Origin of the sequence: Paenibacillus sp. UNC496MF (genome assembly GCF_900113915.1) — a bacterium.
Lineage (GTDB): Bacteria > Bacillota > Bacilli > Paenibacillales > Paenibacillaceae > Paenibacillus_Z > Paenibacillus_Z artemisiicola.
This window is the reverse complement of the sequence record NZ_FORE01000013.1, coordinates 57,672-288,357: the sequence shown is the minus strand read 5'-3', so window position 1 is coordinate 288,357 and position 230,686 is coordinate 57,672. Positions and strand designations below refer to the sequence as shown.

Annotated in this window: 207 protein-coding genes and 2 pseudogenes (2 of these 209 only partly in view); 166 read left to right on the top strand and 43 right to left on the bottom strand. The window is 64.2% G+C overall.

Annotated features, from left to right (window positions below):
- The 3 genes from BMZ79_RS24350 to BMZ79_RS24340 form a co-directional block, all read left to right on the top strand.
- Positions 1-208 carry the end of a hypothetical protein gene (locus BMZ79_RS24350; protein WP_090645124.1) on the top strand. Its footprint begins 323 nt before the window's first position, so only the last 208 of its 531 coding nucleotides appear in the window; its start codon lies off the left edge, out of view; the stop codon is at positions 206-208.
- Positions 209-620: 412 nt separating this feature from the next.
- Positions 621-1,727 carry an N-acetylmuramoyl-L-alanine amidase family protein gene (locus BMZ79_RS24345; RefSeq protein WP_177222301.1) on the top strand — a complete coding sequence of 369 codons (1,107 nt, stop codon included), beginning with the start codon at positions 621-623 and terminating at the stop codon, positions 1,725-1,727.
- Positions 1,728-2,400: 673 nt separating this feature from the next.
- Entirely contained in the window at positions 2,401-4,527 is a 2,127-nt protein-coding gene (locus BMZ79_RS24340; RefSeq protein ID WP_090645119.1) for an acyltransferase family protein, read from the top strand.
- 117 nt (positions 4,528-4,644) lie between these two features.
- Here BMZ79_RS24340 and BMZ79_RS24335 read toward each other — a convergent pair whose 3' ends face one another.
- Entirely contained in the window at positions 4,645-4,872 is a 228-nt protein-coding gene (locus tag BMZ79_RS24335; RefSeq protein WP_256253070.1) for a hypothetical protein, read from the bottom strand.
- Positions 4,873-5,084: 212 nt separating this feature from the next.
- On the opposite strand from BMZ79_RS24335, the gene BMZ79_RS24330 reads away from it, so the two are divergent.
- The 7 genes from BMZ79_RS24330 to deoC all read left to right on the top strand — a co-directional run bounded on the left by BMZ79_RS24330 (position 5,085) and on the right by deoC (position 12,221).
- Complete coding sequence (locus BMZ79_RS24330; RefSeq protein WP_090645116.1) at positions 5,085-5,471, top strand: SMU1112c/YaeR family gloxylase I-like metalloprotein; 387 nt, start codon at positions 5,085-5,087, stop codon at positions 5,469-5,471.
- A 253-nt stretch (positions 5,472-5,724) separates the two neighbouring features.
- Entirely contained in the window at positions 5,725-6,861 is a 1,137-nt protein-coding gene (locus BMZ79_RS24325; protein ID WP_090645113.1) for a BMP family ABC transporter substrate-binding protein, read from the top strand.
- A gap of 98 nt (positions 6,862-6,959) precedes the next feature.
- Positions 6,960-8,483 carry an ABC transporter ATP-binding protein gene (locus BMZ79_RS24320; protein WP_090645110.1) on the top strand — a complete coding sequence of 508 codons (1,524 nt, stop codon included), beginning with the start codon at positions 6,960-6,962 and terminating at the stop codon, positions 8,481-8,483.
- Positions 8,480-9,559: an ABC transporter permease gene (locus BMZ79_RS24315; protein WP_090645107.1), complete on the top strand. Its 1,080-nt coding sequence runs from the start codon at positions 8,480-8,482 to the stop codon at positions 9,557-9,559. The genes BMZ79_RS24320 and BMZ79_RS24315 overlap by 4 nt, the downstream gene beginning before the upstream one ends.
- A gap of 3 nt (positions 9,560-9,562) precedes the next feature.
- Positions 9,563-10,519, top strand: coding sequence for an ABC transporter permease (locus BMZ79_RS24310; RefSeq protein ID WP_090645104.1), 957 nt, complete (start codon positions 9,563-9,565; stop codon positions 10,517-10,519).
- A 90-nt stretch (positions 10,520-10,609) separates the two neighbouring features.
- The gene (locus BMZ79_RS24305) at positions 10,610-11,509 is read left to right on the top strand and encodes a sugar-binding transcriptional regulator (protein WP_305728356.1); all 900 of its coding nucleotides are present in this window, start codon (positions 10,610-10,612) and stop codon (positions 11,507-11,509) included.
- 28 nt (positions 11,510-11,537) lie between these two features.
- Positions 11,538-12,221 (top strand): deoxyribose-phosphate aldolase, encoded by a 684-nt coding sequence (deoC, locus tag BMZ79_RS24300; protein ID WP_090645098.1) that lies wholly within the window; start codon positions 11,538-11,540, stop codon positions 12,219-12,221.
- Between the two features lie 80 nt (positions 12,222-12,301).
- Here deoC and BMZ79_RS24295 read toward each other — a convergent pair whose 3' ends face one another.
- On the bottom strand, positions 12,302-12,817 hold the full coding sequence (locus BMZ79_RS24295; RefSeq protein WP_090645095.1) for a DinB family protein: 516 nt from the start codon (positions 12,815-12,817) through the stop codon (positions 12,302-12,304).
- Positions 12,818-12,921: 104 nt separating this feature from the next.
- Here BMZ79_RS24295 and queF point away from each other — a divergent pair, with 104 nt between their 5' ends.
- The 3 genes from queF (at position 12,922) to BMZ79_RS24280 (ending at position 15,513) form a co-directional block, all read left to right on the top strand.
- Positions 12,922-13,419 carry a preQ(1) synthase gene (gene queF / locus BMZ79_RS24290; RefSeq protein WP_090645093.1) on the top strand — a complete coding sequence of 166 codons (498 nt, stop codon included), beginning with the start codon at positions 12,922-12,924 and terminating at the stop codon, positions 13,417-13,419.
- 115 nt (positions 13,420-13,534) lie between these two features.
- Positions 13,535-14,761 carry an MFS transporter gene (locus BMZ79_RS24285; protein WP_371263784.1) on the top strand — a complete coding sequence of 409 codons (1,227 nt, stop codon included), beginning with the start codon at positions 13,535-13,537 and terminating at the stop codon, positions 14,759-14,761.
- Positions 14,762-15,012: 251 nt separating this feature from the next.
- Positions 15,013-15,513 carry a DinB family protein gene (locus tag BMZ79_RS24280; RefSeq protein ID WP_090645087.1) on the top strand — a complete coding sequence of 167 codons (501 nt, stop codon included), beginning with the start codon at positions 15,013-15,015 and terminating at the stop codon, positions 15,511-15,513.
- Positions 15,514-15,908: 395 nt separating this feature from the next.
- Here BMZ79_RS24280 and BMZ79_RS24275 read toward each other — a convergent pair whose 3' ends face one another.
- On the bottom strand, positions 15,909-16,805 hold the full coding sequence (locus tag BMZ79_RS24275; protein ID WP_090645084.1) for an ankyrin repeat domain-containing protein: 897 nt from the start codon (positions 16,803-16,805) through the stop codon (positions 15,909-15,911).
- A gap of 143 nt (positions 16,806-16,948) precedes the next feature.
- Between BMZ79_RS24275 and BMZ79_RS24270 the strand changes: the two genes are divergently transcribed.
- From BMZ79_RS24270 to BMZ79_RS24190, 17 genes are all read left to right on the top strand, one after another.
- Complete coding sequence (locus BMZ79_RS24270) at positions 16,949-18,157, top strand: acyl-CoA dehydrogenase family protein (protein WP_090645081.1); 1,209 nt, start codon at positions 16,949-16,951, stop codon at positions 18,155-18,157.
- Positions 18,150-19,349 (top strand): acetyl-CoA C-acetyltransferase, encoded by a 1,200-nt coding sequence (locus BMZ79_RS24265; protein ID WP_090645078.1) that lies wholly within the window; start codon positions 18,150-18,152, stop codon positions 19,347-19,349. The genes BMZ79_RS24270 and BMZ79_RS24265 overlap by 8 nt, the downstream gene beginning before the upstream one ends.
- 52 nt (positions 19,350-19,401) lie before the next feature.
- The gene (locus BMZ79_RS24260) at positions 19,402-20,268 is read left to right on the top strand and encodes a 3-hydroxybutyryl-CoA dehydrogenase (RefSeq protein WP_090645073.1); all 867 of its coding nucleotides are present in this window, start codon (positions 19,402-19,404) and stop codon (positions 20,266-20,268) included.
- Between the two features lie 7 nt (positions 20,269-20,275).
- On the top strand, positions 20,276-21,436 hold the full coding sequence (locus BMZ79_RS24255) for an acyl-CoA dehydrogenase family protein (RefSeq protein WP_090645070.1): 1,161 nt from the start codon (positions 20,276-20,278) through the stop codon (positions 21,434-21,436).
- 28 nt (positions 21,437-21,464) lie between these two features.
- Complete coding sequence (prpB, locus tag BMZ79_RS24250; protein ID WP_090645068.1) at positions 21,465-22,673, top strand: methylisocitrate lyase; 1,209 nt, start codon at positions 21,465-21,467, stop codon at positions 22,671-22,673.
- Between the two features lie 3 nt (positions 22,674-22,676).
- Positions 22,677-23,981, top strand: a complete 1,305-nt coding sequence (locus BMZ79_RS24245; RefSeq protein WP_090645066.1) for a citrate/2-methylcitrate synthase — start codon at positions 22,677-22,679, stop codon at positions 23,979-23,981.
- Positions 23,982-24,014: 33 nt separating this feature from the next.
- The gene (locus tag BMZ79_RS24240; RefSeq protein ID WP_090645063.1) at positions 24,015-25,454 is read left to right on the top strand and encodes a bifunctional 2-methylcitrate dehydratase/aconitate hydratase; all 1,440 of its coding nucleotides are present in this window, start codon (positions 24,015-24,017) and stop codon (positions 25,452-25,454) included.
- 215 nt (positions 25,455-25,669) lie between these two features.
- Positions 25,670-26,500: an AraC family transcriptional regulator gene (locus tag BMZ79_RS24235; protein WP_090645061.1), complete on the top strand. Its 831-nt coding sequence runs from the start codon at positions 25,670-25,672 to the stop codon at positions 26,498-26,500.
- A 97-nt stretch (positions 26,501-26,597) separates the two neighbouring features.
- Positions 26,598-27,590, top strand: a complete 993-nt coding sequence (gene mgrA / locus BMZ79_RS24230; protein WP_090645060.1) for an L-glyceraldehyde 3-phosphate reductase — start codon at positions 26,598-26,600, stop codon at positions 27,588-27,590.
- Positions 27,591-27,853: 263 nt separating this feature from the next.
- On the top strand, positions 27,854-28,771 hold the full coding sequence (locus tag BMZ79_RS24225) for an AraC family transcriptional regulator (RefSeq protein ID WP_090645057.1): 918 nt from the start codon (positions 27,854-27,856) through the stop codon (positions 28,769-28,771).
- Between the two features lie 189 nt (positions 28,772-28,960).
- Entirely contained in the window at positions 28,961-30,307 is a 1,347-nt protein-coding gene (locus BMZ79_RS24220; RefSeq protein ID WP_177222300.1) for an ABC transporter substrate-binding protein, read from the top strand.
- Between the two features lie 68 nt (positions 30,308-30,375).
- Positions 30,376-31,278 (top strand): carbohydrate ABC transporter permease, encoded by a 903-nt coding sequence (locus BMZ79_RS24215; RefSeq protein ID WP_256253068.1) that lies wholly within the window; start codon positions 30,376-30,378, stop codon positions 31,276-31,278.
- Positions 31,271-32,155 carry a carbohydrate ABC transporter permease gene (locus BMZ79_RS24210; RefSeq protein WP_090645052.1) on the top strand — a complete coding sequence of 295 codons (885 nt, stop codon included), beginning with the start codon at positions 31,271-31,273 and terminating at the stop codon, positions 32,153-32,155. Before BMZ79_RS24215 ends, BMZ79_RS24210 begins: the two co-directional genes overlap by 8 nt.
- 79 nt (positions 32,156-32,234) lie before the next feature.
- Positions 32,235-33,302 carry a hypothetical protein gene (locus BMZ79_RS24205; protein ID WP_090645049.1) on the top strand — a complete coding sequence of 356 codons (1,068 nt, stop codon included), beginning with the start codon at positions 32,235-32,237 and terminating at the stop codon, positions 33,300-33,302.
- Positions 33,303-33,320: 18 nt separating this feature from the next.
- Entirely contained in the window at positions 33,321-34,895 is a 1,575-nt protein-coding gene (locus BMZ79_RS24200) for an FAD-dependent oxidoreductase (RefSeq protein ID WP_090645046.1), read from the top strand.
- A 33-nt stretch (positions 34,896-34,928) separates the two neighbouring features.
- Positions 34,929-35,990, top strand: coding sequence for a Gfo/Idh/MocA family protein (locus BMZ79_RS24195; protein ID WP_090645043.1), 1,062 nt, complete (start codon positions 34,929-34,931; stop codon positions 35,988-35,990).
- An 11-nt stretch (positions 35,991-36,001) separates the two neighbouring features.
- Positions 36,002-36,847, top strand: coding sequence for a Gfo/Idh/MocA family protein (locus BMZ79_RS24190; protein ID WP_090645040.1), 846 nt, complete (start codon positions 36,002-36,004; stop codon positions 36,845-36,847).
- Positions 36,848-37,005: 158 nt separating this feature from the next.
- On the opposite strand, the gene BMZ79_RS24185 is transcribed toward BMZ79_RS24190, so the two are convergent.
- Positions 37,006-37,389: a RidA family protein gene (locus BMZ79_RS24185; protein WP_090645037.1), complete on the bottom strand. Its 384-nt coding sequence runs from the start codon at positions 37,387-37,389 to the stop codon at positions 37,006-37,008.
- 174 nt (positions 37,390-37,563) lie between these two features.
- Here BMZ79_RS24185 and BMZ79_RS24180 point away from each other — a divergent pair, with 174 nt between their 5' ends.
- Positions 37,564-37,803 carry a helix-turn-helix domain-containing protein gene (locus tag BMZ79_RS24180; protein ID WP_090645034.1) on the top strand — a complete coding sequence of 80 codons (240 nt, stop codon included), beginning with the start codon at positions 37,564-37,566 and terminating at the stop codon, positions 37,801-37,803.
- Positions 37,804-37,992: 189 nt separating this feature from the next.
- On the top strand, positions 37,993-38,505 hold the full coding sequence (gene def / locus BMZ79_RS24175; protein ID WP_090645031.1) for a peptide deformylase: 513 nt from the start codon (positions 37,993-37,995) through the stop codon (positions 38,503-38,505).
- Positions 38,506-38,846: 341 nt separating this feature from the next.
- Here def and BMZ79_RS24170 read toward each other — a convergent pair whose 3' ends face one another.
- Positions 38,847-40,664, bottom strand: coding sequence for an APC family permease (locus BMZ79_RS24170; protein WP_090645028.1), 1,818 nt, complete (start codon positions 40,662-40,664; stop codon positions 38,847-38,849).
- 226 nt (positions 40,665-40,890) lie between these two features.
- Here BMZ79_RS24170 and hisJ point away from each other — a divergent pair, with 226 nt between their 5' ends.
- The 6 genes from hisJ (at position 40,891) to BMZ79_RS24140 (ending at position 45,396) form a co-directional block, all read left to right on the top strand.
- Entirely contained in the window at positions 40,891-41,724 is an 834-nt protein-coding gene (gene hisJ, locus BMZ79_RS24165; protein WP_090645025.1) for a histidinol-phosphatase HisJ, read from the top strand.
- Positions 41,725-41,881: 157 nt separating this feature from the next.
- The gene (locus BMZ79_RS24160) at positions 41,882-42,622 is read left to right on the top strand and encodes an MgtC/SapB family protein (protein WP_090645021.1); all 741 of its coding nucleotides are present in this window, start codon (positions 41,882-41,884) and stop codon (positions 42,620-42,622) included.
- A 40-nt stretch (positions 42,623-42,662) separates the two neighbouring features.
- The gene (locus tag BMZ79_RS24155) at positions 42,663-43,604 is read left to right on the top strand and encodes a metallophosphoesterase family protein (RefSeq protein ID WP_090645018.1); all 942 of its coding nucleotides are present in this window, start codon (positions 42,663-42,665) and stop codon (positions 43,602-43,604) included.
- Positions 43,605-43,745: 141 nt separating this feature from the next.
- Positions 43,746-44,237 (top strand): stalk domain-containing protein, encoded by a 492-nt coding sequence (locus BMZ79_RS24150; protein ID WP_090645015.1) that lies wholly within the window; start codon positions 43,746-43,748, stop codon positions 44,235-44,237.
- A 229-nt stretch (positions 44,238-44,466) separates the two neighbouring features.
- Positions 44,467-45,024: an SLOG family protein gene (locus tag BMZ79_RS24145; protein ID WP_090645012.1), complete on the top strand. Its 558-nt coding sequence runs from the start codon at positions 44,467-44,469 to the stop codon at positions 45,022-45,024.
- Between the two features lie 15 nt (positions 45,025-45,039).
- Positions 45,040-45,396, top strand: coding sequence for a DUF1904 family protein (locus BMZ79_RS24140; protein ID WP_090645008.1), 357 nt, complete (start codon positions 45,040-45,042; stop codon positions 45,394-45,396).
- Here BMZ79_RS24140 and BMZ79_RS24135 read toward each other — a convergent pair.
- Positions 45,368-46,141, bottom strand: coding sequence for an AraC family transcriptional regulator (locus BMZ79_RS24135; RefSeq protein WP_090645005.1), 774 nt, complete (start codon positions 46,139-46,141; stop codon positions 45,368-45,370). The genes BMZ79_RS24140 and BMZ79_RS24135 overlap by 29 nt on opposite strands.
- A 202-nt stretch (positions 46,142-46,343) precedes the next feature.
- On the opposite strand from BMZ79_RS24135, the gene BMZ79_RS24130 reads away from it, so the two are divergent.
- Positions 46,344-47,261, top strand: a complete 918-nt coding sequence (locus BMZ79_RS24130; RefSeq protein ID WP_090645003.1) for a nucleoside hydrolase — start codon at positions 46,344-46,346, stop codon at positions 47,259-47,261.
- Positions 47,262-47,511: 250 nt separating this feature from the next.
- On the top strand, positions 47,512-48,453 hold the full coding sequence (locus BMZ79_RS24125; RefSeq protein WP_090645000.1) for a hypothetical protein: 942 nt from the start codon (positions 47,512-47,514) through the stop codon (positions 48,451-48,453).
- A 172-nt stretch (positions 48,454-48,625) separates the two neighbouring features.
- Here BMZ79_RS24125 and BMZ79_RS24120 read toward each other — a convergent pair whose 3' ends face one another.
- Positions 48,626-49,519 (bottom strand): M15 family metallopeptidase, encoded by an 894-nt coding sequence (locus BMZ79_RS24120; protein WP_090644998.1) that lies wholly within the window; start codon positions 49,517-49,519, stop codon positions 48,626-48,628.
- 197 nt (positions 49,520-49,716) lie between these two features.
- Between BMZ79_RS24120 and BMZ79_RS24115 the strand changes: the two genes are divergently transcribed.
- The 5 genes from BMZ79_RS24115 to BMZ79_RS24095 all read left to right on the top strand — a co-directional run bounded on the left by BMZ79_RS24115 (position 49,717) and on the right by BMZ79_RS24095 (position 51,529).
- A complete protein-coding gene (locus tag BMZ79_RS24115; protein WP_090644996.1) occupies positions 49,717-49,965 on the top strand; it encodes a hypothetical protein in 249 nt (82 codons plus the stop codon).
- A 152-nt stretch (positions 49,966-50,117) separates the two neighbouring features.
- Positions 50,118-50,312, top strand: a complete 195-nt coding sequence (locus BMZ79_RS24110) for a hypothetical protein (RefSeq protein WP_090644993.1) — start codon at positions 50,118-50,120, stop codon at positions 50,310-50,312.
- Positions 50,313-50,417: 105 nt separating this feature from the next.
- A complete protein-coding gene (locus BMZ79_RS24105) occupies positions 50,418-50,636 on the top strand; it encodes a hypothetical protein (RefSeq protein WP_090644991.1) in 219 nt (72 codons plus the stop codon).
- Positions 50,637-50,703: 67 nt separating this feature from the next.
- Positions 50,704-51,165, top strand: coding sequence for an MEKHLA domain-containing protein (locus BMZ79_RS24100; protein WP_090644988.1), 462 nt, complete (start codon positions 50,704-50,706; stop codon positions 51,163-51,165).
- 13 nt (positions 51,166-51,178) lie between these two features.
- Positions 51,179-51,529, top strand: a complete 351-nt coding sequence (locus BMZ79_RS24095) for an MmcQ/YjbR family DNA-binding protein (RefSeq protein ID WP_090644985.1) — start codon at positions 51,179-51,181, stop codon at positions 51,527-51,529.
- A 59-nt stretch (positions 51,530-51,588) separates the two neighbouring features.
- Here the strand turns inward: BMZ79_RS24095 and BMZ79_RS24090 are convergent, their stop codons facing one another.
- Positions 51,589-52,374, bottom strand: coding sequence for a lipase family protein (locus BMZ79_RS24090; RefSeq protein WP_090644982.1), 786 nt, complete (start codon positions 52,372-52,374; stop codon positions 51,589-51,591).
- A gap of 233 nt (positions 52,375-52,607) precedes the next feature.
- On the opposite strand from BMZ79_RS24090, the gene BMZ79_RS24085 reads away from it, so the two are divergent.
- Positions 52,608-53,780 (top strand): PP2C family protein-serine/threonine phosphatase, encoded by a 1,173-nt coding sequence (locus BMZ79_RS24085; protein ID WP_090644979.1) that lies wholly within the window; start codon positions 52,608-52,610, stop codon positions 53,778-53,780.
- A gap of 210 nt (positions 53,781-53,990) precedes the next feature.
- On the opposite strand, the gene BMZ79_RS24080 is transcribed toward BMZ79_RS24085, so the two are convergent.
- The 4 genes from BMZ79_RS24080 to BMZ79_RS24065 form a co-directional block, all read right to left on the bottom strand.
- The gene (locus BMZ79_RS24080; protein ID WP_090644977.1) at positions 53,991-55,187 is read right to left on the bottom strand and encodes a magnesium transporter CorA family protein; all 1,197 of its coding nucleotides are present in this window, start codon (positions 55,185-55,187) and stop codon (positions 53,991-53,993) included.
- Between the two features lie 192 nt (positions 55,188-55,379).
- Positions 55,380-56,150 carry a sigma-70 family RNA polymerase sigma factor gene (locus BMZ79_RS24075; protein ID WP_090644974.1) on the bottom strand — a complete coding sequence of 257 codons (771 nt, stop codon included), beginning with the start codon at positions 56,148-56,150 and terminating at the stop codon, positions 55,380-55,382.
- Positions 56,150-56,626 (bottom strand): anti-sigma B factor RsbW, encoded by a 477-nt coding sequence (gene rsbW / locus BMZ79_RS24070; RefSeq protein WP_090644971.1) that lies wholly within the window; start codon positions 56,624-56,626, stop codon positions 56,150-56,152. Before rsbW ends, BMZ79_RS24075 begins: the two co-directional genes overlap by 1 nt.
- A gap of 42 nt (positions 56,627-56,668) precedes the next feature.
- A complete protein-coding gene (locus BMZ79_RS24065) occupies positions 56,669-56,992 on the bottom strand; it encodes an STAS domain-containing protein (protein ID WP_177222299.1) in 324 nt (107 codons plus the stop codon).
- 170 nt (positions 56,993-57,162) lie between these two features.
- Between BMZ79_RS24065 and BMZ79_RS24060 the strand changes: the two genes are divergently transcribed.
- The 12 genes from BMZ79_RS24060 (at position 57,163) to BMZ79_RS24005 (ending at position 71,588) form a co-directional block, all read left to right on the top strand.
- The gene (locus tag BMZ79_RS24060; RefSeq protein WP_177222298.1) at positions 57,163-57,696 is read left to right on the top strand and encodes a general stress protein; all 534 of its coding nucleotides are present in this window, start codon (positions 57,163-57,165) and stop codon (positions 57,694-57,696) included.
- A 197-nt stretch (positions 57,697-57,893) separates the two neighbouring features.
- Positions 57,894-58,949, top strand: a complete 1,056-nt coding sequence (locus tag BMZ79_RS24055) for a LacI family DNA-binding transcriptional regulator (RefSeq protein ID WP_090644965.1) — start codon at positions 57,894-57,896, stop codon at positions 58,947-58,949.
- 545 nt (positions 58,950-59,494) lie between these two features.
- Complete coding sequence (locus tag BMZ79_RS24050) at positions 59,495-62,497, top strand: beta-galactosidase (RefSeq protein ID WP_090644962.1); 3,003 nt, start codon at positions 59,495-59,497, stop codon at positions 62,495-62,497.
- Positions 62,498-62,517: 20 nt separating this feature from the next.
- Positions 62,518-63,468 (top strand): ABC transporter permease, encoded by a 951-nt coding sequence (locus tag BMZ79_RS24045; RefSeq protein ID WP_256253078.1) that lies wholly within the window; start codon positions 62,518-62,520, stop codon positions 63,466-63,468.
- Between the two features lie 11 nt (positions 63,469-63,479).
- Positions 63,480-64,391: a carbohydrate ABC transporter permease gene (locus BMZ79_RS24040; RefSeq protein WP_090644957.1), complete on the top strand. Its 912-nt coding sequence runs from the start codon at positions 63,480-63,482 to the stop codon at positions 64,389-64,391.
- Positions 64,392-64,529: 138 nt separating this feature from the next.
- The gene (locus BMZ79_RS24035) at positions 64,530-66,173 is read left to right on the top strand and encodes an ABC transporter substrate-binding protein (RefSeq protein WP_090644954.1); all 1,644 of its coding nucleotides are present in this window, start codon (positions 64,530-64,532) and stop codon (positions 66,171-66,173) included.
- Between the two features lie 188 nt (positions 66,174-66,361).
- Positions 66,362-66,880, top strand: coding sequence for a sigma-70 family RNA polymerase sigma factor (locus tag BMZ79_RS24030; protein ID WP_090644951.1), 519 nt, complete (start codon positions 66,362-66,364; stop codon positions 66,878-66,880).
- On the top strand, positions 66,877-68,055 hold the full coding sequence (locus BMZ79_RS24025) for a hypothetical protein (RefSeq protein WP_090644947.1): 1,179 nt from the start codon (positions 66,877-66,879) through the stop codon (positions 68,053-68,055). The genes BMZ79_RS24030 and BMZ79_RS24025 overlap by 4 nt, the downstream gene beginning before the upstream one ends.
- Positions 68,052-69,047 (top strand): ABC transporter ATP-binding protein, encoded by a 996-nt coding sequence (locus BMZ79_RS24020; RefSeq protein ID WP_090644944.1) that lies wholly within the window; start codon positions 68,052-68,054, stop codon positions 69,045-69,047. The genes BMZ79_RS24025 and BMZ79_RS24020 overlap by 4 nt, the downstream gene beginning before the upstream one ends.
- Positions 69,044-69,895, top strand: coding sequence for an ABC transporter permease (locus BMZ79_RS24015; protein ID WP_177222297.1), 852 nt, complete (start codon positions 69,044-69,046; stop codon positions 69,893-69,895). Before BMZ79_RS24020 ends, BMZ79_RS24015 begins: the two co-directional genes overlap by 4 nt.
- 36 nt (positions 69,896-69,931) lie before the next feature.
- Complete coding sequence (locus BMZ79_RS24010; RefSeq protein WP_090644938.1) at positions 69,932-70,855, top strand: ABC transporter ATP-binding protein; 924 nt, start codon at positions 69,932-69,934, stop codon at positions 70,853-70,855.
- The gene (locus BMZ79_RS24005) at positions 70,848-71,588 is read left to right on the top strand and encodes an ABC transporter permease (protein WP_090644934.1); all 741 of its coding nucleotides are present in this window, start codon (positions 70,848-70,850) and stop codon (positions 71,586-71,588) included. Before BMZ79_RS24010 ends, BMZ79_RS24005 begins: the two co-directional genes overlap by 8 nt.
- A 236-nt stretch (positions 71,589-71,824) precedes the next feature.
- On the opposite strand, the gene BMZ79_RS24000 is transcribed toward BMZ79_RS24005, so the two are convergent.
- Complete coding sequence (locus tag BMZ79_RS24000; protein ID WP_090644931.1) at positions 71,825-72,691, bottom strand: AraC family transcriptional regulator; 867 nt, start codon at positions 72,689-72,691, stop codon at positions 71,825-71,827.
- Between the two features lie 143 nt (positions 72,692-72,834).
- On the opposite strand from BMZ79_RS24000, the gene BMZ79_RS23995 reads away from it, so the two are divergent.
- From BMZ79_RS23995 to BMZ79_RS23980, 4 genes are all read left to right on the top strand, one after another.
- Positions 72,835-74,418, top strand: a complete 1,584-nt coding sequence (locus BMZ79_RS23995) for a HEAT repeat domain-containing protein (RefSeq protein WP_090644928.1) — start codon at positions 72,835-72,837, stop codon at positions 74,416-74,418.
- Positions 74,419-74,619: 201 nt separating this feature from the next.
- Positions 74,620-75,813 carry a SulP family inorganic anion transporter gene (locus BMZ79_RS23990; protein WP_256253065.1) on the top strand — a complete coding sequence of 398 codons (1,194 nt, stop codon included), beginning with the start codon at positions 74,620-74,622 and terminating at the stop codon, positions 75,811-75,813.
- A gap of 2 nt (positions 75,814-75,815) precedes the next feature.
- Positions 75,816-76,745, top strand: a complete 930-nt coding sequence (locus BMZ79_RS23985) for a helix-turn-helix domain-containing protein (RefSeq protein WP_371263782.1) — start codon at positions 75,816-75,818, stop codon at positions 76,743-76,745.
- Positions 76,746-76,864: 119 nt separating this feature from the next.
- Positions 76,865-78,373 carry an alpha-glucosidase/alpha-galactosidase gene (locus BMZ79_RS23980; RefSeq protein ID WP_090644922.1) on the top strand — a complete coding sequence of 503 codons (1,509 nt, stop codon included), beginning with the start codon at positions 76,865-76,867 and terminating at the stop codon, positions 78,371-78,373.
- Between the two features lie 82 nt (positions 78,374-78,455).
- Here the strand turns inward: BMZ79_RS23980 and BMZ79_RS23975 are convergent, their stop codons facing one another.
- The 4 genes from BMZ79_RS23975 to BMZ79_RS23960 all read right to left on the bottom strand — a co-directional run bounded on the left by BMZ79_RS23975 (position 78,456) and on the right by BMZ79_RS23960 (position 81,545).
- Positions 78,456-79,232 (bottom strand): pirin family protein, encoded by a 777-nt coding sequence (locus BMZ79_RS23975; protein WP_090644919.1) that lies wholly within the window; start codon positions 79,230-79,232, stop codon positions 78,456-78,458.
- A gap of 57 nt (positions 79,233-79,289) precedes the next feature.
- Complete coding sequence (locus BMZ79_RS23970) at positions 79,290-79,733, bottom strand: DoxX family protein (RefSeq protein WP_090644918.1); 444 nt, start codon at positions 79,731-79,733, stop codon at positions 79,290-79,292.
- Between the two features lie 41 nt (positions 79,734-79,774).
- Positions 79,775-80,221 carry a MarR family winged helix-turn-helix transcriptional regulator gene (locus BMZ79_RS23965; RefSeq protein ID WP_090644915.1) on the bottom strand — a complete coding sequence of 149 codons (447 nt, stop codon included), beginning with the start codon at positions 80,219-80,221 and terminating at the stop codon, positions 79,775-79,777.
- A 598-nt stretch (positions 80,222-80,819) separates the two neighbouring features.
- A complete protein-coding gene (locus BMZ79_RS23960; RefSeq protein WP_256253064.1) occupies positions 80,820-81,545 on the bottom strand; it encodes a hypothetical protein in 726 nt (241 codons plus the stop codon).
- Positions 81,546-81,896: 351 nt separating this feature from the next.
- Between BMZ79_RS23960 and coxB the strand changes: the two genes are divergently transcribed.
- The 12 genes from coxB to BMZ79_RS23900 all read left to right on the top strand — a co-directional run bounded on the left by coxB (position 81,897) and on the right by BMZ79_RS23900 (position 93,152).
- Positions 81,897-82,940 carry a cytochrome c oxidase subunit II gene (gene coxB, locus BMZ79_RS23955; RefSeq protein WP_090644912.1) on the top strand — a complete coding sequence of 348 codons (1,044 nt, stop codon included), beginning with the start codon at positions 81,897-81,899 and terminating at the stop codon, positions 82,938-82,940.
- A 68-nt stretch (positions 82,941-83,008) separates the two neighbouring features.
- Entirely contained in the window at positions 83,009-84,862 is a 1,854-nt protein-coding gene (ctaD, locus tag BMZ79_RS23950; protein WP_177222306.1) for a cytochrome c oxidase subunit I, read from the top strand.
- A complete protein-coding gene (locus BMZ79_RS23945) occupies positions 84,859-85,479 on the top strand; it encodes a cytochrome c oxidase subunit 3 (protein WP_090644906.1) in 621 nt (206 codons plus the stop codon). Before ctaD ends, BMZ79_RS23945 begins: the two co-directional genes overlap by 4 nt.
- Positions 85,480-85,482: 3 nt before the next feature.
- Positions 85,483-85,797 (top strand): cytochrome C oxidase subunit IV family protein, encoded by a 315-nt coding sequence (locus BMZ79_RS23940; RefSeq protein WP_090644904.1) that lies wholly within the window; start codon positions 85,483-85,485, stop codon positions 85,795-85,797.
- Positions 85,798-85,880: 83 nt separating this feature from the next.
- On the top strand, positions 85,881-86,783 hold the full coding sequence (ctaG, locus tag BMZ79_RS23935) for a cytochrome c oxidase assembly factor CtaG (RefSeq protein ID WP_090644902.1): 903 nt from the start codon (positions 85,881-85,883) through the stop codon (positions 86,781-86,783).
- Between the two features lie 49 nt (positions 86,784-86,832).
- Positions 86,833-87,282 carry a DUF420 domain-containing protein gene (locus tag BMZ79_RS23930; protein WP_371263787.1) on the top strand — a complete coding sequence of 150 codons (450 nt, stop codon included), beginning with the start codon at positions 86,833-86,835 and terminating at the stop codon, positions 87,280-87,282.
- Between the two features lie 124 nt (positions 87,283-87,406).
- Positions 87,407-88,444, top strand: a complete 1,038-nt coding sequence (locus BMZ79_RS23925; RefSeq protein ID WP_090644896.1) for an aldose 1-epimerase family protein — start codon at positions 87,407-87,409, stop codon at positions 88,442-88,444.
- Between the two features lie 22 nt (positions 88,445-88,466).
- On the top strand, positions 88,467-89,228 hold the full coding sequence (locus BMZ79_RS23920) for a DeoR/GlpR family DNA-binding transcription regulator (RefSeq protein ID WP_090644893.1): 762 nt from the start codon (positions 88,467-88,469) through the stop codon (positions 89,226-89,228).
- Between the two features lie 98 nt (positions 89,229-89,326).
- Complete coding sequence (locus BMZ79_RS23915; protein WP_090644890.1) at positions 89,327-90,172, top strand: class I fructose-bisphosphate aldolase; 846 nt, start codon at positions 89,327-89,329, stop codon at positions 90,170-90,172.
- 2 nt (positions 90,173-90,174) lie between these two features.
- The gene (locus tag BMZ79_RS23910) at positions 90,175-91,335 is read left to right on the top strand and encodes a Gfo/Idh/MocA family protein (protein WP_090644887.1); all 1,161 of its coding nucleotides are present in this window, start codon (positions 90,175-90,177) and stop codon (positions 91,333-91,335) included.
- 2 nt (positions 91,336-91,337) lie between these two features.
- Positions 91,338-92,561: a carbohydrate kinase family protein gene (locus BMZ79_RS23905; protein WP_256253063.1), complete on the top strand. Its 1,224-nt coding sequence runs from the start codon at positions 91,338-91,340 to the stop codon at positions 92,559-92,561.
- A 45-nt stretch (positions 92,562-92,606) separates the two neighbouring features.
- The gene (locus tag BMZ79_RS23900; protein WP_090644884.1) at positions 92,607-93,152 is read left to right on the top strand and encodes a D-lyxose/D-mannose family sugar isomerase; all 546 of its coding nucleotides are present in this window, start codon (positions 92,607-92,609) and stop codon (positions 93,150-93,152) included.
- Positions 93,153-93,311: 159 nt separating this feature from the next.
- On the opposite strand, the gene BMZ79_RS23895 is transcribed toward BMZ79_RS23900, so the two are convergent.
- Positions 93,312-94,019: a FadR/GntR family transcriptional regulator gene (locus BMZ79_RS23895; protein WP_090644880.1), complete on the bottom strand. Its 708-nt coding sequence runs from the start codon at positions 94,017-94,019 to the stop codon at positions 93,312-93,314.
- 169 nt (positions 94,020-94,188) lie between these two features.
- Between BMZ79_RS23895 and BMZ79_RS23890 the strand changes: the two genes are divergently transcribed.
- The 11 genes from BMZ79_RS23890 to BMZ79_RS23840 all read left to right on the top strand — a co-directional run bounded on the left by BMZ79_RS23890 (position 94,189) and on the right by BMZ79_RS23840 (position 105,477).
- Complete coding sequence (locus BMZ79_RS23890; RefSeq protein WP_090644877.1) at positions 94,189-95,604, top strand: FAD-linked oxidase C-terminal domain-containing protein; 1,416 nt, start codon at positions 94,189-94,191, stop codon at positions 95,602-95,604.
- Entirely contained in the window at positions 95,597-97,054 is a 1,458-nt protein-coding gene (locus BMZ79_RS23885) for a (Fe-S)-binding protein (protein WP_371263781.1), read from the top strand. Before BMZ79_RS23890 ends, BMZ79_RS23885 begins: the two co-directional genes overlap by 8 nt.
- A 167-nt stretch (positions 97,055-97,221) precedes the next feature.
- Positions 97,222-97,749 (top strand): hypothetical protein, encoded by a 528-nt coding sequence (locus BMZ79_RS23880; RefSeq protein WP_090644875.1) that lies wholly within the window; start codon positions 97,222-97,224, stop codon positions 97,747-97,749.
- Positions 97,750-98,346: 597 nt separating this feature from the next.
- Complete coding sequence (locus BMZ79_RS23875) at positions 98,347-99,072, top strand: hypothetical protein (protein ID WP_090644872.1); 726 nt, start codon at positions 98,347-98,349, stop codon at positions 99,070-99,072.
- Between the two features lie 23 nt (positions 99,073-99,095).
- Positions 99,096-99,536, top strand: a complete 441-nt coding sequence (locus tag BMZ79_RS23870) for a GntR family transcriptional regulator (RefSeq protein ID WP_090645156.1) — start codon at positions 99,096-99,098, stop codon at positions 99,534-99,536.
- Positions 99,533-100,432: an ABC transporter ATP-binding protein gene (locus BMZ79_RS23865; RefSeq protein ID WP_090644869.1), complete on the top strand. Its 900-nt coding sequence runs from the start codon at positions 99,533-99,535 to the stop codon at positions 100,430-100,432. The genes BMZ79_RS23870 and BMZ79_RS23865 overlap by 4 nt, the downstream gene beginning before the upstream one ends.
- Complete coding sequence (locus BMZ79_RS23860) at positions 100,433-101,335, top strand: ABC transporter ATP-binding protein (protein WP_090644866.1); 903 nt, start codon at positions 100,433-100,435, stop codon at positions 101,333-101,335.
- Positions 101,328-102,662, top strand: coding sequence for an ABC transporter permease (locus BMZ79_RS23855; RefSeq protein WP_090644863.1), 1,335 nt, complete (start codon positions 101,328-101,330; stop codon positions 102,660-102,662). Before BMZ79_RS23860 ends, BMZ79_RS23855 begins: the two co-directional genes overlap by 8 nt.
- A 135-nt stretch (positions 102,663-102,797) precedes the next feature.
- Positions 102,798-103,283: a DinB family protein gene (locus tag BMZ79_RS23850; RefSeq protein ID WP_090644860.1), complete on the top strand. Its 486-nt coding sequence runs from the start codon at positions 102,798-102,800 to the stop codon at positions 103,281-103,283.
- A gap of 280 nt (positions 103,284-103,563) precedes the next feature.
- Complete coding sequence (locus BMZ79_RS23845) at positions 103,564-104,235, top strand: GntR family transcriptional regulator (RefSeq protein WP_090644856.1); 672 nt, start codon at positions 103,564-103,566, stop codon at positions 104,233-104,235.
- 84 nt (positions 104,236-104,319) lie between these two features.
- Positions 104,320-105,477 carry a helix-turn-helix domain-containing protein gene (locus BMZ79_RS23840; RefSeq protein ID WP_256253062.1) on the top strand — a complete coding sequence of 386 codons (1,158 nt, stop codon included), beginning with the start codon at positions 104,320-104,322 and terminating at the stop codon, positions 105,475-105,477.
- Between the two features lie 103 nt (positions 105,478-105,580).
- Here BMZ79_RS23840 and BMZ79_RS23835 read toward each other — a convergent pair whose 3' ends face one another.
- A complete protein-coding gene (locus BMZ79_RS23835) occupies positions 105,581-106,489 on the bottom strand; it encodes an RraA family protein (protein WP_090644850.1) in 909 nt (302 codons plus the stop codon).
- Between the two features lie 358 nt (positions 106,490-106,847).
- Between BMZ79_RS23835 and BMZ79_RS23830 the strand changes: the two genes are divergently transcribed.
- The 4 genes from BMZ79_RS23830 to BMZ79_RS23815 all read left to right on the top strand — a co-directional run bounded on the left by BMZ79_RS23830 (position 106,848) and on the right by BMZ79_RS23815 (position 111,121).
- Positions 106,848-107,771 (top strand): carbohydrate ABC transporter permease, encoded by a 924-nt coding sequence (locus BMZ79_RS23830; protein ID WP_090644846.1) that lies wholly within the window; start codon positions 106,848-106,850, stop codon positions 107,769-107,771.
- Complete coding sequence (locus BMZ79_RS23825; RefSeq protein ID WP_090644843.1) at positions 107,768-108,598, top strand: carbohydrate ABC transporter permease; 831 nt, start codon at positions 107,768-107,770, stop codon at positions 108,596-108,598. The genes BMZ79_RS23830 and BMZ79_RS23825 overlap by 4 nt, the downstream gene beginning before the upstream one ends.
- 39 nt (positions 108,599-108,637) lie before the next feature.
- On the top strand, positions 108,638-109,978 hold the full coding sequence (locus tag BMZ79_RS23820) for an ABC transporter substrate-binding protein (RefSeq protein WP_090644839.1): 1,341 nt from the start codon (positions 108,638-108,640) through the stop codon (positions 109,976-109,978).
- Positions 109,979-110,158: 180 nt separating this feature from the next.
- A complete protein-coding gene (locus tag BMZ79_RS23815) occupies positions 110,159-111,121 on the top strand; it encodes a mannonate dehydratase (RefSeq protein WP_090644836.1) in 963 nt (320 codons plus the stop codon).
- Positions 111,122-111,269: 148 nt separating this feature from the next.
- Here BMZ79_RS23815 and BMZ79_RS23810 read toward each other — a convergent pair whose 3' ends face one another.
- Positions 111,270-111,560 (bottom strand): hypothetical protein, encoded by a 291-nt coding sequence (locus tag BMZ79_RS23810; protein ID WP_090644833.1) that lies wholly within the window; start codon positions 111,558-111,560, stop codon positions 111,270-111,272.
- 237 nt (positions 111,561-111,797) lie between these two features.
- The gene (locus tag BMZ79_RS23805) at positions 111,798-113,183 is read right to left on the bottom strand and encodes a mandelate racemase/muconate lactonizing enzyme family protein (protein WP_090644831.1); all 1,386 of its coding nucleotides are present in this window, start codon (positions 113,181-113,183) and stop codon (positions 111,798-111,800) included.
- Between the two features lie 221 nt (positions 113,184-113,404).
- Between BMZ79_RS23805 and BMZ79_RS23800 the strand changes: the two genes are divergently transcribed.
- The 9 genes from BMZ79_RS23800 (at position 113,405) to ald (ending at position 129,750) form a co-directional block, all read left to right on the top strand.
- Positions 113,405-114,277 (top strand): sugar phosphate isomerase/epimerase family protein, encoded by an 873-nt coding sequence (locus BMZ79_RS23800; RefSeq protein WP_090644828.1) that lies wholly within the window; start codon positions 113,405-113,407, stop codon positions 114,275-114,277.
- Positions 114,278-114,399: 122 nt separating this feature from the next.
- Positions 114,400-114,564, top strand: coding sequence for a hypothetical protein (locus BMZ79_RS34420; RefSeq protein WP_177222296.1), 165 nt, complete (start codon positions 114,400-114,402; stop codon positions 114,562-114,564).
- A gap of 682 nt (positions 114,565-115,246) precedes the next feature.
- Positions 115,247-118,603 carry a S8 family serine peptidase gene (locus tag BMZ79_RS23795; protein WP_177222295.1) on the top strand — a complete coding sequence of 1,119 codons (3,357 nt, stop codon included), beginning with the start codon at positions 115,247-115,249 and terminating at the stop codon, positions 118,601-118,603.
- Positions 118,604-118,636: 33 nt separating this feature from the next.
- Positions 118,637-122,944 carry a S8 family serine peptidase gene (locus tag BMZ79_RS35520; RefSeq protein ID WP_090644822.1) on the top strand — a complete coding sequence of 1,436 codons (4,308 nt, stop codon included), beginning with the start codon at positions 118,637-118,639 and terminating at the stop codon, positions 122,942-122,944.
- 347 nt (positions 122,945-123,291) lie between these two features.
- On the top strand, positions 123,292-123,939 hold the full coding sequence (locus tag BMZ79_RS23785) for a carbohydrate-binding family 9-like protein (protein ID WP_090644820.1): 648 nt from the start codon (positions 123,292-123,294) through the stop codon (positions 123,937-123,939).
- A gap of 5 nt (positions 123,940-123,944) precedes the next feature.
- Positions 123,945-125,606, top strand: a complete 1,662-nt coding sequence (locus BMZ79_RS23780; RefSeq protein WP_090644817.1) for a DUF4091 domain-containing protein — start codon at positions 123,945-123,947, stop codon at positions 125,604-125,606.
- A 377-nt stretch (positions 125,607-125,983) separates the two neighbouring features.
- Positions 125,984-126,688, top strand: a complete 705-nt coding sequence (locus BMZ79_RS23775; RefSeq protein WP_090644814.1) for a copper homeostasis protein CutC — start codon at positions 125,984-125,986, stop codon at positions 126,686-126,688.
- A gap of 151 nt (positions 126,689-126,839) precedes the next feature.
- The gene (locus BMZ79_RS23770) at positions 126,840-128,525 is read left to right on the top strand and encodes a PucR family transcriptional regulator (RefSeq protein WP_256253060.1); all 1,686 of its coding nucleotides are present in this window, start codon (positions 126,840-126,842) and stop codon (positions 128,523-128,525) included.
- Between the two features lie 109 nt (positions 128,526-128,634).
- Positions 128,635-129,750 carry an alanine dehydrogenase gene (ald, locus tag BMZ79_RS23765; RefSeq protein ID WP_090644812.1) on the top strand — a complete coding sequence of 372 codons (1,116 nt, stop codon included), beginning with the start codon at positions 128,635-128,637 and terminating at the stop codon, positions 129,748-129,750.
- An 831-nt stretch (positions 129,751-130,581) separates the two neighbouring features.
- On the opposite strand, the gene BMZ79_RS23755 is transcribed toward ald, so the two are convergent.
- Entirely contained in the window at positions 130,582-131,439 is an 858-nt protein-coding gene (locus BMZ79_RS23755) for an AraC family transcriptional regulator (RefSeq protein ID WP_090644808.1), read from the bottom strand.
- 129 nt (positions 131,440-131,568) lie between these two features.
- Between BMZ79_RS23755 and BMZ79_RS23750 the strand changes: the two genes are divergently transcribed.
- The 11 genes from BMZ79_RS23750 (at position 131,569) to BMZ79_RS23700 (ending at position 142,470) form a co-directional block, all read left to right on the top strand.
- Positions 131,569-132,762, top strand: coding sequence for a Gfo/Idh/MocA family protein (locus tag BMZ79_RS23750; RefSeq protein WP_177222294.1), 1,194 nt, complete (start codon positions 131,569-131,571; stop codon positions 132,760-132,762).
- 11 nt (positions 132,763-132,773) lie between these two features.
- The gene (locus BMZ79_RS23745) at positions 132,774-133,601 is read left to right on the top strand and encodes a sugar phosphate isomerase/epimerase family protein (protein WP_090644803.1); all 828 of its coding nucleotides are present in this window, start codon (positions 132,774-132,776) and stop codon (positions 133,599-133,601) included.
- 193 nt (positions 133,602-133,794) lie between these two features.
- Positions 133,795-134,814: a LacI family DNA-binding transcriptional regulator gene (locus BMZ79_RS23740; protein ID WP_090644800.1), complete on the top strand. Its 1,020-nt coding sequence runs from the start codon at positions 133,795-133,797 to the stop codon at positions 134,812-134,814.
- Positions 134,815-134,925: 111 nt separating this feature from the next.
- Positions 134,926-135,750, top strand: coding sequence for an ABC transporter permease (locus BMZ79_RS23735; protein ID WP_090644797.1), 825 nt, complete (start codon positions 134,926-134,928; stop codon positions 135,748-135,750).
- 33 nt (positions 135,751-135,783) lie between these two features.
- A complete protein-coding gene (locus BMZ79_RS23730; RefSeq protein WP_090644794.1) occupies positions 135,784-136,821 on the top strand; it encodes an ABC transporter ATP-binding protein in 1,038 nt (345 codons plus the stop codon).
- Positions 136,822-136,861: 40 nt separating this feature from the next.
- On the top strand, positions 136,862-138,091 hold the full coding sequence (locus BMZ79_RS23725; protein WP_090644792.1) for an extracellular solute-binding protein: 1,230 nt from the start codon (positions 136,862-136,864) through the stop codon (positions 138,089-138,091).
- Positions 138,088-138,933, top strand: coding sequence for an ABC transporter permease (locus BMZ79_RS23720; protein ID WP_090644789.1), 846 nt, complete (start codon positions 138,088-138,090; stop codon positions 138,931-138,933). The genes BMZ79_RS23725 and BMZ79_RS23720 overlap by 4 nt, the downstream gene beginning before the upstream one ends.
- On the top strand, positions 138,930-139,394 hold the full coding sequence (locus tag BMZ79_RS23715) for a hypothetical protein (protein ID WP_090644787.1): 465 nt from the start codon (positions 138,930-138,932) through the stop codon (positions 139,392-139,394). Before BMZ79_RS23720 ends, BMZ79_RS23715 begins: the two co-directional genes overlap by 4 nt.
- 5 nt (positions 139,395-139,399) lie before the next feature.
- Complete coding sequence (locus tag BMZ79_RS23710) at positions 139,400-140,395, top strand: CehA/McbA family metallohydrolase (RefSeq protein WP_090644784.1); 996 nt, start codon at positions 139,400-139,402, stop codon at positions 140,393-140,395.
- A 124-nt stretch (positions 140,396-140,519) separates the two neighbouring features.
- Positions 140,520-141,296 carry a glycerophosphodiester phosphodiesterase gene (locus tag BMZ79_RS23705; RefSeq protein ID WP_090644781.1) on the top strand — a complete coding sequence of 259 codons (777 nt, stop codon included), beginning with the start codon at positions 140,520-140,522 and terminating at the stop codon, positions 141,294-141,296.
- Between the two features lie 292 nt (positions 141,297-141,588).
- Positions 141,589-142,470, top strand: a complete 882-nt coding sequence (locus BMZ79_RS23700; protein WP_090644778.1) for a hypothetical protein — start codon at positions 141,589-141,591, stop codon at positions 142,468-142,470.
- Positions 142,471-142,477: 7 nt separating this feature from the next.
- On the opposite strand, the gene BMZ79_RS23695 is transcribed toward BMZ79_RS23700, so the two are convergent.
- The 4 genes from BMZ79_RS23695 to BMZ79_RS23680 form a co-directional block, all read right to left on the bottom strand.
- The gene (locus tag BMZ79_RS23695) at positions 142,478-143,143 is read right to left on the bottom strand and encodes a hypothetical protein (protein WP_143089057.1); all 666 of its coding nucleotides are present in this window, start codon (positions 143,141-143,143) and stop codon (positions 142,478-142,480) included.
- Between the two features lie 104 nt (positions 143,144-143,247).
- Entirely contained in the window at positions 143,248-143,931 is a 684-nt protein-coding gene (locus BMZ79_RS23690; protein ID WP_090644773.1) for an MBL fold metallo-hydrolase, read from the bottom strand.
- 166 nt (positions 143,932-144,097) lie between these two features.
- Entirely contained in the window at positions 144,098-145,300 is a 1,203-nt protein-coding gene (locus tag BMZ79_RS23685; protein WP_090644771.1) for an MFS transporter, read from the bottom strand.
- Positions 145,301-145,488: 188 nt separating this feature from the next.
- Positions 145,489-145,770: an ArsR/SmtB family transcription factor gene (locus BMZ79_RS23680; RefSeq protein ID WP_090644768.1), complete on the bottom strand. Its 282-nt coding sequence runs from the start codon at positions 145,768-145,770 to the stop codon at positions 145,489-145,491.
- A gap of 295 nt (positions 145,771-146,065) precedes the next feature.
- On the opposite strand from BMZ79_RS23680, the gene BMZ79_RS23675 reads away from it, so the two are divergent.
- Positions 146,066-146,524: a MarR family winged helix-turn-helix transcriptional regulator gene (locus BMZ79_RS23675; protein ID WP_090644765.1), complete on the top strand. Its 459-nt coding sequence runs from the start codon at positions 146,066-146,068 to the stop codon at positions 146,522-146,524.
- 108 nt (positions 146,525-146,632) lie between these two features.
- Here BMZ79_RS23675 and BMZ79_RS23670 read toward each other — a convergent pair whose 3' ends face one another.
- The gene (locus tag BMZ79_RS23670; RefSeq protein ID WP_371263780.1) at positions 146,633-147,661 is read right to left on the bottom strand and encodes a serine hydrolase domain-containing protein; all 1,029 of its coding nucleotides are present in this window, start codon (positions 147,659-147,661) and stop codon (positions 146,633-146,635) included.
- Between the two features lie 265 nt (positions 147,662-147,926).
- Between BMZ79_RS23670 and BMZ79_RS23665 the strand changes: the two genes are divergently transcribed.
- The 17 genes from BMZ79_RS23665 to BMZ79_RS23585 all read left to right on the top strand — a co-directional run bounded on the left by BMZ79_RS23665 (position 147,927) and on the right by BMZ79_RS23585 (position 169,629).
- Positions 147,927-149,540 (top strand): PucR family transcriptional regulator, encoded by a 1,614-nt coding sequence (locus BMZ79_RS23665; RefSeq protein WP_090644760.1) that lies wholly within the window; start codon positions 147,927-147,929, stop codon positions 149,538-149,540.
- A 504-nt stretch (positions 149,541-150,044) separates the two neighbouring features.
- The gene (locus BMZ79_RS23660; RefSeq protein ID WP_256253059.1) at positions 150,045-151,175 is read left to right on the top strand and encodes an ABC transporter substrate-binding protein; all 1,131 of its coding nucleotides are present in this window, start codon (positions 150,045-150,047) and stop codon (positions 151,173-151,175) included.
- A gap of 183 nt (positions 151,176-151,358) precedes the next feature.
- Positions 151,359-152,189: an ABC transporter permease gene (locus tag BMZ79_RS23655; RefSeq protein ID WP_256253074.1), complete on the top strand. Its 831-nt coding sequence runs from the start codon at positions 151,359-151,361 to the stop codon at positions 152,187-152,189.
- A 111-nt stretch (positions 152,190-152,300) separates the two neighbouring features.
- Positions 152,301-153,377, top strand: a complete 1,077-nt coding sequence (locus BMZ79_RS23650) for an aromatic ring-hydroxylating dioxygenase subunit alpha (protein ID WP_090644755.1) — start codon at positions 152,301-152,303, stop codon at positions 153,375-153,377.
- Positions 153,378-153,463: 86 nt separating this feature from the next.
- A complete protein-coding gene (gene ggt / locus BMZ79_RS23645) occupies positions 153,464-155,053 on the top strand; it encodes a gamma-glutamyltransferase (protein ID WP_090644752.1) in 1,590 nt (529 codons plus the stop codon).
- Between the two features lie 51 nt (positions 155,054-155,104).
- The gene (locus BMZ79_RS23640; RefSeq protein WP_090644749.1) at positions 155,105-156,766 is read left to right on the top strand and encodes a CocE/NonD family hydrolase; all 1,662 of its coding nucleotides are present in this window, start codon (positions 155,105-155,107) and stop codon (positions 156,764-156,766) included.
- An 87-nt stretch (positions 156,767-156,853) separates the two neighbouring features.
- On the top strand, positions 156,854-158,221 hold the full coding sequence (locus BMZ79_RS23635) for an amidohydrolase family protein (RefSeq protein WP_090644747.1): 1,368 nt from the start codon (positions 156,854-156,856) through the stop codon (positions 158,219-158,221).
- Between the two features lie 18 nt (positions 158,222-158,239).
- Positions 158,240-158,911 (top strand): NAD(P)H:quinone oxidoreductase, encoded by a 672-nt coding sequence (wrbA, locus tag BMZ79_RS23630; protein ID WP_090644745.1) that lies wholly within the window; start codon positions 158,240-158,242, stop codon positions 158,909-158,911.
- Between the two features lie 72 nt (positions 158,912-158,983).
- Entirely contained in the window at positions 158,984-159,751 is a 768-nt protein-coding gene (locus BMZ79_RS23625) for an ABC transporter ATP-binding protein (protein ID WP_371263786.1), read from the top strand.
- Positions 159,752-159,801: 50 nt separating this feature from the next.
- A complete protein-coding gene (locus BMZ79_RS23620; protein ID WP_256253058.1) occupies positions 159,802-160,605 on the top strand; it encodes a cysteine hydrolase family protein in 804 nt (267 codons plus the stop codon).
- The gene (locus tag BMZ79_RS23615; protein WP_090644740.1) at positions 160,602-161,036 is read left to right on the top strand and encodes a cupin domain-containing protein; all 435 of its coding nucleotides are present in this window, start codon (positions 160,602-160,604) and stop codon (positions 161,034-161,036) included. Before BMZ79_RS23620 ends, BMZ79_RS23615 begins: the two co-directional genes overlap by 4 nt.
- Positions 161,037-161,079: 43 nt before the next feature.
- Positions 161,080-162,363, top strand: a complete 1,284-nt coding sequence (locus BMZ79_RS23610) for an amidase (RefSeq protein ID WP_090644738.1) — start codon at positions 161,080-161,082, stop codon at positions 162,361-162,363.
- 12 nt (positions 162,364-162,375) lie between these two features.
- On the top strand, positions 162,376-163,197 hold the full coding sequence (locus tag BMZ79_RS23605) for a creatininase family protein (protein WP_090644735.1): 822 nt from the start codon (positions 162,376-162,378) through the stop codon (positions 163,195-163,197).
- A 33-nt stretch (positions 163,198-163,230) separates the two neighbouring features.
- Positions 163,231-164,094, top strand: coding sequence for a fumarylacetoacetate hydrolase family protein (locus tag BMZ79_RS23600; protein WP_090644732.1), 864 nt, complete (start codon positions 163,231-163,233; stop codon positions 164,092-164,094).
- 118 nt (positions 164,095-164,212) lie between these two features.
- Positions 164,213-165,532 (top strand): FAD-binding oxidoreductase, encoded by a 1,320-nt coding sequence (locus tag BMZ79_RS23595; protein WP_090644729.1) that lies wholly within the window; start codon positions 164,213-164,215, stop codon positions 165,530-165,532.
- Between the two features lie 356 nt (positions 165,533-165,888).
- The gene (locus BMZ79_RS23590; RefSeq protein WP_256253056.1) at positions 165,889-167,157 is read left to right on the top strand and encodes an MFS transporter; all 1,269 of its coding nucleotides are present in this window, start codon (positions 165,889-165,891) and stop codon (positions 167,155-167,157) included.
- 396 nt (positions 167,158-167,553) lie between these two features.
- Entirely contained in the window at positions 167,554-169,629 is a 2,076-nt protein-coding gene (locus BMZ79_RS23585) for a peptidoglycan D,D-transpeptidase FtsI family protein (protein ID WP_090644724.1), read from the top strand.
- 97 nt (positions 169,630-169,726) lie between these two features.
- Here BMZ79_RS23585 and BMZ79_RS23580 read toward each other — a convergent pair whose 3' ends face one another.
- From BMZ79_RS23580 to BMZ79_RS23560, 4 genes are all read right to left on the bottom strand, one after another.
- Positions 169,727-171,280, bottom strand: a complete 1,554-nt coding sequence (locus BMZ79_RS23580; protein WP_090644722.1) for a copper amine oxidase N-terminal domain-containing protein — start codon at positions 171,278-171,280, stop codon at positions 169,727-169,729.
- A 41-nt stretch (positions 171,281-171,321) separates the two neighbouring features.
- Positions 171,322-172,710 carry an MBOAT family O-acyltransferase gene (locus BMZ79_RS23575; protein WP_090644720.1) on the bottom strand — a complete coding sequence of 463 codons (1,389 nt, stop codon included), beginning with the start codon at positions 172,708-172,710 and terminating at the stop codon, positions 171,322-171,324.
- Between the two features lie 409 nt (positions 172,711-173,119).
- A complete protein-coding gene (locus tag BMZ79_RS23565) occupies positions 173,120-174,751 on the bottom strand; it encodes a response regulator (RefSeq protein WP_090644715.1) in 1,632 nt (543 codons plus the stop codon).
- A complete protein-coding gene (locus tag BMZ79_RS23560; protein ID WP_090644712.1) occupies positions 174,748-176,589 on the bottom strand; it encodes a sensor histidine kinase in 1,842 nt (613 codons plus the stop codon). Before BMZ79_RS23560 ends, BMZ79_RS23565 begins: the two co-directional genes overlap by 4 nt.
- A 166-nt stretch (positions 176,590-176,755) precedes the next feature.
- On the opposite strand from BMZ79_RS23560, the gene BMZ79_RS23555 reads away from it, so the two are divergent.
- From BMZ79_RS23555 to BMZ79_RS23545, 3 genes are all read left to right on the top strand, one after another.
- Positions 176,756-177,649 (top strand): carbohydrate ABC transporter permease, encoded by an 894-nt coding sequence (locus BMZ79_RS23555; protein WP_090644709.1) that lies wholly within the window; start codon positions 176,756-176,758, stop codon positions 177,647-177,649.
- 1 nt (position 177,650) lies between these two features.
- Positions 177,651-178,484 carry a carbohydrate ABC transporter permease gene (locus BMZ79_RS23550; RefSeq protein WP_090644706.1) on the top strand — a complete coding sequence of 278 codons (834 nt, stop codon included), beginning with the start codon at positions 177,651-177,653 and terminating at the stop codon, positions 178,482-178,484.
- Between the two features lie 190 nt (positions 178,485-178,674).
- Complete coding sequence (locus tag BMZ79_RS23545; RefSeq protein WP_090644704.1) at positions 178,675-180,000, top strand: ABC transporter substrate-binding protein; 1,326 nt, start codon at positions 178,675-178,677, stop codon at positions 179,998-180,000.
- Between the two features lie 630 nt (positions 180,001-180,630).
- On the opposite strand, the gene BMZ79_RS23540 is transcribed toward BMZ79_RS23545, so the two are convergent.
- From BMZ79_RS23540 to BMZ79_RS23510, 7 genes are all read right to left on the bottom strand, one after another.
- A complete protein-coding gene (locus BMZ79_RS23540; protein WP_090644701.1) occupies positions 180,631-181,269 on the bottom strand; it encodes a PadR family transcriptional regulator in 639 nt (212 codons plus the stop codon).
- A gap of 6 nt (positions 181,270-181,275) precedes the next feature.
- Positions 181,276-182,877: an MDR family MFS transporter gene (locus BMZ79_RS23535; RefSeq protein WP_371263779.1), complete on the bottom strand. Its 1,602-nt coding sequence runs from the start codon at positions 182,875-182,877 to the stop codon at positions 181,276-181,278.
- 227 nt (positions 182,878-183,104) lie between these two features.
- Positions 183,105-183,332, bottom strand: coding sequence for a hypothetical protein (locus BMZ79_RS23530; protein ID WP_090644696.1), 228 nt, complete (start codon positions 183,330-183,332; stop codon positions 183,105-183,107).
- A gap of 58 nt (positions 183,333-183,390) precedes the next feature.
- Complete coding sequence (locus tag BMZ79_RS23525) at positions 183,391-184,380, bottom strand: lipoate--protein ligase (RefSeq protein WP_090644693.1); 990 nt, start codon at positions 184,378-184,380, stop codon at positions 183,391-183,393.
- A 243-nt stretch (positions 184,381-184,623) separates the two neighbouring features.
- Complete coding sequence (locus tag BMZ79_RS23520; protein WP_256253055.1) at positions 184,624-184,926, bottom strand: Dabb family protein; 303 nt, start codon at positions 184,924-184,926, stop codon at positions 184,624-184,626.
- A 60-nt stretch (positions 184,927-184,986) separates the two neighbouring features.
- The gene (locus tag BMZ79_RS23515) at positions 184,987-185,796 is read right to left on the bottom strand and encodes a phytanoyl-CoA dioxygenase family protein (protein ID WP_177222293.1); all 810 of its coding nucleotides are present in this window, start codon (positions 185,794-185,796) and stop codon (positions 184,987-184,989) included.
- Between the two features lie 130 nt (positions 185,797-185,926).
- A complete protein-coding gene (locus tag BMZ79_RS23510; RefSeq protein WP_090644685.1) occupies positions 185,927-186,775 on the bottom strand; it encodes a helix-turn-helix domain-containing protein in 849 nt (282 codons plus the stop codon).
- A gap of 202 nt (positions 186,776-186,977) precedes the next feature.
- Here BMZ79_RS23510 and BMZ79_RS23505 point away from each other — a divergent pair, with 202 nt between their 5' ends.
- Positions 186,978-187,907: a manganese-dependent inorganic pyrophosphatase gene (locus tag BMZ79_RS23505; protein WP_090644682.1), complete on the top strand. Its 930-nt coding sequence runs from the start codon at positions 186,978-186,980 to the stop codon at positions 187,905-187,907.
- 286 nt (positions 187,908-188,193) lie between these two features.
- Here BMZ79_RS23505 and BMZ79_RS23500 read toward each other — a convergent pair whose 3' ends face one another.
- Positions 188,194-189,174 carry an aldo/keto reductase gene (locus tag BMZ79_RS23500; protein ID WP_090644679.1) on the bottom strand — a complete coding sequence of 327 codons (981 nt, stop codon included), beginning with the start codon at positions 189,172-189,174 and terminating at the stop codon, positions 188,194-188,196.
- Between the two features lie 270 nt (positions 189,175-189,444).
- Here BMZ79_RS23500 and BMZ79_RS23495 point away from each other — a divergent pair, with 270 nt between their 5' ends.
- From BMZ79_RS23495 to BMZ79_RS23425, 15 genes and pseudogenes are all read left to right on the top strand, one after another.
- Complete coding sequence (locus BMZ79_RS23495) at positions 189,445-191,253, top strand: cache domain-containing sensor histidine kinase (RefSeq protein ID WP_090644677.1); 1,809 nt, start codon at positions 189,445-189,447, stop codon at positions 191,251-191,253.
- A gap of 214 nt (positions 191,254-191,467) precedes the next feature.
- On the top strand, positions 191,468-192,766 hold the full coding sequence (locus BMZ79_RS23490) for a response regulator (RefSeq protein WP_090644674.1): 1,299 nt from the start codon (positions 191,468-191,470) through the stop codon (positions 192,764-192,766).
- Between the two features lie 59 nt (positions 192,767-192,825).
- Complete coding sequence (locus BMZ79_RS23485) at positions 192,826-193,734, top strand: phosphotransferase family protein (RefSeq protein ID WP_090644671.1); 909 nt, start codon at positions 192,826-192,828, stop codon at positions 193,732-193,734.
- Between the two features lie 185 nt (positions 193,735-193,919).
- On the top strand, positions 193,920-196,154 hold the full coding sequence (locus BMZ79_RS23480) for a helix-turn-helix domain-containing protein (RefSeq protein WP_177222292.1): 2,235 nt from the start codon (positions 193,920-193,922) through the stop codon (positions 196,152-196,154).
- Between the two features lie 210 nt (positions 196,155-196,364).
- Complete coding sequence (locus BMZ79_RS23475; RefSeq protein WP_090644667.1) at positions 196,365-197,957, top strand: extracellular solute-binding protein; 1,593 nt, start codon at positions 196,365-196,367, stop codon at positions 197,955-197,957.
- A gap of 11 nt (positions 197,958-197,968) precedes the next feature.
- Positions 197,969-198,874, top strand: coding sequence for an ABC transporter permease (locus tag BMZ79_RS23470; RefSeq protein ID WP_256253054.1), 906 nt, complete (start codon positions 197,969-197,971; stop codon positions 198,872-198,874).
- A 2-nt stretch (positions 198,875-198,876) separates the two neighbouring features.
- The gene (locus BMZ79_RS23465; RefSeq protein WP_371263778.1) at positions 198,877-199,770 is read left to right on the top strand and encodes a carbohydrate ABC transporter permease; all 894 of its coding nucleotides are present in this window, start codon (positions 198,877-198,879) and stop codon (positions 199,768-199,770) included.
- 8 nt (positions 199,771-199,778) lie between these two features.
- Positions 199,779-200,726 carry a sugar phosphate isomerase/epimerase family protein gene (locus BMZ79_RS23460; protein ID WP_090644664.1) on the top strand — a complete coding sequence of 316 codons (948 nt, stop codon included), beginning with the start codon at positions 199,779-199,781 and terminating at the stop codon, positions 200,724-200,726.
- 8 nt (positions 200,727-200,734) lie between these two features.
- Positions 200,735-201,427, top strand: coding sequence for a hypothetical protein (locus BMZ79_RS23455; protein ID WP_090644661.1), 693 nt, complete (start codon positions 200,735-200,737; stop codon positions 201,425-201,427).
- Complete coding sequence (locus BMZ79_RS23450; RefSeq protein WP_090644658.1) at positions 201,420-202,502, top strand: Gfo/Idh/MocA family protein; 1,083 nt, start codon at positions 201,420-201,422, stop codon at positions 202,500-202,502. Before BMZ79_RS23455 ends, BMZ79_RS23450 begins: the two co-directional genes overlap by 8 nt.
- A gap of 31 nt (positions 202,503-202,533) precedes the next feature.
- A complete protein-coding gene (locus BMZ79_RS23445; RefSeq protein WP_090644655.1) occupies positions 202,534-203,547 on the top strand; it encodes a Gfo/Idh/MocA family protein in 1,014 nt (337 codons plus the stop codon).
- 387 nt (positions 203,548-203,934) lie between these two features.
- A pseudogene (locus BMZ79_RS23440) lies at positions 203,935-204,324 on the top strand (carbohydrate ABC transporter permease); the annotation flags it as partial.
- Positions 204,317-204,973 (top strand): annotated as a pseudogene (locus BMZ79_RS23435) (ABC transporter substrate-binding protein); the annotation flags it as partial. The pseudogenes BMZ79_RS23440 and BMZ79_RS23435, both read left to right, overlap by 8 nt.
- A gap of 223 nt (positions 204,974-205,196) precedes the next feature.
- Positions 205,197-205,595, top strand: coding sequence for a hypothetical protein (locus tag BMZ79_RS23430; protein WP_090644652.1), 399 nt, complete (start codon positions 205,197-205,199; stop codon positions 205,593-205,595).
- 303 nt (positions 205,596-205,898) lie between these two features.
- Positions 205,899-206,480, top strand: a complete 582-nt coding sequence (locus tag BMZ79_RS23425) for a sigma-70 family RNA polymerase sigma factor (RefSeq protein ID WP_240546337.1) — start codon at positions 205,899-205,901, stop codon at positions 206,478-206,480.
- Positions 206,481-206,940: 460 nt separating this feature from the next.
- On the opposite strand, the gene BMZ79_RS23420 is transcribed toward BMZ79_RS23425, so the two are convergent.
- Positions 206,941-207,819: an AraC family transcriptional regulator gene (locus tag BMZ79_RS23420; protein ID WP_090644650.1), complete on the bottom strand. Its 879-nt coding sequence runs from the start codon at positions 207,817-207,819 to the stop codon at positions 206,941-206,943.
- A 138-nt stretch (positions 207,820-207,957) separates the two neighbouring features.
- Here BMZ79_RS23420 and BMZ79_RS23415 point away from each other — a divergent pair, with 138 nt between their 5' ends.
- The 6 genes from BMZ79_RS23415 (at position 207,958) to BMZ79_RS23390 (ending at position 216,406) form a co-directional block, all read left to right on the top strand.
- Complete coding sequence (locus tag BMZ79_RS23415; protein WP_090644647.1) at positions 207,958-208,731, top strand: phytanoyl-CoA dioxygenase family protein; 774 nt, start codon at positions 207,958-207,960, stop codon at positions 208,729-208,731.
- A 176-nt stretch (positions 208,732-208,907) separates the two neighbouring features.
- Positions 208,908-209,675: a hypothetical protein gene (locus tag BMZ79_RS23410; protein WP_143089055.1), complete on the top strand. Its 768-nt coding sequence runs from the start codon at positions 208,908-208,910 to the stop codon at positions 209,673-209,675.
- Positions 209,672-211,180: an efflux RND transporter periplasmic adaptor subunit gene (locus BMZ79_RS23405; protein WP_090644642.1), complete on the top strand. Its 1,509-nt coding sequence runs from the start codon at positions 209,672-209,674 to the stop codon at positions 211,178-211,180. Before BMZ79_RS23410 ends, BMZ79_RS23405 begins: the two co-directional genes overlap by 4 nt.
- Entirely contained in the window at positions 211,180-211,911 is a 732-nt protein-coding gene (locus BMZ79_RS23400) for an ABC transporter ATP-binding protein (protein ID WP_090644639.1), read from the top strand. The genes BMZ79_RS23405 and BMZ79_RS23400 overlap by 1 nt, the downstream gene beginning before the upstream one ends.
- On the top strand, positions 211,877-213,049 hold the full coding sequence (locus BMZ79_RS23395; protein WP_090644634.1) for an ABC transporter permease: 1,173 nt from the start codon (positions 211,877-211,879) through the stop codon (positions 213,047-213,049). The genes BMZ79_RS23400 and BMZ79_RS23395 overlap by 35 nt, the downstream gene beginning before the upstream one ends.
- Before the next feature lie 231 nt (positions 213,050-213,280).
- Positions 213,281-216,406: a beta-galactosidase, LacZ type gene (locus BMZ79_RS23390; protein WP_090644631.1), complete on the top strand. Its 3,126-nt coding sequence runs from the start codon at positions 213,281-213,283 to the stop codon at positions 216,404-216,406.
- Between the two features lie 179 nt (positions 216,407-216,585).
- Here BMZ79_RS23390 and BMZ79_RS23385 read toward each other — a convergent pair whose 3' ends face one another.
- On the bottom strand, positions 216,586-217,629 hold the full coding sequence (locus BMZ79_RS23385; protein ID WP_090644630.1) for an efflux RND transporter periplasmic adaptor subunit: 1,044 nt from the start codon (positions 217,627-217,629) through the stop codon (positions 216,586-216,588).
- Between the two features lie 319 nt (positions 217,630-217,948).
- On the opposite strand from BMZ79_RS23385, the gene BMZ79_RS23380 reads away from it, so the two are divergent.
- From BMZ79_RS23380 to BMZ79_RS23335, 11 genes are all read left to right on the top strand, one after another.
- The gene (locus BMZ79_RS23380) at positions 217,949-219,172 is read left to right on the top strand and encodes an MFS transporter (RefSeq protein WP_090644627.1); all 1,224 of its coding nucleotides are present in this window, start codon (positions 217,949-217,951) and stop codon (positions 219,170-219,172) included.
- Positions 219,173-219,314: 142 nt separating this feature from the next.
- On the top strand, positions 219,315-219,914 hold the full coding sequence (locus BMZ79_RS23375) for an ankyrin repeat domain-containing protein (protein ID WP_090644625.1): 600 nt from the start codon (positions 219,315-219,317) through the stop codon (positions 219,912-219,914).
- A gap of 173 nt (positions 219,915-220,087) precedes the next feature.
- A complete protein-coding gene (locus tag BMZ79_RS23370) occupies positions 220,088-220,864 on the top strand; it encodes a VOC family protein (protein WP_090644622.1) in 777 nt (258 codons plus the stop codon).
- 19 nt (positions 220,865-220,883) lie between these two features.
- Positions 220,884-221,918 carry a GyrI-like domain-containing protein gene (locus BMZ79_RS23365; RefSeq protein WP_090644620.1) on the top strand — a complete coding sequence of 345 codons (1,035 nt, stop codon included), beginning with the start codon at positions 220,884-220,886 and terminating at the stop codon, positions 221,916-221,918.
- A 155-nt stretch (positions 221,919-222,073) separates the two neighbouring features.
- Complete coding sequence (locus BMZ79_RS23360) at positions 222,074-222,256, top strand: hypothetical protein (protein ID WP_090644617.1); 183 nt, start codon at positions 222,074-222,076, stop codon at positions 222,254-222,256.
- 146 nt (positions 222,257-222,402) lie between these two features.
- Positions 222,403-223,167, top strand: a complete 765-nt coding sequence (locus BMZ79_RS23355; RefSeq protein ID WP_256253053.1) for a DUF2087 domain-containing protein — start codon at positions 222,403-222,405, stop codon at positions 223,165-223,167.
- Between the two features lie 35 nt (positions 223,168-223,202).
- Positions 223,203-223,619 (top strand): GIY-YIG nuclease family protein, encoded by a 417-nt coding sequence (locus BMZ79_RS23350; RefSeq protein WP_090644612.1) that lies wholly within the window; start codon positions 223,203-223,205, stop codon positions 223,617-223,619.
- 278 nt (positions 223,620-223,897) lie between these two features.
- Positions 223,898-224,065, top strand: coding sequence for a hypothetical protein (locus tag BMZ79_RS35645; protein WP_371263777.1), 168 nt, complete (start codon positions 223,898-223,900; stop codon positions 224,063-224,065).
- Entirely contained in the window at positions 223,996-226,026 is a 2,031-nt protein-coding gene (locus BMZ79_RS35640) for an extracellular solute-binding protein (protein ID WP_371263785.1), read from the top strand. The genes BMZ79_RS35645 and BMZ79_RS35640 overlap by 70 nt, the downstream gene beginning before the upstream one ends.
- The gene (locus BMZ79_RS23340; protein ID WP_090644609.1) at positions 226,023-226,574 is read left to right on the top strand and encodes an extracellular solute-binding protein; all 552 of its coding nucleotides are present in this window, start codon (positions 226,023-226,025) and stop codon (positions 226,572-226,574) included. The genes BMZ79_RS35640 and BMZ79_RS23340 overlap by 4 nt, the downstream gene beginning before the upstream one ends.
- Positions 226,575-226,580: 6 nt before the next feature.
- Positions 226,581-227,396, top strand: a complete 816-nt coding sequence (locus tag BMZ79_RS23335) for an extracellular solute-binding protein (RefSeq protein ID WP_090644607.1) — start codon at positions 226,581-226,583, stop codon at positions 227,394-227,396.
- Positions 227,397-227,592: 196 nt separating this feature from the next.
- Here BMZ79_RS23335 and BMZ79_RS35280 read toward each other — a convergent pair whose 3' ends face one another.
- The gene (locus BMZ79_RS35280) at positions 227,593-227,676 is read right to left on the bottom strand and encodes a putative holin-like toxin (protein WP_256253072.1); all 84 of its coding nucleotides are present in this window, start codon (positions 227,674-227,676) and stop codon (positions 227,593-227,595) included.
- Between the two features lie 106 nt (positions 227,677-227,782).
- On the opposite strand from BMZ79_RS35280, the gene BMZ79_RS23330 reads away from it, so the two are divergent.
- Positions 227,783-228,136, top strand: a complete 354-nt coding sequence (locus tag BMZ79_RS23330) for a hypothetical protein (RefSeq protein ID WP_143089054.1) — start codon at positions 227,783-227,785, stop codon at positions 228,134-228,136.
- Here the strand turns inward: BMZ79_RS23330 and BMZ79_RS23325 are convergent.
- Positions 228,071-228,409, bottom strand: coding sequence for a hypothetical protein (locus BMZ79_RS23325; protein ID WP_143089053.1), 339 nt, complete (start codon positions 228,407-228,409; stop codon positions 228,071-228,073). The two genes, BMZ79_RS23330 and BMZ79_RS23325, sit on opposite strands and share 66 nt — an antisense overlap.
- Positions 228,410-228,493: 84 nt before the next feature.
- Between BMZ79_RS23325 and BMZ79_RS23320 the strand changes: the two genes are divergently transcribed.
- Both BMZ79_RS23320 and BMZ79_RS23315 read left to right on the top strand, forming a co-directional pair.
- Positions 228,494-229,285, top strand: coding sequence for a copper amine oxidase N-terminal domain-containing protein (locus BMZ79_RS23320; protein ID WP_090644599.1), 792 nt, complete (start codon positions 228,494-228,496; stop codon positions 229,283-229,285).
- A gap of 318 nt (positions 229,286-229,603) precedes the next feature.
- Positions 229,604-230,686, top strand: the 5' portion of a protein-coding gene (locus tag BMZ79_RS23315; protein WP_256253052.1) for a copper amine oxidase N-terminal domain-containing protein. Its footprint extends 501 nt past the window's final position; the window shows 1,083 of its 1,584 coding nt (coding positions 1-1,083); its start codon is at positions 229,604-229,606; its stop codon lies beyond the right edge, outside the window.

Below are 230,686 nucleotides of genomic sequence, written 5' to 3'. Positions count from 1 at the left end.
GCTGACGGACATTTGGCAGCCGGAGATGCCCCCGACGCAAACGATCAGCTATATGTATGGCGAAGCCGATCCCGGCTACCAGAACGAAGTCGAGGTGCATTTCAACCGCAAAATCAACGAGGAGCAGATGGAAGACCTGCCCGGCCTGATCGAGCATATGCTGAAGTCGCTGGACGCGCTCGAGGCGCACGCCGCGGGCGGCGAATAAGGCGATTCAAGGCGTCGCATCGAACCGCACGGCGTCGATCGGCGAACGATCGCCGGTCCCGCCGGGCGCGACAAGCGGATCGCCTGCCTTGGAACGGTCCGGCGGATAAGCCGGCCCGTTTCGCGTCGGCCGGCCCGATCTCGTTTTTGCGGCTGCTGCCTTCCAGGCATGGCAATCTCCCGCAGGAAGCGCTGCGTCGCTCCCGCGAGCCGAACCGTTAAACTTCCCCGCCTTCCGGCCGATATACAATACACGGAAGAGCGGCCGGAACGAGGGCTCGCCGCGGACGACCCGTAGGCGGATGGTCATGAACTTTACCCTCCGCGAAAATCGGGAACATTTTAGGATGTTGGAATCTTCCAGCGCCTGCTATAATGGTAATCTACCTTTTCAATCACCGGAAGGAGAATCTATGCGAACGAAAATGATCGGTCTGGCACTCATCGTAGCGGTTCTCGTCGGCGGATTCGGCTGGCATGCCGTCGACGTCGCGGCGACCAACAAGTTTCCTTATCAGGCGAAAGTGGGCACCGCCGTGCTGAATATTCGAAGCGAGCCGTCCCTGCAGGCATCCGTCGTGGGACAGCTCAAGTCCGGGGACGTCGTCACGGTCACGGAAGAGGACGACGAAGGCTGGGTCCAGGTCAAGCGGAACAAGCTGAGCGGCTACGCGGCCGGCTACCTGCTGAACAAGACGTCCGGCGGCCAAGCGGCGAGTTCGACCCCGACGGGCGGCAAGGTCGGCACGGGTCCGGGATCCCTGGCGGTCGTCACGGCGGATTCGCTGCGCATCCGGTCCGGCCCGGGGACCAGCTACAAGACGGTCGGCTCGCTCAAGCAGGGCGATCAGGTGACCGTCACGGGCAGCCAGAGCGATTGGCTGAAAATCCGCACGCCCGGGCAGATGAACGGCTGGGTATCGAAGGATTACGTCGATAAAGCCGAGGTCCAGGTCCAGCATGCTTCGTCCGGCACCGGCATCCGGGGCAAGCTGATCGTCGTGGACGCCGGGCACGGCGGCAGCGATCCCGGCATGATCGGCACGACGTACGAGACGAAGGAGAAGACGCTGACGCTGAGCACCGCGGAGTATCTGCGGCAGGAATTGCAGCGCCTCGGGGCGAAAGTGATCATGACGCGCACGACGGACGTGAAGCCGGAGCTGTCGGAACGCGTGCAGGTCAGCGAGTCCAACCGCGCGGACGCGTTCGTCAGCATCCATTACAACTCGTCCGTGAAGCGGACGAGCGGCACGCTCACGTTCTTCTATTCCGACAAGAAGGACCGTCCGCTCGCGTCGGCGATCGAGTCGCAGCTGGATCGGTCCGGCATCGGCCTGCGCAGCAACGGGCTGTCGTTCGGCGACCTGTACGTGCTGCGGGAGAACGATACCGTGGCGACGCTCGTGGAGCTCGGCTTCCTCTCGAACGCGAAGGACGAGTCGATCGTCCGCGGCTCCTCGTACCAGCGGAACGCCGCGGCGGCCATCGCCCGGGGCGTGGCGGATTATTTTAATTAGGACCCGCGGCGCGGCCGCGGACGGCGACGCCGCCCGCGCTGCCCGCCGGTAACCGGAAAGGCCTTCAGCAGCGTGCTGAAGGCCTTTCCCATTTGGTGGCGCATGCATTAGCCGGCTCGGTGAGCCTCCATGCGGTCTGTCCATCAAACAATTTCGTTGAGCGACTGCGAGGGGTCGGCGTTCGAGGCGTTTGGCCCCGCTCGCTCGGCGTCGTGCCACGAACAGAGAACGTACGCTTCGTATAACGGGCCGAACCCGACCGACAATCGAACGAATCCCTCGTGAAGACCTTCCAATGCCGATGCGCTAGCGGCCCGGAAGGTCTTTTTGGCCTTGCATCCAACGGAGGGCGTTACGGGAACGCCCCGTCAGACCGGAAATACACCGTTCGTGCCGGATCGAGTCGCGAGCCGAGCCCTGCTTGCTGCCGGTTGCGATCGCTCGGCACGCGGTTCTTTGCGAGCGGCCGCCGCCGCGCGCGTTGCCGTTGACGCTGCCACGACAACCGGTTACGACCGTGCCGCCGGCTCCGTTTCCAAGCTGACACCGGGTTGTAACTCTTCTGTAACGACATGCAATTCTTGGCGTTCTATAATCGTCCATGTAGCCGATTACAGCGGTAATTCAGACAGCAAGAGGGGCCGAGATTCCCCTTCTGGAAGGAGAATGTTTCATGCCAAAACCATTCGGAAGCAGCCGGTACATGCCGGGGCTCGACGGGTTGCGGGCGATCGCGGTCATCGCGGTCATCGCGTATCATCTTAACCTCCCGCGGGTGCCAGGCGGTCTGCTCGGCGTCGGCATATTCTTCGTCCTTTCCGGCTACCTCATTACGGACATTTTACTGAAGCAGCACGCGAAGGCAGGACGGCTCGACCTGCGCGATTTCTGGCTTCGTCGCGCGCGGCGGCTGCTGCCGGCGATGCTGGTCATGCTCGCGCTCGTCTCCGGGTGGCTGCTGGCCGCGGATCCCGGGCGGCTGGCGGCCATGAAGGGCGAGATCGCGTCGGCGCTGCTGTACTATAGCAATTGGCGGCTGATCTTTCACGACGTCTCGTATTTCGAAAGCTTCGGTCCGCCGTCGCCGCTCGGCCATCTCTGGTCGCTCGCGGTGGAAGAACAGTTTTACCTCGTCTGGCCGCTGGCGCTCGTCTTCCTGGTCGGCGCTTTGAAGACGCGGGGCCGGCTGCTGCTGGCGATTCTCGCCGGCGCGGCGGCGTCCGCGGGGCTGATGGCGCTGCTCTACGTCCCGGGCCTCGATCCGAGCCGCGTCTATTACGGCACGGACACGCGGGCGTTCGGCCTCCTGATCGGCGCCGCGCTTGCGGTCGTCTGGCCGAGCTGGAAGCTGCGCGGATCAACCTCGCGCCGCGGCAAGCTGGCCATCGACGCGGTCGGGACCGCCGGGCTCGCCGCAGTGGCGCTGATGATCGCGACGGTCGGCGAATACGACGCGTTCCTGTACCGCGGCGGCATGGTCGTGCTCTCGCTCGCCACGGCGGCGGTCGTGGCCGCGATGGCGCATCCGGCGAGCGGGCTTGCCCGCGTCGTCGGGAGCAAGGCGCTCCAATGGCTCGGAGCCCGCTCGTACGGCATTTATCTCTATCATTATCCCGTCATCGCGCTGAGCACGCCGGCGGCCGAGGCCGACGAGTTCCATCCGCTGCGCGCGGCGCTGCAGGTGCTCGCGTCCGTCGCGCTGGCCGAGCTGTCGTGGCGCTACGTGGAAGAACCGATCCGCCATGGGGCGCTCGGACGGCTGTTCGCCGGGCTGCGGACGGGCGGCCGCCAGCGGCTGGCCGGGCGGCGCCGCGGGTTGATGCTGGCATGCATCTGCGTCTTGGTCGTCGCCAGCGTCTCCTGCTCCAGTCAAAGCAATCTCGTCCAAGGAGACGACGGCAAGTCGCCGGCCCATGCCGGCCAAACGGCGGATGCCGGCGTGGTGCCGGCCGGCGGCGAGAATACCGCTAGCAACGGAACGGGCACGCCGGCCGTTCCGCCGGGATCCGGCTCGGCAAACCACGATGCCGGATCCGCCGGCACGAAGCCGGCCGGCGCCGGCAGCGCGACGCCGCCGGCCGGTTCCGGCGCCGGGAGCGCCGGGGATGGCGCAAGCGGCGGCAGCGGCAAGCCGGCCGGCGGCGGCGGTGCCGTCGGCCACGATGCCGGCGCCGGCGGCGATGCCTCCGGCAGCCCGGCAGCGAACGGCGGAGCCGCTAACGGCGCCGGGGAATCCGCCGGCAAGCCGGACGACGCGGCGGCGCATGGCGGGTCGAAGCCGCCCGGAAGCACAGGCGGCGGGGGGCAGACGTCGCAGCCGCCGGCGCCTCCGATCGCCACGGACGGCATCACGGTCATCGGGGACTCCGTCATATTGGACGCGAAGCCGTTTCTCGAGGAGCTCGTCCCGGGCATCGTCGTCGACGGCATGGTCGGACGCCAGCTGTCGCAGGCGGACGACGTCGTAGCCGACCTGAAGCAGCGGAAGCGGCTCGGCAAGACGGTCGTCATCGAGCTGGGCACGAACGGCTCCTTCACGCAGAAGCAGTTGAACGCGCTCCTGGACGCGATCGGCGACGGCCATGCGATCTATTTCGTCAACACGCGCGTGCCGCGCAAATGGCAGGACGCCGTCAACGGCATGCTCGCCGATACCGTGGCCGGGACGCCGGGCTTGAAGCTGATCGACTGGTATACGGCCAGCAAGGTCCACGAGGATTTCTTCGGCAAGGACGGCGTTCACCTGAAACGGAGCGGCGGGGAATTTTTCGCGAAGCTGATCGTCGGATCGTTGAACTAAACGAAAGAGAGGCCCGGCCGGCCTCTCTTTTTGCCGTGCGTCGCCGAGGCAGCCGCCGGCCGGCGAACAACGCGTGCCCGCGGCGGACTCGCGGTCTTGCGGGCTGCCGTTCGGTTTTCAGCAGTCGGGGTACGGGTAAATAGCGTTGATTTGGTCGAACGGGTAGTGGAAGGTGGCGAACTGGGAGGCGTACAAGTACTGCAGCACGTACGCTTCGCCGCCCTGCACGCCGCACAGCTTGGCGGACGCGCCTTGGCCGCTCCGCAGGGAGAAGCCGACGGGCCTGCCGACGAGATAGGCCGCTTTTTGCTCCAGCGGCATGCCGCCGGTCGCCGGATTGGGCATAACATGGACATCGCTCCTTGGTCGCCCCGATTGTGGAGAGCGGGCTTCGGCATCCGATGTCCCGGGCGCCGGCCCGGAACCGGCGAATGCCCGGCACGCGCAAAGAATGTCGAGGATTTTTTGCCAAAATACGGTATACTGGTTCGGGACGAGCCGTCCGTTAGCTAGGCAGGCCCGTCGGGAGAGACTACCGCGAATAGGAGTGGACCGGAATGAAATTGAACAAAATCCATCATGTCGCCATCATTTGCTCGGATTACGAGCGGTCGAAGCGGTTTTACACGGAGGTGCTCGGCATGGAGATCGCGGCCGAGACGTACCGGGCGGAGCGGGATTCCTACAAGCTCGACCTGGCCATCGGCGGCGATTACCAGATCGAGCTGTTCTCGTTCCCGAACCCGCCGGAACGAATCGACCGGCCGGAGGCGCGCGGACTCCGCCATCTCGCGTTCGAGGTGGACGACGTCCAAGCGGTTGCCGGGGAGCTGGAGGCGCAGGGGATCGCCGTGGAGCCGATCCGCATCGATCCGCTGACCGGCAAAGCATTCACCTTCATCGCGGATCCCGACGGGCTGCCGCTCGAATTCGTGCAAAAATAGCGGCAGCATTTTGGAAGAATTCCAGCATTTCGGGGATACTAACGACGCGAATGCACATATGTGAACATCGTGTTAATAAATCTAACGCGACGAGGCAGAAGAAGGCGTTCTACCCGAGAAAACTAGTTTACAAAACGACAATTTCCCCTTATATTTGATACATACGCAAACAAATGCTAAAAGTCGTTTTTTACAAATGTTCAGGGCAGGGGCGTCAACACATCTATTATTAAGGGAATGGGGCGGTAAAGACATGAAGAAAACACTAAGCTTGCTCGTACTTTGCATGTTAGTTCTTGCATTGGCGGCATGCGGCAGCAACAAAGGCGGCAGCAACGGTTCGAACGCGGGATCTAACGCGGGATCGAACGGCGGCGCGAACAACGGCGGAACGAAAGCTTCGTTCAAGGCCGGCATGGTCACGGACTCCGGCACGATCGACGACAAGTCCTTCAACCAAGGCACGTGGGAAGGCCTGGAGCGCGCGAAAAAAGAACTCGGCATCGACGACAAATACCTGAAGCCGGCCGGCACGACCGAAGCCGACTATCTGAAGGAAATCGGCAACCTGTACGACGCGGGCTTCAAAATGATCGTCGTGCCGGGCTTTAAATTCGAAACGGCGATCTTTGCCGCGCAGGACAAGTACAAGGACGCGAAATTCGTCCTGATCGACGGCTCGCCGCACACGGCGGAAGACCCGACGCCGAAGGTCGGCGAAAACACGGTATCGATCTTCTTCGCGGAGCATGAATCCGGCTTCATCGCCGGCGTCGCGACCGCGCTGCAGTTGAAAGAAGGCGAAGCCGGCTTCATCGGCGGCATGGAAATCCCGCCGGTCCAGAAGTACAACTGGGGCTTCCAGCAAGGCGTGAAATACGCGAACGACAACCTCGGCACGAAGCTTAACATCAAGAAAGAAAACGTCGTGTACCAAGGCAGCTTCGACAACTCCGCGGCAGGCGGCCAACTGGCGGCCCAAATGTACGACCGCGGCGTCAACGTCATCTTCACGGCGGCTGGCGGCGTAGGCGTAGGCGCGATCAACGAAGCGAAGACGCGCGTGAAAGCCGGCAAAACGGCGTGGATCATCGGCGTCGACGGCGACCAATATCAAGAAGGCGTCTACGAGGGCGACAAATCCGTCATCCTGACGTCCGCGATGAAAAAAGTATCCGAAGCTTCCTTCGATATGGTGAAAGCGAACCAAGAAGGCTCGTTCCCCGGCGGCCAAACGCTGACCTTCGACATCAAGAACGACGGCGTGGGCATTCCGGACAAGAACCCGAACCTCGCCGACGAGACGGTAACGAAGGTGAACGACGTGATCGCGAAGCTGAAAAGCGGCGAAATCAAAGTCGCGGCCGAGCAAGGCAGCCTGATCAAGTAAGCTGTGCCATAAGCAGGCCATATCCATGAAGAGACGGGTTCATCCGTCTCTTTTTGGTTGCTTGTTACGATCTTTATGCGAAAAAGGTGAGCGAACGAATGGATTTTGTAGTGGAAATGCTCCATATACGCAAAGAATTCCCCGGCGTCGTCGCGAACGACGACATCACGCTGCAGCTCCGCAGAGGCGAAATCCACGCGCTGCTCGGCGAGAACGGCGCCGGCAAGTCGACGCTGATGAGCATTCTGTTCGGCATGTACCAGCCGGATAAAGGAACGATCAACATCAACGGCGCGCCCGTGAAGATCGCCAATCCCAACGTAGCGAACAATTTCGGCATCGGCATGGTCCACCAGCATTTCAAGCTGGTGAGCAACTTTACCGTGACCGAAAACATCATTCTCGGCAACGAGCTTACGCGCATGGGCACCCTCAACATCCAAGCCGCCGCGCGCAAGATCGAACAGCTATCGAAGCATTACGGCCTGAACGTGGATCCGCACGCGAAGATCGAAGACATCTCCGTCGGCATGCAGCAGCGGGTCGAGATTCTGAAGATGCTGTACCGCAACGCCGAAGTGCTGATTTTGGACGAGCCGTCCGCGGTGCTGACGCCGAAGGAGATCGAAGAACTCATCAAAATCATGCTTAATTTGGTCAAAGAGGGCAAATCGATCATCGTCATTACCCACAAGCTGAAGGAAATCAAGGCGGCCGCCGACCGCTGCACCGTCATCCGGCGCGGCAAGACGATCGGCACGGTGGACGTGAAGACGACGAGCGAGGCGCAAATGGCGGAAATGATGGTCGGCCGCGGCGTATCGTTCAAAGTCGAGAAGACGGCCGGCAAGCCGGGCGACGTCATCCTGAAGCTGGATCATCTCACCGTCAAGAACAACAAGAACGTCGCGGGTCTGAAAGACTTCTCGCTCGACGTGCGCGCCGGGGAAATCGTCGGCATCGCGGGCGTCGAGGGCAACGGGCAGACGGAGCTCGTCGAGGCGATCACGGGACTGCGCAAGGCGGAAAGCGGAGCCATCCTGCTGGAAGGCAAGGACATCGTCCGCGACTCCATCCGCGAGCGGATCGACAAGGGCATCGCGCATATCCCGGAAGACCGCCAGAAGCGCGGGCTCGTGCTCGACTACACCTTGGAGGACAACATGATTCTCGAGGTGTACAACAAGGAGCCGTTCTCGAAAGGCGGCATCCTGAAGCGTTCGGCCATCCGCAAGTACGCGAGCGACATTCTGAGCAGCTTCGACGTGCGCTCCGGCCGCGGTCCGCTGTCCGTCTCCCGCTCGCTGTCCGGCGGCAACCAGCAGAAGGCGATCATCGGGCGCGAGATCGAGCTGAACCCGTCGCTGCTCATCGCCGTGCAGCCGACGCGCGGCCTCGACGTCGGATCCATCGAATATATCCATAAGCGGCTGATCGAGCACCGGGACAAAGGCAAAGCCGTCCTGCTCATCTCGCTCGAGCTCGACGAGGTGCTGAACGTCTCCGACCGGATCGCCGTCGTGAACAACGGCGAGCTGATCGGCGTCGTGAACGCGGCGGAGACGAACGAACAAGAAATCGGCCTCATGATGGCCGGCGTCGGCAAAGGGGGAGCACAATGAGAAACGTCATCATATCCCTGTGCGCCGTGCTATTCGGCCTGATCGGCGGCGCCATCCTGATGGCGGCGACCGGGCATGATCCGATTCAGGGCTACAAATACCTGTTTCAGGGCGGCCTGAAAAATCCGTCGCGCTTCGGCGATACGCTCGCGACGGGAACCCCGCTCATCTTCACGGGGCTGTCGGTCGCGTTCGCGTTCCGGACCGGCCTGTTCAATATCGGGGCCGCGGGCCAAATGCTGTTCGGCGGCTTCTGCGCGACGGTCGTCGGCCTGAACGTCGATACGGCGCGGCCGCTGCTGCTCGCGATGATGATCCTGGCCGCGATTCTCGGCGGCGCGGTGTGGGCGTTCATCCCGGGCCTGCTGAAGGCGCGCTTCAACGTGCACGAGGTCGTCTCCACGATCATGATGAACTGGATCGCCTACTGGACGATCTATTACGCGGTGCCGGCGTACCTGAAGGCGGAGTCCGTCGAGACGGAATCCCGCCTGCTGCCGGACAAGGCGACGCTCAAATCGGCGTTCCTCTCCGACATGTTCGGCGGCTCGTACATCAATCTCGGCTTGTTCATCGCGGTGATCGCGGTCCTTATCATCGCGTTCGTCATCAACAAAACGACGCTCGGCTACGAGCTCAAGGCGGTCGGCTATAACCGCCATTCCGCGGAATACGCGGGCATCCCGGTCAACCGCAGCATCATTACGTCGATGCTCATCTCCGGCGCGCTCGCCGGCCTCGGCGGCCTGGCGCAGTACGCGGGCAACGGCGCGAACATCCAGATCGGCGTTCTGCCGAGCCAAGGCTACGACGGCATCGCCGTCTCGCTCTTGGGCGCGAATTCGCCGCTCGGCGTATTGATCTCGGCGCTGTTCTTCGGCCTGCTGTACTCCGGCCGCGGCTTCATGAACGCCATGACGGAAATTCCGCCGGAAATCGCGGACTCCATCATCGCGATCATCATTTATTTCGCCGCGACCAGCGTCCTGATGAACCGGCTGATCACGTGGCTGATCAACCGCCGGCGGACGGCGGCCGCCAAGGGCGGTCCGGTCAGCGGAAAGGAGAACGCTTAGCCCATGTGGACGACTATCGAACAAATTTTCCCGTATGCGATCATGTTCACCATCCCGCTGCTCATCACCGCGCTCGGCGGCTTGTTCAGCGAACGAAGCGGCGTCGTCAATATCGGGCTTGAAGGGCTCATGGTCATCGGCTCCTTCATCGGCGCGCTGTCGATCAGCAAGCTGCAGGCGGCTTGGCCGGACCATACGGTCGCCGCGATCTGGGTCGGCCTGCTGCTGGCGATCGTCGCCGGCGTGCTGTTCTCGCTGCTCCACGCGTTCGCGAGCGTGCATCTGAGCGCCAACCAGGTCATCAGCGGCACGGCGATCAACATGATCGCCGGCGCGATCACGGTCTTCCTGTCCCGGAACATCACGGGCAGCGGCAACATCCGGCTGACGAGCGGCTTCCAGCCCTTCGACGTGCCGGGGCTGTCGCATATTCCGATCCTCGGACCGCTCATCTTCTCCAAGACGTACTGGACGACCTGGCTCATCCTGCTCGTCGTGCTCCTGAGCGCGTTCGTGCTGAAGAAGACGCCGTTCGGCCTGCGTCTGCGCGCGTGCGGCGAATATCCGCAAGCGGCGGAAGCGGCCGGCGTCAACGTGTACCGGATGCGGTACATCGGGGTCATGATCTCGGGCGGGTTCGCGTCCTTGGGCGGGGCGATTCTGCTCGTGACGATCGCCGGCGAATTCACCGGCACGGTGGCGGGCCTCGGCTTCCTGTCCCTGGCTGCGCTGATCTTCGGCCAGTGGCGGCCGCTCGGCATCCTGGCGGCAACGCTGTTCTTCGGCTTCGCGAGCACGTTCGCGAACGTCTCGCAGGTCATTCCGGCGCTGCAGCATATTCCGCCGGTCATTTTGCAGCTGTTCCCGTACGTCGTGACGTTGGTCGCGCTCGTCATTTTCTCCAAGAGCTCGCAGGCGCCGAAAGCAGCTGGGGAGGTTTTCGATTCCGGCAAACGGTAAACAAACGCCAGCGATGGACAGGGGAGTGGAGAACCGATGTTTGACGAACGCACAGACGATAAACGAGGCAAGATGCTTGACGCCGTTCGGATGTATTACCAGTTGGATTACAGTCAGCAGGAAATCGCCAAACAGCTCGGCGTGTCCAGACCGACGGTCAGCCGGTTCATCCAGCAGGCCAAGGAAGAAGGCTACGTGGTCATCAACATCATCGACCCGTTCGAGAACAACGACGTGCTCGCCGGCAAAATCGAACGCAAATTCGGGCTCAAAAAAGTCGTGATCGTCAACGTCCCGAACTACACGGACGCCGTCGTCAAGAAATATCTCGGCACGGCGGGCGCGAAATATCTGGATAATGTCATCAAGGACGGGGACATCGTGGCGGCGACGTGGGGAACGACGCTGTACGAGGTCGCGCTGAACCTGCAGGACAAGCACGTGAAGGACGTCAAGGTCGTGCAGCTGAACGGAGGCGTCAGCCATTCCGAGACGAGCACGTACGCGAGCGAGATCATCAGCCTGTTCGGCAAAGCGTTCCATACCGTCCCCTACTTCATCCCCCTCCCGGCCATCGTCGACCATCCGATCGTCAAGAAGACGATCGAGACCGACAGGCATATTCGGAATATTTTGGAACTTGGCAAAAAAGCGAATATTGCGATGGTGACGGTCGGCGCGCCGACGGAAGATTCGGTCCTGATCAAAGCGAACTACTTCAGCGAACCGGAATTGAGGCTGATCATGGAGAAGGGCGCGGGGGACATCTGCTCCCGCTACATCAACATCAACGGCACGATTTGCTCGCAGGAGCTCGATCAGCGCACGATCGGCATCGATTTGAACGACCTGAAGAAGAAGGAGCAGTCCATACTCGTGGCGGGCGGCATCCGGAAAGTCGACGGCATCTACGGGGCGCTGCGCGGCAGATACGTGAACGTGCTCATTACCGACCAGTTCACCGCCAAATATTTGATGGAGCGCCCATAAACCCACAAGAAAGAAGGAACGGATCATCATGAGTAACGAATTGGCAGGAGCGGCGCTCGCCGCCTACTTTGACCATACCTTGCTGAAGCCGGAAGCGACGTTCTCGGGCATCGTGAAGCTGTGCGCGGAGGCGAAGCAGAACGGGTTCGCGACCGTGTGCGTCAACCCGTACTGGGTGCCGGAAGCGGCGGAGCAATTGAAGGGGACCGGCGTCGGCATAACGACGGTCATCGGCTTCCCGCTCGGCGCGACCACGACGTTCGCGAAGGTCGCGGAAGCGCGCGACGCGATCGCCTCGGGGGCGACGGAGATCGATATGGTGCTGAACGTCGGCGCCTTGAAATCCGGACGCTTCGCGGCGGTGGAGCAGGACGTGCGGGCTTTGGCGGAGGCGTGCAAGGGCCGCGCGCTGCTCAAGGTCATCCTGGAAGTGGGGCTGCTGACGGACGAAGAGAAGGTCACGGCCTGCGCGATCTGCAAGCGCGCGGGCGCGGATTACGTCAAGACGTCGACGGGCTTCGGCCCGGGCGGGGCGACCGTGAAGGACATCGCGCTCATGCGCGAGGCGGTCGGCCCGGAGATGGGCGTGAAGGCGTCCGGCGGGGTGCGCGACCTGGAGACGGTCCGCGCCTTGATCGCGGCGGGCGCGACGCGCATCGGCGCGAGCGCCAGCGTGGCGATCGTCGGCGGCGGCACGGGCGAAGGCTATTAAGGACAAGACCATAGCCGTACGAATGGCGAGAGAGGTGCAGCGGCTGCACCTCTCTCGATCGTTTTTGTCCGGGTATTCGATCAGGCATTCAAATATTGCCCGCGGATGATCGCCAGATGATGCAGTTCGTGTCCCGCGATGACATGCGCGAACGCGCGGGCGGACATCGTCGTGCCGCTGGCCGTGCCTTTGCGCGCCCAGGCTTCCGGCGCGATCGTGCCGATGAGCGAGAGCGTCGACGCGCGGACCGCCTCGTAGTCGGCCAGCAGCCGCGCGACGGAGAGGCCGTCGAAGCCGGCCCGGGCCACGTAGTCGTCCTGCTCGAAGCCCGGCAGCGGCGTCGTATCGCCGCGCGCGATGCGCAGCATGCGGTAGCTCATGATGCGCTCGGTGTCGGCGAGGTGGCCGAGCATTTCCTTCAGGCTCCATTTGCCCGGGGCGTAGCGGTACAGCGCCTGGCTGTCCGTCATGGCGGCGTACAGCGCGGCGAGTTGCTTGCGGTTGTCTTCGAGCGTCGTCAGGACATCGCCTTCGACAAGCCCGATATAGATGTCGAAATGCCCGCCGAATTCGTCGGCGGCCGGTCGTTGAAGCATGGGCGTCATCTCCTTAAATGGTTGAATGTTCGGCGCGATAGGGTGTAAGCTACAAGAACAAGCGTAACCCTCGTACACAGTAAAGACAAGGAGTGTTTTCCAAAATGGCAGGAAGATCCAAAGAAGAATTGACCGGCATTTCCCACCTGGGCAACCAGGGCACGCAGTACCTGTTCACCTACAGCCCGGACGTGCTGGAGACGTTCGACAACAAGCATGTCGGGCGGGACTATTTCGTCAAGTTCAACACCCCGGAATTCACGAGCCTCTGCCCCATCACCGGCCAGCCGGATTTCGCGTCCCTCTACATCTCGTACATCCCCGACGTGAAAATGGTGGAGAGCAAGTCGCTCAAGCTGTACCTGTTCAGCTTCCGCAACCACGGCGACTTCCACGAGGACTGCATGAACATCATCATGAACGACCTCATCGCGCTGATGAACCCGCGCTACATCGAAGTGTGGGGCAAGTTCACCCCGCGCGGCGGCATCTCGATCGATCCGTACACGAACTGGGGCCGGCCGGGCACCAAATACGAGGAAATGGCGAACTACCGCCTGATGAATCACGACCTGTATCCGGAGAAAGTGGACAACCGTTAAGGCAGGACCGCGCTCGCGCGGATTTTCCTTCCGACCGTAACCAAGACCCGGCGACTTTCATACGATAAGCCGCTACTTGCCCCGAAAGAATTCTCTCCCGCGGGAGAGAACGATCTTGCGAAAGGACGTGGCTGCAGCAATGAAATTCTCATGGGAGCGCAACCTCTTCGTGCTTTGGACCGGCGTATTTTTCTGCAGCATGGCCTACTCCATCTCGATTCCGTTCCTGCCGATCTTCCTGAACACGGAGCTCGGCGTGGAGCATCACTTGGAGGCGTGGTCCGGCATCGCCTTCGGCATTACGTTTTTGGCAAGCGCGCTCATCTCGCCCTACTGGGGCTCGCTCGCCGACAAGTACGGACGCAAGCCCATGCTCATCCGGTCGGGCTTCAGCCTGGCCGCGCTGTATTTGGTCAATTATTTCGTTCATGACCCGTATCTGTTCCTGGTCATAAGGATTTTCCAAGGGCTGCTGGCCGGCTTCGTGCCCGCGTCCATCGCGCTCGTCGCGACCAACACGCCGGAGGAGAAAACGGGCTACGCGCTCGGCATCATGTCGACGGCCGGGGCGACGGGGAGCATTCTCGGACCGCTCGTCGGCGGCGTGGTCAGCCATTACTTCGGCAACCGCGAGGCGTTCCTGTTCTCCAGCGCCATCGTGCTCGTCTCCGCGCTCATCGCCACCTTCTTCGCGAAGGAGCAGAACTTCAACCGGAAAGCCGCCCGCTCGCACGTGCGGGACGACCTGAAGCACGCGCTGTCGAACCGGACGTTCTCGCTGCTGCTTCTCATGGTGGCGATCAGCACGTTCAGCGTCATGATTCTGGAGCCGCTGATCACGGTCTACGTGCTGCGCATGGGCGTCTCCAAGGAAAGCGCCTCGCTCAGCTCCGGCATCATCTTCTCGGCGGTCGGCATCGCCACCGTCATCATGGCGCCGCGCTGGGGGAAGATCGGCCGGAGGGTCGGCTACGAGAAGGTGCTGTTCGTCGGCCTGATCGGCAGCGGCATCGGCAACATCCTGCAGGTGCTCGTCACGAATTACATCGGCTTCGGCATTCTGCGCTTCGGCTACGGGCTGTTCTTCGCGGCCGTCAACCCGGCCATCAACGCGATGATCGTGCAGTCGACGGAATCGGATTTCCGCGGCCGGGCGTTCAGCCTGAACCAGTCATCCTCGCAAATCGCGACGATGGCGGGTCCGATTCTCGGCGGACTCCTCGGCGGCTGGATCCCGATCCGCTGGATCTTCGTGATCAACGGCGCCGCGCTGCTGCTGTCGGCCGTGCTGTTCCGGCTGCGCAATCACGGCAAGGCAGCCGTCGCCGCGCGCCACGGGTGAACGGCGAGCGCGCATGGGAACAATGAAGGAAATAAAGCATATAGGAAGAACGGCGGAAACCGTCTCGCGCGCGAGACGGTTTTTTTCATGCGTGTACATTCGCTATACGCCGAGCCGGCCGGACGGCGGACGAGCCGAATGAAGAAGACGCGGGAGTAGACTTCGGAATCGACTGACAGGCCGTTGTCAGGGGAACCGTGCTATAGTGAAGACAGCACCTGACAAGAAGGACCAATTGGAGGAGATCGAAGATGTTCACAAGCGTAAATGCATTCATCGAGGAGTACCGGATGGAATCCCAATCCACGCAGAAGCTGTTGGACGCGCTCACGGACGAATCGCTCAAGCAGCCGGTCGCGCCCGGCTACCGGACGCTGGGCCACGTCGCGTGGCATCTCGTGCACGACGACGCCGGCATGGTGCAAAGAACGGGCCTGCGCTTCAGCGCGCCGCCGACGGACGCGGAGCCGCCGCATTCGGCGGCGGCCATCGCGCGGGCATACCGCGAGACGACGGCGTCGCTGCTGGAAGCGGCCGCGGCGTGGGGCGACGACAAGCTGACGGAGGTCAACGACATGTTCGGGCAGCAATGGCCGAACGGCCTGACGCTCTACCTCTTCATCAAGCACGAAATTCATCATCGCGGCCAGCTGACGGTGCTGATGCGCCAGGCGGGCGTGCCCGTCGCGGGCGTCTACGGTCCGTCCAAGACCGAGTGGGAAGCGATGGGCGTCCCGGCCCCGACGAAGTAAACGGGCGCCATCGACGGAACGCATTCGATGATGCGATGAAACGCCGCGCAACGCGAAAACCGAAAGACCGCAGCGTCCCCGATACGGGGCGCGTGCGGTCTTTCGGTTTTTTGGTCCGGCGAATCGGCCGGTTAAGCCGCGCTGGATTAGGCGGTTTGCGGCATTTGGCTGTTTTGCAGCGCTCTCCACGCCGATTTCCATTTCTGAAGCCGTGATTTCAAATTGCGAACGCGCTTCATGGCAAAGAGTTCCCTCCCAAGGCAAATGCATCTACCTTGATCTTACCGCGCGTCTGTTAACGGACCGTTATCGTCCCGTGACGATTTCCCGAAGAAAATGTAAAGATCCCGTCCTGCCGTTCAAGCAGGGCGGGATCTTGCCATATGCGGCGGCCGTCATTCCGCGGCGCCCGCCCGCAGCAGAAGGGCTTCCATGTCGCGGCGCCCGAAATGACGCGCCCAGCCGAGCGGCGTGCTGCCGTAGCGGGCGTCCTTCAGCGCGAGATCCGCGCCCCGGGCGAGCAGCAGCTCCGTCAGCGCGGCCTCGGTGCCGGCCGCCGCCCAATGCAGCGCCGCGGCGCCCATCCGGTCGAAGCCGGACGGCGTGCCGTTCACGTCCGTGCCGCGGTCGAGCAAGTACGCGGCGCATGCCGCGCTGCCGCCGATCGCCGCGTAGATCAGCGCCTGCTGCGGCAGCTCCTCCGGCTTCGGACCGCCGGGAATCGGGACGTTGACCGGCTCGCGGTGCCGGCCGGCGGCCGGCAGCAGCGCGCCGTCCGCGCCGAAGAAGCCGGGCAGCAGGTCGACGCGGCCGACGGCCGCCGCAAGCTCCAGGTCGAGCGCGGCGCCCCGGCGGAGCAGCAGCTCCCGTACGCTGCCGCAGCCGTACCAGATCGCCTGCGCGAGCGGCCGGCGGTCGTCGTCCAGGCCGTCGACCGGCGCTCCGGCGTCGATGAGGAAGGCCGCCATCGCCGCGTCGTCGTTGCTCGCCGCCCATTGGAGCGCGGTCTCGCCGCCCGCCGGATCGATCGCGCGGGCATTGACGTCGGCGCCGGCGTCGATCAGAATCCGCGCCGTTTCCAGCCGACGCGGATAGTGACCGGGCCAGTCGCACAGGTGATGCAGCAGCGTGCGGCCTTGGACGGAACGGGCGGCGGCCAGCTCGGGCCGCGCCGCGAGCAAGGTTCGCAGCCGCTCGGGTTCGCCGTTCTTAACGGCGCGGTAGGCGGCGCCGTAAATCTCTTGCAGACGTTCGTCGACCGGCCGGTCATCCGGACGTTCTCGTTCGTTCATGAGGCATCGCTCCTTTTTTTGGGCAGGACAGGTTAAGCGCTGTCTTCACTCTATCATGAATCGTTCCGCGCGAAAATAACATGTAATAAGCGGATGTAAGCATCGGACGCTCTGCCTTGGTTTGGCGGAAGGGGGCGTGGGACATGGAGTTCGGGCTGTCGGAGGAGGAGCAGATGATCCGCGATACGGCCGCTCGGTTCGCGGAGCAGGAAGCGGCGCGCCGCGCGGCGGCCGCGGACGAGGCGGAGCTGTTCGACAGGCGGTCGTTCGATGGCATGGCGGAGCTCGGGTTTGCGGCGCTGCCTTGGCCCGAGGAGGCCGGCGGGGCGGGTGGCGGCTTCGCCGGCTTCGCGCTGGCGCTGCAGGAGCTGTCGCGGACGAGCGCTTCGCTCGGCTCGGCGCTGTGGGGCCACGCGTATTTGGCGGCCGGGCCGCTGCTGCGGTTCGGGGGGGCCGAAGCGAAGCGCCGCCATCTGGGGCCGCTCATGGCCGGGACCGCGCTCGGGGCGGGCATGCTGCCGGGGGCGGCTAGCGCCTCGTCGCGGCTGCGCGCGGGCGCGGCCGCGAGGCGCGAAGGAGACGCGTACGTGCTGGAGGGCCAGCAGGGGTACGTGCTCGGCGGCGCGCAGGCCGACCTGTTCGTCGTCTACGCGGAGACGGCGGCCGAGGGCGGGGACGGGACCGTCGACGGAGCTGGCGGCGCGCGCGGAGACGGATCGGGGACGCGCCGGCGAAAGCGGTATACCGCCCTTCTGCTGGAGCGGGACCTTCCCGGCCTGACCGTCCGGCCCGTGACGAAAAAGCTGGGCTTGCGCGCCGCGGGCATGGCGCATCTGACGTTCGAAGGCTGCCGGGTCCCGGCAGCCTATCGGCTTGGCCGCGAAGGGCGGGGCGCCGAGGTCGCCCGGACGGCGGCGGCCGGCGCGCGCTGCGGCCTGGCGTCGGTGGCCGCGGGCCTCGCGCGGGGCGCGGCCGACGCGGCGCTCGGCTACGCGAGGGCGCGGTCGCAGTTCGGCAAGCCGATCGCGAAGCACCAGGCGATCGCGTTCCTGCTCGCGGACCTGGAGACGGCCGCCGACGCGGCGCGGCTGCTCGCGCTGCAGGCCGCGTGGCGGGCGGACGCGGGCGAGCCCGACGGCGGCGCGTCGGCGCTCGCGCTGCGCTACGCGGCGGACGCCGCGATGAACGCGGGCATTCAGGCCGTGCAGGTGTACGGCGGGTACGGCTATATGAAGGAATATCCCGTCGAACGGTACATGCGTGACGCGAAAGCGGTGCAGATGTTCACGGCGCTCGACCGCTTGCCGCGGACGCGGCGCGGGGCGGGAAAAGGAGGCGAACGCAGTGGCTGAAACGGTCCTGATCGGAAGCGCGCGCACGCCGTTCGGCAAGTTCGGCGGCGCGTTGAAGGGGCATTCGGCGACGGAACTCGGCGGTCTGGCGCTGCAGGGCGCGCTGCGGCGGAGCGGAGTCTCCTCGCTGGCGGTCGAGGAGGTCATCATGGGGATGGCGGTGCAGGCCGGCGCGGGGCAAAATCCGGCCCGCCAAGCCGCCCGGTACGCCGGACTCGGCGTCGAGGTGCCCGCCGAGACGGTGAACAAGGTATGCGCCTCCGGCATGCGCAGCATCACGATCGCGGCGCAGATCATCGCCGCGGGCGACGCGGAGATCGTCGCCGCCGGCGGCATGGAGAGCATGAGCGGCGTTCCGTACGCGCTGCCGGATTACCGCTTCGGGCGGCGCATGGGCGATGGCGCCGCGGTCGATCTGGTGCTGCGCGACGGGCTCACCTGCGCCTTCGGCGGCCGGCATATGGGCGACTACGCCGAGAGCATCGCCGCCGAGTACGGCATCTCCCGCACCGAGCAGGACGAATGGGCGCTGCGCAGCCACGAGCGCGCCGTCCAGGGCATTCTGCAGGGCGTCTTCCATTCGGAGATCGTGCCGGTGCCGCTCGGGGGCGGGACGCCCGCGAAGAGCCACGTGTTCGCGATCGACACGGACGAAGCGCCGCGCGGCGACACGAGCTTGGAGAAGCTCGCCGCGCTGCGGCCGGCGTTTTGCGCCGACGGCACGGGCACGATCACGGCCGGCAACGCGCCGGGGCTGAACGACGGCGCGGCGGTCGTCATCGCGGCGTCCATGGACCGCGCGCTGCGCGAAGGCATCGCGCCGCTCGCCGCGGTCGCCGGGCACGCGACGGTCAGCGTGGAGCCGCGGCTGTACGCGATCGCCCCGGCGCTCGCCGTGCAGAAGCTGCTGCGGCGGCAGGGCCTGCAGCTGGCGGATATCGACCGCTTCGAGGTGAACGAAGCGTTCGCGGCGGTCGTCCTCGCCTGCGGCCGGCTGCTCGGCTGGGACGGCGAGAAAGTGAACGCGCACGGCGGCGCCATCGCGCTCGGCCATCCGGTCGGCGCGAGCGGCGCGCGCATCGTGGCGACGCTCGCGAACGGGCTTCGGCGGCGCGGCGGGGGCCTCGGCATCGCCGCGATCTGCAGCGGCGGCGGCCAAGGGGACGCGCTGCTGCTGCGGGTGGACGGTTAGCGGGGCGGGGAGCGCGCGAGCAGGCGCGAAGCAGGAGGAAGGGGCTGGCAACATGAGCATCAATACGATATCCGTCGTCGGCGCGGGACAGATGGGCGGCGGGATCGCGCAATCGGCGGCGCTCGCGGGGTGCCGCGTGCTGCTGCACGATACCGACGACGCGCGCGTGTCCGCGGCGGTCGAACGGATCGGCCTGTCGCTGATGAGCGGCTCGGCGAAAGGGCGCTATACGCCGGAGGCGGCCGCGACCGCCCTGGCGCGCATCGTGCCGTGCGGCGATTTGAGCGCGGCGATCGGCGCCGATCTCGTCATCGAGGCGGCGACGGAGAACATGGCCGTGAAGAAGCGGATCTTCGCCGCGCTCGACGCGATATGCGCGGAAGGGACGATTTTGGCGAGCAATACGTCGTCGCTGTCGGTGACGGCGCTGGCGTCGGCGACGGGCAGGCCGGAGCAGGTCGTCGGCATGCACTTCATGAACCCGGTGCCGGTCATGAAGCTGGTGGAGCTCGTCCGCGGGCTGCGCACGAGCGACGAGACCTTCGACGAAGCGGCCGCGCTGGCGAAGCGGATGGGCAAGACGCCGCTGGAGGTGCGGGATTACCCCGGCTTCGCGAGCAACCGGATTCTCATGCCGATGATCAACGAGGCGGTCTACGCCGTGTACGAAGGCGTGGCGTCGGCCGAGACGGTCGACGGGATCATGAAGCTGGGCATGAACCATCCCATGGGCCCGCTGGCGCTGGCGGATCTGATCGGGCTCGACACGTGCCTCGCGATCATGGAGATTTTGCACGAGGGCTTCGGGGATTCCAAATACCGGCCCTGCCCGCTGCTGCGGAACTACGTCCAGGCGGGCTGGCTCGGACGCAAAAGCGGCCGGGGCTTCTACGAATACGCCGGCGCGGAAGGGGGCTGATCCCCGGATGCGGTTCCGGTTCACGGAGGAAGAAGAAGCGCTGCGGGCCAAGGCGCGCGCGTTCGCGGAGGCCGAGGTCGCGCCGGCGGTCCGGGCGATGGAAGCGACCGACGCGTTCCCGCGGGCGCTCGTGGACGCGATGGCGCGGGAGGGACTGCTCGGCCTGCCGGTGCCGGCCGCCTGGGGCGGGGGCGGATACGGCATGGTCGCCTATATGCTGGCGCTCGAGGAAATCTCGCGGGTCAGCGCGGCGGCCGGGGTCATCCTGGCGGTGCACACGTCGGTCGGCACGCTGCCGATCGTTTATCACGGCACGGAGGCGCAGAAGCGGCGCTGCCTGCCGCTGCTGGCGTCGGGCGCGTGGCTCGGGGCGTTCGCGCTGACGGAGCCGCACGCCGGCTCGGACGCGTCGACGATCCGCACGACCGCCGCGCGCGACGGCGACGATTACGTGCTGACGGGCACGAAAGTCTTCATCACGAACGCCGGCGAGGCCGATCAGTACGTGCTGTTCGCGGTCGTGCCGGGCGAGCCGGGAGCGGCGCAGCCGTCGGGGACGAAGCCGCGGGCCGGCGGAGGGATCACGGCTTTCCTCGTCGGCAAGGATACGCCCGGCTTCGCCGTCGGCCGCAAGGAGCGGAAGACGGGGCTCCGCGGCTCCAACACGTGCGAGCTGATCCTGGAGGAGGCGCGGGTGCCGGCGGCGCAGCGGCTCGGCGGCGAGGGCGAGGGCTTCCGCATCGCGAAGTCGGCCTTGAGCGGCGGCCGGATCGGCATCGGCGCGCAGGCGCTCGGCATCGCGCGGGCCGCGCTGGCGCTGGCGGAAGCCGAGCTGCCCCGGGTGCCGCGGAGCCTGCGGGGCGAAGCGGCGGCGGAGCTGGAGGGCTTGGCGGCGCAGGTCGAAGCGGCGGCGCTGCTCGTCTACCGCGCGGCGGACCTGCTGCGGCGGGGCCGGCCGTGCGCGAAGGAGTCGTCGATGGCGAAGCTGGCCGCCAGCGACGCGGCCGTCCGCGTCGCCTCGCGGACGCTGCAATGGTGCGGCCCGGACGCGCTGACGGAGGCGCATCCGGCGGAGCGGCTGTTCCGGGACGCGAAGGTGACGCAGATTTACGAAGGGACGAACGAGATCCACCGAATCGTCATTTCGGGCGAGCTGCTCAAGAGCTAGGCGAAGGGGAGAAGGAGGCGCAGGCGATATGGAGAACGGCGGCAATTGGAAGGACGGCGGCGAGCCGGCCGGAGCGGGCCGCGGGACGGAGCGCATTGCCGGGCAGGCCGGAAGCGCCGGCGGCGGAGGCGGCGCGGCTCCCGGTGCCGGCATCGGCGCCGGCGGCGGAGGCGCCGCGGGCAACGGCCCAGGGCATGGGAACGGCGACGCGTCCGGCGCCGGCCGCGCGCGCCCGGCGGGCAGCGGCGGCGCGAGCCTTGGCGACGCCGGCTGCGGGGCGTTCGCCGGCAGCGGCAGCCCCGGCGGCCGCCTGGGAAGCGCCGGCGCCGCGAGAGAACGGCCCGCCGCGGCCTCGCCCGGCCGGCGCTTCCGCGAGGCGCTGCGCGCCGAGCGGCCGCTGCAGATCGCCGGCGCCGTGAACGCCTACGCCGCGATGCTGGCGCAGGCCGCGGGCTTCCGCGCGCTGTACGTCTCCGGCGCCGGGGTCGCGAACGCGTCGTTCGGGCTGCCGGATCTGGCGATCACGACGCTGAACGACGTGACGGAGGACGTGTTCCGCATCGCCGGCGCGGTCGACCTGCCGCTGCTGGTCGACGCCGACACCGGCTTCGGCTCCGCGTTCAACATCGCCCGCACGGTGCGGGAGATGAGCCGCGCCGGCGCCGCGGGCATCCACATCGAGGACCAGGTGGCCGCGAAGCGGTGCGGCCACCGGCCGAACAAGGCGCTCGTGCCGCCGCGCGAGATGGCGGACCGGATCGCCAGCGCGGCGGACGCGCGGACCGACGCGGACTTCGTGCTGATGGCCCGGACCGACGCCTTGGCGTCGGAAGGGATGGAAGGCGCGGTCGCCCGCGCGCTCGCGTACGTGGAGGCGGGGGCGGACATGGTGTTCCTGGAGGCGGCGACGAGCCTCGCGGACTACCGGACGTTCACGGCGGAGGTGAAGGTGCCCGTGCTCGCGAACGTGACGGAGTTCGGGCGGACGCCGCTGTTCGCGGCGGAGGAATTGGCCGGCGCGGGCGTGGCGATGGCGCTGTATCCGCTGTCGGCGTTCCGCGCGATGAGCGCCGCCGCGCTCGAGACGTACCGGACGATCCGCGCGCGGGGGACGCAGGCGGAGCTGACCGGGCGCATGCAGACGCGGGAGGAGCTGTACCGGGTGCTCGGCTATTACGACTACGAGCGCAAGCTGGACGCCCTGTTCGCGCGAAACGACGAACCGGAGGAGGGATGACCGATGGCGGAGAAGAAGCCCGGAGGCTTGGCGGGCGTGGAGGCGGGCGAGACGGCGATCAGCACGGTGGGCAAGGACGGCTGCGGCTTGACATACCGCGGCTACGCGATCGCGGATTTGGCGGAGCACGGCAGCTTCGAGGAGACGGCGTACCTGCTGATCCGCGGGAAGCTGCCGAACGTGGACGAATTGACGGACTACCGGCGCAAGCTGGACGCGGCAAGCCGGCTGCCGGACGCGCTGAAGCGGATGCTGGAGCTGGTGCCGGCGGACGCGCATCCGATGGAGGTGCTGCAGCTCGGCTGCGTCGCGCTCGGCACGCTGGAGCCGGAATCGCCGGACCGTCCGCCGGAGGAGCTGGCGGACCGGCTGATCGCGCTGACGGGGCCGATGCTGCTGCATTGGCACCACTATCATCGCGGCGCGGCTCCCGGCGGCGCGTCCGCGCCGGACCGGCCGGAAGCCGCGCCGGGCACGGTGCTGACGGCGGACACGGCCGACGGCGTGCCGGCCGACGGCGAGGCCGCGGAAGCCGGCGCGCCCTTCGGCGCTTCGCCGTCCGACGAGGCCGGCCGCGGCGCGCCGCGGCCGGGCGAAGCCGCGCCGGCCGAAGGCCCGCTTCCGGCCGACGAAGACTACACCGTCGCGGGCCATTTTCTCCGCCTGCTGCACGGCAGGCACGCTTCCATCCGCGACCGGCGCGTGTTCGACGTCTCGCTCACGCTGTACGCGGAGCACGAGTTCAACGCGTCCACGTTCGCCGCGCGCGTGACGGCGTCGACGCTGTCGAACTTCCACGCGTGCGTCGCGACGGGGATCGGCACGCTGCGCGGCAACCTGCACGGCGGCGCCAACGAAGCCGTGATGGAGCTGATCGAGCGGTTCAAGACGCCGGAGGAAGCGGCGGAGGCGACGCGGGCGAGGCTGGCCGGGAAGCAGCTGATCATGGGCTTCGGCCACAGGGTGTACCGCGTGTCCGATCCGCGCTCCGACATCATCAAGAAATGGTCGGAGACGCTCTCCTTCTGGTCGCCCGACGGCCATCTCTATTCCGTGTCCGAGGCGGTCGAAGCCGTGATGCGGGAGGAGAAGTCGCTGTTCCCGAACCTGGATTTCTACAGCGCGACCGCGTACCATTTCATGGGCATTCCGACCGCGATGTTCACGCCGGTCTTCGTCATCGCGCGGCTCTCCGGCTGGACCGCCCATATTCTCGAGCAGCGCCGGAACAACCGGATCATCCGGCCGACGGCCGCCTACAACGGGCCGGAGCCCCGGCCCTGGCCGGACCTGCACGAACGGCGCTAGCACGCAAGCGAACGAAAGCGAGGCGATCCGATCATGTCTTACGAAACGAACGTCAGGCCCGAGCCGGACCAGCTGCTCGTCGACATCGCCGATTACGCGGCGAACTACCGCGTCCGCAGCGAGGCGGCCTACGAGACGGCGCGCTTGTGCCTGACGGATACGCTGGGCTGCGGCATCTTGGCCCTGAATTACCCGGCCTGCACGAAGCTGCTCGGTCCCGTCGTGCCCGGCGCGGAGCTGGAGGGCGGCGTCCGGGTGCCGGGGACGTCCTACAGCCTCGATCCCGTGACGGCGGCGTTCAACATCGGCGCGATGATCCGCTGGCTGGATTATAACGATACGTGGCTGGCGGCGGAGTGGGGTCACCCGTCCGACAATCTCGGCGCCGTGCTCGCCGCCGCCGATTACGTCAGCCGGCGCAACGACGCCGCGGGCAAGCCGCCGCTCGCGATGCGCGACGTGCTGACGGCGATGATCAAGGCGCACGAGATTCAGGGCGTGCTCGCCTTGAGCAACAGCTTCAACCGGGTCGGGCTCGATCACGTCATCCTCGTCAAGGTGGCGTCGGCCGCCGTCGTCACCGGCCTGCTCGGCGGCACGCGGGACGATATCGTCGGCGCGCTGTCGCACGCGTGGCTCGACGGGCATCCGCTGCGCGTCTACCGCCACGCCCCGAACACGGGCTCGCGCAAGTCGTGGGCCGCCGGCGACGCGGCCGGCCGCGCCGTGCAGCTCGCGCTGCTGACGCTGCGCGGGGAGATGGGCTACCCCTCCGCCGTCACGGCCAAGGGCTGGGGCTTCAGCGACGCGCTGTTCCGGGGGAACGCGGTCACGCTCGAGCGCCCGTTCGGCTCGTACGTGATGGAGAAAGTCCTGTTCAAGGTCGCCTTTCCCGCCGAATTCCACGCCCAGACCGCGGTGGAAAGCGCCATCCGGCTTCACCCGCTGGTGGCCGGCCGGCTGGACGACGTCGCGCGGATCGTCATCTCGACGCACGAGTCGGCCATCCGCATCATCGACAAGACCGGCCCGCTGCACAACCCGGCCGACCGCGACCACTGCCTCCAATACATGACCGCCGTCGGACTGCTGCACGGCCGGCTGACCGCCGACGATTACGAGGACGAAGCGGCGGCGGATCCCCGCCTCGACCGGCTGCGCGGCTTGATGAAGGTGACGGAGAACGCGCAGTTCTCGCGCGACTACCTGGATCCCGACAAGCGGTCCATCGCGAACGCCGTGCAGGTGTTCTTCCGCGACGGCAGCATGACGGAGCAGGCGGTCACGGAATACCCGGTCGGCCACAAGCGCCGCAGGGAGGAAGCCGTCCCGCTGCTGAAGCGCAAATTCGAAGCGAACCTGGCGACCCGGTACGACGAAGAGCGGACGCGGCGCATCGTGCGGCTATGCGGCGACGCGCGCGAGCTGGACGCCATGCCCGTTCACCGGTTCATGGACCTGCTCGCGGATTGAAGGCGCAGCCTCCTGCCGTCTGGCGGTTTTCGCCGCATCGCCGCGCGGCCGCCGCAAGCGCCCGCATTTCGGATGGAGGCCTTCGGGCCTCCTTTTTGCCGTGGCGCCGCAGCTTGAACGTTGACCGTCGCCCCCGGAATTCTTCGCGCGCGATTCTGTGCTATGATGGCTAGAAGAGCGACGAACGGCGTCGAACGAGGAGGCGGGCATCGCGCATGGGACATTCGATATTCAATCCCGATCGGCCTTACGGTGCCGATCCCGATTTGCAGCTGCTGTACTGGGGGAAGGAGAAATGCGCGCCGGGGCATTCCGTCGGCCCGGGCATCCGGGAATGCTACAAGGTCCACTTCGTGCACGACGGCTTCGGCGCGGTCACCGTCGGGGAGCGGACGCACCGGCTGTCGGCCGGCGAGGCGTTCCTCATCTACCCGCATGCCGTGACGCATTACGAGGCGGACCGGGAAGCGCCGTGGACGTATTCGTGGATCGCCTTCCAAGGCGCGCAGGCGGGCGCGATGCTGGCGGAGACGAGCCTGTCCCCGGAGCGTCCGGCGTTTCCGATGGATCTGAAGCTGATGCCGGGACTATACGACGCGCTGTGCGGCGTGCTGGCCCGAGGGGGAGCGGCCGGCCTGCGCCTCACCGCCCTGCTGTACGAGTTCATGTTCGCGCTGACGGAAGCGGCGCCGGCGTCGGCACCGACAGCCAAGCCGCCGCTGCGCAAGCAGGACGGCTACGTGCACCGCAGCATCGACTTCATCCATACCCACTACGGCGAGAACATTACCGTTACCCAGCTGGCCGCGCACATCGGGCTGGACCGCAAATATTTCTCCGTTCTGTTCAAGGAGGCGCTCGGCATGCCGCCGCAGCGGTATTTGCTTCACTACCGCATGGACAAGGCGTGCGGCCTGCTCGGAAGCGGGGCGTACACCGTCGGCGAGGTGGCCCGTTCGGTCGGCTACCAGGACGCGCTGCTGTTCTCGAAAATGTTCAAAAAAACGAAGGGTTCTTCCCCGAAGCAGTTTCTTCCGCCGCCGTAAATCCGCCTTCATCCCATATTCTTCAGCCTTGCTGACATTGGCCGGGATCCCGTCATCCTTTAAGATGGACAAGAACCCACCTTAAGGAGGAGACGGAATGACCTACTTGGCTGAACCGAACCGATACGACACGATGACATACAACCGCTCCGGCCGGAGCGGCCTGCGCCTGCCCGCGATTTCGCTCGGGCTGTGGCATAACTTCGGCGGCATCAACGCGCTGGAGACGCAGCGCGCGATGGCGAGACGGGCGTTCGACCTCGGCATCACCCATTTCGACCTCGCGAACAATTACGGCCCGCCTCCGGGCTCGGCCGAAGAGAATTTCGGCGCGCTGCTGAAGCAGGACCTCGCGCCGTACCGGGACGAGCTGATCATCTCCACGAAGGCCGGCTATTACATGTGGCCGGGGCCTTACGGCGAGTGGGGCTCGAAGAAGAACCTCGTCGCGAGCCTCGACCAGAGCCTGAAGCGGATGGGGCTGGAGTACGTCGATATTTTCTACCACCACCGTCCGGATCCGGACACGCCGCTCGAGGAGACGATGGCCGCGCTCGATCTCATCGTCCGCCAGGGCAAGGCGCTGTACGTCGGGCTGTCCAACTATTCGGCGGAGCAGACCCGCGAAGCGTCGCGCATCCTGAAATCGCTCGGCACCCCGTGCCTCATCCATCAGCCGAACTACTCGATGTTCTCGCGCTGGATCGAGGAGGGGCTGCAGGACGTGCTGGCCGAGGAGGGCATCGGCGCGATCGCGTTCTCGCCGCTCGCCGGCGGCATGCTGACGGACCGGTATTTGAACGGCATCGCGGCGGACTCGCGCGCGGCCGGCCCGTCGGTCTTCATGCGGCCGGAGCACGTGACCGAGGAGCGTCTCGCGAAGGTGCGCAAGCTGGACGAGCTGGCCAAGGCCCGCGGCCAGAAAATGTCGCAGCTCGCGCTCGCCTGGGTGCTCCGCGGCGGCCGCGTCGCTTCCGCGCTGATCGGCGCGAGCAAGGTCGGCCAGATCGAGGACGCCGTCGGCGCGCTCGAAGCGCCGCCGCTCATGGCGGAGGAGCTGGCGCGGATCGAGGCGATCCTGAAGGGCTAGCGATCGGCGCCGGCCGCGTCGCGTCCCGCGAAACCCGCAAGACCCGCAAGACCCGCAAGACCCGCAAGACCCGCAAGACCCGCAAGACCCGCAAGACGGACCCCGGAAAGAGGGTGCCGCCTTGCGGGTTTTTGTGCTTTAATAGAGTTCATTCGTCGATGACGTCGATGGCCATACGCATCCGGAGAAGACCTGACGATGATCATTCCGGGCGGCGCCCGAGGCGGTGAAGGCGCGCCGTTCGCTATTCGGGAGGTTTTATCTTGCTGCACGAACGAAAGCGGTTCCATTTCGACAATCTGTATTTTTTGAATCCGAAGCAGTACGAGTTCTTCACCCTGTATCAAATCGGCGACCTCTGCTGCGATTCGGGCTATCAGCTGCGGGAGCATACGCAGGTATGCTACGAGATCAGCTACGTCATGTCGGGGAAGGGCTGGTTCTCGACCGACGGCACGCGAAGCGACGTGGAGGCCGGGGACGTGTACATCAACATTCCCGGCGAGGCGCACGCGGGAGGCGCCGACGCCAAGGAGCCGTTCCGTTACTTCTACTTGGGGTTCCTGTTCAACCTGCAGCCGGAGAACGGCTATCGGGAAAACGTCGAGAGTCCTTTCATTCACATTCAGAAAATGATGGACAAGCGGGAGACGCCCCTCGCGAAGGACCGTTTGGACATGCAGCATACCTTCCTGAGCGCGCTCCGGGAATTCCGCAGCCTCTCGCACTATTCGCAGGTGATGACGCAAACGTATTTGAACCAATTGATCGTGCTCATGTACCGCAACTTCTTCTCCGACTGGGACAGCGCTTACCACGCCGAACCGGGGGACGGGGCGACCGGCGGCATCGTCTACGACGCCATCAGCTACATCGATACCCACATGCTGACGATGAAGGACCTGGCCGAAGTGTCGCGGGAGCTCGGGTACAGCTATTCCTATCTGTCCCATCTGTTCACCGAGGAGACGGGCATCAGCCTGCGCAACTTTTATTCGCAGAAGCGGCTGCAAAAAATCATCGAGCTGATGAAATCGCGGACGTGCAGCATTACCGAGATCGCCTCGACCATGCAGTATCAATCCATCCACTCCTTCAGCCGGGCGTTCAAGAAAGCGGTCGGCTTATCCCCCACCGAATACATCCGCCTCTACGTCAAGGACGAACGGGATCAGGCTTGACGATGGCGCGCCTCCGCCCCTTTCGCGCATGCCGAGGGGGCTTTTCTTTGCCGGTTGTCCCGTTCCGTACCGAGCCGGCGATCTAAAAAAGAGACAACAGTTTTAAGCATGTATGGTTAAATACAGCCCACCCCCGTTCAGGTAAAATCGCCTTAGCAGCGCAAGTTAAGCGAAGGAGAGGGGATGGGTATGACAACCGGTAAACGATTGGCCTCGATCGCAGTGGCAGGAAGCCTGGTCGCCGCATTGGCGGCCTGCAGCGGCGGCAACGCCGGGAAGGACGACGCGTCCGGCCCCGGCCAAGCGCCGGCAAACGGGAACGCCGGCGGGACGGATGCGCCGCCGAAAGCCGTCACCTTGAATTTCTGGACCATCTCGCTCAGTCCGAACTTCGACGACTACATCAACGAACGGATCAAGACGTACCAGGACGCGCATCCGGGCATTACCGTCAAATGGACCGATCTGCCTTACGGCTCCATGGAGAACAAGCTGCTGACCTCCATCGCCGGCGGCAACTCCCCGGACGTCGTCAATCTGAACACCGGCATGACGCTGACGCTCGCCGCGAAGAACGCGCTCGTCGATCTGAACAAGGAAGCGACGGAGGAGCAGCGCGCGATCTATTTCCCCGACCTGTACGATTCCACCAAGCTCGGCGACAGCGCGTACGCGTTCCCGTGGTACTTCGGCTTATCCGTGTTCATGTACAACAAGCAAATCTACGAGGCGGCGGGACTCGACCCGAACAAGCCGCCCGTCACGCTGGACGAATTGAAGCAGCAGGCGGTGCAAATCAAGCAGAAGACCGGCAAATACGGCTTCACGCTCGTCTCCAATCCGCCGGCGGACCTGTACTTCGCGGGCGTGCCGATGATCAGCGAGGACAAGAAGACGATCATCCTGAACACGCCCGAAGCGCTGGCATGGGCGAAGTGGAACAAGGCGCTGTACGACGAAGGCGTCATTCCGAAGGACAGCGTGGGGGCCGACGCCAACTACGCGACCGACAAGTACCAGGCCGGTCAGATCGCGACGCTGACGACCGGCGCGAATTTCCTGAACCGCGTCAAGCAGAACGCGAAGGACGTGTTCGACAACACGCTCGTGGCCAAGATGCCGGCGAAGAAGGAAGGCGGCAATTACCAGGCCAGCCTGATGGACGTCGTCGTGCCGACGATGAGCAAGAACCATAAGGAAGCGATCGACTTCGCCAACTACATCACGAACGACGAATCCCAACTGGCCTTTTGCAAGATCGTCAACATCCTGCCGTCCACGAAGAAGGCGGCCGCCGATCCGTTCTTCACGCAGGGCGGCGACGATCCGGAGTCCAAGGCGAAGGTGATGGCCGCTTCGATGGTCGGGCAGGCGAAGGACTTCACGCTCGGCATCAAGGACGAGTCGAAGGTGCTCGATCCGCTGTGGAAGGGCTGGACCAAGATGATGCTGGGCCAGCAGTCGCCGGAGGACATGCTGAAGCAGGCCGAGCAGGAGATGCAGAAGCAGCTCGATGCCGTGAACGCGGACAATTAAGGCGGCGACGCCGCGGGGGAAGGCGCGCGCTTCTCCTCCCGGGCGCCCGGCGTTAAGGGGGTTTCATCGTGGCATCGTCGTTATCCAAACAGCAGCGGCGGCGGGCCGGGTTCGCTTATCTGATGATCGCGCCCGGCGTCCTGCTGCTCGTCGTCTTTACCTTCTACCCGATCGTGTACGGCCTTCCGCTCGCGTTCACGAATTATTCGGCGCTCGACGCGACGAAGTGGGTCGGGCTGAGCAATTTCCGGCGCGCGTTCGCCGATCCGGACTTCTACACGGCGCTCCGCAATTCGCTGCTGTACGTCGTCGTCGTGCCGGTGATCCAGCTGCTCGCGATTCTGATGGCCGTGCTGGTCAATACGAAGCTGAAATTCGTCGGGTTTTTCCGGGCGGCGTATTTCGTGCCGGTCGTCACGTCCATGGTCGCGGCGGCGATCGCGTGGAAGTGGATGTACGAAGAGCAGGGCATTCTGAATTATATCCTGCGCAGCCTCGGGCTCGTTCGCCACGACATCGCGTTCATGGTGGAGCCGAAGCTGGCGCTGGCCGGCGTCATGCTCGTGACGATCTGGAAGGGCCTCGGCTATTACATGATGATCTACCTGGCCGGCCTGCAGTCCATTCCGGGCGAGCTGCAGGAGGCGGCCCGAATCGACGGCGCGAACCGCTGGCAGGTCGTCCGCCGGATCACGATTCCGCTGCTCATGCCGTTCGTGCTGCTCTGCTCGCTGCTCTCGGTCATGGGCGCGATCCGGGTGTTCGACGAAATCTTCGTCATGCACGGGCCGAAGGGAGATCCGATCAATTCCACGCTGGTCGCGAGCGTGTATACGTACAAGGTGGCGTTCCAGGATTTCGACTTCGGCTACGCCGCGGCCATCGGGCTCGTCGTCGCCGTGATCATTCTGGCGTTCTCCCTGGTCCTGTTCCGGTACACGCGGAAGGGAGGCTTGACCTATTATGAGTAACGGCGCTTCGGGGCGCGGAGGCGCAAGCGCGCGTTCGCGGCGGCCGGCCGGCATCGGGCTCAAGAAGGCCGCGTCCGCGATCGTCCTGTACGGGCTGCTGCTCGCCGTCGCGCTCGTCTGCTTGGGTCCGTTCCTATGGCTGCTGTCGACCTCGCTCAAGGTGAACGCGAACGTGTATGCCTTCCCGCCCCAGTTGATTCCGCGGCCGATCAATTTTCAAAATTTCGCCGACGTGTTCCGCATCATGCCGCTCTGGACGTACATCAAGAACACCGTGTTCATGACGCTGCTCGGCGTCGGGCTGAACGTCGTCATCTGCACGATGACCGCTTACCCGCTGGCGCGCATCGCCTTCCCGGCGCGAAGCGTCGTGTTCTACGCCATCGTCAGCACCATGATTCTCCCGAACGCGGCCGGCATGATCGTCAATTTCATCATCATTCAGAAGCTGCACCTGTACAATACGCTCCTGGGCGTCGTGCTCCCGTCGGCGGTCAGCGTGTTCAATATCTTCCTGCTGCGGCAGGCGTTCATCACCATTCCGAACGACATCGAGCATTCCGGCCGCATCGACGGCGCGAGCGAATTCCGCATTTTCTGGACCCTGATGGTTCCGATGGTCCGATCCGCGGTCGCGACGGTCGTCATCTTCGACTTCATGGCGTTCTGGAACAGCATGATCTGGCCGATCATCGTCCTGGACGACAAGGAGAAATACCCGCTCGCCGCGGCGCTGCAATATTTGCAGGGCAACCTGTCCTATAATTTCCCGTACATCGCGGCCGGCACGATCATATCCGTGATTCCGATCCTGATCATCTTCCTTGTCCTGCAGAAGCAGTTCATCAACGGCATGGTCGGAGCGGTCAAAGGATAGCGGCAAGCTGTAGAATCAAGGCAGTCAAGGGAAAGAGGCAATACGCGGGAACCATATTCGAACGAAACGAGGGATAACCATGACGACGCGCAAACTCTTGCTGGCCTTATCGGCCGGGCTGCTCGGCGCAAGCACCGCCTATGCGGCCCAAACGACGGTTCCGGTCGCTTCGCTGAAGCCGGCCGTCCATCTCGAGAAGCCGCAGCTGACGGCGACGGGCGGCAAGCTCCTGCTCAGCGATTCGCCGGAAACCTTCTCGGCGGCCGGGGCGTTCTACCGGGACGCGGCCGAAGGCGAATTCCGCGTATTCTGGCATCACCAGAACGCGTCGGCGCAGCCCGTGGAGGTCGGGGTCGCGATCACGAACACGTCCGCGGCGCCGGTGAAGCTGTCGACCAAGGGCGTTGGCATCGCCGCGAACGTGTACGTGGACGTCGCCGGTCAGGACGCGCTTGTCGGCTTCATGCGGACGCAGAACGCGCTGACGCCGGCGGCGACGCTCGCGCCGGGCGAGAGCTATTATTTGACGGCGCCGACGGCGCCCGGCATCACGAACAGCGGCATCGTTCAATTCGTCGCGGCCTCGGCGGCCGGCGGCGCGCCCGCGCAGGTCACGGCGACCGTGCTGAGCTTCGCCGAGAAGCCCGTCCATCCGGAGCAAGTCGCGGTCCTTCCCGAAGATTCGCATACGCGGGGGACGTTTCCGCATTTCGACCGGACCGGGACCATCCGGTACGACACGTCGCTCGGCAACGCCTACCTGCGCATCGATTCCGCCGCTCACGGGCAATGGAGCGACGCCCTGCCCGGCGAATACGAGGACGGCTACGACGCGGTGGACGGCGGCAAGACGGTCGTCAATAACGGCAACTACGGCGTATTCTACCGCCTGTCCGCCGAGATCGCCAACAGCTTCCATCATCCCCGCACCGTAGGCCTGTACCTCAATCCGTCGGGCGGCTACGGCCATTACGCGGTCAAATGGAACAAGACGATCTACCAATCCGAGTACCTCACGTACGAGAACGCCTGGAACATCGCGAACTTGAAGCTGAACCCGAACGGCGGCTCGTACAAGGCCGAGATGAGCCTGACCGGCGGGGCGGCCGGGCCGCAGGTCGTCTATTTCACGAATCAAGCGAAATGAAGCTAGGAGGCTTGCCCGATGACCGAAGAGCTGCATGCCGATCTCGTCATTATCGGCGGCGGGACCGGCGGCTGCGCGGCCGCGCTGGCCGCCGCCAAAATGGGGTTGACGGTGATCATGACGGAAGAAACGCCATGGATCGGCGGCCAATTGACGAGTCAGGCCGTGCCGCCCGATGAACACCCGTGGATCGAACAGTTCGGCTGCACGAGGAGCTACCGCCGGTTCCGCGACGGCGTGCGGCAGTATTACCGCGATTATTTTCCGCTCACGCCCGAAGCCCGGGCGAACGTGCAGCTCAATCCGGGCAACGGCTGGGTGAGCCGGCTGTGCCATGAGCCGCGCGCGGCGCTCGCCGTGCTGCGCAACCTGCTGGCTCCGTACGTGCATAGCGGCCGCGTGACGATTCTGGACCGCTGCCGCGCCGAGTCGGCCCGGACCGCCGGGGACGACGTCGCGTCGGTCACGGTGCGCGGCGGCGGCCGGCAGGAACGCGCGGAGCTGGTCGCCCCGTACTTCCTCGACGCGACCGAATGCGGCGACCTGCTGCCGCTGGCCGGAGTCGAATACGAGACGGGCGCGGAATCGCAGCGCCAGACCGGCGAACCCCACGCCTTGGAAGGCGATCCGCAGCCGGCGGACATGCAGGCGTTCACGTACTGCTTCGCCATGGACTATCTCGAGGGCGAAGACCACACGATCGCCAAGCCCGGCCAGTATGCGTTCTGGCGGGACTACCGCGCGGATTTCTGGCCGGACCGGCAGCTCAGCTGGACCGGCGTCAAGCCCGCGACGCTGGAGCCCGTCCGCTACGACCTGTTTCCGGATAAGGCCTGGATGTCGCTGTTCGGCTACCGGCGAATCGTCGACCGGGGTAATTTTGCCCCCGGCACCTATCGCGGCGACATCACCCTCGTGAACTGGCCGCAGAACGATTACTGGCTCGGCTCCGTCATCGACGTCGGCGAAGCGGAGAAGGCGCGCCATCTGGAGGCCGCGAAGCAACTGAGCCTGTCGCTGCTGTATTGGATGCAGACGGAGGCGCCGCGGCCGGACGGCAAGCAGGGTTACCCGGGCTTGCGCCTGCGGAAGGACGTCGTCGGCACCGCGGACGGGCTCGCGATGGCGCCGTACATCCGGGAATCGCGCCGTATCAAGGCCGAATTCACGGTCGTGGAGCAGCATCTGAGCACGGAATGCCGCGGCACGGAGGAGGCGGAGCCTTTCCTCGATTCCGTCGGCCTCGGCTGCTACCGGATCGATCTTCACCCGAGCACGGGGCTGCGCCATTACATCGACATCTCCAGCCTGCCGTTCCAGATTCCGCTCGGCAGCCTGATTCCCGTGCGCGTCGGCAATCTGCTGCCCGCCTGCAAGAACATCGGCGTCACCCATATTACGAACGGCTGCTACCGGCTTCATCCCGTCGAATGGAACATCGGGGAGGCCGCGGGCTATCTGGCGGCGTTCTGCTTGCGGCGCGGCAAGCGTCCCCGGGAGGTGCGGAACCGTCCGGAGCTGCTCGGGGAGTTTCAGCAGCTGCTGTCGCGGGAAGGCATCGAGCTCGCCTGGCCGGAGTCGCATCCGGTCTAGCCCGCCGAAATCACGAGAATCGAGGTGTCAGGCATGACGAACAAGCTGCGGATCGGCGTCATCGGCGCCGGATCCATCTCGGACCAGCATCTGAACGCGTACCGGCGCAACCCGCGCGCGGAGCTCGCCGCCGTGTGCGACAAGAACGCGGGCCGTGCGCGGGAGAAGGCGGAGAAGCACGGCGTCCCGCGCGCGTATGCGGACTACCGCGAATTGCTGGCGAATCCCGGAATCGACGCGGTCAGCATCTGTACCTGGAACGATTCCCACGCGGAGATCAGCATCGCCGCGCTGGAAGCGGGCAAGCATGTCCTGTGCGAGAAGCCGCTGTGCAAAACGGTCGAAGAAGCGCTGCGCGTGGAACAAGCGGTCAAGCGCAGCGGGAAAACGCTGCAGGTCGGCTTCGTCCGGCGCTACGGCGCCAACACGCGGATCGTGAAGGCCATGGCGGACGGCGGGGAATTCGGCGAGCTGTATTACGCCAAGGCCTCGTGCATCCGGCGCCTGGGCAATCCCGGCGGTTGGTTCGCGGACAAGCAGCGCTCCGGCGGCGGCCCGCTGATCGACGTGGGCGTTCACGTCATCGATCTGTGCTGGTATTTGATGGGCCGTCCCAAGGCGAAGTCGGTCAGCGGCAATACGTACGCGAAGCTGGGCAACCGCGCCAACGTGCAAAACCTTGCCTATTACAAGTCGTCGGACTACGATCCGGCGCTGAACACGGTGGAGGACCTGGCCAACGCGCTCATTCGGTTCGAGAACGGCGCCTCGCTGCTGGTCGACGTCAGCTTCGCGCTGCATGCCAAGGAAGACGAGCTGTCGGTGAAGCTGTACGGGGAGAAAGGCGGCGTCGAGCTGGAGCCGAAGCTGACGTTCGTGACGGAGCGCTGCGACACGATCTTGAACATGACGCCCCAGATCGATCATTCGTCGTTCGACTTCGCTTCCGGGTTCCGGGACGAGATCGATCATTTCGTCGAGGCGTGCCGCGGCGGCGAACCGACGTTAAGCCCGGTCGAGGACGGCGTGGAGATGATGAAGATCCTGTGCGGCATCTATGAATCCGCCGAGAAGGGGGAGGAAATCCGGCTATAACGGATGCGGATATGAAAACAATCGGGTTTGTGGACGATTATCTGGACGAGTGGCATGCCAACCGGTACCCGGCGTGGATCGAGGAAGCCTCCGGCGGCCGGCTGAAGGTCGCGTACGCGTACGGCCGAAGGGACGCGGACCGCGGCCTCTCCAACGCGGCGTGGTGCGAGAAGAACGGCATCGCGCTGCTGACCTCCATCGAAGAAGTGGCGGACAAATGCGACGGGTTGGTCGTGCTCGCGCCGGACCATCCGGAGCTTCACGAGGAGCTGGCCCTGCCGTGCCTGCGCTCGGGCAAGCCGACGTACGTCGACAAGACGTTCGCCCCCGACCGCCGGACGGCGGAGGCGCTGTTCGAAGCCGCCCGCGCGCACGGGACGCCCGTCTATTCGGCGTCCGCGCTGCGGTTCGCGGCGGAATACGCCGAGGCCGACAAGACGGACATCGAAGTCCTATGCAGCGTCGGGCCGGGGGATTACGGCAATTACGCGGTTCATCAGCTCGAGCCGATCGTGGCGCTCATGGGCCGCGACGCGACGCGTCTCATGTACATCGGCACGCCGGATGCGCCGGCGCTGCTCATCACGTTCGCGGACGGGAGGCAGGCCACGGTCCACCAGCTCGGGCGGGACTGCCCGTTCGGCATCGCCGTGAGGCGCGCTTCGGGCGGCACGAAGGTGTTGAAGCCCGAATCGGACTATTTTCGAGCCTTCATCCGGCAGCTGGTCGCGTTCTTCGAGACCGGCGCGCCTGGAGTGGAGCCGGCCGACACGATCGCGATCGTGACCCTGCTCGAATACGGCCGGATCGCCGCCCGGACGCCGTACGAATGGGTCGAGCTGCCGGTGTCCGGGTAGCTTCGCGGTTCCGCGGCGCACTGCCGGATCGCTCGATCCGATGCCGCTGCGAGACGGCGTTCGAAGCCGCGGTTACAGGTCGCGGGCAGAATACGCATAACGTTCAGGGCTCCCCCGTCGGGGGAGCCCTTTGCGCTGCGCGCGGCGGCTTCCGGCTTCTACTCCACGATCGCTTCCGCCTCGATCTCCACGAGCAGCCGCGGATCGATCAACGCCCGGACCTCCACCATCGTCGCCGCCGGGCGGATGTCTTTAAAGAACTCCCCGTGCGCGCGGCCGATCTCCTCCCATTGCGAAATATCCGTCACGAACATCCGCGTGCGCACGACATGGCTCATGTCGGCGCCCAGCTCGCGGAGCGCCCGCTCGATCGTCTGCAGGGCGAATTTGGTCTGTTCGTACGGGCTGCCTTCGCCGACGACCTCGCCGTCCTTCATCGCGGTCGTGCCCGCCACTTCGATCCGCCCGCCGACGCGCACGGCGCGGCAGTAGCCGACGACCGGTTCCCAGGGCGAGCCGGTGAATACTTGACGTTTGTGCATACGATTCACTCCGTTTCATTTCGATACTTGCGTTCGGTGTATATTATACGGGGCGCGCATGCGCTTTTGAAGACCCCTTGCCGTCGTCGCCGTATTTTGGTAAATTAGGTATTGGCTAATATATTTAGGCGTTGACTAAATGACTTGTCCGACGAAAAAGGGAGGTTGGCTGCCATGCTCGCATGGATGCTGCGTCAAATCATGGCGGAGCGGGGCATTTGGTCCGGCGCCGCGCTGGCCCGGCTGCTGAAGGAGAAGGCGGGCTACGAGCTGTCCGCGCCGTCGATCAGCGCGCTCCTGAACGCGCCGCCGAAGCAGATGAAGGCGGAGACGATGGATGCCTTGTGCACGGCGCTGTCCTGCACGCCCGGTGACTTGTGGATCCACACGCCGTCGTATACGAAGGGAGCCTGACGGCCTGGCGTCGGATGCGGTACGGGGCAGATTGATAGCAGGACTGAAAGCAGAACGAAAGCAGAATGAGGCAAACCGGAGCAGAACGAAGTAGTACGAAAGCAGAATGAGGCACAACGAAGCAGGTCGAGAGTAGAATGGACATTGCACGGAAACGGGCAAAGGATCGCAAGGAAAGGAAGCGAGACGATGGCGGAAAAAACGATTCTCCCGTTCGGCGATCCCATCCTTCGGAAGATCGCGCGTCCGGTCGACGGTCTGGGGCCCCGCGTCCTCAAGCTGCTGGACGACATGCGGGATACGCTGTACGCCGCGGAGGGCCGCGCCGGGCTGGCCGCGCCGCAGATCGGCATTTTGCGCCGGGTCGCCGTCTTGGATTGCGGGGACGGGCTGATCGAGCTCATCAACCCGGAGATTCTCGAAGCGTCCGGCGAGCAGACGGGCGCGGAAGCGTGCCTGTCGTATCCCGGCTACCGCGGGCTCGTAACGCGGGCGTACGCCGTGAAGGTCCGTACGCTGACCCGCGCGGGCGAGACGGTCGTGCTGGAGGCGGAGGGCTATCCCGCGGTGTGCATGCAACACGAGATCGACCATCTGAACGGCGTGCTGTTCATCGACCATGTGCGGGAGCCGTTATTGGTGCACGAAACGACGGGGCACCGGGTTCGCGTGCTGGACGTGCAGCGTTTGACGCGGGGCTAGCGGAGGAACGGCCGGCCCGCAGCCGAGATGGCGGCGAGGGCAAACAGAGCGAGCCGGAGCGGCGCGTCGTTTCGGCGTGCGGCGTCCGGTTCGTGGCGCCTTCGTTCCCGTCCGTCTCCCGGCGGACCGGTTGCCCGATTATAAATGGTGGCGGCCACAGGAGCCGCTATTTTGCTTGAGTCGCCGATTCGGCGATTGAGCGGCCACGGGTTCCGCTATTCACCGATAATCGGACCTTATAGCGCCCATCCCCCGGCTCGCCCACCGGCCGGCGCCTCTCGCCCCCGCCCCAATAAAAAACGCATCTCCACGGGGGGAGATGCGTTTTTCCATTTGCTTCGCTAGCGCAGCAAGTGATACGGCACCGTCGCAACGACGACGTCCTTCTGGTTGAACAGGTAGGCGCGCAGCAGCAGGCTGGATTGGTTATGCAGGAAGTTGTGCCACCACTGCTTCGTGATGAACTGCGGGATGAGCACCGTGATGTGGTCCGACTCCTGCGTCTTCCATTCGACGGTTTCGATGAAGCGGATCAGCGGCCGGATGAAGCTGCGGTAGCTGGACCGCAGGACGATCAGGCGCACGCCGGGGTTCCATTCCTCCCACTTCTTCTCCATCCGCTCGATCTCGTCCTCGTCGAAGCCGACGTAGACCGCCACGACGTTGTCCGTCAGCGACTTCGCGTAGCTGATGGACTGCAGCACGACCTTGGTAATGCCGGCGACGGGCACGACGATGGTGCTGCCCTTGATGACGGGCTTCTCCTTCTTGATGTCGACCCGGAGTTCGTCGGCGGTATTCATATAATGCCGGTGGATTTTGAAGAAGACGAAGATGACGATCGGCAGGAAGATGAAGACCATCCAGATCTGCGAGAACTTCGTGAAGATGAAAATCAGCGTGATGACGAGCGTCGTGAGCATCCCGATCGTGTTGACGACCAGGCCGAACACCCAATTGGCCGGCTTCAGCCGGATCCAGCGGATCATCATGCCGAGCTGGGACAGGGTGAACGGGATGAACACGCCGACCGCGTACAGCGGGATCAAATTCTCCGTATCCCCGTGGAACACGATGACGAGCACCGCCGAGAAGATGCCGAGAAAGATGATGCCGTTCGAGAAGCCGAGCCGGTCGCCGCGCACCATGAAGGCGTTCGGCATGTATTTGTCCTTCGCGAGCATGAAGGCGAGCAGCGGGAAGGCGGAATACGCGGTATTCGCGGCCAGGAACAGGATCAGCGCCGTGATGCCCTGGATCGCGTAATACAGGACCCCGCGCCCGAAGGTGGCGTTGGCGATCTGCGAGACGACGGTTTCCTTCGGATTCGGCACGATGCCGTTCCAATAGGCAAGCAGGCTGATGCCGATGAACATCGCGCCGAGGATGGTGCCCATCATCATGAGCGTGATCGCGGCGTTGCGTTCGGCCGGCTTCTTGAAGTTCGGAATGGCGTTGGACACGGCTTCGACGCCCGTCAGCGCGGAACAGCCCGAGCTGAACGCCTTCAGCAGCATGAACAGGCTGATGTTGGAGACCGCCGCCCCAAGCTCCGGAATGCTGCCGTTCGCGCCGTGGATGATGACTTTAATGACGCCCGCGATAATGAGCACGAAGACGGCGGCGACGAACAGATAGACGGGATAGGCGAGCACGGACGCGGACTCCCCGATGCCGCGCAGGTTCATGACCGTCAGGAACACGATCATGATGAGCGCGATGACGACCCGGTAATCGTGCAGCGCCGGAAACGCCGACGTGATCGCGTCCGTGCCGGCCGACGAGCTGACCGCGACGGTCAGAATGTAGTCGACCAGCAGCGAGCCGCCGGCGAGCAAGCCGGTCGAGATCCCGAGGTTGTCTTTGGCCACGATGTAGGCGCCGCCGCCCTTGGGATACGCGTAGATGGTTTGGCGGTACGAGAGAATGAGGATGAGCAGGAGCCCCAGGACGGCGATGGAAATCGGAATCGAATACCAGACCGCCGCGAAGCCCGCGGCCACCAGCACGAGCAGGATCTGCTCCGTACCGTAGGCGACCGACGAGAGCGCGTCGGAGGAGAGCACGGCAAGCGCCTTCAGCTTGCTCAGCTTCTCTCCCTCGAGTTCGGCGCTCTTCATCGGCCGGCCAATCAACAATCGTTTGAATCGGCTAATCATGAATGGGACCTCTTTTCTCTCCGCATAAGGTAATCTTTGTCTGCGTTTAGAATTCGCTTTTAGGGTAACCGCAATGACCAGAATTCATTATAGCAGAAATAGAGCCGGTTAAAAGATGTCGGCCGGAATTAAAAGAGAGCGCTTGAACCGCCCCGTCCGGATGGTATACTTGGAAGAAAACCGCCGCCGCAACACGGCGCGCGCACGCGATAACAGGAGGAGAACCATGCCGACGGCAATCAAATGGGACGGCCACACGCACACGAAATTTTGTTACCACGGAAGCCCCGACGAATCGGAGGCCTACGTCGACCGCGCGCTCGCGCTCGGCTTCGACCGGTACACGATCAGCGAGCACCCGCCGCTGCCCGCGGAATGGATCCCGGACGCGCCGCTCATGAAGGAGCTGGCCATGCCGGCCGGGGAGCTGCCGGCTTATATGGATTACGTAACTTCCATTAAACAGAAGTATGCGGGCCGAATCGACGTCGCCATCGGCCTCGAGCTGGACTATTTGCAAGGGGCGCTGCCGTTCACGGAAGCGATCGTCGACCGGTACCTGGACAAGCTCGAGGACGTCGTCTACTCCGTGCATTACCTGCCGGGCCGGGGCGGCATGCGCTGCATCGACTTCACGCCGGACGATTTCGCGGCGAACCTGCTGTCCTACTACGGCACGATGGAGAAGGTCGTCGACGAATACTATGACCACGTGGAAGCCGCGATCGCCTGGGCGGCGAAGCTGCCGATGCGCAAGCGGATCGGGCATATCAACCTGATCGAGAAATTCGCGCAGAAGCTGCCGCCGATCGACGAGGCGCAGCTCGAGCGCAGGCTGACCGCGATTCTGCCGAAGCTCGAGGAAGGCGGCGTCGGCATCGACGTCAACACCGCGGGGCTGCGGGTGCCGACGTGCGGCAAGGCTTACGTGCCGGCCTGGTTCCTGCGCGCCTGCGCGGAGCGGGGCATCCCGCTCGTCTATGGCTCCGATTCGCACAAGCCGGAGCATGTCGGGTTCGGCTACGATTGGTTCGCGGCGAACCTGCCGGGCGAACGATAGCGTCCCGCGGTATGCGCGGCGGCAGCCTTCCTGCCGCCGCTGGGCTTTATTTTTTCGCGCGGGGCGCATGCCGGACGCCCCGCGCGTATAGATAAGACAAAGGGGCGCCCGCGGAGACGGGACAGCCCCGGAACCGACGACAGAAGGAATGAGGCGGATGGCAACGACCGTACAGCAAGTATACGACCCCAGCATTTGGCACATCAGCTATTGGGAACTGACGATCCGCTTGGTCGCCGCGCTTGCGCTGGGCGGACTGGTCGGTCTGGAGCGCGAGCTCGGCGGTCATTCCGCGGGATTTCGGACGCATATTCTGGTCTGCGTGGGATCCGCCGCGATCGTGCTCTTATCCATCTACGGCTTTGCGGAATTTTCGACGGATCCCAACGTGCGGCTCGATCCGGCCCGGCTGGCGGCGCAGGTCATCAGCGGCATCGGCTTTCTCGGGGCGGGGACGATCCTGCGCACGGGCCTGACCGTGTCGGGACTGACGACGGCGGCGTCGCTCTGGGTCGTCGCGGCCATCGGCCTGACGGTCGGCGCGGGGTTCTACTACGGCTCGGCGGTGCTGACCGTGCTCGTGGTCGTCAGCCTGTTCGTCCTGAACAAGCTGGAGAAGAAATTTTCGCGGACGAAGCGAAAGCGAGACCTGGTGCTGCGCGTGAACAAGGATTCCGCCAGCCTGAGCAAGGTCGTCACGGAGCTGCACCGGCATGGCATCGGCATTAACAAGATTATCGTCGAGAACGAGGAAGCGGATACATGCGACGGCGATGACATGCTGATCGTCCGGCTGCAGCTGAAGCTCGGCCAGACGAAGCATTTCGAGGAAGTCATCGTATCGCTCGCGGCCATCGAAGGCGTCTTCGGCCTCGAAGCGGGCGTGGAATCGTTATAACGGCTTGCCGGGAGCGGCAGGCGGGGGAGAGGGGAAGCGAATGAAGAAATCGTTGTATTACCGCGGGGACGGCACGTTCACGATCGTGCAGTTCACGGATCTGCACTGGCAAAACGGCGAACCGGACGACATGCTGACCCGCATGCTGATGGAACGGGTGCTGGACGCGGAGTCGCCCGATCTGGTCGTCTTTACCGGCGACGTCATCTACAGCAAGGACTGCGTCGATCCGCGGCAGTCGTTCCGCGACGCGGTCCGAACCGTCGACCGAAGGGGCATCCCGTGGGCGGCGGTGTTCGGCAACCACGACACGGAGCATCTCGTCACGCGCGGCGAGCTCATGAACGTGCAGCTGGAGCATGCGCACTGCATCGCCGAGGCCGGACCGCAGGAGCTGAGCGGAGAAGGCAACGCCGTGCTGTTCGTGCACGATCCCGAGACGGGCCGGGCGGTCAACGCCCTGTACCTGTTCGACAGCGGCAGCTATTCCGAGCTGCCGCATATCGTGGGCTACCAATGGATCCAGCGCGACCAGATCGCATGGTACGCCGCGCGGTCCGCGGCCATCGCCGCGGCGAACGGCGGCGAGCCGCTGCCGTCGCTGGCGTTCTTCCATATTCCGCTGCCGGAGTACAAGCGGGTCTGGAAGAAGGAGCTGTGCTTCGGCAGCAAGCACGAAGGCGTGGCCTGCCCGCCGGTCAATTCCGGCCTGTACGCGGCCATGCTGGAGCTGGGCGACGTCGTCGGCACGTTCTGCGGGCACGACCACGTGAACGATTACTGGGGCGCGCTGAACGACATCCGGCTCTGCTACGGCCGGGCGACGGGCTACCAGACGTACGGGCGGGAAGGCTTCCCGCGCGGCGCGCGCGTCATCAAGCTGCAGCGGGACGAGCGGGATTTCGCGACGTACGTGCGGCTGGACGACGGGACCGTGATCCTGGAGCCGAAGGAGCATTATCCGAAAGGCATGGATAACTAGCGGCGACGAGGCGCGCGCAGGCGGACGCCGCATGCATTCGTAGCCGAAACGTAAGGAATTGTTAATGATTCCGATACGCGGCCGTAAGACCGGCATCTTATCCTCGTAGTTGCAGGACACATTGACGAGGAGAGATGACAGATGAACAAAAGCTTGAAGCGGGCGATCGCGCCCGCGCTGGCACTGGCGGTCATGGTACCGGCCATGGCTTACGCGGCGGCCATGAACGGGGATTCGGGCATGACGGCGAAGGTCGATTACAGCCGCGTAACCGTGATGAAGAAGGACGGGCATGAGCTCGTGCCGCTCCGGCAAATCGCCATGTCGCTCGGGTACAGCGTGGATTGGACGAAGCAGGCCGTCATGCTGACGCGAACGGGCATGATGGGCATGGGCATGCAGCATTCGGACATGAAGGACATGAACGACATGACCGACACGTCCGATATGAGCGAGATGACCGACATGCCGGGGATGAAGCCGCAGCCGTACACGGTGACGCTGATGCCGGGCAGCACGCGCGTCACGGCCGGCATGGCCGCGAAGACGGCCGATTACGCGCCCGTCGTCATTATGGGCAAGACATACGTCACCAAGCCGTTGGTCGAAACGTTTTTGGCCATGACGCCTTAGCCCTTCGGCGCGTCTTGGCCGGGGTAAACCGAGCGTCGGCCTGACGGGCGCGGACGAAGCGCGGAAATGTCGACGAAGCGCCATCGCGCGAATCGGCGGCGCGCGGGTTAAACGAAGCAAGACCGCCACCTAACGAAAGCGCCGGACGACCGTCTCCGCGGAGGCGAGGTTGTCCGGCGCTCTTCGTTTATGCTACGCTTAGATGGACGCGCGAACAAGGAGCATGGGAATGAAACAAGTGCTGGTTACGGGATACAAAGCCTCCGAGCTGGGCATTTTCTCCGATAAGCACCCCGGCGTGGGCGTTATCAAGAAGGCGCTCAAGCAGCGGCTGCGGGCGCTCGCCGAAGAAGGGCTGGAATGGGTGATCGTGAGCGGGCAATGGGGTGTTGAGCTGTGGGCTGCAGAGGTCGCGCTGGAGCTTAGAGCTGAATATGAATCGTTGCGCCTGGCCGTCATTACGCCGTTTTTGGAACAGGACGAGAATTGGAGCGAGCCGAAGAAAGCGGCCTATGCGTCCATTCTTGGGCAAGCGGACTACGTGAACAGCGTGTCCAAACAGAAATACGCGGGTCCTTGGCAATTCAAGGCGCGCGACCGGTTCCTGCTGGACAACACGGAGGGGCTGCTGCTCATCTACGACGAGGAGCAGGAGGGCTCGCCGCGGTTTCTGCTCGAGCTCGCGCGCAAGCATGCCGAAGTGACCCCGGATTACGGCATCATCGTCCTGAACGGGGAGGACCTGCAGAACGCCGCCGAGGAAGATCGGTTCTACGACTACGAATAAAAGGAGAGTGCAGCTATGCCTCAATTGATCATGCGGGGCGTCGATCTCGCGGAAGTCATGAAAATCAGCACGGCGCTCGTCGAGGAATTGGCGCAGATTTGCCGGTGCGGCAAGGACAACTTCACGCTCGACGTCCTGAACGCGACGTCGGTCTCGGAAGGCGCGATCGTGCCGACCTTTCCGTTCGTCGAGGTGGCCTGGTTCGACCGCGGCCGGGAGGTGCAGGACGCGGTCGCGACCGCGATCACGAACCATCTCCTGACGACGGGCATCCCCGAGGTCGAGGTCGCCTTCAAGGTGTACCGGGAGACGCATTATTACGCCAACGGCCAGCCGTTCATGGTCAAGGCCGGCCCTCCGGTGTTCGACTGATCCGCTGACGGCGGAAGAGGCGGGGCGACACGCCCTGCTCCCGCTTGAACAGCGTGCTGAACTGCGCGTCGCTCGAGAAGCCGCAGGCTTCCGCGATGGCCGTGACGGTAAGCGCGCTATGCTGCAGCAGATGGCTTGCCCGCTGGATGCGCCGGTTCAGCAGGTAAGCGATCGGCGAGCGGCCGAACTTCCGCTTGAACAAATGACGGAAATGATGATAGCTGTACCCCGACATCGCCGCGAGCTCCTCGACGGTGATTTTTTCGTTGTAATGCTCGTCGATGAACGCGCGCGCGTACTGCAGATGGTCGTTCGCTTCTTTGGATGCGGCGACGTCGGATTTCCGCTTGTGCTCGATGACGATGAGGCCGAGCAAATAATTGAGCTTGTCCGGGTAATACGGCCGCTGCTCCTGCATTTCTTGCAGCATCGCGCGCAGCAGCTTCTCCACGGGCCGGTCGGCCCCGTCCTCGTGCAAGCCCTCCCGCAGCGCCCCGTCGGTGCCGGTCAGCCGGAAGCCGACGCAGACGACCTCGGTATCCGCGAGCCGCCGCTCGTCGTGCAGCGTCCCCGCGGCCATGACGGCGTAGGTGCCGGGCGCATAAGCATGCGTATCGTCCAGAATCCGGGTCGTGCCGCCGCCCATGCCGTAATAGACGAGCTCGCAGCACGAATGCGCGTGCATCGGCATGTAGGTGCCTGTCTGCCGGACCGCCTGAAACAGGAACTCCATTTGCGCGTGCATCGGGCGCCTCCCCCTTCGTTATAGCCACATCATGCAAACAATCAGCCATTTCGTAAAGCCGCGGCCGCCCGCGTTCGGTGTAGAATAACCATGACAACACGATACGCCTCGTACGGCATAACCAAATCATATAAGAATACCGGCGGATCGGCAAGCAGGACGGAACGCTGCCCAAAACGCCCGAAAGGATGAACGGCCCATCATGGTTCACTACCCGGCAATCTCCGAACAGAAGCGGGTCCAGCGACTCGCGCACCCGCGGCGCAAGGTCCGCATGGTGCTCGACACGGACACCTATAACGAAATCGACGACCAGTTCGCCGTCATCTACGCGCTGAAGTCGCCGGAAGCCGTCGCGGTCGAGGCGTTCTACGCCGCGCCGTTCTTCAACGAGCTGTCGACCGGCCCGAAGGACGGCATGGAGAAGAGCTACAACGAGCTGCGCCGCATCGCCGGCATCGTGCCGGAAATGGCCGGCATTCCGATTCACCGCGGCTCCGAAAGCTACCTGCCCGGCGCGGACGAGCCGGTCGACAGCGAAGCGGCGCGCGATCTCGTGGCGCGGGCGATGGCCTCGTCCGAGGACGACCCGCTCTACGTGCTCGCGATCGGCGCGATCACGAACGTCGCGTCCGCCATTCTGATGGAACCGCGGATCATCGAGCGGATCGTGGTGATCTGGCTGGGCGGCCATGCCCTGCATTGGCCGGACACGCGGGAATTCAACCTGTACCAGGACGTGCCGGCCGCCCGCGTCGTGCTGGACAGCGGCGTGCCGCTCGTGCTCATCCCGTGCATGGGCGTGACCACCCACCTGCGGACGACGCTGGCCGAGATCGAAGCGTACGTGAAGGACAAGGGCCCGATCGGCCGGTACTTGTACGAGACCTACCGGAACTGCAGTCCGGATCATGTCGGCTATTCCCGCGTGATCTGGGACATGACGACGGTGGCCTACCTGGTCAACGACGCATACCTGCCGAGCTCGCTCGTCCACAGCCCCGTGCTGTCGGACGACGGCCGCTGGAGCGTGGACAAGACGCGCCATTTGATCCGGTACGTGGATTACGTCGAACGCGACGGCGTGTTCAAGGATCTGTTCCGCAAGCTGGAAGGCTGACGCCGGTCCGCGAGGGCCGCGAACGCAGCGCGAAAAGACCGTTACGGCCGGAGGCTTCCCGGCGGCAACGGTCTTTTCTTTTTTTCGGAGCGGCCGGCTTCGAGACCGTGCATCGGAATCAAAGGCGCTTCTCAAGCTCGATTTCGTCGCGAATGGGACCACTTGTCGCCCCCTTTTTTTTCCGGGTCCGCATCCGCGCGGCCGCTATCGCGTATATACAGCATGCGAAACGCGAGAGGAGCGATGGGCGATGGCGGAATACGGACCGGACCGGTTGGCGGAAGCGAAGGAACGGATGCGCCGGCTGGAGAAGGCGCAGCGGCGGCAGGAGCAGCTGCGCGGCCGGCTGCGGGAGAAGGAGAAGCAGATCGTCGAGCTGGAAATGAAGCTGGAGGCGGAGCAGGCGGACGTGGAGAAGCTGACGCGGATGTCGCTCGCGAACCTGTTCCATACGCTGCTGCGCAGTAAGGAGGAGCAGCTCGAGCTGGAACGCCGGCAGGCGCTCGCCGCCGCGCTGAACCTGCAGGAGGCCAGGCAGGCGCAGGAGCGGCTGAAGGCCGATATCGTGGACGCCGGCGACGAGCTCGCGGCGTGCGCGAACGCGGAGGTCGAGTACGCCCGGCTGCTGGCCGAGAGGGAAGCGCTGCTGCGGACGTCCGCGTACGCCGCCGAGCTGGCCGAGATGGACGCGCAGATCGCCGACCGGTCGCTCGCGGCGAAGGAGCTGAAGGAAGCGCTGACGGCCGGCCGGCGCGTGATGACGTCGCTCGAGGACGCCTCGCACAGCCTCGAGAAAGCCGAAGGCTGGGGCAATTGGGACCTTTGGGGCGGCGGCGGGGTCATCAGCACGCACATGAAGCACGAGCACGTCGACGCCGCCAAGGCGTCCATGAACAATGCCAACCATCTGATGCGGAGCTTCCGCGACGAGCTCGCGGACCTGGACCGGACCATCGGCGTCGGGATCGACATCAGCGGCATGCTGAAGTTCGGGGATTATTGGTTCGACGGCCTCATTACGGACTGGATCGTGCAGAAACGGATCCAGGAAGCGCAGAACCAGACGCTGGGCGCGCTCGGCGAGGTGCGCGCCGTCGTGAACCGGCTGCAGTCGGAATTCGCGGCCGCGGATGCCGCCCTGCAGGGCAGCCGGACGAAGCGCGTCGCCTGGATCGAAGCGCAGCGGCCGTAGCGGCCGCGACGCCGTACCGGCGAGCCGGCCGCTGAGCGCCCGCCGACGCTCGAGAACGGCGCTTCGTGCTCCGTGCCGGCGCCTCATGCAGGCAAGCAGCAAAAAAGACTGTCCCGCGCGAAGCGGACAGTCTTTTTCGTGCGGCGCCGGGTCGGCCGGCGGCCGCCTCCGGTTAGAACCGGGCCAAGTACGCCTCCAGCGTCAAACCGAGCTTATGCACGTCCTTCGCGACGGCGACGCCGACGTAACGGACGTGCCACGGCTCGTACATATAGCCGGTCTCCTGCTCCTTGCCTTTCTCGAAGCGGATGATGAAGCCATACTCCGCGGCATGCTCCTTCAGCCACTTGCCTTCCTTCGTCTCGCCGTAGCTTTCCTCGAGGCCGTAATGGACGCTCGCGCTGGAGACGTCCATGGCGAGGCCGGTCTGATGCTCGCTTTGGCCGGGATGCGCGCTGAACGTGTTGGCCTCTTCCTCGCCGTGACTCTTCGCGTAGGCGTTGAAGATGGACTTCTGCGACGCGTACGACCGGTAGCCGGATACGGCCTTCAGCTCGACGCCGTCCTGCTCGGCGCCGGCGAACAACTTGCCGAGCGCTTCGGCGGCGACTTTGCGCATTTGCTGCTTCGGGCTGTCGCCGGAGAAGGAGAACTCGACGGGCGCCTTCTCGAGATCGGGCGGCACGTAGCCGGGATCGAGCTCGCGCTTCTTGTTGACGAGCACGAGCACGCTCGTCGGGTTCGTGACATAGGCGACGCCGCTTCGCGTTACCGTCGTGCGCGAGGCGGCGTTGTCGTACAGAAACTGCTGGAGCTCCGACCGGCCGGCGGCCGACGCGGGCTTTGCGGGCGGATTTCCCTTCGCCGGCGCCCCGGCGGTTTGGCCCGTGTCCGCATTCGGCTTCTCTCCGGAGCCCGGAGCGGCATCGTTGCCGGCGCCGGCACTGGCGGAATCGCCGAAGAAGCGGTCGTACGCGGGTTGCAATAAGGTCGTTTGGGTTGCTATGACGGCTGTCCCGAGCGCGATGCCGAGAACGACGACGGGAATCAGTGCGGATTTTCTCAAAGCGGTTCCTTGCCTCCCAGGTTTGCTGCAGCCCCGCTTGCCGCGGCAGGCGGGCGCTTCTATTTATCTAACGAATATTATAGGGGGATTTGTTGCGCTTGTACAACGCGGTCTCGGCGGATGGGCACCGAAAACGGCTCGAAAAGACGCGAACGATGCAAAAATTTGTCTATCGGCGCAGGGGCGCATGGTATAGAATGGAAGCCGATTCGACAAAAGCCGCGAAGCAGCGCGTCTCCGCCTACGTGAAGTCTTGGTCGCCGATGCTGGCCAAGGTCACCTACGGCATCGGCGGCCGGACGGTCGCGTCGGCCTCGTCGCCGCCGTGGACGGCGTCCGTCGATTTCGCGCCGTACAAGGGACGCGCGATCGACGTCGCCGTGCAGGCGTACGACGGCCGCGGCAAGCTCGTCACGACGCGGAAGGTGCGCGTCGCCATGAAATAGCCGTCCGCCGGCAAGCCGGATTCTCCGCGGCCGGGGCGCGCGCATGCCCGGCGCCCGTCTCATCCGTGATGCCCCGCTTTTACAAAGCGCCTTCCTTCGCGCTACAATGGGAGGACGAACCGTGCGCGGGCAAGACGAAAGGGGGGCGGGCGATGCAGGAGCATGACGGGCCGGCAGGGCCGAACGCGTCCGCGGAGGAGCGGCTCGCGGCCGCGCTCGCGGAGATCGAGGCGCTGCGCGAAGACAAGCGGCGGCTGCAGCGGGAGGTTGTCCGGCTGCGCGGGTTGTTGCGCGGCGGCGACCGGGAGCTGCGCTCCACGCGGCTGAACGAGGCGCTGCGCGAATAAGCGTCCCGATCCGCGGGAAACAGGCGCGAATCTGTCGCCGGCTACTGGAAAGCAAGGCGAAAACGGGTTACAATAGGAGTAGTACAATCAGGCGAGGTGATTTCAATGTCCGACAACCAAACGACGCCGGAATCGCAGGAGCAATCGCTGGACCAGCCGAAGAAGGTTTCCCTGGCCGATGCCGTGAAGCAGAAGCTCGCGCAGAAGAAGCAGGAGCAAGCGAACGGCGGCAAGCAAAAATTCGGTCCCGGCGGCAATCAGCAGACGATGAAGAGCCAGAACACGAAGAAGGTCAACAATCAGCGCAAGAAAATGGGCGTATAACCAGTCACGCGAAAAACTGAGGGCGATTATCGCCTTCAGTTTTTTTAACGATAAGGGGGAATCGGACATGATGCGGAGTACGGACATCGGCGCGAACGAGCGCCATGCGAGGATCGTGCTGGACAGCTACCGCAGGCTGCTGGGCAAGCCGCTATTGGAGACGGAAGGAAGGGGTTCGGCGGCGGAGCAGCTGTTCGAAGCGCCGATCGCGGTGCTGTCCCACGGGACGGAGGCGGACCCGGTGTTGAATTACGGCAAACGCACGGCGCTCGGGCTGTGGGAAATGGACGGGGCTAGCTTCACGTCCATGCCGTCCAGGCTGACGGCGGAGCCGCTTGTCCGCGAAGAGCGGCAGCGGTTCATGGAGGCCGTCGCGGCGAAGGGCTACATCGACGATTACAGCGGCGTGCGGATCTCCGGCACCGGCCGGCGGTTCCGCATCGAGCAGGCGGTCGTCTGGAATCTGTACGACGAGTCCGGCGCGTATTACGGACAAGCCGCGGCGTTCGCCGGCTATACCCGGCTGTGAGGGGGGCGCGCGGATGAAACCGATCGTCGAGTACTGCTTGTCCCTGAAATGCGCGGAGAAGGACTATCCGTTCGGCCCGGAGCCGCTCGTCATGAAGGTCGGCGGCAAAATGTTCGCGCTCGTCGCGGACAACGTCGTGTCGCTGAAATGCGACCCCGTCGTCGCCGAGAACCTGCGCGAGCAGCACGCGGCGGTGAAGCCGGGCTACCACTTGAACAAGAAGCACTGGAATTCCGTCACGGTCGACGGCTCGCTCCCGCTGGGCGAGGTGTTCGACATGATCCGGCACTCGTACGAGCTCGTCTTCAAGGGGCTGCCGAAGGCCGAACGCAACCGGATCGAAGCGCTGCTGCGGCAGCCGTAGCGAGCGGGCGGGCGGAGAAGAAGCCGGCGTTCCGGACGCCGCCCGTCCCGCGCGGGCCGCTAATTGGACGGGCACCAGCCGGGCGGGCCCGAGCAGATCGCGGCCGCGAAGCCCGGCGCGTCCTTGGCCAAATCCGCGAAATAGCTGCCGATGACGTGATTTCCTCCGACCGAGCCGTTCCGGAAGCTGCGCTTGACGTCCTCTTTGACGTGCATGTAATAGTACGTTTTGTCCGTCTTGGGGGAGGTGTAGACAAGCGGCGGCAGATGCGGCACGACGTCGAATTCGTTCTCGATGCGGAAGGAGACCGGCACGGCCGCGTTGTAGCTGCGGGCGAAAGCGGGGTCCCCGACGCGCGGCGAGCCGAACGTGTAGACGACCAGGTTCGCGGGCTTCCGGTTCAAGGCGATGTCGAGGGCCGCCAACGTGCCGAGCGCGCCGCCGAGGCTGTGGCCGGTGACGAACACGGGCTTGCCGGGCGTCGTATCGCTCAGCAGGCGGAACAGCGCGTCGCGGGCGGACATGTAGACGTCGTTGAAGCCGCGGTGCGCGAGGCAGCCTTTCCCCGCCGGCTTGAAGGCGACCTGCTGCGCGATCATGTCCGTGATCCAGTCCGTCGGCGAGATCGTGCCGCGGAAGGCGACGATGACGCCGCGGTCGGATTCCAGGACGAAGCCGAACAGCTCTTCCTTGCCCGCGTAGGACGAAGCCCCGATCGGGCCGATCAGCCGGTACGTATCCGGCATCAGGAACAAGCCGCCGTTGTCGTACTGCACATAGGTTTGACCGCAGATGGCGGCCAGGAATATCGCCGTTCTCAGGTCCGCCGAGCTGCCGTTGCTCATGAGGGCTCCCCCTTTCCTTGTTCCATTGTATGAGGCGCCGGGCCGGCGTGCTTTAGGCGTTCGCCCCTTCGTAGGCGAATTCCCGTTTCAAGGCCGGGGAACGGGGGTAATGAAGAAGAACGTCTGGCGAGGTACGGCAGGAACGAAGCAGGCACGGAAATTCATAGAGTGGGAGCAGTGCGGAAGTCATGAACAAATCGACGGCACGGGACGGCGGCGCAAGGCGGTGGAATATGCGCATCGCCGTCGTGGACGACAATCCGATGAACATCACGGTAGTCAAGGAAATTCTGAAGCGGGCGGGCTATTCCGATCTTCGGACGGCGGCGAGCGGAATGGAGCTGTTCGGCATGCTCGGCTTGGACGCGAGAGGCCAGGAGCCCGCGGACAAGCCGGGGGACGACAACCACGGAATCGATTTGATTTTGCTCGATCTCATGATGCCCGGCGTGGACGGGATCGCGGTATGCGCGCGCATCCAGGAGTCGCCGCGGTTAAAGGACATTCCGATCATCATGGTGACGGCGATCGGCGATTCCAAGAAGCTGGCGGAGGCCCTCGACGCCGGCGCGATCGACTACGTGACGAAGCCGATCAACCGGATCGAGCTGCTGGCGCGCATTCGCGTCGCGCTGCGCTTGAAGGAAGAGAAGGACTGGCACCGGGAGCGCGACCGCCGGGTCAGAGAAGAGCTGCAGCTGGCGCGGGAGGTGCAGTTCGCGGCGCTGCCGCAGCCGGTGGACGACGAAGGCATGGCGATCGATGCGATCTATCGGCCGTCGGAGGAGCTCTCCGGCGACCTGTACGCGTGGCATCGCATCGACGACAGCCGGTACGGCATCGCCGTCATCGACGCGATGGGCCACGGGATCAGCTCGTCGCTCGCGAGCATGTTCATCGCGTCCGTCCTGAAGGACGCGATGACGAAGCAGGTGGAGCCGAAGCGGGTCGTGAGGGAGCTGAACCGCCGGTCCCAGCAGCTGCAGTTCGCCGACCAGCTGATCCAGTATTATTTTACGGGGCTGTACATGGTCGTGGACTTGAACAAAGGCGTGCTGGAGTACGTCAACGCGGGCCATCCCCCGGGGCTGGTCGTTCGGGCGGACGGCAGCATCGAGCATTTCGAGCTGGGCGGGGCGGCGATCGGCCTGTTCGACGAGATCGCGACGGAGAAATTCGCGCTGGACATCCGGCCCGGCGACCGGATCATGCTGTTTACGGACGGGATGTACGATCTGGTCGGCAGCGATTACGCGGAGGACCGCGAGGAGAGCTTGACGGAGCTGCTGCGCCCGTTCGGCGGCGGAACGCCGGTCAGGGCGCTGGAGGAGGCGCTGTTCGGCGGCGAGCACCGGAACGGGCTGACATCCGACGATCGTTGTCTGGTGATCGTGGATATTAAATAGACGATTCATACGAACGTCTAGCCTTTAACTGCAGAATGACCGATAAATGCTCATATGCGCCCGAAAACGTCCCGTCGACGAGACGTTTTCGGGCGCGTACGCAAAAAGGGAGCTTCCCGGCCCGATCCGCTTGCGGACGGCCTTGGGGCAGCTCCCTTCGTCATGTCGAATTCGGATTTCGGCTGTCGCGCGGCCGGCAGCGAGGCGCCGCTAACGGCTCGATCGCGACGGCAGGGGCGGCGGATCCTCGCCGCCCCCGTTCCGCGTCGTCACCGTCGTCTTCGTCCGGGCTTGCGATCGGCTGCGTCGCGGCAGCAGCGGGATGTCCTCGCCGTCCGCCCGCTCGATCCGGTCGGCCTCGGAAGGCTCGAGCCGCGACGAGCTGACGATGTCTCCCCGCGAGCGGCCGTTCAGCAGATCGCCCGTCCAGCCTTTGCGCCACAGCCACCAATAGATAAGCAGCGTGGTGACGACGATGACGCCGCTGACCGTGATGAAGCCCCAACGCTCCTTGGCCCACGGGATGTCGTCGAAATTCATCCCCCAGACGGCGCCGATGACCGTGGCGGGCATGAACAGGGCGGTGAAGATCGTGAGCGTCTTCATGATGTCGTTGCCCCGGAAGTTCGAGATGGCGTCGTCCATCATGAGCAGCGTGTCGATTTCCATCGCGTAATGGCTGAGCAGGTTCTGCACCCGGTCCATCCGGAGCTCCATCCGCTTGAACTCCTCCTGTTTCGTCAGCTCTTCCATGAACGCTTCCTTGGCGGCGCCCTGAATCTCTTTCATCGGAATGAACAGGTGGCTCCAGTGCAGCAGCTCGTAGCGGCGCTCGAAGATGACGTTCATCAGCCCCGTCTTGTTATGGCGGCTCATCCGGAGCTCCAGCTCGCCGAGCCGCGTCTCGAACCGGTCGAGACCGGCGTGGAACGTCTCCAGAATGCTGCCGAGCATGACGAACAGCGCTTCCGGGGCCGTCTGGCAGCGGTGCAGCTTCTCGCTCCACGGTTCGAGCTGCAGCCGCAGGGACAGGCGCATGTCGGACTGGTACGTGACCAGCTTGTTGCGCGTGACCCGGAAGTGGAGGGGCTGGATATCGTCCTCGTCCTCCGACGCCTGGAACATGAGCGTGCCCTGCAGGACGGGCTCGCCCCCCGGCAGCTCGGATACCGATATTTGATTGTGCTCGCAGCCTTCCGCGTCCTGCAGCCAGGCGGCGTATTCAGGGTGCGCCTGCCGGACGTCCAGCTCGGCTTCGTCCCGGATAGCGCCGCGATCTTCCCGCTGCGCGACGTCATGCCGGGCGCCGTCTTTCTTCCTGCGGCTCAGACCGGAGACGGCCGGTCGTTTGGCGTGCAGCATGTGCCATTCCCATTCCGATGGAAATTGCAGCAACCGATGCATCATGGTCGGGGCCTCCTGCTTGTCCGTACGTGCTCGATACGATTAGTTCCATCATAACGCGAATTCGCCGGGAAGCACAACTCGCCCGCGGCAAATTGCGCCCTTCGGCCGCCTTCGGCACCTTCGCCCGACACGAAAAGAAGCACGCCCGTTCCCGGCGTTGCCGGGGCGGCGTGCTTCGGTGGCGTTCGGCGCTCAGTCCTCGGGCTGCTCGCTCAGCAGCACCTTCAGCTTGTCGATGGCGCGCCGCTGAATGCGGGAGATGCTCATCTGCGAGATGCCGAGCTGATCCGCGATATGGCGCTGCGGCAGTCCCTCGGAGTAGGCGAGCATGAGCACCTGCTGCTCCTGGGGCTTGAGCTGGGTCATGGCGGCCTGCAGATCGAGCCGCCGGTCGACGTCCTCGAAGTCGTCGCCCGGCGAGCCGAGCAGATCGCCGAGGGACGTCGCGTTGTCTTCCTCGGAGATCGGCGTATCCAGCGACACGTAGTGGTACAGGTCGCGTCCGGCCAGGATCTCCGTCGTTTCCTCGACGGAGAGGGCCATCTGCGCGGCGATTTCCTCGACCTTCGGCGAGCGCTCCAGCTTCACGGTCAGCTCGTCGATGGCCTGCTGCACGGCGATGCCCTTTTCCTTGATCCGTCGCGGCACCTGGACGTACCAGGACTTGTCGCGCAAATAGTTTTTCATGTGGCCGATAATGCTCTTCATGGCATAGGGCTCGAATTGCACGCCGAGCGAGCTGTCGAATTGGCTGAACAGGCGCAGCAGCGCGATTTGGCCCACTTGCATGAGATCCTCGTACAGATCGGGACGGTTGCGGGAGATTTTACCGGCTGCCATCCGTACCATGGGCTCATAGTGCTCGATCAGCTGTTCTGCGATTTCATTGGAGGGACTGTCCTGATAAGCGATGATGAGCTCGGCGCCGGTGACGGTCGGTTGCTTGGCCGGCTGCGGGCTCATCACAGCTCACCGCTCTTGACTAATCGCTTGGTCAGTACCACTTCCGTTCCCTTGCTGCTGTTCACTTCGACGTCGTCCATCAGCGCTTGCATCAAATACAGTCCCAATCCCCCGGCTTGCAGTTCGTCGATCGATTTGCCGTTCACCGGCTGCGCCCGGCGCGCCGCGGCGGCCGCGTCGAAGCTTCGTCCGTCGTCCTTCACGACGATCGACAGCGCGTCGTCGCGCTTCACGAGCCTGACCTCGATCCGCGGCGACGGCATCGGCGCCTGCGCCGCCTCGCCCGAGCTCAGGTCGCCGTACGCATACAGCACCGCGTTGTTGCAGGCCTCCGAGACGGCGACCTTCATATCTTCGATTTCCTCGTAGGAGAATCCCATTTTGACCGCCAGCCCGTACAGGGTCAGCCGCACCAAGTCGATATATTCCGCAGATGCGGGCACCTGCAATGTGATTACTTCTTCCTTTACGTTCATCTTGGTCTCTGTCCTTTCTGCGGTTCGCCTCCGATCGGCGAATTAGGCTTGTTTGAGAAGGAACGGCGTGATGCCGGTCATGTCGAACAGCTTGCGGATATGCGGCGGGACGGCCTCCACGGCGAACGGCGCGTCTTTCGCGTGGCGCGCCTTCAGGACGGAGACCAGAATGCCGATCCCGGTGCTGTCGACGTAGCGCAGCTCGCGCAGATTGAGCACGAGTTCGCGGTCGTCCAGCTCGATCAGCGGCGACATGACGGCTCTCATTTGCACGGCGGATTCCAGATCGAGCTCCCCGCCGATATAGACGGTACACTTGCCTGTTTGGTTTTCGGTTCGAACGAATAGTTTATCGTTTTGCTTCATCGTCACGACGCTCCTGTACATGGATTTGCCTCTCATTAAGGGATGATTACCCTCGCGGACCGGGACTGAAACAAACCGCGGCCGGTTAGAAATATGTTCTAGTTTAACCGATTGAATCCTGCGCAAACAGGGTATACCAAGCATACCCGACAAATATGGAGGCGATGGACATGAGCTACAAAATCGCGATTTTCGATACGCAAAACGACGCCATCCGCGCCATTCAGGCGCTGGAGCAGGCGGGCTTCGTCAAGACGGACCTGACGGTCATCGCAAAGAACCGGGAGGATACGCGCCGGATCGAGAACGAGACGGACGTCGACGCGGACGAGCTGCAGGACCTGACGGACACGCGGCTCGCGGCGGATCAGCACGGCCTGGACGATCCGCGGGTCGTGGTCCCGATCGCGGCTTCGCCGGGCTTGACGATGACGGGCCCGTTCACGGGCGGCATGGCGTACCCGGGCAATTCGTTCGTGGCGGCCGCCGCGTTCCTGGACGACGACGACAGCATGGACAGCGCGCTGCACGATCTCGGCGTGCCGGGCGGCGACGTGGAGGCGTGCCGGGAAGCGATCGCGCGCGGCGGGATCATCGTCGCGGCCGAGACCGGCAGCGACGCGTCGAACGGCGGGCCGGACATGACCCGCGGCGGCGAGGCGGAGGCGCTCTTCCGCAGCACCGGCGCGACGCGGATTTTGTAGAATCGCGCAACCGACCGCGAAATCAAGCGGATCCGGTCGAACCCGGCCGTGCCCCCCGAAGCGCCGCGCTTCGGGGGCACGGCCTCTTCGGCGTTCGCAATCCCCATTTACAACGGCGAAAACTCTCTGCTATGCTAGGGTGAAACTGTCCGAGCAGGACGGATTTTCCATTTCGGGGCCAAGAGGGAGAAGCCATGATGAAAACGGTTACCGTGTACGACATCGCCAAAGAAGCCAACGTATCCGTCGCGACGGTTTCGCGCGTGCTGAACAACACCGCTCCCGTTAAAGCCTCCACCCGCCAGCGCATTCAGAGCCTCATCGACAAGTACCAGTTCCAGCCCAACGCCCTCGCCCGCAGCTTGATCAAGAAGGTTACCGGGATGATCGGCATCATCCTGCCCGACATCACGAATCCGTTCTTCCCCGAGGTGCTCGCGGGGCTCGAGCAGGAGGCGCGCCAGGAGGGCTACACGTTCTTCCTCTGCGACACCGGCTCCTCCAACCAGGACATCAAGGACCAGTACCGGCGCGAGTCGCAGTATCTCGGCATCCTGACCGAGAAGCAGGTCGACGGCATCATCATGATCGGCGGGCGCATCGACCTGCATCACTGCGGCAAGGAGATGGCCAAGGAAGTCGCCGAGATCAACAAACGCGTGCCGATCGTCCTGATCAACGGCAACTTGCCGGGCGCGGCGTTCCACCGCGTCGTCGTCGACGAAAGCGCCGGCGCCGAGCGCGTGACGGAGCATCTTATCGGCCTCGGCCACCGCGACATCGCCTTCATCGGGGGCTATCCGCAGATGTCCAACACGGTGCGCCGGCTGGAGGGGTTCCGCACGGCGATGGAACGGGCGGGTCTGGCCGTGCGCGAGGAGTGGGTCAACCACGGCGGCTTCTCCGTGAACCGCGGCAAGGAGCTGATGGGCCGGCTGCTCGATCGCGAAGGCCGGCGTCCGACCGCCGTCGTCTGCGCGAACGACCTGGTCGGCATCGGCGCGATCAAGGCCGCGGTCAAGGCCGGGCTCGAGGTGCCGCGCGACGTGTCCATCACCGGCGTCGACGACGTGCCGATGGCGGCGAACGTCATTCCCGAGCTGACGACGCTGTCGCTCCGATGCGTGGAGCTGGGCCGCACGGCAGCCCGCGTGCTGCACCGGCTGATCTCCAAATCCGACGGCGTCGAGTTGTTGACGACGCTTCAGCCGGAGCTTGTCGTGCGGGAGAGCACGGCGCCGCCGGCGAAATAGGGGCAGAAAATTTTTCTAACGGCCCCATTGACAGCGCTATCATTTTGCGGGTAAACTTCAAATCAAGGCAGCCCTGATGAAAAGGGTTTCATTTTTACCCCGGAATGAAATGGGTTTCATTCACGCCGGATAATGGCTGGCCCACACTTCACTCCAACCGCAGCAGCGCAAGATCAAGTTGCACCGCCGCACTCCAACCGCAGCAGCGCAAGATCAAGCTGCACGGCTTCGGACTCACCGCATGATCATTGCCATCCATCGCAACGCCTGCATCGCTTCACGAACCGGTATTCGTCTCATCGCAGCCATAACCGCATCACAAGCCATCCATCGCAGCCGTACACAATACGCTGCCGCCGCTTTCAATCGCATAGCCGCACGATTGCCGCCCGCAGCCGGCCGGCATCGATACACGCGCATTCCCGGAATGGAGAACGCAAGGCTTCTCGTCTAATCCCGCATGTCGCCGTGTATTTTTTTCCCCTGCTTATGAAATGGGTTTCATAAACGCATGCCTATTAAGTTGAGCTTCGGGAGGATTCTGCATGAACATGGATACGACGCACGACACGGCGCTGCAGCTCGGCGCTTCATCCCTGCGCATCGGCGGCCAAGCCGAAATCGTGCTTTGCGCTTCGCTCTTTTATTTCCGCCTTCCCCGCGCGCTGTGGCGCGAACGGATGGAGCAGGTCAAAGCCTGCGGCTACAACGCCATCGACGTGTACTTCCCCTGGAACTACCACGAGCTCGAAGAAGGGCGCTGGGATTTCGCCGGCGAGCGCGACGCGGAGTTCTTCCTGCGGCAGGCGGTGGAAGCCGGCCTCTGGGTCGTCGCCCGGCCGGGTCCGTACATCTGCTCCGAATGGGACGGCGGCGGACTGCCCGCGTACCTGTTCGCGAAGCCCGGCATGGTCATCCGCAGCGCCGAGCCGGCATACATGGAGGCCGTTAAACGCTGGTACGACCGCATTCTCCCGCTGCTCGCCAAGTACGAGGCGAACCGCGGCGGCACCGTCCTCTGCGTGCAGCTCGAGAACGAGCTCGACTTCTACGATTGCCCGGATCCGGCGGCCTACATCGCGGCGCTCCGCGACCTGGCTCTCGCCGGCGGCATCACGGTGCCGCTCATCGCCTGCGCCGGACAGGGCGGGCTGCGCGAAGCATCGGGGACGGTCGACGGCGTCGTGCCGACCTGCAACTTCTACCCGAACGACCGCGATCCGGCCTTCGAAGACAAGGCCGCGTCCTACGAACGGCGGCTCGCCGAATTGAACCTGCCGCTGCTCGTGACGGAGACGAACCGTTCGCACTTCCTGCTCCGGCGGCTGCTCTCCTGCGGCGCGAAGCTGCTCGGGCCGTACCTGCAGGCATCCGGCACGAACTTCGGCTTCACGAACGGCACGAACAATTGGGGCGACCCGCTGGCGTTCATGACGTCCGATTACGATTTCCGAGGCATGATCTCGCCGGAGGGCCATTTGCGGCCGGAAGCGCTGGAAGGCCTTCTGCTGCGCCGGGTAATCCGGACGTACGGCGACGCGATCGCGGAAGCCGCGTCGGCTCCGGCGGCGGAGACCGCCGGCCTGGAGCGGAACGCCGGCGAACCGGCGGGCGGCGCGCTGCTCGAGCGGACGCTGCGCTTGGCCGGCGGCGGGGAGCTGCTGTTCCTCGCCAACGTCGGCGGCGAGGCGGAAGCCGTCGCGCTCCGGTTGGCGGACGCGGCCGGCGGGGCGCGGAGCATCCCGCGGGCTTCGCGGCTGCAGAGCGTGCCGATGCGCTGCGCGATGCTGCCGGCCGGCGTGCCGCTCGCGCGCTGGGGCGTCCCGGCGGGAACGCTCCGTTACGCGACGGCGGAGCTGTCGGACGCGCACCGCGCCGCCGACCGCACCGTGCTCGTGTTCCACGCGGAGCACGAAGGCGAGATCGCGCTGGCGCTCGGGGAAGCCGCGCCCGATGAAGCCGCGAACGGCGTGGCGGCCGACGCGGACAGCGCGATGGCCCGCGCGAACGGCCCCGCGGCCAATGCGGCTCATGCGGCGGACGCGCTCGCGGCCGAAGCCGCGGCAACCGCCTCCCGCATGACGGTGCAAGCGCTGGACGGCGAGCTTGTCTTCCATTATAAAGCGGTGCCGGGCCAAATCGCCTCGGCGACGCTCGTCCTCGCCGGCGGCCGCCGGCTGACGCTGATCGGCCTGGCGCGCGAGGACGCGCTGCTGCTGGCCGGCATCGGCGACGACGGCGGCTTGAGCTTCCGGCCGCCGGCCGACTACGACGATGCGCCGCGCGAGCTGCGCGTCGGCTGGACGCGCGGCGACGCGGCGCCCGCGCAGCCGCTCGCCGCGGAGCCGGCGGTGCCGCTGCCGGCGGCGGAGCCGCTCGAGGCGCACGGCGTGTACCGCGGCTTCGCCTGGTACCGCGCCGCGAGCGGCCTGCCCGAAGGCAAGCGCGCCCAGGGCTTGCTGCTGCGGCATGGCGCAGACGTCGTCTCGCTCTATGCGGGAGCCGACTATGTCGGCACGGTCGCGCCGGGCGGCGGCAGCCGGTACCTCCCGGCTAGCGAGTCCATGACGATCGGCGCCGGCGAGAGCCTGACGGCCCGGGTCGAAATTTGGGGCCATACCAATTTCGACGATCCGCGGCTGCCCGGGCTGCGGTTGAACAGCCTGAAAGGGCTGGCCGGCCTGACGGCCGTGACCGCGAAGCGGCGCCTGACGTCCAACTGGCGCGTGCGCAGGATGCGGGATCGCGCGCTGCTGCCGGAGCTGCTCGGCCCGGATTGCGACGATGCCGCTTGGCCGATCGTCGCCTTCGGCGGCTGGCTGTCGCCGGACCACCCCGCCTTCGAATATTACCGCCGGCGCTTCGTCGCGGACGGGACGGCGGATGCGTTCACGCTGTGCTTCCAGGGCATCCAAGCGATCGCCCGGGTCTTCGTCAACGGCGCGGCGGCCGGCCAGGTGCATCCGTTCGATCCGTACGTCGACATCTCCGCGTTCGTGCGGCCCGGCGAAGACAACCTGATCGCCGTCTTCCTCGAGCGGGTGCTGGGCCTGCCGGCCGGCGACGTGATCTTATATGAAGGGAACGCGTCGCGGGAGTGGACGCTGTCCGCCTGCGAGGAAGCGGGACTGCTCGAGCACGCGGAGCGGCTCGCGGCCGGCGCCGCGGCGGCGGAGCTGCCGGTCGAGCTGGCGCCGGGCGGCGTCGCCTGGTTGTACGGGACGCTTCCGGAGGAAGCCGGCGGCGTGCCGGGCGGCTGGCGGGCGCGGGCCGAGGGCAGCGGACTGAAGCTGACGGCGTTCCTCGGCGATACGATCGTCGGCCGGCTGTGGACGGCCGGGGGCGCGTCGTCGTCGAGGCCGGTATTCAGCGGCGGGGACCAGGCGTCGTTCTACTTGCCGGGACCGTGGCTGCTGGAACGGGAAGACGGCGCGCGCCTGACGCTGCTGCTCGAGGCGGTCGAGACCGGAGAGCCGGGCAGGCTGGAGCGGCTGACGTTCGTGCCGGTGGGCGAGCCGAAGAAGCGTACCGAGGAGGATAAGCAATGAAAACGATCACGCAGCCAAGAATGGCGGCCGAAGCGGCGGCCCGTCCGCGGACGGCGAAAGCCGGGTGGAAGCGGTTTTGGAACAATCGGACGCTGCTCCTGATGTGCGCCCCGGCGGTGCTGTTCTTCGCGATTTTCGCGTACCTGCCGATGCCGGGCCTGTACTTGGCCTTCATTAAATACAACTACACGGACGGGATCTTCAAGAGCCCGTTCGTGGCCTTCGAGAACTTCCGGTTTCTGGTCATGACGGGCGATCTGTGGCGGCTGACGATCAATACGATCGCCTACAACCTGGCGTTCATCGTGCTCGGCAATTTCCTGCAGATCTTCGTGGCGATCCTGCTCAACGAGCTGCGCAAGAAATGGTTCAAGAAGGTGTCGCAGACGATCATGTTCCTGCCGTTCTTCATTTCGTTCGTCATCGTCGGCTTGATCGCGTACAACATTTTGAGCTACGACTACGGCCTGCTGAACGTCATCCTGAAGTCGCTCGGCGCCGATCCGGTGAAGACGTACTCCAATCCGCACATTTGGCCGGTCATCATCATCGTCACGTTTCTGTGGCAGTCCACGGGATACGGCTCCATCGTCTACTTCGCGGCGATCATGGGCCTCGACTCCGAGGTGGTCGAAGCCGCCGAGATCGACGGCGCCAACGCGCTGCAGCGCATCCGCTACATCGTGCTGCCGTGGCTGAAGCCGACCTTCATCATCCTGCTGCTGTTCTCGCTCGGCGGCGTGCTCCGGGGCAACTTCGGCCTCTTCTATAACCTGGTCGGCGCGAACAACACGTCGCTTTACTCGACGACGGATATTATCGAGACGTACGTCTTCCGCTCGCTCATGAACAATTTCAACTTCTCGATGGGCAGCGCGGTCAGCCTGTACCAGTCCGTCTTCGGCTTCATCGTCGTCATCACGGCCAACTGGCTGGTGAAGAAGGCGTCGCCGGATAATTCACTGTTCTAGGAGGGAGAATCATGCAAGCTGAAGCAGCGCGCCGACGCATCCGAAGCGATGCGACGTCCTTGTTCGTCAGAGGTTTTGGTTACGCTTTCATCGGGCTGTTCGCCCTATGCTGCCTGCTGCCGTTCCTGCTCGTGCTCGGCACTTCCTTCACGAACGAAGGCACGATCGCGAAGCACGGCTTCAATATTTGGCCGCGGGAATTCTCGACGTTCGCGTACAAGATCGTCTTCGAGAATCCCGATCTCATCCTCGGCGCCTACGGCGTCACGATCTTCATCACGGTCGTCGGCACGGCGGTCGGCCTGTTCCTGGTCGCGATGACCGGCTACGCCCTGCAGCGGCCGGACTTCCAGCAGCGCAACGCGATCTCGTTCTTCATTTACTTCACGACGCTGTTCTCGGGCGGCATCGTGCCGTTCTACCTGCTCGTCAAGCAGTACCTCGGCCTCGGGGACAACTATTTGGCGGTGCTGCTGCCGGGGCTCATGAGCCCGTTCCTCATCATCATGATGAAGAGCTTCACGAAGTCGATTCCGCATGCGATCACGGAATCCGCCAAGATCGACGGCGCCGGCGACTTCACGATCTTCCTGCGCCTCATCCTGCCGATGGCGACGCCCGCGCTGGCCACGATCGGCCTCTTCATCGCCCTCGGCTACTGGAACGAATGGTACAACGCGATGCTGTTCCTGTCGCCGGACATGAAGTACCGGCCGCTGCAGCTGTTCCTGTACAACGTCATCACGAGCGCGGACTTTATCCGCAACTCCTCCGCGGCGTCCAACGTGCCCCTGCGCGACATGCCGCTGGAATCGATGAAAATGGCCACCGCCGTCGTCGCCACCGGGCCGGTCATCCTGTTCTATCCGTTCGTGCAGCGGTACTTCATCCAAGGGATCACCGTCGGCGCCGTGAAAGGGTAAGCCGGCCATCATGCGCAAAGAATGGCCGCAGGGAAGCGCCCTTCGCGCCGACCTGTTCCATAGCCGGCACGCGAACGATCCTCGTCCGCGAACGGCGCAGTATCCATGTCATACCATTCCATGGGGAGGCTAGAAAGAATGAGACACGCGAAGAAATGGGCAGGACTCGTATTGGCGCTCATCCTGGTGCTCGGCTTGGCGGCATGCGGAGGCAACGGCAACAACGGCGGCTCCGGAAACTCGGCGGACGCCGGCAGCGGCGGGGACGCGGGCGGCAACGGCGCCGGCAATGCCGACAGCGGCAATGCGAGCGGCAATGCGGGCGGCGACGCCGGCGGCATCGACACGAGCAAGTTCGAGACGATCACGTACGTCGTGCTCGGCGACAAGCCGAAGAACGGCCAGCTGGAGAAGGTCATGGAGAAGGTCAACGCCATCCTGAAGCAGAAGGTCAACGCGGAGCTGCAGTTCAAGTGGGTGGAATGGGCCGACTGGCAGACGAAATACAACCTGCTGCTCGCGTCCGGCGAGCCGCTCGACCTGATCACGATCGGCACCGACTGGCTCGACACGTGGGGCAACGCGCAGCGCGGCGCGTTCCTGCCGCTGAACGACCTGCTCGAGAAGTACGCGCCGCTCACGTACGCGGAAATTCCGCAGGAGGATTGGGACCAAAGCAAGTTCAAGGACGATATCGTCCTCATTCCGGAAGACCACTACACGCAATGGGTGAACCACGGCATCTATTACCGCGGCGATTGGGCGAAGCAGTTCGGCATCACGCAGCCGATCACCGATTTCGAGACGCTGGGCAAGTACTTCCAAGGCATCAAGGACAACATGAAGGACGTCATTCCTTGGGACGCGAACGGCACGAACGGCACGCTGTATACGGGCTTCGCGACGGCGTACACGGACAATATCGAGCTGCCGATCTCGACCGGGTACGCGGGCGTGTTCTACGGCAAGTCCTACGACGAGCGCTACACCGTCGACAGCCCGATCTTCAACGACACGTTCATCGATTTCGCCAAGCTGACGAAGCAGTGGGGCGACGCCGGCTACTGGCGCGAGGACGTGCTGAACTACAAGGGCGACACGCGCACGGAGCTGAAGGCCGGCCAGACGGGCACGGACGCGCACCATACGCAGACGTTCAAAGGCCTGCGCGTCGAGATGGATAAGCAGCAGCCGGGGTCCGAGCTGCAAATGTTCGCCTACTCCGACACGCGCGGCAACCTGATCTCCATGCCGATCACGCACGGCGGCACGTCCATCGGCGCGCACAGCAAGCATCCGGAGCGGGCGCTCATGGTTTACGATCTGATCCGCCAGGATCCGGAGCTGTACAAACTGATCAACTACGGGCTCGAAGGCGTGCAGTACGAAATCAAAGACGGCATCCGCACGCGCCCGGCGGGCTACGACGACGCGAAGAACGGCTTCTACACCGACTTCTGGGGCGGCCGCATCGACAAGAACGAAATTCCGTCGGATACCGACTGGAGCGGCATCGGCGATATCTACAAGAAGTACGACGGCATCAAGAAGCCGTTCCCGTACGGCAAGTTCGTCTTCGACAAAACGAACGTCGACGCCGAAATGACGGCCATCTCCCAAGTCGTCGGCGAGCAAATGCCGGCCATTCTGTTCGGCAAGGCGGGCGATCCGGAGAAGGCGGTCCAAGCGCTGCGCGACAAGCTGAAGGCGGCGGGCTACGACAAGGTGAAGGACGAAATCCAGAAGCAGCTCGACGCGTTCAAGGCGTCGGAGCAAGGCTAATCCGCGGCAGGCCGCGGGCGGCGGCCCCGGTCCGGCAGGGAGATCATCCCTGCCGGGCTTTTTTGCGTTCCGGCGGGCATCGGACATGGTCGAAGGCGCACCGGATCCGCACCGGAAATTTCTTGGTTGAGGTATGCTATAGATAATCCATATCCGTCGTCTTAAAGAGTGAAGGAGGCGATAAGCGTATGCCGCAAGAGGAAGGGCCGGCGAAGTTCCAGGCGTTGTTCCGGGAACATTACCCGTCGGTGCTGCGGAAAATCACCCTGCTCGTCGGGGACCGCGCCGCGGCCGAGGATTTGACGCAGGACGTGTTCCTGCGGCTCTACCGCAATCCGCCGGAAGACCTGGATCGCGCCGGCGCTTGGCTGCATCGCGTGCTGACCCGCATCGTGTACGACCATTACCGCAAGTCGGGCCGGGAAGCGAATTTGACGGAGAAGCTGCAGGCGATGTCCGAAGAGCGGTCGGTGCCGTCGAACGAGACGGCCGTCATTCAGAATTGGGAGCGGGAAGTCGTGCGCAATGTGCTGAACAAGCTGTCCGAGCGCGACCGCAACGCCTTATTAATGAAAGAAAAAGGCTACAGCCACGCCGAGATCGCCGAAGCGCTGCAGGTGAACCCCAAGATCGTCGGGACGCTGCTGATGCGCGCGACCAAGCGGCTGAAGAAAAATTTGCTGACGGAGGAGGCCATGGAGTCATGAACGAACGGAAGCAAGCGGACAAGCGCGGTCCCGAGCTCGACGTGACGGACGAACAGATCGAAGACGCGCTGAACCGATTGTTCAAGGCCGTGAAGGATGAGCCTGTACCAGAACGATGGAGGGAGAGATCGGAGATGGAAACGAAACCGGAAACGACGCCGGCCATGAAGCCGGCCATGCGGATGAATGAGGGGCAAGCGCCCGGAAGCTTGACGGCAAACGGGGGAATCGCGGATCCGTTCGGCTTGGAGGACGCGCAAGGAGAGCGGGCGCAGACCGCGCTCGCGCCGGGAGCCGCGCGGAAGCGGCGCCAGGCCAAGCGCAGATGGCTGTCGGCCGCGGCGGCCGTCGTCGTGGCCGGCACGATGCTGTTCACGTCCTGGGGCCAGGACGTCATGGCGGGCATGCTGAACACGTTCCGGGTGCAGCATTTCGAGACCGTGTCGTTCAGCCAGGCGGATCTGGACGGCTTCCGCGACGCGCTGGAGAACGGGACGATCGGCAAGCAGCAGCTCGATATGAGCCGGTACGGCGAGATCGAGCATAGCGGAGACGGGAAGCAGCGCGCCGTCGGGGCGGCGGAAGCGGAGACGCTTGCCGGACGCCCGCTGAAGCAGCTGCCCGGGGCCGATCTGAAGGCGATCGCGTACATGCCGCAGCAGCAGCTTACGTTCAAGCTGCATCCGAAGGAAATCAACAAGCTGATCGCGATGCTCGGCGGCAAGACGCAATTCCCGGCCGCGATCGACGACGAGGCGATTAAGCTGACGGTGCCGGGTAGCTTCTCGATGGATGTCCGCGATCCGAAGACCGGCGATGCGTCCAAGCATCTGATGCAGCTGCCGTCCCCGTCGCTGGACGTGCCGAGCGGCGTCGACGTCGACCAGATTCGCCAGGCGGTGCTCGACCTGCCGGTGCTGCCGGACGACCTGCGGACCAAGCTGGCCGCCATCGGCGACTGGCGGACGACGCTGCCGGTGCCGACGATCGAAGGCGAGGGCGATAAGCTGCACACCGTGACCATCGGCGGCCATGACGCCATCGTCTCGACGAACGGCCACGAGCGGATGCTGATCTGGCTCGAGAACGACTGGATGTACGTGCTCGGCGGCTCGACCGGCGTTTATCCGACCGAGGACGCCCTTATGAAGGAAGCCAAAGGATTGATGAAATGACGATGCTGGTCACGCGGGGACTCACCAAGACATACGCAGCCGGAACCGGGTGCCTCGATATTTCCTTGGAAATAAAACCCGGACAGATCTTCGGTCTGCTCGGTCCGAACGGAGCCGGCAAGAGCACGTTCGTGAAAATGGCCATCGGCCTGCTTCGGCCGGACGCCGGCAGCGGCACGATGCTCGGCAAGCCGATCGGCCATCCGGAATCGCGGCGGGGGCTTGGGTATTTACCCGAGCTTTTCCGCTTCCAGGATTGGCTGACGGGCGAGGAAGTGCTGCGCTACCACGCCGGGCTGTACGGCAAGACGCTGGGCGAGACACGCTCGCCGGCCATGGCGTCGCGGATCCGCGAGGTGCTGGCCATGACGGGCCTCGGCAAGCGCGGCCAGGACCGCGTGCGCCAATATTCGAAGGGGATGCAGCAGCGGCTCGGCCTCGCCTGCGCGCTGCTCATGAACCCGGAGCTCGTCATTCTCGACGAGCCGTCCTCCGCGCTCGATCCGATCGGGCGCTACGAGGTGCGGCAGCTGCTGGAGCGGCTGCGCGCCGAAGGGAAGACGGTGTTTCTGAACACGCACTTGCTCGAGGACGTGGAAGCCGTGTGCGACGAGGTGGCGTTCCTGCATCTCGGACGGCTGCGGGCGGTCGGCACCATGCGGGAGCTGCTGCACGCCGGCACGAGCTGGGAGACGACGGTCGGCGGCTGGCAGCCGGAGCTGGCGGAGGCGGTCGGACGCGGTCTGCTGCCCGGCATGTCGCTCTCGGCGGTCCGCCAGGAGGCGGACGGCAGCGCCGTCCTGCGCGTAACGGCGCATAACCGGGAGCAGATCGGGCACCTGAACCGGCTGCTGATCGAAGAGGGCGTGACGCTGTACGAAGTGAAGCCGGTCCAAGGGAAGCTGGAGGAATGGTTCCTGTCCATGACGGGCGCGACCGGATCCGCCGCGTCCGGCGACGCAGCCGGCGGGAAGGGGGACGCGGAACGATGATGTGGATCGCGTTCGCGGGGAAAGAACTGTTCCGCAAAAAAATCGTGCTCGTCACCGGCGTATTGACCCTGCTGTTCATCGGCATGTTCAACTTCGGTCTCTACAAAATGACGCACGCGGAACCGAGCGGGTTTCGCGCGCCCTTCGCCAGCCTGATCGACGGCATCGCGCTGCTCGCGGTCGGCCTGATGTTCGCGGGCATGATCGTCGCGTTTCTCGTCTTCTTCGCCACGATGGGCACGATTTCGGGCGAGATCGAGAACGGGCTCATGCTGGCGGTGTTGGCGCGGCCGATTCCGCGCTGGAAGGTTTACCTCGGCAAATATTTCGGCACGGGGTTCTGGATTTTCATTTACTGCACCGTGCTGTTCTTGGCCATTCTGCTGCCCGTTCACTTCATGGCCGACGTGCCGATGCAGGCCGGCAGCCTGTTCCGCTCCTGGCTGCTCTTCTGCTGGGGGCCGCAGCTGCTGCTCGCGCTGTCGCTGCTCGGCTCCTCGTATCTGCCGATGCTCGGCAACGGCGTGGCCTGCGCCATCCTGTACGGACTTAGCCTGTTCATGAACTTCGCGGAGTCCGTCTTCAACCTGAACGGCGGGAACGAGACGCTCAGCAGCATCTCGCTCATCGTCTCGATGTTCATGCCGGCGAACGCGCTGTTTTACCGGCTGACGTACGAGATCATCGGGGGGCTCGACGTGCCGCTGCTGCCGGACATGCTGAACATGCTCGGGCCGTTCTCGCCGTCCAACGCGCCGAGTCCGGCGTTCGTCGCGTATTCGGCCGCGTACTGGGCGGCGCTGTTGGCGCTCGGCTGCCGGGCCTTCAGGCGGAAGGACATCGCATAATCGCATCAACATGGGAGAAGGAGCGTTCGAACGACAATGGCACAACCGATCTTGCACGTGCAAGGCTTATGCAAGCATTATAAAGGGGTCAAGGCGGTCGACGGCGTCGACATGCGGCTGAACCCCGGCGACATTTACGGCTTCCTGGGGCAGAATGGCGCGGGGAAGACGACGACGATCCGCATGATGATGGGGCTGATCCGCCCGTCCTCGGGCTCCGTCAAGCTCTTCGGGGAGGAAATCAACGGCGGGGACACGGTACTGCGCAAGGTCGGCTCCGTGATCGAATATCCCGGCTTCTACCCCAACCTGACGGCGATCGAGAATCTGGAGATTCACCGCCGCTTGATGGGCGTCAAGGACAAGGGCGCGCTGGAGGATTCGCTGCGCACGACGGGACTGTGGGACGCGCGCAACCGCAAAGCGTCGAACTTCTCGCTCGGCATGAAGCAGCGGCTCGGCATCGCGCGGGCGATTCTGCACCGGCCGGAGCTGCTCATCCTCGACGAACCGACGAACGGCCTCGATCCGATGGGGATCAAGGAGATGCGGCAGCTCATTCAGGAGCTGGCCCAGAAGCGGAACATTACGATTCTCGTGTCCAGCCATATCCTGAGCGAGGTCGAGCAGCTGGCGACGAAGGTGGGCATCATCCACCGCGGCGTCATGCTCGAGGAAGCGACGATGCAGGAGCTGAAGCACAAGAATCGCCAATATATCGGCCTGCAGGTCGACGATTTCGCGAAGTCGCAGGATCTGCTGCGCGATGAGCTCGGCGTCCGGGACTGCCGGCTGGAGGACGACGGCTGGCTGCGCGTCTACGACGAAGGGAAGCAGCCGTCCGAGATGAACCGGCTGCTCGTCCGCGAAGGCATCGAGGTCAGCAGCCTGGTCGCGATGAAGGATTCGCTCGAAGACTACTTCGTTCGCCTGGTGGAAGGAGGTGCCGCGCATGCTTGATTTGATCGCTTGCGAATGGCTGAAATGGAAACGGTCGCGCATGCTGTGGCTCGTGCTGCTGGGCGCGCTGCTGCCGGCGCTGCTCGTGTTCCTCGTCCAGCTGAACGCCGCGGCCCAAGGCCAGCCGTTCCAATGGAAGGATTATTTCGAGATAACGCTGCAAATCATGGCGATGCTCATGTGCCCGGCCCTCTTCTCGCTGCTTATCGGCTACTTGTTCGCCCGCGAGTTTCAGGAGCGGACGGTCAACAACATGCTGACGGGACCGCATTCGCGGCTTGCCGTGCTGACGGCCAAATTCATCATCGCGTTCCCGGTGCTGCTCGCCGTCATGCTGCTGACGTTCGTGCTCGTGCTCGGCTCCGGGCTCGTCTTCCACGGCGCGGCTTCGTCGCTGACGATGAAGCTGTTCCTGGACGAAGCGGGCAAGTACGGCCTGCTGCTGCTCCTGCAGTACGCGCTGGCGCCGATCTCGGCGGCGGTCGCCCTGCTCTGGCGCAGCTACATTCCGGCGATGGGGCTCGGCATCTTCGCCGTCATCTCGGAGCTGACCATCATGCAGTCCAAGTACATCATGTATTATCCGTGGAGCGCGACGCTGAACCTGACGACGAACCTGTCGCCGAGCATGAATTCGGCCGCGGTCGGATATACGACGATGGCGATCGCGTTCGTCGTGCCGCTGCTGTTCATCGCCGCGTACTTCCGCAAGGCGGACGTGCACAGCGGGTAAGGCGCCCGGCGGATGGGAACGGGCAGAGGTCGCGGGCGGAAGGTCGCCTGCGCCGTGCCGCGCGAAGAATAAGGATAGGAATAAGGATAGGAATAAGGATAGGAATAAGGATAGGAATAAGGATAGGAATAAGGATAGGAATAAGGATAGGAATAAGGATAGAAAGAAGGATAGGAAGACGAGCGTCAAGGCCAAGGCCCTGGCGCTCTTTTGTCGTCTCGGGCTGCGAGTGCCGGTCATCGTTCCTGCCGGAACGCTTGCGGCGATTTGCCCGCATGCCGGCGGAACAGCCGGGAGAAGTAGTGGACGGAGCTGAAGCCGTACTTCTCGGCGATTTGCGCGACGGTCAGGTTCGAGGAACGGAGATCGTCCTTCGCCCGGTTGACCAGAAACCGGTTCATGTAGTGAATCGGCGACGCGCCGGTCGTCCGCTTGAACAGCTCGAAGAAGTAGCCGCGGCTTAAGCCCAGCCCTTCGGCGTACGTCTCCGGCGGAACGCGCAGGCCGTTCAGCAGATCCTCTTCGATCCGCGCGAGCAGCTTCGTGACGCGCGGGTCGGGAATGTCGTTTTCATGCAGCGCGTAGTTCAGGAATTGGTCGATGAACCGCATGAAGCGGCTTTGGGCGGAGAGGCTGCGGATGAACGTCCGTTCCGTCGTATGCTCGTTCGGCGTGTAGCAGGGCTGCAGCAGCTCGATCCAGCCGCGGAGCGAGGCGCCGACCTGCATGACGTTCGGCATGGAATGCGGGAACGGTTCGCCGACCAGCTCGCGCCGCAAGGACGCCGCCTCGTACGCGATCGGGCCGGCCGCGTCCGGGAACGCCGCGGTCCGGTCGACGTAACGCCAGTCGAAATAGCAGCAGGCGTGCGTCATCGGCGCGTCGCGGCTCGAGGCCCAGTCGTGGCGGCGGCCGGCCTCCGCGTAGACCAGCATGCCGGGCAGCGCCTCGTACTCGCGGCCGTCCAGCCGGAATATGCCGCGCCCTTCGGTCACGAAGTAGATCGACGCCGAATAGCAGTGCCGGTTCAGGCTGGCTTGTCCGGGGTAGAACGCATACCGCGTCGCGTAATAGACGTAGGGATGAAAGCGGGCGAAATCCATGGCGGGGCGGACCTCCTCGGCGGCATCGGGCAATTGACCTGACGATCGTGCAACAAGCTGACTGTGCGCTAAATACACGCGAAGCGCGTTCGTTTACAGTATCACTATAGCACATTCACTACGATCCGAAGGGACTGACAAGCATGGAAAACGACATGATATTGCTGAACGACGCGCAGGTGGCCGAGTTTACCGTCAACGGGTACTTGGTGCTTCGCAACGAATTACCGAAGGCGCTGCACGACGGCGTCATGCGGCAGATCGATTTCGTCCTCGGGGAGGAAGGCAACCCGGGGAACAATATTTTGCCGCGCGTGCCGGATATCGGCAAGTTCTTCGAGACGCCGGTCGTGCGAGGCGCGCTGACGAGCCTGCTCGGACCTGACTATTATATGCATCCCCACCGGCATATGCATTACAACCAGCCGGGCAACCAGGCGCCGGGCGGCGGTCAATGGCATAAGGACGGCTACTGGTCGTCGATGCGCAGCCACCGTCCGTGGTGGGTCATGCTGTTCTATTATACGCAGGACATTACCGAGGACATGGGCCCGACCGCCATCATGCCGCGCTCGCAGTACGGCGAGAAGTTCCCGGGCCGGGAATCGGTGCTGCCGGCGGGCAAGGCGGGCACGATCGCGCTCGTGCACTTCGACCTGTGGCATAAAGCGTCGCTCAACACGTCGCAGCTGGACCGCTACATGCTGAAGTTCCAATTCGTGCGCCTGCGGGAGCCGGCCGCGCCGAGCTGGAACCACGACGCGAATGTCGCGCCGGCGTTCCCGGCCTATCTGCCGGACGGCCATCTGAACCTATGGCAGGATGTATGGCGCTGGCTGCTCGGAAGCGAAGGGCGGGCGTCGGAGGCCGCTTTTGCCGCCGGAACGCTCGGCGAGGCGTCGCCGGCCGAGCTGGACGCGCGGCTGTCCGCCGAGGACGCGGCCGTTCGCGCCCGAGCGGCGGACCGGCTCGGCCTGCTCGGCGAAGCCGCCGCGGGGAGCGCCGCGAAGCTCGGCGAGCGGGTCCGCGACGCGGCCGAGGATGTCGGCCTGAACGCGGCGTACGCGCTCGGCCGGCTCGGCGCGGCCGGGACGGCCGAGCTGCTCGCGCAGCTGCGGAGCGGCTCGAAGCCGGCGGCGCAGCGCGCGGCGTACGGCCTCCAGGCGGCGGGCGCGGCCGCGCTGCCCGGCCTGACGGACGCGCTCCGCGATGCCGGCGAGCACGCGCGGGGGCTTGCCGCGTTCGCGCTCGGCATGAACGGCGCGGCCGCCGCGCCGGCGGTGCCGGCGCTGATCGAGGCGCTCGGGGACGCGAGCGAATGGGTGCGCCGCAACGCCGCGGAGGCGCTCGGCATGATCGGCGAGCCGGCCGAGCTGACGGTGCCGGCGCTCGTCGCGCTCCTGAAGGCGTCGGTCGAGGAAGAAGCACAGGCCGAGGAAAGCGGCGCCTCCGCCAATCCGAGCGCGTACGTCGCCAATCAAGACTACATCGCCAATAAGCTCGGCTACACGGCGGCGTTATCGCTGCTGCGCATCGGCAGGCTGGGCGATCCCGCGGTCGTCGTCTCCGGCCTGCGGGTCGGCCTCGACAGCCGCGACCGCTATACCCGGGCGTACGCGTTCGAAGCGCTGACGGCGATTCGCACGCCCGAAGCGGTCGACTGGCTCATCCGCTACTACCGCATCGCCCGCTGGTGTCCGGACACGCATAAGGCGAGCACGTTCTAACCGCCGCGCCGCCGGCGGCGCCCCTTCATGCGCGGCTTGCTTCTTGTTTCGGTCGCGTCAAGCGGAAGGCGCGCAATCGCCCCGAGAACGCAAAAATTGAGCGTTGACCTGCCCCGGGTACGGGGTTATGCTAACCGTTGAAGCAGCTTACGAGCCGGTCCCGGCCGGCGCTCGGAAAAATCAACGGTTAGAGGTGACGATTTGAACGGTTCTTGGCGCAAACAATGGACGTCGGACGTGAAACTGAACGTGCTCGCGGGCATTACGGCCACGCTGGCCCTGATTCCGGACTCGCTGGCATTCTCGTTCATGGCGGGCGTTCCGCCGACGGTCGGCATTTACGCATCGATCTGCATCCTGCTCGTCATTACGTTTCTCGGCGGGCGGCCCGGCATGATCTCCGCCGCCGCGGGTTCGATGGCGGTGCTGATGCTGACGCTCGTGAAGGAGCACGGCATCGCCTACTTGTTCGCGGCGACGGTGCTGACGGGCGTCTTGCAATATTTGATGGGCGTCTTCAAGCTCGGCAAGTTGGTGAACTACGTACCGAAGCCGGTGCTGACGGGCTTCGTCAACGCCCTGGCGATTCTGATCTTCATGTCGCAGCTGCGGTATTTCGAGCATGCGAACTGGACGATGTACGCGCTGGCGGCCGCGGCGCTGCTCATCATCTACGTGCTGCCGCGCTTCTTCAAAGCCGTGCCGTCGCCGCTCGCGGCCGTCGTCCTGCTGACGATCGCCGTCTGGGCATTCGGCATCCACGACGTGAACCGGATCGGCGACATCGCGGCGATCGACGTGTCGCTGCCGTCGTTCCTGCTGCCGGACGTGCCGTTCACGTGGGAGACGCTGGGCATCATTTTGCCGTATTCGCTGTCGCTGGCCGTCGTCGGCTTCACGGAGACGATGCTGACGCAGAATTTGCTCGACGAGACGACGGGGGAGCGGACGGACAAGAACCGCGAGATGCGCGGCCAAGGCATCGCGAACTTCGTCGCCGGCTTCTTCGGCGGCATGGCCGGCTGCGCCCTCGTGGCGGAATCCGTGCTGAACGTGCGCATGGGCGGCCGGAACCGGTTGTCCACGCTCGTCGCCGCGCTGTTCCTGCTGCTGCTCGTCGTCGTGCTGGGCGACCTGCTGTCGCTCGTGCCGATGGCCGCGCTCGTCGGCATCATGCTGATGGTGTGCGCGGCGATCTTCGATTGGAAGTCGATCTTCAACGTGCGCGAGGTGCCCATAGCGGAAACCGTAGTCATGGTCCTTACCGTCGCGGCGGTCGTCGCGACGCATGACTTGGCGGTCGGCGTCATCGTCGGCGTCGTCGCGAGCGGCATCTTCACGCTGATTCTGCGCCGATCCCGGGGACGGGAGCGGAATCGCGCCTTCGAAGGGTAGGGATGGGGATGCCGGACGGCGGCCTTTACGAGACGCGGTGGCGGACGGACGGGGATTACCGTCCGAAAATCGTCGCGTACTATTACAAGCAGTGGGACGACTTCCATATGGCGTTCCATACGCACGACTGGACGGAATTCATGTACGTCCTCTCCGGAACGTGCACGGTCGAGACGCCCGGCGGCGCGATGGCGATGCGCAAGGGCGATCTCATCCTGCTGGATGCCGGGGTGTCCCACAAGCTGATCGTCGGCAAGGATAGTCCGTGCCGGATGCTGAACGTCGAATTCTCGTTCAAGCCCTGCGACGGCATATTCCCGTCCATGAAGCAGCTGGCCGACAGCGACGCCGAATTCGCGGCGTTCTTGGCGCGCGGGCTCGGCACGATCGTGCTGCGGGATTCCGCGGACGTACAGCAGATTCTGAAAAGCCTCGTGCTGGAGCTCGATATCGGCGGCGCGGGCGCGGGCAAAGAGAACATGACGAACCTGCTCATCTCCCAGCTGCTCGTCCGCGTCGCGCGATTGACGGCGGAAGGCGCCGAGGACGGCCCCGACCGGCAGATTCACCGCTACGTCCGCATCGCGGCGGAGTACATCCACCAGCATTACGACTGCGACATTCAGGCGAAGGACATCGCGGCGGCGGTCAATTTGCACCCGGTCTACCTGCAGCGGATTTTCAAGGCGAACATCGGCGTGTCCCTGTCGGAATACTTGGCGGAGCTGCGCGTGGAGAAAGCGAAGATGCTGCTGGCCCGCACCGACGTGCCGATCATCGATATCGCCGATTACGTCGGCTTGAACAGTCGCCAATATTTCAGCATGCTGTTCAAAAAGATGACCGGCTTGTCGCCCGCCGCGTACCGCAAGTCGCAAGCGTCCATTCAAGCGTTCTCCGGAGAGCCCGAAGCCGGGAGTACCGGAAGTTGAGATAGTTGACATCTCGCCCGCAAACCCGTTGCAAATGTGGAAACGCCTTCTTTTCTTGCCTGCTACAATGAGGGTAGCGAGATTCACCACCCCCAAACGGCGAAGAGGAGGCTTTTTTCATGTCTTTTAAAGTAGCGTTTGTCGGCGCGGGCAGCATCGGCTTTACGCGCGGCTTGATGCGCGATTTGCTCGCGGTGCCGGAGTTCAAGGACATTCAAGTTGCGTTTACAGACATTAACGCGCACAATCTCGACATGGTGACGCAGCTCGTCCAGCGGGATATCAACGAGAACGGCTTGTCCATCGAGATTCAGGCGACGACGGACCGGCGCGAAGCGCTGAAGGACGCGCGGTATGTGTTCTGCGTCGTGCGCATCGGCGGCCTGGAAGCGTTCCAGCATGACGTCGACATTCCGCTCAAGTACGGCGTCGACCAATGCGTCGGCGACACGCTGTGCGCCGGGGGCATCATGTACGGCCAGCGCGGCATCGCGGCGATGCTCGAGATCTGCAAGGACATCCGCGAAGTGGCCGAGCCGAATGCGCTGCTGCTCAACTATGCCAATCCGATGGCCATGCTGACGTGGGCTTGCAACAAGTACGGCGGCGTCCGCACGATCGGCCTGTGCCACGGCGTGCAGGGCGGCCATCACCAGATCGCGCGCGCCCTCGGCCTCGAGAAGAAGGACGTCGACATCATCTGCGCGGGCATCAATCACCAGACATGGTACGTGTCCGTCAAGACGAACGGCGTCGATCGCACCGGCGACCTGCTGGAAGCGTTCGAAAATCATCCGGAATTCAAGCAGACGGAGAAGGTGCGCATCGACATGCTGCGCCGGTTCGGCTACTATTCCACGGAATCGAACGGCCATTTAAGCGAATACGTGCCGTGGTACCGCAAGCGTCCGGACGAGATCAAAGACTGGATCGACCTCGGCAGCTGGATCAACGGCGAGACCGGCGGCTACCTGCGCGTCTGCACGGAAGGCCGCAACTGGTTCGAGACGGATTTCCCGAATTGGATGAAGTCCGACCCGTACGTCTACTCGGCCGAGAAGCGCGGCGAAGAGCACGGTTCCTACATCATCGAAGGGCTGGAAACCGGCCGCGTCTATCGCGGGCACTTCAACGTCGTGAATAACGGCGTCATTACGAACCTGCCGGATGATGCCATCATCGAAGCGCCGGGCTACGTCGATCGCAACGGCATCAACATGCCGGTCGTCGGAGACCTGCCTCTCGGCTGCGCCGCCGTGTGCAACGTCAGCATCTCCGTGCAGCGGCTGGCCGTGGAAGCCGCCGTCCGCGGCGACGACAAGCTGCTGCGCCAGGCGATGATGATGGATCCGCTCGTGGGCGCGGTCTGCAATCCGAAGGAGATCTGGCAGATGGTCGACGAGATGCTGGTCGCGCAGGCGACATGGCTGCCGCAGTATACGGCCGCGATCGAAGCGGCGGAGCGGCGGCTGGCATCGGGCGACCGCGTGCCGACGCGCGAAGGGTACCAAGGGGCGGCGCGTCTCAAGACCAAGACGGTCGAAGAGCTGATGCAGGACCGCGAAGCGGCGACCCGCAATGCCGGCGAGTCCGACAAGGCGAAGGAACGTCCGGCGGCCGCGCACTGAAATCGTACCTCCTGACAAAAGGCTCCGCACGCTACGGTGGATAACACCGGGCATGCGGAGCCTTTTTACGGCAAACGGCGGATTAACGTTTCGGATAAAGGGCATAATCGACCGAAGTCGGTACATCGATCAGGATGAGCCGCAGCGGCGCGTCCTGCTTGGCGGAGAGGACGACCTCGTCCGCGCGGTCCGCCCGCACGAGGATGAAGTCCTTGTGCTTCACGTCGGTCCGGTTGTCCGGCTGTCCTGCGTAGGACCATGTACCGTCGCCGCGAATGGCAAGCGCCGTCAGCGTGCGGCCATCCTCGACCGGATGGCGATAAACGGCGCCCGGCGCGAGCTCGACGTCCCACATGCGGGCATCGGCGACGATGGCGATCGGCGAGCCTTCGCCGATGACGGTTTTCTGCGTGAAGCCTTCGCCCGCGCGAATCGGGAAATCCTCATGCTCGTACTGATGATAGGTCGGCGTCGTTTTGAGCGCTTCTTGGATCGAGGGCTCGAACCAGATTTGGAAGCCTTCCATGTCCGGGCCGATGAAGCGTTCCTCGTGGCTGACGCCGGAGCCGGTCTGCATGAGCTGCACCCCGCCGGCGCCGATGCTGCTCTTCGTGCCGAGCGTATCGCCGTGCTCCGCTTTGCCGGCCACGACGTACGTCATGATTTCGAAGGCTTGATGCGGATGAAGCGGAATATACCCGTCGTTTTGGGCATGCGCCCAAGCCCAGTAGAACAGCGTGCTGACCCGTTTCACGACGGAGCCTTCGCCGGAGAAGCCGATCGGCTTCTGCTCGGTGATATTCCCGCCGTCAAAAGCGCCTTTCGCCTGTAAAGTCGGACCGTATACGAGCGTTTGCATCTTGCATGCCTCCTGTTTGTTGTGGCTTTCGTCCATCGAGTTTTTTTGCGCCGCGCTTTAAGGAATCGCGTATTCGCCGGGCCCGACGAGCGCGACGCCGATGGCGACGGCGATTAGAATGACGTTATATTCCATGCCGTTCTGCCTGACCCAGTAGCCGTGCCGGAAGTGGATGGACGCGATCGCGCCGAGCATCGTCAGCACGATGAGCACGGCGGCGACGACCACCCATAAGCCGAGCGCGAACAACAGGCCGCCGAACAGTTCGGCCAATCCCGCCAGCAGCGCGATCGCGAGTCCGGGCTTTAAGCCAATGGAACTCATCCAGCCGCCGGTGCTCTTCAGGCCGTAGCCCCCGAACCAGCCGAACAGCTTCTGCGTGCCGTGTCCGGCCAGCGTCAACCCGACCGCCAGCCGAATAATCAATAATCCGAGCGCGATACCGATTGCGATCTCCTCCGAGGGGATGCGCGCATCCCGAATGTTTTCGAGTCCGTTCATGCTGCCGGCCGTTCGCGCGTCTCCATGCCGGCGGGCGTTCGCTACGTAAAACTGTTCTGCGCGGCGATCCCCAACTTTTTTAGCAGTTCGATCGCTTGGCGCTGTTCGTCCGGCGTTAGGCCGTGCACCGCATTTGCGATCGCCTCGGTATGGGGCGGGAAGGCTTCCTCGATGAACCGGTTCCCTTCCTCCGTGATTTCCGCGAACGTGACGCGGCGGTCGGTCGGGCACGCTTTCCGCTTGGCGAGCCCCTTGTCGGCCAGCTTGTCGATCACGTACGTAATATTGCCGCTCGTCATAAGGATCTTCTCGCCGATTTGCTGCAGAGGCTGCTCCCCTTTATGGTACAACAGCTCCAGAACTGCGAATTCCGTCGGGTTCAGCCCGCGTTTGCGGATATCCTGATGCACGTGGGCGGTGACCCATTGATGCGCCCGGGAAAGCGTGATAAACAACCGGAGTTCGTTCTCTCGGTCGGTTGCCGTCATGTGATGACACCTCGCTCGCTTCGTTTTCTCAATATTCATTATCTTTATTTAAAGATAAATCTTTTCGGTCGAAAAGTCAAGCCGGTTCGCGGGGGGGAGGCTGTTGTCCATTCGAGCCAGTCAGCGTCATCCGGCAGTCTCGGGCCGGGGGATTCGGCGACCAATCGATGCAGCGGATATATTAATGAAGAAACGGGTAAAAGAAAGCTTGACTGCCTATGCGAATGCGGCCCGAAAGCAGGCAAAAACGTTGTCTCGTAGATGAAGGCGCCGCGGCAGCGACGGGATCGCGGAAGCAGCGAAAAGACATGATGGACCGCGGGACGCTGCAGAGGATGGTTCTAACCAAAAGAGTATGAGGAGGAGGGAAGAGCTGAGGAGGAGAGAATAGCGATTGCAGACGATTCGAACCGCATGGTCGGCGGCATGGCACATATCCTAGAACCCGGGGACTTCAGCCGAAACGGATTAAATCCGCGAGCCGGGCCTGACATTGCCAGGAAAAACGAATTTTTTCTTCATTATATATAGGAAAACATGAAGACCGGGGCGTTCTGTTCGCGCACCCCGGCCATATCCCTTATCGAAACCGCGGGCTTTATTTCTTCGGCGCGGCCCGTCCTTGCTGAACGTCGAGCGGAGCCGGCACATCGTTGCCGCCGGCGAATTGATGCTTCACGAGCTGGTTGAAGGAGGCAAGCCACGGCTTCAGCGAACGGCCGGCCCAAGCTTCTTGGGCGTACTGCACCAAGTGGTTGTTGAATTCCTTGTTCGCCGAGATATGCACTTCCTGCACTTCGGGCGCCAGCTTGCGGATATGGATCGCGATCGTCTGCTTCAGCTCGCCGGACAACTGGTTATGGTCATTGACGGTAAAGTAGGAGTTATAAGGCGTCGCGATCCGCTGATTATTCCAATAGGGGCTGCCCGTATCGTTATTGTACACGCCCTCGGTCGAGCCGGTGTTATCCTGCTCGCGCTTGCCTCCTGCACGGTGCGTGTGCGTCGCGGTCCAATCGGTCGTGATGCCGACGTAGGCGTTCTTGTCGGTCAGCATGACAAGCGCGCCCGCTACGCCGTTGATATTGGAGACGTCGTTGGACAGCAGGGAGCTGTATTCGAACCAGGCGTTGTCGTGCTGGCCCGGCATGCTACTCATCGAGCCGTACATGCGGCTGCCCAGCATTTTCGGATCCCCTTTGTTCTGACTGCCGTAATCGTACGTGCTGTTCTGTACATAGCGTTGATAATTGCAGCCGCTGATGACGGCGAGGCATAACGCCGCGGCGGCCAGCAGGGTCATGAATCGTGCTTGCTTCTTCATCAAAAGGTCGCTCCTTTCGTCAGCCTATCCTTAGAATGGGCGACGAAACTTCAAATATGCATGGGGGAGCGATACATAAAGAACCATGGTTTAGGCACACAATGAAGGATAGACATGGAGCCTCAATACCGTAAAATGGCAAGGGGAAAAACGCCGAAAATCAAGGATTTTCAGGCTATGAGAACATTTTGTGAACATCTCTGGGAAGATTGACAAAAAGCACCTGCAACTTTATATTTATTAAAGTGATTAGATTGCGGAAGTTGTCTAAACATCAGGATTTGCAAGCAGCAGAGCCGCTTTTTGCACTGTCTACGGCTGCTGTCAAAACGTAAAAAGTGGGGTTGATTGATGATGAATCGGTGGCACGTTCTAAAACGGCTATTGCCGCTTCTGGCCGGAATGGTGTTGCTGCTGTCAGCTTGCGGACGAGCTGACCTGTCGACGCTGAGACCGCAAGGGCCGGTAGCCGAAGAACAGTTCGGACTAATGAAACTTACGATCACGATCATGGTTATCGTCGTTCTGGTCGTATTTGCAATCGCTGGATACGTAATTCTTCGTTATCGCCGCCGCCCGGGGGACAAGTCGATCCCGGTTCAAGTGGAAGGCAATCACAAGCTGGAGATTATCTGGACGGTTATTCCGATTGTGCTCCTGATCATTATCGGGATTCCGACGGTCAATTCGGTATTCGGTCTGGCCAAAGACTACACGAAAGACCCGAATGCCATTCAAATTAACGTAACCGCACACCAATACTGGTGGGAATTCGAATATCCGAAGCTCGGCGTCAAGACCGCCCAAGAGCTCTTGATTCCGGAAGGCACGATCATCTCGGTGGAAGCGAAGACGGCGGACGTCCTTCACTCCTTCTGGATTCCGTCCCTGGCCGGCAAGACCGACACGAACCCGGGCGGAAACGTTAACACGATGTACTTCAAAGCCGACCATACCGGCGTATTCCTCGGCAAGTGCGCGGAGCTCTGCGGTCCTTCGCACTCCCTGATGGATTTCAAAGTGAAAGTCGTGGACAAAGCTTCGTTCGATCGCTGGGTAGCGGCAATGAAAAATCCGGTTGCGCTTCCGCAGGATCAAGAAGTCGCGGACTTGCTCAATAAACAATGTCTGTCCTGCCACGCCATCGGCGGCAACGGCGGACCTGCGTTCCCGAACCTGACGGGCATCGGCGGCCGTCAAACGGTAGCCGGCATCCTGGTCAACACGGACGACCCGAAATACAAAAACGAAGGCACGGTCGAGCATAACCTCGAGAAGTGGATCTCGGATCCGCAAGCGGTTAAACCAGGCACGCTCATGCCGAAGGTCGATCTGACCCAAGATCAAGTGAAAGCCATCGCTAAGTACTTGGCGGGATTGAAACTAGACTATTAAACAGTGACGGAATGAAGGAGGTACCTACTTTGGCTCACGCACATACGGTTAAACGGTATAGCGGCCTGATGGACTGGCTAACGACCGTTGACCATAAAAAGATCGGCATTCTGTACTTGATCGCCGGCGGCTTCTTCTTCCTCGTCGGCGGCCTGGAAGCGCTGATGATCCGGATTCAATTATGGAAACCGCTCAACGATTTCGTAGCGGCGCATACGTTTAACGAATTGCTGACGATGCACGGTACGACCATGATCTTCCTCGCGGCGATGCCGATCATCTTCGCGCTGATGAACGCGATCGTGCCGCTCCAGATCGGCGCGCGCGACGTCGCGTTCCCGTTCGTCAACGCCATCGGCTTCTGGACGTTCTTCGCGGGCGGCGTCCTGTTGAACGTCAGCTGGTTCGCCGGCGGAGCGCCGGATGCGGGCTGGACGTCGTACGCGCCGCTCGCCACGCCGACATTCAGCGGCGGACACGGCGTCGACTACTACGTCATCGGTCTTCAAATCGCCGGTATCGGAACCTTGGTCGGCGGCATCAACTTCCTGGCCACGATCATTAACATGCGCGCGCCGGGCATGAGCTTCATGCGGATGCCGATGTTTACCTGGACGGCGTTCATTACTTCCGCGCTGATCCTGTTCGCTTTCCCTGCGCTGACGGTAGGTTTGGTCGCGATGATGTTCGACCGGCTATTCGGCGGCAATTTCTTCGAACCGACCAACGGCGGCAACGCCGTTCTCTGGGAGCATATCTTCTGGATTTTCGGACATCCTGAGGTGTACATCCTGATCCTTCCGGCCTTCGGCGTCATCTCCGAAGTCATCAGCACGTTCTCGCGCAAACGGTTGTTCGGGTACAGCTCCATGGTCTTCGCAACGGTGCTGATCGGCTTCCTGGGCTTCATGGTATGGGCGCACCATATGTTCACGACGGGTCTCGGACCGGTCGCGAACGCGCTGTTCTCCATCGCCACGATGCTGATCGCCGTACCGACGGGGATCAAAATCTTCAACTGGCTGTTCACGATGTGGGGCGGCTCCATCCGGTTCACGACCGCCAACCTGTTCGCCGTCGGCTTCGTTCCGACGTTCGTCATGGGCGGCGTTACCGGTGTTATGCTCGCTGCCGCACCGGCGGACTTCCAGTATCACGATTCCTACTTCGTCGTTGCCCACTTCCACTATGTAATCGTGGGCGGCTTGATTCTGGGCTTGTTCTCCGGCTTGTTCTACTGGTGGCCGAAAATGTTCGGCCGCGTGCTGAACGAAGGGCTCGGCAAGCTTTGCTTCTGGACCTTCTTCATCGGCTTCCACCTGACGTTCTTCGTGCAGCACTTCCTCGGCCTGATGGGGATGCCGCGCCGCGTATGGACGTATCTGGACGGCCAAGGCTTCAACAACTTGAACATGATCAGTACGATCGGGGCGTTCCTGATGGGCCTCGGCACGATCTTCTTCCTGCTGAACATCGTCATCACGTCGCTCAAGCCGCGCAACGCGGTGAACGATCCGTGGGAAGACGGCCGTACGCTGGAATGGTCGATTCCGTCCCCGGCTCCGGAGTACAACTTCGCGCAGACGCCGCTGGTTCGCGGTTACGACGCTTTCTGGAAAGAAAAGATGGACGGCAAGAAGGAAATGCTGCCGGCCGAGCCGCTCGGCTCGATCCACATGCCATCGCCTTCGATTCTTCCGCTTATCATGGCAGTCGGCCTGTTTATCGCCGGTCTGGGCTTCATGTACGGCAAAGGCGATTACGGCGACGGCTTCAAGGCGTTCTTGTTCAACAACCATATCGTAGCGATTCTCGGCTTGGCGATTACGCTGGCCTGCATGTTCCTGCGTTCGGTGTACGACGATCATGGCTTCCATATCGAACCGGATGAAATTACTGGGGATAAGGGGGTAAAAGCATGAGCGCACATTCGCACGTAGACGGCAAATTGCCGCACGAGCCAGAGAAAGCGACGCTCGAGGCGCGCAACAAGGTACTCGGCTTCTGGCTGTTCCTTGGCGCCGAAACCGTATTGTTCGGTACGCTCTTCTCCGCGTTCCTTGCGCTTCGGCATCAAGTCGGCGACGGCAACCCGACTTCGCAAGAGCTCTTCGAGCTTTCGATTACGGCTTGGGCGACGTTCATCCTGCTTACGTCTTCCTTGACGAGCGTGTTCGCGATTCAAGCGATGCACATGAACAAAGTGAAGGCGATGATTACGTGGCTGGTCGTCACGATTCTGCTTGGCGCCGCGTTCCTCGGCCTCGAGGTTTACGAGTTCGCGAACTACGTAGATGAAGGCCACAAGTTCTCGACAAGCGCGTTCAGTACGTCCTTCTATACGCTGGTCGGCTTCCACGGCGCGCACGTCTTGTTCGGGGTTCTCTGGATCCTGCTTCTGATCCTGCAGATCTTCAAAAAAGGCTTGACCGTGGTAACGGCTCCGAAGATATATGTAGCCGGTATTTACTGGCACTTTATCGACGTCGTGTGGGTATTCATCTTCACCGTCGTGTATTTGATGGGAAAGGTGGGCTAAAGAATGTCCGAACAACATTCCGCAGTCGAAGAGCAAAAGCATCACAAACACGAAGGTCCAAAGAAACACATCGTCGCGTTCATCATGTCCATCCTCCTGACAATCATCGCGTTCGCGATGGTTGCGGCGGGCGAAATCAATACCACGTTCATCTATATGTTCCTGGTTCTTATGGCGGCCATCCAGGTCTTCGTCCAAATGGGCTTCTGGATGCACATGAAGGATCGCGGTCACGCGTTCCCGATTATCGGCATTCTGATGGGTGTGTTCGTCGTATTCACGATTGTCATCATGGCCGAATACTGGGCTTGGTGGTAAACGTCCATAAATTGAAGAGGGGGAGGTCCTTGCCGACCCCTCTTTTGTTGTAAATGAGTGTTGCCTTGGAAAGGGGTACCAACATGCTCGGATTGCAATATTTCAGCTTTGAAGAGTTGTGGAGCCCATGGTTTTTCTTCTTGATGACAGCGTTAGTCATCCTTTATTTCTACTTAGCTGGACCTTGGAAGGAAAAGCATGCGCCGTCGGAGCCGAAAGTCACCGGCGTGCAGAAGACGTTGTTCGTGTCGGGCATGGTGTGCTATTACATGGCCCAAGGCGGACCGCTCGAGCTGCTAGGCCATTTGATGTTTACGTTCCATATGGTCAACATGTCGTTATCGTATTTGATCGCGCCCCCGCTGCTGCTGCTCGGCATTCCCGCGTTTATTTGGCGCCGGGCGTTCCGGGCGTCCTTCTGGTCCAAGCTCGATGGGGCGATGCATCCGATCTTCACGCTCGTGCTGTTTAATATGCTGTTCTCGCTCTACCACGTCCCGGTGGTGCATGACTACGTCATGACGCATTTCACCGTGCATCGAATCTACTATTTGGTATTGCTTGTCACTTCGTTTATGATGTGGTGGCAGATCGCTTGTCCGGTACCGGAGTGGCATCGCTTGACGGACGTGCGGAAAATGGCTTATATTTTCGCGAACGGGCTGCTGCTTACGCCGGCCTGCGCGCTCATTATCTTCTCGGGTCAGTCCATGTACGCGACGTACAACGATCCGGAAGTGTGGGCGAAAGCCATGGGCTATTGCGTAGCGGGCGATCCAACGATTCTATTGTCGAAGTTTTCCGGCCCCAGCTTCTTCAATCTATTGTCCCCGAAGGACGATCAACAGCTCGGCGGCGTCATTATGAAGCTCGTTCAAGAAGTCATGTACGGCTGCATCCTCGCCTATGTCTTCTTTCAATGGTATAAAAAAGAGCACGGAGATTCGGCGGATGACGAAATTCCCGACAACGGCGCTTTGAATTAAACGCATATTTGTGCAGAAACGGACGGGATGCATCTTGTCAAAGTACGATATTTTGCCTACGATCAGTACGTCTTTCATCGTCATCAGCGCGATTCTGGTGGCGATCGGCTGGAATCTCGCGATCAAACGCAAACTGGAAGCGCATAAGAAAGTGATGCTTGCCGGCGCCGTCTCCGCGCTGCTGTTCTTCCTGATCTATATGTCCCGCACGGTGTTCGTCGGCAACACCGACTGGGGCGGTTCGGACGAAATGAAGCCGTATTATCTGACGTTTCTCTTCTTTCATATCGTTCTCGCGACGGTCGGCGCGATCTTCGGCATCACGACCTTAACGCTCGCATTCCGCAAGAGCTTCAACAAGCACCGGAAATGGGGACGGCTAACGTCGGTCATCTGGTTTTTCACGGCCATTACGGGCGTCATCGTCTACGTGCTGCTCTATCTGATGTACCCGGGCGGCCATACGAAACCGGTGCTGGACGTGCTGTTCGGCGGCTAATTCGCAATAGACAACGACATAGCGTAACGAGCGGTAAATCTCCTTGTGAGGTTTACCGCTTTTTTGTACAATGAATGTTAGTTAAGAACATCTCTTGTTTGTTTCGAACAAGGAGGGAGAGCCGATGCTGCTGCACGGCAAGCGGTACACAAGAAGGGAAATCGAGGCGCGCGTGGGAAGGATCGAGCAGATCGGCGGCATTCGAAAAATGACGCTGGCGGAGGGGAACGAGTCGGGAACGTCGATCCTCGCGGTGCGGACCGGGGCAGGACTGGCGTACGACGTCACGCCGGATAAGGGGCTGGATATATCGGCGGCTTCGTTCGCGGGCGCGTCTCTGGCTTGGCAGTCGGCGAATGGCGACGCGCATCCGTCCTACTACGACGATCAGGGGACGGGGTGGCTGCGGACGGCCGCGGGAGGATTGTTCATGACCTGCGGTCTGATCAGCGCGGGATCGCCGAGCACCGTGGACGGCGTCGCCTACGGACAGCACGGCCGCGCGCATCATACGCCGGCGAAGCAGGTGGCCGCGGAAGCCGTCTGGGTCGGCGACGAGCTGGAGCTGCGCGTGCGCGGCGTCGTGGAAGAGACGTCGATTTTCGGCGGGCACTTGCGCTTGCGGCGCGAGATTCGAAGCCGTCTCGGCGAGAACGCGATCGAGATCCGGGACGAGGTGGAGAACGCCGGTTTCCGGCCTTGTCCGCATATGATGCTGTACCATTTCAATTTCGGGTATCCGCTCCTGACGGAGGCGACGCGGATCGCGTTTCCGGGCAGCCGCGTTACGCCAAGGGATCCGAATGTCCCGCTTGACGGGCACGATCGGTGGGAAGCGCCGTCGCCGGGGTACGAGGAACGCGTCTATTATCACGAGCTGCCGAAGACGGCGGACGGCCGGGCGGAGGTCGCGCTGCATCAGCCGCAGTTTCCGCTTGGCGGCGGGCATTCGGCGCCCGTAACCGTCAGGCTGGCGTGGAAGACGGACACGCTGCCGCGCCTCGTGCAGTGGAAGATGCCGGGGGCCGGCGTGCACGCGCTCGGCATCGAGCCGGCGAACTGCGGCGTGGAGGGCATGGCGGCCGAACGGGAACGCGGCACGCTGCGGATGCTGGAACCGGGCGAGACCGCGCGCTACGAATTGAAGCTGTCGATCGAATGACGATCTTCGAGGAGGCTATGCAATGAGCTTGAACGACAGGCAGCGGCAGCTGCTCGGCATGCTGGAGAGCGCCGGCGAAGTGAAGGTCGGCGGATTGAAGGATCATTTCGGCGTGACGGAGATGACGATCCGCCGGGATCTCGAGAAGCTGGAGCAGGCCGGCTACGCGAAACGGACGTTCGGCGGCGCGATCTTGGCGTCGAAGGACGTCGCGATCGGCGACCGGACCGGCGTCATGACCGACGAGAAGCAGGCCGTCGGCCGCGCCGCCGCGTCGCTGGTGAAGGAGAACGAAGCCGTCTTCATCGACGGCGGAACGACGACGCTCTACGTGGCGCGTTACTTGAAGGCGGAGCAGAACGTCACGGTCGTGACGAACGCGCTCAATATCGCGATGGAGCTGCTGGAGCGGAGGATCACGACGGTGGTGACCGGGGGAATGGCGCTCGAGGCCACATCGACGCTGGTCGGGCCGGGTACGGTCGAGGCGATCGGCAAAATGGCGTTCGACCGCGTGTTTCTCGGCGCGACCGGACTGACGGCGAAGCACGGCTTCAGCAATTCCAATCTGTACGAGGCCGAGATCAAGCGGATGGCGATCGCGCAGGCGACGGAGGTGAACGTCGTCCTCGACCATACGAAGTACGGGGCGAAGGAGCTGTTCTCGTTTGCCGCGCTCGGCGAAGCGCACCGGATCATCGCCGACGCGCAGCCGGACGGGGAGCTGCTGCAGGCTTGCCGGGACCAAGGCGTCGAGATATGGGTCGCAAGCCATTATGTTTGAATCGAACATTTTGATAGACAGATTCCAGCTCGTGAATTAAAATAATGTTATAAACGGACATTATTTGTTCTAACAGAACAGAGGGAGATGGATGGCGGATGTCGGTCAAACCAAGGCTTAACCGGATGTTCGGCGAGCAGGGGAAATGTTTCGACGTGGCGGTGGACCACGGGTTTTTCAATGAAATTTCGTTCTTGAGCGGCATCGAAAACATGCGGGAGGCCGTGCGCGCGATCGTGGAGGCGAACCCGGACTGCATCCAGCTGAGCATCGGGCAGGCGAAATGGCTGCAGGAGGTGCCGGGCAAGCGGAAGCCGGGGCTCGTGCTGCGTACGGACGCCGCGAATATCTACGGCACGGAGCTGCCGCGCTTCCTGTTCAGCGAGCTGATCGACCGCGCGATCGAGATGGCGGTAGCGCTCGACGCCGTCGCGGTATGCGTCAACCTGCTGCTGCTGCCGAACCAGCCGGAGCTGCATCGCCAGTGCGTGCGCAACATCTCGCTGCTGAAGAGCGAATGCGAGAAATACGGCATGCCGCTCATGGTGGAGCCGCTCGTCATGCTGCCGAACGAAGCGAAGGGCGGGTACATGGTCGACGGGGACATCCGCAAAATCATGCCGCTCGTGCGTCAGGGCGTCGAGCTGGGCGCCGACGTCATCAAGGCGGATCCGTGCGACGACGTGTCGGAGTACCACCGCGTGATCGAGGTCGCGTCCGGCGTGCCGGTGCTCGTGCGCGGGGGCGGCCGGGCAAGCGACGAAGAGATCGTCGCCCGGACGGTCGAGCTGATGCGGCAAGGCGCCTCCGGCATCGTCTACGGCCGCAACGTCATCCAGCACCCGGATCCTGCGGGCATGACGAACGCGCTTATGGCGATCGTGCACCACGGCGCGCCGGCGGAGCAGGCGCTGGCGATGCTGGTCGGCGGGGAGGCGCGGTAGCCATGAGCAAACGAATGATCCGTTTCGGGGTTATCGGCTGCGGCCTGATGGGTAAAGAATTCGCAAGCGCCGCCGCCAGATGGCTGCATCTCGAAGGCGTCGACTTCGAGCCGCGCATCGTGGCGGTGTGCGACGCGAACCCCGCGGCGACGGAATGGTTCACGCGCCAGGTGCCGAGCGTGGAGCGCGCGTACGGCGACTATAAGGAGCTGCTCGCGGACGACGAGGTCGAGGCGGTCTACTGCGCGGTTCCGCATCACCTGCACGCGCAGCTCTACGTCGACATCATCGAAGCCGGCAAGCATCTGCTCGGCGAGAAGCCGTTCGGCATCGACGCGGACGCGAACGCGCGCATCGGAGCCGCGCTGGCAGCCCATCCCGGCGTCGTCGTGCGCTGCTCGTCGGAATTTCCGTTTTACCCCGGCGCGCAGCAGATCGTTCAGTGGGTGAACGAAGGCCGGTTCGGCCGCATCATCGAGGTGGAGGCCGGCTTCTGGCACTCCAGCGACCTCGACCCGGCGAAGCCGATCAACTGGAAGCGCCGCATCGCGACGAACGGCGAATACGGCTGCATGGGCGACCTCGGCATGCACGTGCTGCATCTGCCGCTGCGTTTCGGCTGGCGGCCGGCGAACGTGCGCGCGCTGCTGAGCAAAATCGTGCCGGAACGCCCGGACGGCAAAGGCGGCACCGTGCCGTGCGAGACGTGGGACAACGCCATTCTCGCCTGCGACGTCCGGACGGAGGACCTGCGGTTTCCGATGGTGCTCTCGACGAAGCGGATCGCGCCGGGGCATGCCAACACGTGGTTCATTCGCATTCAGGGAACGGAGCTGTCGGCGGAATTCAGCACGAAGCATCCGAAGCAGGTGGCGTCCCTGCCGTATTCGCCGGGCCGGCCGCAGGCATGGCACATCGTCGACGCGCCGTATAAGTCGGCGTACGGCACGATCACCGGCGGCATCTTCGAATTCGGCTTCTCGGACTCCATCCTGCAAATGTGGGCGGCGTTCTGCGACGAGTTGGCCCACGGCGCGGACGGCATGTCGCAGCCGTTCCGCTGCGCGACGCCGGAGGAAGCGCTCGGCAGCCACCGCGTCTTCACGGCGGCGCTGGCATCGGAGCGCGACGGCGCGACCGCGGCGATCGATTGGGGGAATTGACCGTGGACGGAACGGCTACGCGCGGGGCGGCCGAGGTCGTCGTCGCGGGGCATATTTGCCTGGACGTCATTCCGGCGATGCCGGAGATGAAGGACGGGATGGGGACGATGCTCGTCCCGGGCAAGCTGGTCGACATCGGCTCGGCGCGCATCGCCACCGGAGGCGCCGTCTCCAACACGGGGCTCGCGCTGCACCGGCTCGGCGTGCCGGCGAAGCTGATGGGCAAGATCGGCGACGATCTGTTCGGCGGCGCGATCGCGCGCGTGCTGCGGGACTACGGGCAGGAGCTCGCGGACGGCATGATCGTCTCGCCGGGCGAGCCGACGTCCTACACGCTCGTGGTGAGCCCGCCGAACATCGACCGCATCTTCCTGCACTGCACCGGCGCGAACGACACGTTCGCCGCGGGCGACTTGCGGGAGGAGGCGCTGGAAGGGGCGAGGCTGTTCCATTTCGGCTATCCGCCGCTCATGCGGCGAATGTACGCGGACGGCGGCGGCGAGCTCGGCGGGCTGCTCGCCAAGGCGAAGAGGCGCGGGCTGACGGTCTCGCTCGACCTCGCGAAGCCGGACCCGGCGTCGCCGGCGGGAGAAGCCGATTGGCGCGGCATTTTTGTGAAAGCGCTCCCGTACGTCGACGTGTTCCTGCCGAGCTTCGAAGAGATCCTTTACATGCTGCGGCGGGAACATTACGACGCGCTGGCTGCCGCGCATGGCAGCGACCTGCTGCCGTTCGCCGACGGGCCGCTGCTGCGCGAGCTCGCGGAGGAGCTGCTGGCGCTCGGGGCCGCCGTCGTCGCGCTGAAGCTCGGCGAGCACGGCCTCTACCTGCGAACGACGGACGACGCTGACCGGCTGGCCGCAATGGGCGCCGTGGCGTCCACGGTACCGCTCGAGACGTGGAGCGGCCGGGAGCTGCTCGCGCCGTGCTTCGAAGTCGCGGTGGCCGGCACGACGGGCGCCGGCGACTGCACGATCGCGGGCTTTCTCGCGGGCTTGTTGAAGGGGCTCGGCCCGGAGGCGTGCGTCGGCGGCGCGGTCGCGGTCGGGGCCTGCAACGTGGAGCAGGCGGACGCGACGAGCGGCGTCCCGACGTGGGAGGCCGTGCAGGCGCGCATGGCCGCGGGCTGGCGCAAGCGCGGCGTGAGGCTGTCGCTGCCGGGCTGGCGGGAGGACGAACAAGGGATATGGCACGGCCCGGCAGAAAAAGGATTTCGGCAGGGATGACTGGAAATCATTATGCGGATACTATCATACCAGGAGGGTGACGGCATGAAACGCAGCGAAGTCGTCGCGGCGCAGCATCGCGCCGCGGATATGTTGGACGCGATCGGCATTATTTTAACGCCGCAGGAGAGGGAACACGTCGAGGTGGCGGAGTTCGGGCTCGGCAAGTTGGAGCTTCAGGGTCTGCAGCTCGTCACGTATATCAATACGGACCGTTATTGCGCGAAGGAGCTTGTCTTGTTCCCGAACCAAACCTGTCCGGAGCATCTGCACCCGCCGGTCGGGGACGATCCCGGCAAGACGGAAACGTTCCGCTGCCGGCACGGCGTCGTCTATTTGTACGTCGAAGGCGGCAACGGCGGCACGATCCAGGCCGAAGTGCCGGCCGGAAGCGAGGCCTATTACACGGTGTTCCACGAGATCGAGCTGCATCCCGGGCAGCAGTACACGATTCCGCCGGGCACGAAGCATTGGTTCCAGGCGGGGGAGACGGGCGCGATCGTTTCGGAATTCTCGAGCACGAGCCGGGACGAATTCGATATTTTCACGGATCCGAACGTGGTGCGGATTCCCGTCGTAACGGAGGACTGACCGGTCCGTAACAGCAAACCGTAAAGCAAACCGTAAAAGCAAACCGTAACAGCAAACCGTAAAAGCAAAACCGTAAAGCAAAATCGTAAAGCAAAACCGTAAAAGCAAAACCGTATCAGCAAATCGGACAGCAACCCGTAAAAGCAAAACCGGCATCCCCTAGCGGATGCCGGTTTTTTCGCGCAGTACTTGCTCGACCTTGGCGAGATGCCGCTCCATGAGAGAGGCGGCGAGCGCCTCGTCGCGGCTCGCGACGGCGGATACGATCGACCGGTGCTCCTCGAGCAGCCGGCTCGCGGACCGATGCTCCGCGTAGAACCAGAGCGACCGCGTGTCGCGCATGCTCTCGTGCAGCCGCTCCGACAGCGACTTCATGAGCTCCGCCAGCATCGGATTATGCGTCGCCTTCGCGAGCCGCTCGTGCAGCCGCACGTCTGCCTGCTCGCCGAACGCCTCGTCGCCCAGGCGCTCTTCCATCTCCCGCAGCGTCGCGTTCAAGGCGACTAGGTCGTCATCGGTGCGGTGCTTCGCCGCGAGGCCGGCGCAACCGGTCTCGAGGACCTTGCGCACCTCGAGCAGCTGAAGCAGCGAATCCGCGCGGCCCAGCCATGCTTCCTGCGCGAAGGCGGGCTCCTCCGGCGGAGACTTGACGTACGTGCCGCCGCCTTGACGGATGTCGAGAAGACCTTTTGCTTTCAGCGCGCTCTGCGCTTCGCGGATCGTGGAGCGGCCGACGCCGTATTCGGCGGCGAGGTCGACGACCGACGGCAGCTTGTCGCCGGGCGACAGCTCGCCGGAGGTCAGCTTGAGCAGCAGCTGCTGGGCGACCCACTCGTTGCTCTTGAGCGGGCGTTCGTGATGGGACATGTAGCGGGCCTCCTTGGCGCGTCGATGGCGAATGAATGGCGGATGCGGGAGCGAAACCGGTATTTTCGGGGTTTAGCATTCTCCCATCTTATGCTATACTACCTTCAAAACAAAGTCATCAGACGACCTGATCTATTTTCCATTATACTTCATCAAAGGGGAGTTATCCATGCTGCAAGAAGCAGTCGCCGGCAAGCTTCGCGCCATCGTCGGCCCGGGATGGTTCAAGGACGATCCGGAATCGCTCGTTACCCATTCGTACGACGGCACGCCGATGCTGCAATCGCTGCCGGACGGCGTCGTCTATCCCGAGACGACCGCCCAGGTATCCGAGATCGTCAAGGTGCTCCAGGAGCACCGGATTCCGCTGATCAGCCGCGGCTCCGGGACGAATTTGTGCGGCGGCACCGTGCCCGTTCAAGGCGGCGTCGTCATGGTCATGCACCGGATGAACCGCATGCTGGAGATCGACCTCGAGAACTTGACCGCTACCGTCCAGCCCGGCCTGAACACGAAAGCGTTCATTACGCACGTGGAAAGCCTCGGCCTGTTCTACCCGCCGGACCCGAGCAGCATGGCGATCTCGACGATCGGCGGCAACATCGCCGAATGCTCCGGCGGCCTGCGCGGCCTCAAGTACGGGACGACGAAGGACTACGTCATCGGCCTGGAAGCGGTGCTGGCCAGCGGCGAGATCATCCGCACCGGCGGCAAGCTGATGAAGGACGTCGCGGGCTACGACCTGACGAAGCTGCTCGTGGGCTCCGAAGGCACGCTCGCCGTCATCACGGAGGCGACGCTGAAGCTCGTTCCGCCGCCGAAGACGAAGAAGACGATGCTCGCGATGTACAAGGATCTGTACGGCGCCGCGCGGACCGTGTCCAAAATCATCGAAAGCCGCATCATCCCGGCAACGCTGGAGTTTCTGGACAACCCGACGATCCGCGTCGTGGACGATTTCGCGAAGCTCGGCCTGCCGCTCGACATGGACGCGATCCTGCTCATCGAGCAGGACGGCGAGGCGGAGACGGTCGAGCGCGACATCGCGCGGATCGCGGAGATCTGCCGCGGCGAGAATGCCGAACGCGTCAGCATCGCCGCCGACGAAGCGGAGGCGCTGAAGCTGCTGACGGCGCGCCGCAGCGCGTTCACCGCGCTGGCCCGGCTGCGGCCGACGACGATCCTCGAGGACGCGACGGTGCCACGCTCCAAGATCGCCGACATGGTGCTCGCGATCAACGAGATCGCGAAGCGCCACCGCGTGACGATCTGCACGTTCGGCCACGCCGGCGACGGCAATCTGCATCCGACGGCGACGACGGACGCGCGCGACGCGAACGAGATCCACCGCGTGGAAGAGGCGTTCGCGGAGATTTTCGAAGCGGCCATCCGCCTCGGCGGCACGATTACCGGCGAGCACGGCGTCGGGCTCGTGAAGGCGCCGTACCTGGAATGGAAGGTGGGCGTGGCCGGCATCGAGGTCATGCAGGCGATCAAGAAGGCGTTCGACCCGCATAACATCCTGAATCCGGGCAAAATGTTCGCCAAATCGGCGCGCAAAAGGGTGGTGCTGCACCGTGGCTAAGACGCTGAGCGATCTCCTTCCGGCGGAAGCCGGCGGCTGCGGCGAGCTCGCCACGACGCTGAAGCGGACGCTGGATTACGACCAGCTGACGAACTGCATGCGCTGCGGCTTCTGCCTGCCGGCCTGCCCGACGTTCCGCGAGACGGGCATCGAGGCGGAATCGCCGCGCGGACGCATCGCGCTGATGAAGGCGGTCGCCGACGGCATTCTGGATCCGGACGAGGCGTTCGAGAAGCAGATGAACCACTGCCTCGGCTGCCGCGCGTGCGAGCCGGCCTGTCCGGCCGACGTCAAGTACGGCCAGCTGCTGGAGCAGGCGCGCGACTCCGTCGAGCGGCATACGACGACGCATCGCTGGTGGGTGAAGGCCGCGCGGAGGACCGCGTTCGACGGGCTGTTCCCGCACCAGAACCGGATGCGCCTGCTCGGCGGCGCGCTCATGCTGTACCAGCGGACCGGCCTGCGCAAGCTCGCGCGCGGCGCCGGGTTGATGAAGCTGTTCCCGGCGCATATGCGCGAGATGGAAGCGATCCTGCCGGACGCCTCGTACAAGGGCGTCGCGGAGCAGATCGGCGCGTTCCATCCGGCGAAGGGCGAGCGGATCGCGACGGTCGGCCTGTTCCGGGGCTGCATCATGGACGTGCTGTTCACGGAGACGAACAAGCACACGGTCGAGCTGCTGAACGAAGCGGGCTTCGACGTCGTGATCCCCGAGTCGCAAAACTGCTGCGGCGCGCTGCACGCGCACAGCGGCGAGCAGGACGGCGCGAAGGCGCTGGCGAAGCGCAACATCGCGGCGTTCAAGGCGGGCGGCGTCGAGTGGATCGTCTCCAACGCGGGCGGCTGCGGGGCTTTGCTCGTCGAGTACGATCATCTGCTGCATGACGAGCCGCAATGGGCGGACGACGCGGCGTGGTTCGCGAAGCGCGCGGTCGACGTGAGCAAGCTGCTCGTCGAGCACGGACGGCTGCGGACCCCGGCGCAGGCGGCGGTCGCGGCCGGTGCCGGCTCCGTCGTCGGCGGCCATGCCGCGGGAGGCGGCGGCTGCGGCGGTTCGTGCAGCGGCGGCGTCGGTTTCGCGTCGGGCGAGCAGGTCCGCATCACGTACCAGGACTCGTGCCATCTGCGCAACGTGATGCGCTCCTCGGACGCGCCGCGGAAGCTGATGCGCAGCGTGGCGAACGCCGAGTTCGTCGAGCTGTTCGAAGCGGAGCGCTGCTGCGGCTCGGCCGGCATTTACAACCTGACGGAACCGGAGATGGCGGGGCGGATCCTCGATCACAAGATGGAGCACGTGAAGCGGACCGACGCCCGTTATTTGCTGACGAGCAATCCCGGCTGCCTGCTGCAGATGAAGCACGGCATCGAGAAGCACGGCATGGGCGGGCAAATGAAAGCCGTTCATTTGGTCGATTTTCTGCATGAGCGGATGTGCGGGAAAGACGCCTAAGCGTCATCAAGCAAGCAGCCCGGAACGATGACGTCCCGGGCTGCTTTTTTGATGCGGGGCGAGCGGCGATGCGGATAGTCGGCTGCCCGCCACCGAATGCTCAAAATACGGATAACCCCTCGCCGCATAAGTATGAGTAACATCGGGTGCAAGGGGGTTGCGCTTCAATGAACGCGTTCACGTCGCTCCTCGCCAGGCTGCTGATCTTTCTGTTTACCGCCGTGTTCATTTACCCGGCGATTCTGCTCGCCTTCCTGGTGCTCGGCTTTACGGCCTCCTGGAAATCCGGCGTCGTGATGCTCGTCTCGGCGCTGCTGCTGCTGTTCTTGCTAAAACGGGAGGCGGCCGCCCTTCCGGCGGTCCCCCGCGGGCGGGTGCGTCCGTTCGGCCGAAAACGGCCAGCCGTCCGGGCGTTGAGCCGATTTCCCGGGGAATATGACCGAGAGGCATCCCCGCCGCAGCTAAGCGACATCTACTTCGATCTCGCGGCCCGGATGAAGGAGGACGAGGAGCTGCTGCACATGCTGAAGGCGATGGACGGTAGTCCGGAGGCCGGCGGCGAACGGCGGCGGGCACCCGTCGCCAATCCGGGCGCCGGAGCGGGCGCCGGGCCAAACGTGACGCTTCGTGCCCGGCATGGGGCCGGCTGTACGTGCGCCGGCTGCTCCCCGGCGCCGCGGGAACGCATCAATTGAGCTTGAACCGCCAACCAGGCGCATGGCGCAGGGTTGGCGGTTTTTTTATTTTGGCGCGGGGACATGCGTCCGTCGCGATGAACGGGACGTAGTTCCGTATATAGGCCGGGCGGCGGCGAAAACGCCGCAAGAACGGTACGTAGTCCCGTACATTCACGAAGAGGAGGCGAAATCGCCGCAAGAACGGTACGTAGTACCGCACAACGATCAAATGCCTGCGAAATCGCCGCAAGAACGGTACGTAGTCCCGCACATTCGCCAAAAGGAGGCGAAATCGCCGCAAGAACGGTACGTAGTACCGCTCATTCGCTAAACAGAGGCGAAATCGCTACAAGAACGGTACGTAGTCCCGCACATTCGCCAATCGCCGACGAAATCGCCGCATCACCCGCCCACGGCATCTTCCGCCCCTCGAACCGCTCCCGCACCTCGCCAGCCATAACGACTAACGACGCTCCGCCCCCCCCCCCCCCCCCCCCCCCCCCGCCGTCAATTTCCGAAATTTCCCTTTCCCAGCCATTGACAATCCGATTGAGCAGTGATTATACTGTGTATATGAATATATACAGTATATAAACCGAAGGAGCTGAAGCGACGATGACGACTTGGCAAGGCGCGATGACGCTGCTTCGTTCCGAAGGGCGGCGTTCCTGGGGCGGATTGATATTTACGTTCGTGTTTTTCACTTACGTCGCGGTGGTCATGATGCCGGTGTTCCAGGACATGTGGGAGAAAGGGACGGCGAGCCGCTTCGGCTGGCTGGGCGATTTCCTCTACCTGACCATCCTGCCGAACATGGCGTTCGTCATGAACCGCAACATGATGCATTACTGGAGCCGCGATCCGTTCTCCCGCAAGCTGGCATACTGGCGCACGCTCCCGATCAGTTGGAATGCGATCGTGCTCTCGCGGATGGTGCAGCACGTCGTCGTCCTGACGGTCGTGGCCGCGTATTTCTTCACCCTGCAGTATGCCGTCATAAGCGGGAGCGGCATGCGCGAGCTGCTCTCGCCCGGCGCTTACGCGCTGTACGCGCTGACGTGGTACGGCTACGCGATGGCGGCGGGCGCCACGTACGTGTTTTTCGAGCAGACGCTGCACGGCAAGGTCTACTTCGCGGTCTGTCTCAGCTACGTGGCGGTTTACGTGCTCGTCGGCATCGTGCTGTGGCTGACGCATACGAGCCTGATGTTCGCTTCGATCGAAGCGGCCCGCGATCATCGGGCCGTCTGGCCGACCGTCGCGCTGCTGGCGGGCGCGCTTGCCACGTTCCTCGTCGCGCGGTTGGCCCGGAGGCAGCTTGCGAAGCGCAATCTGCTCTAGGAGCCGGGAAAGGGGTGGCGGCGGTGTGGATACCGATCCAATTGAATGAACAGAGCGCGGAACCGCTGTACCGCCAAATCGAAGTGCAGCTCCGCGCGTTCATCGTCAGCGGGCAGATGCCGGAGGGCACGCTCCTGCCTTCGATCCGCGAGCTGGCGCAGCAGACGAAATGCAGCGTCATTACGATCCGCCGGGTGTACCAGGACCTGGAGAACGAAGGCCTGCTGCGCACCCGCCAGGGAACGGGCACGTTCGTGGCCAAGGTCGACGACGCGCTGCGGGACAATCAGCGGCGAGGCGCGGTCCTGGAGGCGATCGAGACGGCGGCGGACGCGGGCGTTCGGGTGCGTTTTACGGACGGCGAATTGGTGGAGATGCTGCTCGAAGCGCTGCGGCGGAAACGGGCGGCGTACGAGACGGGACAAGCGAAGACGCCATCGGGCGAGGAGGGGGAACCGACATGACGGAAGCGGCTGTGGCGATCGAAGGGCTGGTGCAGCGCAGGGCGCATTTCGAACTGGGACCGGTCGAGCTCGTCATCCCGGCGGGGTACGTGACGGCGATCGTCGGACCGAACGGCTCCGGCAAAAGCTCGCTGTTCCGGCTGATGCTGGGCTTGGGGCGGCCGGACGCGGGACGCGTCAGCCTGCTCGGACGGCGGGTCGGCGACGGCGACGACACGGCGTACAAGACGCGCATCGGGTACGTGCCGGAGGAAGCGATCGACCTCGAGGACAAGATATCCGGCGACCAGAAGGCGGCGTTCGTGCGGCCGTGGTACCCCGGCTGGGACGTCAATTACTACCGCGAGCTGCTTCGGCGCTTCGAGATCGACGCCGGGCTGAAGCTCGGCAAAATGTCCAAAGGGATGCGGCGCAAGTACGACCTGTCGCTCGCGATGGCGCATCATCCGGAATTGCTGCTGCTCGACGAACCGTCCTCGGGCCTCGACCCCATCGCGTGGAAAACGATGATCGACGTCCTTCACCGCTACATGGAGCGGGGCGACCGGACGATCGTGATGGCGTCCCACATCGTGGACGAGGTCCGGCGGCTGGCCGATTACATCGTCTTCGTCGTCCACGGCCGGGTACTCGGAATGTACGAGAAGGACGCGCTGCAGGAGTCGTGGCAGACGATGTACGTCGACGACGCGGGAAGGTCGACCGACTGGAAGGGGATGCCCGGCTTGCGCGGCTTCGAAGCGGCCGGGGGCACGACGTACCGGATCGTGACGGATTCGGCGCACGCGGCGGAGCGCTGGCTGGCCGAAGCCGGCGCGACGCTCGTCAGCAAGCAGAAGCTGGAGCTGGACGATATCCTGATGCATCTCACCGAACATGCGAGAGGAGTTATGTAAATGAACGCTTTATCGCTCAATCACGTCTTCAAGCAGTACGGCGACAAGACCGCCGTGAACGGCATCAGCTTCGACGTCGCGCCCGGCGAGATTTACGGCTTGCTCGGCGCGAACGGCGCGGGCAAAACGACGACGATGCGCATGGTGCTCGGCCTTATTTATCCCGATTCCGGCAAGATCCTGTACGACGGCAAGGCATACGGGAAGGAGCAGCTGCAGGGGCTCGGCTACCTGCCCGAGGAGCGCGGCCTCTATCCGAAGGTGAAGGTGAGCGACCAAATTCTGTACCTCGCGCAGCTGCGCGGCATGTCCCGCAAGGACGCCGACCTGAACTTGAAGCGCTGGCTCGACCGGTTCGGCGTCCCGGAGTATTACGGCAAGAAGGTCGAGGAGCTGTCCAAGGGGAACCAGCAGAAGATCCAGTTCATCGCCGCGGTCATTCATAACCCGCGCATCGTCATCATGGACGAAGCGTTCAGCGGCCTCGATCCCGTCAACGTCGAGCTGCTGAAGTCGACGGTCAAGGAGCTGCGCGACGCGGGCTCGTGCATCCTGTTCTCGACGCACCGGATGGAGCATGTCGAGGAGCTGTGCCGCAACATCACGATTTTGCACAAGTCCAATCCCGTGCTGCAGGGCAATCTGAAGGCGATCAAAAAGCAGTTTCCGCGCGAGCGCGTCATTCTGGCGACGGACGGCGACGTGACCGGGCTGGAGACGGCGGACGGCGTCCGGAGCGTCGCGCGCCACGAGTACGGCTACGAGCTGTCCGTCGACGACGAAGCGGCGGGCAGGGAAATCCTGGAGCTGGCGATGGCGCAGACCGGGGTGCAGCGCTTCGAGATCATGGAACCGACGCTGAACGAAATCTTTATTAAGACGGTAGGTGAGAACCATGAATAACGGCTTCCGGACGGTGGTCGGATTCACGGCCAAAAACAAGCTGCGGGGCAAGGCGTTTCTCATCACGACGATCATCATCGCCATTATCATGAGCATCGGCATCAATTTGCCCTACATGATTTCCAAGTTCAGCGGCGAAGGCAAGCCGACGGCGGTCGGTTACGTGAACAGCGCGGCGGACCAAGCGAAGTCGGAGCTGTTCACGCCGACGCGCATCGCCGACATGCTCAGCAAGCATTACGCGGCGCAGGAGAAACCGGAGCTGAAGCTCGTGCCGATCGCGGACGCCGGCTCGGCGGAGGCGAACGAGAAGGCGCTGAAGCGGGCGGTCGCGGACGGCGTCGTCGACGGCTACGTGGCATTCGCGCCGGATCCGGCGAGCGGCGGCTTCCCCGCCGTCACGTACAAGTCCGAGAGCCTGATGGAGTCCAAGGTGTCGCAGTCGCTCACGACGGCGCTGCAGGCGGTCAAGATGGACGCCGTGATCAACGGCGGCGGGCTGAGCGACGAGCTGAAGACGCTGCTGACGAAGCCGATTCAGTTCGACACCGTCCAGATTTCCACGGCCGAAGGCGCGGGCTCCATCGGCACCGGCAAGACGAAGGAGCAGCAGGCCATGGACATGGTGACCGTGTACGTCATCCTCTTCATGCTGTTCATGGCGATCATGATCAGCGGCCAGATGATCGCGAGCGAGATCACGGCGGAGAAGAGCTCCCGCGTCATGGAGATCCTCATCACGAGCGTGGCGCCGTTGAAGGCGATGTTCGGCAAAATCCTCGGCATGTTCCTCGTCGTGCTGACGCAACTGGCCGTCTACATCGTCGTCATCGTCATCAACATGACGCTGCCGCAGAACGCCGACAAGCTCGGCGACCTCGGCATCTCGCTCGACAAGATCGATCCGGTCCTGCTCGTCTACGCGATTCTGTTCTTCCTGACCGGCTTCTTCCTGTTCGCGACGCTGTTCGCGGCCGTCGGCTCCATCGTCAGCCGGACGGAGGATCTGGGCCAAGCGGTGCTGCCGATCACGATGCTGTCGCTCGCGGGCTTCTACATCTGCATGTTCGGCGGGCTGAACGCGCCGGGCTCGATGCTGATCAAGGTTTCGTCGTTCATCCCGTTCTTCTCGCCGTACGCGATGGTCGTCCGGCTCGGACTGTCCGACCCGCCGATCTGGCAGGTATGGCTGTCGATCGCGGTGCTGGTCGTCACGATTCTGGCGTCCGGCTGGCTGTCCGCCAAGATCTACCGCGCGGGCGTGCTGATGTACGGCAAGAAGCCGTCGATGAAAGAGCTGTTCAAGGCGATGCGGGCATACCGCTAAGGGAAGCCGGGGCTTATCTTATCGCCGTTCGCCGCCGCCGACAATGACGAGCGGAGGAACCGCGTCCTACCACATTTTACGGGAAGCAGCCGGGCAGAGCATCCGGCTGTCTTTTGCCGAAGGGGAGCATCAAGCATGCAGGAACTGCTTAAGACGCAATACGGACTCATTCGAATCACGCGGGAAACCTTGTTCGCGTTCCTCGGGGAGCTGCCGCCGGAGAAGCTGCGGGCCGACGTGCCGGGCTTCGGCAGCGGCAGCATCATTCGCACGCATATACACGTGGCCGATTGTTACCGGTATTGGCTCGGTTCGTTCGCCTTCGGGCAGAAGCGGGCGGATTTCGCGTTCGCGACGAAGGAGGAGATCGCGGAAGCCGACGTTCGCGCGGTCCGCGACCGGTTCAAGCGCGCGGACGAAGCGGTGGACCGGTTCCTGGACCGGTACGACGGGCGGATGCTGGAGAGCGTTACGAACGAGGTGAGGTGGCAGCCGGAGTGGAGCGCGACGCCGCTTTGGCTGCTCACCCATACCGAGACCCACGAATTCCATCACAAAGGGCAAATCGCGGCGATGGCGCGGCTGCTCGGGTACGAGCCGCCGAACACGGACCTGGAGTAGGAAGGGAGCGGCCGGCACCCGAAGCGCGAGGCCGGCGATCGAAAGCGGGAGGCCTCGCGCAGCGGTTGGCGGCATGCGATACCGGACAAAATAGCGATTTTGAGAACCGGACCGAACGGCGGCGCTGTTCGGTCCGGTTCCTTTTTTCCGAACCATCCGACGCCGCACAAGCATAAAACCACCGCATCCGACAAATTTCGGCAATATTAGCGGTTGTATCGCACGGGGACAGCCCCTATAATAGAGCTACATCAGCATTATCGATTATCGATAATCGATAATGCATAAAGGAGCCGTGAACGCCATCATCCACGACCGGACGGACTATCCGACCAATTCGATCAGCGAGCACGTGTACGCCGGCCTGAAGCGGGACATTCTCGCCGGAACGCTGCAGCCGGGCACGCGCCTGATCGTCATGGACATCGCGGGCAGGCATCAAATCAGCCAGGCGCCGGTGCGCGAGGCGCTGGAGCGGCTGAAGCAGGAAGGCTTGATCACCGGCGTGCCGAACAAGGGCTCGGTCGTCTCGACGATCGCCGCCAAGGAGATCCGGGATATTTTCGTCCTGCGCGAGATTATCGAAGGCTTCGCCGTCCGGCAGGCGATGCCGACGCTGACGGAAGAGGATTACCGCTATCTCCACCGCATTATCGCGGACATGGAGGCCGCCCACCGGCAGAACGAGATGCTGCGCATCCTCGAGCTGGACATGGATTTCCACGGCTTCTTCTACGTGCGCTGCGACAACCAGGCCATTCTGGAGCTGTGGAATCACATGCGGACCAAGGTCATGCGGTTCATGGCCATCTCCAACCGCTATTACACGACCAACGTGCTGGGCGAGTGGCATCAGCTGCTCGTCGACGCCCTCCGTTCGGGCGATCCGGACGCGGCGGAGGCGGCGTTCGTCGAGCATATGCATGCCTACAAGCAGATCGAGTTGGAATAGCGGCATCTTAGACGGGGCGGCGGCGAGCCGGCCGGCATACATCCTTTCGCAAAAGGGGACATGACGATGCTTCCTGAAGGGCTTTTGTATGAAGAAGACGTTATTTTGACGTGGATGCGGGACCGGTTTTTGCAGGATCTCGCGCTGGGACGCATGCCGAAGAGCGCGAACGCGAAGGACGGCTTGACCCGCCTGGGCCTGAATCCGTATTTCACTTACCCCGCGATCGCGTTGTTCGAGCCGTGTCCGCCGCAAGGCGACGACGAGGAAGAGAAGGCGCAGCGCATCGAGCGCATGCGGGACGACCTGCAGCAGCGGGCATTCCGCGGGAGCGCCGTGTTCATGGACGGCCGGCACCGGATCGGGCTGCTGTTCTCGTGGGCGTCCGCGGATCAGCTGGAAGCCGTCCAGTCGCTGGTCGCCGAGCGGTTCGGCGTGCCGGTGAGCGTCGGCGTCGGCGCGCCGTGCGCCCTGCTCGGCGACGTCCATCAATCGTACCGGCAGGCGTCGCGGGCGCTGCAGGATACGTTTTACCGCGGAACCGGCAACGTCATCCGGCACGGGGAGCTGCCCCGGTACGCGGCGCCGCGCGACGATACGCAGGAGCTGGAGCAGGCGCTGCTCGAAGGCTTGAAGGCGGCGGACGCCGACGCGGACATCGAGGCGGCCGTGGACGCGTATTACGACGCGCTGCTCGCGGAGGGGCCGATCGACATCCGGGCCATGTACGAGCTGACGGCGCGCCTCTTGGTCGGCGCCGAGAAGAAGCTGCTTCCCAACGCGAATTATGAGAGCGCTTGCAGCCGCTGCGAGATCCTGTCCGTCGTCAAGCTGCGGACGCTGCGGGAGATCAAGGCGTACGTCGCGAGCTTCCTCTCCGGCGTCCGAAGCGCGCTGCTGCCCGAGCGGAAGGAGAGCCACCGCAGCATCATCAAGAAGACGATCCAGCACATGGAGCAGGATTACCGGGGCGCGTCGCTGCAGCGGATGGCGCAGAAGGTCTACATGACGCCGACGTACCTCAGCCTGCTCTTCAAGCTGAACACCGGCACGACGTTCATCGAGCATCTGACGCAGATCCGCATCGAGAAGGCCAAGAGCCTGCTGGTTGGCACGCATTACAAAAATTACGAGGTCGCCGAGCTGGTCGGGTACCACGATCCGCGCTACTTCAGCCAAATCTTCAAGCGCAAGGTCGGCCTGTCCCCGACGGAATACCGGGAATCGGCCGGCATGGCGTAAACGCGGCAACGACGAAAAGGACTTTGGACACGGCCCGGCGGCCGCGCTCCAAAGTCCTTTTGCTCGTGCGGCACGATCGCCGCGGTCCGGCCCGAGGCGCCCGTTACAGCCGCACGTCGTGCCGGCTGCCGCCCTCGGCGTCCCGCTTCGCGGCTTCGGCCAGTTCGTGTTCCCACGTCAAGTGCCGATATTCCCGCGCGGCCGGATCGTTCTCGAACCAGGTCACGAAATCCCGCATCAAGGCGGTCGTCCACGGCGCGTCGATCTGGGCGGTCGAATAGACGCCTTCCCGGAGCCGGACGAAGCCGAAGACGTCGCGCACCTGCGATTTCTCCGCCTGCGCGACCGTCAGCTCCGCCAGGTGCGGCGGGATGAAGATCACGCCGGCCGGCGTGCCGAGCACGACGTCGCCGGGCAGGCAGATCGCCTTGCCGATGCGCGCGGGCACGTTCATGCCCGTCATCGTGACCTCCGCGATGGCGGTCGGGTCGCTTCCGCGGTAATAAATATTGATGTTGTCGATCTGGGCCACCTGCTGATTGTCCCGGATGCCGCCCCAGATCACGGCGCCGCCGCGCTTCGTCCGGGTCGAAATCGCGGTCGACAGGTTGCCTCCGACGTACGTGCCCAGATGTACCTTGTCGAACATGTCGACGACGGCGACGTCGTCCTCGACGAGCGAGTCGATGACCCATTGGTTGAAGAAGCCCTTGCGGCCTTCCTGCTCATGCCCGTAGCGCAGCAGCGTCTCGTGCAGATCGGGACGCTGCGGCACCATGACGGCCGTCACCGCCCGGCCGACCATGACTTGATCGGGATGGACGATTTTGAAATCCCCCTCGAATTGAAAGGCGTAGCCCCGGTTCCATAACGGGCCCCACGCTTCCTCGAGCGTAATCTTCCGCATCCGCCGCAGCACGTCCGCGGGCACCTTCGGCCGGCCGTTCGGAAACCGTTCCCCTTCCCAGAGCGGCGTAAGCTGGACGATGTCTTCCGGATTGTCGAATTTCATCTGGCGCACCTCATTCCCTCGATTTGACGGCGCATGCGGCCATGCCGGTCGCGGGCGCCGCCGGTTCTCGCTTCTATTGTTAGGGAGAACCCGGCGTTTGTCGATGCGGCATTTTTACGGCATTTCGCGCGAAACGCATAATTATTCCCCCCCTCCCGGCCGGCCGGGCGGGGACGAAAGCCGGTTGAAAAAGATCGCTAAAATAATCCAACAAATTCGTAATTTCTTCGCCTTTTGCAATGAAACCGCTTTCGGTAAAGTTAAGAAGCGCCCAGGCACGGGCGATCCATTCGATTATCGGAGGAGGAGATACAAGGTGGCTTCTGACGCGTTATCCCTAGCACCCGGCGCGGAGGCGATGACGGCGCCCGGGAAACGTCGCAGGAACAAGGGCGAAACCAATCTGGCGGGTTATGCGTTCATTTCCCCGTGGCTGCTCGGCTTTTTTCTGCTGACGCTCTGGCCCATCGCGCAATCCTTCTATTTGTCGTTCACGGAGTATTCGCTGCTCGAGGCGCCCGTGTGGACGGGAACGGCCAATTACAAGAACATCTTCACGAACGACGCGACCTTCGTCCAATCGCTCGGCGTGACGTTCACGTTCGTGCTCGTCTCGGTTCCGCTCAAGCTGTTCTTCTCGCTGCTCGTGGCGATGGCGCTCAGCAAGAACATCCGGGGCATGAACGTCTACCGGACGGCGATCTACTTCCCGTCCCTGATCGGGGGCAGCATCGCGGTAGCCGCGCTCTGGCGCAACATGTTCGGCCTCGACGGCTACGTCAACCAGGTGCTCGCCTGGTTCGGCATTGAAGGCGTCGGCTGGATCTCGAACCCCGACACGTCGCTCGGCACGCTGATTCTGCTCAACACGTGGCAGTTCGGCTCGACGATGGTCATCTTCCTGGCGGGCCTCAAGCAGATTCCCCAGGAACTGTACGAATCCGCCGCGGTCGACGGCGCCGGCCGCTTCCGCAAGTTCGTCTCCATCACGCTGCCGATGCTGTCGCCGGTCATGTTCTTCAACCTGGTGCTCGGCGTCATCGGCTCGTTCCAGACCTTCACCTCGGCGTTCATCATCACGAAGGGCGGCCCGATCAATTCCACGTACGTCTACGCGCTGTACCTGTACGACAAGGCGTTCAAGCATTACCAGATGGGCTACGCCTCCGCGCTGGCCTGGATTCTGCTCTTCATCGTGGCCGCGCTGACCGTGCTGAATTTCTTGGCCTCGCGGTACTGGGTGTTCTACGAGTCGGACGGAACGGGAGGGAAGAACGGATGAACGCGTCGCGCGTCAAGCTAACCCATCACCTGTTCCTGGCGCTCTTCTCCCTCTTGATGCTGTATCCGGTTATCTGGTGGGTCGGGGCGTCGCTGAAGAAGACGGCGGAGCTCAGCCTGCCGACGATCTGGCCGGCGACGCCGATGTGGGAGAACTACAGCAAAGGCTGGCATTTCTCCGGGGACTATACGTTCGCGCACTTCTTCGGCAACACGCTGCTGATGGAGCTCGGCAACGTCGCCGGCGGCGTCTTCACGGCCGCGCTCGTCGCCTACGGCTTCAGCCGGCTGCGGTTCAAGCTGCGGGGCTTCTGGTTCTCGATTCTGCTGCTCACCATGATGCTCCCCGGCCAGGTGACGGTGGTGCCGCAGTACATCCTGTTCAACAAGCTGGGCTGGGTGGACAGCTACGTGCCGCTCGTGCTGCCGCATTTCTTCGGCGGCGGGGCGTTCTTCATCTTCCTGCTCGTGCAGTTCATCCGCGGCATCCCCCGCGATCTGGACGAGGCGGCGAAGATCGACGGCACGTCGGTGTACGGCATCTTCTTCCGGATCGTGCTGCCGCTCATCAAGCCCGCGCTCGTGACGGTCGCGATCTTCACCTTCATCTGGAGCTGGGACGACTTCTTCGCGCAGGTGCTGTACATCAGCTCCGTCGACAAGTTCACCGTCGGCCTCGCGCTGCGCATGTTCATCGACCAATTCGACATCCAATGGGGACAGCTGCTCGCGATGTCGCTGTTGTCCATTCTGCCTTCCGTCCTGATCTTTCTGTTCGCGCAGAAGTATTTCGTCGAGGGCATCGCCACGACCGGGCTGAAAGGCTAGCGGTCCAATACACGAATCAAAGAGAGGGGATTGCGAGTGATGAGAAGAGGAAAGCCGGCGGGACTGCTATTAACGGGGCTGGCGCTGCTGCTTGCGGCGACGGCGTGCAGCAGCGGAGGGGGGAACGACGGCGGGAACGGAGCGGCGAACGGCAATGCCGGCACCGATGGCAACGGCGAGGAGACGAAGGCCGCGGAGCCGGTCACGCTGGGCATGATGTGGTGGGGGCCGGACGAGCGCCACACGGCCACGAAGAGCGCGCTCGAGCTGTACACGAAGCAGAATCCGAACGTGACCTTCAAGCCCGAGTTCATGGCCTGGGACGCGTATTGGCAGAAGCTGCCGACGCTGGCGGCGTCCAAGTCGATTCCGGACGTCCTGCAGATGGACGCGGCGTACATTCAGGAGTACGTGGCGCGCGGGCAGCTGGAGGATCTGTCCGACGTCGACCTGAGCGGCATCGTCGATCCCAAGGTCGTGGAGAACCTGAAAATCGGCGATAAGCTATACGGCATTCCGCTCAGCCAGAACGCGCAAGGCATCGCGTTCAACAAGACGGAGCTGGAGCAGTACGGCATTCCGCTTCCGCAGCAGAACTGGACGTACGACGAGTATTTCCAATGGGCCAGGGATGCCCGCGCGAAGCTGCCGGAGGGCAAATACCCGATCGGCGACACGACGTCCTGGGACGGGTTCAATATGTACCAGACGTCGATGGGCAAGCCGCCGGTCATGGCCGACGGGGGCAAGACGTTCACGCTCGACAAGGAGCTGTTCATGAAGTTCTACGAGACGTACGCGGATTTCCGCAAGGACAAGATCGTGCCGCCGGCGGAGAAGGCCGCCGCCTTCCTCGAGAACGACCCGCAGGCCGACCCGATGGCGTCCGGCGTGGTCATGACCCGCGGCGCCACGACGGGCTCGGTCAGCGCCCTGGAGCAGCTCATGCCCGGCAAGGTCGGCGTCGTGAACATGCCGACGGGTCCTTCCGGCGGGGGCTGGGCGCAGTCGACGATCTTCCTGAGCGTCAGCGCGAACTCGAAGCATAAGGACGACGCGAAGCGCTTCGTGAAGTGGTTCATCACCGACAAGGACGCGGGCAAGACGCTCGGCCTGACGCGCGGCATTCCGATCAATCCCGAGATCTACAAGGAGCTCGAGCCGACGCTGGCGCAGAAGGACAAGCTCGGCAAGGAGATCTACGACCTCTCGGTGGAGAAGGCGCTGCCGTTCTATTCCGCCGCGGCGGGCTTCTCGGAGTGGGTGGACACGTACAACAAGGAAATGCAGGCGGTGACGTACGGGCAGCAGTCGATCGAAGCCGCGTACGACAAAATCAACAAAATGGGCACGGAGCTGGCGGCGAAGGCCGGCTCGTAAACCCGCCGGAGCCGATGCGCCGGCACGATCGGCTCCCGTCCGGCCGGCATGCCGGTCCGGGCGCCCGTCCGCCGCCGCGCCTTCATGGCGGAAGGAAGATAACAGAAGGCAAGTGGCAGAGGGTTGATGGAAGATGGAAGATGGAAGATGGCGGATACCTAACGGAAGGAGCTTGCGTCTATGCAGCTTGCGGAATTTTTCTCGTCGCAGCCGTCCCGGCTGTGGCAGCTGGCGAAGCAGATGAACGTGAATTACGCGGTCGGGGGCTTGCCCTGGGAGGAGACGAACGAGAAGCCTTGGGATCTGATGCCGCTCGTTCGGATGAAGCAGCGGTACGCCGATCATGGCCTCGAGCTGCTCGTCATCGAATCGATGCCGCCGAGCAACCGGATCAAGCTCGGCACGGCGGGCCGCGACGAAGAGATCGAGCAATTCCAGAAGTTCCTGGTCAACATGGGGGCGGCCGGCATCCCGGTGCTCTGCTACAATTTCATGGCGCAGTTCAACTGGTTCCGCACGTCCACGACGACGATGTCGCGCGGCGGGGCGCTGGTCTCGAGCTACGATCACAGCCTGATGAAGAACGCGCCGCTCACGGAAGCGGGCGTCGTGTCGGAGGAGCAGCTGTGGGAGAATCTGCATTACTTCATGGAACGGATCGTGCCCGTCGCCGAGGAAGCGAAGGTGAAGCTGGCGCTGCACCCGGACGATCCGCCGATCACGCCGATTCGCGGGGTCTCGCGCATTCTGCGCAGCGCGGCCGCCCTGCAGCGCGCGATCGACCTCGTGCCGAGCCCGTGCAACGGCATCACGCTGTGCCAAGGGACGCTGGCGACGGCCGGCGACGACATCCCGCGGGTCATCCGCGATTTCGCCAAGCAGGACAAGCTGTTCTTCGTCCACTTCCGCGACGTGAAGGGCACGCCGGAGAAGTTCGAGGAGACGTTCCACGACGACGGGAAAACGAACATGCTCGAAGCGATGCGGACGTACTACGAGGTCGGCTATAGCGGACCCGCGCGGCCGGACCACGTGCCGACGATGGCCGGCGAGGACAACGGCAACCCGGGCTACGAGCTGCTCGGCCGGCTCTACGGCATCGGGTACATCAACGGCTTGATGGAAGCCGCCTCGGCCGGCTGAGGCGACGAGAGCGGTAAGCGCGGCAAGCGGCAAGGGGCAATAGGCAAACGGGAGGCGATTCCCGGATCGGCGCGAATGACGCGGGCGATCCGGGAATCGTCTTTTTTGCGCGAGACGCGCGCGCCGCGGCCCATCCGGGCGTCGCGCGCTACGCGTCGCGCTTCGCCGCGCTGACCAGGAGCAGGATGCCGGTCACCAGATGCAGGAGCCATCCGAGGAACGGGATCCACCCCAAGGCGCACGTAATCAGACCCATGACCGAGCCGTACTTGGCTTCGCGGTTTTGAATCGAGAGCACCAGCGCGACCAGATGCAGCACGAACATGATGAAGAGCGGCGCATAGCTTGTTCCGATGATGATCACGGCGCCCAATAAGGGAATCGCCAGCAGCAGCTCGCAAACCCCCGTCGTCCACTTCAACGCTTTCGAACCCGTCATATCGAACTCACGCCTCCCTATTGACTTCCAATTCCTGTAAATCGTATCGCATGGGACCTGCCGCGGTCAATAGTCGGTTATCCGCGCCGGACGGCTGCCGCCGCTTGACCCCGCGCCGAATGGCCGGATCCCGGACCTGCCGCGGCCGGGCGGCCGATGCGGGCCGCCAAAGGCAAGAACCCCCTTTCCGAACCGGAAGGGGGTTCTTGCCTGCTTGGCTTGCGTCCGCGCGCCGGCCTAGCTCCAGAGCCGGTCGTTGGAATGGAACTTGTTCCACTGGTCGGTCGACTCCCACAAGCCCGGAAGGTCGGGGTGCAGATGCGCCGCGAGCACCTCGTCGTTCAAGTCGTCGATGCCGAGGCCGGGCGCGTCGGTCATTTCGATGAAGCCCTGCTGCACCAGCTTCTTCGGAAGCCGGCTTCCGACGACGATGTCGTCCCACCATTCCACCTCGCAGGAATGGTATTCGAGGGCGAGGAAATTTTCCGTCGCCGCCGCCACGTGCGCCGCCGCCAGGCAGGCGATGGGGCTTTCCGCCATGTGAATGGCCATCGCGACGCCGTAGTCCTGCGCCATGTCGCCGATTTTCTTCGTCTCCAGGATGCCGCCCGCGGTCAGAACGTCGGGATGGATGACGGAGACGCCGCCGGCTTCGAGCAGCGGCCGGAAGTTTTCCTTCAGGTAAATGTCCTCGCCCGTGCAGACCGGCGTCGTCACCGCGCGCGCCAGCCTCGCGTACTGCTCCGTGTACTGCCACGGAATCATGTCTTCCATCCACGCCAAGTTGAACTTGTCGACGCGGCGGCCGAGCTTGATGCAGTCCTCCAGGCCGATATGGCCGAAATGGTCGATGGCGAGCGGCACCTGATCGCCGATGACCGCGCGCACGTCCGCCACGTACTGCTCCAGCATGTCCAGCCCCTTCTCCGTCACGTGAATGCCGGTAAAGGGGTGCGGAATGTTGTAGATATCGTAATGGCGGTTGACGATGTGCCGGAGCTCGGCGTCGGTCAGGCCGTCGTAATTTTGCCGGTACCGGTCGCGGGACTTCGCGCGCATCTCCTCGAGGAAGCCGAGCGGCGCGCTCAGCGTGCCGGGCTCGTGGATCAGCTGGCCGATGCCGAGGTCCATCTTCAGGAACGTGAAGCCGGCGTCCATCCGCTTCTTCAGCGCCGCGCCCATCGCCGTGCCCGTCGCCTTGTCGACGACGTCCGTATCGCAATACATGCGGATCCGGTCGCGGAACCGGCCGCCGAGCATTTGATAGACGGGCACGCCGTAGGCTTTGCCCGCGAGGTCCCACAGCGCGATCTCGATGCCGCTCACGCCGCCGCCTTGGCGCGCATGGCCGCCGAACTGCTTGATGCGGCGGAACAGCTTGTCGACGCTGCACGGATTTTCCCCGATCAGCCGGCCCTTGAGCAGCTGGGCGTACACCTTGTCCGCGCCGTCGCGCACTTCGCCGAAGCCGACCAGGCCCTGGTTCGTGTATACCTTGATCAAGCTGCTGTGGAACGGCGCGCCGACGATGTCGGCGAACCGGATATCGGTGATGCGGAGCTCCGACGGCTTCGAATGCCCGCTCACGTGCGCCAGCGTTTCTTCGTACGTTTGCTCGTTCATGCATGGATTCCCCCTTCGGACGTTGGATTCCCGTTTCCCTCTCCATCTTAGAGAAACGCGGCGCCGGGGGCGATGCCGTAAAGTTACGATTTCGTTGGATTTTTCGTCGGATTTTTCCGGTTCGGGCAAGCGGGGCGGCGCGGCGGCATTTTGCAGTGGGACGGCGGGCGAACGCATGCTAGAATAAGAGGCGAATCCATGGGAGGAAAGGCGGGAACGGGATGAAAATCGGATTGAGCACGTACAGTCTGCTGAATGCGCTGAAGGCCGGAGAGATGACCGTGCTGGACGCGATCGACTGGATCGCCGAGAACGGCGGGGAGCATATGGAGATGGTGCCGTACGGCTTCACCCTCGTCGACAACCCCGAATTGGCGGACGCGGTCCGCGAGCGGGCGAAGGCGGCCGGCATCGAGCTGTCGAACTACTCCATGCCGGCGAACTTCGTGCAGCCGGACGAAGAAGCCTTCGAGGCGGAGATGGCCCGCGTGAAGACGCACGTCGATCTCGTGCGCCGGCTCGGCATGACGCATATGCGCCACGACGTGACGGCCTTCACGATCGAGCCGGCGCAGATGACGATCCGCTGGTTCGAGGAAAGCCTGCCGCTCATCGTCAAGGGCAGCCGGATCATCGCCGATTACGCGGCCGAGTTCGGCATCACGACGACGATCGAAAACCACGGCTTCAGCGTGCAAGCGAGCGATCGCGTGCAGCGGGTGCTCCAGGCGGTGGACCGCCCGAACTTCAAGACGACGCTCGACGTCGGCAATTTCATGTGCGTGGACGAGAATCCGGTCATCGGCGTCATGAAGAACCTGCCGTACGCGTCGCTGGTCCACTTCAAGGACTTCTACTTCCGGCCGTTCGACGAGCCCCCGGGCGGCGGGGATTGGTTCCGCACGAGCAACGGCAACTACCTGCGCGGCGCGATCGTCGGGCACGGCGACATCCCGCTGCGCCGCATCGTCAAGCTGATCAAGCAGTCCGGCTACGACGGGAATATCACGATCGAGTTCGAGGGCATGGAGGAATGCAAGCGGGCCTCGCGCATCGCGATGGACAACCTCCGCGCGCTGTGGGAAGAAGCCTGATTGCGGTTCCCGAGGGCGGTTAAGGCTGGCGCGGGCCATCGTCCGCGCCCAGCGAATTTTCGGGCAACTCTCGCGTCGTCGGTCATATACTTCTGTATACCGCCCGAAAAGAGGGGATGACCATGACCGACTTCGAGGAACGCTTGATTGCCGTGCTGAAAGAAATCAAATCCGAGCTAGGCGTGATCAGCAAACGGCTGGATTCCTTGGCCGACCACGTGGACGATTCCAGAAGAAGCTTGGATACGCTCAACGAGCTGGTGCAGGTCATCGCGTATTCGGACTGACCGCGCGGCGTCGTGCAAGCGCTTCCGGGACTTTCTCGCGAATCGGGGGAGACGCAGCGCATCATCGCCGTATAATCGATATCCATGCCGTGCGAAAGGGCGGCGGGCCCAAGCCGAGGCTTGGGCTTTTTTGCGTTCTCCGGAAGGCGTCGGCGGCGGGCGGGAGATTCGGATGGCATGGAATAGGCGGGACACAGTTTGTACTATTTGTATAATTTTATCTTGAATTTAAACGCCGTTCCATCTGTTTCTCTTCCGAACTCTATTGATGATGTGGAGGCAGGATTCTATAAAAAGGGAGGGTATAAATCACTAATTATGACATAATACGTTACTAATTTCGATAAACCGCTCTAATTAATTAACGCTTTACTTGAGTAACTGCATGAGCCAATAGAGTGTATACGGTTTCAATAACAAAAATCGACAAGACATATCATAACAATGACATGCATGTGACATTTTTTTTCTCGGATTCTGGTCCCATATTCTATTCGCCATGTAAGCATTTTAACAGAAAATAGTAATTATTTATTGTCAGTAAATTTGTACTATGTTACAATTCTCTCGAAAATTATCGCTTTTGATAGCTTCGCCGCGAAAGGCAGGTGAGCCTGCAGCCGGAACCCGCTCGTCCCATGCACGCAAACGTCTTATTACGGCTTATCTGGAGGGTGACAACTTGAAAAGAGAACTGGTAAAGAAGTCGATCGCGATCGCGGCGTTCTCGTCGCTGCTGATCGGATCGGCAAGTCCCGCGCTCGTGCGGGCGGCCGGGACGGACGCGAGGAAAAGCGCCTGGACCGCCGAAACGGCGCCGAAAGAAAACGCGGTGCAGGTCGCGCCCCGCGCCGGCGAGCCGAACGCCGCCGAGAAGCCCGTCCTGCCCGGAAAAGCGGCCGCGGCCGCGTCCGGCGGCCGGATCATCGTGAAGTACAAGCCCGGCTTCCGCGCGGCTTCGGCGTCGATCCTTCCGTCCGCCAAGACGAAGGGCAGCCTCTCGCTTCCGGGGGCGGGCGCCTCGCTCGTCCAGCTCGCGAACCCGGCCGATACGGCGCAGGTGCTCGAAGCGCTGAACAAGGATCCGAACGTCCTCTTCGCCGAGCCCGACTTCCGAATCAACGCTTCGCGCTTGCGGACGGAAGGCGCGCAGGCGTCCGCACCGGCGAAGGACGCGAAGGCGGCCAAGGCGGTTAAAGCGCCGGAGGCCGGCTCGCCCGACGATACATACTTCCCGCTGCAATGGGCGCTCCGCAACACGGGGCAAGTCCCGCCGTTCAACTACAACGACCCGCTGCTGGAGGGACATCCCGGCCCGGCCGGACTCGACGTCAAGGCTCCGGAAGCCTGGACCGTGTCGCAGGGAAGCCCGGACGTCACGGTCGCCGTCATCGACACCGGCGTGCAGCCCGACCATCCGGACTTGGCGGGCAGCATCTGGACCCATCCGAAGGAGCGGGCCGGCAACGGGATCGACGACGACGGCAACGGATTCGTCGACGACGTCCATGGCTGGAACTTCGCGGGCGGCAGCAACGAGACGTACAGCGAGATCGACGGCGACGCGCACGGCACGGCCGTGGCCGGCCTCATCTCGGCCGCCGCGAATAACGGCACCGGCTTGGCGGGCGTCGCGCCTGACGTGACGATCATGCCCGTGAAGTACGTCGGCGGGGGATACGGCTACGTCTCGGATCTGATCAAGGCCATCGCCTACGCGGAGACGAACGGCGCGCAGATCGCCTACCTGAACGCGGAATCGTACGACTACAGCCAGGCGCTCAAGGACGCCATCGACGCCTCGTCCATGCTCTTCGTCGCCGGCTCCGGCGATTACGGCGTGAATACGGACGGCATTCCGTCCTACCCGGCGTCCTTCGACAGCCCGAACATCCTCTCGGTCACCGGCATCGACAACGAAGGCCGCCTCGCGGCTTACGCCAATACCGGCTACAAATCCGTCGACGTCGCCGCTCCGGGCGAAGCGGTCGCGGCGACCGTGCCGGTGTCGAATCCGGGCCTCGCCGCGGAGATCGCGGACCCCGCGAACGGCTCCAAGGTAATCTTCAACGGCATCGCGTTCGAGAACATCCTGGACGACGAGGACGCGGACTACGACTACCGCCAGGACGCGTTCGACGCGGCCATGGATTACCTCGGGGCGTCCAAGTACGACCCGGACAAGAAGATCTTGCTCGTGCAGGACGATCTGTCCAACTACACGGAGATCCCGAGCTCCAGCAAGCTGGCGAAGTACACGGACCTGCTGGCGGATTACGCCGGTCAAGTGGATGTCGTGCAGTCCGCGCCGGACGGCGGTGACGGCCCTTCCGCGCAGCAGATGCGGGATTATGACGCGGTCATTTGGTTCACGGGCATGGCGGACCGGTACTACGTCTCCAATCTGACGGAGAACGACCGCGGCAGCTTGACCGATTTCATCCAAGGCGGCGGCCATCTGATGCTGACGGGCACCAACGTCTTGAACGGCCCGACGGAGGAGGGAGGCGAAGAGGCCTCGAGCATCATCGATACGCCGTTCGTCAAGGACGTGCTGCATTTGGCGTTCGTGAACCAGTACTTCTACGACACAGCGGTCGGCTTGCCGGATACGATCTACGCGTACAAGGAGTACCCGCTGGACGAGGACAAGGACAGCTACAACTGGATCATTTCGCGCGATCCTTCGATCGCCAAAATCGACTTGATGAGCATCGCGGAGGATTTCGAGGGCAGCAGCTATGCCTATGCGCGGGGCACCGACATCGCGGCCGCGCAAGCGGCGGGAGCGGCGGCGCTCGTGCTGAGCCAGGACGAATCGCTGAGCGCGCTCGCGGCGAAACAGCGGGTCGTCAACAGCGGCACGCGCCTCAGCTCGCTCATGGGCAAGACGGCGAGCGGACGCTTGATCAACGCGTATCAAGCGCTGTCCGACGACGACGTGCCGGGCACGCCTTTCCCGGGCGGCAGCGTATCCAACCGGCTCGACGACGCGGCCGACCGGAACGACGTATTCGCGGCGGAGCTCCACGCCGGCGAGGAGGTCAGCCTCGCGCTGACGGGCGGCGCGGGTACCGATTTCGATCTGTATCTGTATGCCCCGGAAGCGGCGACCGTCGAGTCGAACGCGAATCTGCTGGCGTATTCGGAGAACGAGAAGACCTCCAAGGAGTCGATCGCCTATAAGGTGACGCGAAGCGGGACGTATTACGTCGACGTCTATGCGCATAAGGGCAAAGGCGCGTACACGCTGGCGTTCGCGACGGCCAACGGCATCGGCGGATACGAGGATACGAGCAAGTCGCTGGCGTTCGCCGGCAATTGGACGTCCATGACGGGCGGCGCCTACACGGGCGGCAGCATGAAGCAGATCGACGCGGAAGGCAGCGTGGAATTCGCGTTCGACGGCAGCTATTTCGCCTGGATCGGCTCGAAGAATCCGAAGCAGGGCATCGCCGGCGTGTACGTGGACGGCAAGCTGGCGGCGTCGCCGTCGCTGTATGCCGCCAAGCCGCTCGACAAGCAGACCGTGTTCGAGAAGCAGCTGCCGGACGGGCGGCACGCGGTCAAGATCGTGTGGACCGGCAAGCACGATCCGAAGGCCAAGAAATCCGACCCGACGTTCATCAACGTCGACGCCTTCGACGTGAAGCGCCTGCTGCAGGAGAGCGATTACGGCGTGGCGTTCGCGGGACAGTGGACGATGACGTACGGCGCGAAGCATTTCGGCGGCAAGTCCGCCTACTCGGCGCAAGCGGGCAGCAGCGCGACGGTGACGTTCGAGGGCACGAAGGCGACGGTCTACGCGAACGTCGGCAAAGACCGGGGCAAGGCCAACGTCTATATCGACGGCGAGCTGGCAACGCCGGACGCGATCGATCTGTACGAAGCCGCGGACCGCGATCGCGCCGTCGTCTTCGAGTCGGGGACGCTGTCTCCGGGCAAGCATGCGCTGAAAATCGTCAATTTGGGCGAGAAGAACCCGCTGTCGCGCGGAACGGTCGTTTCGCTCGATGCCGTGGCGATCGCCGCCGAATAGAAGCCGACCATCTTACGAAAAGAGGAATCGCACTTGGCTAAATCCACGCTTATCTTGCAACGCACGGCCGCTCTTCTCGCGGCCTCCATGCTTCTGACGGCGCCGCTCGGCGGCACCGGCGAAGCGGCCGGCTCCGCCGGCGAACCGCTGTCGGCCGGTCTGCCGAATCCTTCGCTCGGCAAGCCGGTAACGGCGCAGCTGCTCGCGCTGATGGCCGCCGGCGGCGGCGGCGCGACGGCGGGCGCCGCGAAGGAGCCCGCCGTCGTCGACCCCGGCATCGACACGTCTTCGAAGGCGGACGTCAACGTCATCGTGCAGCTGAGCGAGCCGCCCGCCGCCGCCGCCCGGCACGCCTCCGAGCTGGCGCGCGGCTCCTTCTCGGCCGAATCGGCCGAGCGCGCGGTGAACGCGGAGCAGTCGACCTTCGTGTCCGCCGCGGCCGGCAAGGGCATCGACCTTAACGTGAACTACAAGTACGACACGGTGCTGAACGGCATGGAAGTGACCGTACCCGCGGACCGGATTCCGCAGCTCGCGGCCATGGGCGGCGTGAAGTCCATCAGCAAGAACCTGACGTATCGCGCGATCCCGCTGCCGCCAGCCGCTTCCGCGGAAGAGGTCGCGGCGGATCCGAACTTCGATATCGATCCCATCCGCCAGGTCGGCGCCGACGCCGCCTGGGCGAAGGGAATGACGGGCAAAGGGCTGAAGGTCGGCGTCATCGATACGGGCGTCGACTACGACCACCCGGATCTGAAAGGCGCCTACAAGGGCGGATACGACTCCGTCAACAAGGATTACGATCCGTACGAGGACGTGCCGAACCCCAGCTTCGGCTTCGCGGGCTCCGAGCACGGCACCCACGTTTCCGGGACGATCGTCGGCCGCGCGGCCAATCCGAACGCGGAGACGGTGCAGAAGGGGATCGCGTACGAAGCCGACCTGTACGCGTACAAGGTGCTCGGCGCCAAGATGAATCCGCAGACGCTCGAGGTCGACGTTACCGGCACCTCCGCGCAGGTCATCGACGGCATCGAGCACGCGATCAAGGATCATATGGACGTCATTAACCTGTCCTTGGGGTCGGATGGCGAGAAGAGCCCGACTTCGCCCGATTCCATCGCCGTCAACAACGCCGTCCTTGCGGGCGTGACCGCCGTCGTGGCGAGCGGCAACGCCGCCGATTCGGGGCCGTATTATTATTCCATGGGCTCGCCGGCAAGCGCGCAGCTGGCGATTTCCGTCGCCGCGGCGACGAGCGTCAGCAGCCATTACGGCGGCAGCTTCGCCGATTCGCTGACGGCGGAGCATCCGGCCTATTCGCTCGACGCCATGGCGTGGCCGCTCGGCGGCAGCGATTTTTCCGCCGAGCTGGGCACGGAACCGCTGGACGCCGCGTACGTCGGCCTCGGGGCGGACGCGGATTACGCGACGGACGTAGCGGGCAAGGTCGTGCTCGTCTCGCGGGGCACGCTGGCGTTCGTGGACAAGATCAAGACCGCCATGCAGCGCGGGGCGAAAGCCATTATTATTTTCAACGGCAACGCGCTGAAGGACGACGCGGCCGCGGCCGACCTGTCCGAGCATGTCGAGGACCGGGACGGCAAGATCGGCTCCGCCGCCTTCCTCGGCGAGAACAGCGACTACATCCCCGCCTTCGACATGTCCGGCGCCGAAGGCCGCGCGCTGGCCCGGCGAATTCTCGATTCCGCCGGCGCGGGGACCCCGCTGCGGTTCACGTTCGGCGCTGATTTCCCGGAAACCGTCGTGCCGGGCGACACGATCGCGGAATTCAGCTCCCGCGGCCCGAACTCCGACGGCAACTACGGCATTAAGCCCGATATCAGCGCGCCGGGCGTGAACATCCGCTCGACCGTGCCGGCTTACGGCGAGATCGATTACGGCATCGAGCCGCGGCCCGATTACGACACCGCCTATTACCGGCTCAGCGGCACGAGCATGGCGTCCCCGCACGTCGCGGGCCTCGCGCTGCTCATGAAGCAGGAGCATCCCGGCTGGTCCCCGCGCGACGTGCGCGCGGCGCTCGCCAATACGGCGGATACGCTGCACGACCTCGGCGGGACGCAGTACGACGTCTACTCGCAAGGCGCCGGACGGGCGAACGCGGCGAACGCCGTCCTGACGCCGGCCGTCGTCGAAGCGACGGATCCGATCAAGGTCTACGACGAGAAGATGAACGAGAAGATCATCGAGAGCGAGGCGAGCAGTCTCAGCTTCGGCGCGATCGAACCGGCGGCCGAGCCGGTCGTCAAGCCGCTTCGGTTGAAGAACCTGTCGGACGCGCCGGTGACGTACGCGGCTTCCGTCGTGCTCCATCCGAGCGTCACGTCGGATCCGCACGATCCGGTGCCGACGCCGGACGTCGGCAATCTCGTCATGACGCTCGGCGGGCTCGGCGAAGGCGATACCGTAACGGCGGAAGCCGGGGCCAGCCAAGCCTTCACGCTGTCGGCGAAGGCCGCGGACGGCGCGGCGCAAGGCGTGTACGAAGGCGAAGTCCGGCTGACGGCCGAAGGGCTGCCGACGCTGCACCTGCCGTTCGCCGTTCACGTCGGCGACGACGCCGGGGACAACGATTTCGCCTTGAAGGATTTCGCGTTGTCGGGCCAGCGGATCGTACCGGGCGCGCCGATCGACGCGACGGCGACCCTGCTCGACGGTTCCATGAACTACGCCGAGGTCGACGTGTTCAACCTCGATCAGGAATACGTGGGCACGCTGGCCTTCACGAACAGCCTCGACGAAGCGGGGCAGACGCGTCTGCCGTTCGGAGCCGGTCCGATCAGGTTCGAGAAGCTGGACGGCAGCTATCATGCGGACGGAGACGTCGACGAATACGGGTTCGACGTCGTCGGGCAGCTGCCCGAAGGCCAGTACATGATTTCGCTGGTGGTCGCGCATATCAACGAACAAAACGATGCCGATGCCTTCCAGTCGCTCGGCTCGATGGTGTACGTGCAGGAAGACGCGGACGACGGCGGGTCTACTCCGGGCGATCCGGGAGACCCCGGCAATCCGGGCAATCCAGGCAATCCTGGCAACCCGTCCGATCCGGGTCAAGGCGGCGGAGCGCCTCCGGCCGGCGGGCCGGATAACGGCGATTCCCTGCCTCCGGTTACGCTGGCGGCCGTTGCCGCGGCGAACCAGGACGTCATTGCCTTGACGGGCAGCGCCGCCGCAAGCGACGGGAGGACGGTCGTTACCGTCGCGGACGACGCGCTCCGGCAGGCGCTGGGCCAAGCGCAGGGCAAGCCGGCCGTCTTCGGCATCGACGCCGGGAACGGCGCGGAGCGCGGAGCGGGCGCCCGCCTGACGCTGACCGCCGGGCAGACGAAGCTGCTCGCGTCCGCGCCGGCCGGCAGCGCCTTCGCGTTCGCCTGGAACGGGGCGTCGGTCGCGATTCCGCTTGCGGCGCTGAAGGACGAGGCCGGCCTCGCGGTCGACATCGCGCCCGCCGCGGACGGCAAGCCGCTGTTCGCCGCCGACTTTCCGGATGCGGCCGTGCTCGGCACGCCGTATTCGTTCGCGGCGTATTCGCTCGCGGACGGCAAGGAGACGCCGCTGGCGCCGGCTCCGGATCAGACGGTCCGCAAGGCGTTCGCGCTGGACGCGGGCATCGACGCCGGCCGCGCCGGCGCGCTGTACGCGGACGGGGGCCATGCTTATCCGGTTCCGGCCGCGTTCAAGAAGGCGGCGGACGGACGCACGATCGTGACCGTCGCGCGTCCGGGCTTCTCGACGTATGCCGTCGCCGAACGGCGCGCGTCGTTCGCGGACGCGAAGACGTCCTGGGCGGCCGAAGCGATTCAAACGCTCGCGGACAAGTTCCTGCTGAACGGGACCTCCGCGGCGGCGTTCTCGCCGAAGAGCGCCGTCACGCGCGCGCAGCTCGCGTCGATGCTGGTCAACGCGGCCGGCTTGGACAAGGACGCGCCGAAGGCGCCGTTCGCCGACGTCAAAGGCACGGAATGGTTCGCGCGGGACGTGGCCGCGGCGTATGCGGCCGGCCTGATCACGGGCAGCGGCGGCGCGTTCCGTCCGAACGACGCGGTTTCGCGCCAAGACCTGACCGTGATGCTGGCGAGAGCCATGAAGCTGCTTGGCGTAGGGCCGGCGGCCGGCGCTCCGAATCGTCCTTACGCGGACGCTTCGTCGTTCGGCGCGTACGCGCAAGCCAGCATCGACGCCGTGACCGCGGCCGGCTTGATGCAGGGAAGCGAACGGCAGGGCCGGTTCTACTTCGACCCGGCTCGGCCGACCACGCGCGAAGCGGCCGCGAAAGTGCTCTACCAATTGCTTTCGGCCGCGAGCCTTATTTGACGCGAGGCTTGCCGACCGGACGATAATCGGCCTGCCGCGCCAAGCGAAAGCCCTCTATCCGGAACGCGGATAGGGGGCTTTTCGCCGCGGCGCGCGCGGGGGCGAGCGGCCTTCGATCGGCGCTCGGCGCCGGACCGGCGCGTGCAAATAATCCGGCCGATTCGGTAAATCTTCTTCGCCGCCCGGCTTCTATAATAGAATCGATTAGCCGAAAGTGACCCCAAGCGAAGGAGCGCGAGCGCCATGCATCATCGAATCGAACGCAGGCCGCCGGAAAGGCGGAGCGGCAAGCGAACGCGGAGCTCCGGGGCGAAGGCGGCCGCGCGAGCGAAAGGGGCGGCGAGGCGATGAACCGTTCGGATGCGGAGCCCGGGCTCTATCAATGCGGGTACGTCGAACCGGCGTCCGACGGCTCCGTCCCTTGGGACGGCGTCGCGCCCGCCCTGCTGACGGACGTCGTGACGGGGGCCGTCCCGGCGCTGCGGACGACCGTGCAGGCTTGCTGGACCGGGAGCGACCTCTGGTTCCGGTTCGCATGCGAGGACGACCATGTCGTCGCGACGATGAGCAAACATGACGACCCCCTGTACGAAGAGGACGTCGTGGAATTGTTCCTGGACGAGCACGGGACGGGCACGACGTATTACGAGCTCGAGGTCAGCCCGCGGAACGTCGTGTTCGACGCGCGGATCCGCAACGATCTGCGGGGGGCGAAGAAGATCGAGCCGGAGTGGCACGCCGCCGGCATGGCGACGGCCGTCCGCGAAGACGGCGCGCTCCGGATCTACGAGATCCGGCTGCCGCTCGCGAACTTCGGCCGGCTGCCGGAGGCCGGCACGGCATGGCGCTGGAACGCTTACCGGATCGACGAAGACCGGTCGGGCGAGCGCCGCTATTGGGCTTGGCGCCCGACGGGAGCCGTGGACTACCACGTCCCGCAGCGCTTCGGCACGCTGCTCTTCGCGGGCGGACCGGACAAGAACGAGGAGGCCTAACGGATATGAACGAGAACGAATCGAAGCTTGAACTGCGGTGCGTCAGCTCGCTCGCGAAGGTATTCGCCGACGAGCCCTTGCGCGAAGCGCCTTATCGGCGGGCGAGCGCGCTGGAGAACGAGGTCGCGTCCTTCCAGGTCGCTTACCGCTCGGACGCGCTGATCAAAGGCATGCGGGTATCCGTCCGCGCGGACATCGAGGCCGATATTACGCTCCGGGCGGTCGGCTTGGCGCCGTCCGAGCTGCCGGTCTACGCGGATCACGACGACGGCGTCCTGCGAACGGCCCCGGGCCTGTATCCCGATCCGCTGTTCGAGCTGCCGGACGGGGCCGGCGCGGCGGCGCTTCCCGGCCAATGGCGCTCCGTCTGGGTGACGGTCGAGCCGCGCGCCGGCGTGCGGCCGGGCGTTCATGCGATCGCGGTCGCCTTCGCGACGGCGGAGGGCGAGCCGCTCGGGGAGACGGATTTCGAGCTCGACATTGTCCCGCTGCGGCTGCCGGAGCAGCAGCTGCTGCATACGGAATGGTTCCATGCCGATTGCCTGGCGACCCATTACGGCGTCGACGCGTTCAGCGAGCGGCACTGGGAAATCGTCGGCCGCTACGTCCGCACCGCGGCGAGGCACGGCATGAACGTGATCCTGACGCCGATCTTCACGCCGCCGCTCGATACGCGGGTCGGCGGGGAACGGCCGACCGTCCAGCTCGTCGACGTCCGCGCCGAGGCGGACGGAAGCTACCGGTTCGGCTTTGCCAGGCTGGAGCGGTGGGTGGCGCTGTGCCGGCGCGAAGGGATCGAGCGCTTCGAATTCTCGCATCTGTTCACGCAGTGGGGGGCGAAGCACGCGCCCAAGATCGTGGCCGACGTCGGCGGCGAGGAGCGGCGGATCTTCGGCTGGGAGACGGACGCGGGCGGCGGGGCGTACGAAGCGTTCCTGCGGCAGTTCGTGCCCGCGCTGCTGGCATGGATCGAAGCGAACGGCCTGCAGGACCGCTGTCTGTTCCACGTCTCGGACGAACCGTCGCTTCGGGATATCGACGCGTATGCGCGCGCGAGCCGGCTGGTCGGCGAGCTGCTGGGGGACTACCCGGTCATCGACGCGCTGTCGGATTTCGCGTTCTACGAGAAGGGGCTGGTCAAGAACCCGATCCCGGCCAGCAACCATATCGAGCCGTTTCTAGATCACGGGGTCGAAGGCTTGTGGACGTATTATTGCTGCGGGCAGTACAAGGAGGTCGCGAATCGCTTCTTCAGCATGCCTTCCGCGCGCAACCGGATCTTAGGCGTCCAGCTGTACAAATTCGATCTCGCGGGCTTCCTGCACTGGGGCTTCAACTTCTGGTACGCGCAGTACTCGGTCGGCCCGATCGATCCGTACCGGGTCACGGACGCGAGCCTCGCGTTTCCTTCGGGCGACGCCTTCCTCGTCTACCCGGGGGCGGACGGCGGGCCGGTGGAGTCAATCCGGCTCGAAGTGCTCCGCGAAGCGCTGCAGGACGCGAGGGCGCTCCGGCTGCTGGAGGAGAAGCGCGGCCGGGAATTCGTCATCGCGGGCTTGGAGGAAGGGCTGGACGAGCCGATTACGTTCAGCCGCTATCCGCGGGACGCCGCCTGGCTGCTCGCCAAGCGGGAATGGGTGAACGCGAAGCTGATGGAGCGGGCGTAGCCTCTTGGAACGAAAAGACGAAACAAGCCTTGGCGGCCCATCGGCCGTCAAGGCTTGTTGTTTGATCCGGATCATCCGGATGCTTCAGGAGGCGCTTCGCCGGGCGGATTGCCGGCTGCGGACGGTTGCGCGTCCGCCGGTCCGTTCTGGTTTTGACCGTCCTGATGCCTTGCGCGTTCGCGCTGCCCGCAGGCTGCCCGCCTTGCTTGCCCGACGCCCCGACCCGCCTTGCGCCGCTGGCCGTCGAGCGGCGGCATGGGAATGGCGGATCGGAAAAATTCTATCCTGCGCCGCGTTCGTTCGTTGGCGCCCCCGGCCCCGTCCCCTATAATGAGAGGGAATGGGCATTGCGAGACGGAGACGAAAGGAGCTGCGGCATGCTGCTCGAAGTGATTGCATTGACGCCGGAGGACGCGGCGATCGCCGCCGCGCACGGGGCGGACCGCGTCGAGTTCGTCTCGGCGATGGAGGAAGGCGGGCTGACGCCGGCGGTCGCGGACGTCGAGGAAGCCGCGGCGATCGCGGCGATTCCCGTGCACGCGATGATCCGCCCCCACAGCCGATCGTTCGACTACGACGAGGCGGATATGGCGCGCATGATCCGCGATATGCGGGCGCTGCGGCTGGCGGGCGCCGCCGCGTTCGTGCTCGGGACGCTGACCCCGGCGCGCACGGTCGACGAGGAGAAGCTGAAGCGGCTGCTCGACGCGGCGGACGGGCTGCCCGTCACGTTCCACCGGGCGTTCGACGAGACACGCGACTTGGAAGAGGCTTACGAGACGCTGGCACGGTACCCGTTGATCCGCGCGGTGCTGACGTCCGGCGGCATGCCGAGCGTCCTGGAGGCGGGGCGAGAGATCGCCCGGCTGGTCCGGCTCGCGGGCGCCGCGGGGCCGGCCGTCATGGCCGGCAGCGGGCTGACGCCGGAGACGGCGGCCGGCTTCGCGCGGGAGACGGGCGTCCGCGCCGTGCATTTCGGCTCCGGCGTGCGCCGGGGCGGCCGGCAGGCGGAGCCGCTGGATCCGGCGCGCCTGAGGGCGGTACGCGCGGCGCTGGACGGGCAGGCGGACGCCGGGCGGTGAAGTAGCCGGACCGGCTCGCGCCTCGCGAGCCGCGAAGCCGGCGCGACCGACTGCCGGCAAGCTTTCGCCGCCGGCCGGGCCGGATGGTACAATATAAGCGTGCCGTTCCACGCGAACGGGCGCTTGTTGTCATGACAGGGGAGAAAGCGAAGTGACATTCGTGGAGCAAGGCGAGCAATTGACCGTGCGGGACGTGCTGGCGCGGCCGGCGTTCCGGCACGCGTATCTCGCGGCGGGCCGGGCGGGCCTCGGCCGCCCCGTCCGCTGGGTGCATATCATTGAGGTGATCCGCTTCGACCAGCTGCTGCAGGGCGGGGAAATGATCCTGACGACGGGAGCCGCGTTCAAGAACGACACCGCGGCGTTCCTGACCTACCTCGACCAGCTGGTCCGGTGCGAGGCGGCGTGCCTGTGCATCGAGATGGGCCATCACGTCAGCAGCGTGCCGGACGAATGGCTGCGCGCGGCGGAAGCGGTCGGCCTGCCGGTCATCGTCTTCCCGCGGAGCGTGCGGTTTATCGATATCACGCAAGACATTCACGCCTATCGCATCAATCAGCATCATCGCGCGCTGCAGGAGCTGGAGAAGACGTCCCGCGCCTTTCACCGCCTGACGCTGGCGTCGCAGGGCGTGGGCCGGGTGCTCGAGCTGCTGCGCGACAGCGCGCGGGCGTCGGTCATCTATGTGCCGCAGGACGGGCCGCCGAAGTTCGTGCCGCCCGTCCCGGAGCGGGAGGCGGAAGCGTGGCTAGGCTTTCTCGCCGACTGGCGAAGCCGCGCCTCGGACTCGGGCGGCACGGCCGGCGAACCGGATGCCGCGGAGGCGCCCGCGGTGGCGGAGCATGCCGGACGGAGCGTCGTCATCCAGCCCGTCGGCGCCATGGGGAAGACGTGGGCGCATCTGCTGCTCGCGCTCGGCCGCAAACCGCAGGAATACGAGTTTTTGATTCTCGATTCGGCGTCGTTGTCCATCGCGCAGGACCTGCTGCGCACGCGGTACGTGGAGGAGCGCCGGCTCTATTCGGAGACGCTGTGGGTCGACGACCTGCTGCATTTGCGCCTCCGCGACGAGGAGCAGGTCAAGCTGCTGGCCGGCGGCGCTTACCGGCAGCTGAACGAGCTGGCGTACCGGGTCGTCGTCATCGAATTCGGTGACGGGTCCGCCGCCCCCGCTTCCGGCTTCTCGGACGACGGGACGGAATCGGCCGGCATTCATCTCTCGCTTGCCGTGCGCACGGTGTTCGAGGGGCAGACGTTCCATCCGCTCATGACGCTGAAGAACGGCCGGCTCGTCGTCATCGCGTTCGACAAGGCGCCGAAGCGGCCGGTCAAGGAGCGGCTGCGGCAGGCGCTCGTCGCGCTCGGGCAGCTGAAGGCGGCGGGGGACGCGCGGCTGTCGGCGGGCGTCGGCCGTCAGGGCCGCGGGCTGCTGCAGGCCCACGTTAGCTACCAGGAAGCGCTTCAGGCGTTGTCGCTCGCGCCGATTTTACGGACGGATCCGGTGTTTTTCGACGAGATCGGGGTATTCCATCTGCTGTTCCATATCGCGGACAAGGGCGTGCTGGATTCGTTCGTGCGGACGTACTTGGGGCCGATTCTCGACCATGACGAGGCGAAAGGCAGCGACCTGCTGCGCACGCTGAAAGTGTACCTCGATTGCGACGGCTCGAAGCGGCTCGCGGCGGAGCGGCTGTTCATCGTCCGGCAGTCACTTTACTACCGGCTGGAGAAGATCGAAGAGCTGCTCGGCGCGGACTACATGGAGCCCGAGAAGCGTCTCGCCCTGCAGGCCGGCATCCGGGCGTACCAGCTCCTGCGGCCGGACGCGCCGCCGTAAGGGGTAAAAATCGCGGACCAAACGTTGGACATTTTGTCTAATGGAACCTCTCTCCCGCCGGCTTATAGTGGAGACATCGAGACGATGACGAGAGAGGGGCGGACGCGCAATGTTGATCGGCGTACCCAAAGAAATCAAAAATAACGAGTTCCGCGTCGGCATGACGCCGGGAGCCGTGCTGTCCTATGCGAAAGCCGGGCACGAGGTGCGGGTGGAAACGGGAGCCGGCGCGGGCATCGGCTTCGCGGACGAGGTTTACGCCGCGGCGGGCGCAACGATCGCGGCGAACGCGGCGGAAGCGTGGGCGGCCGACATGGTCGTCAAGGTGAAGGAGCCGCTGCCGGAGGAATACGGCTATTTCCGGGAAGGCCTCATTCTGTACGCGTACTTGCATCTTGCGCCGGAAGCCGGGCTGACGCGCGCGCTGATCGAAAGTGGCGTGACCGCGATCGCGTACGAGACGATCCAGCCGGACAACGGAAGTCTGCCGCTCTTGACGCCGATGAGCGAGGTGGCGGGCCGCATGTCCGTGCAGATCGGCGCCCGTTTCCTGGAGAAGGCGAACGGCGGCAAAGGCGTATTGCTCGGCGGCGTGCCGGGCGTCGAGCCGGGCAAGGTCACGATCATCGGCGGCGGCATCGTCGGGTCCAACGCGGCGCAGATGGCCGTCGGGCTGGGCGCCGACGCGACGATCCTCGACTTGAATCCCGACCGGCTGCGCCAGCTCGACGAACGGTTCCAAGGCCGGGTGAAGACGCTCATGTCGAATCCGTACAACATCGCCGAAGCCGTCCGCCGCGCGGACCTCGTGGTCGGCGCCGTGCTCATTCCCGGCGCGCGGGCGCCGCGGCTCGTGACGGAAGAGATGGTCCGGGCGATGAGCCCCGGCAGCGTCATCGTCGACGTGGCGATCGATCAAGGCGGCTCCATCGCGACGATCGACCGCATCACGACGCACGACGAGCCGACCTACGTGAAGCACGGCGTCGTCCACTACGCCGTCGCGAACATGCCGGGCGCCGTGGCGCGCACGTCGACGCTGGCGCTGGCCAACGCGACGACGCCGTACGGGCTGCGGATTGCCGGCAAAGGCTGGGCGCAGGCCGCGCTGGACGACAAGGCGATCGCGCGGGGCGTCAACGCCGCCGCCGGGCGGGTGACGTACAAGGCCGTCGCCGACGCGCACGGGCTTGCGCACGCGGACGTGTACGCGCTGCTGCGGTAGGCGTCCGCGCGGGGCGGGCCTTACGGCTATGCGCGATAGGCGCGGGCCGATCGCGCGCCGGGACAGCCGGGCGCGATGGGGCGCGGTAGCGCGCTGCGCGCGCGGAGGCGCCGAAGCAGCTGGAGCGCGAAGCGGCCGGCGTAATGGCTCGCCGGTTCGCCGGGCGACGAAGCGGCCAACGCCGCAATTGTCCGACGGACTCGCTGGCGAGGCGCATGGTCCGCGAAGCGGTTGGGTCCGCTGGGCGAGGCGCTCGTCGCGCGAAGCGGCCTCGCCGCTTCGGTGCAATGCAGGTTTGCGGCGGCCGCGACTTACAATCGAACAAAGCCTCCGATTCCCATAGATGGCGCCGGAGGCGTTTTGACGTTCGCGGGAGCGTGGCGGGGCGACGTTGAGACAGGCAAAAGAAAACTGGCAGCCGAAGGAGTCGAATGCGGACAGGAGAGCCGCTATTTGCGCCGATTCATCGATTTCGCCGCTTTCGCGGACATAGATGCCGTTATTTAGCCGGACAGGCTGCGTTTACGTAGCGAGATAGGCAATTAGCGTCTCTCCTGGCCGCGAAATCGCGAAAAGACGGGTTTTTGGCCAAATAACGGAACGTGTGTCCGCGAAAAATATGGATTGGCTAGGTGATCACGCAGGAGGTAGAGTCGCGTCCTCGCCGCCGCGCTCTGCCGTGCGCGAACATCTCGCGCCGCGCCTTCCCACGCGCGAGCAACCCGCGCCGCGCCCTCGCCGTCGCGCCCGCCCCCGCGCGAGCAACCCGAGCCGCGCCCCCGCCGCCGCGTCTGCCCCCGCGCGAGCAATTCGCGCCGCCGCGCCCCTCGCTCATCTCCCCGCCCCCGCGCCCTGACTCTGTTTCGCGTACTGCTTCGGCAGCAGGCCGACCTTCTTCTTGAAGATGCGCAGGAAGCCGGAGTAGTCGTTGAAGCCCGCGTCCATGCAGGCGTCGGTCACGCTGCGCCCTTCCTTCAGCAGCTTCTTGGCGAGCGAGATCCGTTTGTACAGGATGTACTCGTGAATCGTGCTGCCGGTATGTTTCTTGAACAGCCGGCTCAAATGGAACCGGCTGACGAAGAACAACCCCTCGAGCCGCTCGAGCGACAGGTCGTCGGCGAGATGCCGGTCGAGGTAGTCGAGCACCGGCACGAGCCGCGGCGGCAGGTCCAGCCCTTTGTCCTTCTCCAGCGTCTTGTAGAAGCACCGCTGCACCAGCGCCAGAATTTCCAGCAGGCAGCCGAGCTTGACGAGCGGCGCTTCGGGGTACGGCTCCCGCATCAGGTTCGCGTATTTGGCGAACAGCCCCGACAGCTCGGCCTGCTCCTGCGCGTTCAGCTTGATCTTGTTCAGCTCGCCCGGCGGCCGGTCGTAGAAGCAGCGCAGCAGCCGCGTCCGGTCCGTCTCGAACAGCGCGATCAGCGCCGGGTCGAACTCGATCGTCACCCGTTCGTACAGCGCGTCCGTCGTCAGCGCGGGCTTGTGGATTTCGTGCTCGTTCGTGATGATCAGGTCGCCGAGCCGGAGCGGGTAAACGGTTTTGTCCACGAAGTAGCGGACGTCCCCATGGATCAGAAAGAAGATTTCGCAGCCCCGGTGCAGATGAAAATGCACGTTGAACGGCGGGACCCGCGCCGCATGAAGGAATTTGACATGGTCGTCGATCCGTTCGACGTAACTGCCCAGCATCCGATTCGCCTCCCCGCAACATGAGCAAGAATGTCCATTTCCAAGGCAATTTCGTCAAGGAACTCGTACCTGCAATGATATAGGATGAAGGGGAGGAGTTCAATCGAAGAAAGGCGGGAGGACAAGCGAATGAACGCGACCAACGTCAAAATCGGCCTCGTCGGCATCGGCGGGATCGGGCAGCATCACGTCAATTATTTGAGCGATATGGACAACGTCGAGCTCGTCGGCGTTTGCGACACGGACCGGGAGAAGGCCGACCGGACGGCCAAGGAGCGCGGGACGGCGGCGTATTACGACGCCGTGGACCTGCTCGAGCGGTCGGGCCTCGACTTGATCATCATCGCGGTACCGCATTACGATCATCCGGCCATTGCGATGGAAGCGTTTAAACGGGGCGTCCACGTCCTGTGCGAGAAGCCGATCGCGGTTCACGTGAACGCCGCGAACGCGATGATCCGGGCGTACGAGGAAGCGAAGGAGACGCACCCCGGCCTGCAGTTCGCCATCATGTTCCAGGAGCGGACGCTGCCGTTCTACGCCAAGCTGAAGGAGCTGCTGGCCGCCGGGACGCTGGGCAAGCTGACGCGCGCCACGTGGATCCATACCAAGTGGTTCCGCTCGCAGGCGTATTACGACAGCGGCGGCTGGCGCGCGACGTGGGCCGGCGAGGGCGGCGGCATCCTGACCAACCAATGCCCGCATACGCTCGACATGTACCAGTGGCTGTTCGGGCTGCCGGAAGCGATCACGGGCCATGCGCATATCGGCAAGTACCACGACATCGAGGTCGAGGACGAGGTCACGGCGTATTTCGAGCACGCGAACGGCATGATCGGCCATCTCGTCGTCACGACGGCGGAGCTGCCGGGGACCAACCGGCTCGAGATCGTCGGGGATCTCGGCAAGCTGCTGCTCGAGAACGGCAAGCTGCTGCATTACCGCTACCCGCAGTCCATGCTCGCGTTCTCCCGGGAGACGGACCAGCGCTTCGCCGAGTGGACGATCGAGCCGGAGGAAATCGCGGTCGACGAGAGCGCCCCGAACGGGCACCGCGTCGTCACGCAGCGCCTGGTCGACCGGCTGCTGGGCAAGGACGCGGCATTGATCGCGGAAGGTCCGGAAGGACTGGGCTCGTTGACCTTGGCGAACGGCATCATGCTGTCCGCGTTCCGGAAGCGGACCGAGCCGGTGCCGATCGACGGCGACGCGTTCCAGGCCGAGCTCGAGGAACGGATCCGCGCGTCGGGCTTCGTGAAGAAGGCCGCGCGCGCGCAGGACGCAAGCGAGGACATGTCGACTTCCTTCGGGAAGACCAACTAGGAGGAATGACGATGGCTGCCGTAATCTTGACCTGCTTCGCCGACGAAATCTCGCACGATCTGGAGGAACAGCTGGACGTGCTGGCGCAGGAAGGGCTGTCCCATATCGAGCTGCGGAACGTCTGGGGCAAAAACGTCCTCGACCTGACGGCGGAGGAGCTCGCCGAGATCCGCCGGATCTCGGAGGCGCGCGGCTTCGGCGTCTCCTCGATCGCTTCGCCGATCGGCAAGTATGCCGCCTCCGACGATTTCGCGCCGCAGCTGGACGCCCTGGACCGGGCGATCGCCGCCGCGAAGGCGCTCGGGACGCGCTACATCCGGCTCTTCTCGTACTATCCGCCGGAGGGCGCGCGGCCGGAGGACTGCCGGGACGAGGCGCTGAGCCGGATGAAGCGGCTGGCGGACGCCGCGGCGCCGCACGGCGTCACGCTCGTGCTGGAGAACGACAGCGGGCTGTACGGCTCGACCGACGACCGCTGCCTGGATATCCTGCGCCACTGCGGCTCGGAGGCGCTCCGGCTGGCGTTCGATCCCGGCAATTTCGTCATGGAGGGCGTCCGGCCGATGACGGAGGCGTACCCGAAGCTGGCCCCCTACGTCGCGTACGTGCACGTCAAGGACGCATCGGCCGAGCCGAAGATGTTCGTGCCCGCCGGCGCGGGCGACGGCCAGCTTCCGGAGCTGCTGGAGGCGCTCCGCGCGCGGAGCTTCGACGGCTTCCTGTCGGTGGAGCCCCATCTCCACCGCTACCTGCCGTTCGCCAGCGATCCGAAGCGCGTCGTGACCGCGGTCCGCGCGCTCCAATCGCTGCTCGCGCAGGCGGGCATGAAGTGGGCGTGAATTTACAGTTTACACATAAAGACCGAATCGGGTTTCCGAGGCGGTCTTTTTTCTATTTTCTGGAAGAAAAGTCCGGCGAATTTACAATTCGTTAGGGTTCGATTAACGCAGCAGAAACACAGAATCCCTATTCTATTGATGTGGGAACGGTCTCATATGGGAACGGTCTCACAGCGAGAAAGGACGTGCATCCTTGGACAATCCGACGATAAAAGAAATCGCCATCCGCGCGGGCGTCTCCAAATCCACCGTCTCGCGGATCATCTCCGGCAAAGGCTATTCCAGCCCGGAAGCGCGCGACAAGGTGCTGGAAGTGATCGAGGAGCTGCAGTACAAGCCCAACGCGGTCGCGCGGGCGATGGTCTCGCAGCGCACGCACAACATCGGCGTCCTGCTGTACCGGCAGGAGCTTCCGATCGCGTCGCATCCGTTCTACGGCAAGATCGTCGACGCGATTCTGCTCGAAGCGGCGCGCCTCAACTATTCGGTCTTCGTCACGACGGACCGGGACATGTCGTACCGCTCGGCCGACTTCATGATGGAGAAGCGCGTGGACGGGCTCATCCTCATCAGCCGGCTGCAGCAGAACGTCATCGACTACATTACGAACTTCGGCGTGCCCTACGTCATGGTGAACGGCTCGACGGACGTCGGCGGCGTGATCCACATCGTCAACCAGGACGAGGCGGGCGGGCGCATGGCCGCCGAGCATCTCACGGGAATCGGCCACGAGCGCATCTTCGTCATCGCGGGACCGCAGCCGCACCGCAGCCATCATTCGCGGCTGAAAGGCTTCCGCGCCTTCATGGAGGAGGCCGGCAAGCCCGTCGGCGAGACGTCGGTCCGCTTCGCGGAGACGTCGACCTTCGGCGAAGGCTACGAGCTCATGAGCCGCCACTTCGGCCCGTTCCGGTCGGGCCGGCATACGGCGGTCTTCGCGACCAACGACATGCTCGCGCTCGGCGCCATGAAATTCCTGCTGGAGCAGGGGACGCGCATCCCGGAGCAGGCCGCCGTCGTCGGCTTCGACGACGTCGACTTCGCGGCGATGTTCTCGCCGTCGCTGACCACGGTCCGCGTGGACACGTGGGAAATGGGCACCGGCGCCGTCCGGCTGCTCGACGAGCTGATCCGGCACGAGCCGGACGTGGCGCATCCCGGGCAGCTGATGCCGCGGCTCGTCGTCCGGCAATCGACCGGCGGCGCCCGCTAAACCGAAGTTCCGCGCGGCCCCGGCATCCGCGGCGCCTATCGTCCGCGGTCCGGCCGGCAAGCGTTCGCCGCATACGCAATCCCTTATTTCCGAAAGGAGCGTCACCCGTTCATGCGTTGGTATCTCAAAGCGATCGGCACCCGCAAGATCGTCGAGTTCATCGTGCTCGCGCTCTTCGTCGTCTTCTTCCTGGGACCGCTGCTCAATCTGGCCATCCTGGCCTTCACCGGCAAATGGTCCTATCCCGACGTCCTGCCGCATCAATGGTCGCTGAAATGGTGGTCGTTCGTCTTCAAGCAGGAAGACATTCCGCAGTCCATCGGCCTCTCGTTCCTGATCGCCGCCATCGTGACGGCCTTGTCCATCGCGCTGTGCGTCCCGGCGGCGTACGCGTTCGCCCGGATCCGCTTCCCGCTCAGCCGGTTCTTCCTGTTCTCGTTCCTGCTGACGCACGCCTTCCCGAAGATGGGCCTGTACGTCTCGATCGCGGTGCTCTTCTACAAGCTCGGTCTCATGAACACGCTGCTCGGCGTCGTCCTCATCCATATGATCAACGTGCTCATGTTCATGACGTGGATTCCGACCGCCGCCTTCCGCAACGTGCACCGGGCGCAGGAGGAATCGGCGCGGGACGTCGGCGCCGGCCCGTTCCGGGTGTTCTTGAAGATCACCCTGCCGATGGCCATGCCGGGCATCGTCGTCGCGTCGGTGTTCACGTTCCTGAACTCGCTCGACGAGGCGCAGGGGACGTTCCTGGTCGGCATTCCCAACTACAAGACGATGCCGATCGTCATGTACTCCATCATCAGCGATTATCCGGCCTACGCCGGCGCGGTCTTTTCCATCATCCTGACGGCCCCGACGATCATCCTGCTGCTCGCCGCCAAGCGGTTCGTGAGCGCGGACGTCATGTCGAGCGGCTTTCAGCTCAAATAATCCGGGACGCGTCCCGGCCTTAAGGAGGCGCAAATGGACATTCAGCTTTCGGTTCAACAATTGGCGAAACGGTACCACACCGGCGAAGGCGTCAAGTCGATCTCACTCGACGTGCGCAAAGGCGAGCTGGTCACGCTGCTCGGGCCGTCCGGCTGCGGCAAGACCACCGTGCTGCGCAGCATCGGCGGCTTTCTCGAGCCGGATTCCGGCGACATTCTCATCGAGGGGACGAGCGTGCTGAAGGCGCCGCCGGAGAAGCGCCCGACCTCCATGGTGTTTCAAGGCTACAATCTATGGCCGCACATGACGGTGTTCGACAACCTGGCATTCGGTCTTAAAATACGCAAGATGAAGAAGCCCGACATCCGCAAGGCGGTGGACGACGTGCTGGAGCTGGTTCGCCTGCCGGGCGCGGAGATGAAGTTTCCCTCCGAGCTCTCCGGCGGCCAGCAGCAGCGCATCGCGCTGGCGCGGTCCCTGCTGCTGAAGCCCGCCGTGCTGCTGCTGGACGAGCCGTTCTCCGCGCTCGACGCCAAGCTGCGCCACGAGATGCGGGAGGAGCTGCGGGAGATTCAAGCCGAGACCGGCCTCACGATGGTCTTCGTCACCCACGACCAGGAAGAGGCGCTGTCGATCTCGGACCGCATCGTCGTCATGAACCACGGCCACATCGAGCAGATCGCCACGCCGCAAGAGATTTACGACCGGCCGGACACGCTGTTCGTCGCGCAATTCATCGGCAAAATGAACTTCTTGAAAGGGGTGGTTTCGGAAGGGCAAATCCGCGCAGGGAAGTTGACGTTTCCGAATCCGAAGCAATTGTCCGGCAAGGTGCGGCTCGCCGTCCGGCCGGAGGACGTCGTCCTGGACGGCCGCGAGGAAGACGGCCTGACGGGCAGCGTCAAACAGATCATGGTGCTCGGCCATTACGCCGAGGTCACGGTCCAATTGCCGGAGCACGGCGTGATCCGCGCGTTCCAGCCGCGGGACGCCGTCAAGGAGCTGAACTCCGGCGACCGCATCGACGTCGGCTTCAAGAAAGTGCTCGCTTATCCGGAAGACCAGGCCTGATTCACCCCAAATCACGATTATGCCAAGGAGGCACTTATCCATGTTTCGTACCAAATCCGCTCTTACGGTCATGACTTTGACGACCCTGTCCGCCGCGCTGCTGGCCGGCTGCGGCAGCAACGGCAACAACGCCGCGAATAACGGCGCGGCGAACGGCAGCGCGGCGAACGCCGGCGCGACGAACGGCGGCACCGCGAACGCCGGCGGCAACGCGGCGCAGACGGACGCTTCCGGCAAGCCGGTCGAATTCAACTTCTACTTCACGGGCTCCGAGAACGTGAAGAACCTGTGGGACACGATCGTGCCGATGTTCGAGAAGGATCATCCGAACGTCAAGGTCAACGAAGTGTACATCCCGTCCGGCACGGGCGCGCAGCCGACGTACGACCGGATCCTCGCGGCGAAGAAGGCGGGCAAAGGCTCCGGCGGCATCGACCTGTACGAGGACGGCCTGTCCAACGTCACCCAAGGCCAGAAGGACGATCTGTGGGAAACGCTCGATCCGGCCAAAATCGCGAACCTCGCTTCCGTCGACGCCGCCACGCTGACGGACGTGGCCAACCTGGCCATTCCGTACCGTTCGTCCGCCGTCGTGCTCGCGTACAACAGCGACAAGGTCAAGACGCCTCCGAAGTCGCTCGACGAGCTGTTCGCGTGGATCAAGGCCAACCCGGAGCGCTTCGCTTACAACGACCCGTCCACGGGCGGCGCGGGCAGCTCGTTCGTCACGACGACGCTGTACGACAAGCTGCCGGAGGACGCGATCCACAACGACGATCCGAGCATCGAGCAGCAGTGGGACAAAGGCTTTCAGACGCTGAAGGATCTGGGCAAGTACATGTACGGCAAAGGCATCTATCCGAAGAAAAACCAAGGCACGCTCGACCTGCTCATCAGCGGCGAGGTGGACATGATCCCGGCTTGGTCGGACATGGCGCTCGAGCAAATCGGCAACGGCCAGCTGCCGGACACGACCAAAATCTCGCAAATCACCCCGGGCTTCAACGGCGGTCCGACGTACCTGATGGTGCCGAAGCTGTCCGACAAGAAGGACGCGGTCAACGAATTCCTGAATTTCGTGCTGTCGCCTGACGCGCAAGCCGTCGTGGTAACCAAAATGCACGGCTTCCCGGGCATCAAGCTGTCGAACATGCCGCAGGACATCCAGGATTCCTTCAAAGGCGTGGCGGAAGGCTTCCGGACGTTCAACATCGGCGACCTCGGCAATGAAATCAACAAACGCTGGCAGAGCGACGTAGCGGCGCAATGAGCAAACCGGTAAAAATGGGGATACTGGGCCTGGTTCTGGTCATCCCCTCTTTTCTTCTGCTGTTCGTCACCGTTGTCGTGCCGATCTTCGTCTCGCTCAAGGAAAGCCTGACGAACGAGGAAGGCGGCTACGACCTGTCGAATTATAAATTCTTGTTCACGGACAAACTGATGCGCGCCAACATCGTCTTCACGCTGGAAGTCACGGTGATCTCGGTCGTGATCGTGCTGATCGTCAGCTACGTGCTGGCGGCGTACATGCGGTTCAACAAAGGCCGGCTGGTGGCTTGGATCCGCAACATGTACATGATCCCGATGTTCATCCCGTCCGTCATCGCGACCTACGGCTTGATTCAGCTGCTCGGCAACCACGGCTGGCTGTCCCGCTGGGTGCTGCTGCTCGGCGGCGGCGACATTCCGCGCATTATTTTCGATATCAAGGGCATCATCATCGCCCAGCTGTGGTTCAACATCCCGTTCACGACGATGCTGCTCGGCTCCGCCATGTCGGGCGTGCCGGACGCGGTCATCGAGAGCGCGAAGGACGTGGGCGCGGGCCGGCTCCGCTTGTTCGTGCGGTTCATTCTGCCGCTGACCTACAAGACGCTGCTCGTGGCGGTCACGTTCGTCTTCATGGGCGTCATCGGCTCGTTCACGGCGCCGTTCCTGCTCGGACCGAACGCGCCGCAGATGCTGGGCGTGTCGATGGAGCAGATCTTCGGCGTCTTCCAGGAGAAGCAGCAGGCGTCGGCGCTGGCGTTCTTCACGTTCATGCTCTGCTCCGTCATGGGCTACTTCTACATTCGCAGCATGATCAAGGACGAGGGGGCGCGTTCCGCATGACGCGCCTGCTGTTGGAAGCCGAAGGAACGGCGGGCTTCGTCTGTTCCAAGACGCATATCACGTACGCCTTTCAGCTCGACCGGCCCGGAGGCGCGCTGCGCCTCGATTTCGCCTACGAGCCGAAGAACCTCGAGGACCGCGAGCGGGCGAAGATCCTGATCGCGGAAGGCGTGGAGAGGTACACGGAGCCGGCGCAGCGGGAGCTGGTCATGGGCCGCTGGGAATCGTTCCTGCCGCTGAAAAATCTGATTACCCTCTCCGTCGACGATCCGTCCGGGCATCGCGGCGCGGGCCATCGCCACGATCCCGAGCAGCGGCTGTTCATCGGCGCTTCGGACGCGTCGCCGGGCTTCGCCGCGGGCGAGCTGGCCGCGGGCTTGTGGCGCGTCACGCTGAGCCTGCACGCGATCGTGACGGAGAGCTGCCGCTACCGGCTGCGAATTCATCACGAGGAGGCTTGACGATCATGCGCTGGATGGCATGCGAACTGCACAGCCATACGTTTCATAGCGACGGCCGGCAGTCCCTGTCCGAGCTTGCGCGCGGCGCGAAGGCGCTCGGCTTCGAGTGCGTCGCGCTGACCGACCATAATACGATGACGGGCCTGCTAGGCAAAGAGGACGTCGAACGGGAGACAGGCGTCGCGATTATCTCCGGCATGGAGTGGACGACGTTCTTCGGCCATATGGTCACGATCGGGCTCACCGATTTCGTGGATTGGCGTCCCGCGGGGCCGGGCGACATCGACGCGGGGATCGCGCGGGTCCATGCCGCCGGCGGCATCGCGGGCATGGCGCATCCGTTCCGCATCGGAAGCCCGATGTGCACGGGCTGCTTCTGGGAGTTCGAGCTTCGAGATTGGGAAGCGCTGGATTATATCGAGGTCTGGTCGGGCACGTTCCCGTCGATCAAGACGGACAACGCCCGCGCTTTCCGGTTGTGGACGGACAAGCTGAACGAAGGGTACCGGATCGCGGCGACGTCCGGCCGGGACTGGCACGCGCAGGAAGCGACGGACGATCCCGTCTCGGTCACGTACCTGCTGCTGGACGAGGGCGAAGGCTCCCCGACGGAGCAGGCGGTGCGCGCGCTCGCCGCGGGCCGGGCCGCGGTCACGATGGGTCCGCTGCTGACGCTGGAGCTGCGTTCGGAGCCGGCGCGTTACCGGATCGGCGACCGCGTGCCGAAGGAGGCGCGCGGCTGGCGGTACGAGGCCGTCGCGTCCGTGGATTTCGAGGCCAGGAACGGACTGTGGGCATTCCCCGACGCGGGGTACGAGGTCATCCTGACGAGCAATGCGGGACCGCTCGGCGAGCTGCGCGCGAAGCCGTCCCAGCGCGATTACCGCTTCGATATTCCGGGCGGCGCGCTGACATGGATCCGGGCGGAACTGCGGGGCACGGTCCGCGGCGCGCGGACGACGATCGCGTTCACGAACGCGATTTATGCGGACGCCGAGTAGGCCGCCTGCGCGGAGGGTATAAAAGCAGGAGCGGGTTTTGGCAGAGGAACAGGAATAGGAATAGCATTAGCAGCGAGAATCGAGAAGGCCGCGAAGGCCGTCCGACCGAAAGGAGTCGATCGACATGAATCGCCGGTTTCCGTTAGTAACGGCGCATGCCGGATGCATGGGCATCGCGGCGCATACGCTGCGTTCGGTGCGCGCCGGCCTGGAGCTGGGCGCCGACGTGGCGGAGGAGGACATCCGCGTCACGAGAGACGGCGTCGCCGTCCTGGCGCACGACGACGAGCTGCCGACCGCCGACGGGCCGATTGCCAGCGTCGCGGGGATGACGTACGCGGAATTGAGCGGGCTTCGGCTGCCCGCGGACCAGGGCGCGCGGGAAGGCGGGGAGCCGGAGACGTTTCGGCTGCTGAAGCTGGAAGACATCCTGCCGCTCATTCAGACTTCGGGCAAGGTCATCAATCTGGACCTGAAGGTCGACGAGGCGATCGAGCCCGCGGCCGCGCTCGTCCGGAAGTTCGGCCTGGAGGACCGCGCGTTCTATTCCGGCTGCCAGCGCGATCGCGCGCTGCTGGCCCGGAAGCTGGAGCCGGCGCTGCGCCGGATGCTGAACGCGGACGTCGAGCTGTTCAAGACGATGCCGTACGACGAGGCCATGGCCATGACCCGCGAGGACGCGCTCGCGGCCGGGTGCTACGGCATCAACGTCTATCACGGCATCGTGACGAAGGCGTTCGTCGATTACGCCGGCGAGCGCGGGCTGCCGGTCTACGTCTGGACCGTCGAAGACGAAGCGCTCATGCGCCGGTACGCGGATTGGGGCGTCGGCTCGATTACGTCGCGGGACGTGGAGACGCTGCTCCGCGCGAAGCGCGAATGGACGGCGCCGGACGCGTAGTCGCAAGCGGAACACGAACGCGAGCAACAGCCTTGGACCCACACAGGTCCGGAGCTGCCGCTCGCGTTTTTTTGGCGCGTCCGGATTCGGATTTACTATGCAAAGCTTAGCTTATGCTTACGAAGTGAATTTTGCTGTGCTGCGTCAAGCGAATACGCAGGTTAAGCGGCTTCCCCCTGCTCCCGAGGAGCGGGGCGGAGGTTGTTTTTTGCCGGGTTTTTCGAAACATTTCGCTTAACTGGAAGTAGTATCCTTTACGGATATCGGATTCGTAAGGGAGGCGCGACCGGAGATGAAGAGACGATCCGCCGTATACGGCATCGCGGCGGCGCTGATCGCGGCGAGCTGGCTTGGGAATTTCGCCTACAACCGGCATTACCGGCTGCCGGAAGGCCGCTTTTTGACGCATCGGATCGAAGCGACGGATGCGCCGTACCTGGCGTTCGATTTGTATTACGCCGCGAACAAGGACGACAAGCGAAGGATCGCCTCGATCCGCGCGGAAGGGCTGCCGTCGCTGACGTTCGCCCCCGCCGAGGCGTACCGGGAGCTGAACCGCCAAACCATCTACCGTCTCTACGGGCAGTATACGTCGGCTCCCGAGCGGACGGCGCCGCTTCCGCCGCTGGTCGTGCACGAAGTCGACGTCACGTTCGGCGACGGGAAGACGAAGCGGATGGACGTAGGCGAAATCATCGTGTACCGGGACGATTATCCGCCGCCGCCGGAAGGCGGCCCCGTCGCCATGACGTCGTCGGGCGGCTCGAACGATAACTCCGGCTTCGGTTCCGTCCGCGCGGTGCGCCCCGCGACGCTGACGTCGACCAGTTCCGTTTGGCTGGGCGAGCTCGGCGGCGCGTTCACGTACGAGGTATATGTCACGGGAGGGCCGAGCGGCTACGGGGCCGACGGCCATTTCGACGGCCCGTCGCAGGAGCGGGCGGCGTACCCGGCGCAGCTGGCCGAGGGCAACGGCGTGGCGACGGAGTATCGCTTCCGGTTCGCTCCGGGGGATCCGCATGCCCTGAACGTGTACAACGTGCTGCTGACGCACGGGTTCGCGGAGCCGGACGGCCGCGAATCGCCGTTCCGTCTGCATGCGCGCTATGCGCCTTGGTTTTCGGAGGCGCAGATGAAAGCCTTCGTGCGAGCGGAAAGGAGGGAGGACGGATGAGGAAAGCCTACTCCCGCCTTGCGTTCGGCTTGACGCTCGAGCTGATCGATTTCCGGGTGATGGCGTTCGATCTCTTCCCGGACGTCATCGGCTGCCTGCTCGTCATGTGGGGCGCGTACCGGCTCGGGCGCGAGCGCCGCGTCTTCATGCTCGTCTGGGCCGCGGCGGCGGTCCTGCTGCTGCCGGCGTGCGCCGAGCTTGCCGGCCATTCCGTCCTGGTTCCGCTGCTGGGCGGCGGGACGATCGACGCGGCGCGCATGATCGAAGCCGCGCCGGCGTCCGCCGTCGAGACCGCGATGCTGGCAGCGGTATGCGCGGGCATCCGGGATAGCGCCTCGAAGCGGGGAGCGGCCGGCTTAGCCCGGTCGGCCGACGCGCGGAAGAACGCGGTGCTCGTCGTCAACGGGTTTGGATTGCTGCTGCTGCCGTTTCTGCTTAACGTCGCGAAGTCGAATCGGATCGTGCCCATGCTTACCGTGACGCTGGCGGCGTTCGCGGCGAACGTCGCGGTGATCTTCCTCGCGAACGCGGCCAAACGGGAGCTGGACGAGGACGAGAACGGCGGCGGAGGCGGAGGCCGCGCGCGTGCTCGCCGGCTGAATCGGAACGCGACGAGGCGCCGTTTCGGGCCGGACGGGAACGTCACCCATAGCGTATTAGGCAGGCACGCCAAAAAAAACGGGCGGCTTTCCGGCTCAGGGGGAGTATACGGAAAGCCGCCCGTTCGGGCTTGGCTTGGCGAGGCGCGACCAGCCGACCGTGATCAGCCGACCGTAATCAGCCGACCGCGATCGGACCGGCTTCGACGATCGCGCGCAGGCGATCCTGCAGGTTGTCGGTGCATTCGCCGCCGTGGAAGGCGACGATTTTCGCGAGGTCGAGGCTTTGGAACTTGGCGATCGATTGCAGCGCCGTCTCCTGGTCCGGCGTGTACGCCGGGTTGTACGCCTGCAGCACGCCGTCCTGCGCCGTCAGGGCGTCGCCCGCGATGAGCGTTTTGGACGGGATATGGTAGTAGGAGGTATGATCCGGCGTGTGGCCGGGGGAGAACACGACTTGAATGCCGCCGGCGAACGGCAGGATGTCGCCGTCCTTCACGACGACGTCGACGTTGACCGGCGGGGCGAGCCGCTTGCTCTTGACGAGCGGCACTTCGCCGGCCAGGTACGGCACGGCGACTTGATGCGCGATCACTTGAACCCGGTCGCCGAAGTAGTGCGTCAGCTCGGGCAAACTGCCGATATGATCCATGTCCTGATGGGTGATGACGATTTTGGTCAGCTTCTCGAACGGAACGGACGCCTCTTGGAACGCGGCGCGAATCAGCTCGAGCGAGCCGGGAATGCCGGTATCGAACAGAATAACGTCCTTCTCGTCCCAAACGACGGTCGGAATGAAGGGATTGCCGCGGTTTGCCGCGCCTAACGGAATGATCGTGATGCCTACGCCCGATTGAGCCATGTCGAACACCGCCTTAAAAAAGTAATTAACTATCTTTGCTTCTCGTCTATTATTTCATTGCGCCTAGCCAAAAAGCAATCCCTCTCCGGCCCTGTCCGGGTCGCGAGAGGGATTGTCTTGCCGCGATAAGCCGCCAAGCGGCGGCAGCGCGCGATCCGGCCGGCGCTTACGCGCCGATCTTGTCCGCGGCTGCTTCCTGCCGCGCGGCGCGCGCGGCCGTTCCGACGCGGAGGTAGCCGAAGGCCGCCGCCGACAAGAGGACGGCGAGCGCGACGCCGGCCGCGCCGATCCAGGTGACGGCGGTCAGCGAGGCGCCTTCGACGACGATGCCGCCGATGCCCGCGCCGGCCGCCATCGCCAGCTGCACGGCGGAGCTGTTCAGGCTGAGCATGATGCTGGTCGCTTCGGGCGCGAGCGAGATCAGATGGTACTGCTGCGTCGGGCCGGACGACCAAGCGGAGAACGACCAGAGCATGAGCAGCGGGAACATGAGCGCGGCCGACTGGGCGGCGAACGAAATGACGACCAGCCAGGCGGCGTGGAGCGCCATGCCGGCGAGCAGCGTGCGCCGGTAGCCCCAGCGGTCCGTGCCGAAGCCGCCCAGCTTCGAGCCGATCAGGCTCGCGATGCCGAACGCGAACAACGCGATGCTGACGGCTTTTTCGCTCATGCCCGTAATTTCAAGCAGGAACGGGGAAATATACGTGTAGGTGATGGAATAGCCGCCGATCCAGAAGAACGTAATGCCGAGGCCGACGAGAATCTTCGGGTTCTTGAGCAGCCGCAGCTGGTCGCGAAGCGGCACCGGCAGCTCGCCGTCCGTCTTCGGAATCGTGAACGCGATGAGCAAGAGCGCGAGCAAGCCGAGCAGCCCGATGCCGCCGAATACCGCCTGCCAATCGTAGACGGAGGCGGCGAGGCGGCCGAGCGGCACGCCGACGATCAGCGCCGTGCTGAAGCCCATGACGAGCGTGGCGATGGCGCTGCCCCGCTTCTCCTCGGGCGCGAGCTTCGCGGCGACGGTCAGCGCCGTCACGACGAACACGCCGCTGCTGAGCGCGACGACGACGCGGGACGCGATCAGGGCGCCGAAGCCCGGAAGCGCGAACGCCGCGGCGTTCCCGACGACGAACACGGCGAGCGCGTACAGCATCAGCCGCTTGCGGTCGGCCTTGGCGGCGGCCGCCATCAGGAAGGGCGTGCCGAACCCGTAGGCCAGCGAGAACACGGTAATCAATTGGCCGGCCGCGGCGACCGACACGCCGACGTCGTCGGCGACTTTATCGAGAATGCCGGCGATGATGAATTCGGACGTGCCGACCAAAAAGCTGACGATCGCCAGCATATAGATTTTCCAAGCGTAAGACAAACGATCCAACTCCTATCCGGTTTGGTTTTTTAGTATGGTTCGGTTCCGTTCTGGCGGCACCGGTCTCTATCTCTGTGCGGCCCGGCCTTAGGCCGGACCGGCTTGGGTTCTCTCCGTTTGTTAGGTGAATCCGCACAGCCAATTATTTTTATATTTCTAAATTAATCGAAATATACCCCGCAAAAAAGCTAACCCAGCAAATAAGGGGCGTATTTCCGGGCGACTTCGCGGTTGACGCTGTAATAAATGTACGTCCCGTCCTTGCGCATGGTGAGCAGGCCGCATTCCATCAGCTGCTTCAGATGATGCGACAGGGTGGAACCGGCGACGCATTCGAGCTTGCCGCCGATGTCGGAGCAGCACAGGTTTTGTTCCTCCGTCAGGAGCATCGCGATTTTGATCCGGGTCGGCTCTCCGAGTGCTTTGTACACTTTCACCGCTTGTTTGACATCCTCGTTATCCTCGACCATCTGCTGCCACCGCCTTATTATTTCGACATGTATTGAAATAGTACCATGCGCCGGAAACGATGTAAATAGCCAGTTTCGCGGAAGCATGCGCAAGGAAGAAGTTGACGGTTGCCGTCTGCAGAGAGGAAGAGCGGTAATCGCGGCCTGCGCCGCGTTTCGGGGCGAACACGGATCGGCGGCGACCGAGCGGCAGGGGATTTCCAAATGCTGGCGCCCCGCCCCGGCGCGAAATTGACATTGCCGTACGATTGCGCTATACATAGTTGTATGTACAAAAAACAAAGGAGGCGACGGGATGGATAACCGCAACGAACGACCGGCAGCCGATCCGGCCGATGACGCGTTCCTCCGTACATGCCTGTTCTTCAACGCGAACCGGCTGAGCCGCGCCGTGACCAAGATCGCCGAGGAGCAATTCGCCAAGACGGGATTGTCGCCGATGTACGGCTACCTCGTCCGCATCGTGAATATCATGCCGGGCATCACGCAAAAGCTGCTGGCCGAGAAGCTGTACATCACGCCTTCGACGCTGACGCGGTTTATCGATAAATTGGAAACGAAGCAGCTCGTGGAGCGCAAGGTGAGCGGCAAGACCGTCCTTGTCTATCCGACGGAGAAGGGGCTTGCCCTGGAACCGGAGATTCGCGCCGCGTCGCGCGAATTCAAGGCCAAGTACGAGGAAGTGCTGGGCTCGGAAATGGCGGCGCTGCTGTCCGAGGAGATGGAGAAGACGAGCGGACTGCTGGAGAAATAACGCCCGGGCGGCCGCTCGTTTCAAAATGCCGGTCCGCCGGCGCATAATGGTTCATCTTTCAAGCGTCGGCCTCCTGGCCGGCGCTTTTTTGCGCGCGCCCAGGTCTGCCTAGCCCGCCGAGACCGTACGCCGCAGCTCCGCGGCGAGCAGCGGCGCGACGAATTTGCGGAACACGTTGCCGGGCGGCCGGTCGGTTCGCCATTTGTCCGCGGTGAGCACGACGACGACGTCCAGGCTCGGCACGACGTAGACGAACTGGCCGCCGTAGCCTTGGGCGAAGAAATACGCCAGCGCGGGCGCCTGTCGCCCCTCCGCGCCGGGCCTGCCGTCCGCCGCTTGCGAGTCCGCCTCGCCGGGCTCGGCCGCCGCGTCCTCGGCCGCGTCGTACGAGTCGCTCCACCAATGCCAGCCGTACCAGCCCCGGCGCGGCTCCTCGGATTCGATGAACGGCCGAACGGAGCGGACGGCCAGCGCGCGCGGCACGATCGGCTCTCCGGACCATTCGCCTTCCCGCAGATACAGCTCGCCGAACTTCAGCATGTCGAGCGGGCGCAGCTTCATGCCGAAGCCGCCGGTATGGACGCCCTGAGGGTCCGTCTCCCATTCGTACGCCTCGATGCCGAGCGGGCCGAACAGCCGCTCCTCGGCGAACCGGGCGACCGGCATGCCCGCGGCCCGCGCGAGCGCCGCCGCGAGCAGCTGCGAACTGCCGGAATTGTACTCCATGCGCGTGCCGGGATCGTCCGCGAGCGGCAGCTCGAGCACGAAGTCGAGCCAGTCCGGCGTCTTGGTCATTCGCGGAAACGAATTGAGCCCGCCGAACTCGGTCCATTCGAAGCCGGCGGTCATCGTAAGCAGATGCTCGAGCGTAATCGACCGTTTGCGGCGATCGGAATCGGCGGCGAGCCGCGGGAAGAACGCCGAGGCCGGCGTGGCGGCGTCCGGCAGCAGGCCGCGGTCCATCGCGATGCAGACCAGCGCGGAGAGGACGCTCTTGGTGCAGGAATTGATCCGGGCGAGCTCGGCCGCCGTGCCGGGCTCCCGGTAATGCTCGTAGACGAGCCGGCCGTGCCGGCTGATCAGGCAGCTTCGCAAGTTGAGCGGCGCGATCGACGCCGTCAGCGGTGATAAGTCCATGGTATCCATCCTTGTCTATAGCCGTGATGAGCGTTTCATCCGTACCGCCTTAGTTTACCATTTGCGGGCAAAGAACCGAAATTCGCGTCCGACGGCGGTCCGGCCGATCCGATTAGAAAGCGCAACCATGCTCGCGTCTCGAAAATTATCTGACATTTAGATGACGCAGGGCATTGAAAGGCCATCGCTTTAACGCTATGATGTAAGATAACATTACGCAATCATCTCCAAGCCATGGGAACGAACCCGGAAGGAGGAAGAAGGCATGCATTTGACGATCGAACAAGCGCTGGCCGTCTATCCGTTGTCGGAAGGGAAGCTGATCGCGGGAGCGTCGGGGAAGCACCGCGTCGTCAAGTCGCTCAACGTCATGGACGCGCCGGATATCGCGGACTGGATCAAGGAAGGCGAGATGCTGTTCACGACGGCGTATCTGATCAAGGACGACCCGGATGCGGCGTCGGAGCTGATCGCGAAGCTGCACGCCCGCGGCGCCTCCGGGCTCGGCATCAAGCTCGGCCGTTTCTGGGAGGCGATTCCCGAGCGGCTCACCCGTCTGGCGGACGAACTCGGCTTTCCCCTGATCGCGCTTCCGTTCCACTTCTCCTTCTCCGACCAAATGAACGGCCTGTTCCACGCCGAGATGAAGCGCAGCACCGTCCGCCTCGAAGGCGCGCTGGAGAAGCAGATCCGGCTGATGCGCTTCGCGCTGCGGGCGGAATCGATGCCTTCGCTCTTCGAATCCGTGACGGACGTCATCGGCTGCCCGATCGCCGTCGTCGGCTCGCGCGGGCAGGTCGCGTACGGCTCGCCCGGCATCGCCGCGGACGGGCTGACCGACGGCTGGCCGTGGCCGCCGCACAAGAAATGGATCAAGCACCAAGGCCGACAGGCGCTCCGCCTCCCGCTCATGAAGAGCGACGCCTGCACGGGCTTTGCGTACTTCTTCGACGCCCGGCCGTTCCTCTCGCCCGTCGAGGAAGGGCTCTACACCCAAACCGCCGAACTCATCTCCCATCATCTGAACTATAAATACGAAGACTATTTCGAGCTGTCGGTGCAAAAAGACTTTGGCGCGCTGATCAAGCAGTACCTCCGGAACGGCGTGACGGCCGACGCCGTGACGGACTACGCGGCGCGCTGGGAAATGGATTGGCTGACGCAGGGCTTCTTCTGCGCCCTCGTCGACCTGCCCGCCGAGGACGCCGGCTCCGCCCGGCGCGCGGAACGGCTGAACGGCCTGAAGGCGTCGCTGCTCGGCAACGCGCGCATGCAGGCGCTGAACGGCATCTGCGCCGTCGTCGACGAAGGCGTGTTCTGCGTCGTGTCCGACGCCGCGGCCGGCCCGGAGGGCGAGACGCTGCGGGAAGCGCTGGAATCGAGCCTCGCCGGGCTCGGCCTCGACGAGCGGAGAGCGCCGAAGGCGACGATCAGCGCCCGCAAACGCCAGCCGAAGGAGATGCCGGACGGCTTCGCCGAGTGCCGCAACACGTTCCGGCTCGCCCGCGAATGGGGCGTCGAGGAGCGCGTCGTCCGGTACGACACGCTCGACCTCGCCATGATTTTCGAATCGGTGTCCCGCGAGAAAATGCGCGTCTACTGCCAGCGGTGGCTCGGCGGACTGCTCGGCAAGGAGCCGGGTTACGTCGGCGAGATGCTGAAGACGCTGGAGACGTACCTCGACTGCGACGGCCAGCTGAACGAAACCGCCAAGAAGCTGTTCATCCACCGCAACACCGCTACGTACCGGATCGAGAAGCTGAGCGAGATGCTCGACGTGGATTTCAAGAAAGTGAACGTGCTCATGCGTCTCAAGCTCGCGTTCCTGTTCCGCCGGCAGCTCGTGTCGGACGGCGGAGAAGGCGAACGCGGCGCATGACGCAAGCCGTCTCCCATACGACCAAGCCGCCGGAAGCGCGGCCCCGACGATTCGATCCTTGCGAGAGGACGAGGACGGGGCCGCTTTTTTGTCGTCGGCCGGGCACTTCCTTGATTCGAATGGCAAACTCGAATGGCAAGCGCGAATGGCGAGGGCGACGAGGGGATGCGGCGGAGAGAGCAGGGGGATCAAGCCCGGGGAGCAGCACCGAATCGGTCCGCCGTTCCGGGGCGTTGACGCTGCAGGAGAGACGCGAAGCGCGTATCTAATGAAAATGCGACGTGATGAGCGCGATCGCCGACAAGGCGTTATATGCATGTCATCTTAATTTCCAATGAAAGCGCTAAATCTGAATGATTATTGTCATTGATGCCAATAACGTACGCCTAATTTGGCATCCTGCACAAATCTATGTAAGGAATATGGACATAAACGTGACGAATTCTTAAACTGAGATCGTAGTCAGAATATTTCGAACGGAATGTTAAAGGGGGAAGAGGAAGCATGAATAGGAAGAACGGCACGACGGGCTTCTCGAAACGCAACACGGTCATGGCGGTTTGTCTCTTGTCCGCGACGGCGGCGCTGTCGGCTTGCGGCAGCAACGGGGCGCCGAACGACGGCGGCAACGCGGCTGCCGATACTTCCTCGACCACGAACGCCGGCACGAACGCCGGCACGAACGCGGCGACCGACTCGGGAACGAACGCGGGCTCGGCGACGGATACGTCCATGGCGGCGAAGGAGCCGGTTAAGGCGACGCTCATCCTGAACTGGTTCGCCGAGCCGGAGCACGGCGGCAACTTCGCGGCGCTGGAGAAAGGCTTCTACAAGGACGCCGGCCTCGACATGACGCTCACGCCGGGCGGGCCGTCGGTCTCGGCCACGCAGCTCGTCGCTTCCGGCAAGGCCGAATTCGGCATGGCGAACGGCGACGACATTCTCGTCGCGCGCCAGGAAGGCATTCCGGTCGTCGCGATCGCGACCGCGTTCCAGAAGAGCCCGCAGGCGCTTTTTTACCACAAGGATTCGGGCATCGCGGGCTTCGGCGACCTGAACGACCATAAGGTGTACGTCGCCGCCACCGCGAACTTCTGGCAGTACATGAAGAAGAAATACAGCCTCGACAACGCGCAGGAGATGAAATATACCGGCCAGCTCGTCAACTTCCTCAACGACAAGAACGCCGTCACGCAAGGCTACATCACGTCCGAGACGTACACGCTCGAGCAGGAGAAGGTCGACTACGGCGTGCTGCTGAATGCCGATTCCGGCTACAACATCTACGCCAACGTCTATTTCACGACGGAGAAGATGATCCAGGAGCATCCCGATCAGGTCAAGGCGTTCGTCGAAGCCACCGTCAAGGGCTGGGACTATTACAAGACGAACTCCGACGAGATCAACCCGGCGATTCAGAAGAAGAATCCGGAGATGTCGCTCGACATGATGAAGTTCAGCGCCCAAAAGGAAATGGACTTCGCCTTCGGCGGCGACGCGGCGACGCTCGGCACCGGCGTCATGACCAAGGAGCGCTGGTCCGAGGTGCAGCGGCAGCTGAAGGACGTCGGCGTCCTGACGAAGGACGAAGACGTGACGAAGGCGTTCACGACGGAATTTTTGCCGAAGAAGTAAGCCGCGGGCGCCGGCTCGGAAGCGGAGGGCGGGGACCGCGGTCCCCGAGCCGCTCCCGGCCGCCCGGCGGCTAGGGAAGAACGACGGTTGGACCACGAAAGGAGCATGATTATGGCAGCGGAAGACGTGAATACCCGCATGTTGCCCGACGGCATGTACCCCGCCCGGGAAGGATCGGGACGGATGGCCGGGCGGCTGGAGCAACGGACGGGGAGGGGAAGCAGGCCGCTCGCGGCCTTTATCAAGAAGCTGGCGCCGCCGCTCGCGGCGTTCATCGTGTTCATCGGCGGCTGGCAGCTGATCTGCTACCTGCTGCAGGCGCCGGCCTATCTCGTGCCGAAGCCGTCGGACATCGTGAAGGCGGCGATCGAGAACCGCCGCGAGCTGTGGACGGCGGTGTCGACGACGGCGTTCGAATCGGTGTTCGGCTTCCTGCTCAGCATCGTGCTCGGCATCTCGTTCGCGATTCTGATGGCCAGCTCGAAGGTCGTCGAGGAGAGCGTCTATCCGTACGCCATTATCATGCAGACCATCCCGATCGTGGCCATCGCGCCGCTGATCGTCATCTGGTTCGACGCCGGTTTCCGGGCCATCGTCATTATCGCGTTTCTGATCGGATTCTTCCCGATGCTGTCCAATACGCTGATCGGCCTGAATTCCACGGAACACAACCTGCGCAATCTCTTTTATCTCTATAACGCGAAGCCGCTGCAGACGATGTGGCGCCTGCGCATCCCGGCCGCGCTCCCGTACATCGTGGCGGGCTTGAAAATTTCCTGCACGCTGTCCGTCATCGGCGCCATCGTCGGGGAGTACATCGCCGGCATCGGCGGCGGCAACGGCGGTCTCGGCTACGCGATCACGTACGCGGCCGGGCGGCTCAAGACGCCGTACCTGTTCGCCTGCGGGCTGTCGGCGTCGCTGCTCGGCATCCTGTTCTTCCTGCTCGTGAACCTGCTGGCCAAATGGATGCTCAGCTCGTGGCACGAGTCCGAGATGAAGCGCGAAGGCTGACGCCAAAACGGCAAGGATCATTGAGAATCATGAAGGATCGGCAACCAAGGCGCCAAGCCCGGCTCACGAAGGTCCGGGAGGGGGCGAAACGAAGCGCGGGGAGGTCGTACGATGCTGCAAGCGGAACAGCAAGTGCTGCGCCGGTATTACTATCCGGTCATGCCGGTATCCGAATTAATCGAAGGCCCGCGATCGGTCGCGATGTTCGGCGAACCCGTCGTCGTCTGGCTCGACGCGGCGGGCAAGCCGGCGGCGGCGATCGACCGCTGCTGCCACCGCGCCGCGAAGCTGTCGCTCGGCGGGACGCGGGACGGCTGCATCGTCTGCCCGTACCACGGCTGGACGTTCGACCGCGACGGGAAATGCACGTATTTTCCGCAATCGGAGCTCGAGGACCCGCCGAAGGTGTACAAAATCAAAGCCTATGCTTGCGAGGAGCGATACGGCTACGTGTGGATCGCGCTCGGCGAGCCGCTCGCGGGCATTCCGGACTTCCGCCGTTACGGCGATCCGGACATCCGGCAAATCCACCAGTTTCACGAGGTCATCCGCTGCTCGGCGCTGCGCCTCATGGAGAATTCGTTCGACATTGCGCATATCGCCTTCGTGCACCATAACACGTTCGGCAACAACCAGGATCCGATCCCGCCGGACTTCGAGCTCGTTCCGAACGACCGCGGCTTCGAGATGCGGTACGAGGTGCGGGTCACGAACAAGCTGAACAAGAACGTCAAGGCGATCAACGTCGACGCCGACGAGACGGTCCGCAAGGTCCGGGCGACTTGGTTCATGCCGTTCGTCCGGCAGCTCGACATGACGTATCCGACGGGGCTCGTGCATTCCATCGTGACGTGCGCGACGCCGATCGACAACGGATCGTGCATCCTGATCCAGTTCGTCTTCCGCAACGACGCGGAGGCGGACGTGCCGGCGGCGTCGGTCATCGCCTTCGACCGGGCCGTCGTGGACGAGGATATGCGGATTCTGGAATCGACGGAGCCGAACATCCCGCTCGATCTGAAGCTGAGGCTCGAGACGCACATGCACGCCGACAAGCCGGGCATCGCGATGCGGGAAAGGCTGCTGAAGCTGTTCGAGGCGCACGGCGAGCGGGAGATTTTGCCGCAGTTGAAAACGCCGCAGTTCTACCAAACGGAGGTGCTGGAGCGGAAGGCGAAGCCGGGCTGACCGCCGCAGGCCGCCTTTCGGGCAGCCGACAGAGCAGCGGCATGCCGGTCTGGCAAGCCGAGACAATCAAGGGGAGGTGCACGCCGATGCGGCAATCGATGATAGGCGCGAATACGATGGTCGTCAGCCCGCATTACCTCGCGTCCGCGGCCGGCGCGCGCATCCTGGAGCGGGGCGGCAACGCGTTCGACGCCGCCGTCGCGGTGAGCGCTTGCCTCGCCGTCGTCTATCCCCACATGACGGGGCTCGGCGGCGACGCGTTCTGGCTGACGTACGGCGCGGCCGACCGCGCCGTCCGGGCGTACAACGCCAGCGGCCGATCCGGTTACGGAGCGAACCGCGGCCAGTACGCGGGCCTCGCCGCCATCCCGCAGCGCGGCGTGCGCAGCGTCGTGACCGTGCCGGGCATGGCCGACGGCTGGGACGCGGTGCTGCGGGAATACGGCACGATGGCGCTGGCCGACGCGCTGGAGCCGGCCATCGGCTACGCCGAACGGGGCTTCCCGCTGTCGCGGGACCAATACGCGAACACGCTGCAGCGGCACCCGCTGCTGAGCGTCATGCCGGACACGTCCGCCGTCTATACCCCGGGCGGCGGCGTGCCCAAACCGGGCGAGCGGTTCGTCCAGCGCGACCTGGCGCGGACGCTGAAGCAGCTGGCGCAAGGCGGCCGCGACGGCTTTTACAAAGGCCCGATCGGCCGCAGGATCGCCGATTATTTGGCGAAGCGCGGGGGCGTGCTGCGCGAGGACGACTTCGCCGACCACGCGGGCGAGTGGACGACGCCGCTCCGCGGATCGTACAAAGGGCTCGCGCTCTATCAGGCGCCGCCCAATTCGCAGGGCTTCACCGGCATCATGGCGCCGCAGATCGTCGAGCGCTTCGGCTTCGGCGAAGGCGGCCCCGTCGAGCACGGGTCGTTCGCGTACTATCATCTGCAGATCGAAGCGCTCAAGCTCGCCTTCCGGGACCGGAACGCATGGCTGACCGATCCCGCCTTCGCGGCGATCCCGGTCGACCGGTTCATCTCCGGCGCGTACTGCGCGGAGCTTGCCGGCCGGATCGATCCGGCGAAGGCGCTCCCGCTCGCGTCGGAGCCGGTCGGCAGCGACACCGCGTACGCGGCGGTCGTGGACCGGGACGGCAACGCGGTCTCGTTCATTCAAAGCCTGTATTTCGAATTCGGCTCCGGCGTGACGGCGGGCGATACAGGCATTCTGCTGCAGAACCGCGGCTCGTATTTCTCGCTCGACCCGGCGCACGTGAACCGGCTGGAGCCGCGCAAGCGGACGTTCCATACGCTCATGCCGGCCATGGCCTGCAGGGACGGCGTCCCGTATTTGCTCTACGGCACGCAGGGCGGCGAAGGCCAGCCGCAGACGCAGAGCGCGCTCCTGACCCGGATCGCCGATTACGGCATGGATCCGCAGGCCGCGGTCGACGCGCCGCGCTGGGTCTGGGGCCGCACGTGGGGCGACGAGACGCAGGAGCTGCGGATCGAAAGCCGCGTGCCGGAGGCCGTGCGCCGCGAGCTCGCGGAGGCCGGGCATCTCGTCCGTACGGTGGCCGCCTACGACGGCGCCGTCGGCCATGCCCACGCGATTCTGATCGACGGGTCCGGTTTCCGCCAAGGCGGCGCGGACCCGCGCAGCGACGGTCAAGCGGTCGGCTGGTAGCCGGCGCAACCGACCGGCCGAATCACAGACAGAGACAGAGGAGGTTCGCCCATGCGATTCGGCGACGTAACCGTGAAACGCAACGTGCCCTGCACGCTGCGGGACGGCGTGATTTTATACGCGGATATCTATTTGCCCGAGGAGACCGGCGAGTACCCGGTGCTGCTCCTGCGCCAGCCGTACGGCCGGAAGATCGCTTCGACGGTCAGCCACGCGCATCCCGTGTGGTACGCCTCGCAAGGCTACATGGTCATCGTGCAGGACGTGAGGGGGAGAGGCGATTCCGAAGGGGAGTTCGTCCCGTTCGTCCACGAAGCCGAGGACGGCTTCGACGCGGTGGAATGGGCGGCGAAGCTGCCGTACGCGAACGGGAAGGTCGGCATGTACGGCTTCTCGTACCAGGGCATCGCCCAATGGGCGGCCGCCTCGCTTCGCCCGCCGGCGCTGAAGACGATCGTCCCGAGCATGACGGCCGGCGACGTGCACCGCTGGGCCTATCCGCACGGCAGCTTCTCGAACGGCATGCTGATCTGGGCGTTTCAGCTGGCGCGGGATTCCGCGCGGCGGGCAGGCGATCTCGAGGCGGAGCGGGCATGCTCGGCCATTATGTCGAGCCCCGACGCGATGCTGCGCCATCTGCCCTTGAACGACCGCCATCCGATCCTGGAGCGCTACTGCCCGGCTTACTTCGACTGGGTTAACCGGCCGGAGTACGACGCCTACTGGCTGTCGCTCAATTGGCTGCCGGCCTTCCTCGATCATCCGATCCCGACGTTCCATATCGGCGGCTGGTACGATTTTCTGCTCGACGGCACGGTCCAGTCGTACCTGGCGCTGCAGGAGACGGCGCCCGCGCGGACGCCGGACCTGTTCCACCGGCTCGAGATCGGGCCGTGGGTCCACATTCCGTGGGGCCGCAAAGCCGGGGGCGTCGACCACGGGCCCGAAGCGGACGGCGACATGCACCGGAAGCAGGCGCGCTGGTTCGATTACTGGCTGAAGGGCGAGCGGGACAACGGCCTGTACGAGGAGCCGGCCGTCCGGTATTTCGATCTCCAGGCGCGGGGGTGGAAAACGGCGGAGGCGTACCCGGAGCACGCCGGCGGCCGCAAATGGCTGCTGAGCGGCTCGGCGAAGCCGGCCAACGGCGCGCTCGGCGGCGGACGGCTGACGGAGACGGCGCCGGACGACGGGGCGGCGCCGGACGTGTTCGTGTACGACGCGCGGCTGCCGATGCCGCTTGCCGGCTATGCGCCGGCGGACCGCAGCGGCATCCAGGACCGGACGGAAATGCTCGTCTACACGGGCGAGCCGCTCGCGGAAGCCGTCGGCGTGCTGGGCGCGCCGGTCGTGAACGCGTGCGTCCAGTCGATGGAAGGGCCGACGGATCTCGTGGCCATCCTGTCGATGCTGGAGCCGGACGGCACCGCCCGGTTCCTGTCCGTCGGCCGGGCGGAGATCGGCCGGAACGACGGCGGCTGGTGCCGGGCGCGCATCGTCATGCGGCCGATCGCCGCGACGTTCCGGCCCGGCTCGGCCATCCGGCTCGAGCTGACGGGCAGCGCGTTTCCGACGCTCATCCGCCATCCGAACGGCATTCCGCTGAACGATGCCCGGCGGGCGGAGGAGAGCGATCTCACGATCGCCGTCGTGGCCGTGAAGAGCCGCGCCGGGATGGAATCGTGGATCGAGCTGCCGGTGACGGAGGACTAACGCCGGCGGCATCCCGGTCCTATTTTGACAGGTCTCGTCTTTTTACAGGTCTCATCCAATGAACGATCCGAAAGGAGCTGCGGATACATGACGAACGAGTGGAAGCTGATCAACGCAAGCCTGCCGCTGCGGGACGAGGCGCATCTCTATGCGCTGACGGTCCGGGACGGCTTATGGACGGACGTCGCGGCGCAGCCGGGAACCGCGGACGTGCCGGGCGCCGTGCCCATCGACGAACTGGCGGGCGCTCCGGCGGCCGGCACGGTCGTCGATCTCGGCGGCAAGGTGCTGCTCCCGGGCCTCGTCGACGCGCATATGCATCTCGACAAATCGTTTTGCCTGCCGCAGGTGGGCAACGCGTCGGGTACGCTCGAAGAAGCGGTGAGCAACTATTCCAACGCCGTGCACGCGTTCTCCAAGGACGAGATCAAGGCGCGGATCATCCGCTCCGCGCTGCAGGCCGTCGCGTTCGGCACGACCGCGATCCGCACGCATCTCGACTTCCACGTCCGATGGGGCGCGGACGTCGCGCTGCGGACGATCGAGGCGGCGCTCGAGGCGCAGGCGGAGCTGAAGCCGTACGTGAAGCTGGAGCTGTTCCCGCTCGCGCCGATGTTCCGGTTCGAGGCAGGGCATCTCGACGTGCTGGAGGAGACGCTCCGCATGGGCGTGACCGGCGTCGGCACCGCGGCGCATATGTCCGCGACGTGGGAATCCGACATCGACACGCTGTTCGGGCTCGCGCAGAAGTACGACCTGCCGCTCGACTTCCATACGGACGAAAGCGACGACCCGATGAAGCGGACGGTCGCGCATATCGCGCAGCGGACGATCGATTGCGGTTGGTCCGGCCGCGTCACGGTCGACCATCTGTGCTCGCTCGCCGCGATGAACGACGCGGACGCCGGCATGCTGATCGAGCGGATGGCGGCCGCCAAGCTGTACGCCGTCACGCTGCCGGGCGCGAACCTGTACCTGCAGGGCCGCCGCGACGGCTTTCCGGTCCGGCGGGGCGTGACGCGGGTGAAGGACCTGCTGTCCGCGGGCATCGCGCTCGCGACGGCTTCGGACAACATCCACGACCCGTTCCATCCGTTCGGCCGCGGCGATCTGCTCCAGATCGGCCTCATCACGGCGTACGCCGCGCATATGGGGCGGCCGGCCGACCTGCGGACGATTCTCCGCATGATTACCGAGATCCCGGCGTCGATTCTCGGGCTCGAAGGCTACGGCGTCGAAGCGGGAAACGACGCGGACTTCGTCGTCTTCGACGGGGCGACGCCGGAGGAGCTGTTCACGATGGTGCCGGAGCGGCGCTGGGTGTTCCGCGGCGGGCGCTGGCTGAAGCTGGCGGCGAAGCGGAGCGGCTTCGCGCTGCCGGAGCTCGACCGGCGGCTGGGCGAGGCGGCGGAGCGGCTGGCGTTCGGCACGCCGGCCGCCGTCGCCAAGGCGTAAGCCGGAGGAGGAGCCGCGATGACGAAGCTGCTCGTCGTTTATTCCAGCGCCTACGGCCACGTGTACGACATGGCGCTCGCCGCCGCGCGGGGCGCCCGGATCCCCGAGCTGGAATCCGAGCGCAACCGCACGCCGTACCTCGACAAGTTCAAGAAGCGGGAAGAGAGCGCCCTGTCCGGCAAATTCCGGACGGCGGCCCGCTTCGCCAAGTACGAGGCGTCCCGGGAGGCGCAGCTGCCGGTCCCGGTCGCGACGAACGACGACCTGCGCTGGGCCGACGGCATCGTCTGGGGCTTCCCGACGTACTTCGGCTCCATGCCGGCGCAGGTGAAGCTGTTCCTGGAGTTCGCGAGCGAGCTGTGCGCGGACGGCGGCCTCGAGGGCAAGCCGGCCGGGCTGATCACGAGCGCCGGATCGATCCATACCGGCCACGAGGCGAATCTGCTGACGTCCATGGTGCCGTTGTTCCATTTCGGCATGATCATGGTCGGGCTGCCGTATTCGGAAAATCCGGAATATCTGACGGCCGACGCCATCGGCTGCTCGCCCTACGGGGCGTCGACGCTGGCGGGGCCGGACAGCTCGCTCGCGCCGGACGAACGGGAGCTTCGGATGGCGGGCCGGCTCGGCCTGCGGGTCGCGCGGGTCGCGGCGGCCCTGAAGCAAAGCGGCCTACGGTCAGGCCAATAACGCGCAAAGGGGATTACCGACATGAGTTTTCTTTCCACGATGCTGACGTCTTCTTCCGCGGCGGCGCCCGTCATGAACGATGCGCCGGACGCGCTGATCCGCCTGCAGGACGTCGGCAAGACGTACCCGAACGGCACGGTCGCCGTGCAGCATGCGAACCTGACGGCGGGCGAGGGCGAGTTTCTGTGCTTCGTCGGCCCGTCGGGCTGCGGCAAATCGACGATATTCAATATGATCGCGGGCCTTACCGGACAGACGGGCGGGCGGCTCGAAGTGCTCGGCACGACGCCGAAGGAGGCGCGGCGCCAGAACGAAATCGCGTTCGTGTTCCAGGAGCACACGCTGCTGCCGTGGTCGAAGCTGATCGACAACGTGACGCTGCCGCTCAAGCTGCGGGGCGTGCCGAAGAAGGAGCGGCTGGAGGAGGGCGAGCGCGTGCTGGAGCTGGTCGGCCTGAAGGATTACCTGAAGGTCCTGCCGCGCGAGCTGTCCGGCGGGATGAAGATGCGCGTCTCCATCGCGCGGGCGCTCATCGCCCGGCCGAAGCTGCTGCTCATGGACGAACCGTTCGGCGCGCTCGACGAGATTACCCGGCAGACGCTCCAGGACGAACTGTTGAAAATCTGGCGGCAGGACCAAAAAATGACCGTCCTGTTCATCACGCACAACGTGTTCGAGGCCGTCTTCCTCTCGACCCGGGTCGTCGTCATGACGCCGCGGCCGGGCAAAATCTCCGACGTCATCGACATTCCGGCGCCGTTCCCGCGGGACGACGAGTTCCGGACGTCGCCGGAGTTCGGCGAGTACGTGCGCCACGTCTCGCATCTGCTGAAGCATTAGGCGCCGGCGCGGCAGGGATGCGGGCCAAGCGACCAAGGAGGGAAAGAGGGATGCCGATGCATCGGTTAGGCAATCGCAAGCGGGCTTGGCGCGTCTCCGGGACGCACGTGGATTTGCGCGCGGACGCCGGCGGCGGCGCTTCGTCCGCGCGGGCAGGCATCGAGCTCGCGGCGCTGCCGCAGCGGCTGACGCTCGATCTCGCGCGGACGGCGATCGTCGTCGTCGACATGCAGAACGACTTCTGCGCGCCGGGCGGGTGGCTCGATTCCATCGGCGTCGACACGTCGCCGCTGCTGGCGCCGGTCGAGCCGCTGAACCGGCTGCTGCCGGCGCTGCGCGCGGCGGGCGTGCCGGTCGTCTGGCTCAATTGGGGCAACCGGCCGGACCGGCTCAACCTGAGCCCGTCGGTGCTGCACGTGTACAACCCGGACGGGGCGGGCGTCGGCATCGGCGATCCGCTGCCGGCGAACGGCTCCCGGGTGCTCGAGAAGGGCAGCTGGGGCGCGGCGATCGTGGACGGCCTCGCGCCGGAGCCGGAGGACGTCCTCGTGGACAAATACCGGATGAGCGGCTTTTGGGATACGCCGCTCGACAGCATTTTACGGAATCTGGACATTCGCACGCTGCTCTTCGCGGGCGTCAACCTGGACCAGTGCGTCATGCACACGCTTCAGGACGCGGGCTGCCTCGGCTACGACGTCGTCCTGCTCGCGGACTGCTGCGCGACGAGCTCGCCCGCTTACTGCGCGGAGGGCGCGATGTACAATATCAAACAATGCTACGGCTTCGTCGCGGAATCGGCCGAACTGGCCGCCGCGCTGGAAGCGAACTACGGAGAGGTGGAGCAACGATGAGCATACCGGGATTGATCGCAGGCCATTACGCGGATTGTCCGGTCCGGAAAATCTCGCCGCGGGACACGAATAAATTCGTGCTGCTGTGCGACGGCGCGCAGGCGCCGTTCGTGTCGGTGGTGGAAATTTTCGACGAGGGCGGCCAGACGCCGCCGAACGAGCACGCCGCGGCGGTCGAATACTTTTACGTGCTGGCGGGGGAGGGCGCCGCGATCGTCGGCGAGACGGAGCTGCCGATCCGGCAAGGGTCGTTCTTCATCGTGCCGCCGGGCAACAACCACCAGGTGCGCAACACGGGCCGCGGCCGGCTGTACGTGCTGACGACGATGGTGCCGGACGAAGCGTTCTCCGACCTGATCAAGGCGGGGCCGGAAGCGTCGCTCGACGAGGCCGACCTGGCGGTATTGAACGGCGCGCCGCAGCCGCGTTAGCCCGCTTGCCCGGGGCATCGACGAACGGATGGAGGAATCGGACATGGTCGATCAATGGCATGCTTACGTGAACGAAGATTTCGCGGCCGCGCCTTCCGGCAAGGGGGTGCTGCAGGGGCAAACGTTCGCGGCGAAGGACGTGTTCGGGCTCGCGGGCTGGACGAACACGGCCGGCAATCCCGACTGGCACCGCACGCACGGCCCGTCCGCCGCGAACGCCCCCGTCATCGACCTGCTGCTCGGGCAGGGCGCCCGCTTGCGGGGCATTACGCATACCGACGAGCTGATGTTCAGCTTGAACGGGGAAAACCACCACTTCGGCACGCCGGTCAATCCGCGCGCGGTGGACCGCATTCCCGGCGGCTCGTCGAGCGGCTCGGCGGTCGCGGCGGCTTCGGGGACGGCCGACTTCGCGGTCGGCACGGACACGGGCGGCTCCGTCCGGATCCCGTCGGCGTACTGCGGCGTGTTCGGCATCCGGCCGACGCACGGCGCCGTGCCCGTCGACGGCGTCATTCCGCTCTCCGCGAGCTTCGACACGGTCGGCTGGATGGCCGCCGGCAGCCGGACGCTGCTGGACGTCGGGCTCGCCCTGCTGGGCGGGAACGCCGCCGAAGGAGAGGAGACCGGCTTCGGCGACCGGCTGCTGTTCGCCGCGGACGCATGGAGCCTGGCGGACGACGCCTGCCGGAGGCATTTGCTGGCTTGGCTGGCGGACGCCGGAGCGGGCGTGGACCGGGGCGAATGGGTAACGGCGGCGCCCGAAGGGCTGCCGGTCTGGTTCGATACGTTCCGGACGATCCAAGGGTACGAGATCTGGCGCGAGCACGGCGGCTGGATCGAGCGGGAGCGGCCGCGCTTCGGGCCGGGCATCGCGGAGCGCTTCGCCTGGTCCGCCACGCTGAAGCAAGGCGACTACGAGCGCCGCGCGGAGGACCGGCTGCGCATCCGGGCCGCCATGGAGGCGCTGCTGGGACGCGGCCGGCTGCTCGTCGTGCCGACGCTCCCGAGCGTCGCGCCGCGCATCGGGACGTCGGGCGACGCGCTGGAGCAGCTCCGGATCCGGACGATGCAGCTCTCCTGCATCGCGGGGCTGAGCGGTCTCCCGCAGGTGACGGTGCCGGCCGGCGAGGTCGGCGGCGCGCCCGTCGCCGTGTCGCTCATCGCCGGCCCCGGGATGGATCTGCCGTTGCTTCGCTGGGTCGACCGGCTCGCGCAGGCGCGGCCCGGACGCAGCCTCGCCGCGTCGCGGCCTTCCGCGGCCGCGGCCGGCGTGGCCGGCGAGCCCGGCGAGACCGGCGAAGGGCACACACGACGGAACGGATAAGGGGGAGCAACCATGTTTGTACGCTATGAAGGCACCGCCTGGGAGCGGAGATTCCTGCCGCGGCTGACCAGCAAGCAGGTGAAGGAGCTGCCGAAGGAGGACGCGCTCGTCATTCTGCCGATCGGGGCGGTGGAGCAGCACGGTCCGCATCTCCCGGTGCTGACGGATACGCTGATCGGGGAAGCGACGCTGACCGCCGCGCTCGAGCGGCTCGACGCGGACGCGCCGGTATGGCTGCTGCCGCCGGTCCCGTACGGCAAGAGCAACGAGCATCTCGGCCTGCCGGGCACGATTTCGCTGTCGGCGGCGACGCTGCAGGGCGTCGTGCTCGACATCGCCGAAAGCCTGAAGCTGAGCGGCTTCGAGCGGCTGCTGCTGTTCAACACGCACGGCGGCAACGTCGATCTGCTCAACATGGTCGCGCGGGAAATCCGCATTCGCAGCGGGATGACGGTGTTTTATCTGAGCCCGAGCAGCCTCGGCGGAGCGGAAGGTTTGATCGCGGAGGAAGAGCTGGAGTACGGCATCCACGGCGGCGACTACGAGACGTCGCTCGTGAAGGCGATCAAGCCGGAGTGGGTGCTCGACGAATTCGCGGTCAAGGAAGTGCCGGAGATGGCCGGCTTCGAATTTTTGACGCTGGAGGGCAAGATCCGCTTCGCCTGGCGGATGGCGGACATATCGGCCAGCGGCATCGCCGGGGACGCCACGATCGCGACGGCGGAGAAGGGCCGGCTCATTATGGACCGGACGGCCGGCACGCTGGCGAAGGCCTTGAAGGAGCTGTGCACGTTCAAGCTGGCGGATTTGGAGCGGAAGCGGATCGAAGCTTAAGCCCGGCAGTCTAGGAGAAAAGGAGCGAAAGGCATGAAACTGGCATCGGTGAACGTCGGCGGACGGGAACGGGCGGCGATCGCGGCGGACGGGGGCTACGTGCTGCTGGAGACGCTGAACGCCGCGTCCGGCAGCGCCTGGAGCGGCACGGTCGCCGGCCTGCTGGCCAAGGAGGAGGTCGCGGCGCTGAACGCGTGGTACCGCGAAGGCGGCGCGGCGAAGGTCGGCGCGCTCGAAGCGATTCCGCACGCGGAAGCCAAGGTCGCGCCGCCGCTGCGGACGCCGCCGAAACTATGGGGCATCGGCGCCAATTACGCGGCGAAAGCCGAAGCGATGGCGGTGACGCCGCCGGACGGCGAGCCGATCTGCTTCATGAAGCCGGCGACGAGCCTCATCGGGCCCGGCGACGCCATCGTGCTGCCGCGGGGACCGGAGCGGATCACGGCGGAGGCGGAGATCGGCATCGTCATCGGCCGGACGTGCAAATACGTCGCCGAGGCCGACGCGATGCGCGTGATTGCCGGCTTCACGCCGACGCTCGACATGACGGCGCAGGACATCCACGCGCGCAATCCGCGGTTTTTGGGCCGGTCGAAATGCTTCGACACGTTCTTCAGCTTCGGCCCGGAGCTCGTCACGCCGGACGAATGCCCGGCGCCGGAGGCGTGGACCGTGGAGACGGCATTGAACGGCGAGACGGCGTACCGGACGGACGCAAGCCGGATGATGTATTCGATTCCGTTCATCGTCGCGTATTTCTCGGCGATGATGACGCTGCAGCCGGGGGACGTCATCATGACGGGCACGCCGGGCTCGGTTCCGCTGCGGCCGGGCGACGTCGCGGAATGCCGGCTCGGCGGCTTCGCGCCGCTGCGCAATCCCGTCGTCGCGGAATAGCCGCCTCGGCCCAACGGAGAGCCATGCTCCCGGCGCAGAGCCATGCTCCTAACGCAGAGATACAGCAGAGATACAGCAGAGATACAGCAAAGATACAATCGAAAGGCAGGGATGCCGGATGGAAACGATCGCTTGGAAGGCAGACATGCTGAAATCGCTCGGCCAGAGCCTCGTGCTGACGGACGCCGAATCCGTCGAGAAGCTGTCCAAGGATTATTATTGGTATTCGCCGGTTTTGGATACACGGTTGAAGGAAAAGAAAGGCGACGCGATCGTCGTGCCGAAAACCGAGCAGGACGTCGCCGACGCGCTGGCGCTCGCGTACCGAATGCGGGTGCCCGTGACGGCGCGGGGCGCGGGGACCGGCAACTACGGCCAGGCGATTCCGCTCGAGGGCGGCATCGTCCTCGACCTGAGCGGCCTCGACCGCATCGTCGAGATCGGCGACGGTTACGCCCGCGCGCAGAGCGGCGTGCGGCTCGGCACGCTGGATAAGACGGCGCGCGAACAGGGGCAGGAGCTGCGCATCTATCCGAGCACGTACGTGAAAGCGACCGTCGGCGGCTTCGTCAGCGGCGGGTCCGGCGGCATCGGCTCCGTCGCGTGGGGAAATCTCTGGGACGGCAACGTGCTGGAAGCGGTCGTGTATACGCTCGAGGAGACGCCGCGGCGGCTCGTCGTCAAAGGCGACGAGCTGTTCGATTACATTCATAATTACGGCACGACCGGCATCATGACGGAGGTGAAGATCCCGCTTGCGCCGCGGACGGAGTGGGCGCAGGGCGTGTTCCAGTTCGACGATTTCGAAGCGTCGGTGCGCTTCGGCGAGGCGCTGGCCCGCGAGGCGTCGGTGCCCAAACGGCTCGTCAGCCCGATGGAATGGCCGCTGCCCTCGTTCTTCAAGCCGCTCGCCAAGGCGCTGGAGCCGGCGAAGGCCGCGGTGCTGACCGAAATCGCCGAGCACGCGCTCGAAACGGCTTCGAAGTTGGCCGAATCGTTCGGCGGCCGGCTCGGTCACCTCATCCCGGCGGGGCAATACCGCAAGACGATCGGCGTGTCCGATTTCACGTGGAACCATACGACGCTGTGGGCGATCAAGGCCGATCCCGCCTGGACGTATCTGCAGTCCGGCTTCGCGCCCGACCGGTACCTCGAGCAAATCCGCGCCATCAAAGCGGCGTACGGCGACGAGGTGCTGTTCCATTTCGAATGGGTGCTGAGCGGCGGCACGCTCGTGCCGACGGCGCTTCCCGTCGTTTACTTCTCGACGGAGGAGCGGCTCTACGAGATCATCGCCTTCTTCAAATCCATCGGCGTCGCCATCTTCGACCCGCATACGTGGATGCTCGAGGACGGCGGCCGCGGCTCGATCGGCCGCATGCGCAGCCGGAAGCTCGTCAACGATCCGCTCAGCCTGCTGAACCCCGGCAAGCTGTAACCGCGTCCGGGCTGCCGGCGCGGCGAGAACGCAAGGACCCGGCCGAATGAGGCGCGGGTCCTTGCGTCGTTTGGAATGGTCGGCGTTCGCGGTGAAAGCAAGCTGGGGGACGGCGGCGCTCATAGCCGAGGCTGCCGACCGGGGGCGGTCTCGACCGAACGTTATCGTGGCACTGGACCGGAATTGGGAGCCTAGTTGAAAAACGGATTGACAATCGCGTCTTCGGCACATATATTTGTTGTACATACAAAATAAAATCCGAGGCTGAAGGTTACCCGCATTCCCCCAACCGAAGGTTCGCCGACGGTTTCATGCGCCGAAAGCCTCGATATTCCATTGAAACGGAGCGTGTTGTCTTGCAGCCACCCGCGAAATCATCCTCTTTCCACTACGGCTGGGTCGTCGTGCTCGTCGCGTTCGCCGCGCTGCTCGTCTCGGCGGGCATCCGGTCGATGCCGAGCATTCTCATCGTGCCGTTCGAAACGGAGTTCGGCTGGGAGCGCAGCGGAATTTCCGGCGTCATCTCGGTCGGCATTTTCCTCTACGGCCTCGTCGGCCCGTTCTCGGCGGCGCTGCTCGCCAAATTCGGCATCCGGCGCGTCATGGTCTTCGCTTTGATCGTGCTGGCCGCCAGCATGTCGCTCACGCCGCTCATGACGCGGCTGTGGCAGTACGAACTGCTGTGGGGCGTCGTCTCCGGGCTTGCGACCGGGATGATGGCGAACGTTCTCGGCGTCACCGTGGCGAGCCGCTGGTTCGTCAAGCGCCGGGGGCTGGTCGTCGGCATCCTGACCGCCAGCGCGGCGACGGGCCAGCTGCTGTTCCTGCCGCTGCTCGCGCAATTAACCGTGCATCAGGGCTGGCGGTACGCGATGTACACGGCCGTCGGCGTCATTCTCGCGCTGCTCGTCATCGTCGCGCTGTTCATGCGCAATCATCCGTACGACGTCGGGGCCGCGCCTTACGGCGCGGACGAAGTCGCCAAGCCGGAGCCGTTCCGGGGCGGCATCTTCCTGACGCCGCTTCTGACGCTGCGCGACGCGCTGAAGAACAAAACGTTCTGGCTGCTCGCCGGCACGTTCTTCTTCTGCGGCTTCTCGACGAACGGCCTCATCGGCACGCATCTGATCGCCGCCTGCGGCGATCACGGCATCGAGGAAGTGACGGCGGCGGGGCTTCTCGCGTTCATGGGCGTGTTCGATCTCGTCGGCACGACGCTGTCGGGCTGGTTCACGGACCGCTTCGACTCCCGCAAGCTGCTGTTCTGGTACTACGGCCTCCGCGGGCTGTCGCTGATCTTCCTGCCGTTCGCGCTCGACGCGACGCCGGCGATGCTCGTCGTGTTCTCGGTCTTCTACGGTCTCGACTGGATCGCTACCGTGCCGCCGACCGTTCGGCTCGCGGCGCAGGAGTTCGGCAAGGAGCGGGCCGGCATGGTGTTCGGCTGGGTCGTCGTCGCCCACCAGGTCGGCGCGTCGGCCGCGGCCTACGGCGCGGGGCTCGTCCGCCAGTTCACCGGCACGTACTCGACGACGTTCGTGACCGCCGGCTTCATCTGCCTCATCGCCGCGCTTATGGCGCTGCGCATCGCGAAGCAGGCGTCGGCGCTTCGGGCGCAGGCGTAGCTCATTGCTTGAAACATTGCTTGATTCAGCGCTCTTCAGACGGTTGTCCCCGCGCTCGCAGGGACCGCCGTCTGAAGAGCGCTTTTCGTATTTATCGGGCTTGCCGCCGGGTGGAGCCGCTAATAGGAATTGGCTAACGGCGCAAGAAGGCGGCCCGGTCACCTTCACGGGGGCGAAAGGCACGTCCGGAGATGCGCGAAAAGGCTGCCGTAACCCGGCCGAAAAAGGCTTTTCGCCAACCCGTTTCAACGCCGCCGACAGCGGGTAAATAGGAACGTTCATTGGGCATCCGGCCAAGTTGTGGCGATTTTGTTTCCGTTTCCTTAAAAGACAGGAAATCGCGAGGCCGACGGCGAATACATGCCGGATAGACTTTGGGGTAAGAGGAGTGCACGGATGAAACAGCAAGACGACCACAAGGAACATGCCGCCCGTAACCGGAACTCATTCACCTTGCGCCTGAACATTTTCTTCGGCGCGACGTTTCTATTATTCAGCATTCTGATCGTGCGGCTCGCGATCCTGCAGTTCGTCGACGGACCGACGCTGCAGGCGCAGTTCGACAAGAACAGCACGCGCGAGGTTCAGATTCCGCCGATCCGCGGCAACATTTTGGATTCGAAGGGCATGCCGCTCGCGTACTCCACGTCGACGCAGTCGTTGTACTTCACGATTCCGTCGAAGTTCAAGCAGGCGGACGCCGACAAGCTGGCCCAGCGCCTGCTCGACGTGTTCACGAAGTGCGGGAAGGCGGATCAGGCCATATCGCTCGCCGAGATCAAGAAGCGGATGGACATGGACCATATCCAGAACACGTACTCCGTGCCGCGCCGGATCAAGCTCGGCCTGTCCGAGACCGAGATCGCCTATTTCGCCGAAAACCGCGAAGCGTACCCCGGCATCGACGTCGTCGAAGAGAGCGTCCGCAACTACGACAAGGAAGACGTGGCGGTTCAGCTGATCGGCTACTTGAAGAAATACCGCGGCGTGCGGGAAACGATGACCAAGTACAAGGACATCGAAGAAGGCGACGACGGCGAGCAGCAGTACCTGGACGACGAGGACGTCGGCGTCGACGGGCTCGAATACATGTACCAGGACGTGCTGCGCGGCAAAAACGGCCTCAAGACGTATCCGGTCAACGCGCAGAACACGATCGTCGGGCCGCCGACGGTCACCGTGCCGGTCAAGGGCGACAATCTGTACCTGACGATCGACAAGCGGGTGCAGATGCTGACGCAGCAGGCGATCATGAACCATTTGGATTTCATGAAGCACGCGACGTCCGGCTCGTGGACGGACGGCGCGGACGCGACGACGGGCTACGCGGTCGCGATGGAGGTGAAGACCGGCAAGATCGTCGCGATGGCGAGCATGCCGGATTACGATCCGAACGTCTGGTCCGGCGGCTCCATCAGCACGGAAGATCTGAAGGCGATCCAGTACTTTCAGGCGAACGGCACGATCCGCCAGGCGTATCCGCCGTACGACGACGAGAAGGAGCGCAACCGCCATCCGTCGTCCATGGTGCCGCTCGGCTCGACGCAGAAGCCGCTGTCGGTCTTGCTCGGCTTGAACGAAGGCTTGATCACGACGCATACGCTCTATCAGGATAAAGGCGTGTTTTATTTCGGCAAAGCGGGCTATCAGGTCGCGATTCACGATTCGCAGGGCCACGCGTACGGCACGATCGACCCGGCCGACGCCATCGCGCACTCGTCCAATACGTTCATGGCGTCCGAAATCGGCAACAAGCTGTACCAGAAGTACAAGGGCGCCAAAGGCGTGGACGTGTGGGACAGCTACATGAAGCAATTCGGGCTCGGCGTGTCCACGCAGAGCGGCCTGCCGGGCGAAAACAAAGGCGTTATCGACTACTACCACGAGTCCGAATCCGCGAGCCCGCAATCCGCCCTGATCCGGGCGTCCTTCGGCCAACAGGCGAAATACACGACGCTGCAGCTCGCGCAGTACGCCGCCATGCTCGGCAACCGCGGCAAGAGGCTGCAGCCGCAGTTCGTCGACAAGATCGTCGACCAGGACGGCAAGGTCGTGCAAGGTTATGCGCCGAAGGTGCTGAACACCGTGACGTTCCCGAAAGCCTATTGGGACGAAATCGACGACGGCATGAGCCGCGTATCCGTGCAGGGCTTCGACGATTTCAAGTACAACTTCCTCCGGAAAACGGGGACGTCCGAGCAGGACGTCGGCGACCGGAAGAAGGTCGAGAACTCCGTGTTCATCGCGCTCGCGCCGGCCGAGGATCCCGTCCTCGCGGTCGCGGTCGTCGTGCCGGACGGCGGCTTCGGCGCCTATGGCGCCGCGCCGATCGCGCGCAAAATCTTCGACGCGTACGACGAATACGTCGGCCTCGACGGCACGCCGCATCCGAAATCGACGGACGCGAACGGGACCGGGACCGATGGCAAGGACGCGGCGGGCACGACGAATACGGCGACCGGCAGGCACTAAGCCGAAGCGCGAAACTAGCGAAAGACCTTGAGGCTTGAAGCCTCAAGGTCTTTTTGGCGTTGTATGCGCGGAAGAGGGCGTTAGGCGGGCCAGCAGGTTACTCCGCGCCTCCCGCCTCCACCACGTACCGCACGCTCCACGCGTTCGGCCGCTCGGTCCGGACGCCGAGCCCGAGCAGCTCCGCGAGCCGCACGATCGGCACCTGCGTCCCGCCGCCGACGAGCCGCGCGGGATACGGCAGCTCGGCGGGACGGCCGTCGACCGATGCCGACGAGCTGCCGAGCGTAAGGGCGACGCGCTTCCCGCCGCGCGCCACGACCAGCGTCTTCGCGGCCTGGTTCCAGTCGAAGGTCGCGCCGAGCGCGGCCGCCGCTTCCTTCGCCGGCACGAGCAGCTCGCCGTCGCCGGGCACGATCCGGCTCGAGAACGCGTCTTCGCCCGCCGCCGCCTTCGCCGCGAGCCTTTCGCCCGCGTTCGAGCCCGCGACTACGGCGACGCTCGCGCTCACGGGATCGCCCTCCGGCGTCAGCGCCAGCGTACGGACCTGCTCCGCCAGCTCGCCCGAGAACGACTGCGCGTTGGCCGCCGTCATGCGGAAGCGCGGGTCGTCCTTGCCGATCGCCGCCGCGATCGCCGAATTGACGGCTTGGCTGTGATGCGAGATATCCTTGTACAGCCCTAGGTCGTACGTCCACTCGCCGGCCGTCCGGAAGTCGTATACCCGCGCGTTCGGCAGCGCGTCGAACTGCCGGAACATCCAGACGGCCATGTCCAGCTGGTTCCGGTAGCGCGTCCCGTTCGTCTGCGCCCAGACCGCCTCCCGCAGCACGCTGTACGGCGGATAGTAGAACGTGAACCGCACCTCCGGATGCGCCTTGACGAGCGACAGGACGCGCGTCTCGAAATTCCGCCGGATCACCTCGAGCGGCTCCTCGTTCAAGCCGAAGTACGTCTCCTCCTGCTGCGCGGACCGGTAATCCTTCAGCACGGCCGCCTTGCCGAAGCGCACGCTGCCGTTCCAGTTGTAGAGCGTCTCCAGGCTTTGCGTGCCGGAGCCGGTCAGCGTCTTCGCGATCTCCTTGATGAACGGCCCGTACACGCTGTAATTGAGCAGGTACCGGTAGTCGTTCCAGCGGTTGTCGTCGTAGAGGTAATCGGGGAACGGGCCGGCCGCCTCCTGATCGCCGTTCTTCAGGGCGAAATAATCGAGCCCCCAGAGCACCTGCTTCACTTTGCCCGTCTCGATGGCGAGCTTCGCGATCTTGTACTGTTCGTCCGCCGTCGAGCCCCGGATGGACAGCTTGAGCGCATGCCCGCCGAGCGCCCGGCCGACCTCGGAGGGCAGGAAGTTCTCCGTCATCGACGTGCCGACGATGATCGTGTCGTAGTCGTAATGCAGCGCGAGCCCCGGATTCTGGTATCGCTGCTCCGACGAGAAGAACGGCCGGTAGCCGAACGGCTTGTGGTAGAACTGCAGCGGATCGACGACGAACGTGACGAGCGCGGCGAGCGCCGCGAACAGGACGGCGAGCGCGGCGGTCCGAAGCAGCATCGTCCGGGCCGCCTTCGCCGCGATGCGCGCGCCCCCTTCGGGACGGGGCGCGGAGCGGGGCGCGCCGAGCGGGCGGTCTTGCCTTGCGGGAGCCGGCATGGGCACGGGAGGTCACCGTCCTTCTTGGAAGTTGGCGTCATTTAGAAATTGAAGTACAGGAACGCGCTGATGCGGTTGAAGTAGAGCAGCGAGAAGACCAGCAGCGCGGCCGCGGCGACGGACGTGCGCCAGGTCGGGCGGAAGGTATCGGCGAGGCGCGACGAGTTCCGGCACAGCAGCACGATCGGCACGAAGAGCGCGATCAGCAGCAGCGGCGGCGCGAGCGTCTTCAGGTCCGCGAGCGAGACGCCCTGCAGCCCGGCCATGCCTTTCAGGATGCGCGCCGCCTGTCCCCAGCTGTCCGCGCGGAAGAACACCCAGGTCGCGTTGATGAACATGAACGTGACGAACCAGGCGAGCGGGCGGGGAAGCGGCCGTCCGAGCTTGCCCCAGAGCCGGTGGACGACCTGCCCCGCGCCGTGCAGCAGCCTCCAGAACAGGAACGTCCAACCTGCGCCGTGCCAGAGCCCGCCGAGCGCGAACGTGACGACGAGGTTGCGCAGCATGACCGCTTCGCCGCGGCGGTTGCCGCCGAGCGGAATATAGACGTAGTCGCGCAGGAAGCGGCTCAGCGTCATGTGCCACCGCCGCCAGAAATCCTGGATGCTGAGCGCCTTGTACGGGGAGTCGAAATTCTGCGGCAGCTTGATGTTGAACACGAGCGCGGCGCCGATCGCCATGTCGGTGTAGCCGCTGAAATCGAAGTAGAGCTGGAACGTGTACGAGAGCGAAGCCGTCCAAGCGGCGATGACATGCGTCGCGTTCGCGAAGCCGTCGTTGGCCGCCGCGGCGAACGTGTCGGCGAGGACCACCTTCTTGAACAAGCCGATGCAGAACAGGTAGACGCCGCGGGCCGCGTTCGGCCACTGCCAGATTTTGTTGCGGAGCCGGTCGAACTGCGGCATCATCTCGCCGTGGTGCAGAATCGGGCCGGCGATGAGATGGGGATAGAAGGTGACGAACAGCATATAGCCGACGAGATTGTATTCGGCCGCTTTGCCCTTGTAGGCATCGACGAGATAGGCGATCTGGGTGAAGGTGAAGAAGCTGATGCCGAGGGGCAGCAGCAGGCGAAGCACGGGGAAGGCGTGCCCCGTCCAGTCGGACAAGGTGCTCAGGAAGAAGTCGGCGTACTTGTAATAGCCGAGCAGAAGCAGGTTGCCGGCGATCGCGGCGATCAGGAGCGGCTTGCGGCGCGCGGCGGGCTTCCCGCTTCGCGGCTGCACGAGCCGGCCGAACGCGTAATTGAAGGCGATGGAGCCGAGAATGAGCGGCAGGTACAGGACGTTCCAGTACCCGTAGAAGAACAGCGACGCGAGGGTCAGCGAGAGCTTCGCGGCGAAGAGCAGGCGGACCCGGTTGAGCAGGAAATAGACGGCGACGGTGACGGGCCAGAAGGCGAAGATGAAGGCGTACGTATTGAACAGCATCGACGGGTGCACCCCTTGCGCGATAATCGAACGGGCAGGCTGGCGCCTACTTGTTAGCATAACGCAAACGGTTGGGAAAATGTTGCAAAAGTTACGAATGCTGCCGATGAGGATGCGGGAGCAGGGAGGAAGCGGGGAGAGCGGGGAGAGCGGGGAGAGCGGGGAGGGGGCGACGCTGAGGCCGGGACAGAACGGAATCGAGGCATGAGGAAACGCGCCGAGGCAACGAAAGCGGCGCGGAAAAGAACGGAACGATAAGCGTTCCGCCCTGCAGTCCGCGCCATGGCCGGCGGCTGCGAACGCCTCGCTTCTTCGCGCCGCGTTCGGCCCGCCGCGGCAACCGGCCGCGATCGGTCCCGGCGGCCGTCTTCCCGCGGCCGTCTTCCCCCGGCTCCCCGGCCGATCGCGGTCACTTCGCGTCGACGTCGTACAGCCGTTTCCGGTATTCGCTCGGGGTCTGGCCGGTCCATTTCTTGAACACCTTACTGAAATATTTCTCGTCCTGAAACCCGGCCATCTCGGCGATCTGCGTGATCTTGAGATGCGGGCTGGCGAGCAGCGCCTTGGCGCGGTTGATCCGGCACGACGTGATGTAGTCCGAGACGTTCTGGTTCAGCTCCTGCTTGAACTTTCGGGAGATGTACTCGCGGCTCAAATGAAACTTGTCCGAGATGCTCTGCAGCGTGAGGTCCTCGTGCGCGAACCGCTCGATATGCGCGGCGATGTCGCGGATCGTGCTGCCCTTCTCGGGGCCCGCCTTCAGCCGCTTGGCCGCCGCGAGCGCTTCCTGCGCGAACGATTCCTTCCAGGCGGCATAGTCGAACCCGCCGCCGGCGTCCGCCGGAATCGCCTCCCGGTCCGCTTCCGCGTACGGGTTGGCCGCGTCGGCGGCCGGCGCGCTGCCCTCCCAGATCGCGGCCGCGAGCCGGAATTCCTGCCGCCACAGCAGCAGGTTCTCCGGCGTGATCCGCGTTCGCGCGTCGAGCGCGTCGAACCACGGCCGCAGCGCCTTGCGGATGCCGTCTTGGCTGCCGCTCTGCACGGCGAACCGGACCTTCTCCTCGAAGGCGCCGAAGAACAGCGGCGGCTCGGCGGGCCCCGGCGCGGCCGCGAAATCGCCGAGGCAGTGCACGTGCTTGCCCCGCTGCAGCAGGTTGCGCTGCAGCAGCATCGTCCGCGCCTGCCGGTACGACGCGGTCAAGCCGTGCGGGAACGGCTCCGGCTGGCCGACCCCGAAAGCGAAGCGCGCCTTGAACGCCTGCTGCAGGGCGTCGTTGTATTCCACGAGCAGGGCGGGGACTTCGTCCAGCCGGTCCCAGAACAGCAGCGCGATTTCCTGGTGCGCGCCGACGCTGTGCCGGAACGCCTGGCCGCAGCCTCGGCCGCCGAGCAGCTCGCTGCCGATGTTGGCGACGGCGAAGGCGAGCAGGTCGCGGCCGTCGGCGCCGAACTTGGCCGCGAGCGCCGGCGCGGAGTCGAGCTCCAGCACCGCGACGCGGACGGTTTCGAGCGGCTGCGCGCCGCCGCCGCCGCGCCGCAGCAGCTCGGCGAATTCCTGCGCCGGGCCCGTGCCCTTCAGCAGCGCGCCGAACAGCTGCTCCGCGTACAGCGGCTTCAGCTGGTTCAGCTCCATGTCGGCGCCGCGGGTGCGGGTGCGGGCCGATTCCTCGGCGCGCCAGCTCTCCACGGCCCGGGCCACGGCCTGGTTCAGCTGATCGGGGTCGATCGGCTTCAGGATATAATCCAGGCCGCCGTACTTGACGGCGGTGCGGACGTATTCGAAATTGTCGTGCCCGCTGATGACGATGACTTTGCTCTCGGGGGCGCGTTCGGCCAGCCAGGCCATCAGCTTGTCCCCGCCGAGCACCGGCATCATCATGTCCGTGAACACGAGCGCGGGCCGCTCCCGCTCGGCGAGCTCGATGGCCGCCTGGCCGTTCTCGGCTTCCAGCACCGCGTCGATGCCGTAGTCCTGCCAGCCGACGAGCAGCTTGACCGCTTCGCGGACATGCCGCTCGTCGTCGACGATTAACGCTTTCATGATGGTCGTTCCTCCTGTGCGTGCGGAATGTGCAGCGTAACGGAAAAGCCGTGCGGCACGAGCCGGCGGATGCTGAGCGACGCCTCCGGGCCGGCGAACAGCCGCAGCCGCGAGAGGACGTTGCGCAGCCCGATGCCCGCGGCGTCCGATTCCGCCATGTCGTTGTCCTGCGCCAGCGCCGCGTTCAGCTCCGCGAGCCGCTCGTCGGTCAGGCCGGCGCCGTTGTCCGAGACGACGACGGCGAGGTCGCCCGCTTCGCCGAGCGAGCTCGCGATGATCAGCTGGGCCGGCCGCTCCGACGGCGAGAAGCCGTGCTTGAAGAAGTTTTCCACGAGCGGCTGCAGGATCATCTTCGGCATGCGGATGCCGCGCGTCCCTTCGCCGATCATGAGAATGACGTCGAGCGAGGCGTCGAACCGCTCCTGCTGCAGGTCGAGGTACGCTTGGACGTAGTCCAGCTCCTGGCTCAGATCGACGTCGCCGCCGGACAGGTTCATCTGGTAGCGCATCATTTTGCCGAGCGAGGCGACGAGCCGGTACACCTGCTTGTTGCCTTGCTGCAGCGCGACGGTGCCGACGGACTGCAGGGCGTTGTACAGGAAGTGCGGATTGACCTGCGCCTGCAGCGCCCGCAGCTGCATCGTCTTGTTGGCGATCTCCATCCGGTATTCCTTCAGGATCAGGTTGTTGATCGTCTGCATCATGGAGCGGAACCGCTTGGCGAGCAGCCCGATCTCGTCCTTGCTCTGGATCTCGATCCGGACGTTCAGGTTGCCGGCGTCGATCTGGTTGACGTAGCCGATCAGGGCGAGCAGCGGCTTCGTGAAGCGGATGGAGATGACCAGCGTCGCGAGCACCGCGACCGCGAGGAACGCCGCGCCGACCCACATGTTCAAGAGCGCGGTCCGGTTGGCCGCGGCGTACAGGTGGCTGTCCGGCGTCTGCTTGATCAGGTACCAGTCCATGAACGGCGTCTTCACCTGCTGGAAGAAAATCATGCCGGCGAAGCCGCCCTTGTCCCACTTGAAATGCCCCTGCTCCGCCGCGGAGCCGGCCACCTCGCGGAACCAGCCGTCATCCAGCCGCTTCCCCGCGAAGTCCGGCTTCGACGAGAGGACGAGCCGTCCCTCGCCGTCGACGAGGTAGAGCTCCTCGTTGCCGGCGTCGTAGAGCTGGCGGTTCAGGTCGTTCAGCACCCCGGTCTTGACGTCGATCGTCAACTCCGCGAGCTGCTTGTCGCTCGGGGCGAGGAAGATCGGGCGGTGGAGCGAGAACACCGGCTCCTCCCGTACCGGCGACTTGATCGGCAGGCCGTAGTTGGTGCTCGGATGCGTCGGCTCGATGTACGTCTTCGGCGCCATCCCGATCGTGCCGGGGGCGTGACGGCCGACCCGGATGTCGTCGTTCCAGAGCAGATAGCTCGTGTTCTGCGCCGCGACGTACAGCCGGATTTTATAAAATTCCCGCATGCTCTGGTAGATGTTGTACAGGTGATCCTTGAGCAGGTTGCGGTTCTCGATGACGTCGCTGATGCCGTTCGGGAACGACTCGTCCTCCAGGTTGTGCTCGAGCAGGTAGTACAGCGAGCGCGGCACGTTCATGGAGTTGTAGACCGCGAGCGACTTCTGGTTGATGTTGTTCATGTAGTTGATGATGTTCGCGCTGCCGAGCGCCAGCAGGCGGTTGTTCTTCGAGATGGCTTCCCGGGTGATCGACGAGCGCGTCTCGTGGTAGGAGATCGCGATGGACGCGGCGATCGGCACGATGGTGGCGGTCAGGAAGAGCAGCATCATTTTCTTGCGGATCGTGGCGGCGCGGAACAGGCTGCGGACGGACAAGGCGCGGGAGCCCCTCCTTTTCGGGCGAATTCGGTAGGTATAACCATACGCTAAACGGAACCTCGAGGTCAATATATTCCACTTTCCAGTTCACGATCTTCCGTCGAAGGGGATATCGCCCGGCCGCTATACTGGGGTACATGACCGAAAGAGAGGGGACATCCGCGTGCACACTAGAAGGGGAATCAAATTAAGCGAGTGGCTGCAGCAGACGGTATTCGTCGGGCCGGGCCTGCTCGTTTTTCTGATTATCGTCGCCGTGCCGTTTTTCATGGGCTTTTATTATACGTTTACGGAGTGGAACGGGCTTGACCTGAATCATGCCAAATGGACGGGCTTCGCCAATCTGAAGCGCATCTTCTCGGACGATCCGCGGTTCTGGACGGCCTTCGGGTTCACGGCCAAGTTCACCGTCGCCGCCGTCGCCATCACGAACGCGCTGGCGCTGGCGCTCGGCCTCCTGCTGACGCGCCCGCTGAAGGGCCGCAGCGTCCTGCGGGTCGTCTTCTTCCTGCCGAACGTCATCGGCGGCCTGCTGCTCGGGTACATCTGGTATTTCATCTACACCCGCGGCTTCGCGGCGATCGGCGAGGCGACGGGCTGGCATCTGTTCAACCTGCCGTGGCTCGGCACGCCCGCGACGGCCTTCTGGGGCATCGTCGGCGTCTTCGTCTGGCAGACCTCCGGCTACATGATGATCATCTACATCGCCGCCATCATCGGCGTGCCGAAGGACCTGTCGGAAGCGGCGCGGATCGACGGCGCCTCGGCGTGGCAGACGTTCCGCGGCGTGACGCTTCCGCTGATCATGCCGGCCGTCACGATCTGCCTGTTCCTGACGACGTCCAACGCCTTCCGGATGTTCGACCTGAACCTGTCCTTGACGGGCGGCGGTCCCGGCTACGCGTCGGAATCCATCGCGCTGAACATCTACCGCGAAGCGCTGACCAACAGCCGGTACGGCCTCGGCACGGCCAAAGCGATGATCTTCTTCTTCGCCGTCGCGCTCATCACCGTCACCCAGGTTTGGGTCACGAAGAAGAAAGAGGTGGAGGCTTAACATGGACGCCAAACCGAGATATACGCCGCTGCTGTTCGGCTTCGAGCTGCTCTGCTGCCTGCTCGGCCTCGTCTTCCTGACGCCGTTTTATTTTCTCGTCGTGAACGCCTTCAAGAAGCTGAGCGCCATCCTGCTGAACGCGGCGTCGCTGCCGCAGAGCTGGGGCCTCGGCAACTTCAAGAAGGCGTGGACCGCGATCGATTTTCCCGTCGTGTTCATGCATTCCTTCGTCATCACCGCGCTCAGCGTCGGCCTGCTGGTCATCGTGGCGAGCATGACGGCTTACCGGCTCGTGCGCCGGCCGACGACGTTCAACAAGCTGCTGTTCACGGTATTCGTCGCGTCGATGATCATTCCGTTCCAATCGGTCATGCTGCCGCTCATGCGCGTCACGTCGCTGTTCGAGCTGCGCGGCCACGTGTACGGCATCGTCCTGTGCTACCTGGGCTTCGGCATCTCGCTGTCCGTCTTCCTGTTCCACGGGTTCATCAAGTCCGTGCCGCTCGAGGTCGAGGAGGCCGCGGTCGTGGACGGCTGCTCGCCGTACGGGCTATACTGGAGAATCGTGTTCCCGCTGCTGAAGCCGATCGCGATCACGGTCGTCATCCTGAACGTGCTCTGGATCTGGAACGACTACCTGCTTCCGGTGCTCGTCGTCAACGACGCGTTCACGACGATCCCGCTCGCCGTGCAGAAGTTTTTCGGCCAGTATTTGCGCAAGTGGGACCTGGCGATGGCATCGCTCACGCTGAGCACGCTGCCGGTCATTATCTTCTTCCTTTTCCTGCAAAAGCATATCATCGAAGGCATTACCGCCGGCTCGGTCAAAGGGTAAATCGACCGAAAGGCAGCGTAAATTCGGGCCGTTAGCCGGATAAAAATTCCCGATTCGCGGCAAAATCAATAGTTTACACCGTCCGCCGCATCAACATTTTACACCTCGGCGATCAATTTATTCGGTGTTTCGGGGCGGCGGACGGGCCCTATAATCATCCATGTAACGACAATCCTTTGGGAGGTAACCCATGAAAAAGATTCTTGCGCTTACGTTCGCAACCGCTCTCATCGCAAGCGGCTGTTCCAGCAACAACGGGGGCAACACCAACAACGCGGCGGGCGGCGGCACGGCCGATGCCGGCAACGCGGCAGGCACGAACGCGGCGGCAGATACAAACAAGCCGGGCGAGAAAGTCACGATCAAGGTATTCCAATTCAAGGTCGAAATCTCGAATGCGCTGGCCCAAATGGCGGAAGAATACGAGAAAGAAACCGGCGTGAAGGTCGAGGTCGAAACGCACGGCGGCGGCGAGGATTACAGCGCGCTGCTGAAGGCGGAGCTCGCGGCGGGCGAGGAGCCCGAGATCCTCACGTCGTCCGGCTGGTCCGGCTTCGATCCGTACGCGGACCGCGCGGTCGATCTGTCGAACGAGCCGTGGGCCAAGGACCTGGTGGAAGCGTCCCGCGCCCAAATCACCCGCGACGGCAAGCTGCTCGGGATGCCGATGAACCTCGAGGCGTACGGCATCACGTACAACAAGGACCTGTTCGCGAAGGCGGGCATCACGGAGCTGCCGCAGACGCTGGACGAGCTCGAAGCGGACTGCAAGAAGCTGAAGGACGCCGGGATCACGCCGTTCGCGCTGACGAACGAATGGTGGTCGCTCGGCATTCATACGCTGAACATCGCGAACGCGACGCAAGCCGATCCGGCGGCGTTCATCGACGCGGTCAAAGCGGGCACGAAGACGTACAAGGGCGACCAGCACACGAAGGATTGGATCCGCCTCGTGGACATCATGTTCGCGAACGGCCAGAAAGCGGCGCTGACGACCGACTACAACACGCAGGTGGCGGAATTCGCGGCCGGCAAGTACGCGATGATCCAGCACGGCAACTGGATCCAAGGCATGGTGGACGAAGTGAATCCGGACCTCAACCTCGGCATGATGCCGGTGCCGACGGCCGACGGCAAGCCGGAGGTGTTCACGGGCGTGCCGAGCAACTGGGTCGTGAACAACAAGTCCGCGCACCCGGAAGAAGCGAAAGCGTTCCTGAACTGGATGGCGACGTCCGAGACGGGCAAGAAGTTCGTCGCGACGGACTTCAAGTTCATCCCGTCGATCACGAGCATCCCGGCCGACCCTGCGGCCATCGGCAAGATCGGCGCCGACTTCGCGGCGTTCTCCGAAGCGCATCCGGACCAAGTGAAGGGCTGGCAGTGGGACCGCTTCCCGGACGGCGTGACGCAGCAGTTCGGCGCGGCGATGCAGGATTACATGGGCAAACGGATCAAGGCCGACGAGCTGCTCGACCGGCTGGACAAGTCCGTGGCCGATATCGTGAAGAAGTAAGCTTGCGCTTGGCGCAGACGCGGCAACCTGCGGGTCGCCGCGTTGGTTTGCGTGGAGGAAAAGCCGCTTGATCCGGCCGTTGGCCGGGTCGGGCGGCTTTTTTGGGTTGGTTGCGGCGGAGGCGGGCAAGGCGGGATGGCTGGCGCAAGATTGGGCGCTTCGGGGGCGGCGAGCGGAAGCTGCGGCGTAGCGGGAGTAGGGGCGGCGGGCGAGACGGAGAGCGCGCGTAAGGAGAGCGGCGGCAAGGGAGAGGCGAGCGTGCCGAATTCATCGGTTGCCGCCGTATGCGGACACGGGAGCCGTTATTGGGCCAATATCGCGCTTATTCGTCATTTGGCGGACACCAGAGCCGCTCTTGGCCGAGAAACCATCGAAACTGTACGCTGCAGGATGATTCATCCGTTCCCATTCCCCGGTTGCTCCAATAGCCCGTGTCTTCGTTCGCGATTCGGCGTTATGCGCCGCGGAGCAGGACTTCCCGCAGCGGCGCTGGTCTCCCGTTTGCGGCGAATTCCGGCCCGCCGCTGCGAGCCGCGCCAGCATCCCGCCGCGCCGCGCACTGCGCTAGCGTCACCCTCGCCGCGCCCAAAACAAAAAAAGACCGCCCATAACGGGCGGCTTTCCTAACCTCTAGTCCTCCGATGGCGGAGCCGGAGGATAACGCTTCTCGAATTCCTTTAACCCGGCGACGTACGCTTCGATCTGCTCGGGCGTCATCTGCCGCGTCTCGAACAGCTTGCCGGAGCGGGTTTCCGCGAGCAGCCGTTCGAGCCACGCTTTCTCGGTTTCGCCGAATTGGATGAAGCCTTCGATCATGAGCGAGGAGCCGCGGGGGATGATGTCGCCCTTCAGCTCCAGGATCGCCTTCATCCGGGCGATGCGGGCTTCGCACGCCTCCAGCTGCTTGACGACGAGCTCCTCGATCGTGCCCGGGTGGCCGTGCCGGACGAACGGCATGGCCAGGAACAGCGGGTGCTGCGGGTACGACGTCAGCTTGAACTGCTCGTTCAGCAGCAGGTAGAACGCATCGCGGCCCTTGTCCGTGATGCGGTAAATCGTTTTGTCGGGCCGGTTCTCGCCGGGTACCGCGACGACCTCCGCCGCCTCGATAAGGCCGTCCTGCCGGAGCTGGTCGACCGCGTAATAGAGCGAGCCGTCCCGCAGCTTGAAGCTTTCGTTCCAGTTGCGCAGCTTGATGGTCTGCCGGATCTCGTAAGGATGCCGATCATGCTCCATAAGCAGCCCCAAAATCATGAGCCTCATGGACATGGCGGTTTATCCCCCGTGATACGACGGTTCCGGCTTGCCGGCCTCGCCGCCCGTCTGCGCGCCCGGCTTGACCGGCGCGCCCGGCGCGCCGCCGGAACGGTTCACTTCGAGACGCGCGCGGCCCATCAGGAGCACGAAGACGATCGCCGCGGCCGGCAGGATGACCGACCATTGGAAGATCGAAATGACGGAATGCGCGAATTCGTTCAGCAGCTTGTTCGCGATATCGGCCGGCAGCCCCATCTGCCGCTGCACGTCCGGGTCGAGCAGCGCCTGGCCGCCCTTGATCTGCTCCGCCAGCTGCGGGTTCAGGTTCGGCGTGTCGGCGATGTTCGCTTGGAACGCGGACTTCTGGATCGCGCCGAACACGGCGATGCCGAGCGCGGAGCCGATCGTCCGGAAGAACGTGATGAGCGACGAGGACGTGCCCTTGTACTGCGGCGGCACGGCGTTCAGCGTCGAGATGTTGAGCAGCGAGAACGAGACGCCGATCCCGAGGCCGACGACGATCATGAAGAGCGAGATGACGAGCCGGCTCGAGGACGTATCCATGGCGAAGCCGAGCAGCGCCGTGCCGACGATGAGCGTCAGCGCGGATACCAGCATGACGTCGCGGTAGCGGAATTTGTTGACGACGCGGCCGCCGATCTGGCTGCTCGCGACGACGCCGAGCATCATCGGAATCATGACCGTGCTCGTCTGCGTGGCCGTCTTATGGAAGACGCCCTGAATGAAGAGCGGGATGTACGACGCGGTCGCGATCATGACGCCGCCGTAGAGCAGGCTGATCGCCATGCTGCTGGTGACGATTTTGTTCTTGAACAGGTCGAGCTTGATGATCGGGTCCTTCACCTTCAATTCGACGAACAGGAACGCGATCAGGAAGACGCCGGACGCAACGAAGAGCAGGATCGTCTTGGCGGCGCTCCATGCCCAGCCGTCCGTGCCGCCGAGCTCGAGGCCGAACATGAGGAACAGGACGAACGCCGTCAGCATGACCGCGCCGAGCCAGTCGATCGCCTGCTTGCGCGTGTTTTTGTTCTCGTGGTACGCGTTCAGGATAAACAGCAGCGACAGGATGCCGAGCGGCACGTTGATGTAGAAAATCCAGCGCCAGCTGATGTTGTCGGTGATGACGCCGCCCAGGATCGGGCCGAACACGCTCGAGATGCCGAAGACGGCGCCGAAGAGGCCCATCATTTTGCCGCGCTTCTCGGCCGGGAACAGGTCGAAAATGATCGTGAAGACGATCGGCATGAGCGCGCCGCCGCCGATGCCCTGGATGGCGCGGTAGATGATGAGCTGCTCCATGTTCTGCGCCGTGCCGCATAGAACGGAGCCCAGCATGAACAGAATAAGACCGGTCAGGAAAAACGTTTTCCGTCCGCACATATCGGACAGCTTGCCGAAAATCGGCGTCGAAACGACCATCGCGATCATGTACGCGGAGTAGACCCAGATGAATTTGTCGAGACCTCCGAGCTGCTTGATGATGGTGCCCATGGCGGTCGAGACGATCGTCTGGTCGAGCGCCGTGATGAACAAGCCGAGCAGCAAGCCCGCGATGACGAGCTTGACGTTGCTGCGATTTGCGTCCAAATGATTCATTCCTTTCGTATAACCTACTCAAATTTGATTACCCTGTAGTCATTATACTCAAATTTGAGTGGTTATCAACCTAAATTTACGTAAACGCGGAAACGGCTCGTTTCGCGGCGTTCCTCCGAGCCGCCGCGCACGAAAAAGCCCGGCCAGCCTGCCGAAGCAGGGGACCGGGCTTTTGAAGATCGTCGGCGGGGACGGGACGCCATTGTCATCCGCCGTTCGGTTCCGGATCAGCTCTCGTTCTCGACGACGCGGGCGACCGGTTTGCCGCAGGTCCGGCATTTGCCGGTCAGCAGCAGGGCGTATTTCTCTTCGCGGATGCTGTAATCCACGATCTCGACCGCGCCGCCGCAATTGCCGCAGAAGACGTTGCGCACCAGCTTGTCCCGGTACGATTGCGGGATCGCTTTCCACAGCTGCAGCGCTTTGAAGGAGGTAATGTTTTCGGGTCGGCTCATCGTCTTTCCACTCCTCGTTCGTCGTGTTTTCCGTTCTCCCGCGCGGCGGCGGGTCCGATCAAAACAGCAGCGACAACCATTCCGGGCGGTCCACCGGACCGAAGTAGACGGTCAAATCCACGTCCTTCAGCGCCTCCGCGACGGCGGATGGCTCGTACTTGACGCCGGCCAGCTTGTCCGTCACGTCGGACACCTCGCCCGTGCCGAAGAAGTCGCCGTAGACCGACGCCTCGGCGATGACGCCGGCTTCCACGAACAGCCGCACGTCGTACGTGCCCGCGGACAGCCGTTTCGTCTGGCGCACGTTGAACTTCGGCGAACGGCCGTAGTTCCAGTCCCAGCTGCGGTACCGCTCGTCGGCCAGCTTGCGCACGCCGGCCAGATCGGCTTCCGTCAGCTTGTATTCGGGCACGGCGGATTCGCTCCCGAAGATCGACGCCAGGATGAACGCGCGGAATTCCGCCATCGTCATCGGCGTCTTCAGAAATTCCGCGATGTTGGCGACGCGGCTGCGGACGGACTTGGTCGCCTTGGATTCGAACTTCGCGGGGTTGACGTTCAGCGCCGAGACGATCGCGTCCACCTCGGAATCGAACAGCAGCGTGCCGTGGCTGAACATGACGCCTTTGGAGGCGAACTGCGCGTTGCCGGAGATTTTGCGCTCGCCGACCTGCAGGTCGTTGCGGCCCGACAGCTCCGCGTCGACGCCGAGCTTGCGCAGCGCCTCCACGACCGGCTCCGTGAATTTGCGGAAATTGTGGAACGACTTGCCGTCGTCCTTGGTGATGAAGCTGAAATTCAGATTGCCGAGATCGTGGTAGACGGCGCCGCCGCCGGAGAGACGGCGGACGACGTGGATGCCGTTTTGTTCGACGTAATCGGCGTTCACTTCCTCGGCGGTGTTCTGGTTCTTGCCGATGATGATGGACGGCTCATTAATGTAGAAAAGCAAAAAGTCCTGCTCGCCCGCGAGGTTGCGCAGCGCGTATTCCTCGAGGGCCAGATTCCAGGACGGATCGTGGCGGTCGCCGTTGTCGATGAAGAGCATGGTCGTTCCTCCAATGGGGTCCGGGTAGGTTGGGGCTTGGGATGCGTCGTATGAATCGGCCGGGCGCGAACGATGCGAGATGCGCCGCCCGCGAGCGGCCGGCGTCCGTATCTGCGGATGCGGACAAGCTTCACGCTTCTATTATACCGCCGCGAAGCAAACAGGAACAGCCCGGCGGGGCCGCCGGGCTGTTCCTGCGAAGCGTCAATTTTTAGTAAAGCCGCCGATGCCGGATCGCTCCGCTCACCGAATCGGATAATCCACGACGACGACGTTGTCGAGCACGCCGCCGAGCCCCTGCACGAAATCCTGGTGCACGGGATGCGGACCGTAGGCGCGAAGCGCTTCCAGGCTCTCGAACGTGACGCGCAGGCCGAGGGAATAGCCGCGGATATTGTCCGTCTCCTCCGTGACGTTCAAGCCGGCCGAGATGTCGACGATGCCGGGGATCCGGCCTTTGAACGCCAGCAGCTTGGCCAGCAGCTCCGATTCGCGTTCCGGGGTGATCGCGGCGTTGAATTTGAAGATGACGATATGCTCGTACATGGGCAGGGCACGCTCCTCTACTGGAATCGGCCGCGCGGGCCGTCTACGAAGAGCATTATATCATCCCATCGCCGTTTTGCCGACGGCCGAAGCGTCTTCGTCCTCGAACGCCTTCGGATCGTTGACCCACGGCGTGACCCCGAGCAGCATTTTGCGCATGTTCGTCGCCGCCGCGGCCTTCAGCGCCTCGGACGGCTCGTAGCCCGGCCACGTGCGCAGACAGGACTGGGCGTAGTTGTAGATGAGCGAGCGCCGGGTGACGTCCGAGACGTTGCTGAGCGCCGAATGGTACGTGTACGCGTTGAAGATGACGGCGGTGCCGGCCTTGACGTTCATCCGGGCGTGGCCGGGCATGTCCTCGGGCTTCTCCGCCGCCGGCAGCTCGTCGTTGCGCATCCGGTTGCTGCCCGGCAGGAACGCGAGGCAGCCGCCGTCGTACGGCACGTCGGAGAGAAAATAGAACACCTTCACCATGAACGGCACCGGCTTCCCGTTCATGACGATCTGCGTGGAGGAATCGCGGTGCCACGACGTATGCGCCAGCTTGCCCGGCGGCTTCAGCATCGCCTCGTTGTCGATCATGACGAAGGAATCGCCGAGCAGATCCCGCAGGATCCGCATCATGCGCGGATGCTCCATCAGCTCCGCGAACGGCTCGCCGTGCTCGATAATGCCGCAGATCTGCCGCACGTAGTTCAGCGCGCCCGTCGCCGGATTTTCGGCGCCCGAGGCTTCGAACCGCGCGAACGCCGCGTCGACCTCGGCGTTGTACGCGTCCGTCTCCTCGCGGCCCAAAAAATTCTCCACGACCAGATACCCGTCTCGTTCCCACATCGATTGCTGTTCTTCGGTCAATCCGTGCAAAGTCATCGTCCATGCCCTCCCGTAGCGGAATGCTTGATTTGATTCCAGTGTACGACGAAGGCGAGGGCAAGAAAAGAAACGCGATTGCCGAATACCCACCATAAATTGCGGTCTTTGCGGAAGGCGGAAACGGCGCTCAGGAGCGCCGCAGGCTCTTGCGGAAATCCCGGGGCGACGCCTTCTCGATCCGCAGGAAGGCGTGCAGGAACGCGTTGTAGCTGGAGAAGCCGCTCCGCTGGCCCGTTTCGCCGACGGACAGCGAGGTGTTGGCGAGGAGCCGCTTGGCATGGCGGACCCGCTTCAGCAGCACGTATTCCTTCGGCGTCACGCCGTACTGCTTCTTGAACTGGCGGATGAAATGATACAGGCTGAGCGCCGCGACGGACGCCAGCTCCGCGACGTCCTCCACGTCCAGATAATGCGCGTCGATATGGGCCTTCGCCCGCTTCAGCGCTTCGGGTTCCGCGCCGTGGCCGGCTTGCGGCGACGCGCCGAGCTCCTGCTTCAGGCGGCAGACTTCGAGCAGCAGCTCGTAGAGGAGAACGGACTGGGCCAGCTCGGACGCGGCGTCGTCCGCCATCGCGCCGATCAGCTCCGCGAGCAGGCGCTGCGCGGGATTCGCGCGCGGCAGCGCCTGCAGGACGACGCACGACGCGCCGCCGAACAGCTTCGGCCAGTAATGCTCCATGTCCGCGCCGTCGAACACGAGATAATCCATCTCGAACGGATCTTGGTCCTCCGTGCGGTAGGCATGCGGCAGGCGCATGTCGTGCAGGACGCAGTCCCCTTCGACGACGTCGATCCACCGGTTGGCGTGCTTGAACGCGCCCTGGCCCTTCGTGACGAGCATGATTTCGTAGGCGGGGTAATAGTCCCGCGTATAGAGGAACGCCCCCTTCGGCGCGTCGCGGCCGCCGATCAGGCCGTAGAGCAGCCGGTTGCGGGCGAACTCGCCGGGCGTGTTGACATGTTGGAAGGTTTCCATCGGAACGGTTCCTTTCGCTGGCTTCGCTTGTCTCTCTTCAATATATAGTATAGCGCGTCCGCGGCGTGGGCCGAACGATGGATTTCAAGGGGAACCGGAGGGGGATTTTTGCGGATTTCCCCGTATAGGAATAGGCATTGAGGACATTTAACGGTATAATACCCGATAGGAAGCCCAAAATATCTGTATAAGGAGTATTCACATGGCTAAAACATTGATTTTCGGACACAAAAACCCGGATACGGACACGATCTGCTCGGCTATCGCCTACGCGGACCTCAAGACGAAGCTCGGCCAGGACGTGGAAGCGGTTCGCCTCGGCGACGTGAACGGCGAGACGCAATTCGCGCTGGACAAGTTCCAAGCGGCCGCGCCGCGTCTGGTCGAGACCGTCGCGAACGAAGCGGAAACCGTCATTCTGGTTGACCATAACGAACGCCAGCAAAGCGCGAGCGACATCGAGAAGGTGCGCGTCGTCGAAGTCATCGACCACCACCGCATCGCGAACTTCGAGACGGCCCACCCGCTGTATTACCGCTGCGAGCCGGTCGGCTGCACGGCGACGATCCTGAACAAGCTGTACAAAGAAAACGGCATCGCGATCGAGCCGAACGTCGCGGGCCTGATGCTTTCCGCCATCGTATCCGATTCCCTGCTGTTCAAATCGCCGACCTGCACGCCGGAAGACGTGGCGGCGGCGCGCGAGCTCGCGGCCATCGCGGGCGTGGACGCGGACGTCTACGGCCTCGACATGCTGAAGGCCGGCGCGGACCTGAGCCAGAAGACGATCGCGCAGCTGATCTCCCTCGACGCCAAGGAATTCTCCATGGGCGGCAGCAAGGTCGAGATCGCGCAAGTGAACGCGGTCGACGTGAACGACGTGCTCTCGCGCCAAGCGGAAGTGGAAGCGGCGCTGAACCAAATCATCGCGGACAAAGGCCTCGACCTGTTCGTGTTCGTCGTGACGGACATCCTGAACAACGATTCCGTCGCCCTGGCGCTCGGCAGCAAGGCAAGCGCGGTCGAAGCGGCGTACGGCGTGAAGCTGGACGCCAACAAAGCGGTGCTGAAAGGCGTCGTCTCCCGCAAATCGCAAATCGTTCCGGTGCTGACCGAAACGCTCGGCAAATAAGCCGATACGCCCCGCGTATCCCGAGGCGCCCCGCACGGCCGATGGCCGGCGGGGCGCTTTGTCGTTTTCGGGCGTATCGGGCGTATCGGGCGTATCGGGCGTATCGGGCGTATTGTGCGTCGGGGGGGACCGGGACGGGCGAATGCCGGCCGACGCGGGCAAACGGCCTCCGGTCCCAGGCGCCCGGAAGCGGCAAACACCCGGGGCCGCCCGGTCAACGCGAGGTTGACCATGGCGAGCCTCCGGGTGTCCGGCGCGTGCCGCGGCTTCGGGCCGCGCCGCCGCGTTAAGGCAGGTTCCGTCCCAGCGCGGCCGTGTACAGCCGGTACCAGTCCTCGCGGGCAAGGCGCAGCGTCGCCGCGTCCTTGCAGGCGCGGATCCGCTCGGGATTGACCGTGCCGATGACCGGCTGGATGCCGGCCGGGTGCGTCATGAGCCACGCGAGCACGACGGCTTCCGTCGTCGTGTCCAGCCGCTCGGCGAGCTCGGCGACGAGCTTCGCGGTCGCGGCGACTGACTCGCTCTGCCCTTCGAGCGAACGGCCGGAGTAGATGCCCTGCGCGAGCGGTCCCCACGATTGCAGCTGGATGTTCTCGAGCCGCATGTACTCCATCGAGCCTTCCGGGAACACGTTGTCGCGCGCCGTCTCCTGGTTGACGCTGATGGCGGTGTCGAGGAAGCCGTGCTTGCGCAGGCTCATCTCCAGCTGGTTGACGATGAACGGTTCGCCGCTGTACGCGGCCAGCAGGCGGATCTGGCCTTGGCTCATGTTGGAGACGCCGAAATGGCGCACCTTGCCCGACGCCTTCAGCCGCTGGATCGCGCGCGCCGTTTCTTCGGGATCGACGAGCGGATCCGGACGGTGCAGCAGCAGGATGTCCAGGTACTCCGTGCCCAGCCGCTCCAGGATGCCGTCGACGCTGCGCACGATATGCCCTTCCGTGAAGTCGAACCGGTGCGGGCCTTCCTCGTCCGCGAAGCGGATGCCGCATTTGGATTGCAGGATGATCTCGCCGCGCATCGACGGGCGTTCCTTCAGCACCTGGCCGAAGACGCGCTCCGCCTTGCCGGCGGCGTAAATGTCCGCATGGTCGAACATGTTGATGCCGATCTCGAGCGCGGCGTCGAGCGCCTCGCGGCCTTGCCGGTAGTGCTCGGCGGTAATCGCCGATTGGGCGTTCCAGTCGCCGCCGAGGCGCATGCAGCCGAGCACGAGCTGGCTGGCGGGAATGCCGCGGGTTTGCAGCGGAATCGGTTTCGTCGTCATAGGGTCCTCCGTTGTGGTATCTTGGATTCAACAGCTCTTGCCCATTATGTTGCAGGGCGCGGCGAATGAAAAGTACTGAAAATAGGGTTAGGTAATGAGCCGCGGTATACCTACTGAGGCCGAGTATAGCGCACCGCGGCCGTCCCTCCGCGGGCATCCGCCGCCGCAAACCCGGTAGAAGCGCGCCTCGCTGCGATAAGAATAGCCATAGGCAGGCGGCCGGCGTTTCTGCTATCGTAGCCGTACGGGGCAAAAGGAGAGACTGGGGACATGGCACGCTTCCCGACCAATCCGCTGACGCGGATGAACGTCATGCAACAGATCATTTTGCTCTTCATCGTCATGGTGAGCCCGATTCTGCTCCTGCAGTGGTACGGCAGCTCGAAGGCGGAGCAGATTCTGAAGAACCACGTGACGAACGCGTACGCGGAGCTGAACAAGCAGAACATCGCGCTCTTGAACCGGGACATAGACACGGTCGCGAAGATCACGACGACGATCATCCAGAACCCGCTCACGCAGCAGCTCATTCCGAGCGACAAGGATACCGTCTTCGAACGGGTGCAGGAGTACGCCAAGCTCGACAAGCTGATCGCGGGCTACTCCATCGCGGTGAACGGCGGGGAGGCGGTCTATTATAGCCTCTACGTCTACGATCCGCGCAACTACTATTCGTTCGCGCCGAAGCTGCCGATGACCCAGACCGGCGTCTATTTCTTCCAGGACCGCGACAAGCCGGCTTGGTTCGACGAAGCGGTGGCCAAGAAGGGCGAAGGGTACATGAAGCTGATCCGCACGAACGTCGGCTTCTCCGCGCAGACGACGCTGGCGTACATCCGCGCCGTGTCGAACATCAGCGACTACGGCGTCATCGGCGTGCTGGTGGCCGCGAAGATGGATAAGAAAATCCAGGAGTCCCTGCAGAGCGTCTCGCTCCCGGACGGACAGATTTACTTCACGGACAGCGCGAACCGGGTGCTTGCCGCGACCGCCTCGGGCGCCATCGGCTCGGCGCTGCGGCTGCCGCCGGAGGCCGCGGCGCTGATGGCCGGCAAGGACGGCATGATCAACCTCATCACCCCGGCATTCATCTACGTCATCAACGACAACCGGCTGCTCCGGCAGAAGCTGGTGTATAAAATCCCGGTCGACTCGCTGCTGCAGCAGCAAAACGAGCTGAAGCGCGTCATCCAGCTCATCTCGGTCGTCTACGTCCTGTTCGGCATCATCGTCATGCTTTATTTTTGGCAGTCGCTCATGAATCCGCTTACGCGGCTCGCGCATTTCGTGCGCGGCTTCGAGCCGGGGCGGCGCGTGCCGGAGACGCCGGGCAAAGGACGCAAGGACGAGGTCGGCCAGCTGATCTCGTCCTTGTACGACATGGCGCGGCGGCTGAACGTGCTGATCCATTACAAATACCAGAGCGAGATCAAGGAGAAGGAAGCGCAGCTGCAGCTGCTCTACCAGCAGATCAACCCGCATCTGCTCTACAACACGCTCGAGAGCATCTATTGGAAGAGCTCGCTCGAAGGCAACTCGGAATCGGCCGAGATGATCAAGGAGCTGTCGAAGCTGATGAAGATCAGCCTGAGCCGCGGCCGCGAGCTGATCGCGCTGGCGGAGGAGACGGAGCATGCCCGGGCGTACGTCAGTCTGCAGACGATGCGGTACGAGTACGGGTTCGCCGTCGTCTGGCGGGTGCCGGAGGAGCTGCACGACAACCTCATTCCGAAAATCACGCTGCAGCCGCTCATCGAGAACGCCATCATCCACGGCGTGCGCCGCATGGGCGAGGACGGGGAGATCCGCATCGCGGCGCGGCTCGCGGACGGCGAGAGCGTCGAGATCCGCGTCGAGGACAACGGCTACAAGAAGGTCGACTTTGACGCCCTCCACCGCCTGCTGAACGAAGAGAAGGGCGACCCGTCCATCGGCTACGGCATCCGGAACCTGCACCAGCGGATCCGGCTGCATTTCGGCCCGCGCTACGGCATCCGCTACGAGAAGCGCGAGGAAGGCGGCACGGCCGCGATCATCCTCCTGCCGCGGACGGTCCGCGAGCCGCGGCAGGAGGGATAAGGCAGACTCATGGAACGTAACGCGAGCGGAAGGCGGCACTTGAATCTGGAGAAGCGCCAGATGAATGCTGCGCTTAGACGCAAACCAATCACAGCCCGAATAAAACCGATAGATCGTTGATTCAAAATATTCGGGCCGCAACAGCGATCGGAAGATCAAATGACGCCTGGAGCGGTTCGCTGTTGCGTTCGATTTTTAAGAGGGGGCATTCACCATGTACAACGTGCTGGTCGTCGACGACGAACCGCTCATCTGCAAAGGGCTGTGCAGCCTGCTCGCCTCGTCCGGGCTCGCGATCTCGCAGCTGTTCACGGCGCATAACGGTTACGAGGCGATGGACTACCTGCGCATGGAGGACATCGACCTGCTGATCACGGACATCCAGATGGGCGAGATGAGCGGCATTCAGCTCATGCACCAGGCCAAGATGATCAAGCCGTGGCTGCAGGCGATCGTCATCTCCGCGCACGAGACGTTCCAGTACGCCCAGCTCGCCATCCGGCTCGGCGCGAAGGACTACCTGATCAAGCCGCTGAACGGCGAGCAGTTCCTGGACGCGGTCCGCAACGTGCTGCTCGGCGTCAACAAGGCGGTGCCGCCCCAGGACGAGACGCTCGCCGGCTTCCGCGAGCAGTTCCGGCTCGAGCAGCCGACGCCGGAGCGGACCGCGCTGTTGAACCGGCTGCTGGCGGAGCCCGCGTCGGCGGCCGAGACGGCCGAGCGGCTGCAAGCGCGCTTCGGCACGGAGCTGTCCGGGCCGTACTATGCCGTCTTCCGCGTGCGGCTGGGCGCCGCGTCCGAGCTGCTGCAGTACGCCGCGCTGAACGTCGCCATGGAGCTGCTCGACCAGGAATGGCGGCCGGTCGCGTTCTACGACGGGGACGACGCGGTGGCGGTCATCGTCCAGTGGAGCGACGCGCGGTACGAGGAGAACGGCACGAACAAGATCGACCAGCTCGACATGCTCGGCCGCAGCCTGCACGCGAACATCGCCAAGTATTTGCGCGTCCCGTGCGTCGTCGGCATCAGCCAGATTCTGCGCGGCGCGGCGTTCCTCGGCGAGCTCGGCGCGCAGGCGGCCAAGGCGGTCCGGTGGAACGAGGAGCACCGGGAGCTCGGCGTGTTCTACTACGGCGACTTCAGCTGGGCCCGCTATGCGCAAGGACAGGAACCGTCCGAGGAAGAGATGGCCGCGCGCAACAACCTGATCGTGGAGAAGGCCAAGGCGTACATCGACGAGCATTACGCGCAGAAGGGGCTGACGCTGCACGAGGTGGCGCAGAAGAACCACGTCAGCCCGAATTACCTCAGCTACCTGTTCAAGAAGAACACGGGGCATAACTTGTGGGAGTACGTCATCAAACTGCGGATGGAGGAGAGCCGCCGCCTGATTCTTCGCACCGACCTGCGCCGGTACGAGATCGCGGAGCGCGTGGGCTATGAATCGCCGGAGCATTTCAGCAAAATCTTCAAAAAAGTGTACGGCGTCAGCCCGACGGAACTAAAGAAGTGAAGGAGAAGTAACCGAAGAGAGCCGCTGCCGACGGCAGCCGCGAGAAGGAGGAATTCCCCATGACAGATCCGCAAACCGCCGAACGCTTCGTGCAGGCCCGATTCGGCGAACGCGCCCGATCGCTCGCGCCGCTCGCGTCGGGCGGCTGGTCGAGCGCTTACGCGCTCGTGCTCGACGGCCGCGACACGGTCATTCGCTTCGGCGCCTACCGGGCCGACTTCGAGAAGGACCGCGCCATGGGCGCGTATGCGACGGCCGCGCTGCCGATTCCGCGGGTGCTCGAGCTCGGCGAGACGGAGAGCGGCTATTACGCCGTCTCCGAACGCGTCCGGGGGACGAAGCATCTCGAAGAGCTGGACGGACCGGAGCTGGAGCAAGCGCTGCCGCTGCTGCTCGACGGGCTCCGCGGGCTGCAGGAGGCGGATCTCGCCGGCACGCAAGCCGCCGGACTGTGGCGCCCGGAGGGGGAAGGACCGAGCTGGGGCGAGGAGCTGCTGGCGGTGACCGGGCCCCGGGATCGGCTCGCGGGCTGGCGCGAGAAGCTGGCCGCCTCGCCGCGGGAGGCGGCCGTCTTCGACGCCGGCGCGGCGAAGCTTCGCGAGCTGGCCCCGCGGCTGCCGGAATGCCGGGGACTCGTGCACAACGATCTGCTGAACCGCAACGTGCTGGTCGACGGCGGGCGGGTGACCGGCGTGTTCGATTGGGGGAACGCGTTCTACGGCGACCCGCTTTACGACCAGGCGCTCTTCCTGTATTGGCAGCCTTGGTTCCCGCATTGGCGGGGCCTCGACCTGCCGGCGCTGCTGGACCGCCACCGGGCGAAGCACGGCGGCCCCCCGCCGCGGATGGAGGAGCGCCTGCTCGCCTGCCTGCTCCACATCGGGCTCGACCATATCGCCTACAGCGCGTTTCGCGGACGCGCCGAGGATATGCGCGGCAACGCCGAACAAGTGTCGGGCTATCTCTAGGCAGATCCGTTTACGCATGCCGCGCAAAGCCGCTTCGCTGGACGAAGCGGTTTTTTTGCGTTTCCGTAAAGAGACCGCCCGCAACACTGGGATAACATACCGGGTCTATCATGGGGACAACTGGCCGGCCTCGCGACGCTCCGGGAGCGGCCGCCGACAAGACCGATTGGAAAGTTGAGGTTGAAATGGATACGAAAAAATGGTACAAACGACTGCTGTTTTCCCACTTCGCCATCCTGTTCATCGCCGGCGCGGTCATCAGCGGAGGCGTCTACGCCGTGACGTACGCCAACGCGGCCGCCGATATGAAGAAGTCGAACCGCGCGTACGCGGAGCGCGTCCAAGACGGCATGACGTCTTCCCTCAAGGACATCGAGCTGATGCTCGCCAATCAACTCGTCAACAACGAAGCGATCGACGGCTTCTTCAACGACCCCTCCGGCAGCTCCAAGCTGGCCGCTTACCAAGCGTCCGGACAGATTGCCAAGATCCGCAACAACCCGCTGATCCACTCGGTGTACTTCTACCGGCAGCGCGACCGGACGGTCCTGACCGGCGGCTACCGGCAGGCGCTGGACGATTTTCCGGACAAGCCGTTCCTGCTCGAATTGGAGGGGAAGCCGCGCGCCGATCATTGGTCGGCGGTGCGTACCTACAGCGAATTCCCGCTGATCGACCCGCCGGAGCGGATCATCTCGATCGTGAAGAACGCGCCCCATAATCAGGGGCTCGTCGTGCTGAACGTGAAGGCGGACGCGCTGCTCGCCGCGGCCGCGAAGCAGAGAAGCGGCACGCCCAACTATATGGATATCGCGGACGGCGACGGACAGCCGCTCTATTCGACCGGACCCCCCGCCTCCATCAGGAGCGGGACGCTGACCCGCCTGCGCTCCGACTATATCGGCTGGCGCTTCGCGAGCGGCACGGCCGGCGTGAATCTGGCCGCCCAGGCCGCCCGCCGCGCCCTGCTGCCGCTGGCGGTCATCCTTTCGGGACTCGCGGCCATCGTCGCGTTCATCCTCTACATGACCCGCCGGAACTACCGGCCCATCGAACGGATGGTGCGCCGGGTCTCGACGTACGGCGGCGAGCGCGGCGAGGCGGCGGGCGACGAGTTCATGCTCATCGAGAGCGCCTTCGATACGATGCTGAGCCGCATGGCTCTCATCGACCGGCAGCAGGCCGAGAAGAACGCGATCGCCGCGCGCGGCCGGCTGTTCGCGGAGCTGCAGGACGGCGGGCAGGGGCCGTCCGCGGAGGAATGGGCCGAGTACGCCCGGCTGCTCGGGCTGCCGGAAGATCCCCGCGGGATCGCGGTCGCGATCGCGGAGATCGACAAGTACGTGCCGCGGATGCGGCAGAACCGCCAGGCGCTGCTGGACGACAAGCGGCGGTTGGAAGCGGAGGCGCTCCGGGCCGCGCATGAAGCGGCCTGCGTCCTCGGCTTGGAGTGGATCTCCGGCGACCGGCTGGCGATCCTGATCCGGGAAGCGCCGTCGCCGTCTCCGCCCGGCGAGCTCCCGCCGGTACGCGGCATGCTGGACGAGCTGCGGATGCGGGCCGGGCGCGAGCTGGCGTTTACGGTCACCATCGGCCTCGGCTCCGCGGCGGCGGACGTGGCCGGCGTCAAGGCCTCCTTCTCCGAGGCGCTCTCGGCGCTGCAGTACAAGATGACCGCGGGGAACGACCGGCTGCTTCTCTACCGGGAGATCCGGGACAAGGAGCACCGCGTCGACTCGAACTGTTTCCGCTGGCTGGAGGACATGGTCCATCATTTCCGGATCCCGTCGCCGGCGTGGGAGGCCGATTTTGCCCGGATCTTCGATCATCTGGAGAAGCGGGTGCTGCGGAACGAGGAGCTGCAGCTGCTGCTGAACTATCTGACTCACCGGTTCGCGCGGGAGATGGAAGAGATCTCGCCGGAAATCAACGAATATTGGCATGGCGTCACCATGCCGAGCTTGGCCGAGGCGCTCCGGGAGTCGTGGACGATGCGGGAAATCCGCGAACGGTACGGCGCGCTGCTGCGGGAGCTGTACGGTCGGTACGCCGCGATTCTGGAAGCCGGCAGTCCGTTTCACTTGATTTTCGACGTCAAAACGTATATCGAAGCGAACTTCGCGAACCCCGACCTGTCCTTGAATCACATCAGCGACCGGTTCGGCATCAGCGGGAAATACGTCAGCCAGCTGTTCAAGGACCGGTTCGACGTCAAATTCGTCGACTTCCTGATCGGGCTGCGCGTCCGGCAGGCGCAGGCGCTGCTGCTGGAGACGGAAACGTCCATTCACGAAATCGCCCGCCAAGTCGGCTACGAGCATGCCATCTCCTTCGGCCGCATCTTCAAGAAGACGGTCGGCGTCTCGCCCGGGGACTACCGCCGGCAGATGCTGCGCGGGAGAATCGGACACGAGTGCTGAATCCCCGCACGCCCGAAAAACCGCCGGAACCGGCGGTTTTTCGACCTTTCGTATAGCGGCCGAATAAGGTTGGTTCCGCCGGAAACGCGGCCGCGGCGACGAATCCGACGTTTGGTATGGCGCGCGGAAACGTGTAAATTGCCGCCTCCCGCTCCCCGCCGCTACACTCGGGGTGCAGTCCAAAATACGATAGCGAGGTGTTTGGAGGTTATGAGAAGGAAAGCACGCGGTTCCATGCTGGCGCTCGTGGCGGCGGCCGTGCTGGCGGCGGGATGTTCGCAGGCGAAGAACGAGGCCGGCGGCAACGCCGCGGCCGCGCCGGCCGGCGGCGCGACGGAGACGAAGCAGGTCACGCTGAAGGTCGGCATTTTCGACCGGGGGAATTCGCCCGCGGGGGTCACGGTCACGGACAACTATTGGACGCAATACGTGCAGAAGAACTTCGGCGACCCGAACAACATTAAAGTAGAGTTCGTGCCGATTCCGCGCACCGACGCCACCGACAAGGTCAACGTCATGATGTCGAGCGGCGATGCCCCGGACATCGTGTTCGCCAACACGAACGTGCTGACCTCGTACGGCTATGCCAAGGACGGCGGGCTGCTCCCGCTCGACGACCTGCTCGACCAATACGGCCCGAACCTGAAGACGTACCTGGCTTCCACGCTCGACCGCGGCAAGGTGGACGGCGTGCAGTATTCGCTCCCGGGGCTGCGCGTCAACACGGGCAAGTACGAGAACCTCATTCGCAAGGACTGGCTGGACAAGCTGAACCTGCCGATGCCGCAGACGACCGACGAGGTGTACGCGACGCTGAAGGCGTTCAAAGAGAAGGATCCCGGCCAGACGGGCGGCAAGGTCATTCCGCTCGGCTTCTCGCTGACGCCCGCCTCCATCGAGCCGATCGTCTGGTCGTTCATCCAGGACGGCTTGAGCGACGAACAGCGCTACACGCTGTCGGAAAGCCTGGGCTACCCGGTGCTGCTGCCCGGCCACAAGGACGCGGTCCGGTTCCTGAACAAGCTGTACGCCGAAGGGCTGATGAGCCCGGACTTCTCCCTCGACAAGGACGAGAAGCAGCTGTTCCAGGACGCCATGACGGGCAAAGTCGGCATGTACAGCGACAACCTCGGCAACAGCTACAACGACACGCCGGGCATCGCCAAGGTGCTGGCGCAGAACGTGCCGGGCGCCGACCTCGCGCCGGTCGATCCGTATACGAACGACGCCGGCAAGCATATCAAGCCGGAGTACGATCCGACGGGCTTCTTCCTCATGGTGCCGGCCGCGAGCAAGCGCGGCGCGGAAGCGATCAAGTATCTCGACTGGATGGCGCAGAAGGACGTGCTGTTCACGGTCTTGAACGGCGTCGAAGGCGAGGATTACACGCTCGTGAACGGACTCCCGCAGCGCAGCGGCTCCGACGAGACGAGCAAGCGGATGTACAACGCGAACGACATCGCCATGATTACGCAAGGCGAGGATTTCGGCAGCGACGAGAAGAACTGGGAAGCGGCCGCGGCCTCGGTGCCCGAACCGTTCCGGCAGCACGTGATCGACGCCTACCGCATGTCGCTGACGGACACGGTCAACTACGCGAACTTTACGACGCCGATCGAAGCCGAGACGAAGTACATGCCGACGCTGCAGGACAAATACGACGAGCTGATCGTCAAGAGCATCATGGCGAAGCCGGCCGATTTCGACAAAACGTATGACGACCTGCTGAAGGATTACATGGCGAGCGGCGGCGACGAGATCGTGAAGGAGCGCACGGAGGCATTCAAGAGCTTGAACAAATAGAGGTGAACGGCGTGTCCAATAAACGGCTTTATTTCGCTCGGAATTGGCAGCTGTACGCGCTGCTGGTTCTGCCGCTCGCCTACTTCCTGATCTTCAAGTACGGTCCGATGTACGGCATTCTCATCGCGTTCCAGGACTACAACCTGTTCAAGGGCATTACGGGCAGTCCCTGGGTCGGACTGGACGTCTTCCGGGAAATCTTCGGCATGAGCGGCTTCTACGAGGCGCTGCGGAACACCTTCCTGCTGAACCTGCTGGACCTGCTGGTCTCCTTCCCGGCGCCGATCGTGCTGGCGCTGCTGCTGAACGAGCTGGCCGGCCGGCGGTTCAAGAAATTCGCGCAGACGGCGCTGTACCTGCCGCACTTCCTGTCCTGGGTCATCATCGGCGGGATGATGTACCAGGTGTTCGCGACCAACTCGGGCATCGTCAACGAGCTGCTCGGACGGCTGGGCGCCGCGCCGATACCGTTTCTGACCGATAAGTACGACTGGCTCGTCACGTATCTGGCCGTCGGCGTCTGGCAGAGCGCGGGCTGGGGCACGATCGTCTACCTGGCCGCCATCGCCGGCGTCAACGCCGAGCTGTACGAAGCCGCCGCCGTCGACGGGGCTGGGCGCCTGCGCCGGATCTGGTCCGTGACGCTGCCCGGCATCCGGCCGACGATCGTCGTCCTGCTCGTGCTGAAGATCGGGGAGCTCGTCCAGATCGGCTTCGACCGGCCCTTCGTCCTCGGCAACGTGAGCGTGCGCGATTTCTCGGAGGTCATCAGCACCTTCGTGTACAAGACGGGCATTCAGACGGCGCAGTTCTCGACGGCCACGGCGGTCGGCCTCTTCCAAGCGGCCGTCGGCATCGTGCTGCTGCTGGGTTCGAATTATCTCGCCAAAAAAATAACCGAGAACGGAGTTTTCTGACGATGGCCGAGAACGCGCGACGGATGGCGGGCCGAAGCGGCGGGGGCCGGCTGTTCGAGACAGTCAACGCCGTGCTGATCGCCGCGCTCGTCATCCTGTGCCTAGCTCCTTTGCTGCATATCGCCTCCATGTCGCTCAGCTCGAACCGCGCCATATTGTCCGGCGACGTGACGATTCTGCCGCTCGGCTGGAACGTCGACGCCTACCGGATCGTCTTCCGGGACGACACGATGCTCCGGGCGCTGCTGGTGTCGGTCGTGCTGACCGTCAGCTACACGTGCCTGGCGATGCTGCTGACGATCGCGGCCGCCTACCCGCTGTCGAAGCGGCTGCGCGGCAAGAAGATCGTCATGTTCCTGATCCTGTTCACGATGTTTTTCAGCGGGGGGACGATCCCCGATTATTTGCTCATCCGGAGCCTGCATCTGACGAATCACATCGGCTCGCTGATTCTGCCGGCGATCATCAATCCGTTCTTCCTGATCATTCTGATCACGTTCCTCCGTTCGCTGCCGGAAGGCCTGACGGAGGCGGCGGAGATGGACGGCAGCAGCCACTTCCGCACGCTGACGCGGATCGTGCTTCCGCTCTCGCTGCCGGCGCTGGCGACGCTCAGCTTGTTCTATGCCGTCGGCCGGTGGAACGGCTTCATGGACGCGCTGATGTACATCACGAACCCGAAGCTGTACCCCATTCAGCTCAAGCTGTACCAGGTCGTCATGAACAGCATGACCAACGATCCGCTGTCGACGCAGGGCGACCAGCTCGTCGCGATCATGCCGGAGAGCATCAAGGCGGCGAGCATCATGTTCGCCACGGTGCCGATCTTGATCGTGTACCCGTGGCTGCAAAAATATTTCATCTCCGGCGCGATGCTGGGCTCGGTAAAGGAGTAGAGGCACGGATGAACACCGATGGATTTTCGTTCTCCACCTGCTGGAACATCAAGCAGCATCCGGACGACGGGCGCGGCATGATCGAAGGGATCCGGGCGCTCGGGTTCGGCAGCGTCGAGCTCAATTACAACGTGACGCGCGCGCAGCTGGCGACGATCGAGCCGATGATCGAGGCGGGCGAGATCCGCGTCTCCAGCGTGCATCACGCGTTTCCGTTCGCGAACGACAAGGATTTCGACACGGATTCGCTCATGCTCGGCTACGCGGACGAAGCGAAGCGCAAGCATGCGGTGGAGCTGCTCAAGCAGTCGATCGAATACGCCGACCGCTACGGCGCGGGGGCGGTGGTCGTCCATCCCGGCGAGGTGCCGTTCGAGACGAACGTCGATGCGGAATTAAAGCGGATCTACCGCGAGCAAGGTAGGGATTCGGACGCCTATGCCGCGCTGTGGGCGGAGATGGCGGAGCGGCGGGCCCGGCTCGCGCCCGAATACCTGGCGCGCATCCGGCGGAGCCTGGAGGAGGCGTGCGAATTCATCGCCCGAAGCGGCTACCGCGTCGCCGTGGGCATCGAGACGCGGGCGCGCTGTTATCAGATCCCGACCCTGCGGGAAGCAGGCGAACTCATCCGCGGCCTCGAAGGCGGGCCGGTCGGCCTCTGGTACGATATCGGCCACGCCATGATGATGGAACGGATGGGGCTGTACGACAACGCGCAGGATCTGCCGGACGTCGGTCCGCTTATCGTCGGCGTGCATATCCACGAGACGATCGGGCTGTCGGACCACTGGTGCCCGTACGTGCACAGCGGGGACGACGTTTATTTCGACCGGTTCCTGCCGGTCATCGATCGCGCGCCGATCAAGGTGTACGAGCTGAAGGCCGCCTGCGAGCCGGACGACATCGCGCGAAGCCACGCGCTCATCGCGAACAAACTAACCGCATTGAAAGGATGAAGCAAACCATGACGAATTGGAACGCCGACTGGATCGCAACCTATGCCCCTTATCTGTATTTCGACCGCAACGAGCCGTTCTTCCCCGTCCGCGTGGGCATTACCATGCTGGAGGCGTCCGGACCTTCCCCGTCGACGCGCCGCACGTTCGAATTCAAAGACCCGAACCTGCAATGCATCATCGAATACGCGATCTATTGGGATTACGACATCCAGCATCTGTACGAGCTGGAGCACGTGTGGGTGTACGTCGGCCGGGACGGCGAGGTGCTGGACTGCGACGCCAGCTTCCACGGCACGCACTTCAAAGGGCTGCTGCGCGACCGCAGCAACCTCGTCGACGGCACGCACGTCAAGCTGTATTCCCAACCCGGCAAGCACGCGTTCATGCCGCAGGCCGACATGTTCTACCTGCTGCCCGATCTGATGGTCGCCACGGACGAGACCGCCGGCCGGCGGGGGCTGCTCGTCACCGGTCCGTTCGACGGCGTCTATTCGACCGACGACGAGACGAACCGGCTCGTGGAGCGGTACTTGAAGACGTTCCGCTTCAAGCCTTCGATGGAATTCGAGGAATATCGCATCGATCCGTCGTTGTATACGACATGGCCGGAGCTGCGCAAGGAGGTTCCGCTGCGCATTCAGAACTGTCTGGCGGACATCAAAGAAGCCCTGCGAAAGGAGGATTCGGCCCATGCGTGACCGCTTGAAAGTCGGCATCGTCGGCTGCGGCTCGATCGCGAACGGCAAGCATCTGCCCTCGCTGAGCAAGCTGCCCCACGTCGAGCTGAGCGCGTTCAGCGACATCGCGGCCGAGCGGGCGGAGCAGGCCGCGGAGAAGTTCGGCGCGCCCGGCGCCCGCGTCTACGCGGATTACCGCGAGCTGCTGCTGGACGGCTCGATCGACGTCGTCCACGTCTGCACGCCGAACGACGCCCACGCCGAGGTATCCATCGCGGCGCTGGAAGCCGGCAAGCACGTGATGTGCGAGAAGCCGATGGCGAAGACGGCGGCCGACGCCCGCCGCATGGCGGAGGCGGCCCGGCGCACGGGCAAGAAGCTGACGATCGGCTACAATAACCGGTTCCGGCCGGACAGCCAATACATGAAGCAGGCTTGCGCGAACGGCGACTTGGGCGAGATTTATTTCGCCAAGGCGCACGCGCTGCGCCGGCGGGGCGTGCCGACCTGGGGCGTGTTCCTGGATCGGGAGAAGCAGGGCGGCGGCCCGCTGATCGACATCGGCACGCACGCGCTCGACCTGACGCTGTGGCTGATGGACAACTACGAGCCGCGCGCCGTGCTCGGCACGTCGTACCGCAAGCTGGCGCCGCGCAAGGGCGCGGCCAACGCCGGCGGCTCCTGGGACCCGGAGACGTTCACCGTCGAGGACGCGGCGTTCGGCATGGTCGTCATGAAGAACGGCGCGACGGTCATGCTGGAGTCGAGCTGGGCGATCAACATGGTCGACACGCTGGAAGCCCGCTACACGCTGTGCGGCACCGAAGGCGGCGCGGACGTGAAGGACCGGCTGCGCCTGAACGGCGAGAAGTACGGACGGCTGTACGAGAACGAAGTGAAATTCGACGTCAAGGGGGCCGACTTCTTCACGGGACGCAAGGAAAGCATGCACGACCGGGAGATCCGGCTGTGGATCGAAGCCGTCCTGAACGACACGCAGCCGGTCGTCACGCCGGAGCAGGCATGCGTCGTGTCGGAGATCATCGAAGCCGTCTACGAATCGAACCGTACCGGACGCGCGGTCTATTTCGACTGAGCCAACCGGAGGATGGAAAGGAGCGAGTCCGATGATGAGGATCGCGATATTGAGCTTCTGGCATGTCCATGCCAAGGATTACGCGCTGCAGGCGGAGCGGCATCCGGACACCGAGGTCGCGGCGGTATGGGACGAGAATCCGGCGCGCGGCCGCGCGGAGGCGGAGGCGCGCGGCGTCCCGTATTACGCCGGGCTGGCCGAGCTGCTGGCGCGGCCGGACATCGACGCCGTCATCGTGACGGCGCCGACGGCCATGCACCGCGCCGTCATCGGGGCCGCGGCCCGGGCGGGGAAGCATGCGTTCACGGAGAAGGTGCTGGCGCCGACCGTCCGGGAATGCCGCGAGCTGCTGGCGGACGTCCGCGCGTCCGGCGTGCAGCTGACGGTCTCGCTGCCTCGGCTGAACATGCCGTTCGCGCTTGCGGCGCAGGAGGTCGCCTCGCAAGGCTTGCTCGGCAGGCTGACGCAGGTGCGCGCGCGGTTGGCCCACAAGGGCGCCCTGTCGGCGTCCGGACTGCCGGAGCACTTCTACCGCCTGGCCGAAAGCGCGGGCGGGGCGATGATCGATCTCGGCTGCCATCCGATGGTGCTGACGCGCCTGCTGCTCGGCATGCCGGAGAGCGTCTCCGCCAGCTACGGCTACGTGACCGGCCGGGAAGCGGAGGACAACGCGGCGGTCGTGCTGCGCTATGCGAACGGGGCGATCGGCATCGTCGAAGCCGGCTTCGTCAATCCGTTGTCGCCGTTCACGCTGGAAGCGCACGGCACCGAGGGGAGCCTGAGCTATTCGCTTCACTCCCGCAAGCTGATCGTCGCCAGCTTGGCGAACGGCGACAATCCGGTCGCCGAATGGCCGCTGCCGGAGGCGCTGCCGTCCGATTTCGAGCAGTGGGTGGCGCGGATCGGCGGAAGCGGCCTCGAGGCGGGCGCGCGCAATCTCGAGACGGCGTTCGACCTGACCCGGCTGATGGAAGCGTCCAACCGCTCCGCCCGCTCGGGCCGGGCGGTCAGGCTGGACGAGCTGGAGCAAGAGGCGGGGGAATAACGAGGCGTACGAAGCGCCGAGTCACGGAACGAGCGGACGATCATGTCGCGAGGGAGGCAGCCGGGAAAACCGGCTGCCTCTTTGCCGTGCCGCGATGCTTGCCGGCGAACGGCTAGACGGCGCGGCTGCAGCCGGCGGCGAACGGCTGCCGTTCATGAGACGAACCCGGCCCGGAGATGGTACGATGGGAGTACGCCGGCAGCGGCGGACGAGTCCGGTCCGCTCGCGCGGAATAAGAAGTAAGATCGCCCATGATCCCCATAGAACCGCACATGTTCAGTCCCGCCCGCCGCCTCTAGAATGGGGAGGTACGGAAGAAACGGCCGATCCGGCCCCGCGGGCCGGCGGCCCGTTCCTTCCGAGGAAGAGCATGAAAGAGGGGACACTATGCGGATCACCGCGCGACTTCGCAAGCATTTATGGGCGTATCTGTTCATCGTGCCCGCCGCCGTCGTCTTCGCGATGTTCCTGTGGATGCCGATCGTCAAAGGCTTCGTCTACAGCTTCTATCACGTTGACTTCGTCAAGGGCAATTCGTTCGCCGGGTTCGACAACTACAAGACGGTGTTCCGCGATCCGGACGTCCGGACGGCCGTCAAGAACACGCTGTACTACATGTTCCTCTGCCTCGTCATCGGCTTCTGGGTGCCGATCGTCTTCGCGATCTCCATCTCCGAGCTGAAGCGGTTCCAGGGCTTCGTCCGCGTGGCCGCCTACCTGCCGAACGTCATTCCGGTCGTCGTCCTGTACGGGCTGTGGCGTTGGCGGCTTCTACCATAAGCTCGCCTGGGAAGCGAACGCGATTCCGAAGGACTTCGCGCTCGGCTGGGGCGACGCGGTCGGCGCGTGGGCGCAGGGCCGTACCGCGATGGTCATCGCCGGTCCGGACGGCCCGGTCGATCAAGGCTTGAACCAAGGCGGCATGAAGCCGGAGAACATCCTCGTCTATCCGATGCCGAAGATGGACGCGAGCGGCAAGCATACGGGCGTGCTCGGCGGCGACTTCCTCGTCATCAACCCGAACGCGGCGAAGGAGGAGCAGGAGACGGCGTTCAAGTACGCGACGTTCGACTACTTCTCCGACAAGGGCCTGGAGTCCGTCGAGGCGAGCATCCAGCAGCGCAAGACGGACAACAAATATTTCGTGCCGCCGGTCATCCAATACTTCACGGACGATTCCGAATACGGCCGGAAGGTCAAGGCGGTGTACGCGAAGTACGACAACGTGTACCCATACAGCCCGGACATCATGAGCCTGCTCGACGGCAAGCCGGAGGCGCAGTTCAACACGCAGGACTACTACGCGGAGATGACGCTGAACGTGCAGTCGGTGTTCTCGAACAAGAACGTCGACGTCAAGGCGGCGCTCGACGCGTCCGCGAAGAAGATGCAGGAGAAGTTCTATAACGCGATCAAGGTCGAGTAGCTCGAAGCGCGGGCGCGCGACAACGGAGGCGAAACGGCGTTTCCCGCCGGGTGCGGGGGACGCCGTTTATTGTGGTGCCGTCGTGCGGGAATAGGCCTAAACGTCGGCATTCGGAAAACGAAATATTTGCTGCGGCTTCGACGTCATTGCCTTATAATGGGAAAGTTCGCTATTATACCCGTATAGTGGGAGGTCATGCGATTGAAGGCGATACGAAAGGGCCATGCTGCTGATTCCCGCGCTGCTGCTCGCGGCGCAGCCCGTGACGGCCGCGTCCAAGACGGCCAAGATCAAGGTGACGTTCGTCCGCGCGACGCTGGCGCAGAACGATCACGTCGGCAACGAGTGGCGGACCGGCGGCTACGTCAACGGCAAAGAGGTGCCGGAAGGCGGCTCGGTTACGTTGAACGTGAAATCGACGGATGCGATCAAGCTGCTCGCCGAGGCGCAGGAACAGGACAAATATCCGGACGACGGCCAGGCGAGCGCCGCGGTGAAGGTCTCGTCGGTGACGAAGAGCCTCGACAAGGCGCTGTCGGTCACCGTCACGGAGAACCGCGGCCGCTACTCCGGCAACACGGCGAAGTGGACGTTCGCGTTCAAGATTCAGCGCGTATCCTAGCATGCGGCTGCGGGCGCTCAGCATCGAAACGCCGCTGCTGCACGCCGTCCGCGAGGAAGCGGGACTGCCGCCGATCCGATGCAGGCGTATAAGCAGAGCGGCTGCGGCGAGCGGACCGCAAGCGCGCGATCCGCGGCCGCGGGCGCGCGCCGGGGCGGGGCGGGCCGGCAAAAAACGCATCCCGCATCTAAAACGCATCTCCGGCGGAGATGCGTTTCTTTTTTCGCCCGTTATCAGGTATAATACAGGGAGATGGATGACGGGTGGCAAAGGAGAATCGCGGTGAACGAGGCACAGTTAGTGATGTTGTCGAGACAAGGGGACGAGACGGCCTTCAATAAGCTGGTCGAGCTCTACAAGGATAAGCTGTTTCACATGGCGCATCGCATCCTGCGGAGCAAGACGGAGTGCGAGGACGTCGTGCAGGAAACCTTCCTGAAGGTGTACCTGAACCTGAACCGCTTCGACGAGAACAAACGGTTTTCGACGTGGATTTTTCACATAGGCAAGAACGTATGCCTGGATTTGCTGCGCCGCCGCAAAACACCGCCGCTCCCGCTGGACCAGCCCGTAACGGCCCATTCCGACCAGCATTTATCCCTGCACGACGTCATTCCGCACGCGTCCCTGACGCCGGAAGGCGAAGTGATCGAACGCGAGCTCGCCTCCACGATGGCGGGGATGATCGAGAAGCTTCCCGAGAAGTACAAGACCGTCGTGTACCAGCGCTACGTGCTGGAGATGTCCATGGAGGACATCGGCCGGGCGAACAACATTCCCGTCAACACGGTCAAGTCGCGCATCCACCGCGGCAAGGAGTTCATGAAGAAACGGTGGGGCAAAATGCTCGTCATTTACTCGCTGCTGCTGTTTAACTTCTTTTGATTCGAGGCTCCGGACTTTTATGTTCAAGAAGCGTGCAAATCGGTTACCGATTTGACACGCTTTTTTTGCGTCTGCGGACAGCGGGGCGCGAGGCGCGAAAAGGGGAGTCGGATGCTGCGAGCGAGCGCATGACGAGGGAACGCGTTGGCCATCGCGCAAGGGCGGGCAGGTTGGGTCGAGCAGCATGGGGCGCACCGAGCGAACGAAGTTTCGCCCGATGTCCGAGCGGACGGGAGATCCGCTATTCCTCGAATACGTGCCGATCTGGAATTCGGCGGACACAGATGCAGCTATCGTGCCCGCAAGTCACTGAGATGCAGGCCGCGAGATCAAATAGCGGAACGTATGGCCGCTCGCATGGTGAAGTAGGCGGATTGGCCGTAATAGCGGCACGTGCGTCCGGATGGTTGAAGGGTCTGCGTATCGGGAATCGGCCGGAGCGCTCATGTCCGCGCCCGGCTCAATCATGCAGCCGCGCGTCCTCGCGGAACCGGCCCGGCGGCACGTTCATCAGGTCGCTGAACGTCCGCGTGAAATAATGCACGGAGCCGAAGCCCGTCGCTTCCGCGATCTCCTTGATCGAGCGGTCGGTGTACCGCAGCAGCTCGGCGGCCCGGCGGATCCGCTGTTTGCGCACGTACAGCGTGTACGATTCGTGCACGCCGGAGGCGAACAGCCGCGACAGATGCCGGGGCGAGATGCTGACCTGCGCCGCGACCTTCTCGAGCGAAAGGTCCTCGTCGCTCAGGTTGTCGGTGATGAACAGCTTCGCCTGCTTCAGCAGGGCGGAGGCGCTGCGGCGCGGCGCGGTCCGTTCCGGCTGGGCCGGCTTCGCGAAGACGGAGGGCAGCGACTGCAGCAGGGACGCGGCGAGCGGCGTCAGCACCGATTCCGGCAGCGACGCGCGCTCGCCGGAACGGCGGAGCAGGGCGCGCCACAGCTGGGCGGCGGCCAGCTCGTCGCCGTCCTGGACGACGACCGTCTCCGCCGCGGCCAGCGCCTGGAACGCCGCCCGCGCCGACTCGGAGCTTTCGCTCTCTTCGAGCTCGAAGGCGACGAACAGGATCGCGAGCTCCGGTTCGCATTCAATGTAGTGCGTGACGCCCGGCCGGGAGCAAAACAGCGCCCCCTTGGACAGCGGATACAGCGTGCCGTCGTCGAGGTAGGTGCCTCGCCCGCCGAGCACGTAGCAGATCTCGAAGAACGAATGTTTGTGCAGGAAGTTGGACATGAGATGCTCGCTCACGCCCCAGTAGTGGACGGTGAACACGGCGTCGTCCGTGCGGGGCCGCAGCGCGAACTGGTTGAGCCAGATATCGGTTTCGTTCCACAAGTACATCGCAAGCGCGCTTCCTTTCGCCCAAAATATTGTCCTCAAAAGACAAAAACATGGCTTCTCCCGCTAAAGATCGAAAAGCCTTGAATTCGCTACAATAAAGCCATAGGAAAGCGATTTCGATCTCAGGAGGCTACGAGGATGATTAAACCACAAGACGTCGATTTTTACAATGAAGAGGGCTACCTGCTCGTCAAGGGCGTGTTCAATCAACAGGAAGTCGAAGAGATGCGGCGCGCCGTCGGCAGCATCATCGATCGCGCCGCGAAAGCGAACCGCGACCACAACGCGCAGTGGCAGGGCGATTTTCTCCCGCCGGAAGAGCTGAAGAAGCTCGTGCTGAAAGGCTTCCACGACGTGCACTACCATGACGCTTCGTTCCTGCGCGCGCTCGTTCATCCGAACATGACGGCCGTGCTGTCGCAGCTGATCGGTCCGAACGTGCAGCTGCACCACTCCAAGATGCTCGTGAAGCCGCCGGAAAACGGCGCCGCGTTCCCGATGCACCAGGACTACCCGTACTTCCCGCACGAGAAGCACACGATGCTGGCGGCGAGCGTGCACCTGGACGACGCGAACATCGAGAACGGCTGCCTGCACGTCATTCCGGGCTCGCACAAACAAGGACCGCTGTCGCATGTCGGCCGCCATTACTTGAACGCGAAGGAATACCCGGTATCCGAAGGCTTGCCGTGCATCGCGGAAGCGGGCGACGTGCTGTTCTTCAACTACCTGACGATTCACGGCTCCCCGCAGAACCGCAGCGAGCGGAACCGCCGCAACGTGCTGTTCCAATATCGCAGCGCGACGGATTTCCCGATGACCAAGGAACACTTCGACTGGGGCATGGGCTTGATGGTATGCGGCGAGAACCCGCATTTCGACAAGGCGCATCCCGAATATACCATCGTGTAATACTCAGCTTCCGCAGCGCGCAAGAACCGGCAGGGACGACCGTTCCCCGCCGGTTTTTTTGCGTGCCGCCCTGCCGCCGGCCGTCGTGCGCGAACGCGCTCTTCACACGGATTTCATGTAGCTTTGCTAATGTGAATGGCGATAGACGATACATGAAAGAGGTGGAACCCCACGTTATGGAACGCTCAAGCCTTAAATTAATGGCGGCCGCGATGCTGATCTCGGTCATGCTGTCGGGATGCGGCGCCAAGGACGATTCGCAATCCGGGGGTGCCGGGCAGGCGGCGAACGGGGCGAACGCGGGACAAGCCGCGGCGCAAGGCGCGGACGGCGGCGCGAACGGACTGCAGCAGCCGGACCGGACGGCCGATTATTTCGCGAAGGTGGTCCGCGTGTCCGGCGACGCGATCGTCGTGCAGAAGTCGACGACGTCGCCGGCGGACATGCCGTCGTTCGGCGGCGGCCGGGGCGGCCAGCGTCCGCAAGGGGGCGACGGCGCCCAGGGTCAAGGCGGCCAAGGCGGCGGCCAGCGCGGCCATTGGCAGGGCGGCGGCAAGACGAACGGCGACGGCGCGCAGGGCCAGACGCCGGACGGTCAAGCCGGGAACGGCCAAGACGCGGCGGCCGGCGGCCAGAACGGCGGCGGACAAAGCCAGGGCCAAGGCCGCGCGGGCGGCGGACGGTTCGGCGGAGGCGGCTTCATGAACGCGATGAAATTCGAGGACGCGCAGACCACCGTACCCGTGAACGCCGACACCCGGATCGTGAAGTTCGGCCGCGGGCAGAACGGGATGACGACCGACGCCCTGAAGGCGACCGATCTGCAGGCGGGCGACGTGCTGATGGTCTGGCTGGCCGCCGACAACAAGACGGCTGGGTACATCCGGCTTCAATTCAATCCGGCCGACATGGGCAGCGCGGGAAAGGCAGGTAACGGACAATGAGAAAATGGTGGCTGCTTGGCATCGGCGCGCTGATCGTCGCCGCGGGCGTCTTCTATTATATGAAGCGCGACACGAAGGCGGCGGCTCCGGCACCGACCGTTCAGACGACGCGCGTCACGAAGGGGACGATCGAAGTGAGCGTCAGCGGCACGGGAAGCTTGGCGCCGATCGACAAAGCGACGGTCAAAGCGACCGGGCAGGGCACCGTCGAGAAGGTCAACGTGGCGGAAGGCTCGGTCGTGAAGAAGGGCGACGTTCTCCTGACGGTCGAAGGCGAGGACAACGGCGACAAGATCAAGTCGGAGCAGTTGAACCTCGAGAGCCAGCTGCTTGACTTGTCGGACACGCAGAACAAGCTGAAGACGGCGACGGACGACGCGAGCATCGACAGCATCAAGCTGAATCTGAAAAAGATGCAGCTGCAAATCGACCAGACGCGCGAGAACATCGCGGATCTGCAGGACGCGGAGACGGGCAGCGCGATTACGGCGCCGATCGACGGCACGGTAACGGCGCTGAACGTGACGGCGGGCGACTCGCTCAATCCGTCCGCCGAGCTGATCGACATTTCCAATTACGCGAAGCTGCAGATGGTCGTCGGCATCGACGAGCTGGACATCGCGAAGGTGAAGAAGGACCAGTCCGCGACGATTTCCGTCGAAGCGCTCTCCGACAAGACGTACACGGGCAAAGTCGTCAAGATCGCAGACGAAGGCACGTCGAGCAACGGCGTCGCGTCGTTCGACGTGACGGTCGCGCTGGATAAGGCGGACGGCCTGAAGAGCGGCATGTCGGCCGAAGCGAGCATCGAAGTCGAGAAGAAGGAAAACGCGCTGATGCTGCCGATCGACGCGGTGCAGTCGCTGGGCGGCCGGTACATGGTGTTCGTGCCGTCCGAAACGGCAGGCACGGGCGCGGCGGGCGGCCAAGGCGCGTCAGGCGGCCAAGGGGCCGCAGGCGGTCAAGGCGCGGCAGGCGGCCAAGGCGCGGCGGGCGGCCAGGGCGCGGCAGGCGGCCAAGGCGCGGCGGGCGGCCAGGGCGGCGGCTACGGCGGCCGGGGCCAGGCCGGTTACGCCGGCGCGCAAGGCGGGGGCCGGGGCCGGGCTCAAGGCGGCTATGGGGGTTTCGGCGCCGGCGGCTACGGCCGCACGGGCACGGGCAATAACCGCAGCGGGGCCAGCGGCGCGAGCAGCCGCTTCGGCACCGGCACGCCGAAGGTCATCACCGTCGGCATTCATAACGAGGATTACATCGAAGTGCTCACCGGTCTCGCGGAAGGCGACCGCGTCATTCTGCCGACGGTCGTGACGTCCTCCTCTTCCAACCAGCAGCAGGCTGGCTTCGGGGGCGGCCTCGGCGGCTTCGGAGGCGCGGCCATCGGAGGCGGCGGCTTCGGAGGCGGAGGCGGCTTCGGGGGCGGCGGTTTCGCCGGAGGCGGAGGCGGCGGGCGGACCGCTACGCGGACGACGGGCGGCGGCGGCGGCGCGGGCGGAGGGACGCGCTAATGGAAGCGGCACGCGAACCGCTCATCCGGATCGAGACGCTGTCGAAGCTGTACAAGATGGGCGGCGAGACCGTTCACGCGCTGAACGAGATTTCGATGCGCGTCGAGCACGGCGATTTCCTGGCCATCATCGGTCCTTCCGGGTCCGGAAAGTCGACGCTGATGAACGTCATCGGCTGCCTCGACGCGCCGAGCTCGGGCAAGTATTGGCTGGACGGCGAAGAAGTCAGCCGGCTGCGCGAAGGCCGGCTGGCGGAGATCCGCAACCGGAAGATCGGCTTTATTTTCCAGGGCTTCAACCTGCTCAGCAAGCTGTCGGCGCTCGAGAACGTCGAGCTGCCGCTCATCTACCGCGGCGTGCCGGCCAAGCTGCGCCGGGAGCAGGCGATCGAGGCGCTAAGCAAGGTCGGCCTCGAGGGCCGCGTCAAGCATAAGCCGAGCGAGCTCTCCGGCGGCCAGCAGCAGCGCGTCGCCATCGCGCGGGCGCTGGCGGGCAATCCGCCGATCCTGCTGGCGGACGAACCGACGGGCGCGCTCGACACGCGCACCGGCGCCGAGGTCATGGGCCTCATGCAGGAATTGAACCGGCAGGGGCACACCATCGTTCTGATCACGCACGACATCGCCATTTCCAAGCAGGCCAGACGTGTCGTTCGCATCCAGGACGGCCAAATCAGCGAAGAAGGCGGTGACAGTCGTGAATATCGGGCAAGCCTTCAAAATGGCGGGTAAAAGCATTCTGGCGAACAAAATGCGTTCCCTGCTCACCATGCTCGGCATCATCATCGGCGTGGCCGCGGTCATCGCGCTCGTCGGCGTCGGGCAGGGCACGACGAAGCAGGTCACCGACCAGGTGCAGAGCCTCGGCACGAACCTGCTGACCGTCAGCATCACGGGGCGCGGCTCCAAGACGACGCTCGATTACAAAGAAGCGGAGGACATCACGAACACGTCCGACATCGAGTTCGCCGCGCCGTACAACCAGCAGAACGCGACCGTGAAGAACGGCAGCAACAGCACGAGCGTCAGCGTCGTCGGGACGACGGCCGACTACATGGACGTGAAGGATTACAGCCTGGCCCAGGGCCGGTTCGTCGCGCAGATCGACCTCGATTATTACCAGAAAATCGCGGTGCTCGGCTCCACGACGGCGACCGACCTGTTCGGCACGACGAACGTCGTCGGCCAGTCGTTCCTGATCAACGGCGTGCGCTACAAGGTCGTCGGCGTGCTGGCGACGAAGGGCAGCTCGCTCACCGGCTCCAACGACGAGATCGTCATCATCCCGATCACGACCTCCGAGCGGCTGTTCAAGTCCAAAGGGGTCAAGTCGATCAACGTGCAGGTGGCGGACCCGAAGAAGATGGACGCCGTCATGACGGAGCTCGAAACCGCGCTCGGCAAGAAGTTCCGCGGCGACACGAACAGCTACCGCGTGTTCAACCAGCAGGACCTGCTCGACTCGTTCAGCAGCATCTCGGATACGCTCTCGCTCGCGCTCGGCGGCGTGGCGGCGATCTCGCTGCTCGTCGGCGGCATCGGCATCATGAACATCATGCTCGTGTCCGTCACGGAACGGACCCGGGAGATCGGCATCCGCAAGGCGATCGGCGCGAAGAAGCGGGACATCATGATCCAGTTCCTGATCGAATCGATCGCGCTGAGCGGCCTCGGCGGCCTGCTCGGCATCGGGATCGGGCTCGGGACGGCGCAATTGCTGCAGAAGTTCGCGAGCATGACCGTCGTCGTGTCCATCCCGATCATGGGCCTCGCGTTCGGCTTCTCGGTGTTCATCGGCGTCGTGTTCGGCCTCTTCCCGGCGAACAAGGCGTCAAGCCTGCGGCCGATCGAGGCGCTTAGATTCGAATAGCGCGCGCCGCTCGCCCGGCGTCGCTCGCGCGGCATTGCCCGCGCCCATGGGCAAGTCACGCGCGCATCTAGCGGCCGAACGGGGATATTTTCCCGTCCGGCCGCTTTTTTTTCGCGTTCGCGAAGGGCGCCATTTTTAGCTATCCGGCCGCGCTAATTTTATATTTACGGGCTAACGGGCCTCCTATAGAGTAGGGGGAAGAAGGCTCATTCTCACGTAAAGAGGTGCTTCATGAAGTCGAAATTCACGTATACCCCGCCGGCCAACGGCTATCCCGAGTGGAACAATAACCCGGACATTTTCGAGCTGAACCGGATGAAGGCGCACGCGACGCTGATCCCGTTCGCCTCCGTCGAGGAGGCGCTGCGGGGCGACCGCTCCGCGTCGCGCAGCCGCTTGTCCCTGAACGGCACGTGGAAATTCGCGTTCGCCGAGAATCCGGCGTCGCGGATCGCCGATTTCCATGCCGACGCTTACGATCATTCGGACTGGGCCGACATCCAAGTGCCCGGCCATTGGCAGCTGCAGGGCTACGATTATCCGCAATACACGAACATCCGCTATCCGTGGGAAGCGTCGGAGGCGCTCGCGCAGCCGTTCGCGCCGACCAAGTACAATCCCGTCGGTTCGTACGCGCGCACGTTCGAGGTGCCGGCCGAATGGGACGGGCAGCCGGTGTTCATCAGCTTCCAGGGCGTAGAGTCCGCCTTCTACGTCTGGGTGAACGGCGACCTCGTCGGCTACAGCGAGGACACGTTCACGCCGGCCGAGTTCGACCTGACGCCGTACCTGCGTCCCGGCGCGAACAAGCTGGCCGTCGAAGTGTACCGCTGGTGCGACGCGAGCTGGCTGGAGGACCAGGATTTCTGGCGCATGAGCGGCATCTTCCGGGACGTCTATCTGTATACGGCGCCGAAAGCGCACATCTACGATTTCTTCGCGGTCACGGAGCTGGGCAGCGACTACCGCGACGCGGAGCTGAAGCTGCGCGCGACGCTGCTGAATTATTTCGCGCAGGATCTCGGCACGGTGACCTTCGAGGCGCAGCTGTACGACCGGGACCGCCAAGCCGTGCTGCCGCAGCCGGTGACGGTATACGCCGCGATGGGCAAGGACAGCGAGGAGCTGGAGATCGAAGCGTCGGCGAACGTCGCGAACCCGTTGAAATGGAGCGCCGAGCACCCGAACCTGTACACGCTCGTGCTCTCCCTGAAGGACGCGGAAGGGCGCCTGCTCGAGACGGTGAGCAGCCGGATCGGCTTCCGCAAGTTCGAGATCAAGGATAAGCTGATGCTGATCAACGGCAAGCGCATCGTGTTCAAGGGCGTCAACCGCCACGAATTCTCCAGCCGGACCGGCCGGGCGCTCGGCTACGAGGACATGCTGACGGACGTCAAGCTGATGAAGACGCACAACGTCAACGCGGTGCGGACGTCGCACTACCCGAACAGCCCGCTCTGGTACGAGCTGTGCGACGAGTACGGCCTGTACGTCATCGACGAGACGAACCTGGAGACGCACGGCAGCTGGGAATACAACTCGCCGGTGCTGAAGCCGAGCTTCGTGCCCGGCAGCGACCCGGCTTGGACGGCCAACGTGCTCGACCGCGCCAACTCCATGATGCAGCGCGACAAGAACCATCCGTCCATCCTCATCTGGTCGCTCGGCAACGAATCGTTCGGGGGCGATAATTTCGTCCGCATGCACGATTTCCTGCGCGAGGCGGATCCGTCGCGGATCGTCCATTACGAAGGCGTCACGCAGTGGCGGCCGTCCGACGCGGCGACCGACGTGGAGAGCCAGATGTACACCCCGCCTTCCAAAGTGGCGGAGTACGGCGCCCACCCGAATTCGCCGAAGCCGTTCATTCTGTGCGAGTACAGCCACGCCATGGGCAATTCGTGCGGCGGTCTTCATTTGTACACCGAGCTGTTCGACAAGTATCCGCTCGTGCAGGGCGGCTTCATCTGGGACTGGATCGATCAGGCGATCTGGACGACGAACGCGGACGGCGTCGCGTACCTCGCCTACGGCGGCGATTTCGGCGAGCAGCCGCATGACGGCAACTTCTGCGGCAACGGCTTGATCTTCGCGGACCGCACGGCGTCGCCGAAGCTGCTCGAAACGAAGCGCTGCTACCAAAACGCGGACGTGACCGCCGTCGATCTGAGCCGCGGCGTCGTCTCGCTGCGGAATAAGTTCCTCTTCACCGACCTGAGCGCGTTCGCGCTGCGCTGGTCCGTCGCGTTCGACGGCATCGAGGCGGCGAGCGGCAACCTGGACGCCGCGGCGGCGCCCGGTGAATCGGCCGAGCTCGCGATCCCGCTGCCGGAGCGGACGGGCGACGAAGGCGAAGCCGTCCTGACCGTGAGCCTGCACACCAAGTCGGACTCGCCGTGGGCCGACGCCGGCCATGAGGTCGCCTTCAGACAGTTCGTGCTGCCGGAAGCGCAAGGCGCCGCCGCAACCGTCGGACGCGCGGACATCGGTCCGGGCACGGTGGAAGCCGCCGAGGAAGGCGGACGGCTCGTCGTGCGCGGCGATGGCTTCTCCGCCGCCGTCGATCTCGGCCACGGCGGTCTCGTCTCGTACGTCGCGAACGGCACGGAGCTGATCCGCGGCGCGCTGGCGCCGAACTTCTGGCGCGCGCATACGGACAACGACCGCGGCAGCAAGCAGCACGAGGCCAGCGCGACCTGGCGTTCTGCCGGCGAAGAGCGCTCGCTTCGCGCGCTCGCCTGGGACGCGCGGCCGGACCGCGTCATCGTGCGCGCGGCCTTCACGCTTCCGACGACGGCGCAATCCCGCTGCGACGTGACGTACGAGATCCGCGGCGACGGCGCAATCGAGGTCGGCCTGCGGCTTGAGCCGGGCGAAGGCTTGCCGGAAATTCCGGAAATCGGCCTGATGCTCACGATGGACGGCTCGTTCGACCGGCTGGCCTGGTACGGCAAAGGGCCGCACGAATCGTATTGGGACCGCCAGCACGGCGCCAAGCTCGGACGTTACGAAGGTACCGTCGCGGAGCAGTTCGTGCCGTACCTGCGCCCGCAAGAGTGCGGCAACAAGGTGGGCGTCCGCAGCGCCGAGCTCGCGAACGGCGAGGGGGCGGCGCTGCGGATCGCGGGCGAGCCGCAGTTCGAGCTGAACGCGCTGCCGTACACGCCGCAGGAGCTGGAGGCGCACGATCATGTCTACAAGCTGCCGGCCAGCGACAAGACGGTCGTCCGCATCAACCACAAGCAAAGCGGCGTCGGCGGCGACGACAGCTGGGGCGCGAAGACGCATCCGGAATTCGTGCTGCACGCGAACCGCACCTACGCGTTCCGCTTCACGTTGAAGGGCATCGCCGAATAAGCGAACGAAAAAAGCGCCTCCGGCGCGGGCGGCATACTTGCGTATGCCGCCCGCGGGGGCGCTTTTCTATTGGCATTATTGGAGGGGAGGACCCGAGCTCGAGCGAGAAGGCCGATGACCCGGCGTCCCGCGCCGGGGCGGCGGCGCGAATGGGGCAGGCTCGTCCGGTCCGCGCGCGGCTACTCGTCGACGATGACGCCTTGGCCGGCTTCCAGCCCTTTGACGACCTCGACCTGGTCGCTCGTCTTTAGCCCGGTCTCGATGTCGACTTCCTTGACCCGGTTGTTTTCGATCGTCTCGACGTAATCGCGGCCGAACATCGATTTCAGCGCGTCGCGCGGGATGATGAGGACGTTGTCCCGCTTCTCGATGAACAGCTTGAAATCGGCGTAGGTGCCGATCTGAATCGGCGTGCCGGAATTCTTCAAGGCAATGACGAGCGACTTGGCATTGCGGCGGTTCACCTCGTCGTCGTCGCTCTTCGGCGCGGTCGCCGGCGTCTGCACGACGGTGCCTTCGTACGCCTTCTTGTCGAGCGTGAGCGAAACCGCCGTTCCTTTCTGAACCGGCCGGAGCTTCGTGGCGTCGGTCGCGTCGTAGACGAAGTTGACCTTGCCGGGATCGGAGATGACCGCCATCGCGACGTTGGCCTCCACCGCTTCGCCCGGCTTCATATCGTTCAGGTACGTGACCAGCCCGTCCGCGGGCGCGAACAGCAAGGCTTTGCGGTATTGCTCCTTCAGAGCGTTCAGCTGCAGCTGCTCCGCGTCCAAGTCGATCTTCGCCAGCGAGACGGCATCCTTGTCCGCATTTTGCTTGACGGCGTCCTGATAGCGGATGGTGCGCTGCTCGACGGTGAGCTCCTGGAGCTTCAGCCGCATCGGCAGGTCGCCGGTATCCAGCTCCGCGATCGGCGCGCCGGCTTTGACCGTATCGCCTTCGGCGACGTACAGCTTCTTCAGAATCCCGCCGGATTCCGGGAACGAGACGGTCCGGTTATCTTCCGATACGGCCGTGGCCGTCGAAGACAGGTACAGCTCCAGGTTGCCGCGGGTGACGGGCTCCGTGACGTGTTCCTCCGCCTTGCTCGTCAGCGCGGGGGGATCGAGCGGTTCTTCTTCGCTCGGCAGCAGCGAACAGCCGGCGAGCAGCGACAGCCCCGCGCAGAAGGCGGCGGCCCGCGCCAAATAAGGGCGGCGTTTGGTAGTCGTCGGGTAAGCCATAGGCTGGAAAGGTTCTCCCCTCGTCGTAAAATAAACGTCCTACTTTATTTGACAAATTTACTTATTCAAGCATAAACCCGGACTAGTGGAGTGTCAATGTGCGCGCTTCCATTTGTTCGGCGGCGGGGCGCCGGAACGGCGGCTCGAAGCCGCGTTTCTACTAAAAAAGCGCCTGACGCGCATGCGGGGACGAACGGCCGATTGCGGGGGGCGTTAAGGCGCCAAAATCTTCCTAACGGCCATTTGTCACCCCTTTGACGCTGTGCTATGGTAGCAAATGAACGTTTCGATATCGGACCAGACAAAGGTGGTAGGCACGATGACGACAGCTTCCGCGCGGACGGCCGCGCTGCGGACGGGCACGGTCTATGCCGTGCTCTTCGCGATCAGCGCCGTGCACTTGTTGAACGATACGATGCAGGCGGTCGTAACCGCGCTGTTCCCGGTGTTCCAGGATTCGCTTCGCCTCACGTACGGGCAGATGGGCTGGATCGCGTTTACGCTCAACATGACGTCCTCCGTCATGCAGCCGGTCGTGGGCTACTTCTCGGACAAACGGCCGATGCCGTGGATGCTTCCGGTCGGCATGGGGCTGAGCCTCGCCGGCATGGCGGGCCTCGCGTTCGCCCCCGGCTTCTACTACGTGCTGCTCGCGGTCGTCTTCATCGGCCTCGGCTCCGCGGTGTTCCATCCGGAGGGCTCGCGGGTCGTGTACTTTGCCGCCGGCGGCCGGCGCGGGCTCGCGCAGTCGATCTATCAGGTCGGCGGCAACGCCGGCAGCTCGCTCGCGCCGCTCATGACGATCTTCATCTTCCTGCCGCTCGGCCAGCCCGGCGCGATATGGGGGACGCTGCTGGCCGCCGCCGCGATCGCGATACTCCTTCGCGTCGTGCCGTGGTACAAGACGCAGCTGGAGCAGCACGGCAAGCCCGTCAAGAAGGCGAAGGCGGCCGGAACCGCGGTCGGTGCCCAGGCCAAAGGGCGCTCCGTCATCGCGTTCGCCATGACGATTCTCGTGCTGCTCGTCTTCGCGCGCTCTTGGTACGTCAGCGGCATCTCGAGCTTCTACAATTTCTTCGCCGAGGAGAAATACGGCCTGTCCGTCCGGGCGGCGCAGGTGCCGATCTTTCTGTTCATGGCCGCGGGCGTGCTCGGCACGTTCTTCGGCGGCGTGCTGGCCGACCGGTTCGGCCGCAAGCGGATGATCGTCTTCTCGATCGGCGGCGCCGCGCCCTTCGCGCTGCTGCTGCCGCACGTCGCGCTCGGCTGGGTCTATCCGGTCAGCCTCGCGCTCGGCTTCATCCTCATGTCCGGCTTCTCGGTCAGCGTCGTGTACGCGCAGGAGCTCATTCCGAACAACGTCGGCATGGCGTCGGGGCTCATCACGGGGCTGGCGTTCGGCATGGGGGCGCTCGGCGCGATCGTGCTCGGCAACCTGGCGGAAGCTTGGGGGCTGCCCAAGGTCATGACCTATTCCAGCGTTCTGCCGCTGATCGGGCTGTTGGCGATGCTGCTTCCGGCCGACCGGCGCGAAGCGGCATAGAGGCGGCATAGAGGCGGAATAGAGACGGAATAGAGGCGGAATCGCACGGAGGCGAGGTCATGCAGGCGGGATTATACAAAAACGGGCCCCTACAAGATCGGTTTCTGCAGACGTGAGCCTACAATCGAAAGGGTGATAGCGCATGAGCCAAGCTTTGATCGCCGCCGCCGGGCGCGGAGACGCCGCGGAGGTTCGGCGGCTGCTCGCGGAAGGCGCGGAGGTGAACGCGCGGGACGCGCGGGGACGGACGGCGCTTCTCGCCGCCACGCATGCCGGCGAAGCCGAGGCCGCGCGGCTCTTGATCGACGCCGGCGCCGACCTTGACCTGCAGGACGCGATCTTGGATAACCCCTTTCTGTACGCGGGGGCGCAGGGGCGGCTCGAGATCTTGAAGCTGCTGATCGCGGCGGGGGCCGACGCGAAGCGGACGAACCGGTACGGGGGCGTGGCGCTGATTCCGGCCTCCGAGAAGGGGCACGCGGAAACCGTCCGGACGCTGCTCGAGACGACGGACGCCGACGTCAACCACGTCAACGACCTCGGCTGGACGGCGCTGCTGGAGGTGGCCATCCTGAGCGACGGCGGACCGCGGCATCAAGAGATCGCGCGCCTGCTGCTTCAGCACGGCGCGGACCCGCGGCTGGCCGACCGGGACGGCGTGACGGCGCTTAGGCATGCCGAACGGAACGGCTTAACGGAGATCGCGCGCATCCTGCGGGAGGCGGAGCCTGGAGCGCGCTGAGGAATAGGGGATTGCGGCACCAGGACGGCGGAAATACGCCGTTCACGGCTGCCGTTTTTTTATGCCTTGCCGTACGCGACCCGAAAATAATTGTACGGCCTAGAAGGATTTACCGCCCGAAAAGACGAATGTATATTCGCCTATTCGCGCATTCATTTGAGGAGGGGAATCGAATGGCCAAACAAATCGGCAGCTCGCTCAGCGTGCTCGCCGTGTCGGATCTTGCCCGTTCGCGGGCGTTTTACCGGGACGTGCTCGGCTTCGACGTGACGGATTGGTGGGCGGAGCGCGACGGCTTGAACGGCATGGCGCTCAAGCTGCATCAGGCGCCGGAGGGGTTCAAGCCGGTGCCGAATCCGCCGGAGCCCGGCGCGGACACGGGCATCGACGTGCAGGGCTACACGGATACCTGGGCGGGACTTGACGCCTTGTACGAGGAGTTCCGAAGCAAAGGCGCGGCGTTCGCCCGCGGGCCCGTCGTCTATCCGGACTTCGGACCGTGGAAGGAATTCGTCGTCGAGGATCCGGACGGCTATCATCTCGCGTTCGGCGGCGTCGACGGCGGGCGGGCGCACTGCAGCATCCAGCCGCAGATCGATTCGGCGATTCTATGGGTGCGCGACCTCGATCGGGCGGTCGACCGCTACGCCAAGCTGATGGGTCTTCCCGTCCGCGAAGAGGACCGTTTCGGCAAGCTGCATCTGATCCGGCTGGACAACGGCACGCATTTGATGCTCGATTCGCACGGCATGGAGGGTGCGCCCATCCCGGAGCGCGGACCTTCGCTAAAGCTGGCCGCGACCGATATCGAGCGGGCCAAGCGGGAGGCCGTCGGCTGCGGTTTCGAGCTCGCGCTCGACGTGCAGCGCCTTCCGACGGTCGCGTATTTCAATCTTCGCGACGAAGACGGCAACGTCGTGACGGTGACGCAGGAGCTCGTTACATCTTAATTCGGAAGGCGGAGAGACGATGAGGGTACGTATCGTGGAGAGGCCGGCGATGCACGCGGCGGTCATCCGCTCGGAGCTCGGCGGCGAAGGCACGCGCCGCGCCTGGCGGGGCGTCCAAGAGCTGCTGAACGGCCACCCGGCCGTGGCGAACGCGGAATACGGGCTGGTGTTCATCCCGGAATGGCAGTGGGCGGACGGCGTGCGCGAGCTGTGGACCGGCGTCGAGATCACGGATCCCGGGGTGCTTCCGGACGGCGTGGAGACGATCTCGATTCCGCCGCGCAAATACGCCAAGCTGACGATCCGGGGGAATAGCGGAGCGATGGAGGACGGTTATGCGTTTCTGGCGAAATGGTTCGAACGGACGGGCATCGCGCGGGACACGGACGAAGGCTCGTTCGGGTTCGAGGCGAACCGCTTGAAGCCGGTCGATCCGTTCGCGATTTCCCGTTCGGAGATCGCTTGGTTCGACTACGACATCTACGCGCCGATCAAGAATGGCGACGCGCTCGCCCCGGACCCGCATCCGCGCGTCGAAAGCATCGCCGTCGCGGCGGAGCCGGCGCGCCGGATCGTCGGCGTCGAGCGCTTCGTGGCGCAGGGAGACGGCGAGAACGCCGCGGAAGCCATTCCGGCGATCCGCGAGCAATTCCATCGCCTGAGCGAAGGATGGGCCGGCGCGGGCGGCCGCGGAGCGGAGTACGGCTTGTTCACGTACGCGCCGCCCTTCGGTCCGGACCAGAGCTTCCTGTATCTGGCCGGCGTCGAGATCCCCGCGGACGACGAGGGTCCGATTCCGGCGGGCATGACCGCGCGCACGATTCCGGCCGGCGAATTCGCCGCCGTGACGTATCGCGGGCCGTTAGCCGAAATCGGGCAGGCGTGGGGGTTCTTTCACGGGAGCTGGCGCGGACGGTTCGGCTTCGAAGCCATCGACGACTACGAATACGAGCGCTACGGCGACCTCTATCTGGGGGCAGACGACGCGGAGTCCGTCGTCGAGCTGCGGTTTCCCGTCGTACGGGCGGGGCGGCGAGAGAGCAGCCGCGAGTAGACGCAAGCGTTTCGCCCGAAGCGGCCGGGAGGGGGGCGGACCCTTCCTTCGCCGCTTCCGGGCGGACGCCGCTTGAACGGAACGCGCCTTATGGCGTACACTGGCAGTAGGCTGCGGGTTCGCGGCCGAATCCGATAACGGGAGCGTGCAAGACGATGGCGAAGAGCGGGGCGCGCAAGCGCCTGGAGAAGAATGTGCGGCAAGGCGGGCTGGACCCGAGAACGCTGCGCGGAAGCTGGAACGGCGTGAAGCCGGCGACGCGGGTGAAGCCGGACAAACGGAAAATCGCGTACCCCAAGAATGACGATGATCGAGGATTCAAGCCGGACGCGGCTTGAGAGCTGGATCATCGTCATTCTTGTTGCCGGCGCCCCGCGGCCGCCGGCGCGGGCGAACGGCGTCGCCTGCCGTCGAACGGTTGCCAGTTGGCGGCGCATGGGCTATGATCGAGACAACGATTACATTTTGCGGGGAGATGGGTGAAATGGACGTATCGGAAGCGCTGTACGGAGCTTCGCTGCCGGAGCTGAAGCAAGGCTACATGTTCCATGACGAATCGGACGGCTACTGCTGTCTCGTCTGCGGGGAACGGTACGAGGATGGCGTCGTGTACCCGGCCTTGGACCGGATGATGGAGGCGCGCAAGGCGATCGCCGCGCACGTCGCGGCGGCGCACGGCACGATGCTGCAGTTCCTGCTCGGACTGGACAAGAAGGCGACGGGCTTGACGGAGCTGCAGAAGCTCTTGATCGGCGCGTTCGCCTCCGGCAAGCCGGACGCGGAGATCGTCGAGCTGACGGGCGCCGGCAGCGCTTCGACGATCCGCAACCACCGGTTCTCGCTGAAGGAGCGGGCCAAGCAGGCGAAGCTCTTCCTCGCGATCATGGAGCTGCTCGACGAGAGCGCCGAGCCGAGCGCGAAGGCCGTTCCCGCGCGGCGGACCGCGCCGCTGCCGGACGAGCGCTTCGCGCTGCCGCCGGAGGAATACAAGGCGCTGCTGGACAAGTATTTGCCGCAGGGCTTGGACGGCCCGCTTACCGGGCTGCCGCGCAAGGCGAAGCGCCGGACCGCGCTGCTGCGCCATATCGCGACCAGCTTCCGGAAGGGCCGCCGCTACCGGGAAGCGGAAGTGGACGAGCTGCTCGCGCGGCTGATGCCGGAGGAGTTCGCCACGCTGCGCCTGCTCCTCGTCGATTACGGCTTCCTGGTACGCGAAGGCGAAGGGGACGCCTACCGGTTGGGCATCTAAGCAAGGAAGAAGAAGGGACGTCGGGAAGGAAAGCCATGAACAGACGCAAAGAGTTGCAAAACGAGTTCGGCGTCAAGGGACGCGCGATGGGCGTGTTCCAGATCGTCAACGGGCGCGACGGCAAACGCTACGTCGCGTCGTCGCCGACGCTGGATTCCGCCTGGCGGCGGGAGAAATTCATGCTCGACGCGGGCAGCCATCCCAATTCCGCGCTGCAGCAGGCGTACAAGGCGCAGGCGGGCGCCGATTTCCGCTTCGGGATCGTGGAGCGCCTGGCGCTTGACGATGGCGCGGGGCCAGGCGGCGTGGTAGCGGAGGCGGGCAAGTCCGCGCTCGGCCGGGGCGCCGTCCGGGCGTACCGGGACGAGCTGAAGCGGTTGGAGCGCAAGTGGCTCGACGAACTGCGGCCCTACGAGCCGGAAGGCTATAATCGCGCGCCGGCGGAACGCTGAGCTCGCGGCGCGCGGAGGTTCCGCCGCCCAAGCGGCTGCCCGGCGCGACCGCGCGCGGGACATCAAGCCTTGAGAGTCGGCCGCCGACTCTCAAGGCTTTTTCCGCTGCCGGCGGCTGCGGTTCCGCCGGCACCGCTCCGGCGGGCGGGGGCGCGCCCGGCCGGCTGTCAAGCCCGTTTCGCGGCGGCGAACGGGTCTCCCTGAAACGCAAACCGTCCCGTATAATAAATTCACGGAACGACGGAACCATTTACCGGCTGCTTCGTCTACTTTCCGAGGTGAATCGCTTGCAGTTCGATTATTTGAAGCATGTCACGGACGGCTTGGACCGTCACGCGGTGCTGGACGAGCTGATGGCCGCGTACGGCAAGGACGTCTGGCATTTCGCTTACTTCATCACGCATTCCCGGGAGATGGGGACGATATCGCTCAGGACGTATTCGTGAAGGTGTTCCAGCAGCTGTACGACTTCCGCGGGCAATCGTCGATCAAAACCTGGCTGCTGGCCATTACCCGCAACACGGCGCGCGACGTGCTGCGGTCGGCCTGGGTGCGGCGGGTCGTGTTGTTCGATACGATCCGTTCGCGCGCGCAGACTTCGCCTTCGGCGGAGCGGGAGAGCATGGACAAGCTGATGGCCGAGGAGATTTGGGCGGTCGTCTTGAAGCTGCCGCGCAAGCTGCGGGAAGTGCTTCTCCTGAGCAGCAACTACGGGCTCTCCATGAGCGAGATGGCGGACATGCTTCGCGTGTCAGCCGGGACGGTGAAGTCGAGGCTGCACCGCGCCCGGGCGGCGGTCAACCGCAAGCTGGGCCAGGAAGCGCATTGGGCCGGGGGAGGAAGAGTGGACATGAAGCAGCCGGGTTACGAATGGGAGCGGCGCCTCGCCGGAAAGCCCCCCGTGAAGAATGGGTTCACCTCGGAACTTGAGAATAAAGTGAGGGAACGCATTCGCATGACGACGACGACGCGACGACGCGCGCCGCTCCGAACGGCGGCCGCGCTGCTGTGCCTGGCCGTCCTGCTCGCCGGGGGCTGGCGGTTCGGGGACGATCTGAAGCAGCTGCTGCAGCCGCGGCCGCATGCCGACGTGCCGGCGGCGCTAAGCAAGGATCCGCTGGCCGCGAAGGAATACGACCTGAAGGTGCAGCAATTCGAGATGAACAACACGTTCGAATATTCGTTCAAGAAGCCGTTTAATATCCGGCATCCCTCCGTGAAGCTGTCGATCGCGGAATCGCCCGACGCGCTGTACGGGGATCCCGGCAAATTCGAAGCGTGGTTCGACGCCGAGCAGCCCGACGTCGTGCAGGTGCCGTATAACGTCTACGCCAAGCTGGCCGCCGACGGAAGGCTGAAGCCGCTCGACGTCCTGGCGAAAACGGACAAATCGGAGACGGGGACGCTCTACGCGCCGCTAATCGAGCTGCTGCGCCAGGCCGGCGGGAACGGCGAATTGTACGGCCTGAGCTATGATCTGACGTCCACGGCGCTCTACGTGAACGAGGAGCTATTTGCCGCCCGCGGCGTGCCGCTCCCCGAAGGTCCCGTGACCGCGGAAGAACTGCTGCAACTGGCCGCGCGGTTCCGGGGCGCCGGCATCAGCGGGTTGGCCGCGGTGAACCGGTCGAACCCCTTCGCGACCGTCGCCGTCGCCGGCCAGACCTCCGGCTTGCAGACGATCGTCGACCAGAACGGAAGGCTGCGGGCGAAGGTGGACTCCGAAGGGTGGAAGCGCGTCTGGACGACCGTCGTCGACGGCTACCGGACGGGCTGGATGAACCAGGCGAAGCCGGTTCAATACGGCAAGAACGGAACGACCATGGCCGACATCGGCAAGCAGGATCCGTTCGCGCTCGGGGAAGTCGCGATGACGCTCAGCCAGAGTTACTACTACGGCAATCTCAAACAGTACGAGCAAAGCGGTATCATGCATTTCAATTGGCGGACCGTTCCGATTCGCCTGGACCCGTCCGCGACGAACCAGGAAGCGTATCTCGGCACGTCGACGGTGTATGCCATTAACGCGAAGTCCGCGCAGGCGGATGCGGCCTGGGAGCTGCTTCGCTTCGTGGCCGGCGGAGCGTGGCAGCGGAATGTGGATCCCACTAGCTATTTGCATCAGCAAGTGTTGGCTGCACCGACCTCCATGGACCAAGCGTTCCGCAAGGAGTGGGAGGCTTTCTACGCCGCCGCGAACGTCGATTCCGCGAAGGCGGCGTCCGGCTTGGCGGCAAGCGGCGACCCGCGGCTCATACAGGTCAATCAAGTCGTGTACAAGCTGGGCGGCGAAGCCATGGATGCGATTCTGAAGGACGGCAAGTCCGTCGACGACGCCCTTGCCGATTTTCAGAGCCGGCTGGACGCCCGACTGGCGGTCATCGGGAAAGGGGGGCAAGCGCCATGACCGCGATGGCCACCATGAGGAAGCCCGCGCACAAGCCATGGGCCGCGTGTCTCCGTCTGCTGCTGCCGCTGCTGCCGGTCTTCGGGCTGCTGCTCGCCGCCTGCGCCAGCGGCGCGGACGGGGCGGGATCGGCCCCGAGGGAAGTCGTCATCGGGATGGCGAATAAGAGCGCGTATGCCAGCGCATACGGGGACTATCTGTCGGCGGCTTTCCCCGACTTCAAGGTGACGCTGGTGGAGATGGATCCCGATTATAAGAACCCGCTGACCGACGAGCAGTACGAGCGCAAGCTGAACGAGGAACGACCGGATCTGCTGCTTGGCTATGACATCCATTACAAGCGCCTCGCCGCCGATGGGCTGCTCGAGGATTTATCGCCCCGCCTGATCGACGACAAACTGAAGGAAGCCGATTTCTACCCGGGGATGATCGAGAAGATGAGGCGCGACGGAGATGGCGGCCTGTATGCGGTCTCGCCGACCTTTCAAGCGTCGGCGCTCTACTACAACGCGGACTTGTTCCGCACATACGGCGTCCCCTTGCCGTAGGACGGGATGACGATGAAAGACGTCTTCGTGCTGGCGGCTCAATTCGGGAAAGCCGGCAGCGGCAAGGACGGCGTCGTCGGGTACCATCAGCCGTTCAGCAGCATGCCGCACAACCTGCTCTTCTCGTTGTCTACCCGGGACGGGCTGCGCCCTTACGATTTCCGGACCGGCAAGGTGACGATGGATACCAGATCCTGGCGGGAGATCGTCGAGACGGTCGCGGCGCTCTACAAGAACGGGACGTTCACCATGCAGAACGTCGCCGGCGATACGGTGGACGGCGAGGTCTGGTACGGACCGGAAGACGTGAACGAGGCGGATCTGTTCAAGAAGGGGAAGTCGGCCATGACGATCGGGGGTTACAACGCCATGCAGGGCATGCCCTTCGAACTCGGCATGGTCACGCCTCCGGTCAGCTCGGCGGGGAACCGCTCCGAAGATATGGGGGTCTATACCTACATGGCGATTCCGTCGGGCGCCGAGCACGGCGATACGGCGTGGGAGATGATTCGTTTCATGCTCGGCGATTATGTGGCCAAGGTGCGTTCCGGGCTGCAGGAAGAAAGCGAGCTGCCGACCCGCAAGTCGTACATGCAGTGCGACCGCAACCCGCTGCTGCCGAAGCTGTACGAAATTCTGCCGGGACTCGGCCAGTCCTATTCGCTGGAAGGGTACGACCCGAAATTCACGACGCTGTTCTCCGAGCTGGAAGATCGCGAGATTGCCGCCGCCGTTAAAGGCGAACGAAGCGTCGACGGCGTCATCGCCGCCATTCAGAAGGAAGGCCAGGCGCTGATGGATGCGGCAAAACCGAAGAAATAATGGCGCGCATCGCCCAAATTCTGCGTATGCCGTATTCCAATCCGCGGGTAATATGGTATAGTGAAAGAAGATGAGCCTAATCAGGCAAAAGGAGCCGGCGGCAACCGACTCCTCGCGCGACTCACCGCTTTAAGGGCGGAAGGCTCAGGAAGATATGGGAACTATAGTAGACCGCATACCTTTGCGAGAGGGCGGTCTATTTTTTTTTGAGATAAGAGAGCAGCGCGAGAATAAACATGCCGAACGTAATCATCAGCGTTATCGCGTCTTTGGTCTCCATGGCATCACCTCCCCTCGGGGAGACTAGCCGACCGCCCTTGCTAGCCACTCATCGCTTCTTCATTATATACGAACGTAAGTTCGCATGTCTATGGTTATTTTGGGACATGTTTACAGAGACTTCGCAAACAATCGTGGGGCCGAGCGAGCTGTCGTTCCTCGAAAGGGAAGCGGCGTCGATCGCGCTCTCCGCAAGCGACGGCGGAAGCGGCTTGCGATCGTTGACCGCATCCTTGAACGGCAAGCCGGCATCCGGCACGGATGCCGTAGCGGTTTCCGCAGATCCGCTCGGCCTCGCGGCCGGAACGTATCCGATCGTCGTTACGGCGACGGATAATCTCGGCCATCGGACGACGCGGACGTTCAGCTTGGAAATCACGATGGAAGTCGCGCAATTAGACGAACTGATCGCGCTCGCGCATACCCGCGGTTTGATCGCCGACAACCTCCAAAAGGATTAAGCGAAAGGCAAGCTGGAAGCGAAGGATTTCAAGCAGCTGGAAAAGGATATCAACAAGCAAAAAGGCAGCAAAATCGACGCCGCCTTCGCGGATCGGTTGCTGCAAAGCATCGAGGCTCTGAAGCGTTCTTCGTAAGCATAAGCAAAAAACCGGCTTGCGGAAGCAAGCCGGTTTTTGATTTCGTTCGCCCGTCCCGAATAACCCGTGAGCCGAGAATAGGGTTTGTATTGCGAGCCGCTTTTCATCGCGGCTTTCTTTGTTATAGGCTCGCATTCGCGATAAATCCAAATATAGGCGCAACAATGCGGAGCTGGTTTCGTCTATTCGGATGCGGGAAGAAAAAAAGGAGGATGAACCATGCATGTACGAGTCCTGTTGGCGTTGATCGTAGGTTTCGCCGTCCATGCGGTCTTCGCAGGAACCGCGGATGCGCAGGCGGAAGGGCAACGCGAGATACCGATCCATCTCAAAATCGATCCCTACTATATTCTGTATACCCAGCCCTCCGCACCCTTCGTTGATGCCGATAACCGCTTGCTTTTGCCGCTTCGGGCGTATCAAGACTTGATGGGCGGAACGGTTTCGTACGAGCGTTCGACGAAGGCGGCAACCGTAACCTTACTCGACCATGCGTTTCGCATCACGATCGCTTCAAGAACGGCGATCGTTGACGGCAACATGATTACCATGGATACGACGCCCGTATTAAAAGGCGGCGCTATGTTTTTGCCGATTCGATTTTTTCTGGATCGCTCGGGCATAAACTATCATTGGGATCATAACCTGCAATTGCTTCATATCACGGATGAACGAGTGGTGAAAGGGGAGCCGTTTACGGATTTTGAAGGGAATGACTCTACATCCGGTCATGAAGATGGTGCGTTACACTTAAGCTCCTTTGTCATGACCCCTCATTCATTGTCAATTACGGCGCATAACCGATCGGGGAAAGATATTCCAAAAGGAAAATCGGATATTCATCCCTTGGTCACCTTCAAAAACAAAGGCGGGTTTTCTACCGATGCCTACACCAGACCGGTTTATCCGGAGTTGCCCGAGGTAAAAAGAGGCGCTTCCGTTACCGTTACTCAACGTTTTGATCTTCAAAATGCCGCCTATATCATTTCCGTTGGAAGAAGAGCGCCTTAACGTCATGGCGAGGGCTTTTTTTATCGTGCCGCAACTTTCGAAATCTGGAAGCGTCTGTAAAATCAGGGAGCGCGCGATTTGACGGAAAGGTTGGTGGACATGACAAGGAAACGGACAAGGGGCATGCTGCTTGCGGCCGTGCTGCTCGCGGGGACGACGGGAAGCGCCGCGGTTTCGGCGGCTGCGGCGGCAACGGCCGATGCGCCGCGGCTGACTGGCAACGGCTTGCCGATGCTGGACCCGGCCTTTGGGAATGATGCGCATTTTATGAAAGCGCTCGCTTTAGCGCTGTACAAGGAGAGCCCCGTGACCGCGTATTTGCCGACGCGGCTGCCCGACTCGGGCTGGCGCTATTATGGGATGCGGAGCCAGCTTACAGAGGATGGCTACAAGCTGACGGCTTATCGTTCAGCCAAAGCAGTGCCCGCCGAGACGATGCTGCTTGGAGCGGAAGCGGCGGCCGTGCCGGCAGCTTCCGATGTGCTGTATCGGCTTGCTGCAGGTCATGCGGCTGAAGCGGGATTGGCGGTGCCGGCGAGCGCAAAGCTGGTTCAGGGCGACGGGACGGTCGGCTGGAAGTTTTGGAGTAGCGGAGCGGATGCGGAGTCGGAAGAGCAGCTCAGCCGCAAATTCGCCGCGTTAGTAAAGACCGGTGCGCCGGTGAGCGGCGCGACGGGAACGGTGCTCGTAACGCGTGCGGATGATGGGAAATTGACGTACTCGGCAAGCTGGACGAATGATGGCCGTACGCACTACTCGTTTGTCGGATATGGCTCGCTTGACGATTTTGTCTCGATGCTGACCAGCTTTCGCCCGGTCATTAACCTGTTCGACGCGGCCGATATTGTGCTGCTTCCCGACGATATGCAGCTGAACCTGCAACCGGGACGCGGCAGCATGTTCGTGCCGTACGAGAACCGGTTTGTTTCGCTGGCGAAAGCGCCCCTGGTTAAGAACGGCACGGCGTTCTTGCCGCTACGGGATATCGCGAGAATCATAGGCGGGGAAATTCAGTACGTTGCAGAAGGAAGCGGCAACGCTGTGTATGTCTCGCGAAACGGCTGGCAGAACGAGCTTAAGCTCCGGCTGAGCACGGGCGACGTGTTCCGCAAGGGCGAGAAGCTCGCGACGGTCCCGCTTGTCGTGCAAGAGGGGACAACGCTGGTGCCCCTTCGTTTTATGTCCGACCTGTACGGACTGCCCGTTACGTACGATGCGGCTTCCCAAGCGATCACGGTACATCGGGCGAACTGGTTCACGAACCATGCCGTACCGTCTGTCGGCAGCGGCGCGGACTATAAGACCTCGGTGCTCAGCGTCGGCGGACCGCCATTTACCTATTCCAACGGGCGGCTGGGACAAGGACCCGTCTGGGGCTACGAGCAGCGTAAGCCTCCGCTC

Bases quoted from the DNA above. Each gene is read 5' to 3' on its own strand.
- BMZ79_RS24345 (WP_177222301.1), top strand. From the start codon at position 621: ATGCGAACGAAAATGATCGGTCTGGCACTCATCGTAGCGGTTCTCGTC.
- BMZ79_RS24340 (WP_090645119.1), top strand. From the start codon at position 2,401: ATGCCAAAACCATTCGGAAGCAGCCGGTACATGCCGGGGCTCGACGGG.
- BMZ79_RS24335 (WP_256253070.1), bottom strand. From the start codon at position 4,872: ATGCCCAATCCGGCGACCGGCGGCATGCCGCTGGAGCAAAAAGCGGCC.
- BMZ79_RS24330 (WP_090645116.1), top strand. From the start codon at position 5,085: ATGAAATTGAACAAAATCCATCATGTCGCCATCATTTGCTCGGATTAC.
- BMZ79_RS24325 (WP_090645113.1), top strand. From the start codon at position 5,725: ATGAAGAAAACACTAAGCTTGCTCGTACTTTGCATGTTAGTTCTTGCA.
- BMZ79_RS24320 (WP_090645110.1), top strand. From the start codon at position 6,960: ATGGATTTTGTAGTGGAAATGCTCCATATACGCAAAGAATTCCCCGGC.
- BMZ79_RS24315 (WP_090645107.1), top strand. From the start codon at position 8,480: ATGAGAAACGTCATCATATCCCTGTGCGCCGTGCTATTCGGCCTGATC.
- BMZ79_RS24310 (WP_090645104.1), top strand. From the start codon at position 9,563: ATGTGGACGACTATCGAACAAATTTTCCCGTATGCGATCATGTTCACC.
- BMZ79_RS24305 (WP_305728356.1), top strand. From the start codon at position 10,610: ATGTATTACCAGTTGGATTACAGTCAGCAGGAAATCGCCAAACAGCTC.
- deoC (WP_090645098.1), top strand. From the start codon at position 11,538: ATGAGTAACGAATTGGCAGGAGCGGCGCTCGCCGCCTACTTTGACCAT.
- BMZ79_RS24295 (WP_090645095.1), bottom strand. From the start codon at position 12,817: ATGCTTCAACGACCGGCCGCCGACGAATTCGGCGGGCATTTCGACATC.
- queF (WP_090645093.1), top strand. From the start codon at position 12,922: ATGGCAGGAAGATCCAAAGAAGAATTGACCGGCATTTCCCACCTGGGC.
- BMZ79_RS24280 (WP_090645087.1), top strand. From the start codon at position 15,013: ATGTTCACAAGCGTAAATGCATTCATCGAGGAGTACCGGATGGAATCC.
- BMZ79_RS24275 (WP_090645084.1), bottom strand. From the start codon at position 16,805: ATGAACGAACGAGAACGTCCGGATGACCGGCCGGTCGACGAACGTCTG.
- BMZ79_RS24270 (WP_090645081.1), top strand. From the start codon at position 16,949: ATGGAGTTCGGGCTGTCGGAGGAGGAGCAGATGATCCGCGATACGGCC.
- BMZ79_RS24260 (WP_090645073.1), top strand. From the start codon at position 19,402: ATGAGCATCAATACGATATCCGTCGTCGGCGCGGGACAGATGGGCGGC.
- BMZ79_RS24255 (WP_090645070.1), top strand. From the start codon at position 20,276: ATGCGGTTCCGGTTCACGGAGGAAGAAGAAGCGCTGCGGGCCAAGGCG.
- prpB (WP_090645068.1), top strand. From the start codon at position 21,465: ATGGAGAACGGCGGCAATTGGAAGGACGGCGGCGAGCCGGCCGGAGCG.
- BMZ79_RS24245 (WP_090645066.1), top strand. From the start codon at position 22,677: ATGGCGGAGAAGAAGCCCGGAGGCTTGGCGGGCGTGGAGGCGGGCGAG.
- BMZ79_RS24240 (WP_090645063.1), top strand. From the start codon at position 24,015: ATGTCTTACGAAACGAACGTCAGGCCCGAGCCGGACCAGCTGCTCGTC.
- BMZ79_RS24235 (WP_090645061.1), top strand. From the start codon at position 25,670: ATGGGACATTCGATATTCAATCCCGATCGGCCTTACGGTGCCGATCCC.
- mgrA (WP_090645060.1), top strand. From the start codon at position 26,598: ATGACCTACTTGGCTGAACCGAACCGATACGACACGATGACATACAAC.
- BMZ79_RS24220 (WP_177222300.1), top strand. From the start codon at position 28,961: ATGACAACCGGTAAACGATTGGCCTCGATCGCAGTGGCAGGAAGCCTG.
- BMZ79_RS24210 (WP_090645052.1), top strand. From the start codon at position 31,271: ATGAGTAACGGCGCTTCGGGGCGCGGAGGCGCAAGCGCGCGTTCGCGG.
- BMZ79_RS24205 (WP_090645049.1), top strand. From the start codon at position 32,235: ATGACGACGCGCAAACTCTTGCTGGCCTTATCGGCCGGGCTGCTCGGC.
- BMZ79_RS24200 (WP_090645046.1), top strand. From the start codon at position 33,321: ATGACCGAAGAGCTGCATGCCGATCTCGTCATTATCGGCGGCGGGACC.
- BMZ79_RS24195 (WP_090645043.1), top strand. From the start codon at position 34,929: ATGACGAACAAGCTGCGGATCGGCGTCATCGGCGCCGGATCCATCTCG.
- BMZ79_RS24190 (WP_090645040.1), top strand. From the start codon at position 36,002: ATGAAAACAATCGGGTTTGTGGACGATTATCTGGACGAGTGGCATGCC.
- BMZ79_RS24185 (WP_090645037.1), bottom strand. From the start codon at position 37,389: ATGCACAAACGTCAAGTATTCACCGGCTCGCCCTGGGAACCGGTCGTC.
- BMZ79_RS24180 (WP_090645034.1), top strand. From the start codon at position 37,564: ATGCTCGCATGGATGCTGCGTCAAATCATGGCGGAGCGGGGCATTTGG.
- def (WP_090645031.1), top strand. From the start codon at position 37,993: ATGGCGGAAAAAACGATTCTCCCGTTCGGCGATCCCATCCTTCGGAAG.
- BMZ79_RS24170 (WP_090645028.1), bottom strand. From the start codon at position 40,664: ATGATTAGCCGATTCAAACGATTGTTGATTGGCCGGCCGATGAAGAGC.
- hisJ (WP_090645025.1), top strand. From the start codon at position 40,891: ATGCCGACGGCAATCAAATGGGACGGCCACACGCACACGAAATTTTGT.
- BMZ79_RS24160 (WP_090645021.1), top strand. From the start codon at position 41,882: ATGGCAACGACCGTACAGCAAGTATACGACCCCAGCATTTGGCACATC.
- BMZ79_RS24155 (WP_090645018.1), top strand. From the start codon at position 42,663: ATGAAGAAATCGTTGTATTACCGCGGGGACGGCACGTTCACGATCGTG.
- BMZ79_RS24150 (WP_090645015.1), top strand. From the start codon at position 43,746: ATGAACAAAAGCTTGAAGCGGGCGATCGCGCCCGCGCTGGCACTGGCG.
- BMZ79_RS24145 (WP_090645012.1), top strand. From the start codon at position 44,467: ATGAAACAAGTGCTGGTTACGGGATACAAAGCCTCCGAGCTGGGCATT.
- BMZ79_RS24140 (WP_090645008.1), top strand. From the start codon at position 45,040: ATGCCTCAATTGATCATGCGGGGCGTCGATCTCGCGGAAGTCATGAAA.
- BMZ79_RS24135 (WP_090645005.1), bottom strand. From the start codon at position 46,141: ATGCACGCGCAAATGGAGTTCCTGTTTCAGGCGGTCCGGCAGACAGGC.
- BMZ79_RS24130 (WP_090645003.1), top strand. From the start codon at position 46,344: ATGGTTCACTACCCGGCAATCTCCGAACAGAAGCGGGTCCAGCGACTC.
- BMZ79_RS24125 (WP_090645000.1), top strand. From the start codon at position 47,512: ATGGCGGAATACGGACCGGACCGGTTGGCGGAAGCGAAGGAACGGATG.
- BMZ79_RS24115 (WP_090644996.1), top strand. From the start codon at position 49,717: ATGGAAGCCGATTCGACAAAAGCCGCGAAGCAGCGCGTCTCCGCCTAC.
- BMZ79_RS24110 (WP_090644993.1), top strand. From the start codon at position 50,118: ATGCAGGAGCATGACGGGCCGGCAGGGCCGAACGCGTCCGCGGAGGAG.
- BMZ79_RS24105 (WP_090644991.1), top strand. From the start codon at position 50,418: ATGTCCGACAACCAAACGACGCCGGAATCGCAGGAGCAATCGCTGGAC.
- BMZ79_RS24100 (WP_090644988.1), top strand. From the start codon at position 50,704: ATGATGCGGAGTACGGACATCGGCGCGAACGAGCGCCATGCGAGGATC.
- BMZ79_RS24095 (WP_090644985.1), top strand. From the start codon at position 51,179: ATGAAACCGATCGTCGAGTACTGCTTGTCCCTGAAATGCGCGGAGAAG.
- BMZ79_RS24090 (WP_090644982.1), bottom strand. From the start codon at position 52,374: ATGAGCAACGGCAGCTCGGCGGACCTGAGAACGGCGATATTCCTGGCC.
- BMZ79_RS24085 (WP_090644979.1), top strand. From the start codon at position 52,608: ATGCGCATCGCCGTCGTGGACGACAATCCGATGAACATCACGGTAGTC.
- BMZ79_RS24080 (WP_090644977.1), bottom strand. From the start codon at position 55,187: ATGATGCATCGGTTGCTGCAATTTCCATCGGAATGGGAATGGCACATG.
- BMZ79_RS24075 (WP_090644974.1), bottom strand. From the start codon at position 56,150: ATGAGCCCGCAGCCGGCCAAGCAACCGACCGTCACCGGCGCCGAGCTC.
- rsbW (WP_090644971.1), bottom strand. From the start codon at position 56,626: ATGAACGTAAAGGAAGAAGTAATCACATTGCAGGTGCCCGCATCTGCG.
- BMZ79_RS24065 (WP_177222299.1), bottom strand. From the start codon at position 56,992: ATGAAGCAAAACGATAAACTATTCGTTCGAACCGAAAACCAAACAGGC.
- BMZ79_RS24060 (WP_177222298.1), top strand. From the start codon at position 57,163: ATGAGCTACAAAATCGCGATTTTCGATACGCAAAACGACGCCATCCGC.
- BMZ79_RS24055 (WP_090644965.1), top strand. From the start codon at position 57,894: ATGAAAACGGTTACCGTGTACGACATCGCCAAAGAAGCCAACGTATCC.
- BMZ79_RS24050 (WP_090644962.1), top strand. From the start codon at position 59,495: ATGAACATGGATACGACGCACGACACGGCGCTGCAGCTCGGCGCTTCA.
- BMZ79_RS24045 (WP_256253078.1), top strand. From the start codon at position 62,518: ATGGCGGCCGAAGCGGCGGCCCGTCCGCGGACGGCGAAAGCCGGGTGG.
- BMZ79_RS24040 (WP_090644957.1), top strand. From the start codon at position 63,480: ATGCAAGCTGAAGCAGCGCGCCGACGCATCCGAAGCGATGCGACGTCC.
- BMZ79_RS24035 (WP_090644954.1), top strand. From the start codon at position 64,530: ATGAGACACGCGAAGAAATGGGCAGGACTCGTATTGGCGCTCATCCTG.
- BMZ79_RS24030 (WP_090644951.1), top strand. From the start codon at position 66,362: ATGCCGCAAGAGGAAGGGCCGGCGAAGTTCCAGGCGTTGTTCCGGGAA.
- BMZ79_RS24025 (WP_090644947.1), top strand. From the start codon at position 66,877: ATGAACGAACGGAAGCAAGCGGACAAGCGCGGTCCCGAGCTCGACGTG.
- BMZ79_RS24020 (WP_090644944.1), top strand. From the start codon at position 68,052: ATGACGATGCTGGTCACGCGGGGACTCACCAAGACATACGCAGCCGGA.
- BMZ79_RS24015 (WP_177222297.1), top strand. From the start codon at position 69,044: ATGATGTGGATCGCGTTCGCGGGGAAAGAACTGTTCCGCAAAAAAATC.
- BMZ79_RS24010 (WP_090644938.1), top strand. From the start codon at position 69,932: ATGGCACAACCGATCTTGCACGTGCAAGGCTTATGCAAGCATTATAAA.
- BMZ79_RS24005 (WP_090644934.1), top strand. From the start codon at position 70,848: ATGCTTGATTTGATCGCTTGCGAATGGCTGAAATGGAAACGGTCGCGC.
- BMZ79_RS24000 (WP_090644931.1), bottom strand. From the start codon at position 72,691: ATGGATTTCGCCCGCTTTCATCCCTACGTCTATTACGCGACGCGGTAT.
- BMZ79_RS23995 (WP_090644928.1), top strand. From the start codon at position 72,835: ATGGAAAACGACATGATATTGCTGAACGACGCGCAGGTGGCCGAGTTT.
- BMZ79_RS23985 (WP_371263782.1), top strand. From the start codon at position 75,816: ATGGGGATGCCGGACGGCGGCCTTTACGAGACGCGGTGGCGGACGGAC.
- BMZ79_RS23980 (WP_090644922.1), top strand. From the start codon at position 76,865: ATGTCTTTTAAAGTAGCGTTTGTCGGCGCGGGCAGCATCGGCTTTACG.
- BMZ79_RS23975 (WP_090644919.1), bottom strand. From the start codon at position 79,232: ATGCAAACGCTCGTATACGGTCCGACTTTACAGGCGAAAGGCGCTTTT.
- BMZ79_RS23970 (WP_090644918.1), bottom strand. From the start codon at position 79,733: ATGAACGGACTCGAAAACATTCGGGATGCGCGCATCCCCTCGGAGGAG.
- BMZ79_RS23965 (WP_090644915.1), bottom strand. From the start codon at position 80,221: ATGACGGCAACCGACCGAGAGAACGAACTCCGGTTGTTTATCACGCTT.
- BMZ79_RS23960 (WP_256253064.1), bottom strand. From the start codon at position 81,545: ATGAAGAAGCAAGCACGATTCATGACCCTGCTGGCCGCCGCGGCGTTA.
- coxB (WP_090644912.1), top strand. From the start codon at position 81,897: ATGATGAATCGGTGGCACGTTCTAAAACGGCTATTGCCGCTTCTGGCC.
- ctaD (WP_177222306.1), top strand. From the start codon at position 83,009: ATGGACTGGCTAACGACCGTTGACCATAAAAAGATCGGCATTCTGTAC.
- BMZ79_RS23945 (WP_090644906.1), top strand. From the start codon at position 84,859: ATGAGCGCACATTCGCACGTAGACGGCAAATTGCCGCACGAGCCAGAG.
- BMZ79_RS23940 (WP_090644904.1), top strand. From the start codon at position 85,483: ATGTCCGAACAACATTCCGCAGTCGAAGAGCAAAAGCATCACAAACAC.
- ctaG (WP_090644902.1), top strand. From the start codon at position 85,881: ATGCTCGGATTGCAATATTTCAGCTTTGAAGAGTTGTGGAGCCCATGG.
- BMZ79_RS23925 (WP_090644896.1), top strand. From the start codon at position 87,407: ATGCTGCTGCACGGCAAGCGGTACACAAGAAGGGAAATCGAGGCGCGC.
- BMZ79_RS23920 (WP_090644893.1), top strand. From the start codon at position 88,467: ATGAGCTTGAACGACAGGCAGCGGCAGCTGCTCGGCATGCTGGAGAGC.
- BMZ79_RS23915 (WP_090644890.1), top strand. From the start codon at position 89,327: ATGTCGGTCAAACCAAGGCTTAACCGGATGTTCGGCGAGCAGGGGAAA.
- BMZ79_RS23910 (WP_090644887.1), top strand. From the start codon at position 90,175: ATGAGCAAACGAATGATCCGTTTCGGGGTTATCGGCTGCGGCCTGATG.
- BMZ79_RS23900 (WP_090644884.1), top strand. From the start codon at position 92,607: ATGAAACGCAGCGAAGTCGTCGCGGCGCAGCATCGCGCCGCGGATATG.
- BMZ79_RS23895 (WP_090644880.1), bottom strand. From the start codon at position 94,019: ATGTCCCATCACGAACGCCCGCTCAAGAGCAACGAGTGGGTCGCCCAG.
- BMZ79_RS23890 (WP_090644877.1), top strand. From the start codon at position 94,189: ATGCTGCAAGAAGCAGTCGCCGGCAAGCTTCGCGCCATCGTCGGCCCG.
- BMZ79_RS23880 (WP_090644875.1), top strand. From the start codon at position 97,222: ATGAACGCGTTCACGTCGCTCCTCGCCAGGCTGCTGATCTTTCTGTTT.
- BMZ79_RS23875 (WP_090644872.1), top strand. From the start codon at position 98,347: ATGACGACTTGGCAAGGCGCGATGACGCTGCTTCGTTCCGAAGGGCGG.
- BMZ79_RS23865 (WP_090644869.1), top strand. From the start codon at position 99,533: ATGACGGAAGCGGCTGTGGCGATCGAAGGGCTGGTGCAGCGCAGGGCG.
- BMZ79_RS23860 (WP_090644866.1), top strand. From the start codon at position 100,433: ATGAACGCTTTATCGCTCAATCACGTCTTCAAGCAGTACGGCGACAAG.
- BMZ79_RS23855 (WP_090644863.1), top strand. From the start codon at position 101,328: ATGAATAACGGCTTCCGGACGGTGGTCGGATTCACGGCCAAAAACAAG.
- BMZ79_RS23850 (WP_090644860.1), top strand. From the start codon at position 102,798: ATGCAGGAACTGCTTAAGACGCAATACGGACTCATTCGAATCACGCGG.
- BMZ79_RS23845 (WP_090644856.1), top strand. From the start codon at position 103,564: ATGCATAAAGGAGCCGTGAACGCCATCATCCACGACCGGACGGACTAT.
- BMZ79_RS23835 (WP_090644850.1), bottom strand. From the start codon at position 106,489: ATGAAATTCGACAATCCGGAAGACATCGTCCAGCTTACGCCGCTCTGG.
- BMZ79_RS23830 (WP_090644846.1), top strand. From the start codon at position 106,848: ATGACGGCGCCCGGGAAACGTCGCAGGAACAAGGGCGAAACCAATCTG.
- BMZ79_RS23825 (WP_090644843.1), top strand. From the start codon at position 107,768: ATGAACGCGTCGCGCGTCAAGCTAACCCATCACCTGTTCCTGGCGCTC.
- BMZ79_RS23820 (WP_090644839.1), top strand. From the start codon at position 108,638: ATGAGAAGAGGAAAGCCGGCGGGACTGCTATTAACGGGGCTGGCGCTG.
- BMZ79_RS23815 (WP_090644836.1), top strand. From the start codon at position 110,159: ATGCAGCTTGCGGAATTTTTCTCGTCGCAGCCGTCCCGGCTGTGGCAG.
- BMZ79_RS23810 (WP_090644833.1), bottom strand. From the start codon at position 111,560: ATGACGGGTTCGAAAGCGTTGAAGTGGACGACGGGGGTTTGCGAGCTG.
- BMZ79_RS23805 (WP_090644831.1), bottom strand. From the start codon at position 113,183: ATGAACGAGCAAACGTACGAAGAAACGCTGGCGCACGTGAGCGGGCAT.
- BMZ79_RS23800 (WP_090644828.1), top strand. From the start codon at position 113,405: ATGAAAATCGGATTGAGCACGTACAGTCTGCTGAATGCGCTGAAGGCC.
- BMZ79_RS34420 (WP_177222296.1), top strand. From the start codon at position 114,400: ATGACCGACTTCGAGGAACGCTTGATTGCCGTGCTGAAAGAAATCAAA.
- BMZ79_RS23785 (WP_090644820.1), top strand. From the start codon at position 123,292: ATGAACCGTTCGGATGCGGAGCCCGGGCTCTATCAATGCGGGTACGTC.
- BMZ79_RS23780 (WP_090644817.1), top strand. From the start codon at position 123,945: ATGAACGAGAACGAATCGAAGCTTGAACTGCGGTGCGTCAGCTCGCTC.
- BMZ79_RS23775 (WP_090644814.1), top strand. From the start codon at position 125,984: ATGCTGCTCGAAGTGATTGCATTGACGCCGGAGGACGCGGCGATCGCC.
- ald (WP_090644812.1), top strand. From the start codon at position 128,635: ATGTTGATCGGCGTACCCAAAGAAATCAAAAATAACGAGTTCCGCGTC.
- BMZ79_RS23755 (WP_090644808.1), bottom strand. From the start codon at position 131,439: ATGCTGGGCAGTTACGTCGAACGGATCGACGACCATGTCAAATTCCTT.
- BMZ79_RS23750 (WP_177222294.1), top strand. From the start codon at position 131,569: ATGAACGCGACCAACGTCAAAATCGGCCTCGTCGGCATCGGCGGGATC.
- BMZ79_RS23745 (WP_090644803.1), top strand. From the start codon at position 132,774: ATGGCTGCCGTAATCTTGACCTGCTTCGCCGACGAAATCTCGCACGAT.
- BMZ79_RS23735 (WP_090644797.1), top strand. From the start codon at position 134,926: ATGCGTTGGTATCTCAAAGCGATCGGCACCCGCAAGATCGTCGAGTTC.
- BMZ79_RS23730 (WP_090644794.1), top strand. From the start codon at position 135,784: ATGGACATTCAGCTTTCGGTTCAACAATTGGCGAAACGGTACCACACC.
- BMZ79_RS23725 (WP_090644792.1), top strand. From the start codon at position 136,862: ATGTTTCGTACCAAATCCGCTCTTACGGTCATGACTTTGACGACCCTG.
- BMZ79_RS23720 (WP_090644789.1), top strand. From the start codon at position 138,088: ATGAGCAAACCGGTAAAAATGGGGATACTGGGCCTGGTTCTGGTCATC.
- BMZ79_RS23715 (WP_090644787.1), top strand. From the start codon at position 138,930: ATGACGCGCCTGCTGTTGGAAGCCGAAGGAACGGCGGGCTTCGTCTGT.
- BMZ79_RS23710 (WP_090644784.1), top strand. From the start codon at position 139,400: ATGCGCTGGATGGCATGCGAACTGCACAGCCATACGTTTCATAGCGAC.
- BMZ79_RS23705 (WP_090644781.1), top strand. From the start codon at position 140,520: ATGAATCGCCGGTTTCCGTTAGTAACGGCGCATGCCGGATGCATGGGC.
- BMZ79_RS23700 (WP_090644778.1), top strand. From the start codon at position 141,589: ATGAAGAGACGATCCGCCGTATACGGCATCGCGGCGGCGCTGATCGCG.
- BMZ79_RS23690 (WP_090644773.1), bottom strand. From the start codon at position 143,931: ATGGCTCAATCGGGCGTAGGCATCACGATCATTCCGTTAGGCGCGGCA.
- BMZ79_RS23680 (WP_090644768.1), bottom strand. From the start codon at position 145,770: ATGGTCGAGGATAACGAGGATGTCAAACAAGCGGTGAAAGTGTACAAA.
- BMZ79_RS23675 (WP_090644765.1), top strand. From the start codon at position 146,066: ATGGATAACCGCAACGAACGACCGGCAGCCGATCCGGCCGATGACGCG.
- BMZ79_RS23670 (WP_371263780.1), bottom strand. From the start codon at position 147,661: ATGGACTTATCACCGCTGACGGCGTCGATCGCGCCGCTCAACTTGCGA.
- BMZ79_RS23665 (WP_090644760.1), top strand. From the start codon at position 147,927: ATGCATTTGACGATCGAACAAGCGCTGGCCGTCTATCCGTTGTCGGAA.
- BMZ79_RS23660 (WP_256253059.1), top strand. From the start codon at position 150,045: ATGAATAGGAAGAACGGCACGACGGGCTTCTCGAAACGCAACACGGTC.
- BMZ79_RS23655 (WP_256253074.1), top strand. From the start codon at position 151,359: ATGGCCGGGCGGCTGGAGCAACGGACGGGGAGGGGAAGCAGGCCGCTC.
- BMZ79_RS23650 (WP_090644755.1), top strand. From the start codon at position 152,301: ATGCTGCAAGCGGAACAGCAAGTGCTGCGCCGGTATTACTATCCGGTC.
- ggt (WP_090644752.1), top strand. From the start codon at position 153,464: ATGCGGCAATCGATGATAGGCGCGAATACGATGGTCGTCAGCCCGCAT.
- BMZ79_RS23640 (WP_090644749.1), top strand. From the start codon at position 155,105: ATGCGATTCGGCGACGTAACCGTGAAACGCAACGTGCCCTGCACGCTG.
- BMZ79_RS23635 (WP_090644747.1), top strand. From the start codon at position 156,854: ATGACGAACGAGTGGAAGCTGATCAACGCAAGCCTGCCGCTGCGGGAC.
- wrbA (WP_090644745.1), top strand. From the start codon at position 158,240: ATGACGAAGCTGCTCGTCGTTTATTCCAGCGCCTACGGCCACGTGTAC.
- BMZ79_RS23625 (WP_371263786.1), top strand. From the start codon at position 158,984: ATGAACGATGCGCCGGACGCGCTGATCCGCCTGCAGGACGTCGGCAAG.
- BMZ79_RS23620 (WP_256253058.1), top strand. From the start codon at position 159,802: ATGCCGATGCATCGGTTAGGCAATCGCAAGCGGGCTTGGCGCGTCTCC.
- BMZ79_RS23615 (WP_090644740.1), top strand. From the start codon at position 160,602: ATGAGCATACCGGGATTGATCGCAGGCCATTACGCGGATTGTCCGGTC.
- BMZ79_RS23610 (WP_090644738.1), top strand. From the start codon at position 161,080: ATGGTCGATCAATGGCATGCTTACGTGAACGAAGATTTCGCGGCCGCG.
- BMZ79_RS23605 (WP_090644735.1), top strand. From the start codon at position 162,376: ATGTTTGTACGCTATGAAGGCACCGCCTGGGAGCGGAGATTCCTGCCG.
- BMZ79_RS23600 (WP_090644732.1), top strand. From the start codon at position 163,231: ATGAAACTGGCATCGGTGAACGTCGGCGGACGGGAACGGGCGGCGATC.
- BMZ79_RS23595 (WP_090644729.1), top strand. From the start codon at position 164,213: ATGGAAACGATCGCTTGGAAGGCAGACATGCTGAAATCGCTCGGCCAG.
- BMZ79_RS23585 (WP_090644724.1), top strand. From the start codon at position 167,554: ATGAAACAGCAAGACGACCACAAGGAACATGCCGCCCGTAACCGGAAC.
- BMZ79_RS23580 (WP_090644722.1), bottom strand. From the start codon at position 171,280: ATGCCGGCTCCCGCAAGGCAAGACCGCCCGCTCGGCGCGCCCCGCTCC.
- BMZ79_RS23575 (WP_090644720.1), bottom strand. From the start codon at position 172,710: ATGCTGTTCAATACGTACGCCTTCATCTTCGCCTTCTGGCCCGTCACC.
- BMZ79_RS23565 (WP_090644715.1), bottom strand. From the start codon at position 174,751: ATGAAAGCGTTAATCGTCGACGACGAGCGGCATGTCCGCGAAGCGGTC.
- BMZ79_RS23550 (WP_090644706.1), top strand. From the start codon at position 177,651: ATGGACGCCAAACCGAGATATACGCCGCTGCTGTTCGGCTTCGAGCTG.
- BMZ79_RS23545 (WP_090644704.1), top strand. From the start codon at position 178,675: ATGAAAAAGATTCTTGCGCTTACGTTCGCAACCGCTCTCATCGCAAGC.
- BMZ79_RS23540 (WP_090644701.1), bottom strand. From the start codon at position 181,269: ATGTCCATGAGGCTCATGATTTTGGGGCTGCTTATGGAGCATGATCGG.
- BMZ79_RS23535 (WP_371263779.1), bottom strand. From the start codon at position 182,877: ATGAATCATTTGGACGCAAATCGCAGCAACGTCAAGCTCGTCATCGCG.
- BMZ79_RS23530 (WP_090644696.1), bottom strand. From the start codon at position 183,332: ATGAGCCGACCCGAAAACATTACCTCCTTCAAAGCGCTGCAGCTGTGG.
- BMZ79_RS23525 (WP_090644693.1), bottom strand. From the start codon at position 184,380: ATGCTCTTCATCGACAACGGCGACCGCCACGATCCGTCCTGGAATCTG.
- BMZ79_RS23520 (WP_256253055.1), bottom strand. From the start codon at position 184,926: ATGTACGAGCATATCGTCATCTTCAAATTCAACGCCGCGATCACCCCG.
- BMZ79_RS23515 (WP_177222293.1), bottom strand. From the start codon at position 185,796: ATGACTTTGCACGGATTGACCGAAGAACAGCAATCGATGTGGGAACGA.
- BMZ79_RS23510 (WP_090644685.1), bottom strand. From the start codon at position 186,775: ATGGAAACCTTCCAACATGTCAACACGCCCGGCGAGTTCGCCCGCAAC.
- BMZ79_RS23505 (WP_090644682.1), top strand. From the start codon at position 186,978: ATGGCTAAAACATTGATTTTCGGACACAAAAACCCGGATACGGACACG.
- BMZ79_RS23500 (WP_090644679.1), bottom strand. From the start codon at position 189,174: ATGACGACGAAACCGATTCCGCTGCAAACCCGCGGCATTCCCGCCAGC.
- BMZ79_RS23495 (WP_090644677.1), top strand. From the start codon at position 189,445: ATGGCACGCTTCCCGACCAATCCGCTGACGCGGATGAACGTCATGCAA.
- BMZ79_RS23490 (WP_090644674.1), top strand. From the start codon at position 191,468: ATGTACAACGTGCTGGTCGTCGACGACGAACCGCTCATCTGCAAAGGG.
- BMZ79_RS23485 (WP_090644671.1), top strand. From the start codon at position 192,826: ATGACAGATCCGCAAACCGCCGAACGCTTCGTGCAGGCCCGATTCGGC.
- BMZ79_RS23480 (WP_177222292.1), top strand. From the start codon at position 193,920: ATGGATACGAAAAAATGGTACAAACGACTGCTGTTTTCCCACTTCGCC.
- BMZ79_RS23475 (WP_090644667.1), top strand. From the start codon at position 196,365: ATGAGAAGGAAAGCACGCGGTTCCATGCTGGCGCTCGTGGCGGCGGCC.
- BMZ79_RS23465 (WP_371263778.1), top strand. From the start codon at position 198,877: ATGGCCGAGAACGCGCGACGGATGGCGGGCCGAAGCGGCGGGGGCCGG.
- BMZ79_RS23460 (WP_090644664.1), top strand. From the start codon at position 199,779: ATGAACACCGATGGATTTTCGTTCTCCACCTGCTGGAACATCAAGCAG.
- BMZ79_RS23455 (WP_090644661.1), top strand. From the start codon at position 200,735: ATGACGAATTGGAACGCCGACTGGATCGCAACCTATGCCCCTTATCTG.
- BMZ79_RS23450 (WP_090644658.1), top strand. From the start codon at position 201,420: ATGCGTGACCGCTTGAAAGTCGGCATCGTCGGCTGCGGCTCGATCGCG.
- BMZ79_RS23445 (WP_090644655.1), top strand. From the start codon at position 202,534: ATGATGAGGATCGCGATATTGAGCTTCTGGCATGTCCATGCCAAGGAT.
- BMZ79_RS23430 (WP_090644652.1), top strand. From the start codon at position 205,197: ATGCTGCTGATTCCCGCGCTGCTGCTCGCGGCGCAGCCCGTGACGGCC.
- BMZ79_RS23425 (WP_240546337.1), top strand. From the start codon at position 205,899: ATGTTGTCGAGACAAGGGGACGAGACGGCCTTCAATAAGCTGGTCGAG.
- BMZ79_RS23420 (WP_090644650.1), bottom strand. From the start codon at position 207,819: ATGTACTTGTGGAACGAAACCGATATCTGGCTCAACCAGTTCGCGCTG.
- BMZ79_RS23415 (WP_090644647.1), top strand. From the start codon at position 207,958: ATGATTAAACCACAAGACGTCGATTTTTACAATGAAGAGGGCTACCTG.
- BMZ79_RS23410 (WP_143089055.1), top strand. From the start codon at position 208,908: ATGGAACGCTCAAGCCTTAAATTAATGGCGGCCGCGATGCTGATCTCG.
- BMZ79_RS23405 (WP_090644642.1), top strand. From the start codon at position 209,672: ATGAGAAAATGGTGGCTGCTTGGCATCGGCGCGCTGATCGTCGCCGCG.
- BMZ79_RS23400 (WP_090644639.1), top strand. From the start codon at position 211,180: ATGGAAGCGGCACGCGAACCGCTCATCCGGATCGAGACGCTGTCGAAG.
- BMZ79_RS23390 (WP_090644631.1), top strand. From the start codon at position 213,281: ATGAAGTCGAAATTCACGTATACCCCGCCGGCCAACGGCTATCCCGAG.
- BMZ79_RS23385 (WP_090644630.1), bottom strand. From the start codon at position 217,629: ATGGCTTACCCGACGACTACCAAACGCCGCCCTTATTTGGCGCGGGCC.
- BMZ79_RS23380 (WP_090644627.1), top strand. From the start codon at position 217,949: ATGACGACAGCTTCCGCGCGGACGGCCGCGCTGCGGACGGGCACGGTC.
- BMZ79_RS23375 (WP_090644625.1), top strand. From the start codon at position 219,315: ATGAGCCAAGCTTTGATCGCCGCCGCCGGGCGCGGAGACGCCGCGGAG.
- BMZ79_RS23370 (WP_090644622.1), top strand. From the start codon at position 220,088: ATGGCCAAACAAATCGGCAGCTCGCTCAGCGTGCTCGCCGTGTCGGAT.
- BMZ79_RS23365 (WP_090644620.1), top strand. From the start codon at position 220,884: ATGAGGGTACGTATCGTGGAGAGGCCGGCGATGCACGCGGCGGTCATC.
- BMZ79_RS23360 (WP_090644617.1), top strand. From the start codon at position 222,074: ATGGCGAAGAGCGGGGCGCGCAAGCGCCTGGAGAAGAATGTGCGGCAA.
- BMZ79_RS23355 (WP_256253053.1), top strand. From the start codon at position 222,403: ATGGACGTATCGGAAGCGCTGTACGGAGCTTCGCTGCCGGAGCTGAAG.
- BMZ79_RS23350 (WP_090644612.1), top strand. From the start codon at position 223,203: ATGAACAGACGCAAAGAGTTGCAAAACGAGTTCGGCGTCAAGGGACGC.
- BMZ79_RS23340 (WP_090644609.1), top strand. From the start codon at position 226,023: ATGACCGCGATGGCCACCATGAGGAAGCCCGCGCACAAGCCATGGGCC.
- BMZ79_RS23335 (WP_090644607.1), top strand. From the start codon at position 226,581: ATGACGATGAAAGACGTCTTCGTGCTGGCGGCTCAATTCGGGAAAGCC.
- BMZ79_RS35280 (WP_256253072.1), bottom strand. From the start codon at position 227,676: ATGGAGACCAAAGACGCGATAACGCTGATGATTACGTTCGGCATGTTT.
- BMZ79_RS23330 (WP_143089054.1), top strand. From the start codon at position 227,783: ATGTTTACAGAGACTTCGCAAACAATCGTGGGGCCGAGCGAGCTGTCG.
- BMZ79_RS23325 (WP_143089053.1), bottom strand. From the start codon at position 228,409: ATGCGAGCCTATAACAAAGAAAGCCGCGATGAAAAGCGGCTCGCAATA.
- BMZ79_RS23320 (WP_090644599.1), top strand. From the start codon at position 228,494: ATGCATGTACGAGTCCTGTTGGCGTTGATCGTAGGTTTCGCCGTCCAT.